Annotated in this window: 215 protein-coding genes, 1 tRNA gene and 11 pseudogenes (2 of these 227 only partly in view); 97 read left to right on the forward strand and 130 right to left on the reverse strand. The window is 71.6% G+C overall.

Going from position 1 to position 227006, the window contains the following annotated elements:
- On the forward strand, window positions 1-90 hold the 3' portion of the coding sequence (locus tag HNR02_RS30985) for a hypothetical protein (RefSeq protein ID WP_179777176.1). The gene continues 303 nt to the left of window position 1, outside the view; the window shows 90 of its 393 coding nt (coding positions 304-393); its start codon lies beyond the left edge, outside the window; it ends in the stop codon at window positions 88-90.
- On the opposite strand, the gene HNR02_RS30990 is transcribed toward HNR02_RS30985, so the two are convergent.
- Window positions 50-475 carry an ACT domain-containing protein gene (locus HNR02_RS30990; protein WP_179777177.1) on the reverse strand — a complete coding sequence of 142 codons (426 nt, stop codon included), beginning with the start codon at window positions 473-475 and terminating at the stop codon, window positions 50-52. The two genes, HNR02_RS30985 and HNR02_RS30990, sit on opposite strands and share 41 nt — an antisense overlap.
- Window positions 472-1224, reverse strand: a complete 753-nt coding sequence (gene thyX, locus HNR02_RS30995) for an FAD-dependent thymidylate synthase (protein WP_179777178.1) — start codon at window positions 1222-1224, stop codon at window positions 472-474. The genes HNR02_RS30990 and thyX overlap by 4 nt, the downstream gene beginning before the upstream one ends.
- A gap of 125 nt (window positions 1225-1349) precedes the next feature.
- Between thyX and HNR02_RS31000 the strand changes: the two genes are divergently transcribed.
- Window positions 1350-1862, forward strand: coding sequence for a toxin-antitoxin system HicB family antitoxin (locus tag HNR02_RS31000; protein ID WP_179777179.1), 513 nt, complete (start codon window positions 1350-1352; stop codon window positions 1860-1862).
- Between the two features lie 2 nt (window positions 1863-1864).
- Entirely contained in the window at window positions 1865-2761 is an 897-nt protein-coding gene (locus HNR02_RS31005) for a DUF4097 family beta strand repeat-containing protein (protein ID WP_179777180.1), read from the forward strand.
- A gap of 109 nt (window positions 2762-2870) precedes the next feature.
- Here HNR02_RS31005 and HNR02_RS31010 read toward each other — a convergent pair whose 3' ends face one another.
- Entirely contained in the window at window positions 2871-4076 is a 1206-nt protein-coding gene (locus HNR02_RS31010; RefSeq protein WP_179777181.1) for a winged helix-turn-helix domain-containing protein, read from the reverse strand.
- A 51-nt stretch (window positions 4077-4127) separates the two neighbouring features.
- On the opposite strand from HNR02_RS31010, the gene HNR02_RS31015 reads away from it, so the two are divergent.
- Window positions 4128-4688 carry a GNAT family N-acetyltransferase gene (locus tag HNR02_RS31015; protein ID WP_179777182.1) on the forward strand — a complete coding sequence of 187 codons (561 nt, stop codon included), beginning with the start codon at window positions 4128-4130 and terminating at the stop codon, window positions 4686-4688.
- A gap of 193 nt (window positions 4689-4881) precedes the next feature.
- On the opposite strand, the gene HNR02_RS31020 is transcribed toward HNR02_RS31015, so the two are convergent.
- Complete coding sequence (locus HNR02_RS31020) at window positions 4882-6180, reverse strand: glycosyltransferase family 87 protein (RefSeq protein ID WP_218914330.1); 1299 nt, start codon at window positions 6178-6180, stop codon at window positions 4882-4884.
- Between the two features lie 126 nt (window positions 6181-6306).
- Window positions 6307-6792 (reverse strand): GtrA family protein, encoded by a 486-nt coding sequence (locus tag HNR02_RS31025; RefSeq protein WP_312861230.1) that lies wholly within the window; start codon window positions 6790-6792, stop codon window positions 6307-6309.
- A gap of 187 nt (window positions 6793-6979) precedes the next feature.
- On the opposite strand from HNR02_RS31025, the gene HNR02_RS31030 reads away from it, so the two are divergent.
- Complete coding sequence (locus HNR02_RS31030) at window positions 6980-7501, forward strand: YqaA family protein (RefSeq protein WP_179777184.1); 522 nt, start codon at window positions 6980-6982, stop codon at window positions 7499-7501.
- Between the two features lie 486 nt (window positions 7502-7987).
- On the opposite strand, the gene HNR02_RS31035 is transcribed toward HNR02_RS31030, so the two are convergent.
- The 10 genes from HNR02_RS31035 to HNR02_RS31080 all read right to left on the reverse strand — a co-directional run bounded on the left by HNR02_RS31035 (window position 7988) and on the right by HNR02_RS31080 (window position 17916).
- Entirely contained in the window at window positions 7988-8443 is a 456-nt protein-coding gene (locus tag HNR02_RS31035; protein ID WP_179777185.1) for a hypothetical protein, read from the reverse strand.
- A complete protein-coding gene (gene dapB / locus HNR02_RS31040; protein ID WP_179777186.1) occupies window positions 8440-9207 on the reverse strand; it encodes a 4-hydroxy-tetrahydrodipicolinate reductase in 768 nt (255 codons plus the stop codon). The genes HNR02_RS31035 and dapB overlap by 4 nt, the downstream gene beginning before the upstream one ends.
- The gene (locus tag HNR02_RS31045) at window positions 9204-10568 is read right to left on the reverse strand and encodes a M16 family metallopeptidase (RefSeq protein ID WP_179777187.1); all 1365 of its coding nucleotides are present in this window, start codon (window positions 10566-10568) and stop codon (window positions 9204-9206) included. The genes dapB and HNR02_RS31045 overlap by 4 nt, the downstream gene beginning before the upstream one ends.
- A 76-nt stretch (window positions 10569-10644) precedes the next feature.
- Window positions 10645-12879 (reverse strand): polyribonucleotide nucleotidyltransferase, encoded by a 2235-nt coding sequence (locus tag HNR02_RS31050; RefSeq protein WP_179777188.1) that lies wholly within the window; start codon window positions 12877-12879, stop codon window positions 10645-10647.
- A 219-nt stretch (window positions 12880-13098) separates the two neighbouring features.
- The gene (gene rpsO, locus HNR02_RS31055; protein ID WP_167097395.1) at window positions 13099-13368 is read right to left on the reverse strand and encodes a 30S ribosomal protein S15; all 270 of its coding nucleotides are present in this window, start codon (window positions 13366-13368) and stop codon (window positions 13099-13101) included.
- A 123-nt stretch (window positions 13369-13491) separates the two neighbouring features.
- On the reverse strand, window positions 13492-13995 hold the full coding sequence (gene thpR, locus HNR02_RS31060) for an RNA 2',3'-cyclic phosphodiesterase (RefSeq protein WP_179777189.1): 504 nt from the start codon (window positions 13993-13995) through the stop codon (window positions 13492-13494).
- Window positions 13996-13998: 3 nt separating this feature from the next.
- Window positions 13999-14478, reverse strand: coding sequence for a helix-turn-helix domain-containing protein (locus HNR02_RS31065; protein WP_179777190.1), 480 nt, complete (start codon window positions 14476-14478; stop codon window positions 13999-14001).
- A 116-nt stretch (window positions 14479-14594) separates the two neighbouring features.
- Complete coding sequence (locus tag HNR02_RS31070; RefSeq protein ID WP_179777191.1) at window positions 14595-15566, reverse strand: bifunctional riboflavin kinase/FAD synthetase; 972 nt, start codon at window positions 15564-15566, stop codon at window positions 14595-14597.
- 103 nt (window positions 15567-15669) lie between these two features.
- Entirely contained in the window at window positions 15670-16581 is a 912-nt protein-coding gene (gene truB / locus HNR02_RS31075; protein ID WP_179777192.1) for a tRNA pseudouridine(55) synthase TruB, read from the reverse strand.
- A 24-nt stretch (window positions 16582-16605) separates the two neighbouring features.
- Window positions 16606-17916 carry an MFS transporter gene (locus HNR02_RS31080; RefSeq protein WP_179777950.1) on the reverse strand — a complete coding sequence of 437 codons (1311 nt, stop codon included), beginning with the start codon at window positions 17914-17916 and terminating at the stop codon, window positions 16606-16608.
- A gap of 224 nt (window positions 17917-18140) precedes the next feature.
- Here HNR02_RS31080 and HNR02_RS31085 point away from each other — a divergent pair, with 224 nt between their 5' ends.
- Together HNR02_RS31085 and HNR02_RS31090 are read left to right on the forward strand one after the other, a co-directional pair.
- Window positions 18141-18755: a dihydrofolate reductase family protein gene (locus HNR02_RS31085; RefSeq protein ID WP_179777193.1), complete on the forward strand. Its 615-nt coding sequence runs from the start codon at window positions 18141-18143 to the stop codon at window positions 18753-18755.
- A gap of 203 nt (window positions 18756-18958) precedes the next feature.
- A pseudogene (locus HNR02_RS31090) lies at window positions 18959-19546 on the forward strand (DUF6596 domain-containing protein); the annotation flags it as partial.
- A 159-nt stretch (window positions 19547-19705) separates the two neighbouring features.
- Here HNR02_RS31090 and HNR02_RS31095 read toward each other — a convergent pair.
- Window positions 19706-21028, reverse strand: coding sequence for an MATE family efflux transporter (locus tag HNR02_RS31095; RefSeq protein ID WP_179777194.1), 1323 nt, complete (start codon window positions 21026-21028; stop codon window positions 19706-19708).
- Window positions 21029-21059: 31 nt separating this feature from the next.
- Window positions 21060-22061 (reverse strand): DHH family phosphoesterase, encoded by a 1002-nt coding sequence (locus HNR02_RS31100; protein WP_179777195.1) that lies wholly within the window; start codon window positions 22059-22061, stop codon window positions 21060-21062.
- A gap of 24 nt (window positions 22062-22085) precedes the next feature.
- Here HNR02_RS31100 and HNR02_RS31105 point away from each other — a divergent pair, with 24 nt between their 5' ends.
- Both HNR02_RS31105 and HNR02_RS31110 read left to right on the forward strand, forming a co-directional pair.
- Window positions 22086-23120 carry a TRM11 family SAM-dependent methyltransferase gene (locus HNR02_RS31105; RefSeq protein WP_179777196.1) on the forward strand — a complete coding sequence of 345 codons (1035 nt, stop codon included), beginning with the start codon at window positions 22086-22088 and terminating at the stop codon, window positions 23118-23120.
- Window positions 23121-23197: 77 nt separating this feature from the next.
- Window positions 23198-24382 (forward strand): MFS transporter, encoded by a 1185-nt coding sequence (locus HNR02_RS31110; protein ID WP_179777197.1) that lies wholly within the window; start codon window positions 23198-23200, stop codon window positions 24380-24382.
- 12 nt (window positions 24383-24394) lie between these two features.
- On the opposite strand, the gene HNR02_RS31115 is transcribed toward HNR02_RS31110, so the two are convergent.
- Window positions 24395-25003, reverse strand: coding sequence for an SDR family NAD(P)-dependent oxidoreductase (locus tag HNR02_RS31115; RefSeq protein ID WP_179777198.1), 609 nt, complete (start codon window positions 25001-25003; stop codon window positions 24395-24397).
- Between HNR02_RS31115 and HNR02_RS31120 the strand changes: the two genes are divergently transcribed.
- Window positions 24984-25340 carry an SbtR family transcriptional regulator gene (locus tag HNR02_RS31120; RefSeq protein WP_312861231.1) on the forward strand — a complete coding sequence of 119 codons (357 nt, stop codon included), beginning with the start codon at window positions 24984-24986 and terminating at the stop codon, window positions 25338-25340. The two genes, HNR02_RS31115 and HNR02_RS31120, sit on opposite strands and share 20 nt — an antisense overlap.
- Here HNR02_RS31120 and HNR02_RS31125 read toward each other — a convergent pair.
- From HNR02_RS31125 to rimP, 7 genes are all read right to left on the reverse strand, one after another.
- Window positions 25328-25711 carry a hypothetical protein gene (locus HNR02_RS31125; protein WP_179777952.1) on the reverse strand — a complete coding sequence of 128 codons (384 nt, stop codon included), beginning with the start codon at window positions 25709-25711 and terminating at the stop codon, window positions 25328-25330. The genes HNR02_RS31120 and HNR02_RS31125 overlap by 13 nt on opposite strands.
- Window positions 25712-25841: 130 nt before the next feature.
- Window positions 25842-26306, reverse strand: coding sequence for a 30S ribosome-binding factor RbfA (rbfA, locus tag HNR02_RS31130; RefSeq protein ID WP_179777199.1), 465 nt, complete (start codon window positions 26304-26306; stop codon window positions 25842-25844).
- A 13-nt stretch (window positions 26307-26319) separates the two neighbouring features.
- Window positions 26320-26613, reverse strand: a complete 294-nt coding sequence (locus HNR02_RS31135; protein WP_179777200.1) for a DUF503 domain-containing protein — start codon at window positions 26611-26613, stop codon at window positions 26320-26322.
- 70 nt (window positions 26614-26683) lie between these two features.
- The gene (gene infB, locus HNR02_RS31140; RefSeq protein WP_179777201.1) at window positions 26684-29584 is read right to left on the reverse strand and encodes a translation initiation factor IF-2; all 2901 of its coding nucleotides are present in this window, start codon (window positions 29582-29584) and stop codon (window positions 26684-26686) included.
- A gap of 89 nt (window positions 29585-29673) precedes the next feature.
- Window positions 29674-30063 (reverse strand): YlxR family protein, encoded by a 390-nt coding sequence (locus HNR02_RS31145; protein WP_376772974.1) that lies wholly within the window; start codon window positions 30061-30063, stop codon window positions 29674-29676.
- On the reverse strand, window positions 30060-31085 hold the full coding sequence (nusA, locus tag HNR02_RS31150; RefSeq protein ID WP_179777202.1) for a transcription termination factor NusA: 1026 nt from the start codon (window positions 31083-31085) through the stop codon (window positions 30060-30062). The genes HNR02_RS31145 and nusA overlap by 4 nt, the downstream gene beginning before the upstream one ends.
- Window positions 31082-31615, reverse strand: a complete 534-nt coding sequence (gene rimP, locus HNR02_RS31155) for a ribosome maturation factor RimP (protein WP_179777203.1) — start codon at window positions 31613-31615, stop codon at window positions 31082-31084. The genes nusA and rimP overlap by 4 nt, the downstream gene beginning before the upstream one ends.
- A 107-nt stretch (window positions 31616-31722) precedes the next feature.
- Here rimP and HNR02_RS31160 point away from each other — a divergent pair, with 107 nt between their 5' ends.
- The 3 genes from HNR02_RS31160 (at window position 31723) to HNR02_RS31170 (ending at window position 34175) form a co-directional block, all read left to right on the forward strand.
- On the forward strand, window positions 31723-32652 hold the full coding sequence (locus HNR02_RS31160) for a ferritin-like domain-containing protein (protein ID WP_179777204.1): 930 nt from the start codon (window positions 31723-31725) through the stop codon (window positions 32650-32652).
- A gap of 101 nt (window positions 32653-32753) precedes the next feature.
- Window positions 32754-33530, forward strand: a complete 777-nt coding sequence (locus HNR02_RS36625) for a CPBP family intramembrane glutamic endopeptidase (protein WP_218914335.1) — start codon at window positions 32754-32756, stop codon at window positions 33528-33530.
- Between the two features lie 81 nt (window positions 33531-33611).
- Window positions 33612-34175, forward strand: coding sequence for a hypothetical protein (locus HNR02_RS31170; protein ID WP_179777205.1), 564 nt, complete (start codon window positions 33612-33614; stop codon window positions 34173-34175).
- Here HNR02_RS31170 and HNR02_RS31175 read toward each other — a convergent pair.
- Genes HNR02_RS31175 through HNR02_RS31195 form a run of 5 tightly spaced genes read right to left on the reverse strand, consistent with a single transcriptional unit; the run spans window position 34172 to window position 37390 of the window.
- Window positions 34172-34468, reverse strand: a complete 297-nt coding sequence (locus HNR02_RS31175) for a transcriptional regulator (RefSeq protein ID WP_179777206.1) — start codon at window positions 34466-34468, stop codon at window positions 34172-34174. The genes HNR02_RS31170 and HNR02_RS31175 overlap by 4 nt on opposite strands.
- Window positions 34468-34929 carry a hypothetical protein gene (locus HNR02_RS31180; RefSeq protein ID WP_179777207.1) on the reverse strand — a complete coding sequence of 154 codons (462 nt, stop codon included), beginning with the start codon at window positions 34927-34929 and terminating at the stop codon, window positions 34468-34470. Before HNR02_RS31180 ends, HNR02_RS31175 begins: the two co-directional genes overlap by 1 nt.
- Before the next feature lie 57 nt (window positions 34930-34986).
- Complete coding sequence (locus HNR02_RS31185; protein ID WP_179777208.1) at window positions 34987-35622, reverse strand: hypothetical protein; 636 nt, start codon at window positions 35620-35622, stop codon at window positions 34987-34989.
- A 33-nt stretch (window positions 35623-35655) separates the two neighbouring features.
- Window positions 35656-36669: an aminotransferase class V-fold PLP-dependent enzyme gene (locus HNR02_RS31190; protein WP_179777209.1), complete on the reverse strand. Its 1014-nt coding sequence runs from the start codon at window positions 36667-36669 to the stop codon at window positions 35656-35658.
- A gap of 31 nt (window positions 36670-36700) precedes the next feature.
- Complete coding sequence (locus HNR02_RS31195) at window positions 36701-37390, reverse strand: YqeB family protein (RefSeq protein WP_179777210.1); 690 nt, start codon at window positions 37388-37390, stop codon at window positions 36701-36703.
- A 47-nt stretch (window positions 37391-37437) separates the two neighbouring features.
- Here HNR02_RS31195 and HNR02_RS31200 point away from each other — a divergent pair, with 47 nt between their 5' ends.
- From HNR02_RS31200 to HNR02_RS31215, 4 genes are read left to right on the forward strand one after another with little or no spacing between them, the layout of a single operon-like run.
- Complete coding sequence (locus HNR02_RS31200) at window positions 37438-38049, forward strand: TetR/AcrR family transcriptional regulator (protein ID WP_179777211.1); 612 nt, start codon at window positions 37438-37440, stop codon at window positions 38047-38049.
- A gap of 30 nt (window positions 38050-38079) precedes the next feature.
- Window positions 38080-38769, forward strand: coding sequence for a rhomboid-like protein (locus tag HNR02_RS31205; protein WP_179777212.1), 690 nt, complete (start codon window positions 38080-38082; stop codon window positions 38767-38769).
- 11 nt (window positions 38770-38780) lie between these two features.
- Entirely contained in the window at window positions 38781-39572 is a 792-nt protein-coding gene (locus tag HNR02_RS31210) for a tyrosine-protein phosphatase (protein WP_179777213.1), read from the forward strand.
- Entirely contained in the window at window positions 39569-40342 is a 774-nt protein-coding gene (locus HNR02_RS31215; protein WP_179777214.1) for a GNAT family N-acetyltransferase, read from the forward strand. Before HNR02_RS31210 ends, HNR02_RS31215 begins: the two co-directional genes overlap by 4 nt.
- Here HNR02_RS31215 and HNR02_RS31220 read toward each other — a convergent pair.
- From HNR02_RS31220 to cysD, 3 genes are read right to left on the reverse strand one after another with little or no spacing between them, the layout of a single operon-like run.
- Window positions 40339-40830 carry a pyridoxamine 5'-phosphate oxidase family protein gene (locus HNR02_RS31220; RefSeq protein ID WP_179777215.1) on the reverse strand — a complete coding sequence of 164 codons (492 nt, stop codon included), beginning with the start codon at window positions 40828-40830 and terminating at the stop codon, window positions 40339-40341. The genes HNR02_RS31215 and HNR02_RS31220 overlap by 4 nt on opposite strands.
- Complete coding sequence (gene cysC / locus HNR02_RS31225) at window positions 40821-42653, reverse strand: adenylyl-sulfate kinase (RefSeq protein WP_179777216.1); 1833 nt, start codon at window positions 42651-42653, stop codon at window positions 40821-40823. Before cysC ends, HNR02_RS31220 begins: the two co-directional genes overlap by 10 nt.
- On the reverse strand, window positions 42653-43564 hold the full coding sequence (gene cysD, locus HNR02_RS31230; protein WP_179777217.1) for a sulfate adenylyltransferase subunit CysD: 912 nt from the start codon (window positions 43562-43564) through the stop codon (window positions 42653-42655). The genes cysC and cysD overlap by 1 nt, the downstream gene beginning before the upstream one ends.
- Before the next feature lie 57 nt (window positions 43565-43621).
- Between cysD and HNR02_RS31235 the strand changes: the two genes are divergently transcribed.
- The 4 genes from HNR02_RS31235 to HNR02_RS31250 are packed head-to-tail and all read left to right on the forward strand — an operon-like array spanning window position 43622 to window position 47214.
- Window positions 43622-44101 carry a nuclear transport factor 2 family protein gene (locus HNR02_RS31235; protein ID WP_179777218.1) on the forward strand — a complete coding sequence of 160 codons (480 nt, stop codon included), beginning with the start codon at window positions 43622-43624 and terminating at the stop codon, window positions 44099-44101.
- A gap of 21 nt (window positions 44102-44122) precedes the next feature.
- Window positions 44123-45289, forward strand: coding sequence for a hypothetical protein (locus HNR02_RS31240; protein ID WP_179777219.1), 1167 nt, complete (start codon window positions 44123-44125; stop codon window positions 45287-45289).
- Window positions 45289-46065, forward strand: coding sequence for an SDR family oxidoreductase (locus tag HNR02_RS31245; RefSeq protein ID WP_179777220.1), 777 nt, complete (start codon window positions 45289-45291; stop codon window positions 46063-46065). The genes HNR02_RS31240 and HNR02_RS31245 overlap by 1 nt, the downstream gene beginning before the upstream one ends.
- A 12-nt stretch (window positions 46066-46077) precedes the next feature.
- Window positions 46078-47214, forward strand: a complete 1137-nt coding sequence (locus HNR02_RS31250) for a sulfotransferase family protein (protein WP_179777221.1) — start codon at window positions 46078-46080, stop codon at window positions 47212-47214.
- On the opposite strand, the gene HNR02_RS31255 is transcribed toward HNR02_RS31250, so the two are convergent.
- Window positions 47207-48058 (reverse strand): helix-turn-helix transcriptional regulator, encoded by an 852-nt coding sequence (locus HNR02_RS31255; protein WP_179777222.1) that lies wholly within the window; start codon window positions 48056-48058, stop codon window positions 47207-47209. The two genes, HNR02_RS31250 and HNR02_RS31255, sit on opposite strands and share 8 nt — an antisense overlap.
- Before the next feature lie 100 nt (window positions 48059-48158).
- Between HNR02_RS31255 and HNR02_RS31260 the strand changes: the two genes are divergently transcribed.
- Both HNR02_RS31260 and HNR02_RS31265 read left to right on the forward strand, forming a co-directional pair.
- The gene (locus tag HNR02_RS31260) at window positions 48159-48878 is read left to right on the forward strand and encodes an SDR family oxidoreductase (protein WP_179777223.1); all 720 of its coding nucleotides are present in this window, start codon (window positions 48159-48161) and stop codon (window positions 48876-48878) included.
- Window positions 48879-49010: 132 nt separating this feature from the next.
- A complete protein-coding gene (locus HNR02_RS31265) occupies window positions 49011-49382 on the forward strand; it encodes an STAS domain-containing protein (RefSeq protein WP_179777224.1) in 372 nt (123 codons plus the stop codon).
- Between the two features lie 16 nt (window positions 49383-49398).
- On the opposite strand, the gene HNR02_RS31270 is transcribed toward HNR02_RS31265, so the two are convergent.
- Complete coding sequence (locus tag HNR02_RS31270; RefSeq protein ID WP_179777225.1) at window positions 49399-51171, reverse strand: bifunctional homocysteine S-methyltransferase/methylenetetrahydrofolate reductase; 1773 nt, start codon at window positions 51169-51171, stop codon at window positions 49399-49401.
- Between the two features lie 272 nt (window positions 51172-51443).
- Here HNR02_RS31270 and HNR02_RS31275 point away from each other — a divergent pair.
- A tRNA-Ile gene (locus HNR02_RS31275) sits at window positions 51444-51517 on the forward strand.
- 107 nt (window positions 51518-51624) lie between these two features.
- Window positions 51625-51804, forward strand: coding sequence for a hypothetical protein (locus HNR02_RS31280; RefSeq protein ID WP_179777226.1), 180 nt, complete (start codon window positions 51625-51627; stop codon window positions 51802-51804).
- Between the two features lie 124 nt (window positions 51805-51928).
- Here the strand turns inward: HNR02_RS31280 and HNR02_RS31285 are convergent, their stop codons facing one another.
- A complete protein-coding gene (locus HNR02_RS31285) occupies window positions 51929-52081 on the reverse strand; it encodes a hypothetical protein (RefSeq protein WP_179777227.1) in 153 nt (50 codons plus the stop codon).
- 259 nt (window positions 52082-52340) lie between these two features.
- Between HNR02_RS31285 and HNR02_RS31290 the strand changes: the two genes are divergently transcribed.
- Window positions 52341-52547: a hypothetical protein gene (locus HNR02_RS31290; RefSeq protein WP_179777228.1), complete on the forward strand. Its 207-nt coding sequence runs from the start codon at window positions 52341-52343 to the stop codon at window positions 52545-52547.
- Between the two features lie 21 nt (window positions 52548-52568).
- Here the strand turns inward: HNR02_RS31290 and HNR02_RS31295 are convergent.
- A pseudogene (locus HNR02_RS31295) lies at window positions 52569-53853 on the reverse strand (IS256 family transposase).
- 227 nt (window positions 53854-54080) lie between these two features.
- On the opposite strand from HNR02_RS31295, the pseudogene HNR02_RS31300 reads away from it, so the two are divergent.
- Window positions 54081-55288 (forward strand): annotated as a pseudogene (locus tag HNR02_RS31300) (IS110 family RNA-guided transposase).
- Between the two features lie 187 nt (window positions 55289-55475).
- Here HNR02_RS31300 and HNR02_RS36630 read toward each other — a convergent pair.
- The 5 genes from HNR02_RS36630 to HNR02_RS31325 are packed head-to-tail and all read right to left on the reverse strand — an operon-like array spanning window position 55476 to window position 62143.
- Window positions 55476-57089 carry an amidohydrolase gene (locus HNR02_RS36630; protein ID WP_179777229.1) on the reverse strand — a complete coding sequence of 538 codons (1614 nt, stop codon included), beginning with the start codon at window positions 57087-57089 and terminating at the stop codon, window positions 55476-55478.
- A 13-nt stretch (window positions 57090-57102) separates the two neighbouring features.
- A complete protein-coding gene (locus tag HNR02_RS31310; RefSeq protein ID WP_179777230.1) occupies window positions 57103-58425 on the reverse strand; it encodes an amidohydrolase family protein in 1323 nt (440 codons plus the stop codon).
- 5 nt (window positions 58426-58430) lie between these two features.
- Window positions 58431-59894, reverse strand: a complete 1464-nt coding sequence (locus HNR02_RS31315) for an NAD-dependent succinate-semialdehyde dehydrogenase (protein ID WP_312861232.1) — start codon at window positions 59892-59894, stop codon at window positions 58431-58433.
- A 10-nt stretch (window positions 59895-59904) separates the two neighbouring features.
- Window positions 59905-61158: a M24 family metallopeptidase gene (locus tag HNR02_RS31320; protein ID WP_179777231.1), complete on the reverse strand. Its 1254-nt coding sequence runs from the start codon at window positions 61156-61158 to the stop codon at window positions 59905-59907.
- A gap of 1 nt (window position 61159) precedes the next feature.
- Window positions 61160-62143, reverse strand: coding sequence for an NAD(P)-dependent oxidoreductase (locus tag HNR02_RS31325; RefSeq protein WP_312861233.1), 984 nt, complete (start codon window positions 62141-62143; stop codon window positions 61160-61162).
- Window positions 62144-62306: 163 nt separating this feature from the next.
- On the opposite strand from HNR02_RS31325, the gene HNR02_RS31330 reads away from it, so the two are divergent.
- Window positions 62307-63308 carry a LacI family DNA-binding transcriptional regulator gene (locus tag HNR02_RS31330; RefSeq protein ID WP_179777233.1) on the forward strand — a complete coding sequence of 334 codons (1002 nt, stop codon included), beginning with the start codon at window positions 62307-62309 and terminating at the stop codon, window positions 63306-63308.
- Here the strand turns inward: HNR02_RS31330 and HNR02_RS31335 are convergent.
- Window positions 63305-64573, reverse strand: coding sequence for a dihydrolipoamide acetyltransferase family protein (locus HNR02_RS31335; RefSeq protein ID WP_179777234.1), 1269 nt, complete (start codon window positions 64571-64573; stop codon window positions 63305-63307). The two genes, HNR02_RS31330 and HNR02_RS31335, sit on opposite strands and share 4 nt — an antisense overlap.
- A 26-nt stretch (window positions 64574-64599) precedes the next feature.
- Window positions 64600-66780, reverse strand: coding sequence for an alpha-ketoacid dehydrogenase subunit alpha/beta (locus HNR02_RS31340; protein WP_179777235.1), 2181 nt, complete (start codon window positions 66778-66780; stop codon window positions 64600-64602).
- Between the two features lie 114 nt (window positions 66781-66894).
- Between HNR02_RS31340 and HNR02_RS31345 the strand changes: the two genes are divergently transcribed.
- Together HNR02_RS31345 and HNR02_RS31350 are read left to right on the forward strand one after the other, a co-directional pair.
- Complete coding sequence (locus tag HNR02_RS31345; RefSeq protein ID WP_179777236.1) at window positions 66895-67398, forward strand: VOC family protein; 504 nt, start codon at window positions 66895-66897, stop codon at window positions 67396-67398.
- A 15-nt stretch (window positions 67399-67413) separates the two neighbouring features.
- Window positions 67414-68082, forward strand: coding sequence for a GntR family transcriptional regulator (locus HNR02_RS31350; RefSeq protein ID WP_179777237.1), 669 nt, complete (start codon window positions 67414-67416; stop codon window positions 68080-68082).
- Here the strand turns inward: HNR02_RS31350 and HNR02_RS31355 are convergent.
- Window positions 68075-69106, reverse strand: coding sequence for a LacI family DNA-binding transcriptional regulator (locus tag HNR02_RS31355; RefSeq protein ID WP_179777238.1), 1032 nt, complete (start codon window positions 69104-69106; stop codon window positions 68075-68077). The two genes, HNR02_RS31350 and HNR02_RS31355, sit on opposite strands and share 8 nt — an antisense overlap.
- A gap of 555 nt (window positions 69107-69661) precedes the next feature.
- Here HNR02_RS31355 and purB point away from each other — a divergent pair.
- The 7 genes from purB (at window position 69662) to HNR02_RS31390 (ending at window position 78618) form a co-directional block, all read left to right on the forward strand.
- Entirely contained in the window at window positions 69662-71050 is a 1389-nt protein-coding gene (gene purB, locus HNR02_RS31360; RefSeq protein ID WP_179777239.1) for an adenylosuccinate lyase, read from the forward strand.
- Window positions 71043-71930: an NAD(P)-dependent oxidoreductase gene (locus HNR02_RS36635; RefSeq protein ID WP_179777240.1), complete on the forward strand. Its 888-nt coding sequence runs from the start codon at window positions 71043-71045 to the stop codon at window positions 71928-71930. Before purB ends, HNR02_RS36635 begins: the two co-directional genes overlap by 8 nt.
- On the forward strand, window positions 71927-72949 hold the full coding sequence (locus tag HNR02_RS31370; RefSeq protein ID WP_179777241.1) for a zinc-dependent alcohol dehydrogenase: 1023 nt from the start codon (window positions 71927-71929) through the stop codon (window positions 72947-72949). The genes HNR02_RS36635 and HNR02_RS31370 overlap by 4 nt, the downstream gene beginning before the upstream one ends.
- Window positions 72950-72951: 2 nt before the next feature.
- Window positions 72952-74343, forward strand: coding sequence for an amidohydrolase family protein (locus HNR02_RS31375; protein ID WP_179777242.1), 1392 nt, complete (start codon window positions 72952-72954; stop codon window positions 74341-74343).
- 19 nt (window positions 74344-74362) lie between these two features.
- Window positions 74363-75694, forward strand: coding sequence for a M24 family metallopeptidase (locus HNR02_RS31380; RefSeq protein ID WP_179777243.1), 1332 nt, complete (start codon window positions 74363-74365; stop codon window positions 75692-75694).
- The gene (locus HNR02_RS31385) at window positions 75691-77169 is read left to right on the forward strand and encodes an aldehyde dehydrogenase (protein ID WP_312861234.1); all 1479 of its coding nucleotides are present in this window, start codon (window positions 75691-75693) and stop codon (window positions 77167-77169) included. The genes HNR02_RS31380 and HNR02_RS31385 overlap by 4 nt, the downstream gene beginning before the upstream one ends.
- 219 nt (window positions 77170-77388) lie before the next feature.
- Window positions 77389-78618, forward strand: coding sequence for an MFS transporter (locus HNR02_RS31390; protein WP_179777244.1), 1230 nt, complete (start codon window positions 77389-77391; stop codon window positions 78616-78618).
- A 29-nt stretch (window positions 78619-78647) separates the two neighbouring features.
- On the opposite strand, the gene HNR02_RS31395 is transcribed toward HNR02_RS31390, so the two are convergent.
- On the reverse strand, window positions 78648-79532 hold the full coding sequence (locus tag HNR02_RS31395) for a LysR family transcriptional regulator (protein WP_179777957.1): 885 nt from the start codon (window positions 79530-79532) through the stop codon (window positions 78648-78650).
- 110 nt (window positions 79533-79642) lie between these two features.
- Here HNR02_RS31395 and HNR02_RS31400 point away from each other — a divergent pair, with 110 nt between their 5' ends.
- The gene (locus HNR02_RS31400) at window positions 79643-80641 is read left to right on the forward strand and encodes an aldo/keto reductase (protein WP_246339319.1); all 999 of its coding nucleotides are present in this window, start codon (window positions 79643-79645) and stop codon (window positions 80639-80641) included.
- 286 nt (window positions 80642-80927) lie between these two features.
- Here HNR02_RS31400 and HNR02_RS31405 read toward each other — a convergent pair whose 3' ends face one another.
- From HNR02_RS31405 to HNR02_RS31425, 5 genes are all read right to left on the reverse strand, one after another.
- On the reverse strand, window positions 80928-81746 hold the full coding sequence (locus HNR02_RS31405; RefSeq protein ID WP_179777245.1) for a DeoR/GlpR family DNA-binding transcription regulator: 819 nt from the start codon (window positions 81744-81746) through the stop codon (window positions 80928-80930).
- Window positions 81743-82753 carry a 4-hydroxythreonine-4-phosphate dehydrogenase PdxA gene (gene pdxA / locus HNR02_RS31410; protein WP_179777246.1) on the reverse strand — a complete coding sequence of 337 codons (1011 nt, stop codon included), beginning with the start codon at window positions 82751-82753 and terminating at the stop codon, window positions 81743-81745. Before pdxA ends, HNR02_RS31405 begins: the two co-directional genes overlap by 4 nt.
- 22 nt (window positions 82754-82775) lie before the next feature.
- A complete protein-coding gene (locus HNR02_RS31415) occupies window positions 82776-83939 on the reverse strand; it encodes a four-carbon acid sugar kinase family protein (RefSeq protein ID WP_179777247.1) in 1164 nt (387 codons plus the stop codon).
- Window positions 83936-84922 (reverse strand): 2-keto-3-deoxygluconate permease, encoded by a 987-nt coding sequence (locus tag HNR02_RS31420; protein ID WP_179777248.1) that lies wholly within the window; start codon window positions 84920-84922, stop codon window positions 83936-83938. The genes HNR02_RS31415 and HNR02_RS31420 overlap by 4 nt, the downstream gene beginning before the upstream one ends.
- A gap of 270 nt (window positions 84923-85192) precedes the next feature.
- Window positions 85193-85729 carry a TetR/AcrR family transcriptional regulator gene (locus HNR02_RS31425; protein WP_179777249.1) on the reverse strand — a complete coding sequence of 179 codons (537 nt, stop codon included), beginning with the start codon at window positions 85727-85729 and terminating at the stop codon, window positions 85193-85195.
- A 74-nt stretch (window positions 85730-85803) separates the two neighbouring features.
- Between HNR02_RS31425 and HNR02_RS31430 the strand changes: the two genes are divergently transcribed.
- The 3 genes from HNR02_RS31430 to HNR02_RS31440 all read left to right on the forward strand — a co-directional run bounded on the left by HNR02_RS31430 (window position 85804) and on the right by HNR02_RS31440 (window position 90455).
- Window positions 85804-86850 carry an aldo/keto reductase gene (locus HNR02_RS31430; protein WP_179777250.1) on the forward strand — a complete coding sequence of 349 codons (1047 nt, stop codon included), beginning with the start codon at window positions 85804-85806 and terminating at the stop codon, window positions 86848-86850.
- A gap of 44 nt (window positions 86851-86894) precedes the next feature.
- On the forward strand, window positions 86895-87254 hold the full coding sequence (locus tag HNR02_RS31435; protein ID WP_179777251.1) for a VOC family protein: 360 nt from the start codon (window positions 86895-86897) through the stop codon (window positions 87252-87254).
- An 864-nt stretch (window positions 87255-88118) separates the two neighbouring features.
- Window positions 88119-90455, forward strand: coding sequence for a LuxR C-terminal-related transcriptional regulator (locus HNR02_RS31440; RefSeq protein ID WP_218914338.1), 2337 nt, complete (start codon window positions 88119-88121; stop codon window positions 90453-90455).
- 96 nt (window positions 90456-90551) lie between these two features.
- Here HNR02_RS31440 and HNR02_RS31445 read toward each other — a convergent pair whose 3' ends face one another.
- From HNR02_RS31445 to HNR02_RS31455, 3 genes are all read right to left on the reverse strand, one after another.
- Window positions 90552-91757: an acyl-CoA dehydrogenase family protein gene (locus HNR02_RS31445; RefSeq protein ID WP_179777252.1), complete on the reverse strand. Its 1206-nt coding sequence runs from the start codon at window positions 91755-91757 to the stop codon at window positions 90552-90554.
- Between the two features lie 46 nt (window positions 91758-91803).
- Window positions 91804-92346, reverse strand: a complete 543-nt coding sequence (locus HNR02_RS31450; RefSeq protein WP_218914339.1) for a flavin reductase family protein — start codon at window positions 92344-92346, stop codon at window positions 91804-91806.
- 135 nt (window positions 92347-92481) lie between these two features.
- Window positions 92482-93414 (reverse strand): helix-turn-helix domain-containing protein, encoded by a 933-nt coding sequence (locus HNR02_RS31455; protein WP_246339320.1) that lies wholly within the window; start codon window positions 93412-93414, stop codon window positions 92482-92484.
- A gap of 101 nt (window positions 93415-93515) precedes the next feature.
- On the opposite strand from HNR02_RS31455, the gene HNR02_RS31460 reads away from it, so the two are divergent.
- The gene (locus tag HNR02_RS31460) at window positions 93516-94433 is read left to right on the forward strand and encodes an MBL fold metallo-hydrolase (RefSeq protein WP_179777253.1); all 918 of its coding nucleotides are present in this window, start codon (window positions 93516-93518) and stop codon (window positions 94431-94433) included.
- 26 nt (window positions 94434-94459) lie between these two features.
- Window positions 94460-95905, forward strand: coding sequence for a carboxylesterase/lipase family protein (locus tag HNR02_RS31465; protein WP_179777254.1), 1446 nt, complete (start codon window positions 94460-94462; stop codon window positions 95903-95905).
- A gap of 68 nt (window positions 95906-95973) precedes the next feature.
- On the opposite strand, the gene HNR02_RS31470 is transcribed toward HNR02_RS31465, so the two are convergent.
- The 6 genes from HNR02_RS31470 to HNR02_RS31495 form a co-directional block, all read right to left on the reverse strand.
- Window positions 95974-97359 (reverse strand): MFS transporter, encoded by a 1386-nt coding sequence (locus HNR02_RS31470; protein ID WP_179777255.1) that lies wholly within the window; start codon window positions 97357-97359, stop codon window positions 95974-95976.
- A 209-nt stretch (window positions 97360-97568) separates the two neighbouring features.
- Complete coding sequence (locus HNR02_RS31475; protein ID WP_179777256.1) at window positions 97569-98369, reverse strand: enoyl-CoA hydratase/isomerase family protein; 801 nt, start codon at window positions 98367-98369, stop codon at window positions 97569-97571.
- A complete protein-coding gene (locus HNR02_RS31480; RefSeq protein WP_179777257.1) occupies window positions 98362-99534 on the reverse strand; it encodes a CaiB/BaiF CoA transferase family protein in 1173 nt (390 codons plus the stop codon). The genes HNR02_RS31475 and HNR02_RS31480 overlap by 8 nt, the downstream gene beginning before the upstream one ends.
- A 174-nt stretch (window positions 99535-99708) precedes the next feature.
- Window positions 99709-100719: a LacI family DNA-binding transcriptional regulator gene (locus HNR02_RS31485; protein WP_246339321.1), complete on the reverse strand. Its 1011-nt coding sequence runs from the start codon at window positions 100717-100719 to the stop codon at window positions 99709-99711.
- Window positions 100720-101002: 283 nt separating this feature from the next.
- Window positions 101003-102457, reverse strand: a complete 1455-nt coding sequence (locus tag HNR02_RS31490; protein ID WP_179777258.1) for a M81 family metallopeptidase — start codon at window positions 102455-102457, stop codon at window positions 101003-101005.
- Window positions 102454-103737: an MFS transporter gene (locus HNR02_RS31495; RefSeq protein ID WP_179777259.1), complete on the reverse strand. Its 1284-nt coding sequence runs from the start codon at window positions 103735-103737 to the stop codon at window positions 102454-102456. The genes HNR02_RS31490 and HNR02_RS31495 overlap by 4 nt, the downstream gene beginning before the upstream one ends.
- A 97-nt stretch (window positions 103738-103834) precedes the next feature.
- On the opposite strand from HNR02_RS31495, the gene HNR02_RS31500 reads away from it, so the two are divergent.
- The gene (locus HNR02_RS31500; protein WP_246339322.1) at window positions 103835-104848 is read left to right on the forward strand and encodes an Lrp/AsnC family transcriptional regulator; all 1014 of its coding nucleotides are present in this window, start codon (window positions 103835-103837) and stop codon (window positions 104846-104848) included.
- Here HNR02_RS31500 and HNR02_RS31505 read toward each other — a convergent pair.
- Genes HNR02_RS31505 through HNR02_RS31515 form a run of 3 tightly spaced genes read right to left on the reverse strand, consistent with a single transcriptional unit; the run spans window position 104835 to window position 109232 of the window.
- Window positions 104835-106142: an MFS transporter gene (locus HNR02_RS31505; protein ID WP_179777260.1), complete on the reverse strand. Its 1308-nt coding sequence runs from the start codon at window positions 106140-106142 to the stop codon at window positions 104835-104837. The genes HNR02_RS31500 and HNR02_RS31505 overlap by 14 nt on opposite strands.
- A gap of 32 nt (window positions 106143-106174) precedes the next feature.
- Window positions 106175-107839, reverse strand: coding sequence for a dihydroxy-acid dehydratase (locus HNR02_RS31510; protein WP_179777261.1), 1665 nt, complete (start codon window positions 107837-107839; stop codon window positions 106175-106177).
- Between the two features lie 13 nt (window positions 107840-107852).
- Window positions 107853-109232 (reverse strand): FAD-dependent oxidoreductase, encoded by a 1380-nt coding sequence (locus HNR02_RS31515; protein WP_246339323.1) that lies wholly within the window; start codon window positions 109230-109232, stop codon window positions 107853-107855.
- Between HNR02_RS31515 and HNR02_RS31520 the strand changes: the two genes are divergently transcribed.
- Window positions 109216-109923 (forward strand): GntR family transcriptional regulator, encoded by a 708-nt coding sequence (locus HNR02_RS31520; RefSeq protein ID WP_246339324.1) that lies wholly within the window; start codon window positions 109216-109218, stop codon window positions 109921-109923. The genes HNR02_RS31515 and HNR02_RS31520 overlap by 17 nt on opposite strands.
- 33 nt (window positions 109924-109956) lie before the next feature.
- Here the strand turns inward: HNR02_RS31520 and HNR02_RS31525 are convergent, their stop codons facing one another.
- A complete protein-coding gene (locus HNR02_RS31525) occupies window positions 109957-110694 on the reverse strand; it encodes a FadR/GntR family transcriptional regulator (RefSeq protein WP_312861235.1) in 738 nt (245 codons plus the stop codon).
- 142 nt (window positions 110695-110836) lie between these two features.
- Here HNR02_RS31525 and HNR02_RS31530 point away from each other — a divergent pair, with 142 nt between their 5' ends.
- Together HNR02_RS31530 and HNR02_RS31535 are read left to right on the forward strand one after the other, a co-directional pair.
- A complete protein-coding gene (locus HNR02_RS31530) occupies window positions 110837-111883 on the forward strand; it encodes a helix-turn-helix transcriptional regulator (protein WP_246339547.1) in 1047 nt (348 codons plus the stop codon).
- On the forward strand, window positions 111880-112854 hold the full coding sequence (locus tag HNR02_RS31535; RefSeq protein WP_179777264.1) for an amidohydrolase family protein: 975 nt from the start codon (window positions 111880-111882) through the stop codon (window positions 112852-112854). The genes HNR02_RS31530 and HNR02_RS31535 overlap by 4 nt, the downstream gene beginning before the upstream one ends.
- On the opposite strand, the gene pabB is transcribed toward HNR02_RS31535, so the two are convergent.
- The 5 genes from pabB to HNR02_RS31560 all read right to left on the reverse strand — a co-directional run bounded on the left by pabB (window position 112835) and on the right by HNR02_RS31560 (window position 119333).
- Window positions 112835-113977: an aminodeoxychorismate synthase component I gene (pabB, locus tag HNR02_RS31540; protein WP_179777265.1), complete on the reverse strand. Its 1143-nt coding sequence runs from the start codon at window positions 113975-113977 to the stop codon at window positions 112835-112837. The genes HNR02_RS31535 and pabB overlap by 20 nt on opposite strands.
- Window positions 113978-114171: 194 nt before the next feature.
- Entirely contained in the window at window positions 114172-115656 is a 1485-nt protein-coding gene (locus tag HNR02_RS31545) for an aminomethyl transferase family protein (protein WP_218914340.1), read from the reverse strand.
- 54 nt (window positions 115657-115710) lie between these two features.
- A complete protein-coding gene (locus HNR02_RS31550; RefSeq protein ID WP_179777266.1) occupies window positions 115711-116523 on the reverse strand; it encodes an IclR family transcriptional regulator domain-containing protein in 813 nt (270 codons plus the stop codon).
- A gap of 56 nt (window positions 116524-116579) precedes the next feature.
- A complete protein-coding gene (locus HNR02_RS31555; protein WP_179777267.1) occupies window positions 116580-117896 on the reverse strand; it encodes an MFS transporter in 1317 nt (438 codons plus the stop codon).
- Between the two features lie 39 nt (window positions 117897-117935).
- Window positions 117936-119333: an FAD-dependent oxidoreductase gene (locus tag HNR02_RS31560; RefSeq protein WP_312861236.1), complete on the reverse strand. Its 1398-nt coding sequence runs from the start codon at window positions 119331-119333 to the stop codon at window positions 117936-117938.
- A gap of 130 nt (window positions 119334-119463) precedes the next feature.
- Between HNR02_RS31560 and HNR02_RS31565 the strand changes: the two genes are divergently transcribed.
- Window positions 119464-120246 (forward strand): IclR family transcriptional regulator domain-containing protein, encoded by a 783-nt coding sequence (locus HNR02_RS31565; protein WP_179777269.1) that lies wholly within the window; start codon window positions 119464-119466, stop codon window positions 120244-120246.
- Entirely contained in the window at window positions 120230-120601 is a 372-nt protein-coding gene (locus HNR02_RS31570; RefSeq protein WP_179777270.1) for a VOC family protein, read from the forward strand. The genes HNR02_RS31565 and HNR02_RS31570 overlap by 17 nt, the downstream gene beginning before the upstream one ends.
- Window positions 120602-120641: 40 nt before the next feature.
- On the opposite strand, the gene HNR02_RS31575 is transcribed toward HNR02_RS31570, so the two are convergent.
- The 11 genes from HNR02_RS31575 to HNR02_RS31620 all read right to left on the reverse strand — a co-directional run bounded on the left by HNR02_RS31575 (window position 120642) and on the right by HNR02_RS31620 (window position 132671).
- Entirely contained in the window at window positions 120642-122240 is a 1599-nt protein-coding gene (locus HNR02_RS31575) for a PucR family transcriptional regulator (RefSeq protein ID WP_179777271.1), read from the reverse strand.
- A 138-nt stretch (window positions 122241-122378) separates the two neighbouring features.
- Window positions 122379-123971, reverse strand: a complete 1593-nt coding sequence (locus HNR02_RS31580) for a helix-turn-helix domain-containing protein (RefSeq protein ID WP_179777272.1) — start codon at window positions 123969-123971, stop codon at window positions 122379-122381.
- The gene (locus HNR02_RS31585) at window positions 123968-125281 is read right to left on the reverse strand and encodes a hydantoinase/oxoprolinase N-terminal domain-containing protein (protein ID WP_312861237.1); all 1314 of its coding nucleotides are present in this window, start codon (window positions 125279-125281) and stop codon (window positions 123968-123970) included. Before HNR02_RS31585 ends, HNR02_RS31580 begins: the two co-directional genes overlap by 4 nt.
- 32 nt (window positions 125282-125313) lie before the next feature.
- Complete coding sequence (locus HNR02_RS31590) at window positions 125314-126396, reverse strand: S-methyl thiohydantoin desulfurase family protein (RefSeq protein ID WP_179777274.1); 1083 nt, start codon at window positions 126394-126396, stop codon at window positions 125314-125316.
- 30 nt (window positions 126397-126426) lie between these two features.
- The gene (locus HNR02_RS31595) at window positions 126427-127581 is read right to left on the reverse strand and encodes a M20 family metallopeptidase (RefSeq protein ID WP_179777275.1); all 1155 of its coding nucleotides are present in this window, start codon (window positions 127579-127581) and stop codon (window positions 126427-126429) included.
- Complete coding sequence (locus tag HNR02_RS31600) at window positions 127578-128516, reverse strand: DUF1028 domain-containing protein (RefSeq protein WP_179777276.1); 939 nt, start codon at window positions 128514-128516, stop codon at window positions 127578-127580. The genes HNR02_RS31595 and HNR02_RS31600 overlap by 4 nt, the downstream gene beginning before the upstream one ends.
- Window positions 128513-129325: an alpha/beta fold hydrolase gene (locus tag HNR02_RS31605; protein ID WP_218914341.1), complete on the reverse strand. Its 813-nt coding sequence runs from the start codon at window positions 129323-129325 to the stop codon at window positions 128513-128515. The genes HNR02_RS31600 and HNR02_RS31605 overlap by 4 nt, the downstream gene beginning before the upstream one ends.
- 2 nt (window positions 129326-129327) lie before the next feature.
- Window positions 129328-129765, reverse strand: coding sequence for a nuclear transport factor 2 family protein (locus HNR02_RS35165; RefSeq protein ID WP_218914342.1), 438 nt, complete (start codon window positions 129763-129765; stop codon window positions 129328-129330).
- An 11-nt stretch (window positions 129766-129776) separates the two neighbouring features.
- Window positions 129777-130784 (reverse strand): LLM class flavin-dependent oxidoreductase, encoded by a 1008-nt coding sequence (locus HNR02_RS31610; protein WP_179777278.1) that lies wholly within the window; start codon window positions 130782-130784, stop codon window positions 129777-129779.
- A gap of 249 nt (window positions 130785-131033) precedes the next feature.
- Window positions 131034-131708, reverse strand: coding sequence for an MSMEG_1061 family FMN-dependent PPOX-type flavoprotein (locus HNR02_RS31615; RefSeq protein ID WP_179777279.1), 675 nt, complete (start codon window positions 131706-131708; stop codon window positions 131034-131036).
- A gap of 15 nt (window positions 131709-131723) precedes the next feature.
- Entirely contained in the window at window positions 131724-132671 is a 948-nt protein-coding gene (locus HNR02_RS31620) for a PDR/VanB family oxidoreductase (protein ID WP_179777280.1), read from the reverse strand.
- A 64-nt stretch (window positions 132672-132735) separates the two neighbouring features.
- Here HNR02_RS31620 and HNR02_RS31625 point away from each other — a divergent pair, with 64 nt between their 5' ends.
- On the forward strand, window positions 132736-133380 hold the full coding sequence (locus HNR02_RS31625; protein WP_218914343.1) for a TetR/AcrR family transcriptional regulator C-terminal domain-containing protein: 645 nt from the start codon (window positions 132736-132738) through the stop codon (window positions 133378-133380).
- 6 nt (window positions 133381-133386) lie between these two features.
- On the opposite strand, the gene HNR02_RS31630 is transcribed toward HNR02_RS31625, so the two are convergent.
- Genes HNR02_RS31630 through HNR02_RS31640 form a run of 4 tightly spaced genes read right to left on the reverse strand, consistent with a single transcriptional unit; the run spans window position 133387 to window position 135772 of the window.
- Complete coding sequence (locus tag HNR02_RS31630) at window positions 133387-134643, reverse strand: MFS transporter (protein ID WP_218914344.1); 1257 nt, start codon at window positions 134641-134643, stop codon at window positions 133387-133389.
- Window positions 134613-134780, reverse strand: coding sequence for a hypothetical protein (locus HNR02_RS35170; protein WP_218914345.1), 168 nt, complete (start codon window positions 134778-134780; stop codon window positions 134613-134615). Before HNR02_RS35170 ends, HNR02_RS31630 begins: the two co-directional genes overlap by 31 nt.
- The gene (locus tag HNR02_RS31635) at window positions 134777-135343 is read right to left on the reverse strand and encodes an isochorismatase family protein (protein WP_179777282.1); all 567 of its coding nucleotides are present in this window, start codon (window positions 135341-135343) and stop codon (window positions 134777-134779) included. Before HNR02_RS31635 ends, HNR02_RS35170 begins: the two co-directional genes overlap by 4 nt.
- A 9-nt stretch (window positions 135344-135352) precedes the next feature.
- Window positions 135353-135772, reverse strand: a complete 420-nt coding sequence (locus HNR02_RS31640) for a MarR family winged helix-turn-helix transcriptional regulator (RefSeq protein ID WP_312861238.1) — start codon at window positions 135770-135772, stop codon at window positions 135353-135355.
- Window positions 135773-135947: 175 nt separating this feature from the next.
- Between HNR02_RS31640 and HNR02_RS31645 the strand changes: the two genes are divergently transcribed.
- On the forward strand, window positions 135948-136781 hold the full coding sequence (locus tag HNR02_RS31645) for an SDR family NAD(P)-dependent oxidoreductase (protein ID WP_179777283.1): 834 nt from the start codon (window positions 135948-135950) through the stop codon (window positions 136779-136781).
- A 7-nt stretch (window positions 136782-136788) separates the two neighbouring features.
- Here the strand turns inward: HNR02_RS31645 and HNR02_RS31650 are convergent, their stop codons facing one another.
- Together HNR02_RS31650 and HNR02_RS31655 are read right to left on the reverse strand one after the other, a co-directional pair.
- Complete coding sequence (locus HNR02_RS31650) at window positions 136789-137655, reverse strand: helix-turn-helix transcriptional regulator (RefSeq protein WP_218914621.1); 867 nt, start codon at window positions 137653-137655, stop codon at window positions 136789-136791.
- Window positions 137656-137711: 56 nt separating this feature from the next.
- Window positions 137712-138437 carry a TetR/AcrR family transcriptional regulator gene (locus tag HNR02_RS31655; protein ID WP_312861239.1) on the reverse strand — a complete coding sequence of 242 codons (726 nt, stop codon included), beginning with the start codon at window positions 138435-138437 and terminating at the stop codon, window positions 137712-137714.
- Window positions 138438-138615: 178 nt separating this feature from the next.
- Here HNR02_RS31655 and HNR02_RS31660 point away from each other — a divergent pair, with 178 nt between their 5' ends.
- The 3 genes from HNR02_RS31660 (at window position 138616) to HNR02_RS31670 (ending at window position 140855) form a co-directional block, all read left to right on the forward strand.
- On the forward strand, window positions 138616-139746 hold the full coding sequence (locus tag HNR02_RS31660) for an FAD-dependent monooxygenase (protein WP_179777285.1): 1131 nt from the start codon (window positions 138616-138618) through the stop codon (window positions 139744-139746).
- Window positions 139743-140189 carry a DUF6640 family protein gene (locus tag HNR02_RS31665; protein WP_179777286.1) on the forward strand — a complete coding sequence of 149 codons (447 nt, stop codon included), beginning with the start codon at window positions 139743-139745 and terminating at the stop codon, window positions 140187-140189. The genes HNR02_RS31660 and HNR02_RS31665 overlap by 4 nt, the downstream gene beginning before the upstream one ends.
- Before the next feature lie 66 nt (window positions 140190-140255).
- The gene (locus tag HNR02_RS31670) at window positions 140256-140855 is read left to right on the forward strand and encodes a TetR/AcrR family transcriptional regulator (RefSeq protein WP_179777287.1); all 600 of its coding nucleotides are present in this window, start codon (window positions 140256-140258) and stop codon (window positions 140853-140855) included.
- Between the two features lie 217 nt (window positions 140856-141072).
- Here the strand turns inward: HNR02_RS31670 and HNR02_RS31675 are convergent, their stop codons facing one another.
- From HNR02_RS31675 to HNR02_RS31695, 5 genes are all read right to left on the reverse strand, one after another.
- Complete coding sequence (locus tag HNR02_RS31675; RefSeq protein ID WP_179777288.1) at window positions 141073-141705, reverse strand: hypothetical protein; 633 nt, start codon at window positions 141703-141705, stop codon at window positions 141073-141075.
- A gap of 183 nt (window positions 141706-141888) precedes the next feature.
- The gene (locus HNR02_RS31680; protein WP_179777289.1) at window positions 141889-142539 is read right to left on the reverse strand and encodes a response regulator; all 651 of its coding nucleotides are present in this window, start codon (window positions 142537-142539) and stop codon (window positions 141889-141891) included.
- The gene (locus tag HNR02_RS31685) at window positions 142521-143621 is read right to left on the reverse strand and encodes a hypothetical protein (RefSeq protein ID WP_179777290.1); all 1101 of its coding nucleotides are present in this window, start codon (window positions 143619-143621) and stop codon (window positions 142521-142523) included. Before HNR02_RS31685 ends, HNR02_RS31680 begins: the two co-directional genes overlap by 19 nt.
- Window positions 143614-144705, reverse strand: a complete 1092-nt coding sequence (locus tag HNR02_RS31690) for a sensor histidine kinase (protein ID WP_179777291.1) — start codon at window positions 144703-144705, stop codon at window positions 143614-143616. The genes HNR02_RS31685 and HNR02_RS31690 overlap by 8 nt, the downstream gene beginning before the upstream one ends.
- Before the next feature lie 131 nt (window positions 144706-144836).
- The gene (locus tag HNR02_RS31695) at window positions 144837-145451 is read right to left on the reverse strand and encodes a TetR/AcrR family transcriptional regulator (protein ID WP_179777292.1); all 615 of its coding nucleotides are present in this window, start codon (window positions 145449-145451) and stop codon (window positions 144837-144839) included.
- A 72-nt stretch (window positions 145452-145523) separates the two neighbouring features.
- Here HNR02_RS31695 and HNR02_RS31700 point away from each other — a divergent pair, with 72 nt between their 5' ends.
- Window positions 145524-146246, forward strand: coding sequence for an oxidoreductase (locus HNR02_RS31700; RefSeq protein WP_246339326.1), 723 nt, complete (start codon window positions 145524-145526; stop codon window positions 146244-146246).
- Between the two features lie 173 nt (window positions 146247-146419).
- Window positions 146420-146854 carry a hypothetical protein gene (locus tag HNR02_RS31705; protein WP_179777293.1) on the forward strand — a complete coding sequence of 145 codons (435 nt, stop codon included), beginning with the start codon at window positions 146420-146422 and terminating at the stop codon, window positions 146852-146854.
- 4 nt (window positions 146855-146858) lie between these two features.
- Here the strand turns inward: HNR02_RS31705 and HNR02_RS31710 are convergent, their stop codons facing one another.
- A complete protein-coding gene (locus tag HNR02_RS31710) occupies window positions 146859-147542 on the reverse strand; it encodes a DUF1990 domain-containing protein (RefSeq protein ID WP_179777294.1) in 684 nt (227 codons plus the stop codon).
- 86 nt (window positions 147543-147628) lie between these two features.
- Here HNR02_RS31710 and HNR02_RS31715 point away from each other — a divergent pair, with 86 nt between their 5' ends.
- Together HNR02_RS31715 and HNR02_RS31720 are read left to right on the forward strand one after the other, a co-directional pair.
- Window positions 147629-147841: a hypothetical protein gene (locus HNR02_RS31715; protein ID WP_179777295.1), complete on the forward strand. Its 213-nt coding sequence runs from the start codon at window positions 147629-147631 to the stop codon at window positions 147839-147841.
- Complete coding sequence (locus HNR02_RS31720) at window positions 147838-148584, forward strand: DUF1990 family protein (protein WP_179777296.1); 747 nt, start codon at window positions 147838-147840, stop codon at window positions 148582-148584. The genes HNR02_RS31715 and HNR02_RS31720 overlap by 4 nt, the downstream gene beginning before the upstream one ends.
- 40 nt (window positions 148585-148624) lie before the next feature.
- On the opposite strand, the gene HNR02_RS31725 is transcribed toward HNR02_RS31720, so the two are convergent.
- The gene (locus tag HNR02_RS31725) at window positions 148625-148963 is read right to left on the reverse strand and encodes an MptA/MptB family glycosyltransferase (RefSeq protein WP_179777297.1); all 339 of its coding nucleotides are present in this window, start codon (window positions 148961-148963) and stop codon (window positions 148625-148627) included.
- An 11-nt stretch (window positions 148964-148974) separates the two neighbouring features.
- Window positions 148975-149085 (reverse strand): annotated as a pseudogene (locus HNR02_RS37015) (MptA/MptB family glycosyltransferase); the annotation flags it as partial.
- A 182-nt stretch (window positions 149086-149267) separates the two neighbouring features.
- Here HNR02_RS37015 and HNR02_RS31730 point away from each other — a divergent pair.
- Window positions 149268-149906, forward strand: coding sequence for a TetR/AcrR family transcriptional regulator (locus tag HNR02_RS31730; protein WP_179777298.1), 639 nt, complete (start codon window positions 149268-149270; stop codon window positions 149904-149906).
- 31 nt (window positions 149907-149937) lie between these two features.
- On the opposite strand, the gene HNR02_RS31735 is transcribed toward HNR02_RS31730, so the two are convergent.
- From HNR02_RS31735 to HNR02_RS31745, 3 genes are read right to left on the reverse strand one after another with little or no spacing between them, the layout of a single operon-like run.
- Window positions 149938-150939 (reverse strand): D-alanine--D-alanine ligase family protein, encoded by a 1002-nt coding sequence (locus HNR02_RS31735; RefSeq protein WP_179777299.1) that lies wholly within the window; start codon window positions 150937-150939, stop codon window positions 149938-149940.
- On the reverse strand, window positions 150936-152048 hold the full coding sequence (gene alr, locus HNR02_RS31740; RefSeq protein WP_179777300.1) for an alanine racemase: 1113 nt from the start codon (window positions 152046-152048) through the stop codon (window positions 150936-150938). The genes HNR02_RS31735 and alr overlap by 4 nt, the downstream gene beginning before the upstream one ends.
- Window positions 152045-152566: a M15 family metallopeptidase gene (locus HNR02_RS31745; RefSeq protein WP_179777301.1), complete on the reverse strand. Its 522-nt coding sequence runs from the start codon at window positions 152564-152566 to the stop codon at window positions 152045-152047. Before HNR02_RS31745 ends, alr begins: the two co-directional genes overlap by 4 nt.
- A gap of 90 nt (window positions 152567-152656) precedes the next feature.
- Between HNR02_RS31745 and HNR02_RS31750 the strand changes: the two genes are divergently transcribed.
- Window positions 152657-153337 carry a response regulator transcription factor gene (locus HNR02_RS31750; RefSeq protein WP_179777302.1) on the forward strand — a complete coding sequence of 227 codons (681 nt, stop codon included), beginning with the start codon at window positions 152657-152659 and terminating at the stop codon, window positions 153335-153337.
- Window positions 153330-154396: pseudogene (locus HNR02_RS31755) on the forward strand (sensor histidine kinase). Before HNR02_RS31750 ends, HNR02_RS31755 begins: the two are co-directional and overlap by 8 nt.
- Here HNR02_RS31755 and HNR02_RS31760 read toward each other — a convergent pair.
- From HNR02_RS31760 to HNR02_RS31780, 5 genes are all read right to left on the reverse strand, one after another.
- Window positions 154397-155185 (reverse strand): enoyl-CoA hydratase/isomerase family protein, encoded by a 789-nt coding sequence (locus tag HNR02_RS31760; protein ID WP_179777303.1) that lies wholly within the window; start codon window positions 155183-155185, stop codon window positions 154397-154399.
- Window positions 155185-156441, reverse strand: coding sequence for a CaiB/BaiF CoA transferase family protein (locus HNR02_RS31765; protein ID WP_179777304.1), 1257 nt, complete (start codon window positions 156439-156441; stop codon window positions 155185-155187). Before HNR02_RS31765 ends, HNR02_RS31760 begins: the two co-directional genes overlap by 1 nt.
- Window positions 156442-156449: 8 nt before the next feature.
- Window positions 156450-158585, reverse strand: coding sequence for a hydantoinase B/oxoprolinase family protein (locus tag HNR02_RS31770; protein WP_179777305.1), 2136 nt, complete (start codon window positions 158583-158585; stop codon window positions 156450-156452).
- A 24-nt stretch (window positions 158586-158609) separates the two neighbouring features.
- Window positions 158610-160667, reverse strand: coding sequence for a hydantoinase/oxoprolinase family protein (locus HNR02_RS31775; RefSeq protein WP_179777306.1), 2058 nt, complete (start codon window positions 160665-160667; stop codon window positions 158610-158612).
- 133 nt (window positions 160668-160800) lie between these two features.
- Window positions 160801-162075, reverse strand: coding sequence for a hydroxymethylglutaryl-CoA reductase, degradative (locus HNR02_RS31780; RefSeq protein WP_179777307.1), 1275 nt, complete (start codon window positions 162073-162075; stop codon window positions 160801-160803).
- A 151-nt stretch (window positions 162076-162226) separates the two neighbouring features.
- On the opposite strand from HNR02_RS31780, the gene HNR02_RS31785 reads away from it, so the two are divergent.
- Both HNR02_RS31785 and HNR02_RS31790 read left to right on the forward strand, forming a co-directional pair.
- On the forward strand, window positions 162227-163348 hold the full coding sequence (locus tag HNR02_RS31785; RefSeq protein WP_312861240.1) for a sensor histidine kinase: 1122 nt from the start codon (window positions 162227-162229) through the stop codon (window positions 163346-163348).
- On the forward strand, window positions 163345-164004 hold the full coding sequence (locus HNR02_RS31790; RefSeq protein WP_179777309.1) for a response regulator: 660 nt from the start codon (window positions 163345-163347) through the stop codon (window positions 164002-164004). Before HNR02_RS31785 ends, HNR02_RS31790 begins: the two co-directional genes overlap by 4 nt.
- A 129-nt stretch (window positions 164005-164133) precedes the next feature.
- Here the strand turns inward: HNR02_RS31790 and HNR02_RS31795 are convergent, their stop codons facing one another.
- Window positions 164134-165021 (reverse strand): hypothetical protein, encoded by an 888-nt coding sequence (locus tag HNR02_RS31795; RefSeq protein ID WP_179777310.1) that lies wholly within the window; start codon window positions 165019-165021, stop codon window positions 164134-164136.
- Window positions 165022-165092: 71 nt separating this feature from the next.
- Entirely contained in the window at window positions 165093-166142 is a 1050-nt protein-coding gene (locus HNR02_RS31800; RefSeq protein ID WP_312861241.1) for an NAD(P)-dependent alcohol dehydrogenase, read from the reverse strand.
- A 105-nt stretch (window positions 166143-166247) separates the two neighbouring features.
- On the opposite strand from HNR02_RS31800, the gene HNR02_RS31805 reads away from it, so the two are divergent.
- The 6 genes from HNR02_RS31805 (at window position 166248) to HNR02_RS31830 (ending at window position 172490) form a co-directional block, all read left to right on the forward strand.
- Entirely contained in the window at window positions 166248-166838 is a 591-nt protein-coding gene (locus HNR02_RS31805) for a TetR/AcrR family transcriptional regulator (protein WP_218914346.1), read from the forward strand.
- A 286-nt stretch (window positions 166839-167124) separates the two neighbouring features.
- The gene (locus tag HNR02_RS31810) at window positions 167125-168150 is read left to right on the forward strand and encodes an amidohydrolase family protein (RefSeq protein WP_179777313.1); all 1026 of its coding nucleotides are present in this window, start codon (window positions 167125-167127) and stop codon (window positions 168148-168150) included.
- Window positions 168147-169061 carry an amidohydrolase family protein gene (locus HNR02_RS31815; RefSeq protein WP_179777314.1) on the forward strand — a complete coding sequence of 305 codons (915 nt, stop codon included), beginning with the start codon at window positions 168147-168149 and terminating at the stop codon, window positions 169059-169061. The genes HNR02_RS31810 and HNR02_RS31815 overlap by 4 nt, the downstream gene beginning before the upstream one ends.
- Before the next feature lie 29 nt (window positions 169062-169090).
- Window positions 169091-170443 (forward strand): MFS transporter, encoded by a 1353-nt coding sequence (locus tag HNR02_RS31820; protein WP_179777315.1) that lies wholly within the window; start codon window positions 169091-169093, stop codon window positions 170441-170443.
- A 116-nt stretch (window positions 170444-170559) separates the two neighbouring features.
- The gene (locus tag HNR02_RS36640; RefSeq protein WP_179777316.1) at window positions 170560-171825 is read left to right on the forward strand and encodes a sensor histidine kinase; all 1266 of its coding nucleotides are present in this window, start codon (window positions 170560-170562) and stop codon (window positions 171823-171825) included.
- Window positions 171822-172490 (forward strand): response regulator, encoded by a 669-nt coding sequence (locus tag HNR02_RS31830; protein ID WP_179777317.1) that lies wholly within the window; start codon window positions 171822-171824, stop codon window positions 172488-172490. The genes HNR02_RS36640 and HNR02_RS31830 overlap by 4 nt, the downstream gene beginning before the upstream one ends.
- Window positions 172491-172506: 16 nt before the next feature.
- Here HNR02_RS31830 and HNR02_RS31835 read toward each other — a convergent pair whose 3' ends face one another.
- Both HNR02_RS31835 and HNR02_RS31840 read right to left on the reverse strand, forming a co-directional pair.
- A complete protein-coding gene (locus HNR02_RS31835) occupies window positions 172507-173439 on the reverse strand; it encodes a CPBP family intramembrane glutamic endopeptidase (RefSeq protein ID WP_179777318.1) in 933 nt (310 codons plus the stop codon).
- Between the two features lie 103 nt (window positions 173440-173542).
- The gene (locus HNR02_RS31840; protein ID WP_179777319.1) at window positions 173543-174073 is read right to left on the reverse strand and encodes a pyridoxamine 5'-phosphate oxidase family protein; all 531 of its coding nucleotides are present in this window, start codon (window positions 174071-174073) and stop codon (window positions 173543-173545) included.
- Between the two features lie 122 nt (window positions 174074-174195).
- On the opposite strand from HNR02_RS31840, the pseudogene HNR02_RS36645 reads away from it, so the two are divergent.
- Window positions 174196-174315: pseudogene (locus HNR02_RS36645) on the forward strand (helix-turn-helix domain-containing protein); the annotation flags it as partial.
- Between the two features lie 121 nt (window positions 174316-174436).
- Window positions 174437-174712: a nucleotidyltransferase family protein gene (locus HNR02_RS36650; protein WP_312861297.1), complete on the forward strand. Its 276-nt coding sequence runs from the start codon at window positions 174437-174439 to the stop codon at window positions 174710-174712.
- Window positions 174713-175137: 425 nt separating this feature from the next.
- Here the strand turns inward: HNR02_RS36650 and HNR02_RS31850 are convergent, their stop codons facing one another.
- From HNR02_RS31850 to HNR02_RS36900, 6 genes and pseudogenes are all read right to left on the reverse strand, one after another.
- Window positions 175138-176094 carry a glycoside hydrolase family 130 protein gene (locus tag HNR02_RS31850; protein ID WP_179777320.1) on the reverse strand — a complete coding sequence of 319 codons (957 nt, stop codon included), beginning with the start codon at window positions 176092-176094 and terminating at the stop codon, window positions 175138-175140.
- Window positions 176091-177317, reverse strand: coding sequence for a serine hydrolase domain-containing protein (locus HNR02_RS31855; protein ID WP_218914347.1), 1227 nt, complete (start codon window positions 177315-177317; stop codon window positions 176091-176093). The genes HNR02_RS31850 and HNR02_RS31855 overlap by 4 nt, the downstream gene beginning before the upstream one ends.
- A pseudogene (locus tag HNR02_RS31860) lies at window positions 177314-177853 on the reverse strand (alpha/beta hydrolase fold domain-containing protein); the annotation flags it as partial. The gene HNR02_RS31855 and the pseudogene HNR02_RS31860, both read right to left, overlap by 4 nt.
- Window positions 177854-178058: 205 nt before the next feature.
- Window positions 178059-179231 (reverse strand): glycoside hydrolase family 1 protein, encoded by a 1173-nt coding sequence (locus HNR02_RS35865; protein ID WP_246339328.1) that lies wholly within the window; start codon window positions 179229-179231, stop codon window positions 178059-178061.
- Window positions 179228-179635, reverse strand: a complete 408-nt coding sequence (locus HNR02_RS35870; RefSeq protein WP_312861242.1) for an MFS transporter — start codon at window positions 179633-179635, stop codon at window positions 179228-179230. The genes HNR02_RS35865 and HNR02_RS35870 overlap by 4 nt, the downstream gene beginning before the upstream one ends.
- Window positions 179636-179696: 61 nt before the next feature.
- Window positions 179697-180356, reverse strand: a pseudogene (locus tag HNR02_RS36900) (MFS transporter); the annotation flags it as partial.
- Here HNR02_RS36900 and HNR02_RS35880 point away from each other — a divergent pair.
- Both HNR02_RS35880 and HNR02_RS31870 read left to right on the forward strand, forming a co-directional pair.
- Window positions 180277-180477, forward strand: coding sequence for a hypothetical protein (locus HNR02_RS35880; RefSeq protein ID WP_246339330.1), 201 nt, complete (start codon window positions 180277-180279; stop codon window positions 180475-180477). The pseudogene HNR02_RS36900 and the gene HNR02_RS35880 overlap by 80 nt on opposite strands.
- A gap of 62 nt (window positions 180478-180539) precedes the next feature.
- On the forward strand, window positions 180540-181124 hold the full coding sequence (locus tag HNR02_RS31870; RefSeq protein ID WP_179777324.1) for a TetR/AcrR family transcriptional regulator: 585 nt from the start codon (window positions 180540-180542) through the stop codon (window positions 181122-181124).
- Here HNR02_RS31870 and HNR02_RS35885 read toward each other — a convergent pair.
- Together HNR02_RS35885 and HNR02_RS36905 are read right to left on the reverse strand one after the other, a co-directional pair.
- The gene (locus HNR02_RS35885; protein WP_246339331.1) at window positions 181114-181608 is read right to left on the reverse strand and encodes a hypothetical protein; all 495 of its coding nucleotides are present in this window, start codon (window positions 181606-181608) and stop codon (window positions 181114-181116) included. The two genes, HNR02_RS31870 and HNR02_RS35885, sit on opposite strands and share 11 nt — an antisense overlap.
- Before the next feature lie 56 nt (window positions 181609-181664).
- Window positions 181665-182144, reverse strand: a pseudogene (locus HNR02_RS36905) (alpha/beta fold hydrolase); the annotation flags it as partial.
- Between the two features lie 146 nt (window positions 182145-182290).
- Here HNR02_RS36905 and HNR02_RS31880 point away from each other — a divergent pair.
- From HNR02_RS31880 to HNR02_RS31895, 4 genes are all read left to right on the forward strand, one after another.
- A complete protein-coding gene (locus HNR02_RS31880; protein WP_179777325.1) occupies window positions 182291-184084 on the forward strand; it encodes a thiamine pyrophosphate-requiring protein in 1794 nt (597 codons plus the stop codon).
- A gap of 88 nt (window positions 184085-184172) precedes the next feature.
- Entirely contained in the window at window positions 184173-185183 is a 1011-nt protein-coding gene (locus HNR02_RS31885; RefSeq protein WP_312861243.1) for an enolase C-terminal domain-like protein, read from the forward strand.
- A gap of 15 nt (window positions 185184-185198) precedes the next feature.
- Window positions 185199-188192, forward strand: coding sequence for an FAD-binding and (Fe-S)-binding domain-containing protein (locus HNR02_RS31890; protein ID WP_179777326.1), 2994 nt, complete (start codon window positions 185199-185201; stop codon window positions 188190-188192).
- Window positions 188193-188268: 76 nt separating this feature from the next.
- Complete coding sequence (locus HNR02_RS31895; RefSeq protein ID WP_218914350.1) at window positions 188269-189555, forward strand: erythromycin esterase family protein; 1287 nt, start codon at window positions 188269-188271, stop codon at window positions 189553-189555.
- A gap of 18 nt (window positions 189556-189573) precedes the next feature.
- On the opposite strand, the gene arsM is transcribed toward HNR02_RS31895, so the two are convergent.
- Window positions 189574-190356, reverse strand: coding sequence for an arsenite methyltransferase (gene arsM, locus HNR02_RS31900; protein WP_179777328.1), 783 nt, complete (start codon window positions 190354-190356; stop codon window positions 189574-189576).
- Window positions 190357-190373: 17 nt separating this feature from the next.
- Between arsM and HNR02_RS31905 the strand changes: the two genes are divergently transcribed.
- Genes HNR02_RS31905 through HNR02_RS31915 form a run of 3 tightly spaced genes read left to right on the forward strand, consistent with a single transcriptional unit; the run spans window position 190374 to window position 192207 of the window.
- The gene (locus HNR02_RS31905; RefSeq protein WP_179777329.1) at window positions 190374-190748 is read left to right on the forward strand and encodes an ArsR/SmtB family transcription factor; all 375 of its coding nucleotides are present in this window, start codon (window positions 190374-190376) and stop codon (window positions 190746-190748) included.
- 23 nt (window positions 190749-190771) lie between these two features.
- The gene (gene arsB, locus HNR02_RS31910; protein ID WP_179777968.1) at window positions 190772-191809 is read left to right on the forward strand and encodes an ACR3 family arsenite efflux transporter; all 1038 of its coding nucleotides are present in this window, start codon (window positions 190772-190774) and stop codon (window positions 191807-191809) included.
- The gene (locus tag HNR02_RS31915) at window positions 191806-192207 is read left to right on the forward strand and encodes an arsenate reductase/protein-tyrosine-phosphatase family protein (protein ID WP_179777330.1); all 402 of its coding nucleotides are present in this window, start codon (window positions 191806-191808) and stop codon (window positions 192205-192207) included. Before arsB ends, HNR02_RS31915 begins: the two co-directional genes overlap by 4 nt.
- 28 nt (window positions 192208-192235) lie before the next feature.
- Here the strand turns inward: HNR02_RS31915 and HNR02_RS31920 are convergent, their stop codons facing one another.
- Window positions 192236-192526: a hypothetical protein gene (locus HNR02_RS31920; protein ID WP_179777331.1), complete on the reverse strand. Its 291-nt coding sequence runs from the start codon at window positions 192524-192526 to the stop codon at window positions 192236-192238.
- A 127-nt stretch (window positions 192527-192653) separates the two neighbouring features.
- Here HNR02_RS31920 and HNR02_RS31925 point away from each other — a divergent pair, with 127 nt between their 5' ends.
- Window positions 192654-194090, forward strand: a complete 1437-nt coding sequence (locus tag HNR02_RS31925; RefSeq protein ID WP_179777332.1) for an alpha/beta hydrolase — start codon at window positions 192654-192656, stop codon at window positions 194088-194090.
- Between the two features lie 16 nt (window positions 194091-194106).
- The gene (locus HNR02_RS31930; RefSeq protein ID WP_179777333.1) at window positions 194107-194793 is read left to right on the forward strand and encodes a GOLPH3/VPS74 family protein; all 687 of its coding nucleotides are present in this window, start codon (window positions 194107-194109) and stop codon (window positions 194791-194793) included.
- Here the strand turns inward: HNR02_RS31930 and HNR02_RS31935 are convergent.
- Window positions 194790-195398 carry a TetR/AcrR family transcriptional regulator gene (locus HNR02_RS31935; RefSeq protein ID WP_179777334.1) on the reverse strand — a complete coding sequence of 203 codons (609 nt, stop codon included), beginning with the start codon at window positions 195396-195398 and terminating at the stop codon, window positions 194790-194792. The two genes, HNR02_RS31930 and HNR02_RS31935, sit on opposite strands and share 4 nt — an antisense overlap.
- A 165-nt stretch (window positions 195399-195563) precedes the next feature.
- Here HNR02_RS31935 and HNR02_RS35890 point away from each other — a divergent pair, with 165 nt between their 5' ends.
- The 6 genes and pseudogenes from HNR02_RS35890 (at window position 195564) to HNR02_RS31960 (ending at window position 199399) form a co-directional block, all read left to right on the forward strand.
- Window positions 195564-196313: an MFS transporter gene (locus HNR02_RS35890; RefSeq protein ID WP_246339332.1), complete on the forward strand. Its 750-nt coding sequence runs from the start codon at window positions 195564-195566 to the stop codon at window positions 196311-196313.
- An 18-nt stretch (window positions 196314-196331) separates the two neighbouring features.
- A complete protein-coding gene (locus tag HNR02_RS35895; RefSeq protein ID WP_246339333.1) occupies window positions 196332-196697 on the forward strand; it encodes a hypothetical protein in 366 nt (121 codons plus the stop codon).
- A 108-nt stretch (window positions 196698-196805) separates the two neighbouring features.
- Window positions 196806-196943 (forward strand): annotated as a pseudogene (locus HNR02_RS36910) (chemotaxis protein CheB); the annotation flags it as partial.
- A 28-nt stretch (window positions 196944-196971) separates the two neighbouring features.
- Complete coding sequence (locus tag HNR02_RS31950) at window positions 196972-197109, forward strand: hypothetical protein (protein WP_179777335.1); 138 nt, start codon at window positions 196972-196974, stop codon at window positions 197107-197109.
- A gap of 66 nt (window positions 197110-197175) precedes the next feature.
- Window positions 197176-198615 carry an NAD-dependent succinate-semialdehyde dehydrogenase gene (locus HNR02_RS31955; protein ID WP_179777336.1) on the forward strand — a complete coding sequence of 480 codons (1440 nt, stop codon included), beginning with the start codon at window positions 197176-197178 and terminating at the stop codon, window positions 198613-198615.
- Window positions 198616-198673: 58 nt separating this feature from the next.
- Window positions 198674-199399 (forward strand): helix-turn-helix domain-containing protein, encoded by a 726-nt coding sequence (locus HNR02_RS31960; RefSeq protein WP_179777337.1) that lies wholly within the window; start codon window positions 198674-198676, stop codon window positions 199397-199399.
- A gap of 111 nt (window positions 199400-199510) precedes the next feature.
- On the opposite strand, the gene HNR02_RS31965 is transcribed toward HNR02_RS31960, so the two are convergent.
- The 11 genes and pseudogenes from HNR02_RS31965 to HNR02_RS32015 form a co-directional block, all read right to left on the reverse strand.
- The gene (locus HNR02_RS31965) at window positions 199511-201130 is read right to left on the reverse strand and encodes a PucR family transcriptional regulator (RefSeq protein WP_179777969.1); all 1620 of its coding nucleotides are present in this window, start codon (window positions 201128-201130) and stop codon (window positions 199511-199513) included.
- 26 nt (window positions 201131-201156) lie between these two features.
- Window positions 201157-202260: an o-succinylbenzoate synthase gene (gene menC / locus HNR02_RS31970; RefSeq protein WP_179777338.1), complete on the reverse strand. Its 1104-nt coding sequence runs from the start codon at window positions 202258-202260 to the stop codon at window positions 201157-201159.
- A complete protein-coding gene (locus tag HNR02_RS31975) occupies window positions 202257-203093 on the reverse strand; it encodes a GNAT family N-acetyltransferase (protein ID WP_179777339.1) in 837 nt (278 codons plus the stop codon). The genes menC and HNR02_RS31975 overlap by 4 nt, the downstream gene beginning before the upstream one ends.
- Entirely contained in the window at window positions 203090-204184 is a 1095-nt protein-coding gene (locus HNR02_RS31980; RefSeq protein WP_179777970.1) for a M20 family metallopeptidase, read from the reverse strand. The genes HNR02_RS31975 and HNR02_RS31980 overlap by 4 nt, the downstream gene beginning before the upstream one ends.
- A 10-nt stretch (window positions 204185-204194) precedes the next feature.
- The gene (locus HNR02_RS31985) at window positions 204195-207464 is read right to left on the reverse strand and encodes a serine hydrolase (RefSeq protein ID WP_179777340.1); all 3270 of its coding nucleotides are present in this window, start codon (window positions 207462-207464) and stop codon (window positions 204195-204197) included.
- Window positions 207465-207485: 21 nt separating this feature from the next.
- A pseudogene (locus HNR02_RS31990) lies at window positions 207486-208193 on the reverse strand (ABC transporter ATP-binding protein); the annotation flags it as partial.
- Entirely contained in the window at window positions 208190-210055 is a 1866-nt protein-coding gene (locus HNR02_RS31995) for a dipeptide/oligopeptide/nickel ABC transporter permease/ATP-binding protein (protein WP_312861244.1), read from the reverse strand. The pseudogene HNR02_RS31990 and the gene HNR02_RS31995, both read right to left, overlap by 4 nt.
- Window positions 210056-210058: 3 nt before the next feature.
- The gene (locus HNR02_RS32000; RefSeq protein WP_179777342.1) at window positions 210059-211042 is read right to left on the reverse strand and encodes an ABC transporter permease; all 984 of its coding nucleotides are present in this window, start codon (window positions 211040-211042) and stop codon (window positions 210059-210061) included.
- A complete protein-coding gene (locus tag HNR02_RS32005; RefSeq protein ID WP_179777343.1) occupies window positions 211039-212595 on the reverse strand; it encodes an ABC transporter substrate-binding protein in 1557 nt (518 codons plus the stop codon). The genes HNR02_RS32000 and HNR02_RS32005 overlap by 4 nt, the downstream gene beginning before the upstream one ends.
- A gap of 13 nt (window positions 212596-212608) precedes the next feature.
- On the reverse strand, window positions 212609-213970 hold the full coding sequence (locus HNR02_RS32010) for a serine hydrolase domain-containing protein (RefSeq protein ID WP_179777344.1): 1362 nt from the start codon (window positions 213968-213970) through the stop codon (window positions 212609-212611).
- A 736-nt stretch (window positions 213971-214706) separates the two neighbouring features.
- Window positions 214707-215489 (reverse strand): IclR family transcriptional regulator, encoded by a 783-nt coding sequence (locus tag HNR02_RS32015; RefSeq protein ID WP_312861245.1) that lies wholly within the window; start codon window positions 215487-215489, stop codon window positions 214707-214709.
- Between the two features lie 147 nt (window positions 215490-215636).
- Between HNR02_RS32015 and HNR02_RS32020 the strand changes: the two genes are divergently transcribed.
- The 6 genes from HNR02_RS32020 to HNR02_RS32045 are packed head-to-tail and all read left to right on the forward strand — an operon-like array spanning window position 215637 to window position 222834.
- Entirely contained in the window at window positions 215637-216488 is an 852-nt protein-coding gene (locus HNR02_RS32020) for an isocitrate lyase/PEP mutase family protein (protein ID WP_312861246.1), read from the forward strand.
- Between the two features lies 1 nt (window position 216489).
- Window positions 216490-217758 carry a 3-isopropylmalate dehydratase large subunit gene (locus HNR02_RS32025; protein ID WP_179777346.1) on the forward strand — a complete coding sequence of 423 codons (1269 nt, stop codon included), beginning with the start codon at window positions 216490-216492 and terminating at the stop codon, window positions 217756-217758.
- Window positions 217755-218282: a 3-isopropylmalate dehydratase small subunit gene (locus tag HNR02_RS32030; protein ID WP_179777347.1), complete on the forward strand. Its 528-nt coding sequence runs from the start codon at window positions 217755-217757 to the stop codon at window positions 218280-218282. The genes HNR02_RS32025 and HNR02_RS32030 overlap by 4 nt, the downstream gene beginning before the upstream one ends.
- Before the next feature lie 42 nt (window positions 218283-218324).
- The gene (locus HNR02_RS32035; RefSeq protein WP_179777348.1) at window positions 218325-219647 is read left to right on the forward strand and encodes an MFS transporter; all 1323 of its coding nucleotides are present in this window, start codon (window positions 218325-218327) and stop codon (window positions 219645-219647) included.
- The gene (locus tag HNR02_RS32040; RefSeq protein WP_179777349.1) at window positions 219647-221197 is read left to right on the forward strand and encodes an AMP-binding protein; all 1551 of its coding nucleotides are present in this window, start codon (window positions 219647-219649) and stop codon (window positions 221195-221197) included. Before HNR02_RS32035 ends, HNR02_RS32040 begins: the two co-directional genes overlap by 1 nt.
- A complete protein-coding gene (locus tag HNR02_RS32045) occupies window positions 221197-222834 on the forward strand; it encodes an ABC-F family ATP-binding cassette domain-containing protein (RefSeq protein ID WP_179777350.1) in 1638 nt (545 codons plus the stop codon). The genes HNR02_RS32040 and HNR02_RS32045 overlap by 1 nt, the downstream gene beginning before the upstream one ends.
- A 150-nt stretch (window positions 222835-222984) precedes the next feature.
- Here the strand turns inward: HNR02_RS32045 and HNR02_RS32050 are convergent, their stop codons facing one another.
- The gene (locus tag HNR02_RS32050; protein ID WP_312861247.1) at window positions 222985-224211 is read right to left on the reverse strand and encodes a Cmx/CmrA family chloramphenicol efflux MFS transporter; all 1227 of its coding nucleotides are present in this window, start codon (window positions 224209-224211) and stop codon (window positions 222985-222987) included.
- A 76-nt stretch (window positions 224212-224287) separates the two neighbouring features.
- On the opposite strand from HNR02_RS32050, the gene HNR02_RS32055 reads away from it, so the two are divergent.
- The 3 genes from HNR02_RS32055 to HNR02_RS32065 are packed head-to-tail and all read left to right on the forward strand — an operon-like array spanning window position 224288 to window position 226802.
- Window positions 224288-224884: a TetR/AcrR family transcriptional regulator gene (locus tag HNR02_RS32055; RefSeq protein ID WP_218914351.1), complete on the forward strand. Its 597-nt coding sequence runs from the start codon at window positions 224288-224290 to the stop codon at window positions 224882-224884.
- Window positions 224885-224931: 47 nt separating this feature from the next.
- The gene (locus HNR02_RS32060) at window positions 224932-226125 is read left to right on the forward strand and encodes a cytochrome P450 (RefSeq protein ID WP_179777351.1); all 1194 of its coding nucleotides are present in this window, start codon (window positions 224932-224934) and stop codon (window positions 226123-226125) included.
- 59 nt (window positions 226126-226184) lie between these two features.
- A complete protein-coding gene (locus HNR02_RS32065) occupies window positions 226185-226802 on the forward strand; it encodes a VOC family protein (protein ID WP_179777352.1) in 618 nt (205 codons plus the stop codon).
- A gap of 85 nt (window positions 226803-226887) precedes the next feature.
- Here HNR02_RS32065 and HNR02_RS32070 read toward each other — a convergent pair whose 3' ends face one another.
- Window positions 226888-227006 carry the end of a hypothetical protein gene (locus tag HNR02_RS32070; RefSeq protein WP_179777353.1) on the reverse strand. It continues 364 nt past the right edge of the window, so 119 of the gene's 483 nt are visible here — the last part of the coding sequence; its start codon lies beyond the right edge, outside the window; its stop codon occupies window positions 226888-226890.

Raw genomic sequence — 227006 nt, forward strand, 5'->3', positions numbered from 1 at the left:
GCCGAACAGGCGGCGTGCGGACTGCTGCTGATCGCGGTGGTCGCGCTGATCAGCAGCCGGGCGGCGCGGAAGGCGTTCCCGCGGGACTGACCTGTTCCGCGACCTCGTGCCCCGCGGCTCGCAGGGCACCGATCGCGCGCGCCAGCTCGCCGTCCTTCACCAGCACGTGGTCAGTGTCGAAAGTGGACAGCGAGAACAACGCGACCCCGGCCGAGGCCAGTTCACCGGCGAGTGCGGCGATGATCCCGGTCAACGTGAACGCCAGCGGTCCGCGCACGGTCAGCAGGCGCCAGCCGGATTCGACCCGGGCACCGGCCGGGACCTTGTCCGCGGGGCAGATCACCGAGATTTCGGCCGCGGTCCTGGTGACCGAGACCAGACCGCCCGGGGCGTCGATCTCGGGCGCCGGAGCGCCCGGATCCAGCCGGGCGACGGCGTACTCCCCCGGCTGGAGGTCGATGGCGAGCCGCTTCACCCTTCGAGGACCTTCGGGCTGGAGGCGACCTCGGTGCCGTCCGGCAGGGTCGAGATGGTGAAGTCGGCGAAGACGTTCGGCGCGGCCTTCTGCAGCTGCCGCAGGCATTCCACGGCCAGCTCGCGGATCTCCACGTCGGCGTGCTCGGTGGCGCGCATGGCGACGAAGTGCCGCCAGGCGCGGTAGTTGCCGGTGACCACGATGCGGGTCTCGGTGGCGTTGGGCAGCACCGCGCGCGCCGCCTGGCGCGCCTGCTTGCGGCGCAGCGTGGCGCTGGGCGCGTCGGCGAACTTGTCCTCCAGCCCGGCCAGCAGCTCGGCGTAGGCGTCCACACTGGCCTGCGTGGCCTTGAGGAACTTCTCGTGCAGCTCCGGGTCGTTCGCGATGACGTCCGGCTCGACGACGGCGGCGTCGCGCTCGGGCACGTACCGCTGGGACAGCTGCGAGTAGGAGAAGTGGCGGTGACGGATCAGCTCGTGCGTCAGCGAACGGGAGATGCCGGTGACGTAGAAGCTCACCGAACCGTGCTCCAGCACCGACAGGTGACCGACCTCGATGATGTGGTCGATGTAGCCGGCGTTGGTGGCCGTCTTCGGGTTCGGCTTCTTCCAGGACTGGTAACAGGCGCGGCCCGCGAACTCGGCGAGCGCCTCGCCCCCGTCGGCGTCGGTCGACCACGGCACGTCAGCCGGCGGGAAGAACTCTGTCTTGGCGATCAGCTGCACCTTCGGCGACACGGTCTCGGCCACGCTCGCCCTCCTTCCCCTCACTGCCTCCCCGGCAGCGTAACCGGAGGATCGGACAGTCCGGCCGCGACACCGCGTGGTGTCATCGACTCCTTGACCGATGTCAAAAGTGGTGTCATTGTGGTGTCATGGACTTGACGCCGTACATCACCGGTCTCCGCGAAGACCTCACCGCGACAGCTTCGGCCGGGGACGAACAGATCCGCCGCGCGGCGGCCGTGCTGTCCGGCGCGCTCGAACCCGCGGTGCGGCTGGCGCTGATGAACGCGCTCGCCGACCTGGCGGCCGAAGCCACCGCGCAGCTGCCCGACCACGTCGTCGAGGTGCGGCTGGACGGCCGCGACGTGCGCGTGGTGGTCACCGGCGGCACCGCCGAACGGGAGCGGGAACCGAAGGCCGCGCCACCGCCACCGCCGCCACCACCGATGGTCGACGGCGGGGACATCTCCCGGATGACGCTGCGCCTGGTGGAGAAGCTCAAGGAGCAGGCCGAGCACGCCGCCTCGACGCAGGGCGTTTCGCTCAACACGTTCATCTCGCAGGCCGTGCACGGCGCGCTGCACGGCTCGGAATCGCTGCGCGCCGCGAAGCCGACCGGCTCGCGGTCCGAATCGCACCTGCACGGCTGGGTGAAGGGATAGTCATGACCGATCCGGAACTCGTGCGCACACAGACGTTCTCCCTGGCCGGGCCACTGGAGCTGGACATCGCGGTGACGCTGGGCAGGGTCGAGGTGAAGCTCGACGACGGCACCGCCGAGGCGACGGTCGAGGTCCGGCACGACCCGGACGCGCAGCAGCCGTGGGCGCAGGGCGTGTCGAACCTGCTGAGCTGGGTCAGCGAGCGGTTCGGCGACCAGCTGGGCACCGATCTCACCGGCACCCCGGCCGACGCGGTACAGCAGACGCGGATGGAACAGACCGGCAACCGGCTGACCGTGCACGCGCCCAAGGCGCTGCCCCTGCGCAACATCCCGCTGGCCGTCACGGTGACCGCGCCGGCCGGCACCACCCTTGAGGTGCGGGCCGGTTCGGCGGACGTCACGGTGAGCGGGACCGCCGGGCGGGCGGACCTGTCCACCGGCACGGGCGAGATCAGGCTGGACCGGACCGAGGGCGCGGCCACCGTGCGGACCGGCTCGGGGTCGATCCGCCTCGGGCCGACGCTGTCCGGACTGCACCTGCGCACCGGCAGCGGCGACGTCGAGGTGGCGTCGCTGTCAGGTTCGGCGACGCTGGCCACCGGCACCGGTGACGTGTGGCTGGGCACCGTCGCGGGTTCCGTGCTGGCGCGCAGCGGCAGCGGCGACGTGTCGGTGGCCGAGGCGGCGAGCGGCAACCTGGAGCTGGTCACCGGCTCCGGCGACCTCCGGGTGGGGATCCGTCCCGGGGTCGCCGCGGAGGTCGACCTGACGGCGAGCGCGGGCAAGGTGTCCAGCGAACTGGACCTGTCACTGGAGGCTCCCGGCGGCGAGGTGCCGCTGAACCTGCGGGCCCGCACCGGATCCGGCACCGCGGTGGTGACACGCGCGGCGCAGTAGGGGCACCCGAGGGGATCACGGAGTGCCACGGGGCGGCCACGGCCGCCCGGGAGTGGCGGGTGGGTGTGACATGGGGGCAGGTCACACCCACCCCGTTTTCGTCGTGCCGTCACGCCGTGCGCAGCGCGGGCGCCAGATCACCCCGCTCCCCCACCACGAAGCCGTCCAGACCCAGCCACCACGCCATCAACCGCAACTCGCCCGCCAGCTCCGCGGCCACCCGGGCCACATCGGCGTCCGGCTCGGCGAAAGCACCCTGCACCCGCAGCACCCCGGCCTCCCGGTCGGACTTCAGGTCGACGCGCGCGACCAGCTCGCCGTCCAGCAGGAACGGGAACACGTAGTACCCGTGCACGCGCTGCGGCTCGGGCACGTAGATCTCGATGCGGTAGCGGAACCCGAACAACCGCTCGGTGCGGGCCCGCTCCCAGATCAGCGGGTCGAACGGGCACAGCAGCGCCCGTCCGGCGACCTTGCGCGGCATGCGGGCGCCCACCAGCCGGTAGGCCGGACCGCGCCAGCCGCGCACCTCGATCTGCTCCAGCACCCCTTCTTCGACCAGCTCGGCCACCGCCCGGCGGCTCGTCTCCGGGCCAAGCCGGTAGTAGTCCCGCAGGTCCGGTTCCGTGGCCACGCCCAGCGCCGTCGCCGCGCGGGAGATCAGCTCACGCGCGCCCTGCTCCGGCGACACCCGCCGCGCGAGGATGTCGGCGGGCACCACACGCTCGGTCAGGTCGTAGAGCCGTTCGAACGAGCGCCGGGTGCCGGTGGTCAGCTGCCCGAGCCCGAACAGCAGCTCGCAGATCTTCTTGACCTCGGAACGTTCCCACCAAGACCCCGGCCGGCGTTGCGACTCGCCCTCCAGCTCGCGCTCGATGCCGCCCGCGCCGATCGGCCCGAGCTCCTTCACCACCGCCAGCACGTCCTCCACCAGTGACGGGGTGCGGTCGGCGAGGCGCTGGTAGTGGCGCCACCATCCGGGCCGTTTCGCGCCGGACTGCAGCAGCGGCCAGTCCTCGACCGGGATCAGGCTCGCCTCGTGGGCCCAGGTCTCGACCAGCATTCGCGGTTTCCGGCTGCTGTGGCTCCACGCGGCCTCGTCGATCAGCGCCGGATCATAGGCGCCCAGGCGCGCGAACACCGGCGCGTAGTGCGCCCGGACCGCCACGTTCACCGAATCCAGCTGCAGCAGCTGGACCCGGGACAGGACCCGCTTGAGGTGCCGCCGGGTGGGTGCGGTGCCCGGGCGCGGGTCGGCGAACCCCTGCGCCGCGAGCGCGGCCCGCCGGGCGGCCGCCGCAGTCATCGTCTCCATCGTGGGTCATCGTGCCATCACCCACCGACAGAAACGGTAGGTTCTGCGGCCATGAGCACCGTGTCCGTTCGCGAAGCCACCGATGCCGATGCCGCGGAGATCGCCCGGATCCAGCGGGTCACCTGGCGGACGGCATATCAGGGCGTCCTGACCGAGCGGACGCTGGCCGAGCTGGACTCGGCCGACACCGAGACGCGCTGGGCGGAGGCGATCGAGCACCCCGGCTCGCGGGTGCACGTCGCCGTGGAAGGCGGGTTCACCGTCGGGTTCTGCGTGGCCGGGCCGGCGCCCCGGGACGACGTCGCCGGCGCCGACGGATCCCTGCCGGAGGACGCCGACCGCACCGGCCTGATCGGGGCACTACTGGTCGAGCCGCGCTGGGCTCGTCGCGGACACGGGGCCCGGCTGCTGGCCGCGGCCGCCGCGGGGCTGCGTGAGCTGGGCGCGGACCGGGGCGTCACGTGGGCCACCGAATCCGACGCGGCGACGCTGAGCTTCTTCCGCCGGGCCGGATGGCACCCCGACGGCACCGTCCGCACCCTCGACACCGGCGAACGCCGCCTCCGCGAACTCCGCCTCACCGGCGCACTGGACATCCACCTGGTCAGCTGACCCGCGCCGAGCCCCCTGGTGCCACCCGCGTCGGCCCCTCCCAGTCGCCGTGTCCCCCGCTCCCGTCCGCGAGTCCCCCGCTCCCGTCCGCGAGTCCCCCGTTCCCGTCCGCGAGTCCCACGCTCCCGACGGCGCGGCGGTCACTCGGACGGTGCGGTTTCGCCCGGACAGCCGCCGCTCGCTGCCGGTGGGGTCAGGCCTCGTCGCCGGCGCGGGCCGGGGTGCGGACCCCGTTCGGGGGTTCCACCGCCGCCATCGCGGGGCGGGTCAGTTCGCTCGCCAGCTCGAAGTCCAGGTCGTCAGCCGGGGCGGGCGTGCCGCGGCCGAGGAACCACCGCACCGCCATCACCACGAGGAACGCGATGGCCACGATCTGGTAGCTGCTGCCCGCCACCTGCTGGGCGAAGCTCCAGTTCTGCCACTCCAGCGGCACCCAGTAGTGCGGCGCCAGCCACAGGATCACCACCGCGCCCCAGCCGGACACGATGAGCCACTTGTTGTTGTTCCGCACACCCTGCACCAGCACCAGCGCGGCCGTGGGCAGGGCGAGGATCCAGTGGTGCGACCACGAGATCGGCGAAATCAACAGAACACCCGCCCCGGTGACACCGAGCGCCATCGCCAGGTCGTTGTCCCGCAGCGCGCGCGCCGTGCCGAGGAACGTCATCGCGATCACCGCGATCACGCCGAGACCGCCGACGACCGTGAGCGTGGTGCCGGTCAGGTGGAGCTTCTCGAACGTGGCGGTGATCGACTCGTTCGCGTGGATCGGGCCGATGTTCATGCCGGTGGCGTGGAAGACGCGGTCGGTCCAGTAGGTCCACGAATCGCCCGGCATGAGGACGAACGCGATCGCGGTCATCACCAGGAAGCTGAGGAAGCTGGTCACCACCGCGCGGAAGTCCTTGCGCAGCAGGAAGATCAACACGAAACCGGCCGGGGTCAGCTTGACCGCGGCGGCGATGCCGATCAGCGCGCCCCGCGGCCAGCGCGGGTTGGGCCACAGCACGTCCACCGCGACGAGCATCATCAGCAGGACGTTGATCTGGCCCCAGAAGATCGTGTTCGCCACCGGGTGCGCGGTGGTCATCACGAACACGCCCGCGACGACCATCCACGGTTTGGCCAGCAGCCCGCTCAGCTCCGGCGAGGACTTGCGGTAGGCCAGCACGATCGGGAACAGCGCCAGGCAGGTCGCGGCGGTCAGCAGCGGGAACCCGATCGGCGGCGGGATGATCGCCAGCGGCGTGAACAGCACCGCGGAGAACGGCGGGTAGGTGTAGGGCAGCGCGCCACCGATGGCCGAGACGGGCAGCTCCGAGTAGATCGAGTGGCCCTTGAGGAAGGTGTCCGCGCCGAGCCGGTAGATGTCGACGTCCGTCGGCCACTTCCGGAGCCCGTGCGCGTAGTACGCGAGGGCCACGAACAGGCCGAGGGCGAGCAGCAGCTCGAGACCCAGGCGGAGCCGCTCGGCGGCACTCCCGTGCCTCATCGTCGCGATGACAGCTTTCACTACTCGTTCTCCCAGTCCCGGCCAGGGGCGATCTCACGGAACAGACGCGGCACCGCCTATCTTCGTTGCTCGCGTGATGGATGTTACGAGCGGGTCCCGTTTCCGCTACGCCCGGCCGCGCTCGGCGAACACGATCCAGCGAAGCACGCTGTAGAGGAACACCGCTTCGCACGCCCCGGCGAGGATCCGGGCCAGGTGGTACTCCAGGCCCAGCGCGGCCAGGCCGGCGCCGGCGCCCAGGATGAAGGCCAGGTAGTTGACCGCCACCGCGATCGCGTACAGCACCGCCTGCCGCCCGACGGGGGCGTGCGAACGGAAGTTGAAGGTGCGGTTGAGCACGAAGCTCAGCGCGAAGGCGCAGATGTAGGCCACCGTGATCGCGGCGGGCAGCGGCATGCCCGCCACGCCGTGCCCGAGGGTCAGCAGGACCAGGTCGACGCCGAAGGTGAACCCGTTGATCAGCGCGAACCCCACGAAGTTGGGCGGGACCAGCGTGTTCAGCCCGAACGGCAGGTAACGCACGACCGTGGCGCAGAACGACGCGAACCGCTCGGCGGGTGAACGCCGCGTCACCCGGATGTCCTGTTGCACGGCGCCACGGTGGCAGAGCCGGGTGACGGGAAGGTGAGCGGGTGGTGGCGAAACCGTCCTGAGACCCCACGGAGATCACACTTCAGGCTGATATGGTCGTCGTACCCCCCACTCGTGTGACCGGGATCGCTCCCGGAACGCCCGGTCCCCGCCCCGCACGCCCCGAAGCCCCCGTGAGGAGGCGCGGTTGTTCGCCTGGTTCTGGGTGACGCTCGGCGTCGCCTTCGGGTCCGCGATCCTGCCCGTCATCAGCGTCGAGGTGTTCGTGCTGGGGCTCGTGGCCAGTGAACCGGGGCTGCACTGGTTGCTGATCGGCGCGGCCGTCTCGATCGGCCAGATCGCCGGGAAGTTCCTGTACTACCTGGCCGCGCGCGGGTCGATCGGGCTGCCGAAGTTCCTGCACGACCGGCTGCACCGCCCGCGCCCGCCCAGCAGGCTGCGCGACCGGTGGCACCGGCGGACCAAATGGCTGCGCGGCAAGGTCGAGGCCCTGCGCGAGCGCTGCCATCGGCATCCGCACTGGATGACGGGCACCTACGGGGTCAGCTCACTGGTCGGGCTCCCCCCGTTCATGGCGACGACGGTGCTGGCCGGCCTGGCCGACATGCGGATGTCGACATTCCTCACGGCGGGCCTGACCGGGCGCTTCATCCGGTACAGCGTGCTCGCGGCCTGCCCAGCGATGTTCGCGGGCTGGTTCCACCACTGAGCCGCGCGGCCGGTTCCACTGGGCCCGGCTTTCTTGTACCGTGTTCAGGCTGGTGACGGTGCGAGTGCGGACAGGGGGAACCGTCGTTGATGGCACATTGCCGGGCGTGGTGTTTGCGCGTGAGCGTGAACAAGAACAGCCGGTTCCCCCAACACAGAACCCCCGATGGAAGCCGGTGTTCCAGGGCCGAGGCGGTCCTCTGGCATGCCGGGGGACGCGAGGTTCCCTCTGCCTCCGGGACACATCTTCCGTGAAGCAGCGTCTGCGCGCGCTCGCTCACGAGGAGACGGCCACCTCCCGCGAACGAGCGCCGACCGGCCTTCCTCGGCGTGCAAGAACCTCATCGCATCGCTGGAGCGCAGCCTGCGCACCGACTACGTCGACATCCTGTGGATGCGGGTTCCGCACCGCGGACCGGGTCTCCGCGCTGGATGTGCACCTGCCGACCGGGGTGGCAGCGCACCAATGTGGCATGGGGGAAGCGCTTCAGCCGCGCGCGGACTCGGAGGCTTCCAGGTCGAGGGCCCTGCGCATCGTGGCGCGGGCCCGGCGCCGGTCGCCCGCGATGTCGTAGGCGTGGGCCAGCCGGTACCAGTACCGCCAGTCCCCGGGGTGCTCCTCCAGCTCCGCGCGGCGCTCGTCGAACCACGCGTCGGCCGCCGCGCGGTCCACCCGGCCGGATGGCCTGCGCGGCAGGTCCTCGATGTCCGGCAGCCCGCCTTCGGCGTCGAGCCGTCGCGCCAGGTGCTGGATCCGCGTGCCGGACCGCCAGGTCGCGACGACCATCCACACACCCAGCAGCGGCAGCACCAGCACCCCGGCGCCCAGCGCCACTCCGGCGCCGGTTCCGGTCGCGATCAGCTCGACACCGCGCGCGCCCAGCAGCACCAGGTAGACCACCAGCGCGGCGGTCAGCACCAGCGCGGCGTTGCGGGCCTTCACAGGTCGAGGACGTTCTCGAGACCGACCGTCAGCCCCGGCCGGTTCAGCACCTCGCGCACGCCCAGCAGCACGCCGGGCATGAACGACGTGCGGTCCATCGAGTCGTGGCGGATGGTGAGCGTCTCGCCCTCCTGCCCGAACAGGATCTCCTCGTGCGCGACCAGCCCGGGCAGCCGCACCGAGTGCACGTGGACGTCGTCGACGGTGGCACCGCGGGCACCGTCGAGCTCGCTCGTGGTGGCGTCCGCGCCCGGCTTGAGCCCGGCCTCGCGGCGAGCCTGCGAAATCAGGCGCGCGGTGTGCGCGGCCGTGCCGGACGGGGCGTCGGCCTTGCGGTTGTGGTGCAGCTCGATGACCTCGACCGATTCGTAGAACCGGGCCGCCTGCTGCGCGAACCGCATCGCCAGCACCGCGCCGAGCGCGAAGTTCGGTGCGATCAGCACCCCGGCCTCGGGCTTCGCGGACAGCCACGAGCGCACGGATTCCAGCCGCTCCTCGGTGAACCCGGTGGTGCCGACCACGGCGTGCACCCCGTTGGCGACGGTCCACTCCAGGTTCCCCATCACGGCGTCGGGATGGGTGAAGTCGACGACCACCTCGGCGCCGGCCTCGGTCAGCTTCGCCAGGTCGTCCCCGGCGTCCAGCGCCGCCACCACCGTCGTGTCGGGCGCGTCCCCGGCGGCCTTGACCACCTGCGCACCCATCCGCCCCTGTGCGCCCAGCACGCCGACCCGGATGGGGTTGTCCTCGCCGCGGGGGTTCATTTCGCGATCACCTCGTGCAGATCTTCCGGCAGGTCCTGCTCGTGAGCGTACGGCCCGACGACCGTCGCGGCGGTGACCCCTCCCGGCGCCGCGAACAGGGTGCGCGCCAGCTCACACACCTCGTCGGCGGTCACCGCGGCGATACGCTCCACGGTGTCGTCAACCGAGCGGTGCACGCCGTAGTTGAGCTCCTGCTTGCCGATGCGCGACATCCGCGACGCGGTGTCCTCCAGCCCCAGCACCAGCCCGCCGCGCAGCTGTCCCTTGGCGCGCGCGACCTCGGCGTCGGTGAAACCGTCCTTGCCGACCTGGCCCAGCACGTCACGCAGCACCGACGACACCTCGCCGAGGCGCTCCGGCTGGCACCCGGCATAGACGGAGAAGTGCCCGGTGTCGGCGTAGGTCGCCACCGACGAGTACACCTGGTAAGCCAGCCCGCGCTGCTCCCGGACCTCCTGAAACAGCCGCGAGCTCATGCCGCCGCCGAGCGCGGCGTTGAGCACCGACAGGGCGTAGCGCCGCTCGTCGTGCCGTGACAGGGCCTTCATGCCGAGCATCACGTGCGCCTGCTCGGTGTCGTCGGTGTGCAGGACCAGCCGCCGCTCGCCGGAAACCCGCGCCCTGCCCGCCCGCGGCGCGAGCGGAGTGTCCGAACCGGACAGACGCTCGCCGAGAGCCTTGCGCGCCAGCCGAAGCACCTGTGCGTGCGAGACGTTGCCCGCCACGGCGAGCACCATCTTCGGCAGCGTGTAGCGGCGCCGGTAGAACCCGCGCAGCCCGGTCGCCGACATGCCGGTGATCGACTCGTGGGTGCCCAGCACCGGCCGGGCCAGCGGGTGCGAGCCCAGTACCGTGGTGACGAACGTGTCGTGCAGCAGGTCCTCGGGATCGTCGTCGCGCATGGCGATCTCCTCGAGCACCACACTGCGCTCGGTGTCCACATCGGACTCCGCGCACAGCGCCTCGAACACCACGTCGGTCACCAGGTCCACCGCCAGCGGCAGGTCCTCGTCGAGCACCTGCGCGTAGTAGCAGGTGTGCTCCTTCGCGGTGAACGCGTTCAGCTCACCGCCGACCGCGTCGATCTCCTCCGCGATCCGCACCGCCGACCGGCGGGTGGTGCCCTTGAACAGCAGGTGTTCCAGGTAGTGCGCCGCGCCCGCCACCTTCGGCGGCTCGTCCCGCGAGCCGACCCCGACCCACAGGCCCACCGTCGCCGACCGCACGCCCGGCACGTGCTCGGTGACCACCCGCAGCCCGCCCGGCAGCACCGTGCGCTTGACGGTCTGGCCGTTCGCCCCGGTCTCGAGCGTCCGCGTGGTGCCCACGGCCTGCTCGTGCCCGGCAATCTGTCGCGCCATCGAATCCCAACACTCGTGTGAACGAGAAAACGGCCCGTCCCGCCCGGGACGGGCCGTTTCCCGGCTACCGCTTGTCCTACTTGGCCTCGGCGCCCTCGGCGGGCTTCTCCTCGGCCTTCTGCTCGTCCTCCTCGTTGACGAGGACCAGGCTGATCTTGCCGCGGTTGTCGATGTCGGCGATCTCGACGCGGAGCTTGTCGCCCACGTTGACCACGTCCTCGACCTTGCCGATGCGCTTGCCGTTGCCCAGCTTCGAGATGTGGATCAGGCCGTCCTTGCCCGGCAGCAGCGAGACGAACGCGCCGAACGCGGCCGTCTTCACCACGGTGCCCAGGAAGCGCTCGCCCACCTTCGGCAGCTGCGGGTTCGCGATCGCGTTGATCTTGCCGATCGCGGCCTCGGCGGACGGGCCGTCGGCCGCGCCCACGTAGATCGTGCCGTCGTCCTCGATGGAGATGTCGGCGCCGGTCTCCTCGGTGATCGAGTTGATCATCTTGCCCTTCGGCCCGATGACCTCGCCGATCTTGTCGACCGGGATCTTCACGCTGGTGACGCGCGGCGAGTACGGGCTCATCTCGTCCGGCGCGTCGATCGCCTCGGCCAGCACCTCGAGGATGGTCAGCCGGGCGTCCTTGGCCTGGTTCAGCGCACCGGCCAGCACGTCGGAGGGGATGCCGTCGAGCTTGGTGTCCAGCTGCAGCGCGGTGATGAAGTCCTTGGTGCCGGCGACCTTGAAGTCCATGTCACCGAAGGCGTCCTCGGCGCCGAGGATGTCGGTCAGCGCCACGTACCGCGTCTCGCCGTCGACCTCGTCGGAGACCAGACCCATCGCGATGCCCGCGACCGGCGCCTTGAGCGGCACACCGGCGTTGAGCAGCGACATCGTGGAGGCACACACCGAGCCCATCGAGGTGGACCCGTTCGAGCCCAGCGCCTCCGACACCTGGCGGATGGCGTAGGGGAACTCGTCCCGCTTGGGCAGCACCGGCACCAGCGCGCGCTCGGCGAGCATGCCGTGCCCGATCTCGCGCCGCTTGGGCGAGCCCACGCGGCCGGTCTCGCCGGTGGAGAACGGCGGGAAGTTGTAGTGGTGCAGGTACCGCTTCGTCGTCTCCGGGGACAGCGAGTCGATCGTCTGCTCCATGCGCAGCATGTTCAGCGTGGTGACACCCAGGATCTGGGTCTCGCCGCGCTCGAACAGGGCCGAACCGTGCGCCCGCGGGATGATCGCGACCTCGGCCCCGAGCGAGCGGATGTCGGTGAGGCCACGGCCGTCGATGCGGACCTTGTCCCGCAGGATCCGCTGGCGGATCAGCTTCTTGGTGAGCGCGCGGAACGCGGCACCGATCTCCTTGTCGCGGCCCTCGAACGCTTCGCCCTCGCCGAGGCCGACCTTGGCCAGCACGGCGGCCTTGACCTCGTCGGTGGCGTTGTCGCGGTCCTGCTTGCCGCCGATGGTCAGCGCCCTGGCCAGGTCGTCGCTCGCGATCGCGGTGACCGCGTCGAGCGCGTCCTGCTGGTAGGCGGGGAACAGCGGGAAGTCGCCGGTCGGCTTGGCGGCGGCCTCGGCCAGGCGCTGCTGCGCCTCGCACAGCACGCGGATGAACGGCTTGGCGGCGGCGAGGCCCTCGGCCACGGCCTGCTCGGTCGGCGCCGCGGCGCCACCGCCGACCAGGTCGAGCGTGTGCTCGGTGCCCTCGGCCTCGACCATCATGATGGCGACGTCGTCGCCGACGACGCGGCCCGCGACGACCATGTTGAAGGTCGCCTGCTCCAGCTGCGGCCAGGTCGGGAACGCGACCCACTGGCCCTCGATCAGGGCGACGCGCACCCCGCCGATCGGGCCGGAGAAGGGCAGGCCGCCGATCTGGGTGGAGGCCGACGCGGCGTTGATCGCCAGCACGTCGTACGGGTCGTCCGGGTGCAGGCTCTGCACCGTGATGACGACCTGAATCTCGTTGCGCAGGCCGTCGGCGAACGACGGGCGCAGCGGCCGGTCGATCAGGCGGCAGGTCAGGATCGCGTCGGTGGAGGGACGCCCCTCGCGGCGGAAGAACGCGCCCGGGATCCGGCCCGCGGCGTACATCCGTTCCTCGACGTCCACCGTCAGCGGGAAGAAGTCGAAGTGCTCCTTCGGCTGCTTCGAGGCGGTGGTCGCCGACAGCAGCATGGTCTCTTCGTCCAGGTAGGCGACGACGGACCCGGCGGCCTGCCGGGCGAGCCTGCCCGTTTCGAAGCGGATCGTGCGAGTGCCGAACCGGCCGTTGTCGATGACGGCCTCGGCCTCGTGCACGGCGCTTGCTTCGGTCATGTGTAGTTGACTCCTCGTTCGTCCGGGCAGCGGTGCGCTCCGCCCGTGCGGAGCGGCGCCAGAGGAACGAGCCGGTCTTCGATCGAAGCCCACGGGACCTCCCGTGAGCCACTACCGAGGACCGGCGTCCTTGTCCTCGTGCGCCTGCCCTTTCCTCTTTGTTTCTCTTCCTGATGGACCGAGGGGGAGCGACCGTGGTCACTCCCCCTGTCGATCATGTCATCGGCGCAGGCCGAGTCGCTGGATCAGCGACCGGTAGCGTTCGATGTCCACCTTCATCACGTAGTTGAGCAGCCGGCGGCGACGGCCGACCAGCAGCAACAGGCCGCGACGGGAGTGGTGGTCGTGCTTGTGGGTCTTGAGGTGCTCGGTCAGACCGATGATCCGCTTGGTGAGCAGCGCGACCTGGGCCTCGGGGGACCCGGTGTCGGACTCGTGCAGACCGTACTCGGTCAGGATCGACTTCTTCTCGTCGGTGGACAGCGCCACTGAGTTGTCTCCTCGTTGTTGTGATGTGCCGTGTGGCCCGGACGCCGCGAGGCGAGCGGGTAGTCGGTCACGGCCGCCACGGACTGCAGCCGGACCCGGTGGTTCAGGGTATCAGGGAGGGTTTCACCTGGCCTGCTGGGACAGCGGGAACCGCTCGACCACGGTGTACCGCACGCCCTCGCCGCCCTGGTGCGAACGCATCAGCACCGCCTCCGCGGCCGTCCACATCTCGCTGCGGTAGCCGGACAGCTCCCGCGGCAGGTCCGGCGGCACGTCGTCACGGGTGCGCGCCAGCGTCAGGTGCGGCAGATAGGGCCTGCCCTCGTCACCCGCCCCGGCGGCCAGGCCGAGTTCGGTGATCCCCTCGCCGTACACCCCCAGGTAGAGGACCCTGGTAAAGGATCCCGCTCCTTCCAACCAGATGCGGGGCGCCCGCATTCCCGCCAGCCGCGGCCGCAGCCACTCCGCGCGCCCGGCGGCGTCGTCCTCGCCGTAGAAGGCCAGCGTGACGTGCCAGCTCTGCGGCGCACTCCACCGGATCCCGTCGGCGCGGGGCAGCGCGGCGACCCGCGTCATCAGCGGTTCGACGATCGACGACGGCGGCAGCAGTGCCGAGAACACGGACACGGGTCAGCCCTGTTGTCCGGCCCGGCGCAGCAGGTCGGCCAGTGCCGGGAAGTCGTCGTCGAGGCGTTTCGCGGCCTCGACCAGGTCCTCGTCCTCGGCCGTGTCACGCAGCGCGGACAGCGCCGCGCGCTCCTCGGACAGCGCGTTGACCGGGAAGGTGTCGCGGCCGACGGTGGGACGCGCGTCCCGCACGTCCTCCAGCGCCGCCATCAGCGCGTCCCTGCGCCCGGCCGCGACCTCGGGCACCAGGCACTTCCGCTCGAGCATGATCATGCGGGCGAGCACGACCGGATTGCCGATCTTGGCGCGGCGGCCGCTCATCACCTGGCTCAGCATCGGCGCGCTGATCCCCAGCACCTCGGCCAGGAATGCCTGCGAGACGTCGAACGCGACCACGAGCCGGCGCACCCGGTCACCCAGCGGTTCCCCGTACCACTCCCTCTGAAGGGCGATGTTGCGCTGGACGATCTTGTGGTCATCCACCTGCGTGCTCCCCGTTCTCCCCTGGACGCCTCCGGTCACCGCCGACCCCATCTTGCCAGGCGGGATCGGACGGCCGGGGCGGAATCACTCGACGATTCGCGATCGCACCGGTGCGCTCAGTGGCCGAGGCCGAGGATCGTCCGGGTGCGGCGCACGTCGTCGGCGATCTGGTCGACCAGGTCGTCCACCGAGCTGAACCGGACCATGTCACGCAGCCTGCCGACGAAGTCCAGCGCCACGTGCTGACCGTAGAAGTCCTCCTCGACATCGAGCACGAACGCCTCGACGGTGCGCTCGCGACCGGAGAACGTCGGGTTCGTGCCGACCGAGACCGCGGCGGGCAGGAGCCGCCCTGGCTGGTTGTCGCGCCCGAACCAGCAGGCGTAGACCCCGTCGGCGGGCACCGCGGCGAAGCGCGGCGTGGACAGGTTGGCGGTCGGGTAGCCCAGGTCGTGCCCACGGCCGTCACCACGCACGACGATGCCCTCCAAGCGGTGCGGGCGGCCCAGCGCGTCGGCCGCCGCGACCACTTCACCGGCGTCGATGCACGACCGCACGTAGGTCGAGGAGAACGTGATCTCGCCGGAATCCGCGGTCTCGCCGTCCGCCGTGGTGCCGCCCTGCAGCTCGGCGCCGTAGGTGGCGAACCCGAACCGGCGGCCCAGTTCCTTGAGCAGCGGCACGTCCCCGGCGGCCCGGTGGCCGAAGGTGAAGTTCTCCCCCACCACCACCGCGGCGGCGTGCAGCCGGTCGACCAGCACCTCGTGCACGAACTCGTGCGCGGCCAGCCGGGACAGCTCCGCGGTGAAGGGCAGCACGCAGAACACGTCGATGCCCAGCTGCTCGACCAGCTCGGCCTTGCGGCGCAGCGTGGTCAGCTGCGCCGGGTGGCTGCCCGGGCGGATGACCTCCGACGGGTGCGGGTCGAACGTCAGCATCACGCTGGGCAGGTTGCGGTTCTTGGCCACCTCGACCGTGCGGGCGATCAGTGCCTGATGCCCGCGGTGCACCCCGTCGAACACGCCGATCGTGACCACGCACCGTCCCCAGCCACCGGGGAGATCACCCAAGCCTCGCCACCTCTGCACGCACAAAGCCTACTGCCGCGCGAAGCGCGTCCGTTGAGGGTGGTGGTGGGCGAGGGGCCGGCCTGCCGCGCGAAGCGCGTCCGTCGAGGGCGGTGGTGGGCCGTCAGGCCGGAGCGAGCACGACGACCGAGCGGGCCACGCCGCCCGCGTCGACCGCGAGCGCCAGCGCGCGGCCGTCCGGGCCGAAGATCCCGTAGGTGCCCTCGATGCCGGAGGCCCGCACCTGCTGTCCATATTGGACGGCCCGGGCCGCGCGCTCGTCCACGTCGTGGCGCGGGAACGCGGCGGCCACGGCGTCGTCCAGGTCGTAGGACAGCTCCGGCTTCTCCTCCAGCTGCTCCAGCGTGCGTGCCGCGGCGATGCCGAACGGCCCGACCGTGGTGCGGCGCAACGCCGAGAGGTGCCCGCCGGTGCCCAGCGCGGCGCCCAGGTCGCGGGCCAGCGCGCGGACGTAGGTGCCCGAGGAGCACTCGACGACCGCGTCCAGCTCGATCCGGTCCGCGACGCGACGGGTGGCGAGCAGGTCGAACCGGTACACGGTCACCGGCCGCGGTTTGAGCGCGACCTCCTCGCCCGCGCGCACGCGGGCGTAGGCGCGCTTGCCGGCGATCTTGACCGCGCTGACCGAGCTGGGCACCTGCTCGATCTCGCCGGTGAGCGCGGCGATTCCCGCGCCGATGGCCTCGTCGGTCACGGCGGCGAGGATCTCCGGGTCCGCGGTCGAGGTGTGCTCGCCCTCGGCGTCGTCGGTGGTGGTCGAGACGCCGAGGGCCAGCGTCGCCAGGTAGGTCTTGCGGTCCAGCGCCAGGTGCCCCAGCAGCTTGGTCGCCCGCTCGATGCCGAGCACGAGCACGCCGGTGGCCATCGGGTCGAGCGTGCCGGCGTGGCCGACCTTGCGGGTGCCCATGATCCGGCGCACCCGCGCCACCACGTCGTGGGAGGTCATGCCCGGTGGTTTGTCCACCACGAGCAGGCCGGGCGGGGGTGCGGGGCGTCGGGTCTTCGGCTGGGACACGGCGGTAAACCTTACGGGGCGCCGTTACGCGGCCACGGGCACCTTCCGTGCCGGGGCGTCCCACACGTGACGGCGTACCTGGACCGGCACCTGTTCGCCCCGCTCCTGCGCGGCGAACAACTCGACGCGGGCCCGGCGCCACCACACGAGCATGCGGACCACGCCGAACGCCAGCACCACCACGACCGCCAGCAGCGCGATGCGGAACTGCCCGCCGGTCAGCTGCAGCAGCACCCCGACCACCAGCGCGGTCAGCGTGGTGGCGACGAACCCGCCGACGTTGACCACGCCGGTCGCGGTGCCCACGCGGGAGAGCGGGTTGTAGTCGCGCGCCAGCGCGAACCCGATCATCGACGCGGGCCCGCCCAGCGACAGGAACGCGAACGCGGGCACGAGCACGCCGACCGGGATCTGGCCCGGCCAGCTCAGCAGGGTGGCCCAGACCAGCGTGGCACCGGCCAGGTAGCCGAGCACCAGCGGCATCCGCGTGCCGGGCCTGGCGGCGATCAAGCTGCCGACCAGCGGCCCGCCGATCATCGAGCCGAACACGAACACGGTCAGCAGGGCGCTGGCGGTCGCGGCCGGGCGGCCCTGGCCCTGCACCAGGAACGGCACGCCCCACAGCAGGGTGAGCACGTTCGGGGCGAACATCGTCGCGAAGTGCACCCAGAACCCCAGCCGCGTGCCCGGAACCCGCCACGCGGTGCGGACCTGCGCGGCCAGGGTCCGGACGTCGACCGGGCCCGCCTTCGGGGTCGCGCCGGACGGGGTGTCGCGGACGCGGCCCGCGACGACGGCGGCGTAGACCGCGGTGAGCAGGCCGGCGGCGAGGAAGGTCGGCGTCCAGCCCGGCCCGGCGAGCAGCAGCGTGAGCGGGACGGTCGCGGCGAGGTTGCCGAGGAAGCCGATCGCCGTGGTGAAGCTCGTGACCACGGCGTACTGGCGGCCCGGGAAGTGCGCGGCGATCAGGCGCAGCACGCTGACGAAGGTCAGCGCGTCGCCGAAGCCGAGTACGCCCCGCGCGATCAGGCCCAGCGCGTAGGTGTCGGCGACCGCGACGAGGACCTGCCCCAGCCCGAGGAAGACCAGTGCGGCGGAGAGGATCCTGCGCGGCCCGAACCGGTCGACGAGGACGCCGGTGGGGATCTGCATCGCGGCATAGACGCCGACCTGCAGGACGGTGAAGGTGGAGAGCGCGGCGGCGCCGACCCCGAACCGGTCGGCGGCTTCCATCCCGGCGACCCCGAACGAGGTGCGGTGGAAGACGGAAAGGAGGTAGACGAGGGCGGCGGTGAACCAGATGAGCCACGACTGGCGGCTGGCCTTGCCGGTCACGGGTGCCTGCTGCGGCGGCACGAAGGATTCCTCCTGCACGAGATGGGTGACAACGACACGGGGACGCCCGCGTCGCCGCCCCGCAAGATGTATCGCCTATACAAGCCCGATACTTACCCGTTACCGGAGTGTTTTCAGCCACAGGTGTCCGATCGGGGCGCGGGGGTCCGGAGCAGGGGTGAGGCCGCCCCACCCGTCGCGCCCGGGGCGAAGGAGCCACGACCATGAAGCTGACGACCGTCACCAACATTTCGCTCGACGGGGTGATGCAGGGGCTCGGCGGGCCGGACGAGGACCGCCGGGGCGGGTTCGACCGCGGCGGCTGGGCCCTGCCGCTGTTCGACGGCGAGGCCGCGGCCTACCTCGACGCGGTCTACCAGCGCGCCGACGGGTTCCTGTTCGGACGGCGGACGTATGAGATCTTCGCCGGCTACTGGCGCCTGATCACCGACCCCGCCAACCCGATCGCGGCGGCGCTGAACGCGCGGCCGAAGTACGTCGCGTCGGCAACGCTCACCGGCCCGGTCTGGGCGGGCACCACGGTCGTGTCCGGCGACCTGGCCACCGCCGTCGGCGAGCTGAAGGCCGAGCGCGAGGGCGAACTGCAGGTACACGGCAGCGGTGACCTGATCCGCGCCCTGCTCGCCGCCGGGCTGGTCGACGAGATCATCCTGCTCACCTACCCCGTGGTCCTCGGCCAGGGCACTCGGCTGTTCCCCGCCACCGGCCCGGACTTCGCGCTCGAACTCGCCGAATCGCGGGCGACGCCGGAAGGACTGACCATCCAGGTCTACCGGACGGCGGGCAAACCGCGGTACGAATCCCCGGTGCCCGGCTGAACAGGCGGACTCCCCCTGCAGTACCTGGTTTCGGTGGTCGACGCCACCGCGGGCCTGCCACACCGGACGAGCCGGCCGCCATCGCCGCGTTCGACGACCGACTCAAGGACGAGGGGCACTGGGTGTTCGCGGGTGGCCTCAGCTCGCCCGAGACCGCCACCGTCGTCGACAACCGGAGTGCGGAACCGATCATCACCGACGGGCCTTTCGACGGCGTGCCGCCCGGCCCCGGTGCCTGGCCGCCACCCGCGAGGCGATCGACCGGATCCGGCGCGAGAACAACCGTGACGACAAGCGGAAGGAGGCCCGGCTGATGCACGACGCCCCGCCAGGGCCTCCGGGCGCCATCGGCGACGATCGGCTCCGGCTGATCTTCACCTGCTGCCGCCCGGCGCTGGTTGTGGACAGCCGCGTCGCGCTGACGCTGCGCATGGTCGGCGGGCTGCCCCTGCCCGAGATCGCCCGCGCGTTCCTGGCGCGGGAGGACGCCATGGGGCGGCGCATCACCCACGCGAAGGCCAAGATCAAGGCGGCGCGCATCCCGTACCGGGTGCCCGCGGCGGAGGGTCTGCCGTTCATCGAGGCCCGTCGCACCGCCCGGGTTTCGGCCAGCGGTGAGCTGGTCGCGCTCGACGAGCAGGACCGCGGGGTCCGGGACGCCGCGTTGATCGGCGAGGGGCACCGGCTGGTACGCGAGCGTCTGGCGAGCGGGGTCGCGCCGAGGCGCCAGCAGATCCTCGCGGCGCTCGACGCCGTACACCTCGGCCCGCGACTTCCGCGACACCGGCTGGCCGCCGACGTGAACTGACCGGAGGGCCGAGCTCACCACCATCCAGCGATCCGAACGCCAGCCCACCCGTCCCACGCGACGCACGGCCTACGACCGGGCGATCCAGCTCGCGGGCAACACCTCCGAAACGGCCCCCTCGCCAGGCACGACAACCTGGACCTCACCGGAGGGCACCGAGCACCGTCCAGCGATCCGAGCGCCAGCGCGCCACCACGGCCGCCAGGCGCAGCACCATGAACAGCGACAGGCCCGTCCAGATACCGGCGAGCCCCCATCCGAGGCCGAGCGAGGCCCAGATCAGCGGCAGGAACCCGATCGCGGCGCAGGCCAGCGTCGCGGTGCGCAGGAACGCCGCGTCACCCGCGCCGAGCAGCACGCCGTCCAGCGCGAACACCACCCCGGCGACCGGTTGCAGCGCCACGAAGAACCACCACGCGTGCGGCACCTCGCCGAGCACGCCGGGATCGGAGGTGAACGCGTGCGGCAGCACCTGCGACACCGCCGCGAACACCACTCCCAGCACACAGCCCATGACCAGCCCGTACTTCGTGATCTGGCCCGCCACCCCACGCGCCTGCCGCGCCGAGCCCGCCCCCAGCGCGGCCCCGACCAGTGACTGCGCCGCGATCGCGACGGAGTCCAGCACCAGCGACAGGAACGTCCACAGCTGCAGCACGATCTGGTGCGCCCCGACCGCCGCGGTCGACGTTCGGGCCGCCACCGCCGCGGCCGACACGAAGCACGCCTGGAACGCGAGGCTGCGCAGCACCAGGTCACGGCCCAGGCCCAGCTGCGCCCGCATCACCTTCGGGTGCGGCCGCAGCGGCACCCGCTCGGCCACCAGTGCCCGCAGGAACAGCACGGCACTGATCACCTGCGCCACCACGTTCGCGATGGCCGAACCCTCCAGGCCCCAGTCCGCGGCGTAGACCAGCACCGGGCACAGCACGGCCGAGATCCCGTTGCCCGCCAGCACATAGCGCAGCGGCCGGACCGCGTCCTGCACGCCGCGCATCCAGCCGTTGCCCGCCATCGTGATCAGGATCAGCGGCGCCCCGAACAACGCGATCCGCAGCCACGACACCGCTTCGCCCGCGATCTCGTCACTGCCGGACAGCACCCGCGCGACCGGCCCGGCCAGCAGCTGCCCCGCCACCAGCACGACCAGCCCGACGAAGATGGCCAGCCAGGTGGCCTGCACGCCCTCGCTGACCGCCTCCGCGCGGCGGCCCGCGCCGTGCAGCCGGGCCGTGCGCGAGGTGGTGCCGTAGGACAGGAACGTCAGCTGTGTCGAAACCTGGGACAGCACGACGCCGCCGAGCGCGAGCCCGGCCAGCGGCAGCGCCCCGAGATGGCCCACGACGGCCGTGTCGACCAGCACGTACAGCGGTTCGGCCGCCAGCACGCCCAGCGCCGGGACGGCCAGCCCCAGGACACGCCGGGCCGGCACCTTCTCACCTGCGGACTCCACGGTTTCGGACACCCCAGCAGGGTAACGAGGGGGTCCGACAAGATCAGCCGAGCAGGGGCGCCTCGTCGAGGGCGCGCCGCACCATGTCCAGTCCCTCTTCGGCCGTGCCGTGGATCGTGCAGCCCGCCGCCAGCCGGTGCCCGCCGCCGCCCAGGCCGCGCGCCGCCCGCGAGACGTCGATCTTGCCGATCGCCCGGAACGACACCGACCACTCCCCCGGCGCCTGTTCCTTGAGCACCACCGCGACCTCGGCCTCGCGCGTCGAGCGGATGACGTCGACGACGCTCTCGATCTCCTCCAGCCGCACGGTCGCCGCGACGTCGGCGGTCACCACGGCGTGCACGAGCCCGAAACCCTGCGCCGCCTCCGGTTCCAGCCGCGCGGTGGCCAGCACGGCGGACAGCATCGGCAACCACGCGAACGGGTGGTCGTCGACGATCTCCCGCGCGAGCCGGTCCGGATCGACCCCGGCCTCCAGCAGCCTGGCGGCCGCGTGGTGCGTCGAGGGCCGCGCCCGGCGGAACCCACCGGTGTCGGTGACCAGACCGGCGTAGAGGCAGCGCGCGATCGGCTCGTCCAGCGCCACGCCCATCTCGTCGAGCAGGGCCAGCACGAGCACCGCGGTGGCCTCGGCGGTGTCGTCGACCAGGTGCACCGAGCCGTAGCGCAGGTTCGACGCGTGGTGGTCGACGACGAGCACCTCACCACCGGCCGCGCGGGTCGCCTCGACCCGGTCGGCGAGCTTGCCCAGCCGTGCCGGGCTCGGCGTGTCCAGGCAGACCAGCAGCCCGGCCGAGGGCGGCACCTCGTCGGCGGTCACGAACAGGCCGTCGACGTCGAGTCCGCGCAGGCTTTCCGGCACCTCCGCGGGCTCACCGAAGGACACGCGCACGGTCGCCCCGCGCAGGTGGAGCGCGCGCCCGAGGGCCAGTGCGCTGCCGAGCGCGTCGGCGTCCGGGCGGACGTGGGCCAGCAAGGTGACGTCGTTCGCTTCGCGCAGCAGGCCGGTGGCGTGCGCGAAGTCGAGCGGGGCGGAGGTGCTCATGCGGGCAAGCTACGCTGCTTTCCGATGTTCGACTACGGGATCCTCCTCTACCCCGGCGCCAACCGCGTCTACGCCGACGCCGCCGCCGGCCTGCTGCGCGCCGAGCTGGCCGTGTTCGGCGAGGCACTGGCCACGCCACCGGCCGCCGTCGGGGAGCGCCGGATCGGCGGCGTCACCTACGTCACGTTCTCGACGGAGACGGCGCTGTCCGAAGAGGACATCGCGCTGCTGTCGAACCTCTCGTCCCTCTACGCGTTGTTCGAGTTCACCGGCGACCTGCTGCGCCCACTGGAGATCGCGCCGCTGGACAAACTGGATTCGGACCTGCTGACGATCCAGAAGTACCCCGGCAAGACCAACGAGCTGTTCACCAAGCTGCTGCTCAACGTCACCCTGCTGTCGCGGGAACGGCCCGCCGAGTTCCTGACGCGGCCACTGCACGTCGTGGACCCGTTGTGCGGGCGGGGAACCACGCTGAACCAGGCGATGATGTACGGCCTGGACGCGACCGGGCTCGACGTCGACAAGAAGGATTTCGAAGCCTACGAGCGGTTCGTCAAGACCTGGCTGCGGCAGAAGCGGATCAAGCACACCGCCGACTCCGGCCCGCTGCGGCGCCACAAGCACCGCCTCGGCCAGCGGCTGGAGATCTCCTACGCGCCGGACAAGGAGCGCTGGAAGGCCGGCGACGCCCGTGCCGTCACGTTCTTCAACGCCGACACCCTGACCACCGACGAGCTGCTCAAGGCCGGCTCGGCGGACGTCGTGGTGGCCGACGCGCCCTACGGCGTCCAGCACGGCAGCCATCAGCCCGACGAGCTGGCCCGCAGCCCGCGCGACCTGCTGAACGCCGCCCTGCCGGTGTGGACGCGGGTGCTCAAACCGGGCGGCGCGCTGGGCCTGTCGTGGAACACGCACGTGGCCAAGCGGGACGAGATCACCGGGATCCTGGAGCGGACCGGGCTGGAGGTCCGGTCGGGCGGGCCGTTCGAGGAGTTCACGCACCGGGTCGACCAGTCGATCCTGCGCGACCTGGTCGTCGCCCGCAAACCTGCCTGACGTCAAAAAACCGGTGGCTCCCCCGCCGGATCGGTGAGACATTTGCCGGGTTCGTCCCCGAAGTGGAAGGATCCGCCATGCCCGCATGGCTCGTCGTGCTGGCGTGCGCGGCGCTGATGTTCTACACCGACGACTACATCATCGCCGGGGTGCTCCCGGAGATCGCCGCCGATCTGCACGTGACCGTCGGCGCCGCCGGGCAGCTGGTCACCGTGTTCTCGGTGACCGTGGCGATCGCCGCGCCGGTCCTGGCGGTCCTCACCGCACGCACCCGGCCACGCGTCGTCCTGGCCGTGGCCGCCGCCGTCTTCGCGGCGGCGAACCTGGCCGCCGCGCTGACACCGTCGTTCACGGTCCTGACGGCCGCCCGGATCTTCGCGGCAGCGGCGGCCGGTGCGGCCACGCCGTCGCTGTTCGCCCTGGCGGCGCGGCTGTCGCCGCCCGATCGGATGGGCCGCAACGTCGCGGTGGTCGCGCTGGGCATCACGGGGGCGGTCGCGCTCGGCGTGCCGGCGGGCACCTGGCTGAGCGCGCTCGGCGGATGGCGCCTGACGTTCGCCGCGCTGGCCGTGGCCGGGCTGGTGACGGTGGCCGCAGTACTCGCCGTCCTGCCCGCGACGACCACGACACCGGCACCCGCACCCTGGCGGGAACGGCTCCGCGTACTGGGCGCCGCGCCGGTGACGCTGGGACTGAGCGCCAACATCGTGCTCATGTTCGGTTCGATGATGCTGCTGACCTACCTGGCACCGTTCACCGCCGGACTGTCCGAAGCGGACCTCACCGCACGTGGCGCGCTCTTCGCCGTGTCCGGTGTGGCCGGGATGATCGGGATCTGGTGGGGCGGGCGCGCCACCGACCGCTGGGGCCCGGACCGGACGCTGGCGATCGGCGTCGCCGCGTTCATCGCGTCGATGGTCGTGCTCGGGGCCCTGTGGCTGATCCGCCCGGTGCCGGTCCTGGTGCTCTGGCCGTTGGTCGCGCTGTGGGGTGGCGCGGCGTTCTGGAACTCGCCCGCGGTCCAGGTACGCCTGCACCGCCTCGCCGGTGACGAGTCGGCGCAGGCGCTCGCCCTGAACACGTCGGGAACCTACCTGGGTATCGCGATCGGCGGCGCCGCGGGTGGCGCCGTGATCGGCCTCGGCGCGACCGGAGCACTGCCCTGGTGCGCGGCCTGCGCCGGCCTGGTGGCTTTCCTGCTGTTCCACCTCGCCGCGAGGTCCGGCGGGCGAAAGCCGGACGTGCGACTTGCCCGCCCGTAGGAAAGCAAGCCCTCAGAGGACCTTCTCGACCGCGGCGGCCAGGCGCGCCGCATCCACCTCATCGTGGGCGCCGGTCGTGAGCGGGCGCTTCCGCGCACCACGGTAGGCGGACCGCCCCGGGGCGGGGCTGTCGATGATGCCGGCGACCGGGCGGATCGCGTCTTCGGGACGTTGCCCGAGCACCGGGGCCAGCACCGCGGCCGCGACGCGCATGCCCGTGCCCACCTCGCCGGCGAAGCTGGAGCGGACCAGCCGGGCGGGCCCCCACGTGACGTAGCCGAGGCCCGGAACCTGTTCCGTGGCAAGGATTCCGAGCAGTTCGTTGGCGCGGCGCTGCTGGGCGTTCGTGACGTGCCGTCGCTGCCGGATGAACGATGCCGCGAGCACCAGCGCGTCGACGCGTTCGTACTTCGACGTGATCTGTTCGGTCACCCGGCGGCTGTCCTCGACGAGCGAGAGGTCGGCCGCGATGAACTCGGCTCTGGTCGAGTTCGCGGTCAGCGCGTCGAACTTGGCGCGGCTGCGTCCGATCACCACGACCCGCTCCCCCGCGGCGAGGTAGTGGCGCACCGGCGCGGCGCCCATCCCGTCCGGGCCGCCCGTGACCACGATCGTCCTCACGCCGGCTCCCCGCGACGCCCAGCGCAACCGCGAACGGCTGATTGCCGCCGCGCGCGAAGTGTTCGGCGAGAAGGGCCTGGACGCGCCGCTGGAGGAGATCGCGCGCCGGGCCCTACCCGGAGCGAAGAAGCTGGAGGCCGCGAAGGCGGAAGTCGGCGAACGCATCGCGCGGATCGTGGCGCGCGCTCACGACGCCGGGGTCCTGCGCCCGGACTTCGGCCTCGACGACCTGGGCTTCGCGATCGCGGCCACGGCCCAGGCGGCCCCGCTCGACCCGGACGGCTGGCGACGGCACCTGGACTTCCTGTTCGACGGCCTGCGCCCTCAGGACACCTGAACCGCGGGCACCACGCCGAACCCGGCCGTCACGAACCGCCAGAACAGCGGCACCGCCTCGGCCACCGGACGTTCCGCGATCTCGCCCTCGGCACCGACGTGCTCCACCCGCACCCAGCCCGGCACCATCACCGCGCGCTGCGACCACGGCCCGGACACCACGACCGCGCCCCACGGGGCACGCGGAACCGGCCGGTCCACCACGATCAAGTCCCCAGAAGCGGTCGCACCGAGCAGCGGCACATCCGACTCCAGCACGCTGTCCACGACCCCGGCCATGTACTCGTACTCCGGCCGGGCGGCGGCGATCTGGTGGAACTCGGCGGCGATCCCGGCCCACGGACGCGGGCGGAACGGGTACAGCCATCCCATCGACCTCACGCGGACCCCCTCAGATCCTCGCAGCGGCAGTGCTCCGAACGATCCAAGCACCCCACGTCAAGGGGCCGGAACACAGGTGTGCCCCCGCACCGTCTGGCACGGGGGCACACGCCGCGCGGACCTACTCGACGGAGCCGGTGTCTTCCTCGTCGTCCTCGCGAGGCTGCTTGTACGGGTCCGGGTCGCCGGCGTGCTCCGCCCCGGCCGCACGGCGGGCCAGTTCGGCATCGGCCTCGCGGGCCTTCGCGAGCAGGTCCTCGATGTGCCGGGCGTCCTCCGGGATGGTGTCCGCGACGAACGTCAGCGTCGGCGTGAACCGCACCCCGGTGCCCTGCCCGACACGGCTGCGCAGCACGCCCCGCGCCGACTCCAGTGCCGCCGCCGCACCCGGGAAGTCCGGTTTGGACTCCAGCGTCTCCCCGAGCACCGTGTAGTACACCGTGGCGTCGTGCAGGTCCGCGGTGATCTTCGCGTCGGTGATCGTCACGTTCTTCAACCGCGGGTCCTTGATCTCGTGCTCGATCGCCGACGCGACGATCTGCGAGATCCGTTTGGACAGCCTGCGGGCGCGAGCCGGATCGGCCATCACGCTCTCCCCTTTAGTCTTCCGGTCCGATCAGACGGCGACGGGCCGACAGCAGTTCCAGTTCCGGGCGGCCCGCCACCAGCCGCTCACAGCCGTCGAGCACGTCACGGACGTGCTCGCCGTCGGCCGCCACCACCGACACCCCGATCAGGGCGCGGCGGTGCAGGTCGAGGTGACCGGCCTCGGCGACCGACACCTCGAACCTCCGGCGGACCTCGGCGACCAGCGGCCGCACGTACGACCGTTTCTGCTTCAGCGACTGGACATCGCCGAACAACACGTCGAGCTCGAGTGCGCCTACGTACATCAGTTCCCAGTCCCCGAGTGAGGCCGCGGGGCCGGTCACGAACGACCGGCCCCGCGCACCACTACCCGGCTCAGACGCGCGGCTTCTCGCGCTGCTCGTAGGTCTCGATGACGTCGTCGACCTTGATGTCGCTGTAGGACCCGAGCGTGAGACCACACTCGTAGCCCTCGCGGACCTCGACCACGTCGTCCTTGAACCGCCGCAGCGAACTGACCGGCAGGTTCTCGGCGATGACCACGTTGTCCCGCAGCAGGCGCGCCCTGGCGTTGCGACGGATCTCCCCGGACTGCACCAGGCACCCGGCGATCGTGCCGAACTTGGAGGACTTGAAGACCTCGCGGACCTCCGCGCGGCCCAGCTCGACCTCTTCGTACTCCGGCTTGAGCATGCCCTTGAGGGCCTGCTCGATCTCGTCGATCGCCTGGTAGATCACCGTGTAGTACCGGACGTCGACGCCCTCGCGGTTGGCCCGCTCGGTCGCCTTGCCCTCGGCACGCACGTTGAAGCCCAGGACGATCGCGTCGGAGGCCGTCGCCAGGTCGATGTCGCTCTCGGTGACACCACCGACGCCGCGGTGGACCACGTTCAGCTCGACCTCGTCGCCGACGTCCAGCTGCAGGAGAGACGCTTCCAGAGCCTCGACCGTACCCGAGTTGTCACCCTTGATGATCAGGTTGAGGCTGTTGGTCTCCTTCAGCGCGGAGTCCAGGTCCTCCAGGCTGACGCGCTTGCGCTTGGCCGCGTTCTGCGCGTTGCGGATGCGGGCCTGGCGGCGCTCGGCGATCTGCCGGGCCACCCGGTCCTCCTCGACGACGAGGAACGTGTCGCCCGCGCCTGGCACCGACGTGAAGCCGATGACCTGCACCGGACGCGAGGGCGTGGCCTCGGTGACGTCCGCGTTGTACTCGTCGACCATCCGCCGCACGCGGCCGTACGCGTCACCCGCGACGACCGAGTCACCGACCCGCAGGGTGCCGCGCTGGACCAGCACGGTGGCCACGGGGCCACGGCCGCGGTCGAGGTGCGCCTCGATCGCGACACCCTGTGCCGCCATGTCCGGGTTGGCCCGCAGGTCCAGGGTGGCGTCCGCGGTCAGCAGGATCGCTTCGAGCAGCCCGTCGATGTTGATGTTCTCGCGTGCCGAGATGTCGACGAACATCGTCTCGCCGCCGTACTCCTCGGCCACGAGGTTGTACTCGGTGAGCTGCTGCCGGATCTTGTCCGGGTTCGCGCCCTCCTTGTCGATCTTGTTGACCGCGACCACGATCGGCGCCTTGGCCGCCTGGGCGTGGTTGATCGCCTCCACCGTCTGCGGCATGACGCCGTCGTCCGCGGCGACCACGATCACCGCGATGTCGGTGGAGTTCGCACCACGGGCACGCATGGCGGTGAACGCCTCGTGACCCGGGGTGTCGATGAAGGTGATCAGGCGCTCATTGCCCTCGAGCTCGGTCTCGACCTGGTAGGCACCGATGTGCTGGGTGATGCCACCGGCCTCCCGCTCGTGCACCCGCGTCTTGCGGATGGTGTCGAGCAGGCGGGTCTTACCGTGGTCGACGTGACCCATGACGGTCACCACCGGCGGGCGGACCTGCAGGTCCTCCTCGCCACCCTCGTCCTCACCGTAGGTGATGTCGAAGGTCTCCAGCAGCTCGCGGTCCTCCTCCTCGGGGCTGACCACCTGCACGTTGTAGTTCATCTCGCCGCCGAGGAGCTCCAGCACCTCGTCCGAGACGGACTGCGTCGCGGTGACCATCTCGCCCAGGTGGAACAGCACCTGCACCAGGGAGGCCGGGTTCGCGTCGATCTTCTCCGCGAAATCGGTCAGCGAGGCACCGCGCGGCAGCCGGATGGTCTCGCCGCTGCCCTTGGGCAACCGCACGCCACCGACCGACGGCGCCTGCATGTTCTCCATGTACTCCTGGCGCTTCTGCCGCTTCGACTTGCGGCCCTTGCGCGAGGGACCACCGGGACGCCCGAAGGCACCGGCCGTGCCGCCACGGCCACCGCCGCCGCCACGACCGCGGAAGCCGCCACCACCGGCGGGGGCTCCACCGCCACCACCGGGACGGAAACCGCCGCCACCGCCACCGGGACCGCCACGCGGGGCGCCGCCGCCACGGGGACCACCCGGTCCGCCACGGCCGGCACCGGCACCACCGCGGCCGCCGCCGGGACCACCGCGGCCCGCACCACCGGGACCGCCACCGGGCCGCTGCACGCGGCCCGGCATCATGCCCGGGTTCGGGCGCGGCGGCATGTTGCCCGGGGTCGGGCGGTTGCCGCCACCGGGACGCGGAGCCGGACGCTCACCGCCGTCGCGCCGCTCGGCCGGGCGCTCGCCACCCTGCCCGCCGGGACGTGCCGACGGACGCGGCGCCGGAGCACCCTGGCCGACCCCGAAGGGGTTGTTGCCGGGACGCGGGGCACGCGGACCGGGCTTCGGCCCTGGCTTGGGGCCCTGCGGCTTGGGCGGCACCACCGAACCGGACTGCCCGGAGCCACCGGCACCGGGACGCGGTGCGCCGGGCTTGGGCGTCTGCGGCTGTGCCTTCGCGGCCGGGGCCTGCTGCTGCGGCGCCGGCTGGGCCGGACGCGGCTGCTGCGGGGCGGGCGCCTGGGGCGCCGGTGCCTGCGGGGCCGGGGCCTGCTGCTGCGGGCCGGGACGCGGACCGGGCTTGGCGCCCGGGACCGGCCGCGGCTGCGACTGCTGCTGACGCGGCGCGGCGGGCTTGGGGGCCGCGCCGTTGCCGTTCCCCGCCGACGGTGCCGGGCGGGGGCCGCCGGACCGTCCGGCGGACTTGCTGTCCTTGGTGACGAAAGCGTCACGGAGCCGCCGGGCAACGGGTGCCTCGACGGTCGACGACGCCGACTTCACGAACTCGCCCTGCTCCTTCAGCTTGGCGAGAACTTCCTTGCTCGTAACCCCGAGCTCCTTCGCGAGCTCGTGCACACGGGCCTTGCCTGCCACTGCTCTCCTCAACTGGTGAGGCCGGGCGGCAAAACCCGCTCGACCTCGTCCTATCGTCGCGCGTTCATGGCTTCAGCTTCACGGCTGACTCATGACGGGTCGACCTGCTTCCTTGATTCCGTCCGGACCGGGGTGGGCCCCCGGTCCATGCCTCCCGGCGTTCCACCCAGGTGGTCACGCAGCCCCGCCGCGTCGAGCGTCCCCTGGACCCGCAGGGCCCTGGGAAACGCGCGCCGCCGCTCGGCCTTGGCCAGGCACTCCGGCCCGGGGTGCATCCAGGCACCCCGTCCCGGCAGCCGCCGACGCGGGTCGGCGACCAGCCGCCCGTCCCGCGCGACCACTCGCAGTAGCTCACCGGCCGGAGCCCGCTTCCGGCACCCCACACACGTCCGCACCGGGGTGGTCCCCCGATGGTCCGGGCGCGTGGTGACCGAGCGCGAGCTCCGCTCCACCGTCGAGTTTAACTCCTGGCCCGTCACTCAGCCGAACCGGTTGTCGCGGTCGCCGCGTCCTCCGGTTCGGCACCGGTGGCGGCGTCGCTGCGGATGTCGATCCGCCACCCGGTGAGCCGGGCGGCCAGGCGGGCGTTCTGGCCTTCCTTGCCGATGGCCAGGGAGAGCTGGAAGTCGGGCACCACCACGCGGGCCGTCTTCGCGCGCTCGTCCACCACCTGTACCGAAACAACCTTGGCCGGCGACAGCGCATTCCCGACGAAGCGAGCCGGGTCCTCGGAGTAGTCGACGATGTCGATCTTCTCACCCCCGAGTTCGCTCATCACGTTGCGCACCCGCTGCCCCATCGGGCCGATGCACGCGCCCTTGGCGTTGACGCCCGGCACCGTGGAGCGGACCGCGATCTTGGACCGGTGCCCCGACTCGCGCGCCACGGCCGCGATCTCGACGGTGCCGTCGGCGATCTCGGGCACCTCCAGCGCGAACAGCCGGCGCACCAGGTGCGGGTGGGTGCGCGACAGCGTGATCGACGGGCCGCGCGAGCTGCGCGACACGGTCACCACGTACGCCTTGATGCGCTCGCCGTGCGTGTAGTTCTCGCCGGGCACCTGCTCGCCGGGGGGGAGCACGCCCTCGGTGTCGCCGATCTGCACGATCACCATGCCGCGCGCGTTGGCCCGCGCGTCGCGCTGGATGACGCCCGCGACGATCTCGCCCTCGCGGGTGGAGAACTCGCCGTAGGTCTTCTCGTGCTCGGCGTCACGCAGGCGCTGCAGGATGACCTGGCGTGCGGTGGTGGCGGCGATGCGGCCGAAGCCCTCCGGGGTGTCGTCCCACTCCTCGTCCAGCTCGCCGTTCTCGTCCAGCGTGTGCGCGAGGACACGCACGATGCCGGTCTTGCGGTCGATGTCGATGCGGGCGTGCGGCTGGTGGCCATCGGTGTGCTTGTAGGCGGTGAGCAGCGCCGTCTCGATGGCTTCGATGACCGTGTCGAAGGGGATGTCCTTGTCCCGCTCGATCGCGCGCAGCGCCGCGATGTCCACGTTCACTTCGGATCCTCCTCCGGCTCGGCGGTGTTGTTCCCCGAGGCGTCCTGGTCGAGCAGCTTCAGCTCCTCGGTCGGTGGTTGCCTGAACTCGATCTCGATCACGGCCTTGACCACGTCGGCGTAGCGCACGTCGCGGATCTCGCCGTCGGCGAGGACCCGCACGCCGTCCTCGCCCGCGTGGCCGACGCGTGCCACGTACTCGGCGCCGTCCCGCGGCGTGATCCGCACGAGGCGGAACCGCGAGCGGCGCCAGTGGCGAGGGCGCGTCAGCGGGCGGTCGACGCCCGGCGAGGTCACTTCGAGCGTGTAGGCGCCCGCGATCAGCTGCTCGTTCTCGTCCAGCACGGCCGACACGGCGCGGCTGACGTCGGCGACCTCGTCGAGTCCCACGCCGTCGTCGGAGTCGACGACGACCTTGACGAGCTTGCGGCGGCCCGCCTGCTGGACGTCGAGCGCGTCGAGGTCGAAACCCGCGCCGGACACGGCGTCGGCCACGATCGGCTCGAGCCGGGCGGCGAGTTCTCCAGGCACCTTGGCGCTCTCCTGTTTGGTCTGCGATCGGTTGGTGAGGGACAAGCTTATCTTGTTGCCCCCGGTCACCGCCCGTGGTCACCGGCGTCCTGGCAGGATGGGCGGGCGTGAGACCCCGTACCCGTCGCGAAGTCCTGCGCGCGAGCGCTCTGGCGGCACTCGCCGCCCCGCTCGCCGCGTGCCAGACCGGCTATTCCGACGAACCGGATCCGCTGGCCCTGCTGGCCGAACAGGCCCGTGCCGACGCCGCCGCGGCCGACGCCGTGGCGGCGTCTTCGTCCGCGGCGGCGGACGTGGCGCGGCAGTACGCCGCCGCCCGCACTGCGCACGCACGGGCGCTGCAGTCCGAAGTGGACCGGCTCAACCGGCCGAAGTCGTCCGCGTCGCCGGTGGTCCCGTCCGAGGACGGCGTGGCCGGGCTCAAGAAGCGGCTGGCCACGGCACGCGAGCAGGCGGAGTCCCTCGTCGGCGGCCTGCCGCGGTACCGGGCGGGGCTGGTGGCCGCGGTGGCCGGGGGATGCGCCGGGCTCCAGCAGGTCGGCAGCAGCCTCGGGCCGGGCACCGATCCGGGCGAGGTGACCGCGCCGGCGTCGGCCGTCCCGCCGGAGTCGGCGGGCCCGCTGCAGCAGGCCCTGTCCGCCGAGCACGCCGCGCTGTGGGTGTACGGGCTGGTCAGCGCGTTCCTGCCGGACACCTACACCGCCGGGACCGCCGAGGGCACGGCCGAGCACCAGGACCGGCGCGACGCGTGCGTGCGGATGCTGAGCGCGGCCGGGGTGGAACCGCGGGCGGCCGAGCCCGCCTACATCCCGCCGAAACCGGTCACCGACGCGACGTCGGCGAAGAGCGTGGTCGCCACCGCGGAGGCGGACGCCGCCACGGCGTGGCGCGGAGTGCTCGAACAGACCGACGACGCGGAGCTGCGCGCGGTGGCGCTGAAGGCACTGCTCGCCTCGTCACGCCGCGGCACCCGCTGGCGCGAGGCCGCGGGCGAACAGCCGACGGCGATCGCACTGCCCGGCTCGGCGAGCAGCTGAGCCCGCCCCGGCTGGTGCCCCGGTGCCGAACCGGTCGATCGACGGGGTGACGCGCGCTGCCGGGCCGGGCGGGTGCCGCCGATAATCGAGGTCCCGAGGTCGTGAGCAGGAACGATCTCCCGCCGAGCGGAGCGCCCGTGGCCCGCCACCTGTCCGTCCGGTGGTACCTCGTTCTCGTCGTGGTCTACGTGGCGGTCGTCCAGGTACTCGGGTTCGTGCTCACCCGGGGCACCGGCGGCGGGTACGAAACGACGGGCGGGGTGTGGCGGAGCATCACCGTCCCGGTCGGGGTGGGGCTGGTGCTCGTCGGCGTGACCGTCACGGTTCTGCGGTGGTGGCGTCCCGTGCTCACCGACGACCGGCCGGTGCGGCGGTGGGTCGCGGTCGTGCCGGTGCTGATGATCGTCTCGATCCTGGCGGGCACCGACTACGGCGGACTCGCCGCCCGCGGCGCCGGGTTCACCGTGCTGCTCCTGGCCGGCACGCTGTTCGTCGGGTTCGCCGAGGAAGGGCTGTTCCGCGGCATCGGCCTGGTCGCGTTGCGCGGGAACGGGCTCGGCGAGGGCGGGGTCGCGCTGTGGTCGTCGGTCGTGTTCGGCCTCGCGCACTCCGCGAACCTGGTCTCGCTGGGCGCGCGGGCGTTCGTGCAGGTCTTCGTCGTCGCCGTCGCCGGGTACTTCTTCTACCTCGTCCGGCGCCGCTCGGGCGGTCTGCTGCTGCCCGCGGTGCTGCACGGGCTCTGGGACTTCGCGCTCATCACCGGTTCGATCGTGCCGGGCGAGAGCTACCCCGGATCGTTCGTGGTGGTCGTCGCGCTGATCGTGCTCGCGATCGTGGTGTTCCGGCGGCGCCACCGGATCGAGCCCGGCGCGGCGTGAGCCACACCTCGGCGCGCCGGGCGCCGTCACGTCGTAGCCTGCCCCGGAGCCCGCGGACACGTTCGAGCCCGAGGACGGCACGTGCTGACCCTGACCCGCACCCTGACCGGCATGCCCGAGGAACCGGCGGCCCGCCTGCGTGGTCTGCTGCTGCGCCAGTTGGTCCGCCTGCGCCAGGGACCGCTGGCCGAACCCGCGGTGCGGCACCTGTTCCTCGTCCCGCCCGCACCGGGTGGCACCCGGTACACGCTCTACGAGGCCGTGCAGCCGCTGGTCGACGCGCCGCTGCACCAGGTGCAGGGGCGGGCACTGAGCGAACTGCTCACCGCGCGGGGCGATCCGCGACTGGTGGCGGGCGCGGACCAGCGGTGGCAGCGCGTCGACCCGGCCCGTCGCGGGGTGTTCGTCGGCACCACCGCCCGGTTCGGCGGGACCGGGCGGGCCACCACCATCGCGCGGCTCGTGGACCACACCGCGGTGCTGATCGTGGTCGACGAGAAGCACCAGCCGGTGGACGTGCGCAGCACGAAGGACCTCGTCCTGGCCGATCGGCACGTCCCGGCGGTGGCGACCGTGCCCGGACTGGGCGAGCCGCCGTTCCTCCTCGTCGACGCCCTGGTCGCCTACCTCCGCACCGGAAGCTAGGACTGCCGCGCGAGCGCGGCGATGCGTTCGAGTGCGGCCGCGTGGCGCCGGAACGCCTGGCGCCCGGCCTCGGTGAGACCCACCCGGGTGCGCCGCGCGCCCTGGTCCCGGTTCTTGTCCACCGTGAGGTAGCCGGCGTCGCCGAGGGCGGAGATCTGCTTGGACAGCGCCGAATCGCTGGTGCCGACCGCGTCACGGAGGAACCCGAAGTCCACGTGGCCGGCCGGGGCGAGCACCGCGAGGACGGCCAGCCTGGCGGGCACGTGCAGGAACTCGTCGAAGTCGGGATCCATCAGCGGACGCTCGCCCGCGCGACCGCGCGGAACCGCGCCCGGCCCGCCGGCACCAGCGCCGCGAGGGTCAGCGCCGTCGCGGCCGCGCCGATCGTGTGGTGCGCGGGCAGCCCGGTCGTGACCGCGAGGACCGCGGCCGCGACCTGGAAGCCCACGCAGAGCACCAGGAAAACGACAGCGGCCGCGAGGTACCACCGCCGTTCGGGCCCGGTGAGCCGCCGGTGCACCCGGGCACCGCGTCGCATCCGGAGCGCCGCGAGCACGCTGAGGCCCAGACCGGTGGCGACCACCAGCCTGTCCCACGGGCCGGGCAGGTCGAACGACGCGAACACGAGGAACACCGCCACCACCGAAAGCACCAGGTAGCGCCAGGCGAAGCCGTGGTCCGCGGACTCGTCGACCGTGTGCCTCCCGAGGCTCCGGATGGTGTCGAGGGACGTTTGCGCTTCGCGTGACGACATTGCTGCACCTCCTACTTTCTTCTGAGGAAAGTACCACCGGCTTTCCTCAGAGGAAAGTCAGGCGCCCGGAGCCAGCTCCAGCGCCTCCTTGCTGATCCGCTGCAGCGTGGCGTCGTCGGTGTGACCGGCGAAGAACGCGGACAGCACGATCGTCACCGAGTTGCCGTCGGCGCGGGAAAGGTAGTCGCCGTCGGCGAGTTTCGGGGCGTCCTGGATCTTCGCCGTGCCGTCGCGCACCAGATCGTTGACGTTGCCGGTGCCGTCGGTGTCGACGAGTTTCTTGAGCGCCTGCGCGTCCTGCGCGGAGGCCGTGGACACCACGACGACCGACACCAGCGCACGGGCCGGGCCGCTCGTCGTCGTGTAGAGCGCGCGGGACAGGCCGCGGCACGGGTGCTCGCCGAAGAACTCCTTCACGCGCGAGTAGGAGTTCGCGGCGCAGTCGCTCGCGGCGACCGGCCCGTCGGTCACCGTGAACTGGAACTCCTTGACCGGCGCCTGCGCCACCGGCGGGGTGTCCCCGGTGTCGTGCCGGACCAGCCACCACACGAGTCCCGCCACGACGGCGACGGCCAGCAGGCCGAGCCCCTTGAGCACCGGACCGCCGCCGCGTTTCGGCGGCGCCGGTTCCGCGGGGACCCGGGGCAACGGCGCGGTGTCTCCGCGTCCGGGGAAGAACTGCGCACCAACCACGGGAGGACACCGTAGCTCACTCCGACGAGTGACTCACCGCACTGCGTCCAGAAGCCGCTCCACGTCGGCCCCGGTGTTGTAGAGGTGGAAGCCGACGCGGACCTTGCCGGCGCGGGCACTGGCCACGATCCCGGCACGGGCAAGCGCTTCCGGATCGGCCTCCAGCGCCACGATCGCACTGCCGCGCTCGGGCAGTCCGAGCCTGGTCAGCAGCGTGTCGGCGAGCTTCACGTCGTGCGCGCGCACCGCTTCGAGGTCCAGCGAAGCCAGGTATTCCAGCGCGACGGCGGCCCCCGCGTGGGCGAACCATACCGGCGACAGGTCGTAGCGGCGGGCACCCTGGGCCAGGCGCAGCGGCATTCCGTAGGTCGTCTGCCACGGGTCCTCCCCCGCGTACCAGTTCGCGGCGACCGGCACGGTGCGCGCCATCGCCGGCGGGTGCACGGCCAGCCAGGCACATCCACGCGGCGAAAGCATCCACTTGTACCCGGCGGCGACCACCCAGTCGGCCCAGTCCAGTGCCAGCGGCATCCAGCCGGCGGCCTGCGTCGCGTCGAGCGCGACCGGCACCCCGGCCGCTTCGCACTCCTCGCGCAGGGCGTCCAGGTCCACCACCGCCCCGTCCGCGGACTGCGCGACGCTGACCGTCACCAGGTCGTGCCCGCGCACCGCACCGGGCAGCTCGGCCGGTGGCACCTCCGTGACACGCGCGCCGCGGGCGGCGAACGGGAACGTCGTGCTGGTGAACTCGCCCGCCGCGGTCAGCACGCGTACCCCCTCGGGCAGCCCGGCGGCGACCATCGCCAGCATCTGGGCCACCGTGGAGCCGATCGCGACCCGCTCGGCCGGGACGCCCGTCAGGTCCGCGAAGCCCTGCCGTGACCGGGCGACCAGCGGATCGAAGTGGGCCGGCGTGTGCCCGCCGGTGCGCCAGCGCTCCACCGACTCGGCCACGGCGTCCGCGACCGCGGCAGGCGGGACGCCGATGCTGGGGGTGTTGAGATATCCGTCCGGAACGGCGAACCCGGCGCCGAAAGCTGTGCGCATGGGCCGAAACTAACCGACCCCGTCCGGGTGGTCACCGAGTTTTCACCGCGCGCCACTGCTGCCGGTGACCGGACCGTCGGTCGCGGACGACGACACCGAGCTCCTGCGCCCGGTCCCGCAGCTCGGCCGCGGCGCCGGGTTTCCCGTCCCGCAGGGCACGTTCGCGGCGGCGCAGCAGTGCGTGCACCTCGTCGGGCAGATCCGGTGCGCCGTCGGCCCACGGGCGGAAGCTGTCCTCGTCCGGATCGCGGGTACCCCGCCACGGGTAACCGGCGGCTTCGAACTCCTCCGCCAGACGCCGCGCGCCGACATCGGCTTCCCGGCGCAGGAGTTCGCGTCCGTCGTGCCCGCAGAGCACGAGATCCCGCGGATCGGTGTAGACCGCGCCGATCCGGTCGCGCGCGACGAAGGTGCGCGAGCCGTCACGCTCGACGGTCACGCCCTGCTCGGTGATCTCCACGGCGGTGGTCTCCGCGACGATCGTGAGAGCGAACAGGGCGGCGGCGACCAGCCCGACGACGGCGCCACCGCCGATCAACCACGGCAGGGGCACCCGCTCCAGCAGGCGCAGCGGCCCCGGAGCACCCCCGAACACACCGGTCAGCCAGCCGGTGACCGGTGCGACCCCGGCGCCCGCCACGGCACCGAGCACCGGGCCGCCGAGCAGGACCGCCACGAGCAGGAGACGGGAAACCCGCAGGACGCGGGGCGGTGTGGTCATGACGGACACATTAACAGAGTAGCCACTCCACTAACTAGGATGTGACCATGCCCCGCCCCATCGACCCGGCCCGCCGCCGTGCCCGGCGGCTCCAGATCATCGACGCGGCGCTGACCGCGTTCGCCCGGCACGGCTACGCCGGCGCCACCACCGCGGAGATCTGCCGCATCGCCGGGATCGGTTCGGGCACGTTCTTCCACCACTTCCCGACGAAGGACTCGGTGGTGGCCGCGATCCTGGAACAGGGCACCCGGGAGACCCGCGAGTTCTTCGGCGGCCGCGCTCCCGGGACGCCACCGCGGCAGGTCCTCTTCGACTTCGTCGGCCACGCGGCCGCCGACCTCGCCGACCCGCGCGCGGCGGGTTTCATCACGGTCGTCGGCGGGCTGACCGCCCGTCCGGAGATCGCGGCCGCGTTGCGGGACGACGAGAACACGCTGCGCGCGTGCCTCCGCGAGGTCGTGGCGGCGGCGCAGGACCGGGACGAGGTCCGGACCGACCTGACCGCCGACCGGCTCGCCCTGTGGATCGTGCTGCTGGTCGACGGTTTCGCGGGGCGCGTGGCGGCAGGCGGCTTCGACGTCACCGCTGAGACGCCGCTGCTCGTGGACCAGGTGGCGCTTCTGCTCGACGGCTCCCGCCCCGGGCCGTCACAGTGATTTCACAGCCGCCGCGGGAACACTGCCGGTGTGCCGCGGATCCACCTGCCCAGCCCGGTCAGCACGCCGTTCACCTTCTGGTACCTGGCGGTGCTGCTGGCCACGACCGGTCCGCAGCACCTGTTCGGCGAGTCCGTCTCGGCCCGGTTGCTGGAGCTGGCCAGCACCGACGCGCACAACCTGTGGCATCGTCCGGTGCTGAGCCTCGTCAGCAGCGCGCTGTGGCTGGGCGACGACGGCTGGCTCGTCTACGTGGTGATCTTCACGCTCGCCGTGGCTCCGCTGGAACGGCGGATCGGCGCGGGCTGGACGTGCGCGGTGTTCGCGAGCGGGCACGTGCTCGCGACGCTGGCGACCGAACTTCCGGTGATGGCCGCGATCGCCGCGGGCTGGCTGCCGGTGACCGACGGGCGGTGGCTCGACATCGGGGTCAGCTACGGGTTCTTCGCGACCGCGGGCGCACTCGTGCCGGTGCTCGCCCGGCGCTTCCGGGCCGCGGCGGTGCTGGCGATCGAAACCGGCATCGTCGTGATCTACCTCATAGACCAACCTACGTCGCTGGGCGGGATCGTGACCTTCGCGGGGCACCTGATCGCCGCGCACATCGGGCTGCTGGGCTGGTCGGGGTGGTTGCGGCGGCACGGGTTCGCCGGCACGCTCCCCCGTCCGGCGCGGCGTGGCGGGCGGGTCCGCCCCTTGGCGGGATCGGTGGCGCCATGAACGATGGGGGCATGCAGTGGCTTGAGCTGGAGGGGGCGGTCAACGCCCGCGACCTGGGCGGCACGCCCACCGAGGACGGCGGCGAAATCTCCGGGCGCAGGCTGCTGCGGTCGGACAATCTGCAGGGCCTCACGCCCGCGGACATCAAGGTCCTGGTCGACGACCTGGGCCTGACGACGGTGGTGGACCTGCGCGGCACCCCCGAGGTGACGCGGGAAGGCCCGGGGCCGCTGACCGCGGTCGAGGCGGTGCGCCACCACCACTTCTCGGTCCTGCCCGAGGCCGGTGACGCGACCGACGCGGCGGCCGACGACCCCGGCGACGCGCTGTACGCCAACCGCGGCCGCGAGAAGGTACTGGCCCGGTTCCCGGACAATGTCATGACTTCGCTGTACCTGGGCTATCTGGAGGACCGGCCGGAAAGCATCGTGGCAGCCCTGCGCACGATCGCCTCGGCCCCCGGCGCGGCGCTGGTGCACTGCGCGGCGGGCAAGGACCGCACCGGCGTGGTGACGGCCTTCGCGCTGACGGTCGCGGGCGTGGGCCGCGACGAGGTGATCGCCGACTACGCCGTCAGCGGTGAACGGATCGGGCGGATCCTGGCGCGGCTGCGCGGTTCGGCGACCTACGCCGCTGACCTGGACAAGCGCCCGGACGACGACGACCACCGCCCCAAGGCCGAGACCATGCGGCTGTTCCTGGATCAGGTGGACCAGCGTTACGGCGGCGTGCGGGCCTGGCTCGCGGCGAACGGTTTCGGCGAGAGCGACGCCGAGGCGCTGCGGGACAAGCTTCTCCGATGATCCGCGCCGACGAGGCGGCCGAACTGGTCGAGCAGTTCTGGTCGCTGGGCGGCGAGACGACCGACCTCGGGACCGGCCGGTACGTCCGCTCGCCCGCGGCGCCGGACCACCCGCTCGGCAACTTCCTCACCTCCGTCGACGTCGGCACCGAAGACGAACTGACCGCGCTCCTGGCGAAAGCGCGGTCCCACACCGGGGTCGCGTGCGGGCGCGTCCTGGTACCGCCGCGAACGCCGCACCGCGTGGAGGCGCTGTTCGCACTGGCGGGCTGGACCCTCGAAACCCAGTTGCAGCTGGTGCTCCCGGACTCGGCCGTCGTCGCCCCGGCCACCGCGACGCTGGAACCGGTGCGCTCCGAGCAGGACTGGCAGATCGTGGAGGACCTGTTCCGGATCGACCACATCGAGGAGGATCGGCGAACCGGGCGCGATGAGCGGCCCGCCGCTGACACTCACCAGGCGGTGCTCCTCCGGCGGAGTCTCGCGCCCGTCACGTACTTCCTCGCCCGGCGGGAATCGCGGGTGGCCGGGTGCATCGCGCTGTGGGTCCGCGCCGACGGGTTCGCGATGATCGAGGACGTGTTCGTGCACCCCGGGGCGCGCGGGCAGAGTGTCGCGCGGGAAATGCTGCGCCACGTGGTCGGAATCGCGCGCGAGCGGGGCGCGGGCCCGGTCCTGATCGGCGCCGAAGTGGACGACACCCCGAAGCACCTCTACGCGCGCTTCGGGTTCCGGCCCACCGTCGTCACCCGCAGCTACCACGCGAGTTAGGGCGCCGTCGTCCCGCCCAGGGGCATCGGGTCGAGGCCGAGTTTGCGGTGGTCCCACGAGCGCACGCGCAGCGGGTCGATCCGCACCACGACGCGTTTGTTCAGCATCATCTGCACCGCCGGGCGCAGGTCCTCGGAATACGGCCCGTAGTAGCGCTCGAACACGTTGACGCCGACGGCCCAGATCTCGTCCGGGTCCTCGCTGATCACGCCGCGGCCCTCGATCGACACGCCACGCAGCGCGTCGTAGGTCAGGCCGTCCTCGATGAGACACGTGACGCGCGCGTCGCGGCGGAGGTTGACCGCCTTCTGCGACTTGGCCTTGGTTTCCAGCCAGATCTTGCCGTCCAGCACGGCGAACCACATCGCCACCAGGTGCGGGGTGCCGTCCGGGCCGAGGGTCGCGATCGTGGCCGTCCGGCTTGCGGTGACGAACTCCGCGATCTCGGCGCCCGTCATGCGGATCCCGGCCCGCTGGTTCACTCCCACAACGCGCTCCTGTTCAGCAGGGTCAGGATCTCCGCGGCCGGATCGGCGGAATCGGGCCGCAGCACCAGGTCCGGCGCTTCCGGCGTCTCGTACGGGTCGTCGACGCCGGTGAAGCCGCGGATCTCCCCGGCGCGCGCCTTCGCGTACATGCCCTTCGGGTCGCGTGCCTCGCACACCTCCGGCGGCGTGTCGACGAAGACCTCCAGGAACGGCAGTCCGGCCCGCTGGTGCGCCTCCCGCACGAGCGCGCGGTCCGACCGGTACGGGCTGATCAGCGACGCCACCGCGACCACCCCGGCGTCGGCGAACAGGCGCGCCACCTCGCCCACCCGCCGCACGTTCTCCGCGCGGTCCGGCGCGCTGAACCCGAGATCGGCGTTGAGCCCGTGCCGCAGGTTGTCGCCGTCCAGCAGGTACGCCGGGCGACCGGCGGCGACCAGCCGGCGCTCCAGCTCGACCGCGATCGTGGACTTCCCCGACGCCGACAACCCGGTCAGCCACACCGTGAGCCCGCGGGTCGCCCGCTCCTCCCGGCCCACCGCCGCCGCGTGCCACACGACCCGCGACGCGGGCAGCGCCGGACCGGTGATCATGCCCGCCGCGACCGTGTTGCCGGTCGTGTCGTCGACCAGGATGAAGCTGCCGGTGGTCCGGTTGCGCCGGTAGGGGTCGAACATCAGCGGTGTGCGCGTGCGCAGCTGGATTCGCCCGATCTCGTTCAGGCGCAGGGAATCCGCGGACTCGTCCCGGTGCAGGGTGTCCACGTCGAGCCGGTAGTCCAGCTTCTGCACGGCCGCGGTCGTCTCCGCCGTGGTGTGCCGGACGGTGTAGGTCGCGCCCGGCGTCAGCGAACCCGCTTCGGCGAGCCAGCACACCATCGCGTCGAGGTCCTGCCCGGTGTGCGGCCGGTTCGCCGGGCGGCAGATGAGGTCGCCGCGGCCGACGTCCAGCTCGCCGGTCAGCTGCACGGTCACCGCCTGCGGCGGGAACGCCTCGGTCACCGGCAGGCCGCCGGGACCCCAGAGCGCCGCGACGCGGCTGGTCAACCCCGAGGGCAGCACGACCACCTCGTCGCCGGGCTTGAACACCCCGCCCGCGACCGTGCCGGCGTAGCCGCGGAAGTCACGGCCGCCCTGCCGGATCACGTACTGCACCGGCAGCCGCGCGTCGATGAGGTTGCGGTCGGAGGCCACGTGGACCTCCTCCAGGTGGTGCAGCAGCGACGTGCCCCCGTACCACGGCATGCTCGCCGAGCGGTGCACCACATTGTCCCCGTGCAGCGCGGAAACCGGGATGAACGACAGGTCGCCGACGTCGAGTTTCATCGCGAAGCGGCGGAACTCCTCGCGGATCTCGTCGAACCGCTCCCGCGAGTGGTCCACCAGGTCCATTTTGTTCACGCACAGCACCAGGTGCGGGATTCCCAGCAGGGAAGCCAGGAACGCGTGCCGGCGCGACTGCTCCAGCACGCCCTTGCGCGCGTCGACGAGCACCAGCGCGAGGTCCGCCGTGGACGCTCCGGTGACCATGTTGCGGGTGTACTGGATATGACCGGGGGTGTCGGCGATGACGAACTTCCGCCGTGGCGTGGCGAAGTAGCGGTAGGCCACGTCGATCGTGATGCCCTGCTCGCGTTCGGCGCGCAGCCCGTCGGTGAGCAGGGCCAGGTTCGGGTAGTCCTCGCCGCGCCGCCTGCTCGCGCGTTCGACGGCGGCGAGCTGGTCGGTGAACAGCGACTTCGAGTCGAACAGCAGCCGCCCGATGAGCGTGGACTTGCCGTCGTCGACGCTGCCGGCCGTGGCCAGGCGCAGGAGCTGGGGCATCAGAAGTAGCCCTCCTTCTTGCGGTCCTCCATGCCGGCTTCGGAGATCCGGTCGTCGGCGCGGGTCGCGCCCCGCTCGGTCACGCGGGTCGCGGCCACTTCGGCGACCACCTCATCCGCCGTCGATGCAGTGCTTTCGACGCATCCGGTGCAGGTCGCGTCCCCGACGGTGCGGAACCGCACGGTCGCCTCGTACGGTTCTTCGCCGTCGAGCAGCCGCAGAAACCTGGTGTGTGCCAACAGCATTCCGTCGCGCTGCACCACGGGACGGCGGTGCGCGTAGTAGATCGGCGGCAGCTCGATGCGCTCCGCGGCGATGGAGGACCAGATGTCCAGCTCGGTCCAGTTCGACAGCGGGAACACGCGGATGTGCTCACCGCGGCGGTGCCGCCCGTTGTAGAGGTTCCACAACTCCGGCCGCTGGTTGCGCGGATCCCACTGGCCGAACTCGTCACGGAAGCTGAACACGCGTTCCTTCGCCCGCGCCTTCTCCTCGTCCCGGCGCGCACCACCGAACACGGCGTCGAAACCGCCCTCCCGGATCGCGCGCAGGAGCGTGACGGTCTGCAGCCGGTTGCGGGAGGCGCGCGGGCCGGTGTCCTCGGTGACGCGCCCGGCGTCGATGTCGTCCTGCACGCTCGCGACGTGCAGGCGCAGGCCCATCCGGTCGACGACCCGGTCGCGGAAGGCGATCACCTCGTCGAAGTTGTGGCCGGTGTCGACGTGCAGTACGGGAAACGGCAGCGGCGCGGGCCAGAACGCCTTGGCCGCCAGCGCGAGCATGACCACCGAGTCCTTGCCGCCGGAGAACAACAGCACGGGGTGTTCGAAGGTCGCCGCGACCTCGCGGAAGATGTGCACCGACTCCGCTTCGAGCAGGTCGAGGTGGGACAGCTCGTAGACCGTGGTCATCGGGAAAAATTAGAACACGTTCTTGCCAGTGGTCAACCGGGCGAGCATGCTGGTGCGATGGACCTTGCCGCGATCGAGGAGATCCGCCGGACCAAGCACGCCTACCTGCGCTGCGTCGACCTCAAACGGTGGGACGAGATCGGCGCGCTCTTCACCTCCGACGCCACCGCCGACTACGGAACCCCCACCTACGGCGATCCGATCCGCCTCGACGGCCGCGCCGCGATCGTGGACTTCCTGCGGAAACGGCTGGGCCCGGAGATCATCACCGTGCACCTGGCCACCCAGCCGGAAATCGACGTCGACGGCGACACCGCGACCGGGACGTGGGCGTTCCAGGACCAGGTGATCGCCACCGAGCACCAGGTCGCGATCATCGGCGCCGCCTTCTACGAGGACCGCTACCGCCGCGAGGCCGACGGAGTCTGGCGCATCACGCACACCGGCTACGTCCGCACCTACGAGGCGATGCTCTCGCTGACCGACTTGAAGAGCTTCCAGCTCACCGCGAACCGGTGGGCCGTTCCGTCCGCTTAGAACTCGTTCTAGGAGTCGCCGGTGCTCACGCAACCGTTCGCCGAAGCCCTCGCGGAGGCGGAGAAGATCATCACCGAGGCGCCGCACGTCGCCTGTGAGCAGGACCTCGTGGAGGGCCTGGACTACCTCGCGGGCACCATCCGCGCCTCGATGCAGATGGCCTGGGCCTACGAACGGGACTTCCCGTTCTTCGTCCGCTCCACCGGCCCGTTCACGAAGATGGGCCTGGACAACCCGGACACGCTCTACTTCCACACGTTTCTGCGTGACGACGCCGAGTACGTCGTCACCGGTGAGCGTGGCACCACCGCCGATCTGAGCTTTCAGGTACTCAACGGCAACTACTCCCCCGTCGAGGTGCCGGACAGCCTCACCGCGTTCGACGACCGCGCCTTCGACATCGACGACGACGGCCGGTTCGAGATCCGCTTCGGCCCGGGACCGTCCGGCAGGAACCGCTTTCGGCTCGGGCCCGGCTCGGCGATGCTGATCGTGCGCGAGGTGTTCAGCGACTGGACGACCGAACGCCCCGGCATGATCCGCATCCGGCGCGCCGGCGCCGAGGGCGGCGCGCCCCCACCGCTGACGCGGGACGTGCTGGCCAAACGATACGGCGTGGCGGGCAAGATGCTGCTGTCGCGGCTGAACACCTTCCTCGCCTTCCCGAAGTGGTTCTACCTCGACCTGCCGGTCAACACGATGACCGAACCACGCGCCACGCCGGGCGGGCTGAGCACGCAGTTCTCCTCCGTCGGGCACTACGACCTCGACGACGACCAGGCGATGATCGTGACGGTGCCGCGCTGCGCCGACGCGCCCTACCAGGGCTTCCAGCTGGGCAGCCTGTGGTACGTCTCGCTGGAGTACGCCCACCACCAGACGAGCCTGACCGCCGATCAGGCGCGGACCGATCCGGACGGGAAGATGCGGTTCGTCGTCAGCGAGCGCGATCCCGGGGTGGCGAACTGGCTGGAACGCACCGGCCACCGGCGCGGGTACCTGCAGATCCGCTGGCAGCGGCTCTCCCGTGACCTCAAGCCGGAGGACGGCCCGGAGGTGGAGATCGTGCCGGTGGGTGAGCTGCCGGAGAAACTGGAGTACTACGAGCACGCGAAGGTGACCCCCGCGGAGTGGTCCGCCCGGCTCGCGGCCCGGCAGGCCGCCACGGCAGCGAGGATGCTGGCCTGATGTTGTTGCGCGACAAGGTGGTCGTGGTGTCCGGTGTCGGCCCCGGGCTGGGCCGGTCGATCGCGGTGGAGAGCGCGCGGGCGGGCGCGGACGTGGTGCTGGCCGCGCGCACCGAGTCCCGCCTGGCGGAGGTGGCCAGGGAGATCGACGAGCTGGGCCGCCGGACGATCTCCGTGCCCGCGGACATCACCAGCGAGGCCGGCGCGCAGCGGATCGTCGAGACCACTGTGGACACCTTCGGCCGGGTGGACGCGCTGGTGCACAACGCGTTCGCGATCCCGCCGATGACCAATCTGGCGAAGGTCGAGCTGGACGGCGTGCGCGCCGGGTTCGAGGCCAGCTCGATCGCGGCGCTGCGGCTGACCCGGCTGTTCCTGCCCGCGCTGGAGACCGCGGGCGGCAACGTCGTGATGATCAACTCGGCGGTGCTGCGACATTCGCGGCAGCCCTACGGCCCGTACAAGATGGCGAAGGCGAGCCTGCTCGCGCTGGCGCAGAGCCTGGCGAGCGAGCTGGGCCCGCGCGGCATCCGGGTCAACACGGTCGCGCCCGGCTACATCTGGGCCGATTCGCTCAAGTGGTATTTCGGTTACCTCGCCGAGAAACGCGGCATCACCCGGGACGAGGTCTACGCCGAGACGGCGGCGCCGATCGACCTGCGGCGGCTGCCCGAGCCCGACGAGATCGCCGACGCCGTGATCTTCCTGGCCTCGCCGATGGCGCGGGCGATCACCGGGCAGTGCCTGGACGTCAACTGCGGCGAGTACCACCACTGAGGAGGCTTTTCGATGAGCACCGGGCGCGACAGTGTCGGCACGGTCGGCGACCTGCACGAATCGGCGACCCGGTTCTGCGGGTTGTCCGACTTCGGCGGCGACGAGTACCGCGAGGGCCTGGCCGTGTTGCTGGAGTCCTACGCGCGCGACGCCGGTCTGACACCGTTCGGCAACAAGATCAAGCGCGCGTTCCTGCGGCAGGCACTGGTGGCGCGGTTGCTCAGCGAGGCCGCGTGGAAACGCTTCCCGTCGTACGCGGACGTGCCGATCGAGCGGCCGATCTTCGTCACCGGCCTGCCCCGCACCGGCACCACCGCGCTGCACCGGCTGCTGACCGCGGACCCGGCGCACCAGGGCCTGGAGGTGTGGCTGACCGAGGTGCCGCAGCCGCGTCCGCCACGGCAGACGTGGGCGGAGGACCCGGTGTTCCAGGGCATTCAGGCCGGGTACGAGAAGCACCACGTCGAGCATCCGGAGTTCCTCGGGGTGCACCACAGCTCGGCCGAGCAGGTCGAGGAGTGCTGGCAGCTGCTGCGGCAGTCGGCGAAGTCGGTGTCCTACGAGTGCCTGGCCCACCTGCCGACGTACTCACAGTGGCTGGCGGCGCAGGACTGGACGGACGCCTACGCCCGGCACCGGCGCAACCTCCAGCTGATCGGAATGCCGGACGCGGACAAGCGGTGGGTACTCAAGAACCCGTCGCACCTGTTCGCGCTGGACGCGCTGCTGGAGGTCTACCCCGACGCGCTGATCATCCAGACGCACCGCGCCCCGGAAACGATCATCGCGTCGGTGTGCAGCCTGAACCAGCAAGCTTCGGCCGGGTGGTCCACGGTCTTCGAGGGCACGGTGGTCGGCCGCACGCAACTGGAACTGTGGTCCCGCGGGGCGGCGTCGTTCCGCCGGGAACGCGCCAAGCACGACCCGGCACAGTTCTTCGACGTCGACTACTCCGATTTCGTGGCCGACCCGCTCGGCGTGGTGGCGAAGGTGTACGACCACTTCGGACTGCTCCTTTCCGACGCTGCGCTGGATTCGATGCGCGCGGTGTACGAGGAAAGCACGAAGGGCGCCGGAAAGCCGAGACACCGCTACACGCTGGAGGAGTTCGGCCTGACGGCCGGACAGGTGCGGGAGCGCTTCAGCTAGGTCCCGCCGTGTCGAACCGTTCGCTGCCCACCACGCCGAGCAGTTGCAGCTTCTCCGCCGCCTCCGTGCGCGGCGCGGCCGTGAGCACCAGCAGCGCCTGCGACTGGTCCTCGGTGAACAGCACCTGGCAGTCCACCTCGATCTCGCCCAGCTGGGGATGCACGAGAACCTTGTGGTCGGCGAAGCGTTTCGCGACCTCGTGGCGCTCCCACAGCTCCGCGAACTCGGGACTCACCTTCGTCAGCACGCGCACCAGCTCGCCCGCGCGCGACCGCGGGCCCATCGAGCCGTGCGCGGCGCGGAGGTTCGCCACGAGCGCGCGGCTCTGGCGGTCGCGGTCGTGCTCGGGGTAGATCAGGCGCTCGGCCGGATCGGTGAACCAGCGGTAGATCTCGCTGCGCGCCCAGCCGGTCAGGTGCGACCGGTCGCCGTAGAGGGCCTGCGCCATCCCGTTCTGCACGAGCGTTTCGCCGAGGTTCGACAGGATCAGCGCGGGCGTGTCCGACAGCCGGTCGAGCACGCGCTGCAAGGCGGGCGCCACGTGGGTGGTGGCGACCACGGCGGTGGGGGCGTTGCGGCCGGCGACGCGGAACAGGTAGTCCCGCTCGTCGCCGGTCAGGCGCAGCGCGCGGGCGAGGGCGGCCAGCATCTGCTCACTCGGCTGCGGGCCGCGCTGCTGCTCGAGGCGGGTGTAGTAGTCGGCCGACATCGCCGCCAGGGCGGCGACCTCTTCCCGCCGCAGACCGGTCGCGCGGCGGCGCGGCCCGGCGGGCAGGCCGACGTCCTCGGGTCGCAGCTGCTCCCGGTGGCGGCGCAGGAACGCCGCCAGCTCCACACGGTCCATGCCTCCAGTATCCGCGCCCGCGTCACGCGAACCAGGGATTCCCGATCCCCCGATGAGTGATCTCTGGTGTGGCCGCCGTCCGGCTACGCAGACTCGGGGCATGGACATCAGCGGAAACACCATCTTCATCCCCGGAGCCACCAGCGGCATCGGCCTCGCGCTCGCGCTTCGGTTGCGGGCCAAGGGCAACACCGTCGTCATCGGTGGCCGCCGCACCGAGCTGCTCGGCTCACTCGCCGCCGAGCACGGGTTCGACACCGTGCGCATCGACACCGCCGACGCCGAGAGCATCCGCACCGCCTCCGCCGAGGTGATCCGCAGGCACCCGGACCTCAATGTGCTCATCGCGATGGCGGGCATCATGCGCGTCGAGGACTGGCACCACCCGGAGGGCTTCCTGGCCTCGGCCGAGGAGATCGTGACCACGAACCTGCTCGGCCCGATCCGGCTCGTGGCCGCGTTCGTCGAGCATCTGCGCACGCGCCCGGACGCGACGATCGTGACGGTGTCCTCGGGTCTGGCCTTCGCCCCGCTGGCGGCCACCCCGAGCTACAACGCGAGCAAGGCCGCGATCCACATGCTCAGCGAGTCGCTGCGACTGCAGCTCGCGGACACCTCGGTCAAGGTCGTCGAGCTGGTCCCGCCGTCGGTGCAGACCGCGCTGCTGCCCGGCCAGGAGGACAGCGACTTCGCCATGCCGCTGGACGATTTCGCCGACGAGGTGATCACGCTCTTCGACACCCAGGCGGAGGCCAGGGAGATCCAGGTGGAGAACGTGAAGTTCCTCCGCTACGGCGAGGCTCGCGGGGACTACGACTAGGTCGTGGCCACGCTCAACGCCGCCGACCCGCACGGCAAGGACTAGCCGACCTCTCTCGCCGGTGGTCCCGCGCGGGGAACCCCCGACTTGAGCGAGGGGGCGGTACCGAGGCCGCGGGGGCAGAATGTGGGCATGAGCACCGAGGTGTCGGGAGCCGACGAGCAGCCGGTCCCGCCCGTCGCGGGCGGCGATCTGCGGCTGGTCGTGTCCGCCGAAGGCAGCGCGGTGATCGTCACCGCCACCGGCGAACTCGACGCGGCCACGTCTCCCCGGTTCCGGCAGGTGACCGAGCACGCCCTGGACGCGGAGGCCGCGCCGCTGGTGATCGACCTGTCCGGGTTGACGTTCCTCGCCTCGGCCGGCCTGGATGCGCTCGTGTCGCTCGCGAACCGGGACAGACCGTTCCGGCTGGTCGTCGGCCCGTCGATCCGCCGCCCCCTCGAAATGACCAGGCTCGACCAGCTGCTCGACGTCTACCCCTCCCTCGACGCCGCGCTCGGCTGATTCCGGCACCAGCCGCTCAGGCCGGTGACCTCTGCTGTCCCAGCAGGGATTCGATCTCGCCGGTGAGGTCGTCGGCGACCACGACCGCGCCGCGCACCAGGTCCCGTGCGCGTTCGAGCAGTTCCGCGGCGAGCCCGAGCCCCACCTCGGCCTGCTGCTCGCCCGCCGATTCCAGCGCGGACAGCGTCTGCGGCGGGATGGTCACGTCCGGCACCTCGTAGGCGAGGTACTCTGCCTCCGCGTACCCGCTCAGCGGTGCGATCGCGACGAGCACCGGAACGTCCACGCCGGACAGTTCGGACAGCATCCGGGTCAGGCCGCCCAGTTCGTAGACGGGGCGGGTGATCAGGAACTGCGCACCGGCGGCGAGTTTCGCGCGGGTCCGGGCCAGTTCGGCGTCGGCGTCCTCGGCGCCGGGGTTGACGCGGGCACCGATGTGGAAGGACGTGCGGGTGGCCAGCGTCAGCCCGGTGTGGTCGCGGCCGGCGTTGAGTCCGGCGAGCAGCCCGATCAGGCCGGTCGAGTCGACCTCCCACACCCCGTCCGCGCCGGGGTAGTCGCCCAGCGGCGCCGGGGTCCCGGTCTCGCACACCACGGTCCGCAGGCCGAACGCGTGCGCCCCGAGGAGGTCGGCCTGCAGCGCCGCGAGGGAGCGGTCCCAGGCGGTGACGGTGGTGATCGTGTCCACGCCCGTCTCGCGCTCCAGGTGCAGGGCGTCGCCGAAGTGCCCGCGGACCAGCACCAGGTCGGCCCCGGTGGCGCGGATCAGCTCGGCGTCCGCCGGTCCGCCACGGGGCGTGATCTGCGCGGCGAGGACGAACCCGGGCCGCGCCAGCCGCCGCGCCAGCGGGCTCTGCGGCGGGGCCGGGCGCGGTTTCGGCACGGCCGTGACCGGGCGGGATTGGCGCGGTCGCAGGTCGGCGAGGCGCGCCACTACCTCGCGGATGTGACCGGGGGTCGTGCCGCAGCAGCCGCCGATCATGGCGGCACCGTGTTCGGCGTAGCGGCGGGCGTAGCGGCCGAAGTGCGACCGGGCGACGGGGTAGGTGAACCGGCGGCCGGTGCGGCGCGGCATGCCCGCGTTGGGGTGCACCCCGACGGGCAGGTCGACGGCGTCCTTGAGTTCGTCGAGCACGGTGAGCATGTGCTGGGGCCCGAGGGTGCAGTTGGCGCCGACCGCGGTGACCGGCAGGGCCGACACCGCCTTCGCGACCTCGCGCGGGGTCTCGCCGCCCGGTGTCAGGCAGTCGGCGGTGAAACTCGCCTGGGCGACGATCGGGAGGTCGGTGAGCTCCGCGGCCACCTCGACGGCCTCGACCAGCTCGTCGAGGAAGCCGAAGGTTTCCAGCACGAGCAGGTCCACACCGCCGTCGACGAGGGCCGTGACCTGCTCACGCACCACGTCGAGCCGCTCGTCCACCCGGACCGCGGCCCGCTGGCCGGGGCTGACCGCGGGCGAAACCGCCCCGGCGACGAAGATCGTCCGGTGCGTCCCGCGACGGGCCTGACGCGCCAGCCGCACGGCCGCGAGATTGATGTCCCGGACGCTCACGGAGCACCCGTGTTCCGCCAGCCGCAACCGGTTCGCGCCGAAGGTGTTCGTGAGCAGCACGTCCGCGCCGGCGGCCACGTAGCTTTCGTGGATCGTGCTGACCAGCTCGGGGTTGGAGAGGTTGAGCTCCGGCAGGGCCCGGTCCAGCGAGTTGCCCGCGGCGTGCAGCACCGTGCCCATCGCCCCGTCGAACACCAGAACCCGCTCGGACAACTGCTCAGCGAACCGACCTCGCACAAACCCTCCCGGCGCCGCAGTTCCGGGCGTGCACGTGCACGAGGACCCGGCCGGCGCCGCACCCCCACCAAAGCACCACGCCGCCCGCCATGCTCCCCATCCTAGGCACGAAAACGCACCTACCGGCCGGTTCGATACCGCAGGTGCACCACTGATGCACTACCGCACGGCCGTTCGGGTGAGGCGCCCACCACCCGACCGCCGAAGCTCGTGCGCTATGTTGTCGTTCACCCTCCGTGGGTGCGGGTGCTGTTCCTTCGCGCGCCCGCCTGGGGCCGGTAGCTCAGCTGGTTAGAGCAGGGGACTCATAATCCCTTGGCCGCGGGTTCGAGCCCCGCCCGGCCCACCGGTTCTGACCAGGCGTTATGGCTTGATGCTCGATCATTTTGTCGCGGCTTGTCCATGACTCTGTCCATTGACACGTTCCGCGGGCCCCGACCCACGCTTGCGTTCATGAGCGAGCCGGCAGCCAAGGGCGACAACCGCAAGCGCGGCAACATCCGCCAGCGCGGCAAGTCCCTTCAGGTCCGCGTCTACGCCGGCATCGACCCGATGATCGGGCGGCAGAGCTCCTCACTGAGACGGTCAAGGGCACCGACAAAGCCGCACCCCGCCAGGCGCAGAAAGTCATGACACGCTTGCAGGCTCAGGTCGACCGCCAGCGCGGCCCCGACTCCTCGGTCACGCTGTCCTACGCGATCGACGAGTGGCTCAAGACCGCCGACATCGAGGCCACCATCCGGCACGGGTACGTGGGCTACATCAACCGCACGATCAAACCCGCCTCGGCAAGATCGCGGTCAACAAAATCACGGCCCGCTCCCTCGAAACCTTCTACGCCGAACTCCGCCGATGCCGCCTCCGCTGCGACGGCCGCCCCTACGTCGAGCACAAGCTCGAGGGTGACCATGACTGCAAGGTCGCCAAGTGCAAGCCGCACAAGTGCAGCGGCATGGCCAACTCCAGCGTGCGTCAGATCCACTCGATCATCAGCGGCGTCCTCAACGCCGCCCTCCGCTGGGAGTGGATCAGCACGAACCCGGCGCAGATCGCCCAGCGCGCGCCAGACAGCTCCACCGCCCGCCCCGCCCTCACCCGCCGACGCCGCCCGTCTCGTCGAGAAGGCCTTCGCGCTCGACGAAGACTGGGGAGCCCTCGTCTGGCTGGTCATGACCACCGGCATCCGCCGCAGCTACACGAAGCTCCGCGGCGTGGGCCAGGAGAAGGACACCAAGACCCACCAGATGCGCCGCATCGCCCTCGACACCGAAACGATCGTGCTCCTGCGCGAGCATAAGGCCCGCATGCAGCAACGCTGCCACGAACTCGGCGCCGGATGGTCGGAGAACTCGTTCGTCTTCGGGACTATCTCGTGATCGGTGTTTCTGGCGGTTTGGTTAGTAGGTTTCGGCGGCCGGCCAGCGGTCACCGAAGGTGATGGCGAAGGCATTGAGTACGGGTTTCCAGCGCATCGTCCATCGGGCGCGGCCTGTGCCGGTGGGGTCCAGGCTGCGAGTCACAAGATACAGACACTTCAGCGCGGCCTGCTCGGTCGGGAAGTGGCCACGGGCCCGCACCGCCCGCCGATATCGGGCGTTCAGGGATTCGATCGCGTTGGTCGAGCAGATCATCCTCCTGATCTCGACGTCATAGTCGAGGAACGGCACGAACTCGGTCCAGGCGTTGCGCCATAACCGGATCAGTGCCGGGTATTTCGCGGACCACCGGTCGTCCAGTTCCTCTAGCGCGGTCTCCGCCGCTGCGGCGCTGGGTGCCTCATACATGGCTTTGAGGTCCCGTTTGAGCGCGTCGGTGTATTTCCGCGAAGTAAGCCGGAACGAATTGCGGATTAGGTGGATGATGCAGGTTTGCACGATCGCGGCCGGCCAGACTTGTTCCACCACCTCGGGCAGGCCTTTCAAGCCGTCGCAGACGAGGAAGAACACGTCGGCCACGCCGCGGTTTTTCAGGTCGACCAGGACGCTCATCCAGAATTTGGCGCCCTCGCCGCCGCTTCCGGCCCACAGGCCGAGCACGTCCTTGCGGCCGTCCACGGTGACGCCGATGGCGGCGTAGAAGGGCCGGTTGGCCACCTGGCCGTCGCGGACCTTGACCACGATCGCGTCGATGAACACCGCGGCGTAGACGACGTCGAGCGGACGGCTGGCCCAGTCCTGCATCTCCGCCACCACCTTATCGGTGATCCGGGAGATCGTTTCCTTGCTCACCGAGGCACTGTAGATCTCGGCGAAATGCGCCGAGATTTCCCCGGTGGTCATACCCTTCGCATACAGTGACAGCACGATCTCGTCCACATCGGTGAGCCGGCGTTGCCTCTTCTTCACAATCTGCGGCTCAAACGTCGATTCCCGATCCCGCGGAACCTCGGTCTCCACCTCGCCGGCCGCGTCCGAGAGCACCGTCTTCTTCCGTGCACCGTTACGCACATTCGTCGAATCACGACCGCGCTCAGCACGGTTCTTTTCGTGGCCGAGGTGTTCGGTCATCTCCTCGTTCAGCGCGGTTTCCAACACGTTCTTGGTGAACAACTTCAACAGCCCGTTCGGGCCGGTCAGCCCCCAGCCCCCGCTGCCGGGCCTCGGCCACCATCGCCGCCGCAGCCGCCTGCTCCGGCGACAACGGCTTCTCACTCTTACGTGGAGTCACAGCCCCAGATGTCATCCTTACCCTGGTCGTAGGTGTCCGGAAGCTGCCCATAGGCTCTCCGGCACCCAGGGGTGCCGGGTATGGCTTTGATGTCACCGCCGCCGATGGCCTTGAGTGATTGGCCGCCCGGCACCCCGCGACGACTCGACCGCTAATTGGGATGCGCGACGTGGATCGCTGTGTAAGGACGCGACGGCGAAGTCGTCTGTTGGGCCGTGACCGCGACATCATCCGAGTAGGAGGTGGCCGTGCCCGAGCTCTGGGCCGGAATCGACGCAGGCAAATCGCATCACCATTGCGTCGTGGTGGACGCCGACGGGAAACGACGGCTGTCCCGGCGAGTCGCCAACGACGAGACGGCGCTGTTGGAACTCCTCGCCGACGTTGCCGAACTCTCCGGCGAAGGCACCGCAACCTGGGCGATCGATCTCAACGGCGGAGGCGCGGCGTTGCTGCTGGCGCTGCTGGTCAACCACGATCAGCGCTTGCTCTACATTCCCGGCCGCACCGTCTACCACGCGGCAGCCAGCTACCGCGGAGACGGCAAGACCGATGCCAAGGACGCCGCGATCATCGCAGACCAGGCCCGCATGCGGCGCGACCTGCAACCGTTGAGGCCAGGCGACGAAATCAGTGTGGACCTGCGGATCCTGACCTCTCGCCGCACCGACCTGATCTGCGATCGCACCCGAACGATCAACCGTCTGCGAGCCCAACTGCTCGACTATTTCCCTGCTCTCGAGCGGGCTTTCGATTACAGTGCCAGCAAAGCCGCGCTCACCCTGCTTACCGGTTACCAAACTCCTGACGCGCTGCGCCGAATCGGGCAGTCCCGCCTGGAAACGTGTGCGCAACCGGAAAGTCCGCAACGCCGCTGCCGTCGCGGCAATCGCGATCGAGGCCGCCGCGGCGCAACACACGGCCTTGCCCGGCCAACGGCTCGCCGCCGACATGGTCATACGGCTGGCGAAGGCGGTGATCGCTCTCAACGAGGAAATCGCCGAGATCGACACCCTTATCGAGAGGCGGTTCCGCCAGCACCGACACGCCGAGATCATCCTGAGCCTCCCCGGATTCGGCCCCCTGCTCGGTGCGGAGTTCCTTGCCGCAACCGGAGGGGACATGACGCTGTTCGGAACCGCCAACCGCCAACCGCCTCGCCGGCGTCGCCGGGCTCGCGCCCACACCCCGCGATTCCGGACGGGTCAGCGGAAACCTGCACCGGCCACGCCGCTACGATCGGCGCCTGCTGCGAGCCCTCTACCTCTCGGCGCTGGCCAGCATCCGCTGGTGCGACGCATCCAAGACCTACTACGACCGCAAGAGGGCCGAAGGGAAACGGCACACCCAGGCCGTCATCGCGCTCGCACGCCGGCGACTCAACGTCCTCTGGGCCATGCTGCGCGACAACACGCGATACCACGTCGAACCCGCAGCGCTTGCGGCTTGACAACATCATTGGGAATCACTCACAGTGCCCATCCCGCCGGACCTCAGCCCCGCGTGTCGGGCCAGAAACACCGATCTTGAAACAGGCCCCTCCGAGGCACGCGTGCCGGGGTCTTTGGTCAGATCCGGCGCCGGATGGAACCTGATCGCGAGCTGTGCACCAGGCCGCACGTGCGGGCCGTTGCGGGTCACCCCACGACCCCCGTCGAATGCACGACCTTCCCGCCGACCACGGTCAGCTCCGCCGTGATCGCGGGTATCCGCGCGGCCGGCACCGTGAAGTAGTCGTCGCTGAGGACGGCGAGATCGGCTCTGGCGCCGGGACGCAGGTGACCACGGTCTGCCTCCTCGAAGCTCAGCCACGCACTTCCGGCCGTGTAGGCTTCGAGCGCCCGCTCGCGGCTGAACAGGTGCTGCGCGGAGCGGCGCCGCACCCCGTCCAGCGAGGTGCCGGCGACCAGCCACCACAAGGACAGCCAGGGACTGTACGACGAAGCGCGGCTCGCGTCCGTTCCCGCGGCCACGGGGATCCCTTCGGCGAGGATGTCGGCGACCGGCGGGACCGCGTCCAACGAGCCCGGCCCCCACGCCGCTTCCGACGCCGCGGCCTTGAACACCTGGTGGTCGTCGAGCACGATCCCCGCGCCCAGAGCCTTGAGCCGGCGCAGGTTCCGAGCGCCGACCCGGTCCGCGTGCGACAGGGTGAACCGCAGCCCGTGCAAGGGGATGAGCTGGTCGACCGCCTCCCAGCAGTCGAGGATCACGTCGATCGAGGAATCCAGGACGGCGTGGATGTTCATCGGCCAGCCACGCGCGGCCGTGGCGTAGGTGATGTCGTAGAGCTGAGCGGCGGCCGGCTCACTTATCCGGAAGTCTTCCAGGCCCTCGAAGTCGTGGCAGCCGAAGTGGACGACCTCGCCGATACCGAGCACCTGCAGCATCCCATCCCCGAACCGGGACCGCGCGTGCCGCAACCAGCCGTCGAGCTGAGCCTGTTCCTGCCCCGGGTCGACCGCGGACAGGAACAACCGCGTGCGCATCGACAGTTCACCACGGCGCCACAACGTGAACAGCGGGTCGTAGCGCTCCGGGCCCATCCCGAAACCACCCGCGTCCACGATCCCGGTGAGGCCAGCGGCATGCAGGTCGGCGAACATCGCGGCGGTGGAGCGCAGCTGCTCGTCGGCGCCGGGAACGGCCATCGCATCGAGGCAATGGGTGAAGGCACCCATCCCGTGCACCCGCCCGGTCGGCTCCCCGGTCGCCGGATCACGCTCCACCCAGCCGCCCGGCGGATCGCCGGCCAGACGGTCCAGGCCGGTCGCGCGCAGCGCGGCCGAGTTGAGCACCGCTACCTCGTACAGGGCCTGCAGGTACACGGGATGGTCGGGGGCGATGGCGTCGAGCTCCGCCCGGGTGGGTTCGCGGGACTCGGCGAACTGACAGGGGTGCCAACCGCCGATCGCCCGGACCCACTCCCCCGGGGGACGGTCGCGCACGGCCGTCTCGATCGTGACGAGTGCGCTCGCCACGTCGGGCACCCCGGTCCAGTGCAGCTCGGCCGTCCAGGTCGCACCCGCCCGTGCGGCGTGCAGGTGCCCGTCGATGAGGCCGGGGATCACCCGGCGGCCCCGCAGATCCACCACACGCGTGCCGGGACCGGCGCACTCCCCCGCCTCCTCGCCGCAGGCGAGCACCCGCCCGTCGCGGACGGCGAGCGCCCCGGCCTCTCGTCCCCGGCCGGTCCAGATCCGGCCGTTGACGTAGAGCTCGTCGGCGGCGTTCTTCGTGGAGTCAGCCACGTGACCTTCTTCCTTACAGAGACCGGTTCTTCAGCAGATCGTCCCGGGAGGAGCGGACCCGCTCGCGCAGCACGGGCAGGTCGTGCCGCAGCATCCGCCCACCCGCCTTCACCTGCTCGCCCGCGACGAACACGGCTTCCACGTTCTGGCTGTCGGCGAGGGTGATGGCGGCGGGCAGGTGGTTGACCAGGAACAGGTTCGGCAGCTCGACGTCGAGCAGGATCAGGTCGGCCTCTTTCCCTGGGGTGATCGAGCCGATCCGGTCGTCGAGTCCGAGTGCGCGAGCGCCTTCGATCGTGGCCATGCGCACGACGTCCGCCGCGGTGATGGTCAGCTCCGGCAGAACCTCGCCCCGGCTCAGCGCGAGGTGGTTCTGCCAGCCCCGCTCGGCTTCAAGCGTCCCGCGCATCTCGGCGAACAGGCTCCCGCCGACGCCGGACACCACGTCCACGCTCAGGCTCGGCTCGAGCCCCGCCGCGCGCACCCGGCCGGTCGCGGGATAGCCGTGCCCCATCTGCATCTCCACCCTGGGTGACAGGGAGACGTGGCCGCCCGAGTCGGCGATCATGCCCAGTTCCTCGTCCGTGCAGGTGTTGCAGTGCACGAAGACCAGATCGGGGCCCAGCAGGCCACGGCGGTGCAGGTCGGTGACCGAACGGACCTGGCCCAGGAGCCCCACTCCAACGTGCGTGGACAGGCGGACGTCCAGTTCCCTGGCCAGCTCCAGGTCGGTCACGGCTTCCTCGACCGGGCCGAACTCCGGGCCGAGGCTGGCGATCGCGAAGGTCAGCAGCGAGTCCTTCGACGGGAAATAGCGTTCGGCGACCCGGACGACGTCCGAGCGGTACCAGCCGGCCTGCGGTGACCAGGGATTGCCGTAGCCGAAGACGGCCCGGACACCGGACTCCGCGAGCCCGTGCACCGCCTCGTCGGCGTGCTCGGGAGTCCGGATGATGTGCGACCAGTCCATGATCGTGGTGATGCCCGAGTCCAGCGCCTCGATCGCGCCGAGCAGGTCGGCGACGTACACGTCGTCCGGGGTGAACCGCGGTCCGAGCTCGAGCAGCATCTGCTCGACGTACTGCCCGAGCGTCCAGTCCGCGGCGATCTGCCGGACGGCGGCTTGCCACAGGTGCCGGTGCGTGTCGACCAGACCGGGCAGCACGATGCGGTTCTCCGCGTCGACGATCCTGGCGTCGGTCACCTCGAGTTCCGGGGCGACCGCCCGGATGACGCCGTCCTCGATGAGTACGTCGCCTCGGGGCAGAGTACCGATGGCGGGGTCCACGCTGAAGACGATGCCGCCGGTGATGAGGGTTCTCGTTCTCGTGGTCATGGCTCTCACCACTCGACCGCGATGTACTTGGATTCGGTGAACTCGAGCATGCCCTCGTGCCCGCCCTCGCGACCGATCCCGCTTTGCTTCGTGCCGCCGAAGGGCGCGGCCGGATCCGAGACCACCCCGCGGTTCAGCCCGACCATGCCGGAGTCCAGAGCTTCGGCGACCCGCAGCCCCCGCGCGAGGTCTGCGGTGCAGACGTAGGACACCAGCCCGTATTCGGTGTCGTTCGCCAGCTCCACCGCCTCCGCTTCCCGGTCGAACGCGACCACCGGCGCGACCGGCCCGAAGATCTCCTGCGTCAGCACGGGCGCACCCGGCGGGACATCGGCGAGCACCGTCGGCGGGTAGAAGTGCCCCGGCCCGTCCACGGAAGAGCCGGGAGTGACGACGGTCGCGCCCATCGCCACCGTTCGCGCCACCAGGTCCGCCACCTTGTCCCGCGATTCGGCGTTGACCAGCGGGCCAAGTGCCACACCTTCCTCGAGTCCGTGCCCCATCCGCAGTTCGCCCATCCTCGCCGCGAGCAGCGCGGTGAACTCCTCGGCCACCGGACGTTCGACGTAGAACCGGTTGGCCGCCGTGCACGCCTCCCCGCCGTTGCGCATCTTCGCGACCATCGCGATGTCCACCGCGGCCTCGAGGTCGGCGTCGGCGAACACGAGGAACGGCGCGTTGCCGCCCAATTCCATGGACGAACTGACCACGGTCTCACCCGCGCCGGCCAGGAGCCGCCTGCCGACCTCGGTCGAGCCGGTGAACGACACCTTCCGCACCCGGGGGTCGTCCATCATCGCGCGCACGACGACCCCGGATCGGGCCGAGGGCAGCACGTTCACCACGCCCGCCGGCACGCCGGCTTCGGTGAGGATTCCGGCGATCGCGAGCGCCGCCAGCGGAGTTTCACTGGCAGGCTTGAGCACCACGGTGCAGCCCGCGGCGAGCGCGGGGCCGATCTTGCGCGTCGCCATCGCGGCCGGGAAGTTCCACGGGGTGACCAGCACGCACACGCCGATCGGTTGCCGCAGCACGAGAATCCGGTTGGCCCCGGACGGTGCCGTCTGGACGGTGCCGAGCCCGCGCACCGCCTCTTCCGAGTACCACCGGAAGAACTCCGCGGCGTAGGCGACCTCACCGCGGGCATCCGCCAGCGTCTTGCCGTTCTCCAGCACGATCAACGCGGCGAGGCCGTCCGCGCGTTCGGTCATCAGCTCGAAGGCGCGGCGCAGGATTTCGGCTCGCTCCCTCGGGGCGGTCGCCGCCCAGCCCGGCCCGGCCTGGTGCGCCGCGGTGACGGCGTCGAGCCCGTCGTTCACGGACGCGCTCGCGACCGAGGCGATCTCCTGCTCCGTGGCCGGGTCGGCGACGGAGATGCGGGCACCGTCCGAGGCAGGCCGCCAAGCGCCGCCGATGAACAACTCGGCCGGCACCGCCTTCACGATCCCGTCGAGGTCGATGGTCTTCACGGCACTCCTGTCAGTACTCGTTGGCGATGAACAGTTCCTGCGCGGGGAACTTGGTGATCACGTGCGCGCCCTGCTCGGTCACGACGACCTCCTCCTCGATCCGTGCCGCGGAGAACCCGTCGGCGGCCGGACAGTAGGTCTCGAGCGCGAACACCATTCCCGGCTGGATCTCGACCGGGTTGCTCAGGCTGTTGAGCCGGGAGATGATCGGCCGCTCGTGGAGGCCGAGCCCGAGCCCGTGGCCGAACTGCAGACCGAAGGCCGCCATCTCGTTCGCGAACCCGAACTCGGTGGCGGCCGGCCACACGCGGGCGACCTCGTCCGTCCCGACGCCCGGGCCCACGACCTCGATGGCGGCGTCCATCCACTCGCGAGCCCTGGTGTAGGCGTCACGCTGGGCCGCGGTGGCGCTGCCGACGCTGAACGTGCGGTAGTAGCAGGTCCGGTACCCGTTGTAGGACTGGATGATGTCGAAGAACGCCTGGTCGCCAGGGCGGATGAGGCGGTCGGAGAAGTTGTGCGGGTGTGGGTTGCAGCGCTCCCCGGAGACCGCGTTGATCGCCTCGACCTGATCCGAGCCCATCTCGTACAGCCGCTTGTTGGCCAGCGCGACGATCTCGTTTTCCCGGATGCCGGGCTTGAGCACCTCCACGATGTCCTGGTAGACGCCATCGACCATCGCGGCGGCCTGGGTGAGCAGGGTGATCTCGTCAGCCGACTTGATCTGCCGCGCGTCCAGCATCAGCTGCTGCGCGTCGAGCACCCGCAACCCTTGCCGCTGCATTTCGAACAGGAAGGGCGGCTCCACGATGTCCACGCCCACCGGCTGGTCCGCCAGTCCGGCGTCGGTGAGCATGCCCTTGATCTCCCGGACCGCGGACTCCATCAGGCCCGCGCTCGGCGCGATCGCCCCGCGCAGGCCCAGCATTCCGGCCCGCGAGTTCTCGGGCAGGAGCCACGGTGAGTACAGCTGGTGGTGTCTGGCGGCAGAGCCGAAGTCCCACAGCACCGGCTCTCCGCCGCGGGTCAGCAGCGCGTACCGGGTCATCTTGTCGCCGAGCGCGCCGCCGATCCACGTCTGTGTCACGTACCGGATGTTGTAGAAGTCGAACAGCAGGAAGGCACCGCACTCGGACGACTCCAGTGCCGCCCTGGCCCGGCCGATGCGGTAGTCGCGCAGCCGTCCGAAGTCGACCCGCTGTTCGAAGTCCACCGCGCCGTGGCCCGGCGCGGGCAAGGGGCGCGCGCTCACGACGGCGGTCATCTCAACCCTCCAGCCCGTCGTCGACGGTCGCGTGCTCGGACTTGAGCTCGATCCCGGACCGCCGCGCCTGCTCCAGGAGCAGCTCGGCGAAGTCGTTCTCCCGCGAGCCCCCTCCGATGGCCTCGCACACCAGCTGTGCGGCCGCGGCGGCGACCGGCATCGGCGCCTCCAGTTCCCGGGCCGCCTCGAGGCCCAGGTCGAAGTCCTTGCGCAGCAACGGCATGGTGAACGTGGGAGTGAAGTCCAGGTTCACCAGTGCGGGTGTCTTGTACCGGCTGAACACCGACCCCATCACCGAGTTGTTCAGGAACTCGAGGAACGCCTCGCGGCTGGTACCACCCTTCTCGGCCAGCACGGTGATCTCCGCGAGGGACTGGGTCACCACGCCGAGGAACACGTTGTGGGCGATCTTGACCAGGCGTGCCACCTCTCCTTCGCCGACGTAGGTCACGCCCCGGCCGAGCACCTCCAGCAACGGGCGGGCGGCGTCGAACGCCTCGCGCGGCCCGGAGACGGCGAGCGTCAGCTTGCCCGATTTGACGACCTTGGGGTTGCCGCTCACCGGGGCGGCCAGGAAGTCGGTGTCGCGGCCGGCCGCCGCGGCGCGGGCTTCGGCCGAGGCCCCGGTCGACACCGTGGACGAGTCCACGATCAGCCCCGGTGCCGCGTCGGCCCGGCTGAGCACGCCGTTCTCGCCGGTGGTCACCGCCGCCAGGTCCGCCGAGGCGGACACCATCACGAAGACCACGTCCTTGTCGGCCAGGTCCGCAGGACTGTCCACAACGGAGGCGCCGAGTTCGGTCAACGGCTCGGCCTTGGCCCGGGTGCGGTTGTAGACAGCCACGTCGTGGCCGGCCTCGAGCAGCCGGGCGGCCAGCTGGAAGCCCATCCGACCGGTGCCGATCCACCCGATCGTCGGGCGCTCGGTGGCGCGGTAGCCCATGTTTCGTCCTCTCGACGATGTCGATTGATTCCGGGTTCGCACCCGGTCGCGGCGCGGCCAGCAGGCGGATTCCTGAGCATCACGCGACAGCGTCCACAACCGGTTGCATCAGAGCTTGGCGATGCCTGCGGACCTTGTCAAGCTTGTCCGGGAAATTGCCTGGCCCTGACCGTGCGACCGGTTGCACAGCACGTACCATGAGCGCATGGACAAGCCGCCCACGATCGCCGATGTCGCCAAACTCGCCGGAGTGCACAAGGCGACTGCGTCCCGAGCCCTCAACCCGCGAACCAGCGGCCAGGTCAACCCGGCGACGGCACGGCGGGTGCTGACGGCGGCGAAACGGCTGCGCTACCAGCCGAACACCGTGGCGCGCAGCCTCAGCACGAACCGCTCGGCCACGGTCGGCGTCCTCATCCCCGACCTCACCAACCCGTTGTTCCCGCTGGTGGTCCGAGGTATCGAGGACGCGCTGGGCAGCCAGGGCTACACCGCGCTGCTGGCGAACACCGACAACGCCCCGGAGCGCGCCGAAGCCCAGTTCGACGCGCTGCTGTCCCGGCGCGTGGACGGGTTCCTGATCGCCACCGCACGCCGCGAGGACCCCTTGCTGACGCGCGCGCACGAGCAGGGCATCCCGGTCGTGCTCGTGAACCGGTCTACCGACGTTCCGCTGTTCCCGGCCGTGCTCGGAGACGACGTCGCCGGGATGGCCGCGGTGGTCGACCACCTGACGGAGCTGGGCCATCGACACCTCGCGCACCTGGCCGGGCCGGCCGGCTTGTCGACGGGGTCGCTACGGGCGCGCGCCTTCCGGCAGTGCGCCGGTGACGAGGCGCCGATACTGACGTGCGCGTCCTACACGGAGGAAGCGGGCCTCGAAGCCACGCACCGGTTGCTCGAGGAGCACCCCGGCACCACCGGCATCGTCGCCGGCAACGACATGATCGCCCTGGGCGTGTTGCAGGGCCTGCGCGAACACGGCCTCGACTGCCCGCGGGAGGTGTCCCTCGTCGGGTTCAACGACATGCGTTTCGTGGACAAGCTGGTGCCGCCGCTGACCACGGTGCACGTGCCGCATCACCGGCTCGGCGCGGAAGCGGCCCAGCTGCTGCTGGAGCAGCTGGACCGCCCCGACCCCACCCCGAAGACGGTGTCGCTTCCGCTGCACCTGGTGGTACGCGGATCGACGGCACCGCCGCGTTAGGCGAGAAGCCGCAACGGTTCCTCGAGAACGCGTACCAATGCCGCCATCCAGCGGGCGGCAAGCGCGCCATCGATGGCGCGGTGATCCACCGACAGCACGAGTGACACCTGAGTCGCGACGCCGACGGCTCCGTCGACCACGACCGGGATCTCGGCGGCGGCTCCGACGGCCAGGATCGCCGCATGTGGGGGGTTGATGATGGCCGAGAACTCGTCCACGCCGTACATGCCGAGGTTCGTCACGCTGATCGAGCCGCCCTCGAGATCGCTTTGACGCAGGCTCCCCTCGTCGGCGGCCCGGGCGAAACTGCGCACCTGCGCCGCGATCGCGCTCGGCGCGGCCTTGCCTACGTCGCGCAACACCGGGGTGACGAGCCCCCGCTCCGACGCGATGGCGACGGCGATGTCGACCGAGTCGAACTGCCGGAGCGCGTCTTCGGTCCACACGACGTTCGCCTCGGGGACCTCCTGGTGGGCCACCGCGACCGCACGCAGCACCAGGTCGTTGACCGAGATCTTGTGCGGCGACACCTCGTTGAGCCGCTGCCGCAGCGTCAGCAGCTCGTCCACCCGCGCGGCGCGTTTGAGGTAGAAGTGCGGGACCGTCCGCTTGCTCTCGGTGAGCCGGGCGGCGACCGCACGCCGCAGCCGGGAGTGCGGGATCTCCTGGAATCCGCCCCCGGCCGCCGGTTGGGCGGTCGCGCCGGCCGGGGACGGAGCGGTGGGTGCCGGCAGCGTGGCGTTCTGCCGCCGTGCGACGGCGATCGCCTGCGCGACGTCCCGGCGGGTGATCCGACCGTTCGGGCCGGTGCCCGGTACCTGCTCGGGGGTCAAGCCGGCTTCCTTGAGCAGTTTGCGGGCCAGCGGGCTGATGAAGATGCGCCGCGTGTTCTCGGCCGGGACGGGTTCCGGTGCCGGAGCGGGCGTGGGTTCCGGGACGTCACGCCGGGCCGGGGCGGGCGCCGGCGCGGGGGCGTCCGCGACGCCGAGATCGGCCAGTACGCGGTCGAGGTCAGCGACCTCCTCCCCGTCGGCCCCCAGCACCGCCATCGGGGAACCGACCTCGACCGACGAGCCACCCGGCACGAGCGCGCGCAGGATCGTCGCATCCTCTTCGGCCGCGAGCTCGACCGACGCCTTGTCGGTCTCGATCACCGCGATCGGATCGCCCGCCCGGAAGGGGTCGTTCTCCTTCACGAGCCACTCGGACAGCACGGCTTCGGTCGCACCGGCCGCGACTTCGGGCATACGCAGCAGCGTCGCCATGGTTTGGGCTCCTCGTTCTCTGGACGTCAGTGGGCGGCGATGTCGCGCAAGGCGGTGACGACTTCCTCGGTGCGCGCGATCGCCGCGCGCTCGAGGACCTTGCTGATGCTCGGCGAAGCCTCCCCGCCGGTGACGCGCTCGATCGGCGCGTCGAGCCAGTCGAACAGGCGACGCTGGATCTCGTCGGCCAGCCAGCCACCGTAGGACATGCCGCGGGCACCCTGCTCGACGATCAGCACCCGGTTGGTCTTGCGCACGCTGCGCTCGATCGTGTCCCAGTCCAGGCTGGCGTGGTCCAGCCAGCGCAGGTCGATCAGGTCGGCCTGCAGCTGCGGCACCTGGTCGAGCGCTTCGAGGCAGTGGCCGACCATGGACAAGTAGGAGATCACGGTCAGGTCACCGCCCTCGCGGCGCAACGCCGCTTTCCCGACGGGTATCCGGTAGTCCACATCGGATACCGGTCCGGTTCCGGTCGTGGTGTAGAGGTCGACGTGCTCGAGCACGACGACCGGGTCCTCGCAGGCGATCGCGGTGTTGAACAAGCCGACGTAGTCGAACGGGTTGGACGGTGCGACCACACGCAGCCCCGGAGCCGTCACGAGCACACCGGCGGGATCGTTCGTGTGCTGCGAGCCGTACCCGGTGCCGGCCGCGAGCTTCGTCCGCAGCACGAACGGCACCGGACTTTCGCCACCGAACATGTGGCGCGCCTTGGCGACCTGGTTGAACAGCTGGTCGGCCGCCACCCACATGAAGTCCGCGTACATGTACTCCACAACCGGCCGGAACCGCCCGTCCAGGGCAAGCCCGCCGCCAAGCCCGGTGAACGCGTTCTCGCTGATCGGAGTGCCCAGCACCCGGCCGGGTGCGACTTCGATGGCATCGCGGGTGGCGCCGTTGGTTCCGCCCTTGAGCCGGTGCACGTCCTCGCCCAGCACGACGACCCGCTCGTCGGTCTCGAGCCGGCTGGCGAGCACCTCGCTCACCACGTCGATGAACCGGCGTTCCCCGAGCTCGCCCGAGAACGTGTCGGCCTCCTCGTACCGGCTTCCCGCCAGCTCGCTGAGATCGCCACGTACTCCGACGTCGACAAAACCGGGGTCCGGCCACGCGGACGCCTTGATCCGCCGCTGCCCCGGCTTGCCGTCCGGCACGGGTTCGAGCAGCGAGTCCCCGATCTCGCGCAGGGCGGCGGTGGCCTCCTCACGGAACGCCGCCACCTCCTCCGATGTGGACAGTTCGCGCCGGATAACCTGTGCCCGCAGCAGATCCACCGGGTCGCGATCGCGCCAGGCCTGCTCCTCGGCCTTGTCGCGGTAACCGAAGGCGCTGCCCGGGTACGGCCCGTTCTGGTGGAAGTACCGGTACACGTCGGCTTCCACGATCGTCGGACCGTTCCCGGTGCGCATATGCGCCAGCGCCTCGGTCATCGCCAGGTGCACCGCCAGTGGATCCATCCCGTCCACTCGCCAGCTCGGGATCCCGAACCCCGGGCCACGGCCGGAGAGCCGTGCTTCCCCGGTCGCCTCGGCCACCGAGGTCGAGACGGCGTACTGGTTGTTCTCGATGAAGAAGCACACGGGCAGCCGCCACGCCGCGGCGAGGTTGAACGTTTCCAGAACCGATCCGATGTTCACCGCCCCGTCGCCGAAGTAGGTGACCGTGACGGCATCGGTGCCCGCGCGGCTTTGGTTGAAGGCGAAGCCCGCCGCCTGCGGGACACCGCCGCCGACGATCGCGTTGGTGCCCATCGCGCCCGCCTCCCGCCAGCGGAGGTGCATCGAGCCACCCCTGCCGCGGCAGTACCCCTCGGCCAGCCCGCAGATCTCGGCGAGCGTGCGGCGCAGCACCGTGCGCACTTCGTCGTCCAGTTCGGGCAGCACCCCGGACTTGCGGGACATCACGTGCCCGAACGCCTTCGCGAGGAACTGGTGGTGTCCGCGGTGCGAGCCGTTGACGTAGTCGTCACTGCGCAGCGCCACGATCGAGCCGACCGCACCGCCCTCCTGGCCGACGCTCGAATGCGCCGGCCCGTGCACGAGCCCCTGCCCGGCCAGTTCCAGCACGTACTCCTCGAACGTCCGGATCCACAGTGCCTGGCCCAGCATCCGCAGCAGCAGATCCGGATCCGCGCTGTCCCAGTCCTCGGGTGACGTGGCGAGGTGAACCCACGGGGCGGCGGCGGCCAGGTTCTCACGGGTGGGCATCAAGGCTCCTCTGAAGATGAACTCCCGCCAAATGGATCCAACTGGCGGCTACATCCCGTACTATGCGCGCTAGCTACCGTAAATGCAAGCTAGATTGGATCCATTGGAGGCGCTGTGCCTGTCCCCGGCCTAGCGGGTGTCGATCACATCGGGATCACCGTTCCCGACCTCGACCAGGCCCGCGAGTTCTTCGTCGACGTTCTCGGGTGCGAATACCTGTACACCTTGGGCCCCCTGCGCGACGACCACGGCAACTGGATGCGGGACCATCTCGACGTGCACGAACGGGCCGTCGTGCCGCGCCTGCACTTCTACCGGCTCGGCGGGCGGTCGATCCTCGAGGTGTTCGAGTACCACGCGCCCGATCAGCGTCCGGAGCCACCGCGCAACAGCGACATCGGCGGTCATCACCTGGCGTTCTACGTGGATGACCTCGATGCGGCCGTCGCCGATCTCCGCCATCGCGGCCTGCGCGTACTGGGTGAGCCGACCTCCAGCGCCGGTCCCCACGAGGGGCAACGCTGGGTGTACTTCCTGTCGCCGTGGGGTCTGCAGTGTGAGCTAGTGTCCTACCCACACGGCAAGGCCTTCGACCGCAACCCGGAAGCCTTCGCATGACGGAAGGAGCCGAGCGTGACTGGTCGCAACGGCGTCCCGGCGGCCGTCGCGAGCCAGCGCATCGCCGAGGAGATCCGCGAGCGGATCCTCAACGGCACGCTCGCGCCCGGTGCCCGGATCATCCAGGACGAGCTCGCCGAGGAGCTGCGGACCAGCCGGCTGCCGGTGCGCGAGGCGCTGCGCATCCTGCAATCCCGCGGTCTGGTCACCCTGCGCGCGAACCAGGGCGCGTGGGTCGCCAGCATGGACATGCGCGAATGCGAGCTCAGCTACAAGATCCGGGAACGGGTGGAACCGCTGTTGCTCGCCGAATCGGCACCCCGGCTGTCCGACGACGACATCGTCGAACTGACCCGGCTGCAGGAGCAGATCGAGCGCGCCCACGACGTGGAGGAGTTCCTCGTCCTCGACCGGCGGTTGCACTGGGCCACCTATCGTCATCACCGTGCCGAAGAGCTGGCTTCGATCGTGGCGCGCCTGTGGGACACCACCCAGCACTACCGGCGCGCGTTCACGAGGCTCACCGGCGAGCACCGACGCTGGATCATCGGTTCCGAGCACCACCTGCTCATCGAGGCCCTGCGCGACCGCGACCACACCTCCGCCGAGCGCATCCTCGAACTCCACATCCGCCGCACGCGCGTCGAACTGGGGCGGCACCCGGAGCTCTTCCAGGTCACGTGAGCTCGTGCGTCCGTGGCGGCGCCGTGGACTCCCGGACCATGAGCCTGCCCTCGAAACGCATCACGTTCGGTTCCGTCCGCCGGCCGTCGCGCGGGTGCTGGATGCGGTCCAGGAGCAGCCGCGCGGTCATCGCGCTCATGTCCTCCAAAGGCAGGACATACCGTGTGAGAGGCGGATCGGTGACGTCGAGCCACCCGGATCCGAGGAAGCCCACGAGTGAGAGGTCCGACGGCACGGACAGGTTCCGGTTCCGCAGGGCTTTGAGCGCACCGAGGGCGCCGCGTGCCCCGGCGACGAAGATCGCGGTCACGGCCGGGTGACGTTCCAGGACGCGATCGGTGGCGGCTTCGCCCCACTCGACGTCGTAGGACGGTCCGTGCAGGATCGGACAGCCCCGCTTGGGCAACCCGGACCGGGCGCACGCGTCGTGGAAGCCGCGCACCCGGTCCACGGTCGTGCTCAGGTCCGCCGGCCCGGTGATCATGGCGATACTCCGATGGCCGAGATCGACGAGATGCCGCACCACTTCGGCGGCACCGCGCTCGTCGTCACCGATGACGCTGTCCACCCCCCGGGCCGACGATCGGCGGGCGTACTCGACCACCGGAATCCGCGGGTCGAGTGCGCGTACCGCGTCGGCGCCCTCGGACGTGCACGGGACGTGCACGATTCCGTCCACGCGGCTTTCCATCAACGATCGCAACAGTTCCTGGTCGACGTCCGCCGAGTTGTTGTTGCACGACACCAGCAGCCGGTAACCCTCGGTGCGCAGCACCCGCTGCACGACCGAAGCCGCCGTCGTGTAGAACTCGTTCTCCAGATCGGGGAGGATCAGGCCTGCCGAATAACTCCGGTTGCGACGCAACGCCCTCGCCAGCACGTTCGACGAGTAACCGAGCTCTCGAGCGGCCGCCTCCACCTTCCGCCTGGTTTCCGGTCGCACGTTCGGGTGCCCGCTCAGCGCACGGGACACCGTGCCCAGACCCAGGCCGGTGTACTCCGCCACGTCCTTCAAGGTAGCCATGATGGAAACGTTATTCCATGGAACCCGTTTCCAGGAAGATGTGCGTCGTGCAACTCGGTGTCGACATCCCCTTGACAAGCCGTTTCATTGGATTGAGACTTCACGCAGCCGTTGGAAAGGTTCCCAACGAGCTCGCGCCGGCGGACACAGCACACCATCTCGTGTGTCGGCGCCGGACTCCCCGGACTCGGACAGAAACCATGACCACCCGGGGACTCGACGAGAACGACCATGACGGGTTCCGCAAGACTTGCACCAGCAGTGCGGAAGGCCGCCGGGTCCGCAGAACCGGCAGTGAACCCGAATCGGGACAGCACGCACGGATCCGGCGGAACAGCGGTGCGATCCGCGAACGGACCGACACGACCTCGGCCCTCCCCGTCCCGGGCCTGAAAGGTGAATTCATGGAAAGCTTTCCAAGCCGCAGCGGCGTCGATCTCGCCGTCTTCCCCACTCCACACCGGCCAGGTTCGGTCGTGGCGGTTCCGCGGCGGTCGCGTGTCACCGGGGCCGGGAGCGCTGCCGCGTTTTCGACAGGACAAGGAGAAGCACACCGTGGCATCTGAGGCACCGGCCGCGCACCTGACCGATTCGCGCGCGCTGGGCTCGTTGTTCGCGTCCGCGGAGATCCGGGATGTTTTCACCGACCGGGCGATGATCCAGTCGTGGCTCGACGTCGAGGTCGCGCTCGTGAGGGCACAGGCCGATCTCGGAATCGTCCCCGCGGACGACGCGGACACCATCGCCGCGAGCGCGCTGGCGACGGAGTGGGACCTGAACGCGCTCGCGACCGAGATCGGGCGCACGGCACACCCCCTGGTGCCCGTGATCCGCGAGCTGGCCGCCCGCAGCGGCGACGCCGGTGGGTGGGTCCACTACGGAGCGACCACACAGGACATCACCGACACGGGCCTGGTCCTGCAGGCGCGCGCCGCGCTCGACCTGACCGCCGCGCTCCTTCGCGACCTCATCGGCACATTGACCGGACTCGCGCGCCGTCACCGCGATCTGCCCATGATCGGGCGTACGCACGCCCAGCACGCGCTGCCGATCACACTCGGGTTCAAGTTCGCGGTACTGCTGGCCGAAGCCGAACGTCATCTCCAGCGGCTCACCCAGCTGCGGCCACGTGTGCTCGTCGCCGAACTCGGCGGGGCGGTGGGATCGATGGCCTCGTTCGGCCCACAGGGCCCTGAATTGCTGCACCGCATGGCCCGGCACCTCGATCTCGGCACTCCGGACATCGCCTGGCACACCGCGCGGGACGGCTTCGCCGAGCTGACCTGCGTGCTCTCGATGATCTCCGCCACCTGCGGGAAGATCGCGAACGAGATTCGCGTCCTGCAGCGCACCGAGGTCGCCGAAATCGAGGAGCCGTTCGTCCTCGGCAAGGTCGGCAGCAGCACCATGCCGCACAAGCGAAACCCCATGCTGGCCGAGTTCGTGCTGTCCAACGCGATCCTCACCCGGCAGTCCCCGGCGGCCATGCTCACCGCGATGCTCCAGGAGCACGAGCGGGACATGACGGTGTGGGGCGTCGAGTGGTCGGTCCTGCCGGAGACGTTCATCCTCACGGGCGGTCTGCTCGAACGCGCCACCCGATTGCTCGACGGCCTGATCGTGCACCCGGAAGCCATCCGGCGGAACTTGCACCGTCTCGGTGACCTGATGCTGTCCGAGGTCGCGATGATGCGCCTCGCGAACGAGCTGGGCAAGACCGAGGCGCACGAGGTCGTCTACCAGGCGGCCATGGCCGCATGGGAATCCGGCCGGTCGCTCAAGGACGCGCTGCTCGACGACGAACGGGTCAGGGCGGCGACCGATCCGGCGGAACTGGACCGGCTTCTGGTCCCGGAGTCCTACCTGGGCTCCTGCGCGAGCTTCGTGGATCAGGTGCTGGCGGGGTCGGCGGCGCGACAGGCCGAGGAGGACTCCGGTGCCTGAACCCATCGGCGTGATCGGCACGGGGGCCATGGGCTCGCGCTTCGCCCGGCGGCTGGCCGGGCTCGGCCATCCCGTGCACGCCTGGAACCGCACCCCCGCTCGTGTCGAAGCGCTGCAGGACGCGGGCGTGGTCGCCCAGTCCACGCCGCGCGCCGTCGCCGAACGGTGCGAGCTCCTCGTGTGCATGGTGTGGGACTCCGAGGCGCTGCGCTCTGTCGCAAGAGGACCCGGCGGCTTCATCGCCGGGATGTCACACCGGCACGTGGTACTCGACGCCAGCACGGTCGAGCCCGAAGTGAGCGCCGAGATCGCAACCGCGGTCGCGGGCGCCGGAGCGGCGATGCTCGACACACCGGTGTCGGGCAGCCTCGACGCCGCCGAGAGCGGGCGACTCATGATCATGTCGAGCGGGCCCGTGCGGGCATTCGACCGCGCACGTCCAGTGCTGGACGCACTCGCGCGGTCGGTCCGGCACGTCAGCGAGGTCAACGGCAGCGCGCTCGCACTGAAGCTGGCGATCAACCTGCAGGTGGCCCTCCAGGAGGTCGCGTGGGGCGAAGGCCTCGCCCTGGCCGCGGAATTCGGCATCGATCGCGTCCAGGCGACGAGTGTGATGCTGGACAGCGTCATCGCCTCACCGATGCTGCACTACCGGGCACCGTTCGTGCTCGATCCTCCCGGTGAAGTGTGGGCGAGCAGCGCACAACTGCTCAAGGACGTCTCCTACGCGGTCGCTCGGAGCGGCGGGCACGCGGTCGCCGGCCGCCACGCTCGCGACCTGCTCGCGAAGATCTGCGGGGACGAGCGGGCGGACCGCGAGGCCGCGGAGCTGATGATCGCCGTCGCCGACGGCGAACGACCGGATGGGCCGACGCGGTGAAGGCCGCCGTCCTGCACGGACCCGGGGACCTGCGGGTCGAGGAAGTGCCCGATCCGCCGGTCCCGCGCCCGGACGAGGTCACCATCGCCGTGCACCGGTGCGGCCTCTGCGGTACCGACGCGCACGAGTACGCGCACGGTGGTCCGATGACGCCCCTCCGCGAACGCCACCCGTGGTCGGGACACCTCGGCCCGACGATCATCGGTCACGAGTTCATGGGCACGGTGACCCGGGCGGGAACGGCGGCGGGTTTCGCCGAAGGTGCGCGGATCGTCGCGGGGGCGGGCCACTGGTGTGGTGACTGCCCGCCTTGCCGCGCGGGACGGACGAACCTGTGCCGTCGCTACCACACCTACGGGCTGAGCACGCACGGCGGGATGGCCGAATTCGTCACGGTGCCCGCGGCGATGTGCGCAGGTGTACCGGACGGGTGCACGGACGACAACGCCGCACTGGCCCAGCCGGTCTCGATCGCGATGCACGCGCTGGACCGGGGACAGGTGCCCGAGGACAGCGAGATCCTCGTGATCGGTGCCGGCGGCGTCGGCGCGCTCCTCGTGGCCGCCGCGGCGGATCGCGGACTGACCGTCCACGTGGCCGACCTCGACCCCGTCCGCCTGGCTGCCGCACGGCGCCTGGGCGCGGCCACCACTCAGCAGGTGGACGGGCAGACCGGGGCGACCGCGTTCCGCGGGCTGGCCACGGTCTTCGAGACCTCCGGCGCGGCCGCCGGCCTGCGCATGGCACTCGATGCGACGGCTCCCGGCGGCCGGATCGTCGCGGTCGGCTTGCCCGGCGGCACCGCCGAGTTCGACCTGCGGGCCGCCGTAGTGTCCGAAAAGGACATTCGAACGTCCAGTGCGCACGTCTGCCGGCGCGACCTGCCGGCGGCGGTCGACCTGCTGTCCCGCTTGGACCTGGCCACCGAGATCGTGGCCAGGGTGCTGCCGTTGGACCGGATCCACGACGGACTGGCCGGCGGGGGCAAAACCCTGATCGACATCCGGGGAAAGGAATAACGATGACACAGCGACGTCTCATCAAGAACGGCACGATCGTGTCGATGGATCCGACGCTCGGTGACCTGGCCCGCGGTGACGTGCTCGTCGAGGACGACAGGATCGAGGCACTCGCCCCGGATCTGGGGCCGGTCGACGCCGAGATCATCGACGCGTCCGGCTGCATCGTCATGCCCGGGCTGATCGACACGCACCGGCACACCTGGCAGGCTTTCCTCCGCGGTATCGCGGCGGATTGGACGCTGGGCCAGTACATGACCGGCCTCCACCTGGGGCTGAGCGCCTTCTTCACCGCGGAAGACACCTACGCAGGCAACTTCGCCGGTGCCGTCGAAGCACTCGACAGCGGCATCACGACACTGCTCGACTGGTCGCACAACGTCAACACCCCGGAGCAGAGCGACGCCGCCGTGCACGCGCTGGCCGACTCCGGGATCCGGGCCGTGTTCGCGCACGGGGGCGGCGCGGACATGTACCAGGTGCCCAGCGACGTGCCGCACGACCGGGACGTGCGCCGCGTGCGCGGCGAGCACTTCTCAGCCGGAGACGGTCTCCTGACCATGGCGATGGCCCTGCGCGGCCCGCAGTTCGCCACCGTGGACGTCACCGAGTCCGACGTGGCGCTCGCGCGGGAACTCGACCTGCCGATCACCCTGCACGCGGGTGACGGCGAATGGGGCCGCTCCGGGCCGATCCGCCGGTTGGCCGAGCGCGGGCTCCTCGGTCCCGACACCACCTACGTGCATTGCAACACCCTCGGCGACGACGAGCTGCGACTGATAGCGGACTCGGGGGGCACCGTCTCGATCGCACCCGACATCGAGATGCAGATGGGGCACGGCTGGCCGGCGACCGGCCGGTTGCTCGCCGCAGGAATCCGTCCCGGCTTGTCGATCGACACGTGCGTGTCGAACGGGGGTCACCTGTGGGGCACCATGCGGGTCGCCCTCGCCACCCAGCGCGCGCTGGACAACTCGGAACCGGGTGCCAGTGACCGCCCGGAGGTCTCGCTGGGCTCCCGCGACGTGCTGTCCTTCGCCACCCTCGACGGCGCGCGCGTGCTCGGACTCGGCCACAAGGTGGGCTCGCTGACCCCCGGCAAGCAGGCCGACATTCTGCTCGTCCGCGCGGACACCGTCGCACTGGCCCCGCTCAACAACCCCGTCGGCCAGCTCGTCTACGCAGCCCACCCCGGCCTGGTCGACACGATCCTGGTCGCCGGTGAAGTGGTCAAACACCACGGTGTCCTCATCGGCGACCGCGCCAAGCGGGCTTGCCGCCTGGCCACCGAGCACCGGGACGCGTTGTTCGATCGCGCCGCGCGCAGCGAACGGCTCACCGATGCGCGGACGGGCGGCGGCTGGCAGCCGGCACCCCTGACGGCCGCGAACTGAGAACAAGGAGAAAACGGAAATGGGTATCGCCACCTACGGCAGCACCAACGTCGACTGGGAAGCGCGGATCGACATGGACCGGCTGCGCACCGAACGACTGGCGCGGCTGCGGGACCACCTCGAGCGGTCCGAGTTCGGTGCCGTGCTGGCATTCGACTTCTACAACATCCGGTACATGACCGCGACGCACATCGGGACCTGGGGCATCGACAAGATGGTCCGGTTCGCGTTGCTCATGCGCGGCGCCGAACCGATCGTGTGGGACTTCGGTTCCGCCGCCAAGCACCACCAGCTGTACAACCCCTGGCTCACCGACGAAGACGGCACCTCGCGGTCCCGGGCCGGAATCTCCACGCTGCGCGGAGCGATCCACCCCGGGGCGGGCCGGGCGGAGTCGGTGGCCGCCAAAGTCGCCGAGGAGCTGCGCGCGCACGGGCTGGACAAGGAACCGCTCGGCGTCGACTTCATCGAGCTGCCCGTGCACCGGGCCCTGCTCGCCGAAGGGATCGACGTGCAGGACGGGCAGCAGGTCTTCCTCGAAGCGCGCCGCGTCAAGACGCGCGACGAAATTTCCCTGCTCACGCACGCTTGTGGCCTGGCCGACATGGCCTACGAGGAGCTGTACCGGGCTCTGAAGCCGGGGATGAAGGAGAACGAGACCGTCGGGCTGGTGTCCAAACTGCTCTACGACAACGGCTCGGAGTTCGTCTCGGGGATCAACGCGATCTCCGGTGAGCGCTGCAACCCGCACCCGCACCTCTACTCCGACCGGATGATGCGGCCCGGCGACCCGGCCTACTTCGACATCGTGCACACCTACCTGGGCTACCAGACCTGCTACTACCGGACGTTCGCGGTCGGCAGCGCCTCGCCGGCGATGCGCGACGCCTACAAACGGGCGCGTGAGATCATGGATGTCTCACTCGCCGCGGTCAAACCCGGTGTCACCACCGCCGACATCGTGTCCCTCTGGCCGAAGGCACAGGACTTCGGCTTCGACAACGAGGAAGCGGCCTTCGCGCTGCAGTACGGGCACGGCGTGGGTATCTCCGTGTGGGAAAAGCCGATCTTCTCCCGTCTGACCTCGCTCGACCACCCCGAGGTCCTCGAGGAGGGCAACGTGTTCGCACTGGAGACCTACTGGCCCGCCAAGGACGGCTGGTCGGCCGCCCGGATCGAGGAGGAACTGGTGGTGACCGCCGACGGATGCGAGGTCATCACCCGTTTCCCCGCCGAGGAGCTCCTGGTCGCAGGGCAACGCTACTTCGCCGCGACCGGTCCGCTGCCCGCCGTCCGTGAGTCCCAGTCACATCTCAACACCCCTGAGGGACGGAACGGAGCCCCCGCGTGACAACCACACTGGCGGAGTACCGGATGCGCATCGGCGCCACGTGGGCCGAAGCGGCCGACGGCAGGCGCTACGACACCGTCAACCCCTTCACCGGCCGGGCGTGGGCGAGCGTGCCCGACGGCGGACCGGAGGACGTCGACCGCGCCGTCGAGGCGGCCACCGCGGCGATGACCGGCGAGTGGGGACGAGCCACCGGTTTCGAACGAGCCCGCCTCATGCGCCGCCTGGCGGACGTCCTGGAACGCGACGCGGACGAGCTGGCCCGCCTGGAAAGCACCGACAACGGCAAGTTGATCCGGGAGACCTCCGGGCAGGCGAAGGCGCTACCGGAGTGGCTCCGCTACTTCGCCGGCGTCGCCGACAAACTACAAGGCGACGTCATCCCCGCCCAGAACCCGGATTTCCTCATTTACACCCGGCACGAGCCGGTCGGGGTGGTGGGGGCCATCGTGCCCTGGAACTCGCCACTGTCGCTGCTGATGTGGAAGTTCGCCCCGCTGCTGGCGGCCGGGTGCGCACTGGTGGTCAAGCCGTCCGAATACACCCCGGTCACCGCGCTCGCGCTCGCCGAGCGGGCGGTGGAAGCGGGTCTGCCACCGGGTGTGCTGAACGTCGTGACCGGGCAGAGCGCCGACCTCGGCCGAGCGCTGGTGGCTCATCCCGGCGTGCGGCAGGTGGCGTTCACCGGTTCACCGGAGGTGGGCATCAAAGTCGCCCAGGGCGCCGCGGCACACCTGGCCCGGACCACCCTCGAGCTCGGCGGCAAGTCGGCCCAGGTCGTCTTTCCGGACAGCGACCTCGACGCGGTGGTCGACGGCGTGATCGCCGGGATCTTCGCCGCCTCAGGACAGACCTGCGTCGCCGGTTCGCGCCTGGTGGTGCACGAGGAGGTCGAGCAACCCGTCCTGGACCGCCTCGTGGAGCGGACCCGCGCCATCAAGCTCGGTGATCCGCTCGACCCGGCGAGTGAGATGGGCCCGCTCGCCAACGAGACGCAGCTCAAGACCGTCACGGGCTTCGTGGAGCGGGCGGCCGCCGAGGGGGCGCGGATCGTGCACGGCGGAGGGGGCGACCCGGCCCTCGGCGGCATGTTCTACCTCCCCACCGTCGTCACCGGGGTGCGTCCGGACATGGAGATCGCGCAGGAGGAGATCTTCGGCCCCGTGCTGTCGGTGCTGCGCTTCCGCACCGAGGACGAGGCGGTCCGCATAGCCAACGGGACGCGGTACGGGCTGGGGGCCGGTGTCTGGACGAACGATGTGCGCAGGGCCCACCGGGTGGCGCACCGACTGCGGGCGGGCAACGTGTGGATCAACGCTTACCGCATGGTCGCGCCGAACGTGCCTTTCGGCGGCAACGGCCACAGCGGCTGGGGCCGGGAAAGCGGGATGGACGCCGTGCGTGAGTACACCGACACGAAAGCGGTGTGGGTCGATCTCGCGGGCAACGCCCGCGACCCGTTCCGGCTCAACTGAACCCGAACGGCGGGGCCACGAGCACACGGATGTCGTCGTGGCCCCGTTCGCGGACCGCGCACCGGCGTGCGACCGCGCACCCGTCGCCGTGCCGTGCGGGTCGAGAACCGGCGCCCGGATGCCGCACTGCCCGACGAACCCACACCCGCCGGCGCCACCAGACCACCACATGGCTGTCCGCGTCATGCCGGCACGAAGCCCTGACATCGGAGTCACCCCATGGCAAACCGTACGAAGTGGACGGTTCTCGCGAGCTGCTTCCTCGCCTACACCTTCGACGCCGTCGAGCTCGTCGCTCTGACGGTCGCGCTACCCACCATCCGCTCGGATCTGCACCTCACGGCCGTGCAGGGCGGGTGGCTGGCCACCGCGACACTGCTGGGCATCGGCTTCAGCAGCCTGTCGGCGGGCTGGTTCGCCGACAACCACGGACGCAAGACCGCATTGCTCACCTCATTGCTGGTTTTCGGGGTGTTCACGGCACTCCTCGCGGTCCCCGGCGGTTTCTGGCTGCTGCTCACCCTGCGGTTCGTCGCCGGGTTCGGGCTGGGTGGCGTGTGGAGCGCCGTCTCGACACTGGTCGTGGAGGCCTGGCCCGAACACCAGCGTGCCCGCGCGGTCGCGTTCGTGATCGCGGCGTTCCCGGTGGGCGGCGTGATCGCCTCGCTGGCCGGCTCTCTGCTGCTACCCGACTGGCGGTTGATGTTCCTGGTTCTGGGCGCGGCGGTACTGGTCCCGGTGCTCGTCGTCGCCGTCACGATCGAGGAGTCCACCAGCTGGCTGGCGCAGCGCCGCACCGGCGCCGGGGAACGCTCCAGGTCCGTCACCATCAAGGAAATCTTCGCACCGGAACTGCGGAAATCCACGGTGCTCGGGACGGTCGTGGTCGCGCTGGCCCAGGTCGGGTTCTGGGGGGTCAGCACGTGGCTGCCCACCTTCCTGACCGGCCGCGGTCTCGACATCAAGCTCGTCGCTCTGCTGGTCGCCGCGAACAACGCCGCGATGTTCGTCGGCTACAACGTTTTCGGCTACGTCGCCGACAGGATCGGCCGCAAGGTCACCATCATGCTCACTCTCCTGGCCTCCGCCCTGATCCTCCCGGTCTACGTACTGACCACGAGCCACAGCGTGCTCGTCTGGATCGGGCCGTTGTTCGCCTTCCTGGCCTCGTTCGGGGCACTGTTCGGCGCCTATCTCGGCGGGTTGTTCCCCACTCGGGTGCGTGCCAGCGGCGCCGGATTCTGTTTCAACGTCGGCCGCGGTGTCTCGGCCTTCGCCCCGTTGGCGCTCGGCGGACTGGCCGCAGGGTACGGACTGTCCTCGGGTCTGATCGTGTGCGCCGGGTTCTTCGTGTTGTCCGCGCTGGGGATGATCCCGCTGCCGCGGCTCGAGGCGGCGGGGGCGGCGGACCGGGCAGTGGCCGCCTCGCCCGACACGGTGAGCGGGTGAGGACCTCGGCCGTGCTCCCGTCTCGTGCCTCACTCGGCGGTGAGCGCACCGCAGAGCGCGCAGAACGCCCGGGCCGCCGGACTCGCGTGCGCACCATCGCCGACAGCGAGCGACACCCGCCACAGCACCTCGCCCGGCAGCGGTCGCGACACCAGGCCCGCTGCCTTGTCCTTCATCGCCACCGGCCGCGGCACGATCGCCACACCCAATTCGCACCGGACCAGATCCAGCAGGCTGTGCACGTCGTTGACCTCCAAAGCCACGCGACGAGTGAGTCCCTGCTCCGCAAAGGCGTGATCCGTCACCTGGCGGATACTCCAGTCACGATGGAAGTCCACAAAGGTCTCGGCGGACAACTCCGACCAGGCCGGTACGTCGACGGTTGCCAGCGGATGCCGCGGCCCGGTCAGCAGAACCATCGGTTCGGCCGCCAGGGGCACCGTGCGCACGCTGTCCTGAACCGGCTCGTCCCCCGCGACGAAAGCCACGTCGAGCTGCCCGGCGACGAGCTCTCGCATCAAATCGGCCGACCCGCTGTGCCGGAGCCGGATCTCGATGCGAGGGTGTGCCGCGTGGAGCTTCGCGAGGGCCCCGGGGACGTCCACGACGCCGATGCACTGCTCGGTCCCGACCGCCAGCACGCCTCTGACAAGTCCCTGGACCTCCGCGGCGGCCTGCTTCGCCGCCTCGGCGCCCGCGATGGCGCGCCGCGCGTCGGTGAGGACCGCGCGACCGATCTCGGTGAGTTCGACACGTCGCGTGGAACGGACGAACAGCGGTCCTCCCAGTTCGCGTTCCAACGTCCGGATCGAGGCGGACAAGCCGGACTGGGACACCATGAGCCGGCGCGCTGCGCGGGTGAAGTGCCGTTCCTCGGCGACCGCCACGAAGTACTCGAGATGACGCAGCTCCATGATTGTGCAGCCTAGCCGATGAATCTGTGCGATTTCTTCTGTTGGACAGGTCAACCCGCCCGCGGAAGAGTGGACTGCGAACGCAGCAACCGGGATTTGAGGAGAGAACCTTGTCCTTGCCAACGGCACCCCTCGGCGACACCGGGATGGATCTGACCCGCGTAGGCTTCGGCGCCTGGGCGATCGGTGGCGGTGACTGGGCCGCCGGCTGGGGGTCCCAGGACGACGACGAGTCGATCTCGGCGATCCGGCACGCGGTCGACCAGGGGATCAACTGGATCGACACCGCCGCGGTCTACGGGCTCGGACGATCAGAGGAGGTCGTCGCTCGTGCATTGGCCGGAATGCCGGAATCCGATCGGCCGTACATCTTCACCAAGTGCGGCTTGGTCTGGGACCAGCAAAACAGGCGAGCGGCACCCGAGCGGATCATGTCGGCAGCGAGTGTGCGACGGGAAGTCGAGGACTCGCTGCGCCGGCTGGACGTCGAGCGGATCGACCTCTACCAGGTGCACTGGCCCGCGGAGGACGGAACCGCCCTCGAGGACTACTGGCAGACGATGGTCGACCTGCGCGACGAGGGCAAGGTCCGGGCGGTCGGCCTGTCCAATCACGACCTCGCGCAGCTGGAGATCGCCGAGAAGGTGGGGCACGTCGACTCGCTGCAGCCACCGTTCTCAGCCATCAAACGAGAAGCGGCCGCGGAGCTGGCGTGGTGCGCACAGCATGCCACCGGGGCCATCGTCTACTCCCCCATGCAGTCCGGGCTGCTCACCGGCGCGTTCACGGAAGAGCGCGTCGCAGCCCTGCCCGAGGACGACCACCGCCGGGAGAACCCGGAGTTCACGACCAACCTGGCCGCGAATCTCGCGCTGGCCACCGCGCTGGAACCGATCGCGCAGCGGCACGGTGTGTCGGCCGGAGCTGTCGCTGTCGCCTGGACACTGGCCTGGCCTGGTGTCACCGCCGCGATCGTCGGAGCACGCAGGCCGGAGCAGGTGGACGGTTGGCTGCCCGCGGCGACCCTCACCCTGACCGCTGAGGACCTGGACACCATCGCCCAGGCGATCGTCCGGACCGGTGCCGGATCCGGTCCCGACCGGCCATGAGGGCACCCGGCAGAGCACCGGCAGAACCCATCCGGTGATACGCGCGGCACCGCCGGGGCGGGCGGAGCGGGACCCGGCTCCGGCGGTGCGACAGTGTCGTTATCGGGGGACGTGACGGCGGGACCGACGAGGGCGGACATCAGGTCCCCGGTGCGGAGCGGGAACCGCCGGACTTCCGACCGCGTGGGCCCTGCGCCGCCGAGGCGTCGTCGGTCCCGGGCGGACCTCCGGCGCGCGCTGCTCCCGCTGCACGCCGATGCCCGTCCGCGGGACGCCGTCGTGCGGGCTAGCTTCGGGCGTGATCGCCGCGGGCCTCTCGTGGACCGGACAAGCCCGCTGTCCCGGCTGCCGGAGCGACAACGACCGTGACGCCGGGCCGGGCGCGGAAGCAGGCGAGCTGCTCCTCGGTGGCCGAGGGGTCGGTGATCAAGGTCCACTCCGCGGGCAGGGGCGTCCACCAGTGCGAGCTCGCGCGCCCCAGCTTGCTCGCGTCGGCCAGCACGTACGTCGCGCCGGCCTGCTCGATCAGTCGCCGCTTCACGGCGGCCTGCTCGGCACTGGCCTCGCACACGCCCCGGTCCGCCGTGACGCCATCGCCGCTGAGGAACACCGCATCGGCGGTCAGTGTGCCCAGCACCAGCTCGGTGAGCGGACCGACGGTGCCCTGACTGATGTGGCGCACCACGCCGCCCAGCGCGATCAGCTCCACGCCCTCGGCGTCCGCGAGCGCGTTGAGGGTGGTCAGCCCCGTCGTGGCGACCGTGATCCCCTTCCACGCCACCAGCCGTGCGGCGAGTGCGCCGACCGTCGTCCCGGCATCGAGGAGCAGCAGCTGTCCCGCCCGGATGTGCCGCTCGGCCTCGCGCGCGATGGCGGCCTTCTCCACGCCACCCAGACTTTCCCGCTCGTGCAGCGATTGTTCGTCACCGCTCGGGGCGAGCGCTCCACCGTAGGTGCGCACGATTTCGCCGGCCTCGGTCAAGGCGGCGAGATCGCGCCGGATGGTGGAGGCTGTGACATCGAAGCGCACGGCGAGCTCGTCGACCCCGACCGGACGGGTGCGCAGCAGATCCCGGATCGCGGCCCGCCGCGTGCGCGCGTTCACGACGCTGGTTCCTCCTCCACCTCCGGTGCCAGCTCGACCGCCTGCCGCAGGGCCTCCAGCATGCTCGCCTCGTCGGCCCTGCCGGTCCCCGCGATGTCGAACGCGGTGCCGTGATCGACGCTGGTCCTGATCACCGGTAGGCCGATTGTAATGTTCACACCGACGTCGAGGCCGAGAACCTTGACGGGCCCGTGGCCCTGGTCGTGGTACATCGCGACGACCAGGTCGAAGTCGCCCCGCACGGCGCGGAAGAACACGGTGTCGGCGGGCAGGGGGCCACTCACGTCGATGCCCTCGCCGCGGCAGCGCGCGATGGCGGGCGCGATCTTGTCCTCCTCCTCACCGTGACCGAACAGGCCGTTCTCGCCTGCGTGCGGGTTGATACCGCACACGGCGATGCGGGGCCGCTCGACGCCGGACTTGCGCAAGGTCTCATGCCCCCGCCGGATGGTGCGGGCCACCAGACCGGGCTCGATCTTCGCGACGGCGTCGACGAGCCCGATGTGCGTTGTCACGTGCACCACGCGCAGCTTCGGCGCGGACAGCATCATCGACACTTCGGGGGTCCCGGTGAGCGCGGCGAGCAGCTCGGTGTGCCCGGGATACCTGTGCCCGGCGGCCTGCAGCGCCTCCTTGTTGAGCGGTGCCGTGCAGATCGCGTGCACCCGACCGGCGACGGCCAGTTCGGTCGCCGCCCTGACGAACTGGTAAGCGCCCTCACCGGCGACCGGGGACAGCACCCCGAACGCCAGGTCCTCGGGGATCACGCCCAGGTCGAGGCAGTCGATCGAGCCGGCACGGTAGGTGCCGTCCTCGGGCGCGTCGACGGATCGCACCTCCAGCCCGACGCCGGTGATGTCGACGGCCTTGCGCAGCCGGTTCGCGTCGCCGACGACCAAGGGGCGGCACGAGCGGTAGAGATCCGGTGCGGCCAGTGCCTTCGCCACGACCTCCGGGCCGACGCCGGCGGCGTCCCCCATGGTGATGGCGATGACGGGACGTGCCATGAGAATCGTTTCTCCCTCTCGTTCAGTGTGATGCCGCGGCCGGGGCGTGCAGCGTGCGCCGCGCTCGCTCCAGGGTGTCCGGTGCGCCGAAGGCGCCGGCCTTGGTGATCAGCGGTAGCCCGCCGAGCGCGGGGATGGTCGAGTGGACGACGCCGGGCGCGATCTCGCCGTGCACCGCGAACCCGCGTACTCCTGCGGCGAGCAGCACGGCGCGCGCGGTTTCACCGCCGGTGAGGATCAGCCCGGCCAAGGTCGTGCGCCGCTGGGACACGTGAGCGGCCGCGACGGCGGCGAGCGCGCTCGCGACCTCGCGGGCGTGCGCGCGCTCCACCGGGGCGTGCGGATCCGGGGCGAGCAGCACGTCACCGTCGGCCGCGGACAGTTCGGCGGCGGCCCGGCTCTGCTCGCCGGGGCCGAACGGAGCCGCGATCGTCACCGTGGTCACCTTCCCTGAGGCCGTCAGCGCCGCGCGCTGCTCACGCGCGAGCGTCGAGTAACTCCCGAGCACCGTGAGCACCGAACCGGTACTGGCGGGCACGGACAACGGCCCGGCGAAACCACGGGCGCGCGCCGCGACCCGCGTCAGCCCCGCCGAGCCGACCAGGAGGGCGTCCGGCCCCAGTGCCGCACCCGCCGCGTGCAGGACCTCCAGATCGGCCTCGGTCACCGCGTCGGCGCACACCACGTCGGCCTCCGCGGAACGGTATGCGGAAACCACTTCGGACTGTCCACGCCGGACCACCTCGAGCGGGATCAACGCGGTGCGCAAGCCACTTCCGGCGAAGCGATCCCGCACGTCTCCCCTGACGATGCCACCGACGCGCAGGACACCGCCGGTCACGGTGCGGCCCATGTCCGGGAAGGCAGGCGCGAGCAAGGCGGTGGCCGACAGCTCGTGCAGGGCGGCGCCGATCTCGACGGCGATGTTGCCCCGCAGTGTCGAGTCGATCTTCTTGTACAGCGGGATCCCCGCGGCGACCGCGGCGCGGACGGCGGCGGTGACGGCGCGGCCGGCGAACTCGGGGCTGCGGTGCCTGCTGTCGGTGTCGACGGCGATCACCTCGGCGCCGGGCAGCACCCCGGTGATGTCGAGCATCACCGAGACCTCGGCGAACGGCCCGTACGCGGCGGCGGCATCGGCTGCACCGGTCAGGTCGTCGGCAACGATGACCAGCCGCTTCTTCATGTCGAGGTCCCTTCGGTCACCCGTGCCTCCTCCTTCCTCCTGGCTCTCGCGGCGAACCACGCGGTGGCGAACGGAACGAGCAATGAGGTCACCACCACCGAGGCTGCCACCAGGATCGTCGCCTGCGGGGCCGCCGCCTGGTACGCCGGGTTGGCCGAGGCGACGATCGCGGGAACCGCCGCGGCGTTGCCCGCCGTCGACGCGGCCGCGATACCCGCCACACCTGTTCCGCCGGTGAACTTGTCGGCCAGCAGCAGCACCGCGCCAGTCACGACGAAGACGAAGAGCCCGAGCCCGATGCCCAGCAGGCCCGCCCGCCACACCGATGTCAGGTCGATGCTCGACCCGAGCGCGAAGGCGAAGAACGGGATGAGCACCGGCACGGCGCGGCCGAGCCACTCCCGCATCTGCGGGTCGAGGTTGCCCAGCAGCATGCCGACCAGCAGCGGCAGCACGGCGCCGACGAGGGTCTGCCACGGGAACGCGGACAGGCCGGCCGCGCCGAGCGTGAGCATGGTGAGGAACGGCCCGGACTCGATGGTCATGATCGAGTACGCGGCGACGTCCTTGCCCTTGCCGAACTGGCCCATCAGCGCCATGTACAGGCCGCCGTTGGTGTCGTTCATCGCCGCGACGACGGCGAGGGTGGACAACCCGGCGAAGGCACCCGAGCTGATCGGCAGCTCGCCGAGAAGACGGCCGAGGATCACCCCGACGACGACGGACGCGAGCACCTTGGCCGCGAACAAGGCACCGCCCTTTTTGAGGATGTAGGGCGTGGCCCGTACCTCGATGCCCGCGCCCATGCAGACATAGAAGACGGCGAGGATGGTGAGTGAGCCCGAGAAGAGAGCTCCGGTGAAGGAACCGAAGAACTTGCCGGTGCCGGGGGCCACGGTGTACAGCACGGCACCGATCAGCAGCGGAACGATCATCATGCCGCCCGGGATCGCCTCGAGACGGCGTTTGATGGGAATCGCCACGACGCTCCTCCTTGAACGAGCGAAGCCCGGAGCATCCGGACTGCGTTGTTCGCGCAATACTAATTCGGATTGCGCGTTGTGCGCAGTGTGATGCACGTAACCCTGACTCGTGCTGCCGCCGGTGCACGAGGGCCGGCGACGGGAGCCGCCCCGACATCCTGGTCTGATGTCCACGGCGGGTGGGGTCCGGCCGCAGGCCATCCGACGGCGCGGCAGGTTGGCCGCCAGTGCGTTCTCCACCGCCCGCCCAAGTCGTGCCGACACTCCTGCTCACAGGCCGATGAGTGTCTCGAGGGCCGCGGCGAACGGGGCCGGGTCGAGGTCGCCGCGCACGGCGAGTTGCTGGTTGTAGCCGACGCAGAGGGTCACGAACGCTTCGGCGAGGCGGTGCGCTTCCGCTGGCGGGCGGCCGGGCAGCAGTGCAGCGACGGCGCTGTGCAGTTCGTCCAGTTGCCGGCGGACGAGAGTGGCCAGCGGCGGGGAAACCGCGGCCTCGGCGTAGATCTGGGCCACGAGCCGGGCATGGTCCTCCTCTCGCGCGGCGGTGCGGATGCCCTGGAGGAACTCGCGCACCGACCCGGCCGTCAGTTCGGCGGGCAGTACCTGGCTGGCCTGTTCGCAGATCGCGGCGACGATCTCGTCCTTGCTCTTGAAGTACCGGTAGATCGCTCCGACGGAGAGCCCGGAGGCTTCCACGATGTCGGTCATGGAGGTGCGCGCGAAACCGTGTGCGGCGAAGCGTGCGCGGGCCGCGTCGATGACCTGCTGCCTGCGCGCGTCGAGGTGGGCCTGGGTGACCTTCGGCATAAAGAACGACCATTCGTTTTTCTGGTAGCGTCTGAACCCTACCCCATCACGGCTCGCACCCGGAGGAGATCCTCTTGCGCTACCAGACCTTCGGACGGCAGACCGGCTTACGCGTCTCGGAGTACGTGCTGGGCACGGCGAACTTCAGCTCGGCGGCCGCCGGCCAGGCAGGCGCGAGGGAGATTTTCGAGGCGTTCGTCGCGGCCGGCGGCACCACGTTCGACGTCTCGAACATCTACCACGACGGCGAAGCCGAGAAGCTGCTGGGCGATTTCCTCGGTCGCGAACGCGACGAGTTCGTGGTGATCACCAAGTACAGCGGGACCCGTCAATCACCGGCCCGGACGGGGACCACCGGCAACAGCCGCAAGACCATGATCCGTTCCCTGGAGGAGAGCCTGCGGCGCCTGCGAACCGACCACGTGGACGTCTTCATGCCGCACTTCCCCGACGGCGTGACGCCGATGCCGGAGATCCTGGCCGGGTTCGAGGACCTCATCCGGGCGGGCAAGATCCGCTACGCCGGGCTGTCGAACTTCCCCGCCTGGCGGGTCGCGGGCGCCGCAGTGCGGTCGGAGCTGAGCGGGCGCGCCGCGCTGGCCGGCATCCAGACCGAGTACAGCCTGGCCGAACGTTCCGCGGAGCGGGAACTGATCCCGATGGCGCAGGCGCACGGCCTGGGCGTGGTGCTGTACTCCCCGTTGGCAGGCGGGTTACTGACCGGGAAGTACCGGCGCGGCGAGCACGGTCGGCTCAGCGCCCGCGCCGGCGGAACCTCTGTCGAGGACACCGGCCGGCGCAGCGCCGTACTCGACGCGGTCCTCGCCGTCGCCGAGGAGGCCGGGACGGGACCGGTCCAGGTTGCCCTGGCCTGGCTCCGTTACCGCGCCACCCGCGTGCAGGCCTCGATGCTCCCGATCGTGGGACCCCGCACCACGGCCCACCTGGCGGGCTACCTCGACGCCCTGAACGTGGAACTCAGCCAGGAGCACTACCGGCACCTGGACGAGGTCAGCGCGATCCGACCGGGGGCGCCGCACGCCGACGTGGCGGCCGCGCTGGCCCACGGGACCGACGGCGACCGCAGCCGTCTCGACGCCCCGCTCGTCCCCGTCGCGTGACCACCGACCGGCCCACTCGCACATCGATCGCCCGGGAGCTCCCGATGCCCATCGCCACCCTCGCCGCGATCAACGTCGACTGCACCGATCCCCTCGCCCTGGCCCGGTTCTGGGCGGCACTACTCGGCGGCGAGGTGGTGATCGCGACGCCGGACTTCTGCGCGGTGCAGGCCGGCCCGGTGCACCTCGGCGCGGTCCGGGTGGCGGCCCACCAGGCACCGACCTGGCCCTCCGCGGAGCACCCGAAGCAGCTCCACCTCGACCTCGCCGCCCAGGACCTCGACGCCGCCGAACACGAAGCGATCCATCTCGGCGCCACCAGGGAAAGCCACCAGCCCGACCCGGCACGGTTCCGCGTGCTGCGTGACCCCGCCGGCCACCCCTTCTGCCTGCGGGCTCGCTAGGCCGGCGGCCACGATCGACGCCCCGGCGTCCTGGCCCGGCTCGGCGCCAGGACTCTGGCCGCGGCTCCTGATGAAACAACGCCGTCGAAGCGGTAAATCAGGTGGACGTCTCGCCGTCCGGATCTCAGTTCTCCATCACAGACGAAGCGACACCACCAAGCCCGACACGGCAGATCGCGCACCAGCCCTAGTCGAAGCCCTGGTCGCCAAGGTCACTATCACCGGCGCCGACCGGCTCGTCCCGGTCTTCCGCATCCCCAACCCCGCAACAACGACGGGACTGCATCCGCTCCACCAGCGGAAACGGCCCCGAACGCGTCTATTGAGGCACGGGCGGCGACGACCAGGTAGTTCTGGTTTCGGTGGATCGGGCGTGGGTGCGAGCGAGGCACGGATGGACGATGGTTCGTACCCAAGTCCAAGTCTTGACGAGCGCGACGGCGCCGCGCGACACGCTGGCCCCCCCGCAGTTTCGCAATGTAAAGTTAATCTCGAAACTAATCGAGAGTCAGGGCAGGATCACCCCGTGAGCGGCACAACCAGCACCGCGCGGAAGCGGCCCTGCGCCACGGCATTCCCCGCGACCGGTTCGCACCGGGACACGGGCTCCGGCTCACCGGCCCGCAGCCCGCACTGCCACCGACCGCGGGAACATCGAGCACGAACGCGCCATGCTCGCTGCCCCCACGTGCCCGCCCCCTCACCGGGAAGGACCGCGACGCGCGCGAGGACTGAAGCGACCGCCACGAAACCCTTCCACCACACGGTGCTGCGGGGCACGGTCACCTCCGCGGCGCGGAGCCGGAACGCCCTGCCCGGTTCCGGCTCGAACATCACAGCCCCGCATGCCAAGCTGTGACGGCCATGGACGGGAATCCGACAGCGCGGTCGATGGGTAACCTGCCCAGCCAGACGAGCTCCTTCATCGGCCGCCACCGCGAGTTGGGCGAAGTCAGGCGGGCGATGGAGGCAGGGCGCCTGCTGACTCTGACCGGCCCCGGCGGGGTCGGCAAGACACGGCTGGCGATCCAGGCCGCCGCGCGGGCGCGCCGGGCTTTTCCGCACGGTGTGTGGCTGGTCGACCTCGCCGCACTCCAGGAGCCCGCACAGCTCGCGGACACGGTGGCAACGGCGCTGGGGGTCAAGGACCAGTCGGCTCGTCCTGCCGTGGAGCAGATCATCGATCACCTGCGGGACCGGCGCCTGCTCATGGTGCTGGACAACTGCGAGCACGTCACGGTGGCGTGCGCCGCCCTCGTCGACCGGGTGCTCAGGCATGCGCCGGGGTTGCGGGTCCTGGCCACCAGCCGCCAGCCACTCGGGATCACCGGAGAGCGCGTCCTCACGATCGAGCCGCTCGCGGTGCCCGGCGCGGTGGATGTTCCTCCGACAGCGGTACTCGCGAAATACGAAGGGGTCGCGCTCCTCGTCGACCGGGCGAGCGCGGTACGGCCCGGCTTCGTCCTGGACGAGGAAAATCGAGAGACCGTCGCGCGCCTGTGCACCCGGCTCGATGGTCTCCCGCTCGCGATCGAGCTCGCGGCGACCAGGCTTCGCTCCCTCTCGGCCGCCCAGGTGGCGGACCGCCTCGACGACCGGTTCGCGCTGCTCACCAGAGGCAACCCAGCAGCCGTCTCCCGCCAGCAGACGCTGCGCGCCTTGATCGGCTGGAGCTACGACCTGTGCTCGGAGGCGGAGCGGCTGCTCTGGGCGCGGCTGTCGGTGTTTCCCGCCGAGTTCGACCTCGACGCCGTGGAAGGCATCTGCGCGGATGACATGCCCGCGCACGGGCCGGTGGTGGACCTGGTGGACGGGTTGGTGGCCAAGTCGGTCGTCACCGCGCGCCACGAGTTCCCGCGTGCGCGGTATCGCCTGCTGGAAACGATCCGGCAGTACGGGCGCGAGCGCCTGGCCGCCGCGGGGACGGAGGCCGAGCTGCGCCGGCGTCATCGCGACTACTACCTCGCAGCGGCCGAACGACTGTGTGAGTCCTGGTGCGGGCCCGGTCAGGCCGCCAATCTCACCGAACTGCGCGTGGAAATGGACAATCTGACCGCGGCGCTCGACTGGTCACTGACCGAACCGGGCGGCGACGTCGCGGCGCTCCGGCTGGTCTCGGCGCTGCGGTACCACTGGACGGTGGGTGGCTTCCTGTCGACGGGGCGGCGCCGGCTCGACCAGGCGCTGGCCCAGTCCCGGCGGCAGACACCGGATCGCGGCCACGCGCTGTGGGTGGCCGCGTGGATCGCGGTCCTCCAGGGGGATCCCGGCTCCGCACATGCCCGCCTGGTCGAGGGCGCGCGGATCGCCGAGGTCAACGACGACGACCACCTGCGCGCCTACGTGGAGATGTTCCGGGGCACGACAGCCCTGTTCGAAGGAGATGCGGGGGCCGGAGTCGCTCGCCTGTGTCAGGGCATCGAGCTCATGAAGAAACTCGACGACAGCGCCGGGGTGCTGTTGGGGCTCTTCCAGTACAGCGTCGCGCTCTCCCTGACCGGTGATCACACCCGCGCCAGGTCCGTGTGCGATGAAGCCATGCGCATCTCCGATCGGCGGCAGGAGTCCTGGGCGCGGTCGGAAACCCTGTGGGCCCGCGCCATGGACCTGTGGATCGACGGCGAGGCGGGCGGCGCGACCGCCGATCTGGTGCGCCAATCCCTGCGCGCGACGCCCAATGCCAACTACATCAGTACGGTTCTGGACATCGAGCTACTGGCCTGGACGGCAGCCTCCCGGCACGAATTCGAGGAGGCGGCCCGCCTGCTCGGGCAGGCCGAGGGGATCTGGAAGTCGTTCGGGACCACCATCGAGGCGTTCGGACCGCATTTCGCCCGGTATTCCGCCGAGTGCCGGACTTCGGCGGCCGGGTCACTCGGTCGTGCCCGCTTCGAGGCGCTCTTCGAGGAGGGCCGGGACCGGCGACTCCCCGGCGGTCCCGGCAACGCTCCCCCATCGCCGGTACAGGGTGAGCCTTCGCGTGCGGTCGATCTCAGCCGGCGTGAACGGGACGTCGCGCGTCTCATCGCGAAGGGCATGACGAACAAGGAGATCGCCGCGAAGCTCATGTTGTCGCCGCGAACCGTCGACGGACATGTGGAACGACTGTTCGCCAAGACCGGTGTGTCGAATCGGGCACAGGTGGTCGTCTGGATGGCCGAGCACGGCACCGCGCACCGCCGAGACGACGAGAACCCTTAGACACCGTACAACTTCTCGGCGTTCCCGTGGGTGATCAGCTACGAGTGGTCGCCTGCCGGACGGATCCGGTCCGCCCCGAGCGTCGGCCGGCCGTCGTCAGATCAGGGGTGTGATCTGGTCATCCCGGCGCAGGAGGGCCTTGCCGTAGATTTCGTAGTTGACCGTCGGAAGGGTGACAGCGTGCCGGGCGGCGACGGCCGAGTCCCGCCAGATGCGCTGCAGGGGATTGACTTCGGCGAAGCTGCCCGCACCGTGAGCGAACAGCAGGATGTCGATCGCCCGCGTGACGTTGTCCAGCACCCACGCGGTGTCCGCGCGCACCCGCGCCCGGGCCAGCTGATCCGGGTAACCGCCCTGGGCGGCGGCGGTGTCGATGTCGTCCGCGGCTCGGTAGGCGTGCAGATGCGCGGTCTCGATCCGCATCGCGGCTTCCGCCAACTGGAGCTGGAAGCCCACCGAATCGGACTGCGCCGCGAAGTGGGTGTAGGAGATCGGCTTCGTGGCGGCTTTGGCCTGCACGATTTCGAGCGCCCTGCGGCCGAGCCCGAGCTGCGGGCCGGCGAGCACGAGGGCCAGGATCGGGACGAGCGCGGAACGGTAGAGCGTCTCGTCGGTGTGCTCGGTGCCGTAGTGACCCTCGATCAGGGGAGGAACAGACAGGACCCGGTGTTCGGGGACGAACACGTCTTCGGCGACCATGCAGTTGGAGCCTGATGCCCGCATTCCGGCGACGAACCAGGTCTCCTCGAGTTTCAGGTCGCTACGGGGAATGAGCGCCATCCCCTGGTCCACGACCGCGCCCGACTCGTCGGTGATGGGGACACCCATCGTGGCCCAGTCCGCGTGCCACGATCCCGAGTTGTAGTACCAGCGGCCGGTCACCCGGTAGCCACCGTCCACTTTGGTGGTTTCCGACGTCGGTGTGATCACGCCGCAGACCTTCGCGTCCGGCGTGTCGGCCCACACGTCGTCCTGGGCCTGCTGGGGAAAGAGCCCGACCACCCAGGCGCAGACGTTGCACAGCGTCACCACCCAGGCCGTGCCACCGTCGGCCTCGGCGACCGCCGCGGAAACGTCGAGCATGGTGCGCATGGACGTTTCATAGCCGCCGTAACGCTTCGGCTGCGCGATCTTGAACACTCCCGCTTCGGCCAAGGCGGTGATGCTTTCCTCGACCACCCGCCGATCGGCCTCGCCCTGCGCCGAGTTCTTGGCGAGCATCGGTTGCAGGGCCCGGATCCGGTCGACGAGTTCGGCCCCGGTGGGAATCGTGTCGGCAGGCCGGTCGGCGATATGCGTCATGGTGAAGACTCCTTCTGTTCGGTGAAGACGCCGGCGGTCGGTGCGCTCAGCGAGAACAAGCCGCGATCAGATCGGTGACGGACGTACGGGCCCTCGTCCCGTAGCGTGAGTGAGTTCCGAAGACTCGGTGCGCGTACACCAGGGGCGGCATCTCGGTCCGGCTGGCATGGGTGACCAGACCGAGCAGCATCAGGTGATCCCCGGCCTCGACCACCTGGTGCAGGTGACAGGTCATCCAGCCGGCAGCGGCCTCCAGCCGGGGCAGACCGCGGTCGGCGTACCAGGCGGTGCCGGTGAACCGGTCGGCTCCAGGGGTCGCGAACAGGGTCGCGACGCCCTCCTGGCCGTGGCCCAGCAGACTGACCGCGAAGCGGCCGGCCGTCCGAATCCGCGCCAGCACCGTCGAACGCCGGTCGAACGCCACGCTGACCAGCGGCGGCGTCAACGACAGCGACGCGAACGACGACACCGTCGCGCCGCACGGCTGGCCGTCGGCCATGGTGGTCACGATGGTCACCGGGGTGCACACCGCCGCCATGACGTCGCGGAACCGCTGAGGCGGAACTGGGGCTTCCGTCGCCTGTGCCATGCCGACGATCTTCAGGTGCGTGCCCGCGTCCGACGTAGGGGGAAATCACCCCACCCCACTACCCGATCACCGGAGCCGGGGCGTCGTGCTCCCCGCGCGGGCCGCCCGGTCCCCCATCACGCCCCAGCGGCAGGGTTACCGCTTTCCCGGGACGGCACTGGCTGCGCCGCGCGCGGAGCCGGCAAGGGCACGTTCGCGACAACGCGGAACTTCCGCGGCACCGCTCGTCTGGCGGAGGAGCGCGAGTGCCTCGTCGGAGGGTGAGCCGGCAGGTGTCGTGCACACGATCAGCACCTGGTCCGGCGAACGGGCGATCGACAGCGTCTGCTGGGTCACGGTCACCGCGCCGACGACGGGGTGGTGCAGTTCGTAGGACGCGGCGTCACAGGGCGCCACGCGGTGGTCACCCCAGAGCGCGACGAACTCCGGGCTCCGCATCGTCAGTTCGCCGATCAGCTCCGCGAGCAGCGGATCCCGCGGGTGCTTGCCGACGGTGATCCGCAGGTTGCCGACCACCGCGCGGACCTTGCGCCGCCAGTCCGTGTACAGCTCGCGACAGTGCGGGTCGAGGAACAGCATCCGGGTGATGTTCGGCCGCCGCGCCGGATCGTCCGGACTGTGGAAGTCCAGGTGACCGGCCAGCAGGGCGTGCCCGAGCGCGTTCCACGCCAGCACGTCCGTGCGCCGGCCGAGCACCAGCGCCGGAACACCGTCGACGGCGCGCAGGAGGTCCCGCGTCTCGTCGGCGAGTTTTTCCGGCCGGGGGCGGGGCACGCGGGGGGCGCGGCGGGCGGCCTCGGCGAGCCGGGCGAGGTGCTCGCGCTCGTGGTCGTCGAGCCGGAGGGCGCGAGCGATCGCCTCGAGCACTTCGGCCGAGGCCCCGCGGGACAAACCCTGCTCCAACCGGGTGTAGTACGACACGCTGACCCCCGCCAGCTGGGCCAGTTCTTCGCGCCGCAGCCCCGCCACCCGTCGGCGGGGGCCGACGTCGCGCAGACCGACGTGCTCCGGTCGCAGCAGCGCCCTTCTGGCCTGCAGGAAATCGCCCAATGGCCCAGGTCCGTCCATACGCCCAGTATCCGGCGCACGGCCGAGCCCAGCCACACCCCGCGAGGGGTAGGACAACGCGGGAGTGGTTCGCACCCGCCCGCGTTCCCAGACTCGGTGTCATGGAGCACAACCCCGAGCAGATCGCACTGGGCGAGGTCACCGTCACCCGCGTCAAGGAGTTCTACGGTTCGGTCGAGATGAACCCGGAGGAGTTCTTCCCGGACAGTCCCGATGGCGCGTGGGACGAGCACCGCGACTGGCTGGCGCCGGACTTCTGGAACCCCGACACCGGCCAATGCCAGTCGGCGATCCAGTCCTGGCTGCTGCGCAGCGAGGGGCGCACGATCCTCGTCGACACCGGCGTGGGCAACCACAAGGACCGGCCCTACGCCCCGGTCTGGAGCCGCCTGGACACGAGCTACCTCGACAACCTCGCCGCCGCCGGGGTCCGGCCCGAGGACGTCGACATCGTCATCAACACCCATCTGCACATCGACCACGTGGGCTGGAACACCCGGCTCGACGGCCGCACCTGGGTGCCGACCTTCCCGAACGCCACGTACCTGATGCCGCGCCGGGACTTCGAGTTCTGGGACCCGGCCAACGAGAACGAGTCCGTGCTGGGCCGGGGGAACCAGAACGTCTTCGAGGACAGCGTCGCACCGGTCCACCAGGCCGGCCTGACCCGGCTGTGGGACGGGTCGTACCGGATCGACAAGAACCTGCGGCTCGACCTCGCACCCGGGCACACTCCCGGCTCGTCCGTGCTCACCCTGGCCTCCGGCGGCGAACGGGCCCTGTTCGTCGGAGACCTGGTGCACACCGCGCTGCAGATCGCCGAGCCGGAAACCAACTCCTGCTTCTGCGAGGACCCGGCCGGGTCCCGGGCCACCCGGCACAAACTGCTCGGCCACGCCGCCGAGACCAACGCGCTCGTGTTCCCCGCGCACTTCGCCGGCGCCGGCGCCGCCGAGGTCGAACGCCACGGATCGAAGTTCGCGATCAAGGAGTGGGCGGCGTTCTCCCGCATCCGCTGACCCCGCCCGGAAAGGAAGCGTGTTCCATGACCCACAACGGGAATCCGGTGGCCGGCACCCCGGCGGGCGCCGTGCGCGGCATCCGCGACGGCTCCGGTGAGTTCTACCGTGCCATCCCCTACGCGGCAGCACCGGCCGGCGCGGGCCGGTTCGCCCCGCCCGAGCCACACCCCGGCTGGCCCGGCGTCCGCGACGGCACGCGGCCTTCGCCCACAGCGCCCCAGCCCACCCGCGACTTCGGCCGGCTCGACATGACCCCCTACTTCGGGCCGGGCTGGGTACCGGGCGAGGAGTACCTGACCGTCGACGTCCGCACACCCGCCGCGGACGGCGGCAAGCGCCCCGTCCTGGTCTTCGTGCACGGAGGCGGGTTCGTCACCGGTTCGACCCGCGCCGCGCTCTACGACGGCAGGGCTTTCGCTCGCGACGGCATCGTGCTCGTGACGGTGAACTACCGCCTCGGCATCCCCGGGTTCCTGCACCTGGAGGGCGCTCCGGCCAACCGCGGGCTGCTCGACGTGCTCGCCGCGCTCAGTTGGGTGCGCGCCACGGTCGCGGCGTTCGGTGGTGACCCGGACAACGTGACGATCTGCGGTCAGTCCGCGGGCGCGACGCTCGTCGGAGCGCTCCTCGCGACTCCCGGGGCCAAGGGGCTGTTCCGGCGGGCGATCGTGCAGAGCGGCAGTGGAACCGGCGCCTTCACCCCGGAACAGGCGCGCCGGGTCACCGCCGCGGCGGCCGCCACGCTGGGTACCGAGCCGACCGCCGAAGCGTTCGCCGCGATCCCGGACGAGCGGTTGGTGGAGATCCTGCCGTCACTGGCCGGCCTCGACCTGCGCACCAGCACCGCCACGGACCCGCTGGCCGGCCTCAGCCAGTTCAGCCTCGTCCTGCCGGTCCAGCCCGCCGACGGGCTCGCCGACGGTCCGGCCCGTGAGGTCGACCTGCTGATCGGCACCACCACCGAAGAGGGCCACCTCTACCTCGTGCCACAGGGCAACCTCGAATCCTCCACGGAGGAGGACGTGCTCGCCCTCGCCGCGCAGGTGCACCCCGCTCCGGAGACGGCGGTCGCCGCGCACCGCGCCGCACTGCCGGACGCGAGCCAGGGCGAACTGCGCTCGGCAGTGCTCGGGGAGGCCCTGTTCGGGGCCGGGACGGCACACCTGGCCGGAGCTCACGCGCAGATCTCCGGCGGCCGCACCCACGTGTACTCGTTCGGCTACCGCTCGACCGCTCTCGACGGACGGCTCGGCGCCGCCCACACCGTCGAGTTGCCCTTCGTCTTCGACATCGCCGACGAGCCGTGGCTGCACGGTGACACCGGCCTGCTCGGCCCGGACCCGGCCCCGGACGGGCTCGCCGCCCGGATGCACGCCACCTGGGTGTCGTTCGCCCGGACCGGGGACCCGGGTTGGGCCGCGTACGATCCGCGACGACCTGTGGCGGAGGTCTTCGGCACCGCGCGGTGACCGGACCGTGTCCGGTCGGCTGCCCCGATACCGGCGGGATCGGGGCAGCCGCGCTCAACGTCCCGGTCTCACCCGTCCTCACCGGGCTTCGTGAAGGCAGGCACGCCGCAACCCGCCCCTGCGCCCGGATTCTCGACGGGAGTGTCCAATGCGGACAGTGACATCCCCTTCGTTTCACGGGTCGCGACCACCGCGATCGTCGAGATGATCGCGGCGACCGCGAGGTACAGCGCGATCGGGATCGACGAGCCGAAGCTCTTGAGCAGCGTCGCGGTGATGAACGGCGCCAGGGAACCCGCGAAGATCGACGTCGTCTGGTAGCCGAGTGACACACCCGCGTAGCGCATCCGCGTCGGGAACAACTCGGCCATCATCGCCGGCTGCGGGGCGTACATCAGGCCATGCACGGCGACCCCCAGCACCAGCGCCAGCACGATCAGCACCGGGGATCCGGTGTCCATCAACGGGAATCCGGCGAATCCCCAGCCGGTCATGGCGATCGAACCGGCGAGGAACACCGGACGGCGTCCCCACCGGTCCGCGAGGTGGCCGAACAGCGGGACCAGGACCAGGTGCGCGAGGTGCGCGAACACCAGGAGCAGCAGGATGTCGGTCGTGCTGCTGCCCACCCGCAGCGCCAGGTACGTGATCGAGAACGTCACCACCACCTGGTACAGGATGTTCTCACCGACCCGCGCGCCCATCGCCACGAGGACGCCGCGCGGATACTGCCGCACCACCTCGATGATCGAGGTCCGCTCGTTCTCCCGAGCCTGCGCCTTCTCCAGCGACGCCAGGAAGATCGGCGCCTCCTCCACCTGCGTGCGGATGTAGTAGCCGATCAGCACGATGACGGCCGAAGCCCAGAACGCGGCACGCCAGCCCCAGGACAGGAACTGCTCCGGTGAGAGCAGCCCGGACAGCCCGAGCAGGACCACCGTCGCGACCAGGTTGCCGATCGGCAGCCCCGCCTGCGGCCAGCTGGACCAGAACGCCCGGCTGCGGTCCGGGCTGTGCTCTCCCACCAGCAGCACCGCGCCACCCCACTCACCGCCCAGCGCGAAGCCCTGGACGAACCGCAGGAGCACCAGGATCATCGGCGCCCAGTATCCGATCGATGCGAAGGCAGGAACACAGCCGATCGCGAACGTCGCCGCCCCGACCAGCAGCAGGCTCAGCTGCAGGAGCTTCTTCCTGCCGAGCCGGTCGCCGAAATGCCCGAAGACGATCCCGCCGAGCGGGCGGGCGACGAAACCCACCGCGTACACGAGCAAAGCGTTGATCACGCCGTCGAGCGGCTGATCGGACTGCGGGAAGAACAACGCGCCGAAAACGAGCGCCGAGGACGCCGAATAGAGCAGGAACTCGTACCACTCGGCCACGGTGCCGGCCATCGAGGCCGCCACGACCTTGCGCAGCCCGCTCGGCGGCGGGCTCGCGTGTTGTACTCGCATCAGTGACTCCTTTGTCGAGGAACAAATGCACAATCGGTTGTGCACTTGGTGCGAACGCTCTCCGGGAGAATGTCCGGCAAGGGTCGGGTTCCGCTCAGCCCGTGGCGTGGCGGGAGCCGCCGAGCAGGAGCCCGTCAACCGTCCGGGCCCAGCTGGCCCCGGACACGGCCACGGCGAGCGGGTCGTTCGTCCGTGGACGGGACAAGCCGTCAGCGGCCGCCGAAGCGGGGCGGTCGCTTGTGGACGAACGCGGCGATCCCCTCCCTGCCGTCCGCCGACTCGAACAGAGCGGACAGCTTCGCCCTCTCCAGCCGGAAACCCGCGCCGGCCGACGCTTGCGCCGCGGCCGGCACCGCGGCGGTCACCGCCTCGCGGATCGCGGCGACGGCCAGTGGCGCCTGTCCGGCGAGGGTGGTGGCGACCGCGGCCGCCCGGACCGCGAGTTCGTCCCGCGCGCAGCGGTGGGTGACGATGCCGGCCGCCTCGGCCGCCTCCACGTCGAGGCGCTCGCCGGACATCACCAGCCACTTGGCGCGGTTGGGGCCGACGTGCCAGGTCAGCCGCTGCGTACCGCCCCAGCCCGGCAGGAGCCCGAGTGCGACCTCGGGCAGGCCGAACGACGCCCCGTCCGCGGCGACCACGACATCGCAGCTGAGCACGAGTTCGAACCCGCCCCCGAGCGCCAACCCGTTCACCGCGGCCACGACGGGGACCGCACATCTCGCGACCCGGTCGCACAACGCGTTGCACCGCTGGGTGAAGGCGTCGAACGACGCGCGGTCCGCACCGGCGTAGAAGGCGATGTCGGCACCCGCGGCGAAGGCCCTGCCCGCCCCGGTCAGCACGATCGCGCGAACGGCGCGATCGCCCTCCAGTTCGGTGAGCGCGTTCTCGAGCGCGTCCACGACCTCGGCGTTGATCGCGTTGTACTTCTCCGGCCGGTTGATCGTGACGACCGCGATCGGCGCGGTCCGCTCGACCAGCACCGGGCGCGGCGCCGCCTCAGCCACGGACCGCACCGCCTTCCAGCAGGCGTGCGATTTCCTCGGCCGGGTACCCGAGTTCGGCGAGGACCTCCCCGGTGTGCTCCCCGAGCGCTGGGGGCAGGCGGCGGATTCCCGGGCGCTTCCCGCCGTAGCGGATCGGGTGGGCGAGGACCTGGACCGGACCGGCCGAAGGGTGATCGAACGACAGGAACGTCTCGTTGTTCCGTACCTGCGGGTCGGCCACCACGTCGTCGTAGTTGTTGACCGGGGCGTGCCAGATGCGGAACTCGGCGAAGCGCTCGGTCCAGTACCTCGTGGTCTTCCCCGCGAGCAGTTCGGCGATACGCGCGTTGATCTCCTCGCGCATCGCGTACTCGGCGCCGGGGTCGATTCCGCGGAACCAGGGTTCCTCCAGCACCTTGCTCAGAGCATCGGTGCTGGTCAAGGAGATGGTGAGGTGCCCGTCGGCCGTGGCGAAGACGCCGTAGGGCGCCTTGTAGAACGGCGAGGAGATTCCGCTCGCGCTCCGCTGACCGCGGAAGCCGTTGAGGTAGTACGACAACGGTTCGATCTGCAGGTCCAGCGCGGCGTTGAGGAGGTTGCTCTCCACCCGGGTGCCTTCGCCGGTGCGCGCGCGGCCGTGCAGAGCGGCGAGGATGCCCAGCGCGCCGAGCACGGCACCGTGCTGGTCGACCAGCGACGCGCCCACCGGGGTCGGCGGCACGGACGCCGGGCCGGTCGTCGAGGCCAGTCCGGACAGCGACTGGATGAGCACATCCTGCCCGGGGCGATCCTTGTACGGGCCGTCGGACCCGTAACCCGACAACGAGCAGTAGACCAGCCCGGGGTTGGTCTCGCGCAGCTCCTCGTAGCCGAACCCCAGCCGGTCCATCACCCCCGGGCGGAAACTCTCGACGAGCACATCGGCGTCGTCGATCAGCCTGCGCAGCACCGCTTTCCCGTCCTCGTTCTTCAGGTCGACCGCCATGCTGCGCACGTTGCGGTTACCGAGCAGAAAGAACACCGACACACCCTCGACGTAGGCGTCCGGACCGGACCAGCCGCGCTCGAAGGCACCCTGCGGCGGCTCGACCTTCACGACGTCCGCGCCCAGATCGGCCAGGATCTGCGTCGCCGAGGGGCCTTGCAGGAAATGGGTGAAACTGACGATCTTGATTCCGGAAAGCATTCTTGCCCTCGTCCTGTCAACGAGGAGCCTCAGCCGACGAGCATCGGCAGGGACCGCAGTTACCGGCAGGGGCAGCTGCCCGGCGATCCCGGGGCTCCGAACGGAAATGTCCGGGCTCGAGTGAAGTGCCACAGTGGACACTGCCGACGATGGTAAGCAGCGACCGCCTTCCGGTCAAGACACCGGCCGCGTCGACTCCCGGACGATCAGCTCCGGCGCGGGCTCCTCGACCACGACGTCGCCGAGCCGTTGCCCCGCGAGGTGATCGAGCAGCATCCCGCACGCGCGGTGCCCCAGTGCGCGCAGCGGCATCCGCACGGTGGTGAGCGCGGGCGCCCAGGTTTCGGCGACCCAGGTGTCGTTGATCGCCACCACCGACAGGTCCTCGGGCACCCGGACATCCAGGCGGCTCAGCGCCGACATCGCCCCGATTCCGGCGTTGACGCTCGAGACCACCAGCGCGGTTGGCCGCGTTTTCCGCCGCATCATCCTGGTGACGGCCGCGGCACCACCGGGCGCCTCCCAGCCGGAGCGCTCCACCCACGACGGGCGCACCGGAAGTCCCGCCGCGCGCATGGTCTCGGTGAAGCCGCGGTGGCGGCGGACGGCCGTGTCGTGCTCGGCCATGCCGGCGAGGTGGCCGATGCGCTCGTGACCGAGGTCGATCAGGTGGCGGGTCGCCGTCGCCGCGCCGCGCACGTCGTCGAGGACGACCGAACCGGCGCGCCCGGGCAGCCTGGAGTTGATCAGCACCACCGGCGGATCCCCGGCGAGCACCTCACGCAGGCGCGGATTGCCGAAATCCTCACGACGTTGCAGGAGAACCCCGTCGACCCGGCCTTCGCCGACCAGGCGGCGCAACTGGTCGCGCCCGGCCGGCGGCGGGTCGATCTGGCCGAGCAGCACCGACATCGCCGCGTCGCGCGCCCGGTCCTGCACTCCCGCCAGCATCTCGGCGAACACGGCGTTGTTCACGTCCGGGACGATCAGGCCCACGGCGCCCGACCTGGCGAACCGCAACGCCCGCGACCGGTGATTGGGGACGTACTGGAGCTTCTCGGCGACCGCGCGCACCCGTCGGCGGGTCTCCTCGCTCATCCGGGTCGTGAAGTCGCCGGTCAGGGCACGCGAAGCCACCGCCTTGGACACCCCCGCCGCCTCGGCGACCTCCCGCAACGTGGCCATGGCCTGGAGCATATCGCGATCGGACACCGGCGGCACAATCGGTTGCGCAGTTCGCACAACCGGTTGTGCAACCCGGTTCCGCCGTGTTCTACTGCTTCCGGGTTCGAGTGAGCACCATCGAGATGTCAGCGAGGCACCGATCCGGTGGGCAGCCGGATCGGTGCCTCGCCCACGGAAGCCGGGAAAGGCTGGTCGGTCATGAGCGAGGAACGCTTCCCGATCACCGGGGTAACACGGCGCGGCCGGGCCGGGAAACGGGGAAGAGGCGGCGGTCCGGCGAACGTCACCGGCTGTGATCTGCCTGCCGCCCGGCGGGCGTGATCCGCACCTGCGGTGGCAGCTTGGTCCACGCCAGATCCGCCGGATCGGCGGCCATTACCCCGGGGGCCTTCGCGACCAGGATGTGCGCCGCCATGGGCGCGAAGTCGCCGCGGAAGTGCACGGAGCTCTTGACCACCACGATCCGCTGGCGCTCGGGCTCGATCCCCACCATCCGGAACAGGTTGCGGTCGAACACCTGTGTCCGCCCGGTCGTGACGCCGATCCGCACGGAACCGCTGCGCAAGCATGCCGACGGGCCGAGGTCGACGACGTTGCCGCGCATCATCGGGCCGTCGAAGCGGCAGCGGCCGTCCGAGAGGTGTTCCACCGTGAACCTGCCGTGCACGGGACTGTCGCCGGGCACGGCCGGTTCCCCGCCGAGAGCCACGGTGATCGTCGCGCCGGTTCCGGCCGCGTGTGCGGCGGCGGCCGCGTCCGGGTCGGTGAACAGGCCGATCGCCGCGGGGCCGGTGCCGGCGTCGAGCAACGCCTTGAGCAGCCCGGTGGTGCGCGCGGTTCCGCCTGCCCCCGGGTTGTCCTGCGTATCGGCGATGACGACCGGTCCGTCGGCGCTGAGCCGGATCGCGTCCGCGACCGCCTGCCGCGGGCCGGGCAGCGCGATCGCCCAGTCCGCTTCCCGGCTGGTGACCTGCTCGTGGACCCGGTCGACCTCCTCGGCCGCCCCGTCGCCACCGTAGCCGAACACCACCGGCCCGCAGTCCGCGATGTCGGCGGCCGGGAACCCCGCGGCGAAGGACATCCCGTCGGCGAGGTCCCGGTAGACCGTCCCGGCCGGCTCCAGGTCGGTACAGCCGGCGTTGATCGGGATGAGGAACGGCACCCGCCGCCACACCGCCCGCGACCTCTCGCCGGCGATCCGGCGCGCGAGCAGCCCGGCCGCGCGGGCGCCGGTCTCCGCCATGTCGACGTGCGGGTAGGTGCGGTAGGCGACCAGGGCGTCCGCCATGGCGAACATCTCCTCGGACAGGTTCGCGTGCAGATCCAGGCTCGCCACTACGGGCACCCGGTCGCCGACGACCGCGCGCAGGCGGCGCAACAGCTCGCCCTCGCCGTCGTCGTGGTGCTCGGTGACCATCGCGCCGTGCAGGTCCAGGTACACCGCGTCCGGGCGCGCGGAGCGGGCCGCGTCGAGGATCTCCCCGGTGATGCGCTCGTAGGCGTCGGCGGTCACCGGCCCGGACGGGGACGCCGCCGCCCAGATCACCGGCAGCACCGTCGCGTCCCGCATCGCGCGCAGGAATCCGCCGATCGGCAGGTTCACGTTCGCCAGCCGCGACACCTCCTCGCCCCGGCACAGCGCCGGAAACCCCTCCCCGTTGAGGAAGTTGCCGTAACCGGCGGGGGTGTCGGCGAACGTGTTGGTCTCGTGCTGGAAACCAGCGGCCAGGATCTTCATCGTGCCTCGTTCCGGATCTTGGTGAACAGGATGAGCAGCCCCCCGAGCAGGAGCAGGGCGACCATCGACAGCAGTCCCGTCTCGGTGCTCCCGGTGGCCTGTTTGACGTAGCCGATCAACGTGGGGCTGACGAACCCGCCGAGGAGCCCGATGCTGTTGATCAGTGCGATGCCGCCCGCCGCGGCGGTGCCGCTCAGGTACGCCGACGGGATCGCCCAGAACACCGTGTAGGCCCCCCACATCGCGGCGGTGGCGATCGTCATCGCGAGCATCGAGACCGCGAAGGACTGCGCGGTGAGCGCGGCCACCGCCAGTGCCACCGCGGCGATCAGTGCCGGGACGGCGCTGTGCAGGCGGCGTTCCCCGCGGCGGTCCGAGCGGCGGGACAGCCAGAACATCAGGACCAGCGAGCACGCGTACGGCACCGCGGTCCACAGTCCGATGTGGACCGCGCTGGCGACGCCGTTCTCCCGCAGGATGGTCGGCAGCCAGAAGCTCACCGCGTACAGGCCGCTGATCAGGCAAAAGTAGCCGACGGCGAGCGTGTAGACCTTCGGATCGGTGAGCACCCCCCGGAAACTGTGCTGCCGGGTGGTCGCGGGATCCGCCACGTCCGCCGCGATCCGGGCCTTCTCGGCACCGGTGAGCCAGCGCGCGTCGGCGGGCCCGTCGGGCAGCACCTTCCACACCACGAACGCCAGCACCACGCACGGCAGGCCCTCGACGAGGAACATCCACTGCCACCCGGCGAGCCCGAGCCCGCCGTCGAACGTGCTGAGCACGAGGGAGGACAACGGGCCGCCGATCATGGATCCGAGCGGGCCAGGGATCATCAGCACCGACATCGCCACCGCCATCCGCGCGGGCGGGTACCAGTAGGTGAGGTAGAAGATGATGCCCGGCGCGAACCCGGCCTCGAACACGCCGAGCAGGAACCGCAGCACGTAGAAGCTGGTGCTGTCGTGGACGAACAGCATCGACGCCGACGTCAGGCCCCACAGCAGCATGATGCGGAACACCGTCTTGCGCGTGCCGATCCGTTGCAGCAGCAAGTTGCTCGGCACCTCGAACAGCACGTAGCCGAGGAAGAAGATGCCTGCCGCCAGCCCGTAGACCGACTCGCTGATCCCGACGTCGGTGGTCATCTGCAGTTTGGCGAAGCCGATGTTCACGCGGTCGAGGTAGGCGAAGACGTAACACACCACGAGCAACGGCAGAATCCGGCGGCCGACCTTGCGGTACAGCGCGTCCGGCACGACCTTCTCGGAGATGTCCACCATGGTCACTCCCTGGTCCGGTGATTTCCGTTTAGACTCCAGAAGAACCCGCAGTTGCCCGGAAAATCGATGGATACTGACCCTGGAGGCCCAGCACGCGATGGATTGTGACAACCAGTTGCTGGGAGAGACCGATCTGGCGCTGGTGGACGCGTTGCAGGTGAACCCGCGAGCCAGCTGGACGAGTCTCGCCGGGGCCCTGGACCTCGCGCCGGTCACCCTGGCGCGGCGCTGGCAGCACCTCGTCGAATCCGGCTCGGCGTGGATCACGGTGGCGCTGAGCAACAGCGCGATGCGAGGCGCGCTGCTGGAGCTGACCTGCCGCCCGCGCACGGCGGAGCGCGTCGCGCTGGCGCTCGCGGAACTGCCGAACGTGCCGACCGTCGGCATCACCACCGGGGAGTTCGAGGTGTTCGCGCTGGTGCTGGCGCCGAGCCTGCCCGCCGTCGCCGAGGCCCTGGTGCGGACGCTGCCGATCCCGCCCGAGGTCACGAAGGTCCGCTCCTATGTCTACAGCGGACTGTTCGGCGGAGTGGTGTGGCGGCTCGGCGTGATGAACAGGGCCCAGACCGAGCTGGTTCGCGAACCCACCGGGCCGTCACCGGAACAGATCCGGCCCTTCGGCCCGGCGGATCGCGCGCTGTTCCTGGCGCTGGGGCACGACGGGCGGCGCGCCTACACGGACCTGGCCGCGGAGCTGGGCACCTCGCCGCAGGCGGTCAAGCGGCGGCTCGACCGCCTGCGGCGGCACGGCGACATCACCTTCCGGTGCGACCTCGCCCGCCCGCTCGCGGGGTGGGAGTCCATGGCGCTGCTGTGGCTCGCGGTGCCGGACCTGCTGGTGCGCGAGACCGGCCGCAGGCTGGGGGCCTGGCCCGAGACCCGGCACTGCGCCGCGGTTCCCGGCCCGGCCAACCTTTCCCTGATCGTGAGCCTGCGGTCGCTGGACCACCTCGGCGACCTGCTCACGCGGATCGGGCTGGAGTGCCCCGAGGTGTCCGTTGTGGACCGCCGGATCGTGCTGCGGCAGATCAAGGTGCACGGCCGGATCGTCGACGAGCTGGGCCGCAGCGCCCGCGTCGTCCCCGTCGATCCGTGGTCTACCCCGTCGTGACCGCCGGGCGGGTACCGGCGGAGTCGATGTCGCGGCTGCGGGTTTCGGGCCCCACGGCGAGCGCGACGAGGGTGAGCACCGTCAGCAGTCCCAGGTACACCGCGACCGGCCACCAGTGGCCGGACCAGGCGAGCAGCGCGGTCGCGATCAACGGCAGGAATCCGCCGGCCAGCACCGAACCGATCTCGCGGGCGAACGCGAACCCGGCGAGCCTGGTCGTGGTGTCGAACAGTTCCGCGAACCACGCCGCCTGCGGTGCCAGCATCGCCGGGTAGCAGATGCCGAAACCCACTACGAACCCGGCGACGACGGCCAGCGGCTCGCGGGTTCCCAGCAGCAGGAAGAACGGCACGGTCCACAGCGCCGACGCGATCGCCCCGGCCGCGTAGACCGGCCGCCGTCCCCACCGGTCGGACAGCAAGGCGAACAGCGGTACCGCGGCCACCTGCACGGCCGACGCGACGAGCACCGCGGTCAGCCCGAGCGACTCGGACAGGTCCAGCTGCTGGGTCAGGAACGCGACCGCGAACACGGGGAACAGGTAGGCGAAGCCGTTCTCGGCGAACCGGGCGCCGATGACGACCAGGACGCTCTTGGGCTGGCGCCGGAGCGCGGCGAACAGCCCCACCTTGGCCACCTGGGCCTGTTTCGCGTGCTCGAACGCGGGGGTCTCCGCCACACCACTGCGGATGAAATAGCCGATCGCGAGCATGACGATCCCCAGCAGGAACGGCACGCGCCAGCCCCACTGCCGGAACTGATCGTCGGGCAGCAGCAGGAACAGCTGGTAGATCCCGGTCGCGAGCAGGGTGGCGAGCGCGAAGCCGGCCGGTGCCCACGCCCCGGCCAGCCCGCGCCGCCGCTGGTCGCCGTGCTCGACGGACAGCACCACGGCGCCCGCGTACTCACCTCCGGCGCCGAAGCCCTGCACGAGCCGCAGCAGGATCAGCAGCACCGGCGCCCACACGCCGATCCGGTCGTAGGTGGGCAGCACGCCGATCAGCGCGGTCGCGACGCCCATCAGCACGATCGTCAGCACCAGCATCGTCTTGCGGCCCAGCCGGTCGCCCAGGTTGCCCAGCACGATGCCGCCCAGCGGCCGGGCCAGGAATCCGACGGCGTAGGTGGCGAAGGTGGCCAGTGTCCCGGCGACCGGGCTGATCGCGGGGAAGAACAGCTTGTTCAGGATCAGCGCGGCGGCCGTGCCATAGATCAGGAAGTCGTACCACTCGAGCGTCGTGCCGACGAGTGCGGCGAGCCCGGCTCTGCGGGCGTGGCGACGGGTTTCGGTCATCGGAGCCAGCTCCTTCGGTGGCTGGGGAAACGTCAGGGCCGGGCGGGACGGCGCAGGACCGCGCCGCGCTGGATGGGGCCGACCAGCGCCGCGTACTGGCCGAGCCAGCCGCGTTCGGCGCCGGGATCGCCTGCGGTGACGGGCTCGCCGTCGCGCACCGGCGCCGCGTCGATCAGTCGCGCGTCGAGGTCGATCGAGATGACGTCCCCGTCCCGGACTCCGGCGAGCGGCCCGCCATCGGCGGCTTCCGGCATGACCTGTCCCACGACGAGCCCGTGGTTCAGCCCGGACAGCTCGCCGTCGGTCACCACGGCCACCTGGCCACCGAGGCCCGCACCGTTGAGCGCGGCCACGAAGCTCGCGGCGAACACCGTGCCCGGGCCGCCCCTCGGGCCCATCCCCCGCAGCACGATCACGTGCCCCGGCTCGATCTCGCCCCGGCCCAGCGCGGCGATGGCCTCGTCCTCCCCGGCGAAGACCGTGGCGGGACCGCGGAACTGACGCCGCGCCGCACCCACCCCGGCGACCTTGACGATCGCACCGTCGGGCGCCAGCGAACCACGCAGGATCAGCAGGCCCGGTTCGGCGGCGACGGGGTTTTCCAGCGGGTGCACGACGTCACCGTCCGGTCCGGCCACGTCGGCGATCAGCTCGGCGACGGTGCTGCCGGACACGGTCAGCGCGCCCGTGCGCAGCCGCGGCGCCAGCGCGCGAAGGACGGTGCGGACCCCGCCGACCCGGTCGAGGTCCCACACCTGGTGTGCCCCGTTCGGGCGGATCGCGGCGAGTTGCCTGGCGCCGCGGCCCCTGTCCTCGAACAACGCCACGACGTCGAGGTCGAGATCGGCCTCCGCGGCCACGGCGGTGAGGTGCCGGACGCAGTTGACCGAGCCTCCCAGTGCCAGCGCCACCTCGACCGCGTTCCCGACGGCGTCGCGGGTGAGCACCTGGCGGGCGGTGAGCCCTTCCCGCACCAGCTCGACGGCACGCCGCCCCGCGGCCGCGGCCCGTTCGAGCATCGCCGGGGAGTTCGCGCGCGCCGGCGCGGAACCGGGCATCGTCATCCCCAGTGCCTCGGCGAGCACGTGCATCGTGTTCGCCGTGGCCAGCCCGGCGCACACACCGGGGCCCTCGATCGCCCGGTCGGCCATCTCGCCGAGCTCGTCCACGCCCAGCTTCCCGGCGGCCACGGCGCCGACCGATTCGTACACCGAGTCGATGTCGACCGAGCACCCGGAGAACGTGCCTCCGCGCTGGTAGCCGCCGATGACGATGATCGAGGGCAGGTCGAGCCGCGCGGCGGCCATCAGGTGGGCAGGGGTCGTCTTGTCGCAACTGGACAACAGCACCATCCCGTCGAGCTGGGCGCCCTCGACCGCGGCTTCGACGTCGTTGACGATCAGGTCACGGGTCGGCATCAGGTACCGCGCTTTGCGGCCCGCGCTGGTGACGAAATCGGACGGCGCGGTCGTCCGGATCTCCAGCGGCAGCCCGCCCGCCTCGCGGACGGCGTCGGCGACCACTTTCGCCACGTCGTCGAGGTGCGCGAAGCACACCGACAGCTTCGACGACGTGTTGACGATCGCGATCTTGGGTTTGCGCTGGTCCTCGGCGCTGATGCCCATCGCGCTCCACTGCGCGCGGCGCACCGCCCAGCGGGTGGTGCCGGGCTCGAAGTTGCTCCGCAGCTGCTCCATGGTTTTTCTCCTGTCAGGAAAGGGAAAGGGCGCTTCCGTTGGCGACCATCGCCGACCGGATCTCGCGGCCGTCGAGTGCGCGGTAGGGCAGGCCCTTGTCCAGCGACATCAGGGTCGCCACCGCGGCCGCGTGTCCGTATTCGAAGCACTGCGCGGTGACCCGCGCCGAGGCGAGTGCCTCGTGCTCCGCGCTGAGGCAGCGGCCCGCGACGATGACGCCCTCGCCGCGTTCGGGCACGAGCGCGCCGTAGGGCACCTCGTAGTAGTCGTCGAGCAGCCAGGTCAGCTTGGGCCGGTCACCGGCGTGCAGCTCGATCGGCCACGGAACCCGGCAGATCCCGTCCGCGCGCTTGCGCGCCGCGACGACGTCCTGGTTGGCGAGCCGCTCGGTCCCGGCGATCGTGCGGGTCTGCCGGATCCCTGCCTCGACCCCGGTGTCCACGACGAACGCGTTCTCGCAACCGGGGATCCGTTCGACGAGGAACCGCGCGTACGACCGGACCTGCCGCCGGCCCAGCACTTCGGCTTCGGTGAAGTCCGCGGGATCGATCACGTTGAGCATCCGGCCGTCGCGGCCGGCCAGCCGGGTCGCGTTGACCAGCAGCTCGCCGGGTCTCGGGGTGGTGAAGACCCAGATCTTCTGCCGCGGCAGGTCCAGCCCGCTGTTCCGCGCCCGGAGGATCTCTTCGCTGACGTAGGGCGGGCAGATCGTGTCCTCGCCGTAGAACTCCAGGAACCGCTCGACGTCGACGTTGCCGAGGCGGAAGAACATGGTCGGGTTCTGGATCGCACCGTTGTCACCGAAGGTGTAGCGGTGCCCGGCTCGGGCGACCACGGCCGCGTCGCCCGATGCGTCGATCGTTCTGGCAGCCAGTACCACGGCGCGTCCGGCGTTCGACTCGATCACCACCCCGCGGTGGGTGTCGCCGTCGAGAACGACGGCGGTGACGGCCGTGTGGTAGAGCACCGTGACACCCGCGGCTTCGAGGAGATCGTCCGCGGCCTCGCGCCAGACGAGCGGATCGTGTGCGACGGTCCAGGTCTTGCCGTAGACCTGCGGCGCGGTGAGACCGCCCCGTGCGGCCAGCTCCCCGCGGAACCGCTCGGTGAACCCCGCGACGACCTGCCGCGGCTCCCGGTCGGCATCCGAGGCCAGGTACATGCCGCAGATCGTGCCGGACATCCCGGCGACCGCCGCGCCGCCGGCGAAGCCGTACTTCTCCACGACGAGCACCGACTTGCCCGCCTCGGCCGCGACCACCGCCGCCGCGACCCCGGCCGCTCCGGCCCCGACGACGAGCACGTCGACCTCGGCCAGCACTTCGAGTCCCCGCTCGACCGGACCGCCGGTCAGCGACCAGCGCGATATATTGGTCATGTACCGGTTGTACATCGCCGGTCGCGGTACTGTCCAGACCCAGCGCTGCAACGACGAGGAGGCACCCGTGGCGAACAAGGCCGACCAGGCCTACGACGTGCTGGAACGCATGATCACGTTCCAGGAGCTCTCGCCTGGTTCGCTGCTGTCGGAGGCCCGGCTGATGGAACGCACCGGGCTCGGCCGCACCCCGGTGCGCGAGGCGCTGCAACGACTGGCGCGCGAGCGCATGGTGGAGATTCACCCGAGCCAGGGCGTGTTCGTCGCGCCGACCTCGATCGAGGCGCAACTCAAGGTGCTCGAACTACGCCGCTCCATGGAGGAACTCGCGGTGCGCCTGGCCGCCCACCGCGCCACGACGGATCAGCGTGACCGCATCCTGGCATTGGCCGAGGTGCTCAGCGAGTTCGACGGCGACGATCCCCGGCGGTTCGGGGACCTGCTCAAGTCGACCCACACCCTGATCGTCGAGGCCGCGCACAACGAGTACCTTTCGGTGGCGATGGCCCCGCTGCAGGGGCTCTCGCGCCGGTTCTGGTTCGCCCACCTGCGCGACCCGAAGGCGGAACTGGCCGAGGCGGCCGACCTCCACGGGGACATCCTGCGCGCCGTGTGCCACGGTGATCAGGCCAAAGCCTCCGAAGCGTCCCTCAGGCTGAACGACTACCTGACCGACTTCACCTACCGGACCCTGCGGGGCCAGTGAGTCCCGCCGGCTTCGAGCCGTACGGAACAGCCGTCACCAGGCAGGCTCCTGCCTTCCAGAGCTGACGTGACGCTGGTAGTCATTCGCGCGCTCGACGCTGTGCTCGGCGATGGCGTGCCGGACGAGGCCGGGTTCGCCGTCGGCGATGGCGTCGACAAGAGCCGCGTGCACCTGGTGTCGAGTGCCCAGCAATTCCTCCGTGGTGTGCCCCCCGGCCGCGTGCACCTCCACCGCGTGCGAGCGGATGACATCGAGCAACGCGAGGTAGATCGCCCGCAGCAGCGGACTCGGATTGACCTGCGCGAGCAGTTCGTGAAGGTGCCAGTTGGCCTGCATGAAGCCCGCGATGTCCGAGCGGTCGCGGGCCTCGGCCATGGCCGCGACCTGCACCCGGTAGCGCGCGACGTCCGCCGGTGAGGAGTGCCAGGCGGCATCGGAGATGATCAGCTCGTCGAGGTGGTCGCGGATCCGGATCGCATCGGCGACGGAGCACTCGTCCGAATTCAGCGCCAGCACCGAGTTGCCCAGGCGAACCAGCGGCGGTTGCTCCGCCGCGAACAGTCCGCCGCCGGGCCCCGGCCGTACCTCGACCAGGCCGCGGGACTGCGCCAGGCGCAGAGCCTCGTTGAAGGTGCCGACCGACACGCCGCACACCCGGCGGAGCTCTTCCTTGGAACCGAGCCTGGTACCGGGCGAGACCGCACGGACGGCCTCCGCGATCCGGCGTGCCGCGGCCTCCGGCCGGGTGACGTTGCCGTTGTCGCCGCTCACCGCACCTCCCGTCGCCAATAAGCATGATGATTATGTCAGAAGCCTTGACAACAGGCCAGCAGACGTTCAGGCTCGACCATATTCGTCATGGTGATTTTTCCAGGACGGGGAATCCTCGTATGCGACGACGCTGGAGGGCGTGATGGTAGCCGGGACGGTCCGGTCACCCGAGGCCGGAAACCCGCGGGCGCCGGTCCGTCCGGACTTGCTGCGGGCCTACGAACGCTATCGGACACGCAGCCCGGAGGCCGCCGCGATGGCGTGCGCGCCGTTCCTGTCCGCGCATCGGCTCTCGGTGGGCCGGGATCGCACCGGCTTCCAGGCGCGAGGACGCTTCGCCGACGCGGGCGCCGCGGCCGTGGGCGACCTGAGCTACGGCTCCGAAGTGACGATCGACCGCGCGGCGCACCACCGCTACCTGGCGATCGGGATCCCGGTCGCCGGACACCTCGTGACGACTCACCGCGGGCGGCGGCAGGTCGTGTCCGCGGGCCGCTCGATGGCGCTGATCGGCCCCGGCGACCAGCTGCGCCTGGCCTGGAGCCCGGACTGCGAACTCCTCACACTCCGGATCGACACGGAGGCGTTGCGGTCCACGGTGCGCACGCTCGCGCCACAAGCCGGCAACCGGCCCCTGCGGTTCACCACCCCGGTCGTTCCCTTCGACACCGGCATTCCCATCTACGGTGCCGCGCGGTTGCTCGCCGACGTGTTCGAGCGCTACCACGCCTCCGGAAGGATCCCGCACCGGATCGTCGACCGGCTGTCCGACCAGATGGTGAGCACGGTCCTGCTGAGCCTCGATCACACGTACAGCGACGAACTCACCAGGGCCGCGCAACCATGCCGGCCGGCGAGTGTCACTGTCGCCGTCGATCTCGTGACCGCCGAAACTTCGGCGATCCACTCCGTCACCGACCTGGCACGGCGTGCGGCCGTGAGTGTGCGCGCACTCGAACTGGGCTTTCGCAAGACCCTGAACGTGACCCCGCAGACCTTCCTGCGCCAGACGCGGATGGCCAAGGCGCACCGCGATCTCGTGGCGGCCGACCCCGATGACGGGACGACCGTCACCGACGTGGCGCTGCGGTGGGGATTCGCGCACACCGGCCGGTTCGCCGCGCGGTACCGCGAAACCTACGGCGTGATGCCCTCGATGACACTCCGGCGCGCGAAAGGAACCGAATGAAGACAGCCAGCGGCCTGGTGGACGTGCACGCCCATTTCACCACCCGTGACTACATCGAGTCGGCGAAGGCGGCCGGCCGCGTCGAGCCGGACGGGATGCCGGAGGATTTCTGGCCACAGTGGACCGCGGACGAGCATCTCGATCTGATGGACGAGGCCGGGATCGCGCGCGCCATGCTGTCGCTGTCCTCGCCAGGTCTGCACTTCGGTGACGACGGCGCGGCCCGGTCGCTGGCTCGCGAGGTCAACGAGTTCTGCGCCGGCGTGGTGCGCGAGCACCCGGACCGGTTCGGCCAGTTCGCTTCGTTACCGCTGCCCGATGTGGACGGTTCGCTGGCCGAGCTGGCCTACTGCTTCGACGAGCTCGGCGCCGACGGCGTCGCGCTGCTGTCCAACCACGACGGAGTCCGGCTGGCCGACCGCCGGTTCGCGCCCGTCCTGGCCGAGCTCGACCGCAGGGCCGCGGTCGTGCTGCTGCATCCGACGACCTGCCGCGGCCACGAAGAGCTGTCCTCGGGCCGGCCACAGCCGATGATCGAGTTCCTGTTCGAGACAGCCCGCACCGTGGTCGACTTCATCCTCACCGGGGCGGCCGAGCGCTTCCCCCGCATCCGTCTCATCGTGCCGCACCTCGGCGGCGTGCTGCCCTTGCTCGCCGAACGCGTCGAGTTGTTCCGCACGATCGGCGGCGCGCCCGCCGACCGTGCCACCGTCGCCGACGTGCTCAGCCGGTTCTACTACGAGCTCGCCGGCACACCGTCGAAAACCCAGATGACGGCGCTGAGCAGCATCGCGAAACCGGACCGGCTGCTCTACGGCAGCGACTACGCCTGGACGCCACGCGAGCACGCGATCCACCTGCTGCACGCACTCGACACGACACTGGCCGGCGAACACGGCGACTGGCGGGCACTCACCACCGCGAACGCCGGCGCCCTCTTCCCGGCCAGGGTCACCGCTCACCACGGATAGAGCCGAGCACGGCCGCCTTGACCCGCAACTCGGCGTACTCCGCGGCCGGCCGCGAGCCCCAGGTGATCCCGCCACCGCTGCCGTAGACCGCGATACCCGTATCGCGGTCCACGAGCACCGTGCGGATCGCGACGTTGAAGCGCGCGCGGCCGCCCGGAGCGACGACGCCGACCGCTCCGCAGTACACGCCGCGCGGCCCGTCCTCGACCGCGGTGATCAGCTCCATGGTGCGTTCCTTCGGCGCGCCCGTCACCGAGCCGCACGGGAACAGGGCGCGGAACACCTCCGGCACCGTGACGCCGGGACGCAGTCGCGCGCGCACGTCGGAAGTCAGTGTGTGCAGGGTCTCGTACTTTTCGGGCGCACACAGCGAGGTGACACGGACGCTGCCGGTCTCGGCGATCCGGGAGACGTCGTTGCGCACCAGATCGACGATCATGACGTTCTCCGCGCGTTCCTTCTCGCTCGCACAAAGCCGCCGGAGGTTCTCGGCGTCCGCGGCGGGTGTGGCGCCCCGCGGCGCGGTGCCCTTCATGGGCCGCATCAGCAGATCCCTGTCGCGGAGGTCGAAGAACAGCTCCGGACTGGCGCTGGCGATGACGAACCGGCCGAGATCGAGATAGGCGTTGTGAGCGCCGCGCTGCGCGAGCGCGAGGTCGGCGTACAACGCGGACGGATCGCCCGCGAAGTTCGTCGTGAGCCGGGTGGTCAGGTTGGTCTGGTAGGTCTCGCCCGCCTCGATCCACTTCCGCACGGTCTCGACGCGTGCGCGATGAACGTCCGCGGTCCACTCCGGACGCCAGTCCACCTGGTACCTTCCCGGCCGCGCCGCGAATGCGGTGGGGACCAGCGGAACCCGCGCGGGTCCCGCGGAGACGCCGAACCAGGCGAGCGGCAGCCCCGGGACGGGATCGACCGCGGGCAATCCGAAGCCCGCGGCGGCCTCGTAGGAGACGAACCCGAACGCCCACCAGCCGCGGGCCGTGGCGCGCTCCACTTCCGCCAGTACGGGCCCGACTTCGGACGGACGCTGCGCGACGAGGTCATAGGCGAACTCCGGGAACGCCACGGCGACACCCGCGTGCAGGTCGTCGAAGCGCGCCGAGATGTCATGCGGTCTCACGGACACCTCCCCTGCCTGTGCGGGCGGCAGGCACGTTCCGCTCTCCGGAGTTGCGTGGTATCGCGGCCCGCCGGTGTGCCCGCCGCGAACAGGCCGCGTTCGTGCGCGGGTCCAGCGACGCGTACGCCGCCGCCTCGCAGGCGGCGGCGTACAACGCGGCCTGGCACGATCGTGTGCCTGTCGGGTCGCGGCCCTCAGACGAGGGCGGTGGTGCTCAGCGTCGCCCTGATCGGGATCTGGGCGTGGCGCTCGACGCCCGGCCTGCCCGACCCACCGTCCGGCTCGCCCCACACCACGACCACTTCGGCGCCATCGCGGGCGTCGGCCTCGTCCACCATGGCGAGCGAGCTGAACCCTCCGACGTTCGTCGTGTACGCGGCCCAGGTGGAGACGCCGACCGGGCGGTCGTCCAGCAGCACGGTGTCGTACTGGTAGGTCGAGTACACCGGCGTGGGGATGTCGAGGTACCTCGTCCGCTCGGCACCGAAAAGCCCGCCCGCCAAGGCCTTTGTGGCGTCGTCGTCGTGCCACCGCAGCCACACCTTGCGGCGATGCGGCTCCTTCGCCTTGCGCCGCAGAGCATCCGCACCGATGAAGTCCCCGTCCAGCCGCAGCGCCCGCTCGTATCCCAGGTCCCACGGTGTGACGTAGTAGTCCTCGACACGATCGGCCACATAGCTGCCGCCGAGTGACGCGTTCGCCTCCATGGAGTCCGCGCCCAGCCATTCCCGGTAGGGACGCATGTCCTCGCCACTGTAGATCGCGGGAACGGGGATCGGGATCCATCCGGACTCGACGGTCACCGACGAATACGCGAGTGATCCTCCTTCGCGCATCCCGAACTCGGCACCGGCCTCGATCAGTGCCGCCTTCACCTCGTCCCGGTGCTCGGCGGGCCCGAAGATCTCCAGACCGGTCTTCTCCAGGCCCGGCACGCCGATCATGGTGTGGTTGAGCGCACGGACGCCGACTCCGGCGATGCTGAACTCACCGATGCGGAAGAATTTGATGTCCGGCAAGGTACCATCGGATGCCTTTTCGACGATCCGCAGCGCGGCCGGTCCCTGCAGCTGATAGCGGAAAATCAGGCGGCGGCCGGTCTTGTTGAACAAGATCGCCTCGTCCCGGACGATCTCGACATCGTACCCACCCTTCTCCACGTGATAGGAGAGCCAGTCGCTGCCGATCGGTCCCCCGACGACGCTGCACTCGTCATCCTCGAGTCCGAAAAGGATCGCATCGGCGATCATGTTCCCGTCCGGGGAGACCGTGATCAGCTGCTTCGCGCGGTTCCGCCCGAAGTTCGCGACCTTGTTGGCGGTGACATCGGCGAGCAACCGCTGCACGTCCGGGCCCTTGAAATACACATCGGTCATGTGGAACGACTGGTCGAAAAGCGTCGCCGTTTCCTTCCACGCCGTCTGCTCGTCCCGCCAGTTGCTGTACTCGGGCGGGATCGGAAACGGGAACTGCCCCGCCACGGAACTCCGCAGCATCGTCAGCGGATCGCCGGCCTGGCGGATCCTGCCTTCGAGGGTGTGCGCATCAGCAGCCATTGCAGTGCCCCTTTCGCGGAATTCCGGAATTGCTTCACGGAATTTCGGGTGTTCGCGGTTGAGACCGCTCCGGCATCCCGACGCGGTCAGATCGACCCTATGAACCACCCTGATCGGCGCCAAGCCACAAGGCGAAGACCCGCGATACACCTTCCGAAGCATCGCGCGAGCCGTGGGTCAGCGGCGGTCCGTGGTGGTGCCGGGCACCGGATCGGGAACCGAGATTCCCGGTGCGCTCAAAACGATCGGATGGGTCGTGATGGTGCGTTCGATCGTGCCCGCGCAGTCCCGCAGGCGCGGAAGCACCGAGCCGAACAGGGTTTCGTCGTCGACCCGGCCGGTGTGGGTGCCGATCGTGACCGCGGCGACGACCGTGCCCGTCATGTCGTGGAGCGGCACCGCGACGCTGCGGACCCCCTCTTCGAGCTCCTGGTCGATCATCGCCCAGCCGCGTTCGCGCGTCTCGGCGACGGCGGCGGCCAGCTCGGCCCGGTCGGTGGTGGTGCGGGCGGTGTAGGCGACCGGCGGGAAGCGGTCGAGGTACCCGGCCAGCTCGCCGGGGGTGAGCCCGGTCAGCAGCGCGCGGCCGACCGCCGACGCGGCAGCCGGTACCCGGGCCCCGGGCGCCAACCTGATCGACATCACGCTCCGGACCGCGGCGCGGGCGAGGAACACCGCGCTGTCGCCGTCGAGGACGGCCAGCGAGCAGGAGTGCTCGACGGCCTGCGCGGTGTCCTCGAGGTAGGGCTGCACCAGCTCGGGGAACGTCGCCGAAGCGACCGTCGCGTAACCGAGTTCGAGAACCTTGGCGGTCAGCCGGTACCGGCTGCCGGTGGACTCGACATAGCCGAGGGAGGCGAGCGTGCGCAGCAGCCTGCGCGCCGTCGCCCGGTCGAACCCGCGGCCGGCCGCGACGTCGGTCACGGACAGTTCGGCCCGGTCGGCGGAGAAGCAGGTCAGGACGTCCAGGACCCGGTCGAACGTGCGCACGAAAGGGCCGAGGGTAGGAGTGCCGTCACCGTCGGCCATGTCTCCGCGCCTTTCGATCAGTGGCTCTCCGATGCTGCCGACATTTCACCACGCTCGGGCGCCGGGTCGGCGCTCCGGGTTTCCGGACTGGCGAAGACAGCGGCGGCGGACGCGAGCGCCGTGCCGACGACGAACACGCCAACGGCCCAGTAGGAGCCGGCCGCGGCGAGCAGGGCCGTGGCGATCAGCGGGGTGAAACCGGCGAGCGGGTCCGAGGCCGAGCGGGCCAGGTTCACGCCGCTGTTGCGTACCCGCGGGTCGAACATCTCGGCCAGGTAGGCCCCGGACACCGAGAGCGCGATCTTGACGCCGATCCCGTAGGTCAGCACCAGCGCCAGTACCACGAGCACCGGGTTGCGGGTCTGGAGCAGCCAGAAGAAGGGAAACCCGAGCGCCGCGACGAGCAGCAGGCCGGTAAGGAACACGGGGCGGCGCCCCCACCGGTCGGCGCCCCGGCCGGCGAGCGGGATCACCGCGAGTCCGACGAGGTTCGCGATCAGCACGCCGGTCAGGGCAGGCGCGGCCGGCATGTCCAGTTCGCTCGTGCAGTAGGAGATCGCGAACACGTTGAAGATCTGTCCGCCGACGGCGTCGGTGGACCGCGCCAGCGCGGCGAGGCCGACACGCCCGCGGTGCGTGGTGAGCAACTCGCGGATCGGGCTGCGCGTCACCGTTCCGGACCTGCGAAGCTCGGTGAACTCGGGCGACTCGTCGACCCGCAGCCGGACGTAGAGGCCGACGACCACCAGCGCGAACCCGACCAGGAACGGGACGCGCCAGCCCCAGGCGAGGAACGCCTCCCGCGGCAGACCGGACAGCGCGGCGAACACCCCGGTGCCGAGCAGGATGCCCAGCGACACCCCGAAAGCCGGGATGCTGGACAGCAGGCCACGTTGCCGCGGTGTCGCGTATTCGGCGCTCATCGTGACGGCCGTGCCGTACTCGGCTCCGGCGCCGATGCTCTGCAGCAGCCGCAGCAGGACGAGCAGAATCGGCGCGAGCGCGCCCACCTGGGCGTAAGTCGGAAGCAGGCCGATGCATCCGGTGGCGACGCCCATCAGGATCAGGCAGATCACCATCACGTTCTTGCGCCCGATGGTGTCACCCCACCGCGCGAGCACGACACCGGCGACGGGACGGAGGACGAAGCCGATCGCGTAGGTGGCGAACGCGGCGAGCGTTCCGGCCAGCGCGCTCGCCGTGGGAAAGAACAGCGCACCGAACGCCAGCGAGGTCGCGGTGCCGTAGATGTAGAAGTCGTACCACTCCAGGACGGTGCCGATGAGATTCGAGGCGATCGCGCGGGTGCGGCCGCGCGTGGACGGCTGGGTCACCGTTGACCTCCAGGTTCAGGTGCCGGTCGGGGGTTGCGTTCAGCGGTGGGCCGCTTCGGTGAGCGGCGCGGCGGCGGATGGCCGGTCGACGATGGCGCCCTGACCCCTGAGCACCGTGCGGATGCGGTCGGCGGGTACGAGGCGCGGGAGCACTCCGAGATCCGCGGCGAGCGCGGCCGCGACACCGGCGGCGTGGCCGGTGGCCATGGCGGTGCCCATGTGCCGGGCCGCACCCATCGCGGTCCCGGTCGCGGACAGGCAGCGGCCCGCGACGAGCAGACCGTCGACCTCCAGCGGCAGGAGGCTGCGGTAGGGCACCGAGAACGGAGCGGGCGGTTCAACGAGCCGGAGCCCGCTGGCGTTGTCGTGCACGTCCAGCGGGCCGCCGGCCTGCGCGATGGCGTCGGGGAACTGCGTCCCCGCCAGGACGTCCGCTTCGGTGAGCAGGTAGTCGCCGACGATCCGCCACGTCTCCCGCACTCCGATCCAGGGCGCCAGCGCCGAGAGGTGAGCGCGTTCGAATCCGGGCACGGTGCGGCGGAGGAAGGTGAGCACGGATCGCACCTGTGCGCGTCCGGCGATCTCGGCCCGGCTCAGGTCCTGGCTGTCCGCTCCGTCGAGACCGGTGACCCTGGTCATCAGGATGAACGCGTCGTCGCCGTGCGGGGCACTGACCACCGAGAGCAGTTGCTGGGCCAGTTCACCGGTCTCGACCCCGAGCCTGGCCAGCCGCCGCTTCTCGGCCCTGTCCAGCGCCCGGAACCGCTGGGTATCCACACTGGACAGTCGCGCCATCATGGTCATGGGCTGGCGTTCCCGCCGGTCGTGTGCCGAGTTCTCGGTGCGGCACCCGCAACGGCGGCTCACCACGGCGTTACCCGTCGCGTCCACGACCACCGGCGCGCTGACCGCCTCGGGTTCGTACAGTCCTTGCGTGACCAGGCCGTGCACCGCGCCGTCCCGGGTGACCGGGCTGACGGCCTGGGTGTGCAGCCGCACCTCGATTCCCGCTTCCGCCGCCATGTCGTCCAGGACCAGCTTGAGCACCTCCGGGTCGAAGGGGAAGGTGCGCACCCGCAGCGGGGTTTCCGCAGCCTCGGCCAGCACGTAGGGCGTGAAGCCGGTGGCGCCACCCGCGGCGACCAGCCGCTCGGTGATCTCCTTGCCGATGCCGCCGCCGACCAGCACGTCGCGCCAGTAGAAGCCCATGAAACTCGCGACCATCGCACCGGTCGCGGTGCCACCGAGGAACGGCCCGCGTTCGACGAGCACCACCTCGGCGCCGGCGCGTGCCGCGGCGATCGCGGCACAGAACCCGGCGGGCCCGCCGCCGGCGACCACGACGTCGGCGCTGCTCCGCACCGGAAGCTCCGCGTCGGGTACGTGCACCGTGTCCTTCGCCGAAAGCTGGGGCAGTGATGCGCGCTCTGTGCGCACGTTCGTTCTCATAGCGCCCGAGTATGACCACCGCAACGCAGAACCACAAGGGCATGGTCCAGGTCGCGTCAGGTCGAGGTACAGTTGTGCGCAGGGCGCGCACGCTGGTCAGGAAGGGCAGGCGAACGGAATGGACGAGGACCGGGCGGAACCGGAAGTCCTCGCGTCGGTCGAACGCGGACTCGCCGTGCTCAAGGCGTTCCAGCCCGGACAGGCGGCGATGACACTCAGCGAGGTCGCCAAGGCCAGCGACCTCGACCGGGCCTCCGCGCGGCGGTTCCTCCACACCCTGCTCGCGCGCGACTACCTGCGGGCCGACGGTCAGCAGTTCCGGCTGCATCCGTCCGTGCTGGAACTGGGCAACGCCTACCTCGAAACGCTGCGGCTGCCGCGGATCGCACTGCCGCACCTGAGGAACCTGTCGGCGCGGTTCAACGAGCCGGTCTCCATGGCCGTGCTCGACGGGGACCAGGCCGTGCACGTCGCGCACGTGCCCAGCAAACGCCTGATGGCCGCCAACGCGACCATCGGGAGCACCACACCCGCCCACCGGACCGCCCTGGGACGAGCACTGCTGGCGGGCAAACCCGACGCGTGGCTGGATGGCTACCTGGCCGCGGGCCGGGCGGGCACACCGGATGATCAGCCGGACGCCGGGACACTCCGGGCGGACATCGCCAGGGTGCGGCGAAGCGGGTGGCTCACGACCGGCAGCGAGGCCGGCGTTCGCTCGATCGCGGCCCCGGTGCACGACGCGACATGCGGCACCATCGCCGCCATCGGTATCTCCAGCCACGCCGATCGCGTGCCCGAGTCCACGCTCGTCGACACCGTGCGGCCGGCCCTGCTCGAAGCCGTCCAGCAGATCCAGCAGGCTTACCCGCGAGGAGAAAACGATGCCGATCGTCCATGACGCGCTGGTCCGCGTGGAGGTCGAGGACCTGGACTCCGCGCTCGAGACCTACCGCGCACTCGCCGGCACGAACGAGGTGACCCGGTTCCGCTTCGGCGGGATCGACTTGGCGTGGGTGGGCCGGTTCCTCCTGCTTGCCGGTCCCACCGCCGAACTGGCCCTGGTGCGCCGGACCGCCACCCTGCTGGTGGAAGACATCGATGCGGCCAGGACACTCGTCGCGGACAGCGGCGGAAAGATCCTCGAAGAACCCTCCCCCGCACCCAACGGTGCCCGCATGATCGCCCGGCACGCGGACGGAGCCGTCTTCGAATACATCGAAACCCCAGGCGCGACGAAGGCATCTGACGCCTGACCTGCACCCCGTTGCCGCGTGCCGGAGCACCAGCACCACGTCACCAGCCGCCGCGGAGCGCGAGGAGACGGGTCTGCAGCTCCAGCGTGAAGCGCTGGACGGGGTCGTCGAGGTCGATCGCGCACAGCGTTTCGATGCGCCGCAGCCGGTAGCGGAAGGTGTTGCGGTGCACCCGGAGCTCCGCGGCGGCCCGGGTGACGTCACCGCCCGCGTCGAAATAGCACCGCAGCGTGTCGAGGTATTCGGCGCCACGGGGCGACCCGTCGCGGCGCAGCACGTCGAGTGCGCCGTCGAGCAGGCCGGGATGCTCGACGGCCAGGTCCGCCAGTTCGGTCATCAGGACGTGCGGGCGCAGATCGGCCAGATCGGCGGTGACCGGGGCGGGCCGCGCGGCCAGCACCGTGGCGGCGCGGACGAGCGCCCGGCGTTCGGCACGGGCCTCTTCGCCGGTGCCACACGGCCGGCTGACGCAGGCCACCATTGGCACTCCGGTGCTCGTGGAGGCGCGCCGCCGCAGGCGCTCGGCGAAACCCGCCGGATCCGAACCGGTCCCGGCGGGGAACAACACGAACACCAGGTGGCCCAGGACCACGGTCGCCGCGCCCGGGTTGAGCATGCGCGCGCAGCGCGCCAGCCCCCCTTCGACGTCCGGGGTGATCGCGGGCGCGCCTGCGTGGGCACCGAGGCTCGCGAGGTGCCACCGCGGGGTGGCGGGCGTGCCGGGGCGCTCGGACAGTGCCGCCAACGATCCCGCGCCGGTCAGCAGGCCGCGCAACAGCTCGGCGCGAACGACGTCTTCGTCATCGCGGCCGGCGGGCTCGTCGATGAACCAGGCCGCGGCGGCGGCCGCCAGATCGCTCAGCACCCGCGGCGCGGAACCGGGCGTGTCGGGTCCGGGCGCGAACACCACGTAGCCGCCGACCACCTTGCCGACGCGGATCGCCGCGGCCCACCGGGTTCCCGCACCGGGGAGGTCGAAGCGCGCGACACCGCGCACCCGCGCGAGCCGCTTGCGCAACACCTCCGGGACACGCCGGGTCAGGATCGTCTCGCTGGTGAGGTCGTCGACCACGTTCCGGCACCCGAAGGCGAGCACGCGGAGGGCGGCGTCGGTGACCACGACGGCGCCGTCCAGCGCGAGAGCCGCGCTCTCGGCCAGTTCGTAGAGCCCACCCGCGGTGGGCGTGGCGCCGTGCGCCCCGAACCGGGCTCCGGACAGCAGCGACCGCACCAGTGTGCCGATCTCGGCCCAGCCGGCCTGGTCGTTCGCCGCGAGCACCGGCACACCGGCCCGAGCGGCGGCCCCGGTGACGTCGAACTCCGGCGGCAGGCAGCCTTCGCGCACGACCAGCGCGGCAGCGCCCGCACGGCCCGCCGTCGCCAGCGCCCCGGCAAGCTCGGGCGCGGTGTGGCGGGGTGCCGTCACCAGCACCAGCTGATGGCGGCCCGGCGAGAGGCCCGGATCCCACCTCGTCACCCCGGTCAGCGGCCGGTCCAGGCCCGAAGCCGGGGCCAGCACGCTGAACCAGCCACGCCGTGAGCCCACGAGCAGCGGCAACGGGATTTCCACCGCCGCGGCCGGGAGCGGGGCCACGCCGGGGGCGGCCGGTTCTCCTGGCCGGTCATCAACGGTGGTCATCGGACCGCGCTCCTTCCGTCCACGCCGCGTCGCGTTGGCGCAAGGTTAAGCACCGGCCGGAACGCCGTCAGTGGGCTCGCAGCACTGTCCGGGCCGCCCGGCCGTGCTGTGAGCACCGCGTGTGTCCACCGCGGAGGGTCAGCCGGCGGGGTCGTGCCAGTCGACGTCGACGGCGCGCGTGGCCAGGTGCACGGCCAGGCGGTCGTCGGGGTCACCGAGGTCGGCCGGCAGCAGTTCGGCGATCCGCTCCATGCGCTGCATGACCGTGTTGCGGTGAACTCCGAGTACGGCGCCGGCCGCTTTCGGCGAGGACTGGCAGTCCAGGTAACACCGCAGGGTGCGGATCAGTTCTCCGGACGGGTCGGCTTCGGTGAGCGGAGCGAGCAGATCCGCCGCGGCGCCACGCAGGGGAGCCGATCCGTACCAGCCCGCGATCAGCCTCCGGGTGCTGCCCGCCTCGATGTGCTCGACGGCCGCGGGACGGTGCGCGGTGTGGGCGAGCAGGGCTGCCCGGCGGGCCTGGTCGGCGGAGCGGCCGATGCCCGCCGTGCCCGCGTGGGCACGGCCCACGCCGGCGCACAGGCGCAGTCCCGGGTGCTCCGCTTCGACGGCGGTCAGCGTCCTGGTGAGCCGCTCCGTCAACGGACCGGGATCCGCCGCGTCGGCTTCCGCCTCGGTGGTCGACCAGAACACCCAGCCTTCGGCGCGTTCCACGAGCGTCGCGCGCAGACCGTGCCGGGCGAGTTGTTCTTCCAGTTCCCCGCCCAGTGCGGACATCCGGACGGTGGCGGGCGCGGCCGCGACCTGGACCTGCACCGCGGTGTGCCAGCCGGCGAGGCGCCAGCCCAGCGCGACGGCCCGCTCGACCGTGCGCCGTCCCGGTTCTTCCGGCTGTTCGAGGATTTCGTTGAGCAGGAGCGACCGCCGCCGGTGTTCCCGTTCGATCCGGATGGCCTCCCCCGCGACGCGGACCGCGAAGGACAGGGCCGCGATCGCCATCGCGCGGCGGACCGGTTCGAGCAGGACCCCCGCGGCGGACGGTGGCCGCCGCACGGCGATCCAGTAGACCGCCGGTCCCGCCGGGTCGACCTGGACCGGTTGCAGCATCACGTCACCATCCGCGGCCTGGACGATGCGGGCCACCGGATGCGGATCGCCCAGCTCCCCGGCACCGGAGCGCAGCAGTGCGGGATCGCCTGCCACGAAACGGGATTCGGCGTCGAGGAGGGCGACCGGTTCGGTGAGCATCGCCGCGAGCTGCGACGTGAGCGCGTCCGCGTCGGCGGGCGGGCGCTGGAACCGGCGGGAGGCATCGGCGAGCACGCGCAGCCCCGCGATCTCGGGGGCGCGGACGTAGGGGTCGAACGCGGTGATGACGCGGGCGGGCGCGATGTCCTCCACCCCGATGAGCGGCAACGCCAGCCGGTCGGCGAGGCGGCGGGTGACCAGGGGGATCCGCCGGGGCGTGCGCGCGGCGATGATCCCGGACAGGCCCGCGCCGCCGGCCAGCCGGATCGCCAGATCCGCCGCGAGGTCGTCGAGGGTGAGCTGTTCCCGGCCGAACACCACGACACTGCGCGGCGCGAGCTCGGAGATCTCGCCGACCGTGGAGCCGGTGACGACGCTTCCGACCGGCCGCCGCAGTCCGGCCTCCCCGGCGAGCACTTCGTGGTGCGGGAGCAGGCCGAGGTCCAGGAGCTGGCCGAGGGTGACCGTCGCGGAAGCCGTCACGGTGACACCGGCTCCAGGAGCGGGCCCACGGCGGTCACCCGCAGGCGCGCGGCGGGGACCGGGACGTAGGTCATCAGTGCCTCCTGCACCGGCGTTTCCCGCAGCACGCGGGGATCGGCGCCTGCCCGGACGGCGGCGTCCCTGGCCAGCCGCCGGGCCCGGGCCACCGAGTCGGCCCGTCCACCGGTGCCCTGCCAGAAGATCCGGTCGATCGAGCCGGCCGCCTCGGCGCTCGCCGCACCCACCGCGGCCGCGAGATCGCCGTCGGACGGCCGGATCACCGGGACGCGCGGCGGATCGGGCAGGACGTCCGCCCGATCGCCGATGATCACGACCGGTATCTCGTCGAACCCGTGCCGGGCACGGGCCAGCGTCGCGAGCAGCCGGGACGTGAACGCCTCGTCACGGGCCACCGCGGCCAGCGATGGTGCGCGCAGGCCGGTCCGGACACCGGCGATCTCGCGGCGCAGCCCCGATTCCGGGAGCAGCCCGGCGTGCGTGGTGCCCACGATCGCGTGGTCGGCGGTCATCTCGACCACCGTCGCCGAAGTCAGGCCGGCCAGCCTGGCCGCGCCGTGGATCAGTGCCGCGCGCGCCGCTCCGGTGGACGCGGTGGCGTGGCGCGGCCCGTCGAGCGCGGGCAGAACTGTTCCGTCACCGCGGACGATGTACAGCTCCGCCTCCGGGTTGTGCGCGCGCATCGCCGTGTCCAGTTCGTCGATCCGGGCACGCGCGGCGCGGGCGAGCGCGGCGTCGAGCACGGCCGTGTGCTCCCGCTCCAGGAGGCCGAGCGCCTCCGTGGCACTCCCCTGGATCACCGGCGTGTCCGGCCCGAGCTCGTCGGCGATCACGGCCGCGGCGCGCTGTTCGTGCTCGGGGTTCTCCAGTCCGTGGATCCCGGCCACGGCGACGGCACCGACGGCACCGGCGCTTCTCCGGGCGAACCGGGCCACGGCCGCGAGGTCCAGGGGCGCCAGGACCCGCCCGTCGTACTCGTGCCCGCCACCCACCGTGGCCACCGGTCCCGCGAGCGCCGCGGAGAGGCACGCGGGCCACGCCGCGAGCGGCGGCAGCGCGGTTTCGGCCGGGGCACCGATGCGCAGCACCCCGACGCGGGACCCGGTGATCACGTCGGTGACCGTCGGCTCGGGCAGGATGGCCACGACCCGGTCGATCACTGCGGCGCCGGTCCCGCCGGCGATCAGCGCGCCGAGGAGCCGTGCCGGGGAGTCGCCGGGACGGCCGCGGTGCGAGGCCACGATCCGGTTCCGCTCGTCCAGGACCACCGCACGGGCGCTGACGGCGTCCACGCCGACACGCAGCCGCGTTCGCTCGGGCGTGTTCACCGCGTGCCCGCCGCGGGACTCGCGCCGTCGAACCCGACCGGGTCGACGGCATAACCGAACGCGTGGGGCCCCACCATCGCGAGCCCCTCCGGCGTGTGCCACCGGTCGTCGACCGGACTGGTGATCACGTGCACGTCCTGGCCGACGGCGAGGTCGACGGTCTGCACCAGATCGCCGGTCTCCGCGTCGGCCACGCCGATGAGGTCCGGCACCGTGGTGAGCACGGTGCCCTCCTGGCTCAGGACCAGGTTCTCGTTCTGGAAGTCGATCCGGACCAGGCCCCCTGGCGTCTGCACGGACACGACGCCACGGGGCCACCCGTCGGCGGAGTGCTGCACGACCTCGGCGACCGTTCCGGTGCACGCCAGCCGTCCACCACAGGCCCGCAGGTACGGCTCGTGCCCGTCCGGGCGTGCCGGACGGACGTCGGCCAGTGCCGAGCCGATCCGGCCGCACTCGCTGACCGACCCGGCCACACCGAGCCGGGTGCAGTCCCCGGCAGTAAGCCGGTACGCGCTGATCAGGGCGACGAGGCCCAGTGCCGGCATGACGGCACGCACGAGTTCGCCGAGCACGGTGCCGGCGCCACTGCTGAACTCCGCGACGACCCCGGCGCCCCCGACGACGGTGATGGGCGGCACGGGGTGCCCGGCCAGCCGCGGCAGCGTCAGGTCGATCGAAGGCAGGGTACGGCGCATCAGGTCGGCGTCCAGGCACGGCAGCCCGAGCTCGGCCGCCACGACCAGTGGGAGTGCCACGTTGATGCTGCCGAGCTGGACCGGCAGGACGGCACCGCACTTCCGGCCGGCGCGGGCTTCCACCGCCGCCAGGAGGGTCTCCGCCTCGGCGGCGTCGTGTGCCTTTTCGAGGAGGGCGTGCGGCGTCCCCCCGGACACCACCGGCAGCACGAGCGTGTCCGGGGCGAGTTCGTCCGGCCGCGCGAGCGGGACCGGCCCGTGCCGCCGGACGGCCGCGGTCAGGAGCTGCCGGCCCAGGTACGGATCGCCACCGCCGCCGCTGCCGAAGTGCACGGCCCCGCGCATCACGTCGTCGATCGCCGCTTCGGCAACCTGATCCATGCGGGAGACCCTAACGGGCATCGTGCCTGCTCACGAAGTGGTGACACCGCGGAAGGTCGCGTACAGGGCGGCGAACGTGCGTGCCGCGGTGACGAGTTCGCGGACCGGAACGTACTCGTCGGCGGTGTGCGCGACGCGCATCGAACCGGGCCCGTAGACCACGGACGGGATGCCGAGCTGGTTGCGCAGGAAGCGCGCGTCCGTGCCGAGTTTCAGTCCCCGCACCGGTGCGGCCCGCGCCGCCCGCCGGACTTCGGCGACGAACGGGTGCCCGGCGTCCACTTCGGATCCCTCGGCGAAGGCGAGGACGTCCACGTGGTAGTCGAACTCGCCCGCGGCGTCGATCGACCCGGTCAGGGTCGCCAGCGCCTGCTCCCGGGTCTCGCCGGGCAGCACCCGCCGGTCGACGCTCAGCCGGCATTCGGCGGCCACGATGTTGGGCGCGGTGCCTCCCGAGATGGTCCCGACGTTGCAGGTGGGCGACCCCAGGAACGGGTGCGATCCGGTGCCGAAGTCGGCGAGGTGGAGCGCGGTGGCGATCCGCGCCGCGTCGGCGACCGCCGAGTGCCCTGCCGCCGGATCGCTGCCGTGCGCCGCCCGGCCGCGCACCACGATCTCCGCCATCAGTGCTCCCCGCTCGGCAACGCCGACCTGGAGTTCACTCGGTTCGGGGACGACCGCGGCATCGGCGCGCACGAGCCCGGCGGCCACCAGCGCTCCGGTGCCGGCGCGGCCACCGGTCTCTTCGTCGGCCACGAAGTGGAACGCGATGGTGGCCGGCGGTTCGACGCCGGCGTCCCGGCAGGCACGCATCCCTTCCAGCGCCGCGGCGATGCCGCCCTTCATGTCGCAGGCTCCGCGACCGTAGAGCAGGCCGTCGCGCACCTGCCCGCCGAACGGCGGCACGGACCAGTCCGCTTCGGACACCGGAACGACGTCCACGTGCCCGTTGACCAGCAGCGTGGGACCGGCGCCCGAACCGATGCGGGCGAGCACGGACGGGCGGCCCGGCTCGGGTTCGAAAGTCTCGACCTCCGCGCCCAGCTCCCGCAGCACGGCGCGCAACGGTTCGACGGCCGGCCGCTCACCGCCGGGCGGGTTCCTCGTGTCGCACCGGATCAGCTCCGCGGCCAGCTCGGTGACCCGGTCGGCGCACACCGCCCGGACAGCGTCCGCGGCGTTCATGCCGCCCCGCCGGTGTGCGCGGTGATGGCCGCGAGGGCTTCGCCGTCGAGAAACCCGAGCGGGGCCAGCCCTTCGGCGAACCGCAACAGCGCCGGCCGGAACGCCACGACGTCGGCGAACAGCTCGGCGGCCTCCCGGTGCCGTCCGGCGCGGGCGAGCAGCACCGCGCGCCAGAAGTCGGCCTCGCGGTTGTCCGGCCCGATGACCTCCGCCGCCGAGGCGAGCGCACGCAGGCGTTCGTCCAGTTCGTCCGGTCCGACGCCGTCGAACGGCCCGAGCGTCAGCCCGCGCGCGAACATCACGCCGCCGACGGTGTCGAACGCCCGCGACCGGGGCAGCAGCCGCGACAACTCGGCCAGCGGTTCGGGGTGATCATCGACGCGCAGGTCGACGACCACTTCCTGCCACGGTGCCGGACCGCGCCGACCCGACACCACCCGCAGGGCGGCCGACTGCGAACCACGCACGTCTCCCCCGGCCGCATCCGCGCCAAGGAGGCCGGCGAGGATGCGGTCGGCGAGGTCCCCGCCCGCGGACTCGAAGGCGGCCAGCGCGGCCTGGCACACCTCGGGGGCGGCCAGCATGTTCCCCTGCACCGAGACCTGGTGTCCGCGGGCGGAAGCGGCGTACGGTGCGCACGACCCGCCGGTGTGCACGCCCAGCGAGCCCCGCGCGTCGACCACGCCCACCTGGCGGTAGGCGGCGTCCGGGTCCTCGGCCAGCAGAAGGTCCACCGTGGTCGCCGCGGGCACCCCGGCCCGCAGCAACTCCAGGCCGCGGGGGCCGTAGCCGACGTTGACGAACGCCTGGGTGGCCACCGCGCCGACGCCCGCTTCGGCCCAGGGCAGCAACGTGCCGACGCCGAAGAAGTGGGTCTGGGCGCCGACACCGAGCTGACCGGTGGCCGGATCACGCGCGACGATCGAGTACGTCACGGCTGTCCCTCCCCGGCGGCGGTGTGCTGCCGGAGGAGGGCGGCCACCCGCTCGGTCTCTTCGAGCATCGGCAGGTGTCCCGTCCCGGCCAGTTCCCGCGCGCTGCCGCCGGTGACCGCGGCCAGTTCGCGTGACATCGCGGGCGGGCAGGTCGGATCCTCGGTGCCCGCCACGGCCAGCACGGGGATCCCGGTCGTGGCGACCCTGCCCGCCAGGTGCCGGATGTCGGCGCCGAAAGCACCGTGCAGGATCCCGGCGACCACCGCTTCGGGCCGCGCCCCGACCGCCTCCGCCATCACCTCCCTGATCCCGGCGGATTCCCGGTGTGCCCGGCCCACGATGTCCGGCACCAGATCGGCGAAGTACCCGGCGGTGCCCTTGGCGTCGAGTTCGCCCACCATCGCCTCGATGGCCTCGGACGGCACACCGGTGCCCAGCGTCGAGCCGAACGTCGTGACGCTGGCGACCCGGTGCGGGTGCAGCGCGGCCAGCGCCACGGAGATCGTGCCGCCGAGCGAACCGCCGGCGAGGTGCACCCGGTCCAGCCCGAGACTTTCGAGCACGGCCAGGACGTCCGGGACGTAGCCCTCCTCGACGGTGAACGGGCCGGCCTGCCCGGACTGCCCGTGCCCGCGCAGGTCCAGCGCCACGACCGGGCGGTCGAGGAGCGCGGCCACCCCGGTCCAGACCACGGCGGCGGAGTTGATGGGGTGGACGAGCAGCAGCGGGGTCCCGGGCCGGTTGCCGGTGCTGCGCAGCACCGACAACCGGCCCGACGGTCCCGCGACGTCCACGCGGTCCAGGCCCATCCTCACTCCGTCCCGTGCTTGGGCATCTGCGGGTCCTGGACGCTGACGTGCATGTGCCAGATCCGCCAGTCCGGGTTGCCCTTCCCGTCGTCGCGGCGGAAGAACTCGGTGGTGCGGAACGGGGTGGGCACCGCGTCCGTCTGCCCGGGGGCCACGACGTCGGCGGATCCTTCGGCGGTGAGCAGCGCGACGTCGCCGAAGATCTGGACGTCGGGGCCCACCGTGTCCTTGATCGCGGTGATGGTCAGCCCGATCTTCGCGGCGTTGACCCACAGGCGGTGCTTGTCCAGGACACCGTGGTAGGTGTGGCCGTTGAGGTTGAACTGGTGGTACCCGTCGCCCTCCGGGAAGTACACCGGCATCCGGTCCGCGACCAGACCGACGTTCACCTCGTACCAGCCCTGGTGCACCGCGAGAATCCGTTCGAGGTCACTGCTCATGGTTCGTCCTTTCAGCGGGTGAATTCGCCGGTCAGTTCACCGACGGTGGCAAGCGTTTCTTCCGCTCCGTCGGCGACGACGGTCGCGATGGCGACGTTGTCCGCGCCGGCGTCGAGGTACTCCTGGATGCGTGCTCGCGCGGTGTCCTGGCCGCCCACGATCCCGAAGACGTCGAGCCACTCCTCGGGCATCTCCGCGGCGACCGTCTCGGCACCGCCACGGGAGAGCATGTCCGCGAGGCGTTCGTTGGCGCCGACCGCGCCGAACAGCGGGGAAGGGCCCGTCGCGGCGAGGTAGAAGGCGAGGACGTCGCGGAGCGCGGCGCGTGTGGCGGGCACCTGCCCCGGGTCGCGCGTGACGTTGGTGGCGGCCAGGACGCTGATCGCGATGCGCTCGTCGCGGCCGGCGGCCTCGGCTGCCGCGTCGAGTTTGCGCCGCGCGGCCCGCACGTACTCGACCGGTGCGAGAGCGCTGACGAGCAGGCCGTCCGCCAGACGTCCGGTCAGTTCGAGTCCCTTGTCGCCGAGCACTCCGGTGAACAGCGGCACGGGTTCGGGGACCGGGTGGGTGATCCTGACTCCGCGGAAGGTGGCGAACCGTCCCTCGGCGTCGACCGTGTCCCCGTTGAGCAGCGCCCGCACACCGGTCAGCGTTTCGCGCAGCGCGCTCATCGGAGACTGCTGGGTCAGTCCCATCTGCGCGGTCCAGCCGGGGACGCCGTGCCCGATTCCGGGGAGCAGCCTGCCCGGGTAAGCACGGGCGAGGGTGCCGATCTCCATCGCGAGCAGCGCGGGGTGGCGCACGACCGAGGACACGACGCCGATGCCGACCGGAATGTGCGACGTGGCCCCGAGAGCGAGCGCGGCACCGGCCACGCCACCGAGGAAGAAGTAGTCCTCCGGGAGCCACAACTCGCCGAAGCCGGCGGACTCCACGGCCGCCGCGTGCTTGCCGATCTGTTCCGGCGGGGTCGTGCTGCCGAGCAGCACTCCCAGCCGGCTGCGAACGGGATGGGTCATCAACGGCTCCTGTCGTACGGACCGGATCACAACGTCCCGGCCGACGTTACGAACCGGATCGGTGCCCGCGCTTCGGGCACGGTGACGAACCGGGAAGAGGAGAATTGTGCGCGGTGCACGACGCGCACGGGCTCGCGCTGGGTTCTGTTCCTGAGCGGCGGAGCCGCTTGCTGTGGGCCGTGCGCTGGCTCCGCCGCGCGAAGCGCGTCCGCCACCCGCACCGCCACGCAAGCCGCTTCACGCCACTTCCTAGTACAGCGTGTGTTTGTAGTGGTCGTCGATGACGGCGTGGAGGCCGCCGCCGACGAGGTCGCCGAGGTTGTCCGTCATCTTCCGGGCGTTCTCGGCGATGGTCATCGTGTAGTAGTCCCCGCCCAGGAGCACGGCTTCGGCCAGTCCCCGCTGGTCGCCTTCCCACAGCTTCGACCGGATGACCGCCTTGCCGCACTGCCCGAACACTTCGCGGATCCGGACGACGGTGGCGAGCACGGCGGGTCTGCCGTCCGCGCCGAGCATCCCGAGCAGCTCCGGGGCGTCGGTGATGAACGCGTCGCCGTTGACACGCAACACTTCCCGGAGACCGGGCACGAAGAAGACCAGACCGACCACCGGGTTCCGGCTGATGTTTTCGAAGCTGTCGGCGAGCTTGTTCCCCGGTCGGTCCGGAATCGCCAGCGTCCACCGGTCCAGGATGCGCACCGAGCCCGGCGGATCCCCCTTCGGGCTGGTGTCGAGCTGTCCGTCGGCACCGACCGTGGACATGCAGAAGAACGGGCTGTGGGCGATGAAACGTGCGGCGAACTCGCCCAGTGCCGGTTCCTTCTTCTCGGCGATGAACGGTTCCGGGAACCCGACGACCTCCCGGACCCGCTCCATGGTGATGGGCCGGTAGTCGTCGGCGGCCGTTCGCGAATCCGCGGTCATTGCGTCACTCCTGTTCTACAGGTCGAGGGTGAGGTTCGGGGTGTGGGCGCGGGACACGCAGATGAACATCCGGTCGCCCGCGGCGCGGTCGGCCTCGCCGAGGATTTCGTCGCGGTGCTCGGGCACGCCGTCGAGCACCCTGGTCTCGCAGGACCCGCAGATCCCGGAACGGCAGGACGACGCGGTGGCCACCCCGGCCTCGTCGAGCGCGGTGATGATGCTCCGGCCCGGCGGCACCGTGACCGTTTTGCCGGAGGCCGCGCACACCACGTCGAACGGGGTGTCCTCCGTGGTCGACGCACGGGCCCGCGACTTGAAGCGTTCGAAGTGGACGGTGCCGTCGGGCCAGTGGGCCGCTGCCTCCCGCAGGCCGGCGATCAGCGGTTCGGGGCCGCACGCGTAGACCTCCCGTCCCGGACGCACCTCTTCGAGCGCCTCGGCCAGCGGGATGCGGCCCACCTTGTCGGCGGGGTAGAAGCGGACGCGCCCGCCGTGGTTCCGCAGCTCGTCGCGGAAGGGCATGGACGCGTCGGTGTGCCCGCCGTAGAGCAGCGTCCAGTCCACGCCCCAGGCGTCGGCCTGGCGGACCATCGGCAGGATCGGCGTGATGCCGATCCCGCCCGCGATGAACAGGTAGGACCCGGCGCGGCGGAAGCCGAAGTTGTTGCGCGGCCCCTTGATGCGCAGCCGCTGACCGGGGCGCAGGAACGCGTGCACGTACTCCGATCCACCACGGCTCCTGTGCTCCCGCCGGATGCCGATCCGGTAGCACGACCGGTCCGCGAGCGGGCCGCACAGCGAGTACTGCCGTTCGATCCCGGTGGGCAGCACGAGATCGACGTGCGCACCCGGATCCCACGGTGGAAGCGGATCACCGGCGCGGGACCGGAGTTCCAGCGACACCACGCCGTCCGCCTCCCACCGCAGCTGCCGGACGATCACCTCCTGCTCGACGACGGCCATCCGACTCTCCTCGTTAACAATGTTACTGATCCGGAACCGGGAGTGTAGTGATAACGTTGTTAACGTGTCAACGAAGCCGAAGACCAGCGACCGGGGCACCATCGCGGCCCTGCGCGGCGGAAATCTGGTGCGGGCAGCGCTCGACCAGGTCAACGACGGGGGCCTGGAGTCGCTGACGATGCGACGGCTGGCCGAGCGTCTCGGCACGCACCTGCCGACGATCTACCGGCTCTACGCCGACAAGGACGCCCTCCTGGACGACATGGCCGAGTCGATCCTGGCGAGCGCGCTGGCGTCGCGGGATCCGGACGCTACCGAGTGGTCCGCCCGTGCCCGGCGGCTGGCCACCGGGTTGCGCTCGGCGTTGCTCGCGCAACGCGACGGTGCACGCATCGTCGGCGGGAACTACGCCGCGAAGCGGAACAATCTGTCCTTCGTGGACACGCTGGTCGGCTGCATGCGGGATGCCCGCCTTCCCGGGGAAACGGCGCTGTGGTCGGCGAGCACGGTCTTCTGCTTCGTGCTGGGCGAAGCCCTCGAGCAACAGGGGGCGGGCGGCGACGAGGTCGGCGTCCTGCTGGACGCCGTCTCGATGGGCGGATTCCACCACCTGTCCGCCAGCCCGGTCCAGCACCTGTTCGACTTCGACGCGAGGTTCGACTTCGGGCTGGAGCTGATCCTGGGCGGAGTGCGGCGCTACACCGCCTGAACCGCGCTATGCCCGTGGCGGGGCCGGGTGGGTGCGCAGGGTCCCCTCGGCCAGGGTGAGGACGGTCAGGACGAGGCTGACGCCGATCATGATCCAGGCGATGACGTGGATGCCGTGGTCGCTGACCTGCTGGTGGAAGACCACGCCGGTGATGGCGGAGGAGGCGATCGAGCCGGCGTAGCCGAAGGTTCGCAGCAGACCGGAGGCGGTGCCGAGCTGTTCGGGCGGGGCGTGGGCGTAGAGCGCGGTCTGGTAGCCGGCGACGGCGAAGCCCGTGGAGGCGCCGAAGAAGAAGGTGAGGATGGCGACCAGCCCGATCCACGCACTGGAGCCGAGCAGCAGCACACCGGCGGAGCCGGCCAGCGCGGTCACGGCGGCGGCGATGACCGGGCCGCGCACCGAGTTGCGGCGCGAGACCAGCGCGATGACCACCCCGGAGACCAGGGTCATGGGCAGCAACAGCAGACCGGAGGCGGACTCGCCGTAGCCGCGCACCGCTTCGATCCACTGGGTGAGGCCGTAGAGCACGACGTACTGGCACAGCATGACCAGCCCGAACAGCACATAGGTGTTGGTCAGCGCCGGGCGCGCGGCCAGCAGGCGGACGTCGAGGAAGGGACTGGATGCCCGTAGCTCCCAGAGCACGTCGAGGACCCACAACACGACCGAGATCGCCAGGATCCACCAGTGGGCCGTGGGAAGTTCGAACAGGAACACCAGCAGGGCCAGCATCGCGGCGGCGAAACCGGCGATGCCGGTCAGGTCCAGTCGCGTGGCAACATCACGCACTCCCCTGCCGCGCAGTGGTCCGTCGGCCTGGATCCAGGCCAGCGCCGCGACGAGCGTGACGAGCGCGACCGGGAGGTTGACGAGGAAGACCGCCCGCCACCCGAAAGCGCCGACCAGCAGACCCCCCAGCGGCAGGCCCAGCGACGCGGTCGCGACGCCGGTGATCTGGAGCCCGCCGAGCACGAGACCCGGCGGCTGGTCCATGCCCGCCTCGCGAGCGCGCTTCCGGATCAGCAGCATCGCGGTCGGGTAGGCGCACGAGGTGCCCAGCCCGATCAGGACGCGGCTGATCAGCAGGGTGAGCAGATCCCGCGCGACCCCGCCGACCAGCCCGCCCGCGGCCACGGCCACGACGCCGGTGACCAGGACGCGGCGCGGGCCGAACACCTCCGCCGCCTTGCCCGCCGTGGGCTGCGCCACCGCGCTGGCCAGGTAGAGCGCCGTCACCAGGGTGGCCGTCTGTCCGATCGGCACACGATGCCGTGCGCGATCGGCACCAGCGCGGTCGCGATCAGCGAGCTGTTGACGGGGTTGAGGACCGAGGCGAGATACAGCGGCGTGGTGAACCGCCACGAGAACGGGCGCTGCCGGATCTTTCCCGGCGGAGTCACCGGAAGTTCGCGGCGAGCAGGGCGACGACGTCGTCGGTGCTGCCGGTCTCGGCGCGCTGCGGGAAGTGGTGGGTCACCGAGAACTCGTGCCGGACGGCGACGCGGTCGGCCATCGCGTCGGTCGGGGTGGTCACGTGGAAGCCGAGCTCGAACGCCTGCTGCACGGTGGCGGCGACACCGTCGCTGGTCGCGACACCGGTGACGACCACCTGGGTGACGCCCCGGCCGCGAAGGTAGTCCTCCAGACCGGTGCCGGTGAACGCGCCCGGGGTGCGCTTGGTGATCAGCTTGTCGGCCGCGCCCAGCTCGGGGACGACCGGCAACGCCTGCTCCGGCAACTCCCAGGGTTCCCCGCCGGGATTCTGGTCGCTGCGCGCGCCCGGCGCGGCGGCGACGTTGACCAGGACGACGGGCAGTCCCCGGCCGCGGAAGGCGCCGGCCAGCCGGGCGGCACGGGCGACCACGTCGGCGGCGGTGTGCGGCACCAGGTCCATGCCGACACTGCCGGCCTGCAGATCGATGACGATCAGGGCCGTCCTGGAATCAAGGGTGGTGATGGGCATCGAAGCTCCTCACGGGAAAAGTCGATCGAGTAGCGCGTGCGCCGCGGCGAGGGTCTGCCGCTCGGCGGGCGAGAGCGTCTCCAGCTGCTTCGCGAGCCAGTCGGTACGCACGCTGCGGCCCTCGGCGATGAGGTCCCTGGCCGCATCCGTGACGGCGACGACTTTCCGACGGCCGTCGCCGGGGTCCGGGGAGACCGTCACCAGCCCCCGCTCGCGCAGCACGCCGACCGTCGCGCCCATGGACTGGGGCCGGACGTGCTGCCGCCCGGCCAGCTCGGTGATCGTCATCGGGCCGTCCCGGAAGACATATCCCAGTGCTTCGGTCTGACTGGCGGTCAATCCCCTGCGGCCACCCTGCTCGCGCAGCGCCCGCTGGGCTCGGCCGAGTACCTCGCGTAGCGATTGAGCCAGGTCCGCGGCGTCGGTCACGTTCTCCAGCCTAGCTGGTACGAAGGCAACCTACAAAGGTTTCCTTCTTAGTTGCCGGTGGGGGGCCCACTTCGTCCCAGGATGAACGAGGCCCTGTTCGGCGCCCCGTCCACTGCCCGGCGCTGGTTGAGTACGGGGCACAGGCACAACGCCGAAGCGAAGGAGAGAAGACGGAATGACTACTTGGCTGATCACCGGCGCTTCCCGCGGCCTGGGCGCGGAGATCGCCCGTGCGGCACTGGCCGGAGGCGACACCGTGGCGGTCGCGGTCCGCGATCCCGGCCGCCTCCCGGAGGACCTCAGGACCGGCGCGCGCGTGTTCCCCGTCGCGCTGGACGTCACCGACACGGCCGCGATCGCCCCGGCGGTGAAGTCCGTCGTGGAGCGGTTCGGCGGGATCGACGTGCTGGTCAACAACGCCGGACGCGGGCTGCTGGGCGCGCTGGAGGAGATCAGCGACGCCGAGGCGCGGTCACTGTTCGACCTGAACGTGTTCGGGCTGATCAACGTCACCCGCGCGGTGCTGCCGTTCATGCGTGAAGCGGGCGGCGGCAAGCTCGTCCACATCGGATCCCGCTCCGGATTCGAGGGCGAGCCAGGGGTGAGCGTGTACAGCGCGTCGAAGTTCGCCGTGGCGGGTATCAGCGAGGCGCTGTCGGCGGAGCTGGCACCGCTCGGGATCCAGAGCATGGTCGTCGAGCCGGGCGTCTTCCGCACCGACTTCCTCGACGCCAGTTCGCTGTCCCTGCCGGAGCAGCGGATCGCCGCCTACGACGGCACCCCGGCGCACACCACTGTGGACTGGGCCGGCGACGCCAACCACACCCAGCTGGGCGATCCGGTCAAGGGCGCGGCCCTGCTCCACGAGGTCGCGTGCCAGGACAAGCTGCCGACGCACCTGCTGCTCGGCCGGGACGCGATCGACCGCTGGCAGGTCAAGGTCGACCAGATCGCCGACGACACCGAGCCGTGGCGGGCGAAGTCCGTCGCCACCGCCCACCAGGACTGAGGCCCGGTCAGCGCACCGGCGACACCCGGACCGGGTTCTCGCTCCGCGAGCCGGCCAGCAGGCGCATCGCGGCCTCCGAGGCGCTGCCGGGCTCGGTGGTGTAGACGAACAGGGTCTGGTCGGGATCGTCCGCCGGGTGCAGCGCCTGGTACCGCACCGTGAGGTCGCCGGCCACCGGGTGGTGGTAGCCCTTCGCCCCGGTGGTGCGGCGGTGCACCTGGTGGTCCGGCCACCAGTCCCGGAACTCCGCCGAGTGGATCGACAGATCCCCGATCAGCGCGGACAGCTGCGGGTCGCCGGGGTTGCGTCCGGCGTCCAGGCGCAACATCGCCACCGTGTCCCTGGCGACGGCCTCCCAGTCCTGGTACAGCTCCCGCGCGCGCGGGTCGAAGAACACGAACCGCGCCTGGTTCCGGTCGACGGCGGGCAGCGCCCGGAACTCGGCGATCAGGGCACCCGCGATCCGGTTGTGCGCCAGCACGTCGAGCCGGCGTCCCAGCACGAAAGCCGGCGAGTGCACCTCGTCCAGCATCTCGATCAGGCGCAGCGTCGCCGGATCCACCCGCTGCGGGCGGGCGCGCCGCCTGCGCCGCGCGGGTTCCGGCCGCCCGAGGTCCATCAGGTGCTGCCGCTCGGCGTCGTCCAACCGCAGCGCGGTGGCCAGCGCGTCGAGCACTTCGGCCGAGGCGCTGCGACTGCGCCCCTGCTCCAAGCGGGTGTAGTAGTCCACGCTCACCCCGGCCAGCCGCGCGAGCTCCTCCCGCCGCAAACCCGGCACCCGGCGCCGGGACGACTCGCCGTCGAGCCCCAGCTCCCCGGGGCCGACGCGGGACCGGCAGGTGCGCAGGAACTCCGCCAGCTCACTGCTCTTCATGCCGCTCATGGCCCGATTCTGGCCGATCCCGGACCGCGGCGCAGGCGGCGTCCCGGTCAGCCGCGCAGCCCGAGGATGCCTGCGATGTCGTCCAGGCATTCCTCGAAGACGGGTTCCAGGTCGGTGTAGGCGAAGTCGAGCTGGTGCAGGACCTCCATGCACAACAGGCCGTACAGCCGGATCCAGCAGGACAGGAAGACGTGCGCGGCCGCGGGCGGCAGCCGTCCGTCGATGCTCGCGGAGTAGGCGGTCAGCTGCTCCCGCAACGATCCGGGCAGGTCCGCCGGATCGGGCACCGGAAACGGCCGGATCTCCCAGAGCTCGATCGTCAGGTCGAGCAGGACCTGCTCGAAACGCTGCCCGGCCCGGTGGCGTGTCGAGCCCGGATCCCGGTTGGGCGGGGTGACCGGGCCGGCGAAGATCCAGCCGAACTCGGCCGGATGGGCGATCGCCCAGGCGCGCATCGCCCGGCATACCGCCACGATGCGTTCGCCGACCGGGGCATCGGCGCGGGCGTCCCTGGCCTGTTCCATCGCGGCGGCCAGTTCGCGGAAGAAGCCGGCGGTCACCGCGCCGACGAGCTCGTCGTGGCTGGCGTAGTAGTGGTACAGCGCCGGGCCGCTCATGCCCACCTGCCGGGCCACCCCGTTGATGGTCACCGCCGCCGGTCCCCGCTCGACCAGCAACGTGCGCGCGGCCCCGTGGATCTCCTCCAGCGCTGCCTGGCGCACCCTCGCCCGCCTGCTGCTCGTGCCCGCGGCCATGGTCATCCCTTCCGTCACCGTGTTGACATCCTAGACCAACTATGCTTCCTTAATGGCTCTAAGTAAACCTAGAGATGCTAGGGGCTTCGATGGAACGCTGGTGGTGGGTCGTTGTCGCGGCACTGCTGGGGATCACGGCCGTGTGGTGGGGGTTCTCCAGGGCCGCGCACCTGCGGCGGGAGCGGGAGGACCGGCGATGAAGGCGGTCATCGTGGGCGGCGGCATCGGTGGACTGGCCGCGGCCGTGGCCTTCCACCAGCGCGGCTGGCAGATCGAGGTCCTGGAACGGGCGCCCGGGTTCACCGAAATCGGCGCGGGACTGGCGGTCCACCCCAACGGGCTGCGTGCACTGGACACGCTCGGCCTGGGCGACGCGCTGCGCACCGGCGGGCCCGCCGATCCGCCCGCGGGCATCCGCCGCGCCGACGGGAAATGGCTGATCCGCAACGACATCGCCGGTCTGAAACGCCGGTTCGGTCCCTGGACGACCGTGCACCGCGCCACCCTGATCGACCTGCTGCGCGAGGCGCTGCCCGCAGCGGCGTTGCGGCCCGGCACGGACGTGCACGAGGTGCGACCCGACGGCACGGTCCGGCACAGCGGCGGCACTTCCACCGCGGACCTCGTCGTGGGCGCGGACGGCGTGCACAGCGTGACCCGACGGTCCCTGTGGCCCGATGTCCGCGAGCCGCGCTACGTCGGCTACACCACCTGGCGCCTCATCGCACCGCCCCACCCGGTTCACGGGAACGTGGAAACCTGGGGCCGGGGCGAACGGTTCGGGCATGTGCCGATGCCCGATGGCCGCGTCTACTGCTACCTGATGGCCAACGCCCCGGCCGGCTCCCGCGCCGGCCTGGACCGGCTCCGCGAACGTTTCGCGCGCTGGCACGACCCCATCCCCGCGCTGCTGGACTCCGCCGGAGCGGACGACGTGCTGCAACACGACACCTACGAGCTGCCGGAGCTGGACACCTACGTCTCCGGCACGGTCGCCCTGCTCGGCGACGCCGCACACGCCATGACCCCCAACCTCGGTCAGGGCGCCTGCCAGGCACTCGAAGACGCCGTCACGCTCGCCACCGCGGTCGGCACACTCGGCGTGCGTCAGGGGCTCGCGGAATACGACCGCGCCCGCAGGCCACGCACCCAGATGATCGCCCGCCGGTCCCGCCAGGTCGGCGCTCCCGCGCACTGGACGTCGCCGGCGTCGGCCGCCCTCCGGGACGCGGCGCTCCCCCTCCTGCCCAGCTCGCTCTTCGGACGGTCGATCACGCCCGTCTACGCCTGGACGATCGGACCCCGTCCGGAAAGGTTCACCCGATGACCCTGCCCCGAATCCTGATCGTCCTCGCCGGACTGATCACCACGGCCGGCGCGGTGCTCGCCGACCTGGTCATCCCCGACCTGGCGGCACAGCACGCCTTCAACCCCGGCTGGCCGCCCCACGCCAAGTTCCACGACGCCCAGTACCTGGTCATGACGGTGTTGCTCGGCCTGCTCGGCCTCGTCCTCGCTCTGCGGCGGGGCCGGGACACGCGCGGCAGGCTGCTGAACGCCACCGTCGTCCTCGCCATCCCCTGGCTCGGCATGCTCGGCGCGCTCCTGTTCCCCGGCACGGCCACCTACGACCCGGAGTTCGCCGGCCGGACCCTGTTCGTCCTCGGCCTGCACGGGCAGGTCGTCCTGGCCATCGTCGTGATCCTCATCCTGCTCGGCGCGGCAGCCGCGGCACTGCGCACGCCCAGGGAGCCCAGCCCCCGGCCCTGAGCCACGCTCGATCAATACCGAACGTTCTACCTGTATGCTGGAGGTGAGCAGGAAGCAGGTGACCAGGTGTCCGAAGCACGAGCGAGGCTGCTCGGCACAGCCAGCCGGCTCTTCTACGCGGAGGGGCTGCACTCCGTCGGCATCGACCGGATCGTCGCCGAAGCGAGCGTGACGCGGGCGACGCTCTACCGGCACTTCCCCAGCAAGGACGATCTGGTCGTGGCCTACCTGACCGGGGCCGACGAGCTGATCCGGAGCCAGGTGGAATCGATCCGCGCGGCCGGGCACTCCCCGGCGGACACGGTCCGGGCCGTCGCCGAGTCGATCACCGACAGCATCGGCTCCGACGGGTTCCGCGGATGCGCCTTCCTCAACGCGGCCGCCGAATACCCCGCGCCCGATCACCCGGTGCACCGAGCCGTCGTGACCCACCGGGAATGGTTCCTGGACACGGTCATCGATCTGATGGCCGACACCGGCGAGACCACTCCCGAACCACACGCCAGGCACTTCGTCATGCTGCGGGACGGTGCGATGGCGGCGGGCTGCCTCGCCGATCCGGCACCGATCTGCGAGACCTTCCTGCTCGGCGTCGAAGGAATCCTCAAGTACCGCGACGCCGCCGTGGTGGACCAGGACGCCGTGAAGGCCCGCCGACGCCGGTGAAGCCGAAGCTCTCCGGATGACGATGACGGGTGGCGCCGTCCGTTTTCCTTGGCGCCGCTGACGAACCGCCGCCTGGCCGGCCTGAGCACCGTCGAGGTGGCGGGCACCGCCCGGGAAGGGACATGTCCCCGGGCGGTGGCCGTTCGTCACCGCGCGCGGTGACGGCACGCGAGGCGGCCCGGCGGAGGAACCCGGACCGGGCCGCGGCCCGGCGGGGTCAGCTCTTCCAGACCACCGGCGAGTCGGAGTAGGCGTCGCCGTCGCTGAACTCCGCCGCCGTGACAGTGCTGCTTCCCGAGGCGGCGGTCAGAATGCACGTGTCGTACTTCGCGCCCGCGGTCGTGAAGTCCCGTGCGGCGCTCTCGTTCTCGCACTTGTCGGTGTCGCCGCTGATGATCACGCCCGTCGAGCGGCCGTCCGGGCCGAGGCCGCGCAGACGGACCGAGCTGTAGGACAGGTCGGTGCCGCCGACGTTCTCGACGGTCGCGCGCACGTAGAACGGGGTGAGGCCCTGGGCCCGCTCGCCGAAGGCCGCCAGGTCCGCGCTGTCCCCGCGCTCGATGGCGGTGACGGTGATCGCGATGGTGCCCGACTTCGACGAGCTGTACTCGAACGGCAGAACGGCGCGGTCGCCGACCTTGAGCTCGGTACCCGGCGCGGTCGCGTCACCCGCGGCGGCGGGACTCGCGGGGGCGGACGGTTCCGATGACTCCGACGACTCCGCGCTGCTCGGCGCGGTCGTGGTGACCGGCGCGGCCGCGCCGGTCGTGGGCTCGTCGTCACTGCCGCAGGCGGTCAGCAGCACCGGGGCCACCAGCGCGGCGAGCAGGACGGAACGGACGTGGTTCATGGATCTCCTTGCCGTGAAAGAACACTCGGGCCGCGGACCGCACGGGGCCGGTCATCACCCGCGGCGCTCCGGTTCCTCGTGCACCCCTGCGCACGAGGAACCGGTTCCCCCCGTCCGGCGTGCCCTCGCCGGGACGTTAACGCTCCAGGCCGCCGTGTGGTGTGGGCCGTTCACACCACACGGTCACAAGTCGTCGACGCTGATCAGACCGTCCTGGATCGCGCGCGCCACCAGCGCGGCCTTCGTCGGCGCCTCCCGGCCGATCTGCGCGTACTTCACGCGGATGCGTTCCAGATGCGAGTTGACCGTGTTCTGCGAGATCCCGAGCCGGTGGGCGACGAAGTCCTTGGACTCCGACTGGAACCACTCGACGAGCACCTCGGTCTCCCTGGCGGACAGGGCGGGCCGGTTCGTCGACCGGTCGGCGGCGAGCGCGCCGGCCAGTGACGGTGGCGTGTACGGCCGTCCGCCCGCCGCCGCGCGGGCCGCTTCGACGAGGTACTGCGCGCCCTCGGCCTTGGTGAGGTAGGACAGCGCGCCGAGTTCCAGGCACTGCAGCGCGATGTCGTCGTCGGCGCGCATCGAGTACACGACCACCCGCCGCCCGCCTCCGGCCAGCCGGCGCAGGTCCCCGAGCGCCGGCGTGGCTCCGCCGAGGTGCAGGTCGAGAATCACCACGTCGGCGTCCGCGCCGTCGAGCCACGCGACCCGCACGTCGTCGCCCTCGGCGATGGTCCGGATGGGCGGGTCGCCGGAGGCCAGCCAGTGCGCGACACCCGCCCGCACCGCCGGGTGATCGTCGACGACCACCGCGGTCAGCTCGTCACCTGCCATCTCGCCTCCATCCGCGTCCGGTCGCCGAGGGTGTCGCTCGTGACTTCGACGTCAGGGGAACGGGACGGGCTCCCCGTCGTGACGGCGGAATCCGCGATCACGGCGAGCCGGACCTCCTCCGCGGTGCGCAACAGGCTCACCCTCGCCCGCGTGCGCGCCGCGGACAGCGCGGTGAGCACCGGTTCGGCCAGCATGCGGCGCACCGCCGTGGGCACCGGCACGACGTCCCCGCTGACGGCGAACGACACCGCCACCCCGCGCCGCTCGGCGATGTCGACGGCCGCGGCGACCTCGTGCACGAGCGGATCCGGCACGTCGTCGTTCTCGGCGAAGAGCAGACGCAGCCGGGCCGCGGCGAGCGCGCACTGGTGCCGCACGTCGTCCGCGCGCGGGTCGAGTGCGCCGTCCGCGAGCCCCGCGAGCAGCGGCAGCACGGAACCGAACTGTTCCGCGGCGCGGAACCGCTGGTCGAGTTCCCACTGTTCGGCGAGCGCGGCGCGGGTGGCGGCGCGGTCCCGTTCGGTTACGGTCGCGGCCATCGCACGCAGCCTGCGCATGACCATCTGGACGATCAGCCCGACCGCGATCTGGAAACCGAGCACGCTGACGATCGCGATGGCGGTCTCCCCGAGCGAGACCCGGTTGAGCGGCACCACCAGCAGGAACTGCGTGGTGCCGATCGCGGCGTGCCCCGCGAACGCCGCCAGCACCGGGCGGGTCCGTTCGAGCAGCAGCACGAGCAGGTGCCAGCCGGTGAGGCCGAATGCCCAGTGCCGCGCGTGCAGGTACCACTCGCCGGGGGTGGTGGCGGTCGCCGTCGCGGAGGCGATCAGCACCACGCCCGCCGCGGGCAGCGCCACCCCGGGGGGAACCCGGCGGCCCCGCAGGATCCAGCCCGCGGCGACCACCAGCACCAGCGCCAGCGCGGCGAACGCGGTCTCGGCGAGCCAGCGCGGTTCGTAGAAGGACCGGTTGCCGAACAGGTAGGCCGCCGACATGCTCGCCTGCAGGACGGCCGTGACGCCGAGCAGCACGATCCGGATGGCGGCCAGCACCCGCCCGAGCAGGGCCTGTTCAGACATCCGGCCACGCCAGCCGCACGGTCGTCCCGGCGCCGGGACGGGAGGTCACGGTCGCGCTGCCGCCGGCCGCCGCCATGCGTTCGACCAGCGAACCGCGGATGCCGCGCCGCTGACCGGGAACCGCCGCGGGGTCGAATCCCGCGCCCTCGTCGGCCACGGTGATCACGGCCCCGTGCCGGTGCGACCCGACGGTGATCCGCGCCCGTGCCACCCCGGCGTGACGTTCGACGTTGCGCAGCGCTTCCCGCACCGCGCGCGTGAGGGCGAGAGCGGCCGACGCGGGCAGCAGCGGCACCGGTGTCCACTCGATCGACGTGTCCAGCGGGCTCTGCGCCGCGATGCCGCGCAGGGACGCTTCGAGGTCGACGAGGCTGTCGTGCGCCCCGCGTTCCCCCGTCAGCACCGCGAGATCACGCCGCGCGTACCCGGCCACGGCGGCCGGTTCCACCCGGTGCAGCGCGACCATGAGGAACGTCGCCGACGCGGTGTCGTGCAGCAGCGCCAGGTACTCCCGGTCCTGCCGCCGCCGCTCCAGCGCCAGTGTCCCGGCCCGTTCCAGCGCGGTCTGCCGGTCACGGATCCGCTCGATCCAGCGGGTGACGCGCAGCAGCAGCGCGAACGCCAGCCGCGCCAGCGTCGACTCGATCACCACGCGGACCAGGACGGGCGCCGCCTCGCCGACGCCGATCACGGCGGCTTCCAGCGCCAGCAGCCCGGTCACGACGGGCACCGTGACGCGCAGCGGCCACTGCCATTGCACGGTGATCCCGGTGATCGTCAGCACGTTCGGCGCCCACAATCCGGGCACGGTCCACGGTTGCGCCGCGCAGATGGCGACCGCCCGGCCGCACGTCAGGACGCAGGCGAGCACGCCGGCCCTGCCCGTCACCGCGTGGTAGCAGTCCGCCGCGCCACCGGCCAGCGCGAGTCCCAGCAGGGCGAAGGCCAGCGGTAGCGCGGATGCGGGCGTGGCCAGCACACCGAACACGCTCAGGACCGCGAGGGCGATCCCCCGCACGAGACCGCCGAACTGGCCGAGCGCCCGCGTGAACTCCGCCTCGACCTGGCCTCTCTCGCCGCCCAACCCCCCTCCTCGGTGGTGCCCGGACCCGCGGCAATGATCCTAGAGCGAGGTGATCTCGCGCCTGACTCCCCACCGGAAGATCCGCGGCACCGGCCCGCTCGGGGTGCGCCGAGGCGGGCGGCCGCGGCGGGTCATGGCTGGATCCCGAGTGTCGTCAGCCAGATGTGGGTCAGTGTCGCGGTCGCCTCGTCCAGCGAGCCGCCCGCGAGGTGTGCCTGGTAGAAGACGCGTTCGGTCATCCACACCAGCGCCGCGACGACAGCGGCGGCGTCACGCGGCCCGGAACCGGACGGTGTCCCGGCACGTTCGGCGATGCCACGGGTGGTGGCGGCCAGTGCGATCACGGCGGAGCGCCACGCTTCGTCGACGGCGGGGACCACCGGGGACAGCTCGACCGCGGCCCGCATGACGGTGCCGTGCTCGCGCCACATCCGGGCGGTCTGCTCGAGCCCCCGCCGCAACGCCTCCCCGGGAGCCGCCGCCGCGTCCGCGGCGTCGACCGCACCGCGCAGAATGGACACGGTCCGTTGCACGAGCGCGGCGAGGACGTCGTTCTTCGAGCCGAAGTAGAAGTAGAACGCGCCCCTCGTGATGCCGGCCGCCTTCGCGATCGTCTCCACGGTCATGCCCTCCGGGCCCCCGGCGTCCAGCTGCCGCTCGGCCGCGTCGAGGATCGCGCGCTCACGCAGGTCACCCTTCGTCGGAGCCACCTTGCGCCGCCGCCGGACCTCCTTCTCCTCACCCACTCCTTCTTATAGCACACGTCGAGAATCGTCTACACTGTGTCGAATTTTCTCGACACAGTGTAGACTCGGCTCTTGATCATCGACACCGTCCGCCGTCAGGCCGACGCCGACGCCTTCGAGGCGCTGCACCCGGGGCGGTCGGTCGCCCGGATCCTCGACGTCACCGACGACGACGCCGTGTTCCGCACCGTCGACGAGATCGAGGCCACCGTCGGGCCGGTCGACGTCGCGATCGCCAACGCCGGCTACGGGCACGAAGGCGTCTTCGAAGAGTCGACGATGGCCGAACTCCGGGCCCAGTTCGAGGTCAACGTGTTCGGCGCGGTGGCCACCGTCAAGGCCGTACTGCCGTACATGCGACGGCGCCGCGGCCACATCCTCGGCGTCACCTCGATGGCGGGCCTGATCACCGTGCCCGGCACGTCCTTCTACCAGGGCAGCAAGTACGCGCTCGAAGGCATCCTCGAAACGGTCGGCAAGGAGGTCTCGCGTTTCGGCGTGCACGTCACCGCGGTCGCGCCCGGGTCGTTCCGCACCGACTGGGCAGGCCGCTCGATGGTCCGCACCCAGCGGTCCATTCCGGACTACGACGAGGTGATGAACCCCGTCCGCGAACGCCGCCTCGCCGCGCACGGACACCAGCTCGGCGATCCGGCGGAGGCCGCGGAAGCGATCCTGAAGATCGTCGACGCGCCCAACCGCCCGCGCACCTCGTCCTCGGCTCCGACGCACCGCGGCTCGTCACGTCCGGGCGCGCCGCCGTGGACGAGCAGTTCCGGGAGTGGGCCGAGCTGACCCGGTCCACCGACTTTCCCGACGGCGCGCAACTTCCCGGCTGAGGGCCCGTACCGGATCCGCACCGCACCCGCACCCGGCGCTTGACGAGAGGTCACGCGCCGGGCCGACGGTGGGCCCCGCCACCAGCGGGATGCGCGCTCCGCGGGAGGCCGGGGTGCGAGCATTCCCGGATGCCGCCACCCCGGCGGCCCCGCCCGAAAGACGAAGGTGCGAGGAAACGTGCACGCGAACTCGCCGGCCTCGTCAGCGCCGGTGTCCTCACCGCGACCGCGCTGCCGAACGCCCCGGAAGCCGCCGCCATCGACCATGAGGTCAAGACCACGGACGGTGATCCCGGCGGCGTCGCCTGGTTCACCGAGCACGGTGACCACGCCTACGTCTGCGACATCGAGGCGGACGGCTGGGCGGCGGGCCTTTGGGTGTACTGGAACGGCGGCTCCTACACGCTCAGCGCGGGCGGAAGCGGAAACTGCGCCCTCGCCGACGCCAGCGAGGCCGGGCACGACCTGCCGGAGAACGCCTACCTCAACTTCCGGCTCTACCTGCACAAGTCGGGCACCGCATATGCGTACCAGCGGACCGCGCAGTGGTACAACGACAACTGAGCGCTCACCCTCGGGGGCCTGAGCGTTCCTTCGCCACCCGCCGGGTCTCGATGTGCACACCGTCGATCAGTCGGCCACCCGTCGTCGCGGCCGCGGTGAGGCAGAAGCGGACCCACATGTTGAGCTGCACCTCCTTCGCGAACCGCAGGCGCGAGTACAGCAGGTGCACCAGGCGGTTCGCGGCCCTGGCCCACAGCTCGATCTCGAACACCAGCAGCCGGCCGTCCTCGTGGGCCCGGAACTGCACCTGCCCCGACTCCAGGTGCCCCCGCAGGGTCACCAGCCGCACGGTGGTGCGGTCCCGGTGAGCGATCCGCACGGGACCGTTCCACGGCCCGGGCATCCCGACCACCAGTTCGCGGCCGGACCGGCCGCTGCGGACGTCCACCACCTCGTCGGGGACGAAGTGCCCGAAGTCGGCCACGACGAGGTCGACCAGCCGCGCCGCGTCCAGGTCCGCCCCGGCCACCCGCACCCGGAAGACGCGGTGGAACAGCGGTCCGAAGCCGTCGAGCTGCACCCGGTCGTCGAGCACGTCCGGGGGCAGCGGTGGCGGCCGGTCCTCGTCGCCGCCAGGGCGTTCGGTGCGGTGCAGCGGCGTGGTCGACCACAGGTAGCGCCACGTCACGAGCGCGGTGCCCGCGAACCGGCGGGCGAGCAGGCCGAAGGCCCGGCGAGGTGATGGCATCGATGCGCTCCCGCATGGGTGGAACCGGGATTTCCGGGTACCGGACACCAGATACCCGTCCATCCACGGCTGACACGGAGACGCCCATGGTGGTTCGGCTGCTGCACCGGGCCCACGTGCGCGGCGCGCACCTGCACCTCGCCTCGCTGGCCACGGTCGGCCTCTGCCTCGGCCTGTGGGTGCGGGCCAAGACGATCGACCAGGACCAGCGGGGCAACGCCGAACGCCGCGCCCTGTTCGTGGGCCTGTGGCCGCCCATGTTGTGGCTGATCGGCGACTCGCTGGAGGACCACGAGTGACCCGGGCCGGAGCGTGGGTCTTCGGCAGGCTCGACGCCGGGCGGGCGTGGCGCGACCTGGCCGCGGCCGAGGTCAACTACTCCGTGTCCGAAGTGCGCCGACCGCAGTGGAACATCGACACGCACCGCCACCGGCTGCCCGGCGAACGGCCCGGGCCACCGGAGCCGGGCGGCGCGTGGGACCAGGCGTGCCGTCTCGTGCGCGACTACGAGTTTTCCCCGCCGGAGATCGTCCGCGCGCTCTACGACCCCGCCGCGCCGCTGCTCGGACGGGACATGCTGCTCGAAGCCCGCTGGCACGGCATGCACTTCTACTGCGGAGTCCGGGTCACCGAGGTCGTCGACGAGACCCGCGACAACGGTGACCGGGTCTGGGGCTGGGCCTACGAAACCCTCGAAGGCCACCTGGAGCGGGGCAAGGTCACCTACCAGGTGATCAAACACCCCGGTACCGGCCAGGTCGAGTTCGTGGCCGACAGCTACTCGCAGGGCGCGCCGTCGCTGGACCGCGTCACCTTCCTCGGCTGGCGGCTCTTCGGCCGTCGCACGCAGCTGCGGTTCTACCGCCGTTGCGGCCGTCGGCTGCGGGCGTTCACCGAGGCCGCGCTGCGCGGGGAGACGGTGCCCTCCGGCCCGCCCACGCGGGTCGGGCATCTGGTGAGCGCCCCCTCCGACACGGTGGTCTCGCGCCTGGACACCCTGGCGATCCACCGCGTCGGCCCTGGCAGGCGCGCAGGGCGGTGATCCGCCGGGTTCCATTGTGGACGAGCGGTCAGCAGGCCGGTCAGTGCCGAAACCACGGCGCCGCAACGAACGCGACCCGGGTGCCGGGCCTGGCGAAGGCCGCGCCGAGCACCAGGGACCAGGTGAAGTACCACGGCAGGCCCGCCGATCCGCCGGTGACCAGCAGTCCGATCATCAGCAGGTCGTTGTGTTCACCGGCCACGAGGCAGAGCAGGACGAGCGGGTTGGCCACGCCGAGCCACAGTGCGTGCTCCGGCCGGGTCCCGAGGTGGCGGCACGGGCGCGGCAGCCACACGCACGGCCACCCGAGCCCGGTGGCCATCACCAGCCTGGTCAGCACCGTGCCCAGGATCAGATCGTCGCCGCTGAGACCGACCACGGTCCGGACGATCAGTGCGCGACCGCGCCCTGGGCGAGGTAGGCGTAGAACTCGGTGCCGAACAGCGGCGGGGCGGCCGGCAACGGCGCGGTCCACACCGCGATCGCGCGCACGGCCCGGCGGTGACTCGAAGCCCCGCGGCCAGCGGGATCGCCATCGGGGCCGCCCGCGACCGGATTCGGCGGCGCGGGGTTGTCGAGTTCGACATGGACTCCATTGGCACTTCACGCGGTAGCGAGGAGCTATAACGACACGGGAAGGAGTGTCAATAGCGGAAGTGAGAAGTTCTAACTAGACTGGGAGCGTGACGAACCCGGGCGAGAGCCCGCGCGAGCGCTACCGCGCTCAGGTGCGGGAAGAGATCAAGCAGCACGCGTGGGAGCAGATCGCCGCGGCGGGAGTGCCCGCGCTGTCGCTGAACGCGATCGCCAAACGGGTGGGCATGAGCGGTCCGGCGCTGTACCGGTACTTCGCGAGCCGGGACGACCTGATCACCGCGCTCATCCGGGACGCCTACCGCAGCCTCGCCGACACCGTCCAGGCGGCCGCCGGTGCCGATCTGGCCGGGCTGGCCCGCGCCATCCGCGACTGGGCCCGCGCCGACCCGCAGCGCTACTTCCTCATCTACGGCACCCCGGTCCCGGGCTACCACGCGCCCGACGACACCACCGCGATCTCGAACGAGATCATGACCGTGCTGCTGGAGGCCTGCGCCGCGCTACCGGTCGACAAAACGGCAACACCGTTCGACGTCCACCTCGACACCCACCGCGACTGGGCCGGTGACAACCCGGCGCCCTCCGCGACACTGCACCGCGCCCTGTCCTTCTGGACCCGGCTGCACGGCGTGGTGTCACTCGAACTCGCCGGGCACTTCACCGGCATGAAATTCGACCCGGCACTGCTCGTGGCCGACGAACTGGACGAGCTGACCGAGCGGTGATCCACCCGGTGCCAGGACAGCGGGACGTGTCTCACCGCGCGAGACGGCGGGCACTCCCCTGCCGTGCGCCGAGGACCGGCAGGGCCGCGGGCACCGTCGCGGCGTGCACCATCCGCGCGACCAGTTCCTCGTACGGGACGCCCGCCGCCGCGAACATGCGCGGCACCTGGGACTCCGCGGTCATGCCCGGCATCGTGTTGACCTCGTTGAGCACGGGACCGTCGGAGGTGAGGAAGAAGTCCACGCGGGCGACCCCGGCGCAGCCGAGTGCCTCGAACATCGTCAGTGCCGCCCGGGTGAGCACGGCGAGGTCCGGTCCGGTGAGGTCGGCGGGCACCGTGAAGTCGGCGGTACCGTCGTACTTCGTGGCCGTGTCGAAGAAATCCCCGCCGGGGTGGATCTCCAGTGGCGGCGCGGCCCAGCAGCCGCGGTCGGCGTCCCGGAGGACCGCGACGTCGATTTCGCGGCCCTCGACGACGTGCTCGACGAGGACCCGGTCGTCGTAGCGGGCGGCCAGGCGCACCGCCTCCGCCAGCTGGCCGGCGTCCCGGGCGAGCGAAACGCCGTAGCTGGAACCGGCGGACACCGGTTTGACCACGACCGCCGTGCCGAACTCGATGTCGTCGCCCGCACGCACCAGACGTCCTGGCGCCACAGGGATTCCGACGGCTTCGGCGACCAGTTTGGTCATCCACTTGTCCATGCCGACCGCGCCCGCCCGCAGATCCGAGCCCGCCACCGGTTTCCCCGCGAGAGCGCACAACGCCGCGAGCGCGCCGTCCTCCCCGAGCGGGCCGTGCACCGCCGGGAAGACCACGTCCGCCCGTTCCAGCAACGGCAGCGCGGCGGCCAGCGACGCGGCGGCGGTGAGCCCGAGTGCTTCCCCGTGCCGCCATCGCCCGTCGCGGCCGATGGTGAGATTGGTGGCTTCGAACCCACGGCACCGCAGCGCGCCCGTGACGGCGGCGGCGGTGGCCAGGGAAACCTCGTGCTCGGCGTTCTGCCCGCCGCCGATGACCAGGACGTGGGTCATGCGCTCGTCCTCACTCGTGCTCCGATTCCGGTGACGATGGTGTGCGGGATGGTCCCGGCCCAGCGGGCCCAGTCCTGGATGGTCGGCGTGATCCCGTCCCGCGGCCCGAACACGGTCGCGGTCGTGCCCGGCGGCACGGGAGCGGCGCCGGTGTCGACGACGATCTGGTCCATCGAGACGCGGCCGACGATCCGGTGGCGGCGTCCGTGGATCGCCACGCAGGCTTCCGGCGAGATCTCCCGCGGAATCCCGTCGGCGTACCCGAGTGGCAGCACGCTCAGGTACGTGGCGGTCGTCGTGACGTACGTACCGCCGTAGCCGACCGGTGTCCCCGCCTCGACGGCCGCGCTGTGCACCACCGGTGCGGTCAGGCGGGACGCGCCGTGCAACTCCGTGGTGCCGGACGGGTCGATGCCGACCAGGCCGGCCCCGAACCGCACCATGCCGAAGTGGGTGGACGGGTCGGTCAGCGTCCCCGAGGTCGCCGCCAGATGCGTGAGCGGCACGCCCAGGCCCGCGGCCCGCACCGCCGTCCGGGCCTGCCGCAGGCGTGCCACCGCGGGCGCGTTCGCCGCCGGATCGGCCTCGTCGGCCAGCGGCAGGTGCCCCATGAGACCCACGACCTGCGCCTGCCCGTGCCGCTGGGCCCCCGCGGCGGCCGTGATCAACGCGTCCCACTCGGCCGCCGGGCAGCCTTCCCGGGCCATGCCGGTGTCCACGTGCAGGTGGATCCGCACGCCGGCGGGCGTGGACCGCGACACCAGTGCCGCCAGCTCGCCCACCGATCCGACGGCGACGTCGATCCCGCCTGCCGCGGCGGCCTCGGCGTCGGCGCCGGACGGGTTCAGCCAGGTCAGGATCGGCACGGTCAGCCCCGCCGCCCGCAGCGCCAGCGCCTCGGCGAGGTCGGTCGTGCCGAGCCAGTCCGCCCCGGCGGCGACCGCGGCCCGCGCGACCGGGACGGCGCCGTGCCCGTACCCGTCCGCCTTGACCACGGCCAGGATCCGAGCGGAGGTCCGCGCGCGGGCGATCGCCAGGTTCGCCCCGATCGCCTCCGGGAGCGTGCGCAGGGTGGGTGGCACGAGGCCGGTGCGGACCGTGCTGGTCACCGCCGCATCCTCGGATCATGCGTGGGATCGGCGTAGAGCGGCGGAGGACCGGCCGAGACGGCGTCGGGCCGCAGCTCGTAGTGCCAGGGTTCGTTGCGGTAGATCTGGCACAGCCCGTACCGGGCGCCGTGCTCGCGCAGCCACGTCGCGGCCGCCGACGGTCCGATGTCGACCGCGTCCCCCGACACGTGCGCGGACGTCTCCGCGGTGGCCACCCACCGCGCGGCTTCCTCGTCCGAGCCGTACTTCGCGACGGCCTCGCGCCGCAGGTGCTCCTGGTACTCCGGAGACCGCCAGCCGCTGTTGACGACGAACCGGATCCCCTCGCGCGCGGCGTCGGTCGCGGCGTGACGCAGGGCGGCGAGCAGGTCGGGATCGAGGTTGGCCACGGCGGGGAACTCGTCGTCGAAGACCGTCACCCCGTCCGGGACCGCGCCGTCCGCCCGGCCGATCGCGACGGCGAGGAGCGCCGACCGGGACCGTCGGGCGAGGGTTCGTGCTCGTTCGCGGAAGGTCATGGCGCCCAGCGTCGGCAGTGACGTGTTGCCGTCCCGTATCCGCTTTCCGATATGCCCGCGATAGGCGGCGGCCCGTAGGATCCCCGGAATATGCGTGTGCTGATCGTCGAGGACGAGCCCTACCTGGCCGAAGCCATCCGCGATGGCCTGCGCCTGGAGGCGATCGCCGCGGACCTCGCCGGTGACGGGGACACCGCGCTGGAGCTGTTGAGCATCAACGACTACGACCTCGCCGTGCTCGACCGCGACATCCCCGGCCCCTCCGGTGACGAGGTCGCCGAGCGCATCGTCGCCTCCGGCAGCGGCATGCCGATCCTCATGCTCACCGCCGCCGACCGGCTCGACGACAAGGTGTCCGGGTTCGGGCTGGGCGCGGACGACTACCTCACGAAACCCTTCGAGCTGCGGGAACTCGTGCTCCGGTTGCGGGCGCTGGACCGCAGGCGCGCGCACCACCGGCCGCCGGTGCGGGAGATCGCGGGCCTGCGCCTGGACCCGTTCCGCCGCGAGGTCTACCGCGACGGCCGCTACGTCGCGCTCACCCGCAAGCAGTTCGCCGTGCTCGAAGTCCTGGTCGCCGCCGAGGGCGGTGTGGTCAGCGCGGAGGAGCTGCTGGCGCGGGCGTGGGACGAAAACGCCGACCCCTTCACCAACGCCGTGCGCATCACCGTGTCGGCTCTGCGCAAACGCCTCGGCGAACCGTGGGTCATCGCCACCGTGGCCGGTGTCGGCTACCGCATCACCGAAAGCGCCGGAGGGAACCGTGGATAGAGCGCCCGGGCCGAGCGTTCGCTTCAAGCTCACCCTCAGTTACGCCGGGTTCCTCATGCTCGCCGGTGTCGTGGTGCTCGCGGCCGTGTGGCTGCTGCCGTTCGTCCCCGACCGCGGGCTCCCGACCAAGTTCCTCCTCAACCGGTCCGTGCTGTTCCACGAGTACGCGCCGATCGCGGGCACCGCGCTGGTCTTCCTGCTGGGGTTCGGCCTGCTCGGCGGATGGGTCCTCGCCGACCGCATGCTCGCCCCGCTACCCGCATCACCGAGGCCGCGCGCAAAGCCGCGAACGGGTCACTGTCCCACCGGATCCGCTTGCCCGGCCGCCAGGACGAGTTCCGCGAACTCGCCGACTCCTTCGACGCCATGCTCGCCCGGCTCGAAGCCCACGTCGCCGAGCAGCAGCGGTTCGCCGCCAACGCCTCGCACGAACTGCGCACCCCGCTGGCGATCACGCAGACCCTGCTGGAAGTGGCGCGCGGCGATCTGGAACGCGACCCCGGCGAGCTCGTCGACCGGCTGCACACCGTCAACACCCGAGCCATCGACCTCACCGAAGCGCTGCTGCTGCTCAGCCGCGCCGACGCACGGGCCTTCACGCGGGAACCGGTCGACCTGTCGTTGCTCGCGGAGGAAGCCACCGAAACGCTCCTCCCCCTCGCCGAAGAGCGCGGGCTCACCATCGAGACCACGGGTGGGGAGTCGCCCACCGTGGGCTCCCCCGCGCTCCTGCTGCAGCTGACCACGAACCTGGTGCACAACGCGATCGTCCACAACCTGCCCGAGCAGGGCAGCGTGCGGGTCACGACCCGCACGGAGCCCGGCGCGGTGGTGCTCACGGTCGAGAACACCGGCGAGAACCTCGCCCCGGACCTGGTCGCCACGCTCGCCGAGCCGTTCCAGCGCGGCACCCGGCGCGCTCGCGCCGGCCGCACGGGTGTCGGCCTCGGCCTGGCGATCGTCGACAGCATCACCCGCGCCCACGACGGCACCCTCACGCTCGCCCCCCGCCGGGGCGGCGGCCTCCGCGTCACGGTGCGGCTTCCTGCCGCCGACTGATCAGGGCTTGACGCCCCGACGGGACGGAAACTCGGGGGGCCGGCGCTCCGCGAACGCGTTCAGGCCCTCGCGGGCGTCCGGGGAGGTGAATGCCTTCTGCCCGTACCGGGCTTCGCTGTGGAATGCCTGGTCCTGCGGGAGATCACCGAGCCGGAGGACGGCCTCCTTGATCGTCGCCAGGGCCGTGCCGCTGCGGGTCACCAGGCGGTGGGCCCGCTCCAGCGCGGTGTCCAGCAGCTGGGCCGCCGGGACGACCTCGTTGAGCAGGCCGTACCGCAGCGCCTGCGCGGCCGGGATCCGGTCGCCCTGCAACATCAGTTCCATCGCCCACACGTACGGGATCTGCCGGGTCAGCCGCGTCAGCGTGCCGCCCGCCGGGACCACGCCGACACCGCTCTCCGGGAGCCCGAACTCCGCGCTGTCGGCGGCGATCCGCAGATCGGTGGACAGCATGATCTCGAACCCGCCGCCCAGGCACAGGCCGTTGACCGCGGCGATCACCGGTTTGAACAGCGTCGTGTGCTTCTGGTGCGCGGCGTCCCATTCGGAGATGTCGAACCGGCCCTCGGCCAGCGCCGGGATCGACTCGGTCAGGTCCGCTCCGACGCAGAACGCGCGGTCGCCGCTGCCGGTGAGGATCGCGACGGCGAGCGAATCGTCGTCGCGCACCTCGGCGAACGCCTCGCCCAGTTCCTCATACATCGCCAGCGTGAGCGAGTTGAGCTTCTCCGGCCGGTCGAAGGAGATGACCGCCACCGCGCCGTCGCGGTCCAGGCTGATACCGGCCATCAGATGACGCCCTTCCCGCGCAGCTCCGCGATGCGCTGCTCGTCGAGATCGGCGAGCGCCCGCAACACGGTGTCCGCGTGCTCGCCGACCTTCGGTGCGAGCCCGCGCGGCTGGGTGGGCGTGCCGCCGAGCTTGATCGGCGAGCCGAACATGCGCAGCTCCCCGAACTCCGGGTACTCGACGTCGACGACCATGTCGCGCGCGGCGATCTGCGGGTCCTCCACGACCTCGCCGATGTCCTTGACCGCGCTCAACGGCACCGCGTCACCGGCGATCTCCTCCAGTTCGGTCTTCGTCCTGTCCTGGAACCACCGGTGCAGCACCGGCCGCACGCGCCGTTCGTAGGTCTGTGGGTCGAAGCGCTTGGCCATGGTGTCGATCTCGGGATCGTCGGCCAGCTCCGGTTCGCCGAACAGGCCACAGGACAGGCGCCAGAACTTGTCGGTGTAGCCGCCGAAGAACACGAACCCGTCCTTGCACGGGTAGAGCTCGTAGGGCTTGACGAACGGGTGCTCGTTGCCCAGCGGGCCGGGGACCTTGCCGTCGACGGTGTAGGACACGACGGCGTTCTCGGTCAGGCTGAGCACCGAGTCCTGCTGGGAGACGTCGACCAGCTGCCCCTGTCCCGTCCGGTCCACGTCGCGCAGCGCGGCCAGGGTGCCGATCACCGCGTACAGCGTCGCGGACAGGTCGCCGATGATGGTGCCGACCCGCGCGGGCGGGCGGTCGGGGAACCCGTTCATCGACCACAGCCCGCCGGTGGCCTGCGCGCTGTTGTCGTAGGCGGGACGGCGCCGGTACGGGCCGGTCTGGCCGTACCCGGAGATCGCCGTGTACACCAGGCGCGGGTTCTCCGCGCGCAGCACGTCGTAGCCGACGCCGAGCTTGTCCATCGTGCCGGGACGGAAGTTCTCCACCAGCACGTCGGCGCGCCGCACCAGCTTCTTCAGCAGTTCCTTGCCGTCCTCGTGGGACAGATCGAGGGTCAGCCCGAACTTGTTCCGGTTGAACTGCGCGAAGAATCCGCTGAACTCCTCGCCCGAGCCGGAGGCCAGCTTCGGCGGGAAGTCCCTGGCGTAGTCCGGATCCTTCGGGTTCTCGATCTTGATCACGGTCGCGCCGAGGTCGGCCAGCAGCATCGAACAGAACGGGCCCGCCACGACCCGGGTGATGTCCAGGACGACGACGCCGCGCAGCGCGCCCTCGGACAGTCCGCCGGGCATCATGCCCGCGATCGCGCCTTCGTCGAACGTCATGTTCCGCCTCAGCTTTCGTCGACCCGGATCGTGGCCTCCAGCAGGGTGCCGCACGCCGGGCTGTAGTACTCGTCGATCATCACACCGGCGCGCGGCCGGGCCCGGACCCCGTACCCGGCCAGGCGCTCGGTCGCGGCACTGGTCACCTTCCGCGCCGCGTCACGCCAGTCCGCGCCGTTGCCCAGCCGGGCGCCGCTCGCGGGCACGTACCAGCCCTCGGCGTCCCGTTGCGGCGCGGACGAACCGGCCGGGCTGCTCGCCGGGACCTCCCGGTCCGGGTCGGCGCCGAGCCGGTCGCGCCGCAGCCCGGCCCGCGCCTGCCGGGTGGCCGCCTCGTCCACCCTGCCGCCGGTGACGACCACACCGTAGGTGCGCCGTGCGGTTTCCGCGCTCACGTAACCATCGCGGACGTCGGCGGCGACGAGCTCCGGGTCCCGCAGCAACGGGTCACCGTAGCCGCCGCCACCGGCGATCCACTGCACCAGCACGTCCCCGGCGCCGATCGTGACCGACTGCTGGTTGATGGCCAGTAGTTCCTTCTCCGCCGCGCCGAGCGTGTCCGCGGCCGGGACCCGTCCCGCGGCGAGTAACCGGGCCGCGTCGGTGCCGCGCCACACCTCGTGACCGCTGCCACCGCCGGGAAGACCGCCACCGAAGCCGTCGGCGGTGACCTGCGCGCTGGGCGCGAACACGGTCTGCGTGACCTCCCGCGCGCCGTGCAGGGTCCAGGCGAAGCGCAGGCCGAGGCCGCCGCGGTGCGCGCCGTGCCCGGCGCTTTCGGTGTTGAGCTGCTTCCACAGGTAGAGCACCGGGTAGAGCATCTCGTTCATCTCGACGTCCGGCAGCATGTTGTTGACCTGCGTCATCATCCCGGCGCAGTCGAGACCGTCCCGCTCCGGCTGGGCACCGGCGCCCATGCCGCCACCGTCCATGTTGAACAGCACGAAGTACTCGCCCTCGTCCGTGGTGCCCGCCGAGATGCCGCCGGTCCACGAATCGCCCCACACCCCCTGCGTGCGGTCGCGCACGGTGGCGTCCTCGCTGCCGCGGCACGCGTCGTTCATCAGCTTGGTGACCACCCGGCTCACCCGCGCGCCGGTGGTGAGGTGCCCGTTGCTGATCGGCGCCGGTGGCCGCGGGTTCACGATCGAGCCGGGCTCGGCGACGATGTCGAACGCGGTCATCACGCCCTCGTTGAACGGCACGTCCCAGGCCAGGATCGGCACAATGGCGGTGGCGACGCTGCCGACCAGCGCACCGTAGCTGCAGTTGACGAACCCGTCGGTCTGCTCCGCGGAGCCGGTGAAGTCGAAGGTGATCTGGTCGTCGCGTTTGGTCATGGTGCACGCGACGCGGTACAGCTCGTCGACGTGTCCATTGTGCTCGGTCCACTCCTCGGCGGTGTAGGTGCCGTCGGGGATGGCCGCGATGCGGTCGCGCACCACCTGCTCCGCCAGCTCGAACGACAGGCGGGTGTAGTCGCGGAACCGCTCCAGCCCGAACTCCCCGACCGTGCCCAGCAGGCGGCGGATGCCGGTGTTGTTGCTCGCGACGAGGCTGCGCACGTCGTTCCAGAACAACGCGGGCACGCGCACGTTGTTGAGCAGGATGCGGCGCACCCATTCGACGGGCTCGCCGCGCTCGAAGATCTTGACGCCGGGCGGCAGCCGCAGCGCTTCGGCGTAGCAGTCGTGGGCGCCGGGCGCGAACCCGCCCGGCGTCATGCCGCCGACGTCGACCAGGTGCGCCTGCGACTGCGCCCAGCCGATCAGCTCGTCGCCGTGGAAGATCGGCGAGATCACGTTGGTGTCCGGCGGGTGGCTCGCGCCGGCGGTGTGCGGGTCGTTGCAGATGAACGCGTCGCCGGGCGCCAGCGGCTCCCCCTCGATGGCCTTCACCAGGTTCTGCACGGCCACGCTGCCGGATCCGATGTGGAACTGGACGTAGTCGGAGTAGGCGTAGATGCGGCCTTCCGGGTCGAACAGCGCGGTGTTGAAGTCACCCGCCTCGGTGATCACCGGTGACCCGGAGGAACGGATCATCGCGATGCCCATCTCCTCCACGATGGAGTCCAGGCGCATGCGGATCACTTCGAGGGTGACCGGGTCGAACCCGTCGGGCAGCGTGTGCGGGGTGCTGGTCATGGTCGTCTCCTTGGCCGGACGAGGTCAGCGGACGGCGAGGGTGAGCAGGAAGTCCCCGGCGGGGGTCAGCTCGACGGTGGCGCCGCTGGGCACGTACACCGTCGTGTCCGGTTCCTCCAGCAGGCAGGGTCCGGACGCCCGGCCCAGCGCGCCGAACCCGCGGTGCACGTCGACCTCGGTGCGCTTGCCGGTGAGCGGTTCGATGACGGTGCGGCGCGCGAGTTCGTGGCGTTCCCCGTCGGCGCCCGCGACCTGGTCCACGGTCTGCACGTCGCTGCGGCCGATCGCGCGCACGCGGGAGTTGACCAGCAGGATTTCGGCTTCGGTCCAGGCGGTTCCGGCGCCGAACTCCTCCTCGTAGTCGGCGATGAACCGAGTGCGCAGCGCTTCCTTGTCGGCCTCGCCGAACGTGCCCGCGGGCAGACGGGTGGTCACCTCGAAGATCTGCCCGACGAACTTCATGTCCGCCTCGCGGTAGAGCTCGCGCCGGTCCTCCGGGATGTCCTCGGACTCGAACCAGGCCCGCGCACGGGCTTCGAGCGCGGCGAACTCCTTGTCCAGCGCGGCCGCGGGCTGGGCAGGGGTCCACGGGCTGGTCTGCACGGCCGGGAACACCGAGTCGGCGTGCATCAGGCCGTGTGCCGAGAACACGGCGGCGTTGCGCGGGATCACCACCTCGCGCACCCCGGCCTCCGCGGCGATGCCCGCCGCGAACAGCCCGCAGGCGCCGCCGAAACCGACGAGCGTGAACTCGCGCGGGTCGTGACCGCGGTTCACCGTGATCTTGCGCAGCGCGTTGGACATCTGCGACGTCGCCAGCCGGTACACGCCTTCGGCCGCGGCATCCTCGGTGATGCCCAGCGGTTCGGCCACCTGCTTGCGCAGCGCGGCCCGCGCCTGGTCCTCGTACAGCGGCACCGTGCCGCCGAGGTAGTAGTCCGGGTTGATCAGCCCGAGCACCAGCGCCGCGTCGGTCACCGCGGGCCGGGTGCCGCCCTTGCCGTAGCAGGCGGGTCCGGGGGTGGAACCGGCGCTGTGCGGGCCGACGCGCAGCAGGTTGCGCCCGTCGACCCAGGCGAGGCTGCCGCCGCCGGCGCCGATGGTTTCGATGTCCACGGCGGTCAGGCTCGTCGGCAGGCCGCCGATCTCGGCGCGCGGCAGCAACCGGAACTCGTCGTCGATGATCGCCGCCGCGTCGAGACTGGTGCCGCCCATGTCGGCGGTGAGCACACGGCTGCGGCCCAGCTGCCGTCCCAGCAGCCGCGCCCCGGTGACCCCGCCGACCGGACCCGAGTTGAACATCGAGATCGGCGCCTTGCCGGTCTCCTCGACGGACAGGAACCCGCCGTGCACCTGCATGATCTGCACACGGGTGCGCAGGCCCCGGCTCCGCAGCTCCTCGGCGAGGTGGTCGAAGTGCGAGGCCACGATCGGCTTGACCGCCGCGTCCAGCGCCGTGGTCACCATCCGCTCGTACTCGCGGTAGACCGGGGTCAGCTCGCTGGAGAGGGTGTAGGGGATGTCCGGGTGGTGCTTGTCGAGGTAGTCGCCGATCGCCTTCTCGTGCGCGGCGTTGCGGAACGACCACAGCAGACAGACCGCGATGGCCTCGGCGCCGGTGTCCAGAACCGCGTTCACGGCCGTGGCGATGGCGTCCTCGGTGAGCGGCACGAGCACGGTGCCGTGCGCGTCGACCCGTTCGGCCACCTCGACGATGCGGTGGCGTGCCACGATGTCCGGGGGCGCCGCCATCTCGTGCGGGTCGCGTTCGTCGGTGCGGGCCGAGCGGGCGATGCGCAGGGTGTCACGGAAACCCTGGGTGGTCAGCAGGCCGACGGCGGCGTACTTCTGCTCGTCGACGGCGTTGGTGACGATGGTGTTGCCCAGGACGAAGCGGTCGGCCGCCGCGAAGAACTCCGCTTCGGTCAGGCCCGCGCGCTCCTGGAGCACCCCGAGCGCGCCGAGGATCCCGGTGGTCACGTCCCTGGTCGAGAACGCCTTGCCCCGGATCGCACGCCCGTCGACGATCGCGACGGCGTCGGTGAACGTGCCGCCGACGTCGATGCCCACGTGAAGCGTCATGCTCGCTGTCTCCTTTGACTGCGTCGGTGCGGATCGTGCCACCCTCCGGACGGTACGAGCGCGCGTCCGTTCGGGCTATGTGTCGTTGGTCCAGAAAGGCGGCCAGGGCCCTGGGTGTTCGGCCCAGGGCGCCTCAGGCCCTCGCGCGAAGTTCGGCGAGAACCTGCTCGGCGTGGTCGGCGCGCACCTTGCGGTCGGCCAGCAGCCGGGCCACCACGGCCGGGACCTCGTCGGCGGTGGCGCCGACGGTGGTGGCGATGTTGCGGGCGTGCAGGGACATGTGGCCGCGCTGGATGCCCTCGGTGGCCAGCGCCCGCACCGCGGCGAAGTTCTGCGCCAGCCCGACCGCGGTGATGATCTCGGCCAGCTCGCTCGCGGTCCGCACGCCCAGCAGGGACACGGCCGCGCGCGCCACCGGGTGGACCTTCGTGGCGCCGCCGACGAGACCGACCGGCATCGGCAGTTCCAGGGTGCCCACCACGTTGCCGTCGGCGTCCTTTTCGAAGCGGGACAACGAGGTGTACTGCCCGGCGGCGGAGATGGCGTGCGAGTGGGCGCCGGATTCGACGGCGCGGGTGTCGTTGCCGGTGGCGAGCACGACGGCGCTGATGCCGTTCATGATGCCCTTGTTGTGGGTGGCGGCGCGGTAGGGATCGGCCTCCGCCAGCGCGGCCGCGTGCACGATGTCGTCCACGACGGCCTCCCCGCCCAGCGCTTCGGCGTCGAACACCGCACGGGCCCGGGACAGCCGCAGATCCGCCTTGTTGGTGAGGATCCGCAGCAGCGAACGGCCGCCGGCGATCTCCGCGGCCCGCGCGGCGACCGCCTCGGCCATGGTGTTGACCGCGTTCGCGCCCATCGCGTCCCGCACGTCCACCTGCAGGTGCGCCACCACGTAGGTCCCGGCGCGGGAGGGGACGAGGCGCACCGCGATGTCGCGGACGCCGCCACCGAACTCGACCAGCTTCTCGTCCTGCGCGTCGGCCAGCGCGATCAGCTCGTCACGGGCCTCCAGCAGGCGCACCCGCCCGGCCTCCGGGTCCGTGACGCCGACGAGCTGGACTTGGGCCTGCATGATCGGCGCGGTCGAGGAGGTGTGGAACCCGCCGTGGATGCGCGCGATCTTGGCCGCGTTGCTCGCCGCGGCCACCACGGACGCCTCCTCGGTCGCCATCGGCACGAGCACGTCGTGACCGTTGACGACGAAGTTCGTGCCGACACCCAGCGGGATGCCGAGGATCCCGACCACGTTCTCGATCATGTGGTCCGCCGCGCCGGTGGCGAGGCCCTGCTCCGGGGCGAACGCCGCGATCGACGCCGGGTCGACGCCCGCCGATTCGGCGACGGCCTTGCGCCGGGCCTCCACGGAGAGGTCCCGCAAACCCTGGATACGACTGCTGCGCGCCATGACGCCCCTTCCACCCCGATGTGTCTCGGGACAGGACGCTAACTCCGGGTGCTGCGGCGAGGAATGGACCGATCGTCCAGCACTGCACGCGCTGGTGTGGACTCCCGGCCACCACACGATGGCTTTGCCCGCGCCCAATAGGCTGCCCGCCGTGACCAACCTCCGGTGGGTGCCGAAACGGTGGCGCGGCGGCGCGGTGTGGTTCCCGCCGATCGGGCTGGCGCTGTTCGCCGCATCGCTCGTGCCGGACCTGCAGAGCCACGGGACCCAGTTCGGCGGTCTGCCCTCGCGTCCGTTCGACGTGCTGGCCGTCGTGGCGGTCGCCCTTCAGTGCGCCCCGCTCGCCGTGTGCCGCCGGTGGCCGGTCCCCTGCCTGGCCGTGGTGTCGCTCGGCTTCGCCGTCGACCAGCTGGGCGGCTACCACTCGGTCGCGGGCACGGCGCTGCCGCTCGCGCTGCTGAACGCGGGATCGCGGACGGCGGCGCACCGCCGCGCGACCGCGCTCGGGTTCTCCGCGGCGTTCCTGGTGCTGGTGGCCGCGTTCGAGTTGCGCGGCGCGGGCGAATCGCCGGGCGAGTACGTGGCGTTCTATCTCGCGCTGGTCCTCGCGTGGGGCATCGGCACGTGGTTGCGGTCCACCCGCGCCGCGGAGGCCGAACGCCGCCGCCGCGTCGCCGAGGACACTCGTGCCGCGGAGCGGACCCGCATCGCGCGCGAGCTGCACGACGTCGTGACCCACCACGTGACGGCGATGGTCGTGCAGGCCGAGGCGGCCCGTTACCTGACCGCCGCGCCGGAGCGGCTCGACGAGACCCTGGCCGCGGTCGGCGACACCGGGCGCCAGGCCATGGGCGATCTGCGGAAGCTGCTCGACGTGCTCGACCCCGGCCACGACGGCGAGGAGCTGCGGACCCTCGTCGAGCAGACGCGCCGCGCCGGGCAGCCGGTGGAGTTCACCGAGGCGGGCACCCCGGCGGATCCGGCGGGGCGCGCCGCTCCGGTCGCCTACCGGGTCGTGCGGGAGGCGCTGACCAACGCGCTGAAATACGCCCACGGCACTCCCACCACGGTGCGGGTGCACCACGGCGACCGGGAGATCACGGTGGAGGTCAGCACGGCCGGTTCCCGCGCCGGGTCCCTTGGCGGGAGCGGGCGGGGCCTGGACGGGCTGCGGGAGCGCGTCGACGGGCTGGGCGGCGAGTTCAGCGCGGGCCCGCGGGCCGGCGGCGGGTTTTCCGTGCGGGCCCGCATTCCCGCGGGCAGCGCGTCGTGACCGCGCCCGTCCGCGTCCTGGTCTGCGACGACCAGGCACTGGTGCGCACGGGGCTGGTGACGATCATCGACGCGCAGCCCGACCTGGAGGTGGCGGGCGAGTGCGGCGACGGGCAGGCCGCGGTGGACCTCGCGGGACGGCTGTGCCCGGACGTCGTCGTGATGGACGTGCGGATGCCGGTCCTCGACGGCATCGCGGCCACCCGTCTGCTGGCCGGCACCGGTGTGCCGAAGCCGGCCAAGGTGCTCGTGGTGACCACGTTCAACCTGGATTCCTACGTCTACGAGGCGCTGCGGGCCGGGGCGAGCGGCTTCCTGCTCAAGGACACGCCGCCCGCCCAGCTGCTGCAGGGAATCCGGACCGTGGCCTCCGGCGCGGCGCTGCTGGCGCCCGAGGTGACGCGGCAGCTCGTCGGCCGCTACGCCAGCCGGATCCGGCCCGCCGGGGACACCACCGGCGAGATTCCCTTGACCCCGCGCGAACTGGAGGTCCTCCGCCTGGTCGCGGACGGCCTGTCCAACCGCGAGATCGCCGCGGCACTCGTGATCAGCCAGGAGACCGTGAAGACGTTCGTGTCCCGCATGCTCGCCAAACTCGGGCTGCGCGACCGGGTGCAGGCCGTCATCTACGCCTACCGCCACGGTCTGGTCACCTGAGGTTCGCACCGTTCCCCGATTCCACAGTGGGAAGGCGCTGGGGTGTCGGGTGAGCGTCACCGGCAGGCCGGGACCGCTGCCGGGCCTTCGAGGAATGACCTTCCGGCCGGACTGAGCGATCGCCCGGGTTCACAGTCTCCCGGCGCGTTGCAGCGTCGCGACGGCCCGCACGGTGGCGTAGCCGCGCCATTCCAGTGCGGCGGCCGGGGAGAAGCTGGCGAAGTCGACGACCCAGCCACCGTCGTCCTGCTGCTGCCCGGCGAGCCGGTCGAGTTCTCGGTCGAGCACGCCGGGCGCCAGCAGCCTGCTCGCCGGGCTGCCCGGCACCGGCGCGAAGTCGAGCGCGCGCATCGTCTCCCCCTCGGAGCCGCCCTCGACCGGGACCAGACCGGTGCCCGGAACGGATTTCCCGAGCTGCTCCAGCAGGTTCGCGGCCTCCGGGTAGCGGTCGTGGATCGTGTCGAGGAACCGGACGGCGAACGCCAGCGCGATCGCAGGGGGTTGCTCGTCCAGTGCCGCGATGGCGTCCAGGCAGTACCGGGTGGCCCGGCCGAGCCACGGATGCCCGGCGACGGCGGGATCGTGCGCGGCGACGCGATGTGCGGCGCCAGCGGCGAAGGCGGTGCTCTGCAAGGTCGACACGACGGGATCGGCCCGCACCCAGAACGGCGCGCAGGCCGCCGGGTCACTGACCGGGAGCGCGAACGGCAGCCCGCCGTCGGGCAGGGTCACGCTGTCGAGCCAGTCGCACAACTCCGCCGCACGAGGACTCGTGACCGGCGCGATGTCCTCGAACACCTCGAAGGCGTGCAGCGCCCCGCCCGGCTGACTTTCCGGCGCCCGCAGGTCCGGTTCCAGCCCCCAGCCGTAGCCGCCGTCCGGATTGCGGTAGCCCGCCACGGCGGCGAGCACCGCAGCCGGATCCCCGGTCCCGGCGAGCAGCTCGAATCGGCGGCGGTCGAGCAGCCGTCCGTGCGCGGCGAGGAATCCCGCGGCGCGGTGAAGGTCAACGGTCATGGGCACAGCATGACCGTTCCCACGCGGAGCCGTCTTGAACGGAACGGACACCGCGCCGCGGGTCGCCGGGCTCAGGCGCCGATCGTCGCGGTGTCGATCACGAAGCGGTACCGCACGTCGCTGTGGGAGACGCGCTCGTAGGCTTCGTTGACCTGGTCCGCGGAGATCGTCTCGATCTCGGCGCCGATGCCGTGCTCGGCGCAGAAGTCGAGCATCTCCTGCGTCTGCGCGATCCCGCCGATCATCGAACCGGCCAGGATCTTGTTGCCGCCCAGGAGCGAGAAGGCGTTGTAGGACAACGGCTCGCCAGGAGCGCCCACGTTGACCATGGCGCCGCCGACGCGCAGCAGGCCGAGGTAGGCGTCCACCGGCAGCTGGGCCGACACCGTGTTGAGGATCAGGTCGAACCGGCCGCGCAGCGCCTCGAACGTGTTCTCGTCGCTGGTCGCGTAGTAGTCCTGCGCGCCGAGGCGGAGCCCGTCCTCCTGCTTCTTCAGGCTCTGGCTGAGCACGGTGACCTCCGCGCCCATCGCCGCGGCCAGCTTGACCGCCATGTGGCCCAGCCCGCCGAGCCCGATCACGGCGACCTTCTTGCCCGGGCCGGCACCCCACTGCCGCAGCGGGGAGTAGGTGGTGATGCCCGCGCACAGCAGCGGCGCGGCCACGTCGAGGCCGATGCCGTCGGGGATCCGGCACACGAAGGCGTCCCGGACGACGATCTGACGGCTGTAGCCGCCGTAGGTGTTCTCGCCGTCGAAGCCGACGCCGTTGTAGGTCTGGATGTTGCCCTTCACGCAGAACTGCTCGGTGCCTGCCCGGCAGTACTCGCACTCACCACACGAGTCCACCATGCAGCCGACCCCGACGCGGTCCCCGACCCGGTACTTCGTCACGTCCGAGCCGACGGCGGCGACCACACCGGCGATCTCGTGGCCCGGCACCATCGGGAAGATCGCCTGGCCCCAGTCCTCCTGGGCCTGGTGGATGTCGCTGTGGCAGATGCCGGCGTACGCGATGTCGATCAGCACGTCGTCCGGTCGCAGGTCGCGCCGCTGGATCGTCGTCGGCGCCAGTGGCGCTCCCGGCGACGGGACAGCGATAGCGTGCGTAGTCGTGGTCACAAAGCCTCCCATGAACGACAATGCAGGGCATGGAGTAAGAGCCCTCATACATCACCTACGTAAGAACGCTCTTACATATTTCGATCCGAGGATGTGATCCACGCCATGGGGGACAGGTACCACCACGGCAACCTGCGCGACGAGCTCGTGCGGGTGTCGCTCGACCTGATCGCCGAGCGCGGCGTGGCCGGGTTCTCCGTCGCCGAGGTGGCGCGGCGGGCCGGGGTCAGCCCCGCCGCGCCGTACCGGCACTTCCCGGAACGGGAGAGTCTGCTCGCGGCGGTCGCCGCCACCGTGGCAGGCCAGCTCGCGGACCGTGCCCGGGAGGCGATCGCCGCCGAGGACGACCCGGTCGGCGCACTGGCCGCGGCGGCCGGCGCCTACACCGCGTACCTGATCGACCGCCGCGCCGGCATGAACCTCATCTACGCCGACGGACTCCAGGGCCGCAAGCACGCCGAACTCCACGAGCACACGCGCTCGCTGACCGACCAGTTCCTCGTGCTGTGCCTGGCGGTGTGCGACCGGCCGCAGGACGGGCTCGAACTGATGGAACAGCTGTTCACGCAGGCCCACGGCTACGGCATGTTCTGGCTCGACGGCGTCTTCGTCAAACAGGGCTACTCCCCCGGCCAGGTGGTGACGAAGTCCGTGGCCGCGGCCCGCATCCTGATCGAAGGCCACCGACGGCGTTAGGGCACGCACCGAGCCAAGCGCGTCCCGCACCCGGCAACGCAGCCCACTCACCACGCCGACCCCACCTCCCCCGCCCACCTCAACGATCGACAGCGGGGTGGCCCACCACCAGCGCCAGGGCGTAGCGAAGCGAAGCCGCGCCCTCTGCCGCGTGCAGCGCGACCAACCCGCGTAGCGACAGCGAGCATCGACCGAGCTACTCGCGCCAATCTTGGCGTAGATATTGTCAACAATTTCTTCGACCGTTAGTGTGCGAGCAACGAGCCACGACGCACGAGGAACGACCTTGATCATCGACTGCCACGGCCACTACACGACCGCCCCGCCCGCACTCGCCGCCTGGCGCGACCAGCAGATCGCGTCACTGGACGGTTCCGTCGCCAAGCCCGACCGCGCCGACCTGCGGATCAGCGACGACGAGCTGCGCGAGACGATCGAGCCGAACCAGCTGCGGCTGATGGACGAACGCGGCATCGACCTGACGATCTTCTCGCCGCGCGCGTCGTTCATGGCGCACCACATCGGTGACTTCGACACGTCGTCGGAGTGGGCCGCCATCTGCAACGAGCTGTGTCACCGCGTCAGCACTCTCTACCCGGAGCGGTTCGTCCCGGCCGCGATGCTCCCGCAGTCGCCGGGCGTCGATCCCGCCACCTGCATCCCGGAGCTGACCCGCTGCGTGGAGGAGTACGGCGCCGTCGCGCTGAACCTCAACCCCGACCCCTCGGGCGGGCACTGGACGGCACCGCCGCTCACCGACCGCTCGTGGTACCCGATCTACGAAAAGATGGTCGAATACGACATTCCGGCCATGGTGCACGTCAGCACGAGCGTGAACCCCGCCTTCCACACCACCGGCGCGCACTACCTCAACGCCGACACCACCGCGTTCATGCAGCTCGTCCAGGGCGATCTGTTCCGCGACTTCCCGTCGCTGCGGCTGATCATCCCGCACGGCGGCGGCGCGGTGCCCTACCACTGGGGCCGCTTCCGCGGTCTGGCGATGGCGCTGGGCAAGCCGGAGCTGGAGGAACACGTGCTGAACAACGTCTTCTTCGACACCTGCGTGTACCACCAGCCGGGCTCGGACCTGCTCTTCGACGTCATCCCGGCCCGCAACATCCTCTTCGCCTCCGAGATGATCGGCGCGGTGCGCAGCGTCGACCCGCGCACCGGTCACCACTTCGACGACACCCGCCGCTACGCGGAATCCTCGACGCTGTCCGAAGAGGACTGGGCCGCGATCAGGGAGCACAACGCCCGCACCGTCTACCCGCGCCTGGACGCGCTGCTGAAGGGACAGGGCCGGTGACCGCGCCCAAGACGCCGGGCTGGCTGGACTGGTACGACGGCCCGTCCACACCGGGCTTCCGGCTGCCGCCGGGCACCGTCGACGCCCACTGCCACGTGTTCGGACCGCAGGCCGGGTTCCCGTTCGCGCCGGAGCGCAAGTACACGCCCTGCGACGCGAGCAAGGACCAGCTGTTCGCCCTGCGCGACCACCTGGGCGTCGCCCGCAACGTCATCGTGCAGGCCACCTGCCACGGCGCGGACAACTCCGCCATGGTCGACGCCGTCCGCGCCTCGGACGGCCGCGCGCGTGGCGTCGCGACCGTCCGCCCCGAGGTCACCGAGGCCGAACTCCGCGAACTCGACGCGGCGGGCGTGCGGGGCGTGCGGTTCAACTTCGTGAAGCGGCTCGTCGACGCCGCGCCCCACGAAGCACTGAGCACGATCGCGCGGAAGATCGCCCCGCTGGGCTGGCACGTGGTGCTCTACTTCGAGGCCGCCGACCTGCCCGAGCTGGAAGCCTTCTTCGGCTCGCTGCCCGCGCCGCTCGTGATCGACCACATGGGACGGCCGGACGTCACGAAACCCGTGGACGGCCCGGAATTCCAGCGGTTCCTGTCCTTCGTGGACCGCAACGACGTGTGGGTGAAGGTGAGCTGCCCCGAGCGCCTCACCGTCAGCGGTCCCCCTGCGCTGCACGGCCAACGCCACGCCTACACCGACGTCGTGCCCTTCGCCCGCCGCGTGGTCACCGAATTCGAAGACCGCGTGCTGTGGGGCACCGACTGGCCGCACCCCAACCTGAAAGACCACATGCCCGACGACGGCCTGCTCGTCGACTACGTCCCGCAGGTGGCCGAAACCGCTGAACTCCAGCGGAAACTGCTGGTCGGCAATCCGATGCGCCTCTACTGGCCCGGCGAATCCGCCTGAGCCCACTCCCCTTCCCGAAAGAGCATGCAGTGCAGCACGCCAACGCGCTGAACCGGCTGAACCGCCTGCCGGTCGCCCGGTTCCACAAGATCACCCTGTTCGCCGTCGCGTTCGCCTACTTCTTCGAGTTCGCCGACATCAACAGTTTCGCCACCACCGCGCCCAAGCTGATCAAGCTGTGGGGTGTGACGGTCGACCAGGTCGCCTACGTGACCTCGCTGTCGTTCGTCGGGATGTTCTTCGGCTCGATCGTGGCGAGCAAGTTCGCCGACCGCTGGGGCCGCAAGAACGCGCTGGTGTGGACGACGGTCTGGTTCGGCGTCTTCTCGTTCGCGGCCGTGTTCTCCTGGGACGTCGTGTCGCTGGGCGTGTTCCGGGTGCTGACCTCGGCCGGCCTGTCGGCGATGACCGTGGTCGCGGTCATCTACGTCAACGAGCTCTATCCCGCGACCAGCCGCGGCAAGTACCAGGCGTACGCGATCGTGATCGGCATCTGCGGCACGCCGGTGACCAACCTGATCGCGAGCCTGGTGGTTCCGCTGAGCGACTGGTCGTGGCGGCTGGTGTACCTGTGGGGCGCGCTCGGCATCCTGCTGGTGGTCTTCACGCGGCGACTCAAGGAATCGCCCCGCTGGTACGAGAGCCGGGGCGAGCACGCCAAGGCCGACGCGGTGCTGCGGGAGATCGAGGAGCAGGTCGAGGCGGAGAAGGGCCCGCTGCCGGAGCCCGCGCCGCCGGTCGAGGAAGCCCCGGTGGCCAAGGCGCCGCTGCGGCTGTTGCTGCGCAAGAAGTACCTGTTCCCGACGCTGCTGCTGACGGTGCTGTGGGTGACGCAGACGATCGGGTTCTTCGGCTATTCGAGCTGGGCTCCGACACTGCTGGCCAAGGAGGGTTTCAGCGTCGAGAAGTCGGTGTTCTACGTGGCGCTCACGACCGTCGGCGCGCCGCTCGGGTCCTACCTGGCCGCGCTGGTGACCGACCGGTTCGAGCGCAAGTGGTGCCTGGTCGTGTTCGGCTCGGTGATCGCGCTGTGCGGGCTGTTCTACGGGCTGACGTTCAACCCGCTGCTGATCGTGGTGTTCGGGTTCCTGGTGAACCTGTTCGAGCGCGGCTACACGGCGCTGGGTTACGCGTATTCGCCGGAGCTGTTCGACACGCGGGGCCGGTCGCTGGGCACCGGCGTGTCCTACGGTCTCGGCCGCCTGTCGAACGCGGCGGGACCGCTGATCGTGTCCACCCTGTACCAGGGCAGCGGCTACCAGAGCGTGTTCCTGTTCATCGCCGGGACGTGGCTGGTCGGCGCGATCGTGCTGGCGATCTTCGGACCGCGCACCCGGCCGGCGAAGGTCGGGGAGCGCGCACCGGAGCCGGTCGAGGTCTGACCGCCCGGCGCGCCGGGCGAAACGCACGGCCACCGGTCTCCGGCTTCCGGGGTGGACGGATGATGGTCACGGTCGCACCGGCGGCCGTCCGACGACCACGACCGCGGAGGCCGATCGTGTCCCGACCCGTGCCCGGACCGTCCCGGCGCGCACCGCTGCACCCGATGACCGCTCTCGGCTGTGCCGTGGTGTCCGTGGGCCTGTTGCTGCTGCTGCCCGCCGTGGCGGCCGAACCGGAGCTCGGACCGGTGCCGCGTCCCGGAGACTCCGGATGGTGGCCGGCGGTCGCGGTGCTGGTGGCCCAGGCACTGGCCGTCGTGTGGGTGGCGAGGTTCCCCACCGCGGTGCTGCCGGGTCTGGCCGCGGCGCCACTGCTGCTGGCCTGGCTGACGCCGGGCGCGGCGTTCAGCTTCGGCGGGGTCGCCGAGCTCGCCGGGGTGTTCCTCGCCGTGGTCGCGCGGCCGGTGCGCCGGTTGTGGCCGGCGCTGGTGGCCGCCGCACTGGTGATGGTGGCCGGGCAGTCGCTCAGCACGGTCCGCGCCGTCACCTCCGATGTGCCCACGACGGTCCTCGGCGCGCTGGCGCAGTCGCTGGCCATCGCCGGGCTCCCGTTGTTGCTGGGCTCGGTGGTCGCCGCGCAACGGAACCTGCACGAAGCCCGCCGCCAGGAGGTGCGGGCGTTGCGCCGCGAACAGGACGCCTTGCTGCAGGCCGCGGTCTCGCGCCAGCGGGTGGCGATGTCGCGCGAGCTGCACGACATCGCCGCGCACCACATGTCCGGAATCGCGATGATGGCCGCGGCGGTCGGACGGCAGATCGACTCCGATCCGGCCACGGCGAAACAGTCGGCACGGCAGATCCGGGAGCAGAGCCGGTCCGTCCTCGACGATCTGCGACGGCTGGTCGGCTTGCTGCGCGACGATGCCGACGAGGTCCTGCCGATGGACGCGCTGGAAGCCGTGTCCGCGCTCGTGGAGAACCGGCGGGGCGCGGGGATGGAGATCGATCTGCGCATGCCGCCGGGACGGGGGAAGACCGGTGCCGGGCCGCTGGCCCAGCTCGTCGCCTACCGGGTGGTCCAGGAGTCGCTGGCCAACGCCGCGGCGCACGCGCCGGGCGCGCGGTGCGCCGTCGAGATCACCGAGCCACGCGACCACCGGTTCACGGTCACCGTCCGCAATGGTCCGCCCACCGGGCCCGATCCCGGTCCCGGCGGCGGGTTCGGACTGGTCGGCATGGCGGAGCGGGCGCAGCTGGTGGGCGCCGAACTCACCTACGGGGCCACGCGGGAGGGCGGCTGGGAGGTCCGTCTGACCCTTCCGGAGGAGGACGCGGCCGATACGATGCGCGCACCTGCCCGCCCCCCGGAGGACGCTTCATGATCCGCGTGCTCATCGCCGACGACCAGCACCTGGTACGCGCCGGCCTGTCGGCGCTGCTCGGAGCCGAACCCGGCATCGAGGTGGCCGGGGTGGCCCGGGACGGGACGGAGGCGCTGGAGCTGGCCCGTGAGCTGGTGCCCGACGTGGCCTGCCTCGACGTCCGGATGCCGGGCCGCAGCGGCATCGACGTGGCCGGGGAGCTGTGTGCTCCCGGTGCCCAGCCGCAGGTGCCGGTCCTCGTGCTGACCACGTTCGGCCTCGACGAGTACGTCTTCGGTGCGCTCGAGGCCGGGGTGTCGGGGTTCCTGCTCAAGGACTCCGAGCCCGACGTCATCGTGCGCGCGGTCCGCCAGGTCGCCGCCGGCCAGGGCACCATCGACCACACGCTCACCCGGCGGATCATGCGTGAGTTCGTCCAGCGCCGCCGCCTGCAGCCGGTGACCGCACAGCGTGCCGGTGACCTGCTCACCCCCCGCGAGCTGGAGATCCTGTTGCTGCTCGCGCAGGGGATGTCGAACGACGAGATCGCGCGCACCCTCGTGGTCGAGGTGTCGACGGTGAAATCGCACCTCGCCCGGATGCTGCCCAAGCTCGGCGTGCAGTCCCGGCTGCAGGCGGTGGTCTGGGCCTACCAGAACCACGTCGTGGCGGTGCCCGGAGGATGATCCCGGTGCACGCGGGTCAGCGCACGTCCGCGGGCCGGTACCCGAGCCGCCCGCGCGTTCCGGCGAGGACCAGCAGGGCCGCGACGACCGCACCGGCGGCCATGGCCCGCATCACCTCATCGGCGTCGATCGTCGGGAAGACCTCCGCCCAGACGATCGAGGCGAAGTTGTTCACGCTCACGTGCAGCAGCATCGACAGCGGGAGGCTCTCCCCCGAGCGGTTGAACACCCAGGTCATGACGATGTTGAACCCGATGCAGAACACGGTGAAGGCGACCGGGCGGGTCCAGTCCGCGTCCGGCCAGCCGCCCCACTCGGTGGCGAACAGCGGCAGGTGCCACACCGCCCACAGCGGTCCCAGCACCATCGTCCCGGTGAACGCACCGAAGCGGCGCTGCAACCGGGGAAGCGCGAAGTCACGCCAGCCGGGTTCCTCGGCGAGACCGGTCGTGACCATCTGGAGCAGCAGACCCGGGAGGTAGGCGGACACGACCATCAGCGACGGCGCGCTCATCTGCCCGCCGGAGAAGACATAGCCGATGGCCAGCATGGCCGCGGGCACGCCGAGCAGGGTCACCGCGTACCAGTGCCACCGCACCCGCCAGCGCCACATCCGCCCGGCCCACTGCCGCAACCCGGCCCGCCCGCCGGTGACCGCCGTGACGAACAACGCCGAGCCGATGGGGCCGAGGTAGGCGCCGGGCAGCACGCCGAGGAGCTGGCTGGTGCCCAGCACGTCCGGGAACCGGTAGCTCCAGATCCCGAGACCGTTCCGGGACAGGATGTAGGGCACCCAGGCCAGCCAGCTCATCAGGTTGGCGAGCGCGAAGAAGCTGAGCAGCGGCCGCCGCCGCACCACGTCGAGAACGGAACGCCGCCGCGCGGCGGGCGGGTCCGCCGGGTCGTGCCGGAGGCTGTCTTGCTGGGGATTCCTGGTCCTGATCGTCATGCACGGAGTGTGCGATCGGGCGGCACTCCGGCACGACGTGCGAAGGATCGAAGACCGCGGATGCCATCGAAAGATGCAAGCCGTGCTCGCGTGCGGACGCCGGTCAGTGGGCGAAGTCCCAGCGGGTGGCGCCGTGCGGTTCGGCCGTGGCGACGCCGAACGCGGTGTGCACGGTGAGCCGGTAGAGGTGCCAGGGTGGCGGGCCCGCGCTCGGGGCGGTGAACGGCGCGGTGAAGGCGCCGCCCTCGACGGAGGTCGGCCAGCCGCTGTCCCGGTAGAAGGCCGCGACGTGGTCGAGGGTCGCGGAGCCGGTGACCCGTGTGGCGTCGCCCTCCAGGACGAGGTCGATGCCGCGCAGCCGGACCGACACGGTGCAGGCGGGGTTCACCGCGAGGTTGCGGGCGCGGCGGGTGCGCGGTCCGCTGACGAAGTACAGCGTGTCGTCCACCCACACGGCGCCGACGCCGGCCGAGTGCGGTCGACCGTCCGGCCGCACCGTCGAGACGAAGAACGTGAGGTCGACGGAGGCCGAGTCGCTGGTCAGGACATCGCGGGGACGGCTCCACGGCAGCTCCGCGTGTCCGTACTGGTCGAGGTTGCGAGCCGAGATCGGCTGGTTCCTGGTGTCAGTCATACCCGCACGTCGGACGAGCGGGCCGCGTTTCGACACCCGTCCCGGACCGATTTCCGCGGCGTCGCCGGGAATGGACCGTGACAGCGGTTCCGCTATCACGAGGGTCGTGAGCGGGGACGTCGATGAGGCGCGGACCGGTACCACCGCGGCCCAGCTGCTGTGACGGCCACCAGCGTGGGCTGACCCAGCGGGAACTCGCCGCCGCCGCGGGCGTGCCGCAGTCGACGGTGGCCACCATCGAGTCCGGCAGGCGGCAGCCGTCGTTCGCCATGCTGGAACGACTTCTCCGGGCGGCGGGTTTCCGCCTCGCGACACACCTGGTGAACGCGATGCGCCCCAGCCGCCTGCTCGATCGCTACCGCCGTGACGTCACCGGGATCCTCGGGCGGTACCCGATCGCGCGGGTGTGGCTGTTCGGCTCCGTCGCCAGGGGGGGACGACCGCCCGGACTCCGACCTCGACCTGCTCGTCGAACTCCACGCCCACGCCTCGGTAGCCGACGTCCTCGGGCTCGACGACGAACTGTCCGGCCTGCTCGGCTGCCCGGTCGACATCGTGACCACCACCGACCTGGACTCCAACCCCCTGCTCCGCCGAGGCGTCGACCGCGACCGCCGCCCCTTCGACTGCACAGTCTGATGGCCGACGGCTCGCGGTTGGGCCACTTGCCGCAATTCCCGCGAAGCTCGTAACGCCACCCTGCACGGCGACGACCAATGGCGGAAAGCTGAAGCGGTCACCACTACCCCGAAGTGTGCCGGGAATGCCTGACGCCCTCGCTCGATCCGGTTCCGTGCTCAGGATCGCCGTGCCGTGCGCTGTTCTGGCGGGCGGTCTCATGCTGGCGCTCGCGGCACCCGCTCCGGGGTCACCGGCCGGGCCCAGCGACCGGAACGTGATCGCGTCGCTGCGGGGGGACGGCGTGCCCGGCACGAGTGACGAGGTGGTGCGGTTCGCGCATCCGGTCCGTGCCGCGGTCGCCGGTGGGTCATCCCGCGCGACATCCTCGGGCAACTGCGGCGGTCGGGGTTGCCGGACGCCGTCGCCTCCACCAGTGCGGCCGCCTACTGTCCCGACACGGTTTTTCCCGGTCCGTGATCGCAGATCGCCACCGCCAGGGTGGTGTCGCTCTGGCCGTAGTAGGCCAGCCACCTCTCGCGGAACCACACCAGTCCCTCCACGAAGGTCACGTTCGCGATCATCCCGTGCGTGTCCTCGTAGCTCGTCGGAGTCAGCCACGGCTCCGGGGTGCGTGCCACGACCGTCGCCGGGTCGTCCACGGACACGGCGATCTGCCCGCAGCGGTAGTCGACCTCGGTCGGGGATGACGCGGTCGCCCCGTTGGTCAGGAAGACCAGCAGACCGTCACCAGTGCGGACCGGTGGCGCCCCGATCTCCACCAGCGTCGAGTCCCACGCGCCGGGCGTCGGCGTGTGCATCGGGTGCTCGTCGTCGGCGACCGGGGTCCAGTGCAGCAGATCCGGCGACGTCGCGGCGTGGATCGTGCCTTCGCCGAACCACATCCAGTACCGCCCGCCGAGCGGCTCGGGGTGGATGACGCCCGCCTTGCTCCACGTCGGCCCGCCCGGACCGTAGGGCAGGGTCCGCCACGTGTTGAACCCCGGGAACAACGGACCGTGCTTGGCCCAGCCGCGCAGATCGGGCGAGGTCGCCAGGCACAGCTGCGCGCGGGCACCGTCGAAACCGGTGTAGGTCAGGTAGAACGTGTCCCCCACCCGCGTGACGCGGGGATCCTCGCAACCCGCCCGTTCGTAGTCGTGCTCGGGGAACAGGACCGGGTCGTCCTCACGGTCGAACCGGACACCGTCGTCGCTCCACGCGAGACCGATCCGCGACACGCGATCCTCGGCGTGGGCGCGGTAGAGCAGGGCCACCCGGTCGTCCACGACGATCGCCGCCGGATTGTAGAGGTTACCCGACTCCCAGCCCTCGCCACGCGGACGGAGAATCGGGTTGGCCGGGCTCGGCGTGAACGGGCCGAGCGGGAAGGTCGCGGTCATCGGTTCCTCCCGTGGTCGAGGAGTGCGTCGTGGAGCAGGGCCTGCGTCATCTTCTGCAACGGCGGCGCGGTGTAGGACAGCAGCTGGATCATCCCGACGTAGAGCAGGTCGTGTTCGGGATCCACCCAGAACCAGGTGCCCGCCGCGCCGTCCCACTGGTAGGTGCCGCGCCCGACCGGTGCCCCGGCCAGCGCCGGATCGTGGAACACGGCCCCGTTGTAGCCATACCCGAAGCCGGGCCGCAGGTACATGTGCCCGGCGCGGAAACCGCGGGCGAGCAGGTCCTCGGGCAGCTGGTTGGTCATCTGCGCCGTCACGGCCTCCGCGCTGACGATGCGGCGGCCGTGCCAGTCGCCGCGGTTGAGCAGCAACTGGGCGAACCGCGCGTAGTCGCCCACGGTCGACACCAGTCCCATCCCGCCGAACGCCGCCTCGGGCGGCCTGCTGCTGTCGCCGAAGACCGGGTTCGGGACGGGCAGCAGCCGGAACGGCCCGCCGGTGTAGTGCAGCGTGGCACGGCGCCGCTGTTTCGCGGGCGGGGTGTGGAACGCCGTGTCGGTCATGCCGAGTGGTTCGAAGATGTGCTGCCGGAAGAAGTCCGGCAAGGACTGGCCGCTCAACCGCTCGATGATCGCGCCCTGCAGGTCCATCGCGATGCTGTAGCGCCAGCTGGTGCCCGGCTGGAAGGCCAGCGGGAGCCGTCCGGCGCGGGCGACGAGATCGTCGAGATTCCGGGCCCGCAGCGGCTTTTCCCGGCGGTAGAGCGGGGTCAGCGGATCGGCCCTGTCGGTGCCGTAGGTGAACCCGGCGGTGTGGGTCAGCAGTTCCCGCAGCGTCGGCGGATGGTCCGGATCGGCCAGAACGGGACGGCCGCGGTCGTCGAAGCCGGTGGCCACCCGGAGGTTCCGCAGTTCGGGCAGGTGGTCGGCGACCGCGTCGTCCGGCTTCCACAGACCACGGTCGGCGAGGATGCCCATGGCCAGTCCGGTGACCGGCTTCGTCATCGAGAAGACGCGGAAGATCGTGTCGGTGCGCGACGGCTCGCGGGGAAACCGCCTGGCGAGCCCCGTCGCGCGGGTGCGCACGATCCGGCCGTGCCGGGCGACGAGCGTGACGGCACCGGCGATCACGCCGTCGTCGATCTTGCGCCGCACGGCGGCGTCCACCCGGTCCAGGCCCTCGGACGAGAGCCCGGCCTCCTCCGGGGTCGCGGTGGGTGTCACGACGGCACCGCCATCGTGCTCAGGGCGGCCACGCATTCGGCGTGCCACCGCCGCGCCGCGGGCAGCAGCTCCACAAAGGACTGCGTGCCGTGCACGATGCCCTCGAACACGCTGACCCGCGCGGAAACCCCGGCGCCGGACAGCGCGGCGGCATAGCGGACCGCGTCCTCGCGCCACGGGTCGACGTCCGCGGCGAGCAGCAGCGCCGGGGGCAGTCCGGCGAGATCGCCCGCCAGCAGCGGCGACACCTCGGGGTCAGCAGGATCCGCCCCGGCCTCGACGTAGCGACGGGCCGTGCGGCGCCGCATCGCGTCGAGCGCGGGGAAGTCACGCTCGACCTCGTCGCGGGAGGCGCTGGGCGTGCCGGTCACGTCGAGCACCGGCGCCTCCAGCAGTTGCAGGGCGACGGCGCCGCGCATCCGCGAGGCGGCCACGGCGGCCAGGTTCCCCCCGGCGCTCTCACCGCCGACGGCGATCCGCGCCGGGTCCACTTCGGACCCCGACACCGCCCACTCCAGTGCGCGCGTGACGTCGTCGAGCCCGGCGGGGTGTAGACCCGGACGTCCGGGCCGCCGGGGACGCGCAGGTCACGGATGTCCAGCGCCGAGGACACCGGGCGCGTCAAGGTGCCCGCCATCGCGCGGGCCGCGGCGGCACCGGTCTTGCGTTCCAGCACGACATCCGTGCCGTCGCCGGGGTCGTACCCGTCGAGCAGGGGCAGCAGCAGCGGGTCGACGCGCATCAGGCCGGTACCCCGGACGGCGCGAGCGAACCCAGCCACGCCAGCGACGGCTTGGGCGTGCGGGCGAACGTGGCGCGGTCGACCCACACCAGACCGAACGTCGGCCCCCAGTGCCCCCACTCCCAGTTGTCGAGCAGGCTCCAGTGGAAATAGCCGCGAACGTCGGCGCCGTCGTCCATCGCCGCGCGCAGCGACTCCAGCGCGCCGGTCGTGTACGCGACGCGGCGGGCGTCGTCGGCCGTGGCGACACCGTTTTCGGTGACGATGATCGGCACGTCACCGGCCACCCGCGCGACCCGCCGCACCGCGCCGCCCAGCGCGTCCGGGGTGTACTCCCACCCGGTCTGGGTGCGCTCGGCGTCCGGGTTCACCACCGGCGAGCCGTCCGCCCCGAGCAGGCCACCGGTGTAGGTCTGCACGCCGACGAAGTCGTCCCCCTCACTCGCGCGCAGGAACACCTGGTCACGCGGTTCGGCGTACGCCTCCAGTGCCGCTTCGGCGCCGGGTTCGGCCCGGTAGTCCTGCACCGACACACCCCAGCCCACGCGCAGGCCGGGATGGTTCGCGCGCAGCCGGTCGACGCTCGCCCGGTGAACGGCGATCATCGCTTCGGTGGTCGCCTCGTCCGGCACCGGCAGACCGTCGGAGAGCGGTCCCTCGAGATTCGGGAACATCGCGACGATGTTGGGCTCGTTGATGGTTTCCACGCGTTCGACACCGGCTTCGAGGACCGGAGCGAGCGCGTCGACGTAACGCAGGAACCGCCCGGTGGCGCCCTGGCTGAGCCAGCCGCCCGCCGCCGCGAACCACAGCGGCCGCGTGAAGTGGTGCAACGTCACCAGCGGGCGCAACCCGCGCTCCACCGCGCCTTCGACGACGCGCCGGTAGTGCGCGACCGCGGCGAGGGAGATCCGGCCGTCCGCCGGTTCCACCCGCGACCACTCGATGCCGAACCGGAAGTCGGTGAACCCGGCGCCCGCGGCCAGGTCGAGGTCCTCGGGCCAGCGGTGGTAGCTGTCCACCGCGTCACCACAGGGTTCGGCCACGGGCGAATCGGGCATGGTCTCGCGGTACCACCAGTCGCTGGCGACGTTGCCGCCTTCGGTCTGGTGCGCCCCCGTCGCGACTCCCCAGAGGAAGCCCGGCGGAAACGAAACGGGTGCACGGGTCATCTGACGCTCCTTATCCCGAGTACGGCGGCGGCCGCGGCCACCGCGAGCACGAGCGCGGCCACGAAGACCGCGAGATAACCGGCCGAGGCCGCCAGCACACCGCCGACGGTCGGCGCGACGACGGCGGGCAAGGTCGAGCCGATGCTCAGCACCCCGAGGTCGCGCGCCGCCCTCCCGTGATCGGGCAGCACCGCGACCATCAGCGCCTGGTCCACCGAGAGGTAGATGCCCAGCGTCAGGCCCACGACGGCGAAGAAGACCAGGTCGGTGACCAGGCCCGGCGCGGCGAGCAGCGGGACGAGACCGATCGCGAGCAGCAGCGGGGCACCCAGCACGAACGGTTTCGTGCGGCGCAGCCGGTCGCTCAGGACACCCGCCACGACCACGGCGGCACCGGCCAGCACCCCCGACCAGCAGGGTGGCGAGGCTGACGATGTCGCCGGCGTCGGCCGTGGGCAGGCCCAGGTAGTCGGTGAGCAGGTAGAGCTGGAACACGGTCACCATGAGGATCGCCAGGATGAACAGGAACCGCCCGGCGAAGGCGAGCCAGAAATCGCGTCCGGCGCGCGGAACCAGGTCACGCCAGGCGATCCGCCGTGCGGGGGCGGGCGCGCCGCGGTCGCGGATCGCGACGGCGAGCACCACCGCGACGACCACCATCAGCCACGGGGCGATCAGCAGACCCGTCGACGGCCTGGTCACCAGCGCCCCGGCGAGCACTCCCCCGGCCGTCTGCCCGGCGAGGAAACCGAACCCGGCGAACGCGGACGCGCGGCCGACCGAGCCGGCCGGCACGTGGTCCGGGATCAGCGCGGCGAGCGCGGCCGACCATACGCCGATGGCGAGCTGGAACACCGCGTACAGCGCGCCGCCGAGCACGTGGCCGGTGGTCAGCCCGGTCGCGGCGAGGCTGAGCACGGCGAGCACCGACGAGCCCAGCAGCCACGGCGAACGGCGGCCGAGCCGGCCACGGGTGCGGTCGGACAGCAGACCGCCCGCGACGGTGCCGAGTGCGCTGGTGACGCCACCGGCGACGGCGTAGGCGGTGAAGATCCCGACCTTGTGGCCGGGATCGGTGGTGGCGAGCAGCGCGGCCAGCAGGGTTCCGCTCGCCGCGCCGGGCAGTGCCCACGCGAGCTGGCCGAGCAGCAGCAACGGACCGAGCCTGCCGAGCCGGACGGTCTGGGCGGGGGCGGCGGCCGAAGGCGGGGCATCGATCATCGTCGACCTCCTCCGGAACGAGTGACACTCACGGTAGCACGAAAACCCAGCAATGCTGTGTTTTCGTGGGCCGGGTACGGTCGGGCCATGTCCGAACCCTCTCGCCGCGGCCCGTACGCCAAGGGAGTCGCGCGACGGCAGCAGATCCTGCGGGAGGCCCTCGCCGCCTACGCCGAAAGCGACAGCTCCGGGCCGTCACTGCGCTCGATCGCCGCGCGGGCGGGTCTCAGCGAACGCGGGTTGCTGCACTACTTCCCGGCGCGCGACGAACTGCTGGTGGCGATCCTCGCCGAACGCGACACCGCCGACCGCGCCTCGTTCGACGCCGACACCCCGCTCGACGATCTCGCCGCGGTCGCCGCCCACAGCGCCCGCACCCCCGGTCTGGTGCGGCTGTTCCTGGAGATGAGCGCGGCGGCGCCCGACCCGGACCACGCCGCGCACGGCTTCTTCACCCGCCGCTACCGCGATCTGCGCGAGGTCGTGGCCCGCAAGTTCCGCCGCTCCGGAGGCGGGAACCCGGCACCGGCCGTGGATCCGGAGTTCGCGGCCCGCATCCTGATCGCGGCCTCCGACGGCCTGCAGGCGCAGTGGCTGCTCGACCCGTCCCTCGACCTCACCGCGGACCTCAGCCGCCTGGCGAAACTGCTGGAGTCGGCGGTCAGCCGCTGATCAGCCCGGCGGCCCAGGCGACGATCGTCCTCGTGAACAGCGCCGGATCCGCGCCGTGCATCGAGTGCGGCATGCCGGGGAACGAGTGGTAGGTGACCGGCTGCCCGGCCGCCTCGATCAGATCGCGGGCCCGCCGCGCCTGCACGTCGGCGATCGCGCCGATGAGGTGGCCGGTGTCCGGGTCGATGTGGCGCGCATGATGGGTGAACAACACCGGCACCCGGACCGCCGCCAGCATCGCCGCGTGGTCGCAGCCCGCGGTGACACTCCCGGAGGCGAAGGCCCGCCCCCACTCCGGGTCGTACTCGCGCAGGTTCCGCGGTGGCCCGTCGTCGCCGGGCTCGTTCTCGTCGCGGTTCGCCACCATGGCGGCCGGGCCGTCCAGCAACACGGACGGCACCTCGGCCGGGAACGCCTTCCGCAGCCCCGCCCAGTCGCCGATCGACCACTGGTCCCCGAGCCATTTGCTCCACGCCGCGAACACCGGGCCCGCGCCCTGGCGGATCGAGGGACCGCAGGCCGGGTTCGTCTCCGACGAGAACAGCGGCGGTCCTCGTACACGGCGCCGAGTACCTGGCCCGGTTTGGCGTAGGCCGACAGCCACGCGGCCAGCACACCGCCGGAGGACAGGCCGCTCACCAGCGCCGGGCGCCCGACGACGAGATCGAGGAACCGCACGAGGTCGCCGCCGATGAGGTCGAGCGTGTAGCGACCCGGCGTCCAGGTCGAGCGGCCCTGGCCCCGCAGATCGACCGCATAGGTGCGGAAGTGCTCGGCGAGCAGGGGCATGGCCTGCTCGTAGCCCCACCACGACTCGGTCTGCCCCGGGATCAGCAGCAGGGCGGGCGCGTCCGGGTCACCGGCCACCGCGTAGTTCATCCGCACCTCGCCGAGATCGGCGCGCTGCTCGGGAAAGGCGTGCGGGGTGAACGTGTCTTCCCGGTCTTCGGCTTCCAGCCCGGCCATGGTGGCTCCCCTCGTCGGTTCCGCCCTGCCGAACGTACCGGCGCGGACGATCATCCGGCACCGGTTGCCACTCCTCGCGCATTTCGGGAGCAAGGGGGCGTTATCGGACGTTCACCTGCGGAAACACGCGGCGGGCACGTGTACGGCGCCGTGACGCGGGTAGCCGGGTGATCGTCGGCAACCAGTGTGAGGAGTGTTCGATGTCGGAGACGGTCGGTGATTTCCTGGTGCGGCGCCTGCGGGAGTGGGATGTGGGGCAGGTGTTCGCCTATCCCGGTGATGGGATCAACGGGATCGTCGCCGCGTTCGGCAGGGCGGACAACACGCCGCGGTTCGTGCAGGCCCGGCACGAGGAGATGGCCGCGTTCGAGGCGGTGGGCTACGCCAAACTCAGCGGCCAGGTCGGGGTGTGCATGGCGACCTCCGGGCCGGGCGCGATCCACCTCCTCAACGGCCTGTACGACGCCAAGCTCGACCACGTGCCGGTGGTGGCCATCGTCGGGCAGACCGCCCGCAGCGCGATGGGCGGCTCCTACCAGCAGGAAGTCGACCTGCAACCGCTCTACAAGGACGTCGCCGCCGAGTACCTGGTCGAGGTCAACGTCGCCGAACAACTACCCAACGCGCTGGACCGCGCCATCCGCACCGCGCTGGCCCGCCGCGCCCCCACCGCGCTGATCATCCCCGCGGACCTGCAGGAAGAGCCCTACACCCCGCCCCAGCACGCGTTCAAACAGGTGCCCTCCAGCCCACCCGGCTTCCCGCACCCGGTGCTCCTCCCGCCCGAGGACGAACTCTCCCACGCCGCCGACATCCTCAACCACGGGGAGAAGGTGGCGATCCTGGTCGGGCAGGGCGCCCGCAACGCCGCCGCCGAAGTCCGCGAAGTCGCCGACCTCACCGGCGCCGGTATCGCCAAAGCCCTGCTGGGCAAGGACGTCCTGCCCGACGACCTGCCCTACGTCACCGGCTCCATCGGCCTGCTGGGCACCCGGCCGAGCTATGAGCTGATGCGCGACTGCGACACCCTGCTCATCGTCGGCTCCAACTTCCCCTACAGCCAGTTCCTGCCCGAGTTCGGCCAGGCCCGCGCCATCCAGATCGACCTCGACGGCAGCATGATCGGCATGCGCTACCCCACCGAGGTCAACCTCGTCGGCGAAGCCAAAGCCACCCTCCGCGCCCTCCTCCCCATGCTCCAACGCGCACCCGACCGCACCTGGCGCGACACCGTCGAACACAACGTCGCGTCCTGGTGGGAGACGGTCGAACGGGAGGCCATGGTCGACGCCAAGCCGGTGAACCCGATGCGGGTCGTGCACGAGCTCTCCCAACGCATCCCCGACAACGCCATCGTCACCGCGGATTCGGGTTCCTCGACCAACTGGTACGCCCGCAACCTCAAAATCCGCGGCACCATGCGCTCGACGCTGTCCGGCACGCTCGCCACCATGGGACCCGGCGTGCCCTACGCCATCGGCGCCAAGTTCGCCCACCCCGACCGGCCCGTCATCGCCCTCGAAGGCGACGGCGCCATGCAGATGAACGGCCTGGCCGAACTCATCACCATCGCCCGCTACCAGCACCTGTGGGCCGACCCCCGGCTGATCGTCTGCGTCTTCCACAACAACGACCTCAACCAGGTCACCTGGGAACTGCGCGCCATGGGCGGCGCACCCAAATTCGAAGAGTCCCAGAACATTCCCGACATCTCCTACGCCGACTTCGCACGCTCGCTCGGCTTCGAAGCCATCGCCGTCGACACCCCCGGCCAGCTCGGCCCGGCATGGGACCGGGCACTGTCGGCGAACAAACCCGCACTACTGGACGTCCGCTGCGACCCCGAAGTCCCCCCGATCCCACCCCACGCCACCTTCGAGCAGATGAAGTCGGTCGCCGAGGCGCTGGTCAAGGGCGATCCGAACGCGATGCACCTCGCCGTGCAGGGCGCCAAGACGAAGCTGCAGGAATTTCTGCCCGGCAAGCCGAAGTGATGCGTGGCGAAGACCCGGTGGTCGACGGTGTCGACGCGAGCGCCTATCGCGTTCCGACGCCGTCACCCGAGGCGGATGGCACCCTGTCGTGGGAGGCCACCACCCTCGTCGTGGCCGAGGTCACGCCGGCCCGGTCACCGGACTGGGCTACACCTACGCCGACGCCGCGTGCGTTCCCCTGATCCGGAACGTGCTGGCGCCGGTCGTGTGCGGCCGTCCGGTGCTCGACGTGCCCGCCGCGTGGACGGCGATGCAGCACCGGATCCGCAACCTCGGCAGGCCCGGTCTCGTGTCCTGCGCGCTCTCGGCGGTGGACATCGCGCTGTGGGACGCCGCCGCCCGCGTGCTGGACGTGCCGGTCAGCCGCCTGCTCGGCCGGGTGCACGAGCGGGTGGCAGTCTATGGCAGCGGCGGGTTCACCAGCCAGAACACCGCACAGCTGACCGCTCAGCTGGACGACTGGGTACGGCGCCGGGGCATCCCGCGGGTGAAGATCAAGATCGCGGAGTCGTGGGGCACCGAGGTGTCCCGTGACCTCGAACGGGTCCGTCTCACCCGGAAAACGGTCGGCGAGGACGTGGAGGTCTACGTCGACGCCAACGGCGGCTACTCGATCGGGCAGGCCCGTCGCATGGCACGGCACCTCGCCGAACAGGGCGTGACGTGGTTCGAGGAGCCGGTGTCCAGCGACGACCTCGCCGGGCTGGCCCAGTTGCGCGAGTGGTGCGAGCCGGACGTCACCGCCGGGGAATACGGCTACGACCTGACGTACTTCGCGCGCCTGGCGCCGGTCGTGGACTGCCTGCAGATCGACGTGACCCGCTGCGGCGGCTACACCGAATGGGCCAGGGCGGCCGCGGTCGCGGCGGCCGTCGGCCGCGAGGTGTCGGCGCACTGCGCCCCGAACGTGTCCGCGCACGCCGGTGTCGCGACCGCGAACTTCCGGCACATCGAGTGGTTCGCCGACCACGACCGGATCGAGAGCACGCTGTTCGACGGGTGCCTCGATCCCTCCGGCGGCACCGTCGCCCCGTCACCCGGGGCACCGGGACACGGGCTGACGTTCCGGCCCGACGCCGCCGCACCGTACGCACTGTGAAGGAGGCCCGTTCCCGTGGCTGTCGCCGATCTTCCCGCCCCCGTCGCGCGCATTCCCGAGTCCGATGTGGACATACCAGAGCTGGTGGCGGCGCTGCGCGAGCGAGTGGAGGGGGAGGTCCGCTTCGACCGCGGCACCCGCGCGACCTATTCGACCGACGCGTCGAACTTCCGCCAGGTCCCCCTGGGCGTGGTCCTGCCCCGCACCCCCGAGGACGGGGCGGAAGCGGTGGCGGTGGCCCGCGAGTTCGGCGCCCCGCTGCTCTCCCGCGGCGGCGGCACGAGTCTCGCCGGGCAGTGCACCAACACCGCCGTGGTGCTGGACTGGTCGAAGTACTGCACCGCGATCGAGTCGGTGGACACCCACGCCCGCACCTGCGTGGTGCAGCCGGGCATCGTGCTCGACGAACTCAACCGGCGCCTCGCCGACACCGGCCTGCGCTACGGGCCCGAACCCGCCACCCACATGAACTGCACGCTGGGCGGCATGATCGGCAACAACTCCTGCGGCGCGACCGCCCAGCGCACCGGCAAGGTCGTCGACAACATCGCCCGCCTGGAGGTCGTGCTCCACGACGGAACCCGGTTCTGGTGCGGGGAAACCAGTGACGAGGAGTACGCCGCGATCGAGCGTCACGGCGACCCCCGTGCCGCGATCTACCGGCAGCTGCGCCGGTTGCGTGACGAGTACGCCGACGAGATCCGCCGCCGCTACCCCGACATCCCGCGCCGCGTCTCCGGCTACAACCTCGATTCGCTGTTGCCCGAGCACGGCTTCGACGTCGCCGGGCTGCTCGTCGGCAGCGAGTCCACTTTGGTCACCGTGCTGCGGGCCGAGCTGGAACTGGTGCCGGTGCTGCCCGAACGCACCCTCGTCGTGCTCGGCTACCCCGACATCGCGACCGCCGCCGACGCCGTCCCCGCGGTGCTGCCGCACGAGCCGGTGGCGCTGGAAGGCGTGGACAGCAAGCTGATCCGGGACGAGCGGATCAAGCACCTCAATCCGAAGGCGCTCGGGGAACTGCCCGAGGGCCACGCGTTCCTGATGGTCCAGTTCGGCGGGCGGACGCGGGACGACGTGCAACGGCAGGCCCACGACATGCTCGACGCGCTGCGCGGCACCGGGCACGAAGCCGACGTCTCCTTCCTCGACGACCCCGCCCGCGAAGCGGAACTGTGGCAGGTCCGCGAAGCCGGTCTCGGCGCCACCGCCCACGTCCCGGGCAGGCCGGACACGTTCGAAGGCTGGGAGGACTCCGCTGTCGCGCCCGGGAAGCTCGGTGACTACCTGCGCCGGCTTTCCGCGCTCTACCGGGAGTTCGGCTACGCCAGTGACACCGGGCCCAGCCTCTACGGCCACTTCGGGCAGGGCTGCGTGCACACCCGCATCCCGTTCGACCTCTACACCGCCGACGGGGTCGCCACCTACCGCCGGTTCATGGAGCGCGCGGCCGATCTGGTCGCCGAGTTCGGCGGCTCGTTCTCCGGGGAGCACGGCGACGGGCAGAGCCGGGGTGAGCTGCTGGGCCGCATGTTCGGCACCGACATCGTGACGGCGTTCGGCAGGCTCAAGGCGATCTTCGACCCCGGCAACCGGATGAACCCGGGCAAGGTCGTGGCTCCCTACGGCCTGGACGAGAACCTCCGGCTCGGCGGGCACTGGTCGCCTGCCGATCCGCAGAACCTGCACTTCCGGTTCCCGCACGACGGCGGTTCGTTCGCCGAGGCCGCGAACCGGTGCGTCGGGGTCGGCCGCTGCCGTCAGCACCACCCGTCCTCCGGTCAGGTGATGTGCCCGTCCTACCAGGTCACCGGCGAGGAGGAGCACTCCACCCGCGGCCGCGCGCGGCTGCTGTTCGAAATGCTCGACGGGCACCGCGACGGCCCGCTCACCGACGGCTGGCGCTCCACCGAGGTCCGCGACGCGCTCGACCTGTGCCTGGCGTGCAAGGGCTGCAAGACCGACTGCCCGGCCAATGTGGACATGGCGACCTACAAGGCCGAGTTCCTCGCCCACCACTACGCCGGCCGCCCCTGGCGCAGGCCGCGGTCGGACTACACGATGGGCTGGCTGCCCGCGTTCGCCCGGGCCGTCGGGCGGCTGCACGCGGGACGGGCGGTCAACGCGCTCAGCCACGCCCCGGTGCTGTCGCACCTGGCCACCAGGGCAGCGGGCGTGGAAGACCGGGAGATTCCCCGGTTCGCCGGACAGACCTTGCGGCAGTGGTTCGCGCGCCGCGGTCCGGCCGGGACCGGCGCGCGGGGCACGGTCCTGCTGTGGCCGGACACCTTCACCAACCACTTCCACCCGGCGGCGGGCCGCGCCGCGGTGGCGCTCCTGGAAGACGCGGGGTGGCGGGTCACGATGCCGGACCGGGCGCTCTGCTGTGGACTGACGTGGATCTCCACCGGTCAGCTCGGGGTGGCGAAACGGATCCTGACCCGCACCGTGCGCGCGCTCGCGCCGCACCTGCGGTCCGGCGGTCTCGTGCTCGGACTGGAACCCAGCTGCACGGCGGTGTTCCGCGCCGACGCGTTCGAGATGTTCCCCGGCGACCACGACGTCCGCCGCCTGCGCGACCAGACCGTGACCCTCGCCGAGCTGCTGACCCGGCACTCCCCCGGCTACCGGCCGCCGCGGGTGGAGGCCAACGCGCTGGCGCAGGTCCACTGCCACCAGCACGCCGTCCTCGGCTGGGACGCCGACCGCGAGCTGCTGGGCGCGGCCGGGGTCGACACCGAGCGGCTGGACTCCGGTTGCTGCGGCCTGGCCGGGAACTTCGGCTTCGAACGCGGGCACCTCGAAGTGAGCAAAGCCTGCGCCGAGCGGGTGCTGCTGCCACGCGTCCGCTCGGCGGATGCCGGGACGGTCGTCCTCGCCGACGGTTTCAGCTGCCGCACCCAGATCCACGAACTCGACAGCGGCGGCCGCGAGGGCCGTCACCTGGCCGAACTCCTCGCCGCCGCCCTCCCCACCACCGACGACGCTCCCCCCACGCCACATCCGTAGCGTTCGACGCCGGGCGCGTTTTCGGCCGCGCGGGGCCGGGTATGCGCCACTCGTTGCCTGACGGGGAGTGATGGTCATGCCCGGGTTCCGGGGCGAGATCGCCGCACTCGCCACGCCGCTGCGTGGTCCCGGCGATTTCGATGTTCTGCTGGACCGGATCGGGGACGCGCGGGTGGTGATGCTGGGCGAGGCGAGCCACGGCACGCACGAGTTCTACCGGTGGCGGGCGCTGCTCACCCAGCGGCTGATCGCCGAACGCGGGTTCTCCTTCGTCGCGGTCGAGGGCGACTGGCCCGACTGCGACCGCGTCGATCGCGCGGTCCGGTGCCGCGCGGACGCGCCGGACGATCCGCGGGTGGCGCTGGCGGCGTTCGAGCGGTGGCCGACGTGGATGTGGGCCAACGAGGAGGTCGTCGACTTCTGCCGCTGGCTGCGGGTCCACAACGTGCGGCGCGACGAGCACGAGCGCGCCGGGTTCCACGGCCTGGACGTGTACTCGCTGTGGGAGTCGCTGCGCGAGATCCTGGTCCACCTGCGCGACCACGACCCGGAGCAGGTGCCCGCCGCCCTCGCCGCCTACCGCTGCTTCGAACCGTACGGCGAACGCCCCCACGACTACGCGCGCGCCACCCGCCTGGTCCCGTCCGGTTGCGAGAACGAGGTCGTCGACCTGCTGGTGCGGCTGCGGGGCCGCGCCGGCCCGGACGGCGCGGAACGGTTCGGTGCCTGGCAGAACGCCGAAGTGGTCGCCGGGGCGGAACGCTACTACCGCGCGATGGTCGGCGGCGGGAGCGAGGCGTGGAACGTGCGCGACCGGCACATGGACGACACGCTCGACCGCCTGCTGGACCACTACGGCCCGGATTCGAAAGCCGTCGTGTGGGCGCACAACACGCACGTCGGCGACGCCCGCGCGACGGACAGGGCGGCCGCGGGCGAGGTCACCATCGGGCGGCTGGCCCGCGAACGCCACGGCCACGGCGACGTCGTGCTGGTGGGCTTCGGCAGCCACGAGGGCACGGTCATCGCCGGTGACGCGTGGGGCTCGCCGATGCGGGAGATGACCGTCCCACCCGGACGCCCTGGCTCGGTGGAGGAAACCCTGCACCGCTCCGCGCCCGAGCGTGCCCTGTTCGTGTTCCCCCGCACCGGACGGCCCGACGTGCTGACGGCGACGCTGCCGCACCGCGCGATCGGCGTGGTGTACCACCCGGAACGCGAACGGTGGGGCAACTACGTCCCGACGGTGCTCGGCGACCGCTACGACGCGCTGCTGTGGTTCGGCCGCACGCGGGCGGTGCACCCGCTGCACCTGCGCCAGGCGGACACCCTGGAACCGGAGACCTACCCGAGCGGCACGTGATCCCGCCGGACCGGGATCTCAGCCACAGCACCCGCCGGGTTCGGTGAGCAGCGGCAGTTCCCGCCCCGGAGACGCCGACCGGGGTTTGACGGCGCGCACGATCGCCGCGTGCATCCCCTCCGCGGCCTCGTGCGTCGGCGTGATCTCCACCTCGGTGAACCCGGCGGCCGTCAGGCCCTCCCGGTACTCGGCGAACGAGAGGGCGCCCGCGATGCAGCCGACGTAGTCGCCGCGCTCGGCGCGGTCGGCCGGACTGAGGTGGTCCTCGGCGACGACGTCGGACACGCCGACCCGCCCGCCGGGTTTCAGGACGCGGAACATCTCGGCGAACACGGCCGGCTTGTCCACGGACAGGTTGACCACGCAGTTGGAGATGATCACGTCGACGCGGTCGGCGGGCAGCGGGATCGCCTCGATGTGGCCCTTGAGGAAGTCCACGTTCGCGGCGCCCGCCTTCTCCGCGTTGGCCAGCGCCAGCGCCAGCATCTCCTCGGTCATGTCCAGCCCGTAGACCCGGCCGCCCGGCCCGACGCGGCGGGCGGAGAGCAGCACGTCGATCCCGCCGCCGGAACCGAGGTCGAGCACGGTCTCGCCCTCCCGCAGCTCGGCCACCGCCAGCGGGTTGCCGCAGCCCAGGCTCGCCAGCACCGCTTCCTCCGGCAAGGACGACCGCTCCGCCTCGTCGTACAGGCCGCCGGTCAGGTCGGCGGACTCACCGCCGCAGCACGAAACACCGGCACCCGCCGTCCGCGCGGCCGCGGCATACCGGTCCCGCACTTGGTCACGCAGTTCCTCGTTCATGCCGCGAGCCTACTTCGATGTGCGTCAAAATAGAAGTGTGTTTAGATAGAGGAGTGTCAAATCAGTGTTGTTCGTCCCTGGCCGGCGAACCCCTGTCCGAGCCGCGGGCCGCGGAACTGGCGAGGGTGTTCAAGGCCGTCGCCGACCCGGTGCGGTTGCGGCTGCTGTCGCTGATCGCCTCGCACGACGGCGGCGAGGTGTGCGTATGCGATCTGACCGGCACGTTCGCCCTGACCGGCCCGACGATCTCCCACCACCTGAGGGTCCTGCGCGAAGCCGGCCTGATCACCGGTGAGCGGCGCGGCACGTGGATCTACTACCGCGCCGAGCCGGAAACCCTGGCGCGGCTGGCCGCGGTACTGACCCCCGGCCGGGCACCGGTGTCGGCGTGACGGCCACCGGAGTCGCCGGCCGGATGTCCACGCTGGACCGGTTCCTGCCCGTGTGGATCGGCGGCGCCATGGTCGTGGGCCTGCTGGCGGGCCGGTGGGTCCCCGGCCTCGGCGGCGCGCTCGACGCGGTGGCGGTCGACGGGATCTCGCTGCCGATCGCGCTCGGCCTGCTCGTGATGATGTACCCGGTGCTGGCGAAGGTCCGCTACGACCGCCTCGGCGGCGTCACCCGCGACCGCAGGCTCCTGTGGCCGTCGCTGGTGCTGAACTGGCTGGTCGGCCCGGCGCTGATGTTCGCGCTGGCGTGGCTGCTGCTGCCCGGTCTGCCCGAGTACCGCACCGGTCTGATCATCGTCGGGCTGGCCCGCTGCATCGCGATGGTCGTCATCTGGAACGACCTCGCCTGCGGCGACCGGGAAGCCGCCGCGGTGCTGGTGGCGCTCAACTCCGTCTTCCAGGTCGTCATGTTCGGCGTGCTGGGCTGGTTCTACCTGTCGGCGCTGCCCGGCTGGCTCGGCCTGGACACCGCGGCGCTGTCGGTCTCGGGGTGGCAGGTCGCGCGGAGCACGCTGATCTTCCTCGGCGTCCCGCTCGCGGCCGGCTTCCTCACCCGCCGCCTCGGCGAACGCGTCAAGGGCCGCGACTGGTACGAGTCGCGTTTCCTGCCCCGCGTCGGGCCGGTCGCGTTGTACGGCCTGCTGTTCACCATCGTGGTGCTCTTCGCGCTGCAAGGTGAGCGGATCACCGGCCGCCCGCTCGACGTCGCCCGCATCGCCCTGCCACTGCTGCTCTACTTCGGCCTGATGTGGGCCGGGTCCTACGCCCTCGGGAAGGCACTCGGCCTGACCTACGAACGCACCACGACGCTCGCGTTCACCGCCGCGGGCAACAACTTCGAACTGGCGATCGCCGTCGCCGTCGCGACCTTCGGCACGACCAGCGGCCAGGCGCTGGCGGGAGTCGTCGGACCGCTCATCGAAGTGCCGGTGCTCGTCGCGCTCGTCCACGTCTCACTCGCCCTGCGCCGCCGCTTCCCTGCCGCCACGGAGGCCGCCCCATGATCACGCCCGAGGTCCTGTTCGTCTGCGTGCACAACGCCGGCCGCTCCCAGATGGCCGCCGCCCTGCTCGACCACCACGCCGCCGGGCGGGTCACCGTCCGCTCCGCCGGATCAGCCCCCGCCGAAAGCATCAATCCGGCCGTCGTGGAAGTCATCGCCGAACTCGGCCTCGACCTGTCCCGCGAGTTCCCGAAACCCCTCACCACCGAGGCCGTCCACGCCGCCGACGTCGTGGTCACCATGGGCTGCGGCGACGCCTGCCCCGTCTTCCCCGGCAAGCGCTACCTCGACTGGCAGCTGGACGACCCCGCGGGCCAGGACGCCGACGCGGTGCGCCGCATCCGCGACGAGATCGACCGCCGCGTCCGCGCGCTCCTGGCGGAACTCCTGCCAGGGTGACCGGTCACGGCTCTGGAGCGCGTCGCGGTCAGAGGCAGTCGACGGCGTATTCGGCCCGCTCCTCGCTCTCCCAGGTGAGCGTTGCGGTGCCGTGCGCCGCGATCGGGACGCACGCGGCGCGCTCGCCGCCGGTCAGGACGACCGAGGCGTCGATGGCGGCACCGCAGTCGTTGCGCAGCAGGGCCCAGCCGGGGCCGGTGCCGGTCAGTTCCGCGCAGGCGCCCAGCACGTCGACCGGCGATGGCTCACCGGCCCACGCGGGTGTGGCGGCGGCGAGCAGAGCGGCCGCGGCGAGGCCCGCGGCAAGACGAAGACGCACAGTTCCTCCCAGTTCCCCGGAAATCACACCACGATGATCGAATCATCCGGGTGCAAGCGCTTGACTGTGCCGTAGCGGCATGGTTTCTCCTGGACCGCGGGGAGAGGAACCGGAGGAAGGACCACGCATGCGGAAACCCGTCCTGGCCGTGCTCGCCGCCGCGCTGGTGGCGTCACCGGTACCGGCGGTGGCTGCCACCGCGGATACGCTGAGCTGGGGGAAGTGCCCGGAGGACGTCGTCGCGACCGGCCTGCGGTGCGCCACGCTGGACGTGCCGCTGGACTACCGCGACCCCGAGGGCCCGGCGATCGAGGTCGCGATCTCACGGCTGCCGAGCGCGCATCCGGAGAAGCGCCGCGGTGTGCTGCTGACCAACACCGGCGGGCCGGGCGGGCCGGGACTGCGCTTCCCCGCCGACCTGCGCGATCTGGGGCTGCCGCAGTCCGTGCTGGACAGCTACGACGTGATCGGGATGGACCCGCGCGGAGTCGGCCACAGCACCCCGGTCACCTGTGATCTGACGCCCGGACAAGCCTTCACCGACATCCCGCTCTACGCGCGTGACTCCGCCGAGGTCGCGGCGACGGCCGGGACCGCCGCCGTCATCGCCCGGCAGTGCGGCTCGTCGGCCACCGCGCCGCTCCTGCCGCACATCACCACGGCGAACACCGCGCGGGACATGGACCGGGTCCGGGAGGCGCTGGGCGAACCGGAGATCTCCTACCTCGGCATCTCCTACGGCACCTACCTCGGCGCGGTGTACACGACGTTGTTCCCGGGGCACAGCGACCGGTTCCTGCTGGACAGCTCGGTCGGCCCGGGCGGTTTCGACATCACGGCCTCACGGATGCTGGGCCGGGGCGTGGAGGACCGGTTCCCGGACTTCGCGGAGTTCGCCGTCGCGCACCCCGAATACGAGCTGGGCCGCACGCCCGGCGAGGTGCGGGCCAAGTACTTCGACCTCGCCGCGCGGCTGGACACGACCCCGAGCCCGGAGGGCGTCGACGGCAAGCTGTTCCGCCACCTCACCTTCGCCCAGCTGTACTACGACAAGAACCTGCCGTCGATCGCCGCGCAGTGGCACGCCCTCAACACCGGCGCCCCGCTGCCCGCCGCCGGAACCGCTGCCGCCGCCGCGGCGCCCACGGACAACGCCGCCGCGAGCCAGCTGCACGTGGTCTGCAACGACTCCGACTGGCCGGAGGACGTCCGGACCTACCAGCGCAACGTCGCCGTCGACCGGATCCGCCACCCGATGTTCGGCGCGGCCGCGGCCAACGTCTGGCCGTGCGCGTTCTGGCCGTCGGAACCGGTCGAACCGCCGGTGGAGATCACCGGGCGGGGACCGTCGAACGTGCTCATGGTGCAGAACCTCCGCGATCCGGCGACCCCGCTGGCCGGCGCGCTCGCGCTGCGACACGCGTTCGGCGACCGGGCCAGGATGGTGACCGCGGACCAGGGCGGGCACCTGGCGTACCTGTTCCAGGACGACACCTGCCTCAACGACGCCGCGACGACCTTCCTGGCCACGGGGCAACGCCCGCGGCACGACACCGCCTGCTGAACCCGAGGAGAACCCGATGACGGACACGCTGCTCGTCGAGGACCTGATGCTGCTGTTGCTCGACGACGAGACGGGGACTCCGGCCGGGGCCGGCACCCTGCACTACACCCTGGGCGGCGCCGTGCTCGTCGACCTGGCCCTGCGCGGCAGGATCGGGACCGACGGCGACGACCGGAGGCTGAACGGACCGCGGGTGTTCGTGACCGGGGAGGGGCCGCTGCGGGATCCCCTGCTCCAGACCGTGTACGACCGGATCGCCGAGCGGCCCCAGCGCGTCCAGCCGCTCCTGCTCGCCATCGGTGGCGGATTGCGGGAACCGGTGATCGAACGGCTGCTGGAGCGGGGCCTCATCCGCCACGAGAAGCGGCGGGTGCTGGGGTTGTTCCGGATGAACGCCCTGCCCGCCGCGGACGGCCGCCGCGAAGCCGGACTGCGGGAACGGATCGGGGCGGCGCTGGAAGACGGCGAAGACCCCGACGCGCGCACCGCGGCGCTGATCGCGCTGCTGTCGGCGAGCGGTGCGCTGCCCGCTGTCCGGCCCGCCCTTCCCCGCTCCCGCACGGCGCTCGCCCGGGCGAAGGACTTCGAGAAGGGCAACTGGGGAGCCGAAGCCGTGAGCACCGCGGTCACCCGCACCGCCGCCGCGATCGCCGCCGCCGGCGCGGCCGCCGCGGCGGCGGTCACGGTCACCACGACCAGCTAGCGTTCACCGTTCTCCCCGGCGGCGTCGGCAGGGGGTGCCAAAAACGACCGCACCGTCGCGATCACCACCCCTGGCGCGTCGTCCGCGCTCAGCCGTCCCGCGCGGTGTTCCTCGGCGGCGCCATTGAGCACATAGTGGACGACGTTGACCAGCCAGCTCAGCGGCAGGTCGGTCCGGAACACTCCCTGCCGCTGCCCCCGCCGCACCAGGTCCTCGACCCGGGTGGCGGCGTCGCCGTGCAGTTCGCGGATGCGGGCGGCGGGCAGAAGCCCCTCGGCGGCCTGCAGCAGCTTCGCCGACTCCGCCACGAGTGACCAGCTGGGCGCGATGAGCCGGGCCAGCGCTGCCCGCGCGTCGCCGCCGAGGTCAACCGCCGACAGGACCTCTTCGCCCGCGGTGAGCGCGTCGGCCAGCGCGGCGTCGACCAGTGCCGCGCGGTTGGGGAAGTGCCCGTACAAGGTCATCCGCCCGACGCCGGCGGCCCGCACGATGTCGTCGATGCTCGCGTCCGGATCGCGGCCGAGCACCTCGCGGGCGGCGGACACTATGCGGGAGATGCTGCGTTCGGCGTCGGCGCGTCTGCGGGGCCGTGCGGAGGTGCTCACCCGCGAAGTCTAGCTCGTACGGGAATGTACGGGTTAGCCCGCCGGTTGTAAGTCGTACTCTTTCGTACGAGTTAACCGGAGCCGATCATGTCAGATTTCTCCGCACGAACCGGCGCGCACCCGTTGCGGTGACGCATCCTCGGGTTCCTCGGCGCCGCCCAGCTGATGCTGATCCTCGACGTCACCGTCGTGGCGATCGCGCTGCCGAACATCGGGACCGACCTCTCCCTCAGCCGCGCGGCGCTGACCTGGACGATCAGCGCCTACACCCTCACCTTCGGCGGCCTGATGCTGCTCGGCGGGCGCCTCGCCGACCTCGCCGGCGCCAAGCGCAACCGTGCGCTGGGCGTGTGGTCCGCGCTGGGCGGCGGGGTCGCGGCTCTCGGTGTGCTGCTGGGCGGGCTGCTCACCGCCGGGCCCGCGTGGCCCTGGGTGTTCCACGTCAACGTGCCCCTCGGGCTGGTGATCGTCGCGGCACTGGCCCGGATGCTGCCCCGCGCGACGGCCACGGCACCGCGGGCGCGGCTCGACGTGCCGGGCGCGGTACTGGTCACCGCCTCGTCCGTGGCACTGGTCTCCGCGTTGATCACGGTGGGCGACCAGGGCTGGCTGACCGCGACCACCGGATGGCTCGTGCTCGCGGCTGCCGCCGGCTACCTGCTGTTCGTGGTGTGGCAGCGCAGGACGCGCTCGCCGCTGATGAACGTGCGGCTGCTCGCCCGCCGTCCGGTGGCCACCGGCACGTTCCTCATCCTGGTGGCGACCGCGCTGACCATCGCCGTGTTCTTCCTCGGCACGTTCTACTTCCAGCACGAGCGGGGTTTCGGCGCGCTGCGGACCGGGTTGCTGTTCCTCCCGGTCGCGCTGGTGACGATGGCCGGGGCCGGCCTCACCGGCAGGCTCATCGGCCGGTGAGGCGCGCGCCGTCTCGCGGTGGCCGGGCTGCTGATCGCCGGGACCGGCCTGGCACTGCCCACGGCGGCGATGAACCCGGTCGTCGTCGCGGCGGGCATGGTCGTGGCGGGCGGCGGCACCGGGGTGCTGTTCGTCGTCGCGTCGGCGACCGCGCTGGGCCAGGTCGCCCCGCACGAAGCCGGGATCGCCTCGGGCATCGTCAGCACGTTCCACGAGTTCGGCGCCTCGCTCGGCGCCGCGGTCGTGTCCAGCGTCGCGGCGGCCAGCCTCGTCGGCGAAACACTCACCGGGTTCCGCGACGGCTTCCTCGTGTTCGCCGCGGCCGCCGCGGTGGCCGCGGCGGCCGGGGTGCTCTCGCCGGGCCGTCCCGCGCGGGCGGTCTGACCGGGCATCCGGCGCGGGTTGCCCGCTGATCACGGTCGCGCCCCAGCTCCCGCCGCGTGGCGCCGCACAGTGGGACAGTGTGGTGTGGACGTCTCCTTCCCGGTCGTCGTGCTCGCCTGCTCCGCGGGCGGGCTCGACGCCGTGAGCCGCGTGCTGGGCCCGCTGCCCGCCCGGTTCCCCGGCGCGGTGGTCGTGGTGCAGCACCTGGACCCGGTCGTGCCGAGCGCGCTGCCGGAGATCCTCGCCAGGCGGACGGCGCCGCGGCGGGCTCGTCGTGGTCGCCGACCCGTCCGGCGCCGCCCAGACCGCCATGCCCGCCGCCACGCTGGACCGCGACCACGTCACCGACCCTGTGGCGAGCGTCGACGACCTCGGCGCGATGCTGGTCACCCTCACCACCGTCGCGGGCTGACCGGCCCCGTGTGCTTTCGTGCACAGCGGAGATCGCCGGGCGCGGGCGAGCGGGCAGACTGTTCCCATGACCGATTCCGCGACGCAGCTCTTCATCGACGACCAGTGGACCGACGCCGCCGACGGGCGGACGATCCCCGTGCACAACCCGGCGACCGGAGAGGTGATCGGCACCGTCGCCCACGCCGGCATCCCCGACCTGGAGCGCGCGGTCGAGTCGGTGCGGCGTGGCTTCGAGACCTGGCGGAACTACACCCCGGCGAAGCGCAGCAGGATCATGCGCAAGGCCGCGGCCCTGATGCGCGAGCGCGCGGACGAGATCGCCCGCCTGATGACGCTGGAGCAGGGCAAGCCGCTGGCCGAGTCCAAGGGCGAGACGCTGGCGGCGGCCGACATCATCGAGTGGTTCGCCGAGGAGGGGTTCCGCGTGTACGGCCGTCTCGTGCCGCACCGCTCCAACCTCGCCGTGCGGCAGATGGTCCTCAAGGACCCGGTGGGCCCGGTCGCGGCCTTCACGCCGTGGAACTTCCCGATCAACCAGGTCGTGCGCAAGGTCGCGGCCGGGCTGGCGGCGGGCTGTTCGCTGATCGTCAAGGCCCCCGAGGAGACCCCGGCGAGCCCGGCCGAGCTGATCCGCGCCTTCGCCGACGCCGGGCTGCCCGCCGGTGTCCTCGCCCTCGTCTACGGCGATCCGGCCGAGATCTCCGGTCACCTCATCGCGCACCCGGCGATCCGCAAGATCACCTTCACCGGTTCCACGGCCGTCGGCAAGCAGCTTGCCGCGCTGGCCGGGGAGCACATGAAGCGGGTGTCGATGGAACTGGGCGGCCACGCGCCGGTGATCGTGTGCGAGGACGCCGACGTCGAGCTCGCCGTCAAGGCGATGGGCCCGGCCAAGTTCCGCAACGCGGGGCAGGTCTGCATCTCGCCGACGCGGTTCCTCGTGCACGACAGCGTGCGCGAGGACTTCGCCCGCGCGCTGGCGGACTACGCGGCCGGCCTCAAGGTCGGTGACGGGCTCGTCGAGGGCACGAACATGGGGCCGCTGGCCAACACCCGCCGGGTCACCGCGATGGAGGCGTTGCGGGACGACGCCGTGGAACGTGGCGCGACCGTGCTGTCGGGCGGCAAGCGCCTCGACGAGACCGGCAACTTCTGGGCGCCCACGATCCTGGACGACGTGCCGTCCGAGGCCCGGATCTTCAACGAGGAACCCTTCGGCCCGGTCGCCGCGATCCGCGGTTTCCAGCGGCTGGACGACGCGATCGCCGAGGCGAACCGGCTCTCCTACGGTCTCGCCGGGTACGCCTTCACGCGGTCACTGGCCACCGCGGACCAGCTGACCCGCGACGTCGAGGTCGGCATGCTGTGGATCAACACCCCGGCCGCCCCGACGGCCGAGCTGCCCTTCGGCGGGGTGAAGGACTCCGGTTACGGTTCGGAAGGCGGCCCGGAGGCGATGGAGGCCTACCTCAACACGCGGTCGGTCGCGATCCTGAACCAGTGACGGCCAGGGTGTGGCGGCGTCAACCGCGCCGCCACACCCTCTCGGCGAGGAGACAGCCGTGGCGTGGAGCACCCGTGAGATCGCCGCGCTGGCCGGCACGAGCCTGCGGGCGGTGCGGCACTACCACGAGGTGGGGCTGCTCCCCGAGCCCGAGCGGCGCGCCAACGGCTACAAGCAGTACGGCGTCGCCCACCTCGTGCGGCTGCTGCGGATCAGGCGGCTGACCGATCTGGGGTTCTCGCTGGCCCGGATCGCCGAGATGGGCGACGGCGACGGCCATCCGGAGGAGGCGTTGCGCGCCCTCGACGCCGAGCTGGCCGCCACGATCGAACGGCTCCAGCGGATGCGGGCCGAACTCGGGCTCATCCTGCGCCGCTCCGCACCGACCGATCTGCCGCCCGACCTCGCCCCGGCGACCGCGAACGCGGGCCTGTCCGAGGCCGACCGCGCCCTCGTCGTCGTCGCGACCCGCGTACTCGGTCCGGAGGGGCTGCGGGTCTACTCGGACATGCTGGGGAACCTGCCGGAGGACCCGGTGCACGCCGAGTTCGACCGCCTGCCCGCCGACGCCGGTGACGCGGTCCGGCAGGATCTGGCCGAGCGGATGGTCCCCTGCGTCCGCGACCTCTACGCCCGCAACCCGGGACTGCGCGACCTCGGCTCCGACGCCCCCGGTGGGGCGGGCTTCGCCGGGCGGACGGTCGGCCAGGCCATGCTCGACCTCTACCACCCCGCGCAGCTCGACGTCCTCCGTCGGCTGCACACCCTGCTCAACGGACCCTGAGCACTGTTTCGGCAGCGGCTTGCGTGGTGGTGCGGGTAGCTGAACCCGCGGCGGTGCCAGCGCACGGCCCACCACGAGCGGCTCCGCCGCTCGAGGAAATACGACCCAGCCTCACCGGTCTCGCGGCGCGACCACCCGCAACTGCAGCATCGCCGCGAAGCGGGCCTCCGGGTCGGTCAGGTCGAGTTCGGCGACCTCCGCCAGCCGCCGCAGCCGGTAGCGGAACGTGTTGGGGTGCACGTAGACCGCCGCCGAAGCCGCGGCGACGTCGCCGAACGCGTCGAGCCAGGCGCGCAGCGTCTCGACCAGGTCGGTGCTGTGCTGCTCGTCGTAGGCGAACAGCCGCGCGACCGGCCCGGTCGGCCGGTCACCCCGCGCCGCCACCAGATCGCGCAGCTCCAGCAGCAGCGCCTCCACCTGCACGTCGGCCAGGCGGGCGACCCGGCGGCCCGCGGCACCCGAGCGCAGCACCCGCAGCGCGCGGTCCGCGCTCGCCCGCGCGCCCGCCAGCGCCGGCACGTCCTCGGCGACCGGCCCGATGGCGACCACGGCGTGCACCCGCTCCCCCACCCGGTCCAGGAACTCGCGCGCGATCGCCACGGCCCACTGCTCGCCGTCGTCCTCGCCTTCCACCGGTACCAGGCCGTAGGCCACGTCCCCGACCAGAGCGGTCGCGGCACGCGGGTGCACCGCGGTCAGGTGCATCGCGAGCCCGTCGCTGACCCGCTGCCGCTCGGTCGCCACGCCCGCGTCGTCGCGCCCCTCGGCCGCGCGGTCGGGCAGCGCCAGCGCGAGCACGACCACCGGCCTGCCCACCAGTCCCAGCCGCGCCATCGCCTCCCGCGCCCCGGTGCCGCCTTCGAGCGCGGTGCCGAGCAGTTCGGCGCGCAGGCGCCGGGACACGTCGGTGCCTGCCCGCACCCGCAGCAGGTGCAGGGCGACCAGCCGGGCGGCTTCGCACAGCGCCTGCTCGCGCTCGGCGCTGAGCGGTTCCCGCACCGCGGCCCAGATGGAGCCGAGCACCTCGTCGCCCGCCCGCACCGCGACCGCGACCCTCGGCATGGTCAGGCCGTCGAAGTTCGCCAGCGCGTCGACGTGGACCGGCCGGTCGGTGCGGTACAGCTCGCGGAACACGCCGAGGTCGGTCAGCATCCGGGCGAACCGTTCCGGCACCTGCCGCCCGAGGATCGTCTCCACGCGCGACGGGTCGGCCTCGTCCTGGCGCCCGGAAAAGGCCAGGACGCGGGAGCGGGCATCCTCGATCGTGACCGGCGCGTCGATGAGCGCCGCGATCGCGTTGGCCACGGCGAACAGATCACCCGAGGGCACCCCGCCCAGCATCTCCGGCCCGGCCCTGCCGACGTCGCCCTCGGCGAGCAGCGAGCGCAACATCGCGGCCAGCTGTGCCCACGACGCGCCGCGCGTCAGGCTCAGCAGCACGACACCGGTCTCCTCGACCGCCGCGGTCACCTCGCCCGGCACGGACACCGGCGCGCGGACCACGAGCCCCGCCGCGTCCTGCCGTCCCAGCGCACGCAGCAGCCGCACGATCTCGTCCGGCTCCCGCAGCCCCACCCCGAGCACCAGCGCGTGCCGCGGCAGCACGGGCTCCTCGAACGGATCGTGGATCGCGACGCCCCCGAGGTCGCCGGCGCGGCGCGGATCGCCGTGGACGAGGTCGAGCAGGGTCCCGCCGAGATCGTCGAGGACACGGACCACACCGGTGCTCACCGCGGCGGCCACCTCCCACTGTCCGCTCAGGTCACCCACTCCGTCGCCGTGGTGACCTCGTCCAGCAGCTCCGGCGCCGGTGCCACCCCGATGCCCGGCCCGGCAGGCACCGTCAGGCACCCGTCCACCAGCACGAACGGCTCGGTGATGTCGGTGCGATAGTAGCGATCGGAGGCGGAGGTATCGCCGGGCAAGGCGAAGCCGGGCAACGCGGCGAGCGCGACGTTCGCGGCGCGGCCCAGACCGGACTCCAGCATCCCGCCGCACCACACCGGGACCCCGTGCGCGGCGCACACGTCGTGCACCCGGCGCGCTTCCAGGTAGCCGCCGACCCTGCCCGGTTTGATGTTGACGATCTGGCAGGCACCGAGGGTGATCGCGTCGGCCGCCGACTTCGCCGACACGATCGACTCGTCCAGGCAGATCGGCGTGGCCAGCTGTTTCGCCAGCTCCGCGTGCCCGAGCACGTCCTCCTCGTCGAGCGGCTGCTCGATCAGCAGCAGGCCGAACGGGTCGAGCCGCGCCAGGTGGCGCGCGTCGGCGAGGGTGTAGGCGGTGTTGGCGTCGACCTGCAGCAGCACGTCGTCCCCGAAGCGTTCCCGGACCGCGCGCACCGGTTCGACGTCCCAGCCCGGCTGGATCTTGAGCTTGATCCGCTGGTAGCCGCCGTCCAGGTAGGACCCGACGGCGTCGAGCAGCTCACCGGTGGAGCCCATGATCCCGACCGACACCCCGCACGGCACCCGGTCCCGCACCGCGCCCAGTTCCCGCGCCAGCGGGCGCCCTTCGGCGCGGAGTTCGGCGTCGAGCACCGCCATCTCCAGCGCGGCCTTGGCCATGCGGTGCCCCTTGAACGGCGCCAGCACGCGCCCCACGGCGTGGGCGTCGAGACGGCCGGCGGCCCGCAGCGCGGGCACGAAGTACCGGCGAAGCACGTCGGCCGCCCCGTCCACGTACTCCGGCGAGTACACCGGATCGGACAGGGTGCCGCATTCGCCCCAGCCCTCGCCCTCGTCGGTCTCGACCCGCACGAGCAGGATGTCGCGCGCGGTCTGGGTACCGAAGGAGGTCCGGAACGGCGACACCAGCGGCATCCCGATCCGGCGCAGCTCCACACCTGTCAGCTTCATCGGCCCTCCTCCACGGCACGGGTGACGACGTACCACCCGGACCTGTCGAACCCCTCGACGCGCGCGCCCTCGGCGAGCAGCGTCCCGAGCGTGTCCCGCACCGCGACGCGCCACTGCCCGGCCAGTCCTGGATCCGTTCGCCGCAGCGTCTCGATGTCCCGCGGCACCGCCACCAGCAGCGTCTCGCCGTCGAGGCTGCCGGGGCGGGGCGTCTCACCGTCCCGTCCGAGCGCGACGACCGCTCCCCGTACCGGTGCCCCGGCGCCGCGCGGTGTGCCATCGCAGGCGGCCGCGACCTCGGGCGAGGCGATCCGCCAGTGCACCAGGAGGCGGTCGGTGTCGTCGCCGCCGTTGATGTGGTCGCGCATGCCGCCGTAGAAGTTGGGCAGGTACTCCACGGCCACGGCGGCGAGCTTGCCGAGGTTGAAGTAGGCGTTGCGGCTCACCAGCGGGTCGAAGGTCCACTCGATCACCGAGATCCCGCGCGGCAGCGCCCACGCGCGCTGGTGCAGCTTGAGCGCGGGCCCGACGCGGCGGCCCGCCATGGCCGGGGACACGCCCGCGATGTGGCTGTGCATCACCCCGGGCGTGCCGAAGAACCCGACGCAGGCCCCGACCAGTTCGTCGCCGACGTACGCGCCGCCGACGTAGTTGCCCGCCTTGGTCATCGCCCGCATGAGTTCCGTCGTCACGGGCGGGTTGGCCGGGTCCGGGCGCCAGATGAGGTCGAACAGGCGGTAGACCGCGTCGAGCCCGGCCAGGTCGGTGACCTCGCGCACGCGCACCCCCGCCGCGACCGCCGCCTTCGCCGCGGCCTCGTCCGGTGCGGTCATGACGCACCGGTCAGCAGATCGGCGACCAGTGCCGACAGCAGCGCGGTCCGCCCTGGCAGCTCGTCGACGAGGACGTGCTCGGAGTCGGCGTGCGCACCGCCGCCGACGGCACCGAGACCGTCCAGCGTGGGAACCCCCGCCCCGGCGGTGAAGTTGCCGTCGGAGGCTCCGCCGACCGCGGCCCTGGTCAACGGCGGCAGGCCGAGCCGGGCCGCGATCGCTTGCGCGCGCCCGAACAACACCTGTGACGACGCCGCTTCCAGCGGTGGCCGGTTGGGACCGCCGAGCACCTCGACCGCCGCACCGTCCACAGCGGACCGGATCGCGTGCATCTCCTTGTCCACCCGCTCCTGCTCGGCGACCGTGCGCACCCGCACGTCCACGGCGAACTCCCCGGAAGCCGGGACGGTGTTCACCGAGGTCCCGGCGGACAGCAGCGTGGGGGTCACCGTCGTGCCGTACCCGGCGTCGGCGAAGCCCGCGACGGCCAGGATCCGGTGCGCCAGTTCGACGGTCGCGTTGACGCCACGTTCCGGTTCGAGGCCCGCGTGCGCCGCCCTGCCGTGCGCGCGGACCCGGTAGATCGAGGTGCCCTTGCGCTCGGTCTTGAGTGCGCCACCGTCGGCCGAGGCTTCCAGCACCAGCGCGGCGGCACACCCGGCGGCCTCGTCCTCGATGAGCGCCCGCGAGCTGGGCGAACCCAGCTCCTCGTCACCGGTGACCAGGATCGTGACGCCCGCCCGGTCGGTGAGCGCGGCCACGGCGTGCAGCGCCATCACCACCCCGGCCTTCATGTCGAAGCAACCGGGGCCGCGCAGCACGCCACCCTCCACTGTGTATGGATGCGTGTCCAGTGATCCCAGCGGCCACACGGTGTCGTGGTGCCCGAGCAGCAGTACCCGCGACGGGCCCGTCCCGAACCGCCAGCGCAGGTGCGTCCGTCCCTCCCGGACGATCCGCTCCGGTGCGGCCCCGAGCAGCCGCGCGCCGACCCGGGCGACGACGTCCGCGCTCGCCGCCACCGCCGCGAGGTCCGACGACGGTGACTCGCAGGTGACCAGCTTCTCGATGTCCCCGAGCAGTTCGGGCAGTGCGGCCACCTCACACCACCTTCGGCGTGGCACGGACACCGTGGTGCACGTACTGCTCGCCGGTGGGCAGCGTGTAGAACGTCACCGGCACCCAGTCCGCCACCTGCGGCACCCACACCACGAACAGGCCGTCGCCGACGCCCACCAGGTCGTACTCCTCCACCGGGTCCGGCACCAGCTCGGCCAGCGGGCCGGTCACCGTCGAGCGCAACCGCGGGCCGTCGTCCGAGGTGAACACCTCCATGCGGGTGCTCGCGCGCTCGTAGGTGCCCAGGTACGGCGTCACGTCCACGGACACCGGCGAGGCGGGCGGCGCGAGCGGGCGCGGCACGGCGACACCGGCCAGCTCGGCGAAGATCTCGCGGTAGAGATCCTCGTACAGTCCGCGGGTGTTGCCACCGTTGGTGAGCAGGGTGACCGCCAGGCCCTCCTCCGGCAGCAGACGCAGGAACGCGGCCTGTCCGATGGTGTTGCCGTCGTGCCCGAGCACGACGTGCCCGTCCCAGTCCAGCCGGAACCAGCCGAGGCCCCACGAATCGGCCAGCGTGTGCTTGTCCGGCAGGTCGACCTGCTTGTCCGCCATCGCCGCGGCCGAGGTCTCGCTCAGCACCCGCGTGCCGTCCGCCGCGAGACCGCCGGTGAGGTGCATCCGCGCGAACGCGAGCACGTCCGCGGCGGTCGCGGTGATCAGCCCGGCCGGGCCCGCCGAGCGCGGCAGCGTCCACACCGGAGCCTTCGCCGGCTCCGGCGAACCCACGTGTCCCATGGCCGCGCGGAACATCAGCGCCTCCTCGGGAAGCGTGACCGTGTGCGCCAGGCCGAGCGGGGTGAACAGGCGCTCCCGCAGCGCGGCGTCCCACGTGCCGCCGGTGAGCTTCTCGATCACCCGGCCTGCCAGCGAGAACCCGGAGTTGCAGTAGGACCAGGTCGCGCCGAGGGGGTGGTTCTGCGCGACCTCGTCCAGGCGCGCCACGTACTTCTCCAGGCAGTCGTCGCCGCGGCCGGTGTCGGTGAACACGTCGCCGTCGATGCCGCTGGTGTGCGTGAGCAGATGCCGCATCGTCAGCTGCTTCGTCACGTCCGGATCGGCCAACCGCAGCTCGGGCAGCACGTCGATGACCGGCGCGTCGAGGTCGAGCAGGCCCTCGTCGACGAGCTGCATCGCGACGGTCGCCGTCCACACCTTGGAGATCGAGCCGATCTGGAACAGCGAATCGGTGGTCGTCTCGACCCCGGTGTCCACGTTGAGCACCCCGTGCCGCGCTTCGACGATCTCCTCGTCCAGGCGCAGGATGCCCAGGCAGGCACCGGGAACGTGGTGCCGTTCGGCCAGTTCGGTGAGGCGGCGCTGCCAGTGCGCGGCGTCGAGCGGCGCACGGCGTCCCGGTGTGTACCGCTCGACCCAGTCCACCACCCGGCGGTTGTAGTCGAGGCGGTGCGAGGGCCTGCCGTTCACGACGAACGCGTGCGGCCCCTCCGGATAGAGCACGAGCCGGGTCGGCACGCCCCGCTCACGCAGCGCCGTGTGCCACTGCTGGGCCTGTCCCACCGGGCAGAGCAGATCGCTCCCGCCGTGCAGGACGAGCGTCGGGGTGCGGACCTGGTCGACCTTCGCCAGCGGCGACATCGCGGCGTAGGACTCGGGCTCGTCCCACGGCAGCGCGCCGAGTTCGTGCGCGGCGAGGAGGTGTCCTTCGTCGGAGGTGCCGGCCATGCTGGTGAGGTCGGTGACCACGCCTCCGGCGACCGCCGCGGCGAACCGGTTGTCGCGGCTGGTCAGGTAGCACGTCATGAAGCCGCCGTAGCTGTAGCCGGTGACGGCGAGCCGGGCCGGGTCCGCGAGTCCTTCGGCGACCAGTTCGTCCAGTGGTTCCAGGAAGTCCCTGGCGTCGGCGACACCCCAGCCGCCGCGGACCGCCGTGTAGAACTTCTCGCCGTAGCCGTCGCTGCCGCGCGGGTTGAGCAGCAGCACCGTCCAGCCGCGGGCGATGAGTTCCTGGTGGTAGAAGTGGATTTCGTCGGTGCCGCCCTGCCACGCGTTGTGCGGGCCGCCGTGCACGTCGAGCAGCAGCGGCCCCGGTCCGGTCGCGGCCGGGTCGCGCAGCAGCCAGCCGTGCACGACGGTGCCGTCGGAGATGGTGAACTCCCGTTCCCTGGGCGTGAACAGCTCGATCTCGTCGGTGCTGTGCCCGGTGAGGACGGTCTCGGTCCCCGAGACGAGGTCGAGGCGGACGATCTCGCCGTAGGACTCCGGGGTGGTCAGCACGACGGCGGCCGTGCTCCCGGCGACCGCCAGCCCGGCCACGGTCCGTCCGGCGCCCGCGAGCACCGGGCGCGGCGTGCCGCCGCCGACGGGCACCGAGTACAGGTGGGTGCAGCCGCGGTCGCGGACGCAGAACAGCACGTCCTCGCCCACGAGCCGGGGCCAGGCGCCAGGGTAGGCGGGGCCGCCGGGCATCACGTTGCGGTCCAGCGGGGCCGCGAGGTTCACCGTTTCGCCGCCGTCGAGCGGGATCCGGAACAACCCGGCGTGCTCTTCGGGACTGGCTGGGTGCCCGACGACGAGCAGCGCGGCGCCGTCGGCGGTCCACGTCACCGCCGCCGCGATCCCGTCGGCGAGACCGGCCACGCGCGGCTGCGAGTTCGGATCGGTCACGTCGAGGACGTGCACCGGGACCCGGATCGCCAGGTCCCGGTCGGCGCCGGTCGCGGCGGCGAAGGCGAGCTTCGCGCCGTCCGGCGACCACGCGGGCTGCCCGGCGTGCCAGTCGCCCGTGGTGACGCGGCGGACCTCGCCGGTGGCGACCTCCACGACGTGCAGGTGCGACCGCTTGCCGCGCACGACACCGGCGCCGTCGGCGTGGTAGTCGAGGCGGTCGGCCACGATCGGGGCGTGGTCGTCCTCGGGCGCGAGGTCGACCGTCGCCGCGAACGCGATCTTCGTGCCGTCCGGGCTCCACACCGGTTTGCCCGCGCCCAGCGGCAGCGACGTCAGGCACTCGGCCTCGCCGCCGTCCGAGGGCAGCAGCCACACATCCTGCTCGCGCAGGAACGCGATCCGGCTGCCGTCGGGCGAGAACGCCGGTGCGGTGTCGCAACGCCCGTGCGTCAACTGGCGCGCGCCCTGGGAGTCCGCGCGCCACAGCGTGTACACGTAGTCGTCGGCCGCGCTGTCGATGGCGCGCAGCACGTACACGACCGCGTCGCCCGAAGGCGACAACGCGGGCTGCTCGGGAATCGTCAGGGCGGTCAGGTCCGCGATGCGCTGACGTCGGGTCATCATCTACTCCTTCGTGCGCGAAGCCGCCGCGAGCAGCTCATGGGTGTAGGGGTCTCGGGGACCGGCGAGGATCTCGCCGGCGGGGCCGGATTCGACGATCCGGCCCCGGTACAGCACGGCGATGAAGTCGCTGACGTAGCGCACCACCGCGAGGTCGTGGGAAATGAACAACATCGACAGCCGCGTCCGGCGTTGCAGGTCACGCACCAGGTTGAGCACCGTGCCCTGCACCGACACGTCGAGCGCGGAGGTGATCTCGTCGGCGATGATCACCTCCGGCCGCGCGGCGAGCGCCCGCGCCAGCGCGACCCGCTGACGCTGCCCACCGGACAGCCTGCCGGGCAGCATTCCCGCGCGGTCGGCGGGAAGCCCGACCTGGGCCAGCAGCCGTTCCACCTCGGCGCGGCGGTCGCTGCCGCGCGGAAGGGCCTCGGCGATGGACGCGCCGACCGTCATCCGCGGGTCCAGCGCCGAGTACGGGTCCTGGAACACCATCTGCACCGGACCGGGCTGCCGGACCGGTGCTCCGTCGAGCAGGATCCGCCCGCCGCTGACCGGGGCCAGGCCGACGGCGGCGCGGGCCAGCGTCGACTTGCCGGAGCCCGATTCGCCGACCAGGCCGACGATCGCGCCGTCCGGCACCGTGAGATCCACCCCGTCCACGGCGGTCGTCCCCCGCCGCCGCGATCCGTAGTGGACGGACACGCCCTCGAAGCGCAGTTCGCTCATCGTGCCTCCCCCGCCCGGACCCGTTCGCCGTCGCGCACCGGTTCCGGATGCCAGCACGCGATCCGGTGCCCGTTGCCGGTCAGCGGCGGGTCCTCGCTCGCGCACCGCTCGTCCGCCAGCGGGCAGCGCGGCGCGAAGGCGCAGCCGGGCGGCAGGTCAGCCGGATCCGCGGGACGGCCGGGAATGACGGCCATCGGCTGGTCGCGGTCGGTCGTCATGTCCGGCACGGCCGCGAGCAGGGCGCGGGTGTACGGGTGGCGGGCCTCGTCGAGCGCGGTGGCCGGGAGATCCTCCACGATCCGGCCCGCGTACATCACCAGCACCCGGTCGCACATCCGCCCGACGACGCCGATGTCGTGGCTGATCAGCAGGATCGCGACGTCCTCGGCGGCCCGCACGTCCTCCAGCAGCCGCAGCACCCGGCTCTGCACGGTCACGTCGAGCGCCGTCGTCGGCTCGTCGGCCACGATCAGCGCGGGCGAGCCCATCAGGCCCATGCCGATCATCGCGCGTTGCCGCATCCCGCCGGAGAACTCGTGCGGGTACTGCCGCGCCCGCCGCGCGGCACCGGGCAGCCGTACCGCGTGCAGCCGGTCGATCGCCCGCGCGAATGCCGCTTTCCGGCCCAGTCCCTGGTGGTGACGCGCCACCTCGGCGAGTTGCGCGCCGACGCGCCGCACCGGGTTGAACGAGGTCATCGGATCCTGGAAGACCATCGCGAACGAGGTGCCCAGCAACCGCCGCCGCGCCCGCGCGTCCGCCCCGGGCAGGTCCTGCCCGAGGAACTCCAGACGCTTCGCGTGCACCCGCCCGGGTTCCTCGATCAGCTGCGCGATCGCGAGCGCGGTGAGGCTCTTGCCCGACCCCGACTCCCCCACCACCCCGACGGACTCCCCGCGTGCCATGGCGAAACTCACCCCGCGCACCGGGGTCACGCCGGGAAAGGCGACCCGCAGGCCCTCGACCACCAGAACCGGGTTCTCCGGCGCGGCAAGGGGGCCGGCCGCCGGTGGTTCCGGGGTGTCCGCGGTGTGCCTGGCGGGAGCGTCCTGCCCGATCGCGGTGGCGATCGCCTCACCGAAGAGGCTGAACCCGAGCCCGGCGACCACCACCGCGACCGCGGGCGCCAGCGCGGCCGCCGGGTGCAGGTAGAGCACGTCGAGCCCGTCGCGGAGCAGGCGGCCCCAGTCGTAGTCCGGGGACTGCACGCCAAGGCCCAGGAACGACAGCCCGGCGAAGGACAGCAGGGTGGTGCCGGTCGTGATGGTCGCGTTGACGATCAGCGGTTCGGCGATGTTGGGCAGGATGTGCCGTGCCAGCAGCCGGAACCGGCCCACGCCGACGATCCGCGCGGCGGCGACGTAGTCGAGCGCCGCGACCCGCGCCACCAGCGTCCGGGTGAGCCGGGCGAGCGCGGGCGCGATCGCCAGGCCGATCGCGAGCACGCTGCCCCGCGCGCCGACGCCGAAGATCACCGCGAAGAACAGCGCCAGCAGCAGCCCGGGGAAGGCCACCGCGAGGTCGACCACCGCGGACACGAACCGTCCGGCGCGTCTGCCGAGCAGGACCTCGGCGGTGCCCAGCAGCAGGCCCGCCACCACCCCGATCGCGGTCGCGGCCAGCGCCAGCTCGACCGAGAGCCGGGTCGCGACCAGCACCCGGAAGAACACGTCCCGGCCCAGGCTGTCGGTGCCCATCCAGTGCGCGGCCGACGGGCCCTGCAGGATCTGGGCCGTGTCGAGCGCGGCGGCCCGGTCTCCCCACAGCAGCGGCGCGGCCACGGCGAGCCCGAGGACGACGACCACGACGACCGCGGCACTCGCGCCCAGGGGACGGCGCAGCGCGGCACCCCATTTGCCCACGATTCAGCCCTCCCGGATCGTCGAGCGGGGGTCGAGCAGCGCGAGTGCGACGTCGACGAGGAGGTTCACCAGCAGCACACCGAGGCCGTAGACGAGCACGATGCCCTGCACCAGCGGGTAGTCCTTGGTGAGGATGGATTGCACGATGGTGCTGCCCAGTCCCGGCCAGGCGAACACGTTCTCCACCAGCACCGTGCCCGCGACCATCGCGCTGAGCAGCAGCCCGCCCAGCGTCAGTGCCGCCGTCAGCGCGTTGGGCAGCGCGTGCCGCAGGTACACCCAGCTCGCGGGCAGGCGTTTGGCCCGTGCGGTGCGGATGTAGTCGGCGCGCAGCACCGCGAGCATCTCCACCCGCGTGATGCGGGCCAGGATCGCGGCCGGGCCCGCCGCCAGCGCCAGCACCGGCAGCACGTAGGACTCCGGCCCGGAGCGGCCCGCCACCGGCAGCCACCCCAGGGTCACCCCGAACACGAACACCAGTCCCACCGCGACGAGGAACTCCGGGATCGCGGCCAGTACGGCCGTCGTGGAGGTGAAGGCGAGTTCGCCGCGGCGGCGCCGCCCGCCACGGGTCAGCACCGCCATGCCCGTGCCGAGCGGGACCGCGACCACGACCGCGAAGAGGAACGCGTAGCCCGCGATCTCCAGCGTCGCGGGCAGCCGGTCCCCGATCACCTGCGCCACCGGCAGTCCCGACCCCAGCGAGGTGCCGAGTTTGCCGGTGAACAGGTCGCCGAGGTAGTGCAGGTACTGCTGCCACAGCGGGTCGTCGAGCCCGAGTGCCGCGCGGCGGGCCGCGACGAGTTCGGCCGGGGCGGACGGGCCGAGCGCGGCCCGCACCGGATCGCCGGGGATCAGGTGGATCATGCCGAACGCGGCGGTGAGCAGGACCCAGACCGCCACCAGCAGCCGGCCGCAGCGCCGCACGGCGAAGCGGAGCCAGGCGTTGTCCAGTGCGGCCACGCGGCCGCCGACGGCGGTGCTCACCCCAGCATCCGGATCGAGGCCGGGTCGATGCTGCCCTGGCTGGTTTCGAGCGTGGCGCCCTGCACGAACGTCGGCCGCACCGCGTTGACGAACGGCACCACGTTCAGCTCCCGCACGAGCGCCTGCTCGGCCTCGGCCCACTTGCCGCATCCGTCGGCACCCGCGATCGTCGTGGCCTGCTGGACCGCCGCCTCGTAAGCGGGGTTGTCGACAGCGGCGAAGTTGTTGGCGCTGCCGGAGAAGAACGGCACGAGCTGCGAGGGCAGGAACACCCCCAACGGCACCAGTGCCGCGTCCCAGTTGCCCTCCATCAGGACCTGCGTGCTCTCGGTGTCGGTCATGCCCTTGAGGGCGACCTCGGCGCCGACCGCGGACCAGCGCTGCTGCACCAGCTCCGCGGCGGCCTGCATGGTCGAGCCCAGTGTCGACGGGTAGTAGAAGGTCAGCGCGAGCCGCTTGCCACCCTTGGTGCGCACGCCGTCCGCACCGGCCACCCAGCCCGCCGCGTCCAATCCGGACTTCGCGGCGTCCGCATCGGACGCGGGCAGCAGCCCGGCGATCGTGTCGGCGCCGCACGGGCCGAGGCCCGGTGCCAGCAGCCCGTTCGCCGGTTTGCCCGTCCCGCTGGTCAGCACCTGGCCGAGCTGGCCGAGGTCGAGCGCCTGGGTCAGCGCGCGCCGCACCGCGACGTCCGCGCCCGGCACGGCGGGACGCTGGTTGAACCACAGCTCGCCCAGTGGCGACTCGGTGTCGTGCTGGGTCAGTCCCATGCCCTTGAGGCGCTGCTGGTCGGGCCCCACCACGGCGGCCGCGTTGACCTCCTTGGACACCAGCAGGTTCGACGCCGTGAGCTCGTTGCCGACGACCCGGATCACGACGGTGTCGGGCAGCCCCCTGGTGTCGGTCTTCCAGTCGCCGGGACCCCACGCGTAGTCCTTGCGCCGGGTGAGCGTGTAGTGGTCGCCCGCGACCGCCTCGGTGAGGGTGAACATGCCGGTCCCGTCGGCGCCCTGCCTGAGGATCGAGCGGTCGGCCATCCCTCTGCCGCACACGATGAACAGGCCGCCGATGTTGCGGACGAGGAACGAGTCCGGGGTGGCGCTGGTGACGGTGACCGTGCCGGCCGCGTCGTCCGCGGTCGCCTTCGCGCCGGGCATGACGTAGAGCCCCAGCGAAGCCGCGGCGTTCGCCGGGTCGCTCACGAAGTTGATGTTGTCGGCGACCTGGGACGCGGTCAGCGGGGTGCCGTCCGAGCACGTGACACCCTTGCGCAAGGTGTACTTCGCGGTGGTGGTGTCGCCCTCCCACTTCTCCGCGAGCCCGGCGGTCAGCGCGCCACCGGAGTCGACGTTCACCAGTGTGTCGTAGAGGAACCGGTCGGCCTGGATGGTGACCGAGAGCGAGGTGAAGTGCGGGTCGAGGTTGCCCGGGTCACCGGCCGAGACCAGCGTGAACGTGCCACCGTCCACAGTGGTCGCGCCCGTGCCCCCGCCGCACGCGGCCAGAGCCATCGCCAGCACCGCCGCGGCGGCCGTCGTCAGAGCGGTCTTCATCGTGCCTCCTGGGCTAGCGGGAGCGGCGAGTGGCGCGCCCGGTGTGAAGGAACCTGGCGCGACCGTCGCCGTCGTCGCCGAGGAACACGTGCGGCAGGTGGACTCCGTGGGCCGGGGTGAGCGGGATGAGCACGTCGTCGTCGAGCCGGACCAGCTCGCCGCGCTCGGCGGAGCTCAGGTCGGCGAGCACGCCCTTGGGCCGCTGGTCCAGCCAGACCCGGCCGTCGTCGTCCTGCGTCACGGTCAGATCGGCGACTTCGCTGGAGTAGGTACCGAGGTAACGCGCGGCGTCGAAGGGCTCCGGGGCGGCGGGTGGCACCGGCAGCGGGGGCAGCTCGATCCCGGCGAGTTCCCGCAGCAGATGCCCGTAGACCTCGGTGTGCAGGCCGATCGGGTCACCACCGTTGGTGAGCAGCGCGATCGCGACGTCCCGGTCCGGCACGATCCGCAGGAACGCGGCCTGCCCGATGGTCCCGCCGTCGTGGCCGATGACCGTGCCGTCCGGCCAGTCGTAGAGCTCCCAGCCCAGTCCCCAGTGGGTGCCCATCAACCCGAGTGGCGGCAGGCCGACCTGCCGTTCCCGCATGGCCTTCACGCTCGCGGCGCTGAGCAGCGCCGTGCCGTCCGGGGCCGTCCCGCCGCTCTGGTGCAGGTTCGCGAAGGCCAGCAGGTCCCGCGGGCGCATCGCCAGCTGCGAACCGGCTGGCCCGTTCGACCTGGCCAGGCCCCACACCGGCGCGGGCCGCCCCTCCGGCAGGTGCCCGACCGCGGCGCGGTGCAGGATCGCCTCGTCCGCGCACGTGGCGAAGTGCGTCAGGCCGAGCGGCGTGGCCAGGTGGTCGTGCAGGCAGCGGTCGAAGGGCTTGTCCCGCAGCACCTCGACGATCCGGCCGAGCACGACGAAGCCCGCGTTGTTGTAGGAGAACATCTCACCGGGCGGGAACAGCTGGGCGGTGCCGGCCAGCGTCGGCACGTACTTCTCGACGCAGTCGTCACCGCGGCCGGTGTCGGTGAACAGGTCGCCCTCGAAGCCCGCGGTGTGGCACATCAGCTGACGTACCGTGATCGCTTCGGAGTCGCGCGCCACCCGGAAGTCCGGCAGATACCGCCGCACCGGCGCGTCGGGGTCGAGCGCCCCTTCGTCGGCGAGCTGCATCGCGAGCGTCGTGGTCCAGACCTTGGTGATGGACCCGATCTGGAACACCGAATCCGTCGTGGCCTCGACGCCGGTCGCCCTGCTGAGCACCCCGGCGGCCGCGTCGGCCACCTCGCCCGCGACGGAGACCGCGATCGCCGCGCCGGGCACGTCGTACCGTTCGACCAGACGGGGGAACTCGTCGTCGAGCCAGCCGCCGATCTCGTCCAGGTTCGCCATCGGGCCAACGTAGCCCCGCGCACGGCGGAAAAGTTCGTCCGTTCCGACGAACGCGGCCGGGTGAATTGGTGGCCGGGGACGAAGCTGTGCTCTGCGGATTTGGGCACTGCGGGCGTTGTTGCGCGCGCGTTGCGCGCTGCGCGGGCTGTGCGCTGCGCGCGGCTGCAGGCACCGGCTTCGCAAGCTACGCCCCGGCGCCTGGGCGCTGGCGCGCCCGGCGGTGTGGCCCTCCCGAACCCGATCTTTCAGTGTCTTTGGCGGGGGATCGGGTGCGGGACAGGTCTGGTTCGGGAGGAGGGTTGCGTCCCGTTGCCGGGCGCCGGTTCGCGAGCGTGACGTGCACGTCCCGGAACGGCCAACACGGCGCCCCGAACGGCCAACACGGCGCCCGGAGCGGCCAACACGGCGCCGACGCGCCGTGTTTGCCGTTCCGGCTGGCGTGTTTGCCGTTCCGGGCAGCGTGTTTGCTCCTCCGGGACGCCGCCCACGCACCGAACCGCCGCCCGGCAACGCAAACCAGCCACCAGGCCGCCCAGCCCTCCCCCGCACCCCGATCGACAGCCCAGTTCTGCGGCCGACCGGGGGCTGTCAAGGTACTCTTTCCCGCCTTGACAGCCCCCGCTCGGCCGCAGAAATAATCAAAAATCGGGGCGGCCACAATCGGGGCGTAGCGAAGCGAAGCCGGTGCTTTCAGCCGCGCGCAGCGCAAAAACCCGCGTAGCGGCAACCCCAAACCTCAGATGCGCGCCGCCACAACGGATCGCGTCAGGGCGGCCGCCGATTCGCGCACAGCGGCTGCCCGCGCCTCTCCTTCACCGTCGCGGAAGTCCTCGCTCCGGCCACCCAGCGACAGCGTCGCCACCAAGGTTCCGCCCGCGCCCAGCACCGGGGCGGCCACGGCGGAGACACCGTTCAGATAATCGTCGTGACTGAACGACACCCCGTCGGCGCGGACGCGGTCCAGGTGGGCGGCGAACTCGGCCGGATCGACGTGCGTGCCCGCGGTGAAGGCGGGCAGCGGCCCAGCCAGCACCCGTTCGCGCAGGTCCGCGTCGAACGCCGCCATCACGACCGGCGCGGCCGCCGCGTGGTAGGGCAGCACCGAACCGATCCCGATCGCGGCCAGCACGAGCGGTTTGCCGCCCTCGACGCGGTCGATGCACACCGCCCCGGCCTCGGAGGGCACCATCAGGAACGCCGTGTCGCCGAAGCGGTGCGCGAGCGCCTCCAGTGCCGGACGGGCCGCGCCGCGCAGATCGAACTCGGCGAGCGCGGCCGCGCCGATGGTGAACAACGGCAGCTGGATCCGGTACGCCCCACCGGAATCGCGGTGCACCCAGCCCGCCTCCACCAGCGAGGTCATCAGCCGGTGGACCGTGGGTTTGTTGAGACCGCTCGCGGCCGTCAGCTCGGCCAGCGTGATCACCGGGCGTTCCGGGCTGAACTGGCCGAGCAGCTGGCAGGCACGCAGCACCGCGGTGACGGTCTCCCGGGTCCCGTCGTGGTTTTCTCCAGGCACCGTGCCGGCCACTGTCACCTCATCCCTCGCGCGCCTGGTCCGCCCCAGGTTAGCCATCGTCCGTCCCGGACGTCTTGACACGTCCCGCCTCCCTCGCGCACAGTTTTCGTAACGCGTATCGCATCACGATACACAGAGAGGTGAGTTGTGGATCTGCGCGAGATGATCTCCGACCGGCTGGTCTACGCCCCGGGCGTCTGGGACGGGCTGACCGCCCGCCTGGCCGAACAGGCCGGGTTCCCGGCACTGTGCGCGTCGGGCTTCGCGATCTCCGCCGCACTCGGCTACCCCGACGCGGAGCTGTACACGATGTCGGAGAACCTGCAGGCCGTCCGCACGATCCGGGAAGCCAGCGCGCTGCCCGTGATCGCCGACATCGACACCGGCTACGGCAACGCCGTCAACGCCGCCCGCACCGCCCGCCGCTTCGCCGACGCCGGGGTCGCCGCGGTGTTCCTGGAGGACCAGCGCTCGCCCAAGCGCTGCCCGCTCATCCCCGGCGCCGAGGTCGAGCTCACCACCCTCGCCGAGGCCGAGGGCAAGGTGCGCGCGGTCAAGGACGCGGCGGGCGACATGCTCGTCATCGCCCGCACCGACGCGAAGGGCGACGAGGCACTGCGCCGCGCCGAGTCCTACGTCGCCGCCGGTGCCGACCTGATCATGCCGGTCACCAAGACCTTCAGCAGTGTCGGGGAATGGGCGCGCTGCCACGAGGTCACCGGCGTCCCGCTGATGGCCACGCTCACCGCGTCCGCCTGGACCGAACGCGAGTTCACGCCCGAGGTGATGGAGCAGATCGGCGTGCGGATCGCGCTGCTGCCGACCCAGGTGCTGATGGCCGTCACCGGCGCGGCCCAGCGAGCCCTGCGGCGCCTCGCGTCCGGCGAACCACCCGCCGTCGTCAGCGAGGACGGCCTGGCGCACCACGACTTCGTCGCCCTCATCGGGATGGACGAGATCGAGCGCCAGCAGCACAAGTACCTGCCGGCGGAGGTCTGACGTGGGCAGCACGATCGCCGAGAAGATCCTGGCGCGCGCGGCGGGCAAGGACCGCGTGCACGCCGGGGACAGCCTGCCGGTGCGGCCGGACTACATGATCGCCTACGACTTCCCCGGCTACACCGACGTCATGTTCCGCCAGATGCACGACGACTTCGGCATCCGCTCGCTCGCCGAGCCGGAGCGCTACGTCGTGTTCATCGACCACATGCTCACCCGCGGCAACGCCAAGGAGCAGGAGGTCCACCAGGTCACCCGCGACTGGTGCGAGTTCTACGGCATCGAACTGCACGAGGCACGCGGGATCGGGCACCAGGTGATGGCCGAGCTCGGCTACGCGCTGCCCGGCAACTTCCTGATCCACTTCGACGGCCACGTCTCCGGGGCGGGCGCGTTCGGCGCGCTCGGCTGGGGTGTGCGGCGGGACCTGCTGGAGGCGTGGGTCTCCGGGCAGATCTTCCTCGACGTCCCCGCCACCACCCGGTTCGAGCTGACCGGCGAGTTCGCGCCGGGTGTCGACAGCCGCGACCTGGTGCACCAGATCATCGCCGATCACGGCGCGGACGGCTGCGCCCACCAGGTCATGGAGTACGCGGGGCCGGGCGCGCGGGCGATGCCGATCGACCGCAGGCAGGGCCTGTGCGGCATGGCGATGTTCACCGGCGCGGTGTCGGCGGTGTTCGAACCGGACGAGACCGCACTCGCCTACGCGCGGAACGTGGCCCGGACGGACTTCACGCCGCAGCTGCCCGACGCGGACGCGGAGTACGCCGCCGTGCACACCTACGACCTGGCCACGCTGCGCCCGCGCGTCGTGCTGCCGGGCTCGGCCCGCTCGGCCAACACCCGCGACGCCGCCGAACTGGCGGGAACGCCGGTGACCAAGGCGTTCATCGGTTCCTGTGCCAGCGGCCGGATCGAGGACATCCGCGCCGCCGCGCTGGTGCTCGATGGCCGGTCGGTGGCACCAGGGGTCGAGCTGAACGTGGTGCCGACCTCGGAGGCCGTGCACCGGCAGGCCGAGGACGAGGGACTGCTCGACGTGCTGCGCACGGCGGGCGCGAACATCGCCCGCTCCAGCTGCGACTTCTGCTTCGGCTACCAGAAACCGTTGCAGGCGGGTGAAAACTGCATCTCCACGGGCGTGCTCAACATCTCCGGCCGGATGGGGAGCACCGAATCCAACATCTACCTGGGGTCGGCCTTCACGGTCGCCGCGAGCGCCGTGGCAGGCACGATCAGCTCGGCCGGGGAGGTGGGCCGCTCGTGAGCGCCGCCCGTGACTACCCGCCCCCGCCGGACGTCATCCGCGGCCGCGTCGCCTGGGTGTTCGGCGACGACTTCGACATCGACCTGGTGATCGGGGTCGAGAACATCAAGTCCTACGACGCGGAGTTCCTGCGCGGCAAGGTGATGCGGGCCTACGATCCGGGTTTCGCCGACCGTGTGCGCCCGGGTGACGTGATCGTCGGTGGCCGCAACTTCGGCTACGGCCACCCGCACTACCCGCCGATGGTGGCGCTGCGCGACCTCGGCATCGCCGCCGTGCTCGCCGAATCGTTCTCCCCCGGGTTCTGGCGCGGCGAAACCTACAACGGCGTCCCGCTGATCGCCGTGCCCGGCATCAGTGCGGAGGTCACGACCGGCGACGGCGTGTCCCTGGACTGGCGCAAGGCCGCCGTGACCCTCGACGACGGCCGGATCCTGCGCGGCACCCCGCCCAGCGACCGGGTCGTGCGGGTGATCGAGGCGGGCGGCTCGCTGAAGCTGCTGCTGGCCGAACACGCCCGCTGACCCCTTCCCCACCGACCAGATCAGCGCTGATCAGGAGCCGACATGTCCGAAACCACCACACCTCGGGGCGTTTCCGCCGCGCCACCCACCTCGACCGGCCCCTCCGCCCGCCGCGCGGCGATCGCAGGCGGCGTCGGCACGCTGATCGAGTACTACGACTTCAGCGTGTACGCCTTCCTCGCGGTCACGCTCGGTCCATTGTTCTTCCCCAGCGACCAGCCCGCCGTCTCCGTTCTGCTGACGCTGGCCGTCTTCGGCTCCGCTTACGTGATGCGCCCGCTGGGCGGCTGGTTCTTCGGCAGGCTCGGCGACCGCCGCGGGCGGCGGCACGCGCTCGTCGTCACCGTCGTCACGATGGGCCTGTTCTCGGGGCTGCTCGGGATCCTGCCGTCCTACGCCTCGGCCGGGGTGATCGCGCCCGTCCTGCTCGTGCTCATCCGGCTCGCGCAGGGCTTCTCGGCGGGCGGGGAGATCGGCGGCGCCGCCACCTACGTCGCCGAATCCGCGCCACCGGGCAAACGCGGTCTGTTCGGCTCGCTCACCCCGGTCGGTTCGACGCTCGGGTTCTCGGTCGCGGCCGCGGTGGTCGGGCTGATGACCGCGGTGACCTCGGCCGAGCAGATGTCCGCGTGGGGCTGGCGGGTGCCGTTCCTGATCTCGCTGCCGCTGGCCGCGATCTGCCTGTGGGTCCGGGTGCGGCTGGAGGACACCGCGGAGTTCGAAGCCATGGCGGACAAGCGGGAAGTGGTGCGCAGCCCGCTGCTCGCGGTCGTGAAGGAGAAGCCGCTGGCGGTGCTGCGCGTGGTCGGCATCGCGATCGCCATGAACGGCACCGGCTACATCGGGCTCACCTACTTCTCCACCTACCTGATCCAGACGCAGGGGTTCGGCAAGCAGCCGGTGTACTGGGCCTCGGCGATCGGGATCGCGCTGGCCTGCGCCACCTACCCGCTCGCCGGGATGCTGACCGACCGGTTCGGGCGCCGCCCGGTGCTCATCACCGCCTACGTCGCCTACCTGGTCGTGGCGTGGCCCGCGTTCGCCCTGCTCGGCGCCACGTCGAGCATCGTCGTGGTCACGCTGATCTACGTGGTCTACATGGCACTCAACGGCCTGGCCCAGGTGCCCGCGTTCCCGCAGTTCACCGAACTGTTCCCGCGCCGGATCCGCTACACCGGCGTCGCGCTCGGGTTCAACGTCGGCACGATCATCGCCGGTGGCAGCGCCCCCTACGTCGCCGCGCAGCTGGTGGAAAGCACCGGCGACCCGATGTCGCCCGCGTACTGGTTGCTCGGCGTGGCGGTGATCGGCCTGATCACCGTGCTGTCGCTGCGCGAAACCGGCCACGATCGGTTGCCCGTCTGATGATCATCCGCAGCCCCTTCCCCGACCTCGACATCCCCGGCACCACCCTCACCGGGCTGCTGTTCGGCGACGAGCCGTCCGACGCACCCGCCCTGATCGACCCCGCGGGCCGCGTGACGACCCGGCGCCAGCTGGACGAGCGGGTCCGGCGGATCGCCGCCGGACTGCACGCCCGCGGCACCGGCCGCGGCTCGGTCGTCGGACTGTTCGCGCCCAACTCGCCCGAGTGGATCGCGGCCTTCCACGGCATCCTGCGCGCGAACGCCGTCGTGACCAGCGCCAACGTGCTCTACACCGCCACCGAACTGGCCCACCAGCTCGTCGACTCCGGTGCGAGCCTGCTGGTCACCACGGCGGGCCTGCTCGACGTCGCCACCGCGGCCGCCGAGAAGGCCGGTATCGCCGAAGTCCTGACCCTGGACGACGCGCCGGGCCACCGCCGGATCGACACGCTGCCCGGCGCGGCACCGCCGCTGCTGACCGGACCCGGCGACACCGCGGTCCTGCCGTACTCCTCCGGCACGACCGGACCGGCCAAGGGCGTCGTCCTGACCCACCGGAACCTGGTGGCCAACGTCCTGCAGTTCTCCCGCATGGGCCGCACCACCGAATCCACGGTGTTGCTCGCCGTCCTGCCGCTGTTCCACATCTACGGCATGACCGTGCTGATGAACCACGCGCTGCACCGGCGCGTCCCGCTGGTCACGATGCCGCGCTTCGACCTCACCGGGATGCTGCGGCTGATCGAGAAGCACCGGATCACCAAGCTCTACATCGCGCCCCCGACCGCGGTCCTGCTGGCGAAGAGCCCACTCGTCGACGACGCTGATCTCTCCAGCGTCGAGCTGGTGTTCAGCGGCGCGGCGCCACTCGACGGCGAACTGGCGCGGTCGGTCGCGCGCAGGCTGGACTGCGAGGTGGTGCAGGGCTACGGCATGACCGAGATGTCCCCGGTCTCGCACGCGGTTCCCGAGGGCACCACCATGGATCCGGCGAGCGTCGGCGTCGCGCTGCCGAACGTCGAATGCCGCCTGGTGGATCCCGCTTCCGGTGCCGACGCCGAACGCGGCGAACTGTGGGTGCGCGGGCCCAACGTGATGAGCGGCTACCTCGACAACCCCGAGGCCACGGCGGCGACCCTCGACGCGGAGGGCTGGCTGCACACCGGCGATGTCGCGACCGTCACCGCGGACGGGGTGTTCTCGATCGTCGACCGGGTCAAGGAACTGATCAAGTACAAGGGCTACCAGGTGCCGCCCGCCGAGCTGGAGGCGCTGCTGCTCACCCATCCCGGCATCGACGACGCCGCCGTGGTCGGTGTCCTCGACGACGACGGGGAGGAGATCCCGAAGGCGTTCGTGGTCCGGCGGCCCGGTGCCGCGCTCGACGCGGCCGAGGTCATGGACTACGTGGCGGCGCGGATCGCCCCGCACAAGAAGGTCCGCCGTGTCGAATTCCTCGACGCGATCCCGAAATCGGCGTCCGGGAAGATCCTGCGCACCGTGCTGCGCGCCGCGGAAGGACCGGGGCCGGGTATCGTCGGGTCCTGATGAGCGCCACTCTCGCGGTGAAGGCACTGGCCGCCGGTCACGGTGACCGCACCCTGTTCTCCGGGCTCGATCTGGTGGTCGCGCCGGGCGAGGTGACCGGGCTCGTCGGGGTCAACGGCGCGGGCAAGTCGACCCTGCTGCGGTTGCTCGCCGGCCTGGAGAAGCCGGAGGAGGGGCAGATCCGGCTCGATCCGCCCGCCGCGACGGTCGGGCACCTGCCGCAGGAGCCGGAGCGGCGTCCCGGCGAGACGGTGTACGCGTTCCTGGCTCGCCGCACGGGTGTCGCCGCCGCGCAGGCCGAACTCGACGTGGCCACCGAAGCGCTCACCGAAGGCGCGCCGGGCGCCGACGACACCTACGCGGCGGGGCTGGAGCGCTGGCTTTCCCTCGGCGGTGCCGACCTGGACGACCGGGCGGGTGAGGTGGCCGCCGAGGTCGGGTTGACGGTGGACCTGGACCAGCCGATGACCGCGTTGTCCGGCGGGCAGGCCGCGCGTGCCGGGCTGGCGTCGCTGTTGCTGAGCCGCTACGACGTGTTCCTGCTCGACGAGCCGACCAACGACCTGGACCTGGACGGCCTGGCCCGGCTGGAGAAGTTCGTCACCGGGCTGCGTGCCGGGACGGTGCTGGTCAGCCACGACCGGGAGTTCCTGGCCCGCACGGTCGACCGGGTCCTCGAACTCGACCTGCCGCAGCGGCAGGTCCGCCTCTTCGGCGGTGGTTACGAGTCCTATCTGGAGGAACGGGCGGTCGCGCGGCGGCACGAACGCGAGGAGTACGAGCAGTACGCCTCGACGCGGGCGGCACTGGAGGAGCGAGCCCGCACGCAGCGGGCGTGGATGGAGAAGGGCGTCAAGAACGCCCGCCGGAAGGCGAGCGACAACGACAAGGCGGGCCGCAAGTTCCGCGCCGAGGCCACCGAGAAGCAGGCGGCGAAGGCCCGCCAGACCGACCGGATGATCGAGCGGATGGAGGTCGTCGAGGAGCCGCGCAAGGAGTGGGAGCTGCGGATGGAGATCGCCGCCGCTCCCCGGGCGGGTGCGGTGGTGGCGACGTTGTCCGGCGCGGTCGTGCGGCGCGGCGGGTTCACCCTCGGGCCGGTGACACTGCAGGTCGACTGGGCGGACCGGATCGCGATCACCGGCGCCAACGGTGCCGGTAAGTCGACACTGCTGGCCGCCCTGCTGGGACGACTGCCGCTGGACGAGGGCACCGCGTCGCTGGGGCCGGGCGTGGTCGTCGGCGAGGTGGACCAGGCGCGGCGGCTGTTCCTCGGGGACGATCCGCTCGCGTCGGCGTTCGGGCAGGAGGTGCCGGAGCTGGCCGACGCGGACGTGCGCACCCTGCTGGCGAAGTTCGGCCTGAAATCCGCCCACGTGCTCCGCCCCGCCGCGACGCTCTCCCCCGGCGAACGCACCCGGGCGGCGCTGGCCCTGCTGCAGGCACGCGGAGTGAACCTGCTGGTCCTCGACGAGCCGACCAACCACCTCGACCTCCCGGCGATCGAGCAGCTGGAGTCCGCGCTGGACCGCTACCCCGGCACCCTGCTCCTGGTGACGCACGACCGCCGCATGCTCGAAGCGGTGCACGTCACCCGCCGGCTCGCAGTGGCGGCGGGCATGGTCAGGGAGAGCTGAGGCATCACCGTTCGCCCCCGAGGACGTCGCAGTTGCGGCTCCGCGGGCCGGGCGCGCAGGTGATTTCGTGGCCCGCTTCGGCAATCGCGGCGCGCACGTCCACTATGTCGAGCACGAGTAGGAGCGACCGCGAACAGCAGGCTCGTCGGATCACACCGTGCAGGTCTCCGCGGCACCGGCCACCGGAACGGCGCGGCGGGTCAGGTGGACATCGAGCAGCCAGAGCGCGATCGCGACCACCGCAAGAGCCGCCCCGATCCACGGCACCGCCGGGTAACCGAGCCCCGCGGTGAGCGCCATTCCGCCCAGCCACGGCCCGGCGCTGATGCCGACGTTGAACGCCGCGGTGTTGCCCGCCACCGCGAGGGTCGGGGCCGCGGGGGCGATTCCGGCGACGCGTGAGTTGAGCGCGGGATTGGTGGCGAACCCCGCGAAGCCGAGCACCAGCACCAGCACGACGACCGGCGCGACGTGGTGTGCGGTCAGGGCCAACAGGACCGAGGCCACCACCAGAACGGCGAACCCTGCGCCCAGCACACCACGCGGGTACCGGTCGGCGGCCGTCCCGCCCACGGCGACCCCCGCGAGCGCGCCCACGCCGTAGGTGAGCAGCACCAGCGGCACCCAGGCCGCAGCAAGACCGGTCGTGTCGACGAGCATCGCCCCGAGGTAGGAGAACGTGCCCAGCAAAGCCGCCGTCGCGACCGCGGTTTTGGCGTAGGACAACCACAATCGGGGCACGGCCATGCCACGCAGTTCGTCGCGAGCCCGGGGAGCCGTGGTGGGACGCAGGTCGGGCACCCCCGCGGCGACGGCGACAGCGGCGAGCAACGACAGCGCGGCGACCGTCCAGAACGCACCCCGCCAGCCGAGGTGCTGCCCGATCCAGGTGCCCGCGGGCAGCCCGAGCACGGTCGCGACGGTCAGCCCGCCCGCGACGACGCTCATCGCCTGTCCCCGCCGCCTCGGCCCGGCGAGCGCCATCGCCGCGCTTCCGCCCACGGCCCAGAACCCGGCGTAGACGAACGCACCGAGGAACCGCATCGCGAACAGCACCGCGTAACTGCCGGTGAGCGCGCCGACGACGTGCGCCGCGACGAAGACCGCCAGGAACGCGAGCATCGCACGGCGGCGCGGCCAGCGCAGCGTCGTCACGGCCAGCACCGGCGCACCCACCAGCATGCCGAGCGCGAACCCTGAGATGAGCAGGCCCGCTCGCGGGATGGTGACCGACAGGTCCCGCGCCAGCTCGGGCAGCAGCCCGGCAAGCACCAGCTCGCTCGTGCCCTGGGCGAAGATCCCGGCGCCGATGATCCAGACCGCGGCGGGCATCCGGGTGCTCCGCTCCGCGATCACCTGTCCTGCCGGTGGTTCCACGACCCACCCTTTCTCTAGCGAGTGTTACAGAATGGGACCGTAGCATATTCTTTAGCGAACGTTCTAGAATTTCCGGATGGTGACGACGCGACGCGGCAGGCCGCGGTCCTTCGACCGGAACGCGGCCCTCGACAAGGCCATCCGCCTGTTCTGGCGCGACGGGTACGAAGCCACGTCCGTCCGGGATCTCACCGAGGAGCTGGGGATCGGCGCTCCGAGCCTCTACAGCGCCTTCGGGGACAAGCAGACCCTGTTCGGCGAGGCGGTCCGCGTCTACCACCGGGAGTACGGCGGGTTCATCGAGGAAGCCCTCGACGAGGAGCCCACCGCGGAAGCAGCTGTGACGCGGATCTTCACCAGGGCCCCCGGCCGCTACACCCGGCGCGGCCTGCCGAGCGGCTGCCTGATCGCCAGCGGCGACGCGGGCACCACCGACGAGGGCGCACGCCGGACCCTGTGCGGGATGCGGAAGCGGAACACGGCGCTGATCGCCGACCGCATCCGCCGCGACGTCACCTCCGGTGTCCTGCCGCCCGGCACCGACCCAGAGGCCCTCGCCGCCCACACGATGGCCGTGCTGAACGGCATCGCGCAGCAGGCGCGCGACGGTGTGCCCCGGCGCAGGCTCGAGCAGGTCGCCGCGCTGGCGATCAGCGCGTGGCCACGCGCCTGAAAGCGCGATGAAGCCACGCTGGAACCGGCGCCCGGCACGGTGTGGTCATGCAGCAGAACGACCTCACCTCGATGCCCGCGCAACGTCCCGCGGGCTGCCCCTTCGATCCGCCCGCGGAACTCGCCGGGATCCGCGACCAGCACCCGGTGGCCCGGATGACCTACCCGGACGGGCACCGCGGGTGGCTGGTCACCGGCCACGCCCAGGCCCGCGCGGTGCTGGGCGATTCCCGGTTCACCTCCCGCTACGAGCGCATGCACTATCCGTTCCCCGGCCTGACCGGAGAGATCCCGCCCGCTCCGCCCGGCGACCTGGCCGGCATGGACGCGCCCGAGCACACCCGCTTCCGCAGGCTGCTCGCGGGCAAGTTCACGGTGCGCCGGATGCGGCAGCTGACCGCCCGCACCGAGGAGGTCGCCGCCGAGCACCTGGACGCCATGGAACGCCGGGGCCCTGACGTGGATCTGGTGGAGGCATTCGCGTTCCCCGTCCCGGCGGTGATGATCTGCGAACTGCTCGGCGTCCCCTACGCCGACCGCGAGTTCTTCAAGAGCCAGGTCGCGGTGTTGACCGGGCAGGGCGCCGCGCCCGAGGAGCAGTTCGCCGCCTACGCCGCGGTCCAGGACTATCTGCGCGACCTCGTGCGGGCCAAGCGCGCCGAGCCGACCGACGACGTCCTCGGTGACCTGACCGGCAGTGATCTCACCGATGAGGAGCTGTCCGGGGTCGGCACGTTCCTGCTGGGCGCCGGCCTGGACACCACCGCGACCATGCTGGCGCTGGGCACCTTCGCCCTGCTGAGCCACCCCGCGCAGCTCGCCGCGCTCCGCGACGATCCGGGGCTGGCCGACAGCGCGGTCGAGGAACTGCTGCGCTACCTCACGATCGCCCACACGGCGGTGCGGGCCGCGCTGGAGGACGTCGAGGTGGACGGCCAGGTGATCAAGGCGGGCGAGTCGGTCGCGGTCGCCCTGCAGGCCGCCAACCGCGACCCGGCCCGCTTCCCCGCCCCGGACGACCTCGACGTGCACCGCCGCGCCGCGGGGCAGCTGGCCTTCGGGCACGGCATCCACCAGTGCCTGGGGCAGCAACTGGCCCGTGTCGAGATGCGCGTCGCGTTCCCCGCGCTCCTCACGCGCTTCCCGACGCTGCGCCTGGCGGTCCCACCGGAGGAGGTGCCCCTGAGGCACGGCACCAGCATCCACGGCGTCCGCTCGCTCCCGGTCACCTGGGACGTGTGAGGCGAAGCGATCAGGAATCGAGAAGCGCCGGTGACCTGCGTGGACCTAACGTTCCCGTCATGACCTCAATCGACAGCATCGTCCTCGAAGTGGCCGACCCGGCCGCCGCCGAACGCTTCTACGCCACCGCCTTCGGGCTGGGCACCCAGCTGCGCTTCCGGGCCTCGCAGGCGCCGACCGACGGATTCCGCGGGTTCACCCTGTCACTGGTGGTGTCCCAGCCCGGCAACGTCGACGCCCTGGTGGACGCGGCGCTGGCCGGTGGCGCGAAAACGATCAAGCCCGCCGCGAAGTCGCTGTGGGGCTACGGCGCTACGGTCGAGGCGCCGGACGGGACCGTGTGGACGATCGCGACCTCCAAGAAGAAGGACAGCGGTCCGGCGAGCAAGGAGTTCGACTCGCTCGTGCTCCTGCTCGGTGTGGAGCACGTGTCCGCGAGCAGGAAGTTCTACGTCGAGCGTGGCCTGAAGACGGGCAAGAGCTTCGGCAGCTACGTCGAGTTCGAGACCGGGGAGATCAAGCTGGCGCTGAACAAACGCCGCGCGCTCGCCAAGAACGCCGGGGTCTCCCCCGACGGTTCCGGGTCGCACCGGATCGCGGTCCGCGGCGCGGTCGAGCCCTTCACCGACCCGGACGGCTTCGCCTGGGAGACCACCTCCGCCGCGGCCGTGCGGTGATGTGCCGCTACTACAGCGGCCCGGCCGCGGCGCCCGGCCTCGACGACACCCCGCCCATCGAAGTCGCGGAAGGGGATCGCCGCCCTCAGGTGATGGGGCCGGGCTGGAGTACCAGGGCGGGTTTGCCGTCGACGAGCGTCAGCCCGACCTCGACCGACGGCGAGCCGATGAACCCGAAGCTGGCGTTGCCCAGCCCTGGGCCGA

It is taken from the genome of Amycolatopsis endophytica, assembly GCF_013410405.1.
Taxonomy (GTDB): domain Bacteria; phylum Actinomycetota; class Actinomycetes; order Mycobacteriales; family Pseudonocardiaceae; genus Amycolatopsis_E; species Amycolatopsis_E endophytica.

Excerpts from the sequence above, each read along its gene's own strand:
- HNR02_RS31000 (WP_179777179.1), top strand. The coding sequence starts at position 1,350 with ATGGACTTGACGCCGTACATCACCGGTCTCCGCGAAGACCTCACCGCG.
- HNR02_RS31005 (WP_179777180.1), top strand. The coding sequence starts at position 1,865 with ATGACCGATCCGGAACTCGTGCGCACACAGACGTTCTCCCTGGCCGGG.
- HNR02_RS31010 (WP_179777181.1), bottom strand. The coding sequence starts at position 4,076 with ATGGAGACGATGACTGCGGCGGCCGCCCGGCGGGCCGCGCTCGCGGCG.
- HNR02_RS31015 (WP_179777182.1), top strand. The coding sequence starts at position 4,128 with ATGAGCACCGTGTCCGTTCGCGAAGCCACCGATGCCGATGCCGCGGAG.
- HNR02_RS31020 (WP_218914330.1), bottom strand. The coding sequence starts at position 6,180 with ATGAGGCACGGGAGTGCCGCCGAGCGGCTCCGCCTGGGTCTCGAGCTG.
- dapB (WP_179777186.1), bottom strand. The coding sequence starts at position 9,207 with ATGAACCCCCGCGGCGAGGACAACCCCATCCGGGTCGGCGTGCTGGGC.
- HNR02_RS31045 (WP_179777187.1), bottom strand. The coding sequence starts at position 10,568 with ATGGCGCGACAGATTGCCGGGCACGAGCAGGCCGTGGGCACCACGCGG.
- HNR02_RS31050 (WP_179777188.1), bottom strand. The coding sequence starts at position 12,879 with ATGACCGAAGCAAGCGCCGTGCACGAGGCCGAGGCCGTCATCGACAAC.
- HNR02_RS31085 (WP_179777193.1), top strand. The coding sequence starts at position 18,141 with ATGAAGCTGACGACCGTCACCAACATTTCGCTCGACGGGGTGATGCAG.
- HNR02_RS31100 (WP_179777195.1), bottom strand. The coding sequence starts at position 22,061 with ATGAGCACCTCCGCCCCGCTCGACTTCGCGCACGCCACCGGCCTGCTG.
- HNR02_RS31105 (WP_179777196.1), top strand. The coding sequence starts at position 22,086 with ATGTTCGACTACGGGATCCTCCTCTACCCCGGCGCCAACCGCGTCTAC.
- HNR02_RS31110 (WP_179777197.1), top strand. The coding sequence starts at position 23,198 with ATGCCCGCATGGCTCGTCGTGCTGGCGTGCGCGGCGCTGATGTTCTAC.
- HNR02_RS31125 (WP_179777952.1), bottom strand. The coding sequence starts at position 25,711 with ATGGGATGGCTGTACCCGTTCCGCCCGCGTCCGTGGGCCGGGATCGCC.
- rbfA (WP_179777199.1), bottom strand. The coding sequence starts at position 26,306 with ATGGCCGATCCGGCTCGCGCCCGCAGGCTGTCCAAACGGATCTCGCAG.
- HNR02_RS31135 (WP_179777200.1), bottom strand. The coding sequence starts at position 26,613 with ATGTACGTAGGCGCACTCGAGCTCGACGTGTTGTTCGGCGATGTCCAG.
- HNR02_RS31175 (WP_179777206.1), bottom strand. The coding sequence starts at position 34,468 with ATGGATCCCGACTTCGACGAGTTCCTGCACGTGCCCGCCAGGCTGGCC.
- HNR02_RS31180 (WP_179777207.1), bottom strand. The coding sequence starts at position 34,929 with ATGTCGTCACGCGAAGCGCAAACGTCCCTCGACACCATCCGGAGCCTC.
- HNR02_RS31190 (WP_179777209.1), bottom strand. The coding sequence starts at position 36,669 with ATGCGCACAGCTTTCGGCGCCGGGTTCGCCGTTCCGGACGGATATCTC.
- HNR02_RS31195 (WP_179777210.1), bottom strand. The coding sequence starts at position 37,390 with ATGACCACACCGCCCCGCGTCCTGCGGGTTTCCCGTCTCCTGCTCGTG.
- HNR02_RS31200 (WP_179777211.1), top strand. The coding sequence starts at position 37,438 with ATGCCCCGCCCCATCGACCCGGCCCGCCGCCGTGCCCGGCGGCTCCAG.
- HNR02_RS31210 (WP_179777213.1), top strand. The coding sequence starts at position 38,781 with ATGCAGTGGCTTGAGCTGGAGGGGGCGGTCAACGCCCGCGACCTGGGC.
- HNR02_RS31215 (WP_179777214.1), top strand. The coding sequence starts at position 39,569 with ATGATCCGCGCCGACGAGGCGGCCGAACTGGTCGAGCAGTTCTGGTCG.
- cysC (WP_179777216.1), bottom strand. The coding sequence starts at position 42,653 with ATGCCCCAGCTCCTGCGCCTGGCCACGGCCGGCAGCGTCGACGACGGC.
- cysD (WP_179777217.1), bottom strand. The coding sequence starts at position 43,564 with ATGACCACGGTCTACGAGCTGTCCCACCTCGACCTGCTCGAAGCGGAG.
- HNR02_RS31235 (WP_179777218.1), top strand. The coding sequence starts at position 43,622 with ATGGACCTTGCCGCGATCGAGGAGATCCGCCGGACCAAGCACGCCTAC.
- HNR02_RS31245 (WP_179777220.1), top strand. The coding sequence starts at position 45,289 with ATGTTGTTGCGCGACAAGGTGGTCGTGGTGTCCGGTGTCGGCCCCGGG.
- HNR02_RS31250 (WP_179777221.1), top strand. The coding sequence starts at position 46,078 with ATGAGCACCGGGCGCGACAGTGTCGGCACGGTCGGCGACCTGCACGAA.
- HNR02_RS31255 (WP_179777222.1), bottom strand. The coding sequence starts at position 48,058 with ATGGACCGTGTGGAGCTGGCGGCGTTCCTGCGCCGCCACCGGGAGCAG.
- HNR02_RS31260 (WP_179777223.1), top strand. The coding sequence starts at position 48,159 with ATGGACATCAGCGGAAACACCATCTTCATCCCCGGAGCCACCAGCGGC.
- HNR02_RS31265 (WP_179777224.1), top strand. The coding sequence starts at position 49,011 with ATGAGCACCGAGGTGTCGGGAGCCGACGAGCAGCCGGTCCCGCCCGTC.
- HNR02_RS31280 (WP_179777226.1), top strand. The coding sequence starts at position 51,625 with ATGAGCGAGCCGGCAGCCAAGGGCGACAACCGCAAGCGCGGCAACATC.
- HNR02_RS31285 (WP_179777227.1), bottom strand. The coding sequence starts at position 52,081 with ATGGTCACCCTCGAGCTTGTGCTCGACGTAGGGGCGGCCGTCGCAGCG.
- HNR02_RS31290 (WP_179777228.1), top strand. The coding sequence starts at position 52,341 with ATGACCACCGGCATCCGCCGCAGCTACACGAAGCTCCGCGGCGTGGGC.
- HNR02_RS31310 (WP_179777230.1), bottom strand. The coding sequence starts at position 58,425 with ATGACCACGAGAACGAGAACCCTCATCACCGGCGGCATCGTCTTCAGC.
- HNR02_RS31320 (WP_179777231.1), bottom strand. The coding sequence starts at position 61,158 with ATGACCGCCGTCGTGAGCGCGCGCCCCTTGCCCGCGCCGGGCCACGGC.
- HNR02_RS31330 (WP_179777233.1), top strand. The coding sequence starts at position 62,307 with ATGGACAAGCCGCCCACGATCGCCGATGTCGCCAAACTCGCCGGAGTG.
- HNR02_RS31335 (WP_179777234.1), bottom strand. The coding sequence starts at position 64,573 with ATGGCGACGCTGCTGCGTATGCCCGAAGTCGCGGCCGGTGCGACCGAA.
- HNR02_RS31340 (WP_179777235.1), bottom strand. The coding sequence starts at position 66,780 with ATGCCCACCCGTGAGAACCTGGCCGCCGCCGCCCCGTGGGTTCACCTC.
- HNR02_RS31355 (WP_179777238.1), bottom strand. The coding sequence starts at position 69,106 with ATGGCTACCTTGAAGGACGTGGCGGAGTACACCGGCCTGGGTCTGGGC.
- HNR02_RS31375 (WP_179777242.1), top strand. The coding sequence starts at position 72,952 with ATGACACAGCGACGTCTCATCAAGAACGGCACGATCGTGTCGATGGAT.
- HNR02_RS31380 (WP_179777243.1), top strand. The coding sequence starts at position 74,363 with ATGGGTATCGCCACCTACGGCAGCACCAACGTCGACTGGGAAGCGCGG.
- HNR02_RS31390 (WP_179777244.1), top strand. The coding sequence starts at position 77,389 with ATGGCAAACCGTACGAAGTGGACGGTTCTCGCGAGCTGCTTCCTCGCC.
- HNR02_RS31395 (WP_179777957.1), bottom strand. The coding sequence starts at position 79,532 with ATGGAGCTGCGTCATCTCGAGTACTTCGTGGCGGTCGCCGAGGAACGG.
- pdxA (WP_179777246.1), bottom strand. The coding sequence starts at position 82,753 with ATGGCACGTCCCGTCATCGCCATCACCATGGGGGACGCCGCCGGCGTC.
- HNR02_RS31415 (WP_179777247.1), bottom strand. The coding sequence starts at position 83,939 with ATGAAGAAGCGGCTGGTCATCGTTGCCGACGACCTGACCGGTGCAGCC.
- HNR02_RS31425 (WP_179777249.1), bottom strand. The coding sequence starts at position 85,729 with ATGCCGAAGGTCACCCAGGCCCACCTCGACGCGCGCAGGCAGCAGGTC.
- HNR02_RS31435 (WP_179777251.1), top strand. The coding sequence starts at position 86,895 with ATGCCCATCGCCACCCTCGCCGCGATCAACGTCGACTGCACCGATCCC.
- HNR02_RS31440 (WP_218914338.1), top strand. The coding sequence starts at position 88,119 with ATGGACGGGAATCCGACAGCGCGGTCGATGGGTAACCTGCCCAGCCAG.
- HNR02_RS31445 (WP_179777252.1), bottom strand. The coding sequence starts at position 91,757 with ATGACGCATATCGCCGACCGGCCTGCCGACACGATTCCCACCGGGGCC.
- HNR02_RS31450 (WP_218914339.1), bottom strand. The coding sequence starts at position 92,346 with ATGGCACAGGCGACGGAAGCCCCAGTTCCGCCTCAGCGGTTCCGCGAC.
- HNR02_RS31455 (WP_246339320.1), bottom strand. The coding sequence starts at position 93,414 with ATGGACGGACCTGGGCCATTGGGCGATTTCCTGCAGGCCAGAAGGGCG.
- HNR02_RS31460 (WP_179777253.1), top strand. The coding sequence starts at position 93,516 with ATGGAGCACAACCCCGAGCAGATCGCACTGGGCGAGGTCACCGTCACC.
- HNR02_RS31465 (WP_179777254.1), top strand. The coding sequence starts at position 94,460 with ATGACCCACAACGGGAATCCGGTGGCCGGCACCCCGGCGGGCGCCGTG.
- HNR02_RS31470 (WP_179777255.1), bottom strand. The coding sequence starts at position 97,359 with ATGCGAGTACAACACGCGAGCCCGCCGCCGAGCGGGCTGCGCAAGGTC.
- HNR02_RS31480 (WP_179777257.1), bottom strand. The coding sequence starts at position 99,534 with ATGCTTTCCGGAATCAAGATCGTCAGTTTCACCCATTTCCTGCAAGGC.
- HNR02_RS31485 (WP_246339321.1), bottom strand. The coding sequence starts at position 100,719 with ATGGCCACGTTGCGGGAGGTCGCCGAGGCGGCGGGGGTGTCCAAGGCG.
- HNR02_RS31490 (WP_179777258.1), bottom strand. The coding sequence starts at position 102,457 with ATGAAGATCCTGGCCGCTGGTTTCCAGCACGAGACCAACACGTTCGCC.
- HNR02_RS31495 (WP_179777259.1), bottom strand. The coding sequence starts at position 103,737 with ATGGTGGACATCTCCGAGAAGGTCGTGCCGGACGCGCTGTACCGCAAG.
- HNR02_RS31500 (WP_246339322.1), top strand. The coding sequence starts at position 103,835 with ATGGATTGTGACAACCAGTTGCTGGGAGAGACCGATCTGGCGCTGGTG.
- HNR02_RS31505 (WP_179777260.1), bottom strand. The coding sequence starts at position 106,142 with ATGACCGAAACCCGTCGCCACGCCCGCAGAGCCGGGCTCGCCGCACTC.
- HNR02_RS31510 (WP_179777261.1), bottom strand. The coding sequence starts at position 107,839 with ATGGAGCAGCTGCGGAGCAACTTCGAGCCCGGCACCACCCGCTGGGCG.
- HNR02_RS31520 (WP_246339324.1), top strand. The coding sequence starts at position 109,216 with ATGTACCGGTTGTACATCGCCGGTCGCGGTACTGTCCAGACCCAGCGC.
- HNR02_RS31515 (WP_246339323.1), bottom strand. The coding sequence starts at position 109,232 with ATGTACAACCGGTACATGACCAATATATCGCGCTGGTCGCTGACCGGC.
- HNR02_RS31530 (WP_246339547.1), top strand. The coding sequence starts at position 110,837 with ATGGTAGCCGGGACGGTCCGGTCACCCGAGGCCGGAAACCCGCGGGCG.
- HNR02_RS31535 (WP_179777264.1), top strand. The coding sequence starts at position 111,880 with ATGAAGACAGCCAGCGGCCTGGTGGACGTGCACGCCCATTTCACCACC.
- HNR02_RS31565 (WP_179777269.1), top strand. The coding sequence starts at position 119,464 with ATGGACGAGGACCGGGCGGAACCGGAAGTCCTCGCGTCGGTCGAACGC.
- HNR02_RS31570 (WP_179777270.1), top strand. The coding sequence starts at position 120,230 with ATGCCGATCGTCCATGACGCGCTGGTCCGCGTGGAGGTCGAGGACCTG.
- HNR02_RS31575 (WP_179777271.1), bottom strand. The coding sequence starts at position 122,240 with ATGACCACCGTTGATGACCGGCCAGGAGAACCGGCCGCCCCCGGCGTG.
- HNR02_RS31590 (WP_179777274.1), bottom strand. The coding sequence starts at position 126,396 with ATGGATCAGGTTGCCGAAGCGGCGATCGACGACGTGATGCGCGGGGCC.
- HNR02_RS31595 (WP_179777275.1), bottom strand. The coding sequence starts at position 127,581 with ATGAACGCCGCGGACGCTGTCCGGGCGGTGTGCGCCGACCGGGTCACC.
- HNR02_RS31605 (WP_218914341.1), bottom strand. The coding sequence starts at position 129,325 with ATGGGCCTGGACCGCGTGGACGTCGCGGGACCGTCGGGCCGGTTGTCG.
- HNR02_RS35165 (WP_218914342.1), bottom strand. The coding sequence starts at position 129,765 with ATGAGCAGTGACCTCGAACGGATTCTCGCGGTGCACCAGGGCTGGTAC.
- HNR02_RS31610 (WP_179777278.1), bottom strand. The coding sequence starts at position 130,784 with ATGACCCATCCCGTTCGCAGCCGGCTGGGAGTGCTGCTCGGCAGCACG.
- HNR02_RS31615 (WP_179777279.1), bottom strand. The coding sequence starts at position 131,708 with ATGACCGCGGATTCGCGAACGGCCGCCGACGACTACCGGCCCATCACC.
- HNR02_RS31620 (WP_179777280.1), bottom strand. The coding sequence starts at position 132,671 with ATGGCCGTCGTCGAGCAGGAGGTGATCGTCCGGCAGCTGCGGTGGGAG.
- HNR02_RS31635 (WP_179777282.1), bottom strand. The coding sequence starts at position 135,343 with ATGCCCATCACCACCCTTGATTCCAGGACGGCCCTGATCGTCATCGAT.
- HNR02_RS31645 (WP_179777283.1), top strand. The coding sequence starts at position 135,948 with ATGACTACTTGGCTGATCACCGGCGCTTCCCGCGGCCTGGGCGCGGAG.
- HNR02_RS31650 (WP_218914621.1), bottom strand. The coding sequence starts at position 137,655 with ATGAAGAGCAGTGAGCTGGCGGAGTTCCTGCGCACCTGCCGGTCCCGC.
- HNR02_RS31660 (WP_179777285.1), top strand. The coding sequence starts at position 138,616 with ATGAAGGCGGTCATCGTGGGCGGCGGCATCGGTGGACTGGCCGCGGCC.
- HNR02_RS31665 (WP_179777286.1), top strand. The coding sequence starts at position 139,743 with ATGACCCTGCCCCGAATCCTGATCGTCCTCGCCGGACTGATCACCACG.
- HNR02_RS31675 (WP_179777288.1), bottom strand. The coding sequence starts at position 141,705 with ATGAACCACGTCCGTTCCGTCCTGCTCGCCGCGCTGGTGGCCCCGGTG.
- HNR02_RS31680 (WP_179777289.1), bottom strand. The coding sequence starts at position 142,539 with ATGGCAGGTGACGAGCTGACCGCGGTGGTCGTCGACGATCACCCGGCG.
- HNR02_RS31685 (WP_179777290.1), bottom strand. The coding sequence starts at position 143,621 with ATGTCTGAACAGGCCCTGCTCGGGCGGGTGCTGGCCGCCATCCGGATC.
- HNR02_RS31705 (WP_179777293.1), top strand. The coding sequence starts at position 146,420 with ATGCCGCCACCCCGGCGGCCCCGCCCGAAAGACGAAGGTGCGAGGAAA.
- HNR02_RS31710 (WP_179777294.1), bottom strand. The coding sequence starts at position 147,542 with ATGCCATCACCTCGCCGGGCCTTCGGCCTGCTCGCCCGCCGGTTCGCG.
- HNR02_RS31715 (WP_179777295.1), top strand. The coding sequence starts at position 147,629 with ATGGTGGTTCGGCTGCTGCACCGGGCCCACGTGCGCGGCGCGCACCTG.
- HNR02_RS31735 (WP_179777299.1), bottom strand. The coding sequence starts at position 150,939 with ATGACCCACGTCCTGGTCATCGGCGGCGGGCAGAACGCCGAGCACGAG.
- HNR02_RS31745 (WP_179777301.1), bottom strand. The coding sequence starts at position 152,566 with ATGACCTTCCGCGAACGAGCACGAACCCTCGCCCGACGGTCCCGGTCG.
- HNR02_RS31750 (WP_179777302.1), top strand. The coding sequence starts at position 152,657 with ATGCGTGTGCTGATCGTCGAGGACGAGCCCTACCTGGCCGAAGCCATC.
- HNR02_RS31760 (WP_179777303.1), bottom strand. The coding sequence starts at position 155,185 with ATGGCCGGTATCAGCCTGGACCGCGACGGCGCGGTGGCGGTCATCTCC.
- HNR02_RS31765 (WP_179777304.1), bottom strand. The coding sequence starts at position 156,441 with ATGACGTTCGACGAAGGCGCGATCGCGGGCATGATGCCCGGCGGACTG.
- HNR02_RS31770 (WP_179777305.1), bottom strand. The coding sequence starts at position 158,585 with ATGACCAGCACCCCGCACACGCTGCCCGACGGGTTCGACCCGGTCACC.
- HNR02_RS31775 (WP_179777306.1), bottom strand. The coding sequence starts at position 160,667 with ATGACGCTTCACGTGGGCATCGACGTCGGCGGCACGTTCACCGACGCC.
- HNR02_RS31780 (WP_179777307.1), bottom strand. The coding sequence starts at position 162,075 with ATGGCGCGCAGCAGTCGTATCCAGGGTTTGCGGGACCTCTCCGTGGAG.
- HNR02_RS31795 (WP_179777310.1), bottom strand. The coding sequence starts at position 165,021 with ATGACCGTTGACCTTCACCGCGCCGCGGGATTCCTCGCCGCGCACGGA.
- HNR02_RS31805 (WP_218914346.1), top strand. The coding sequence starts at position 166,248 with ATGGGGGACAGGTACCACCACGGCAACCTGCGCGACGAGCTCGTGCGG.
- HNR02_RS31830 (WP_179777317.1), top strand. The coding sequence starts at position 171,822 with ATGATCCGCGTGCTCATCGCCGACGACCAGCACCTGGTACGCGCCGGC.
- HNR02_RS31835 (WP_179777318.1), bottom strand. The coding sequence starts at position 173,439 with ATGACGATCAGGACCAGGAATCCCCAGCAAGACAGCCTCCGGCACGAC.
- HNR02_RS31840 (WP_179777319.1), bottom strand. The coding sequence starts at position 174,073 with ATGACTGACACCAGGAACCAGCCGATCTCGGCTCGCAACCTCGACCAG.
- HNR02_RS31850 (WP_179777320.1), bottom strand. The coding sequence starts at position 176,094 with ATGACCGCGACCTTCCCGCTCGGCCCGTTCACGCCGAGCCCGGCCAAC.
- HNR02_RS35865 (WP_246339328.1), bottom strand. The coding sequence starts at position 179,231 with ATGACCCGTGCACCCGTTTCGTTTCCGCCGGGCTTCCTCTGGGGAGTC.
- HNR02_RS31870 (WP_179777324.1), top strand. The coding sequence starts at position 180,540 with ATGTCCGAACCCTCTCGCCGCGGCCCGTACGCCAAGGGAGTCGCGCGA.
- HNR02_RS31880 (WP_179777325.1), top strand. The coding sequence starts at position 182,291 with ATGTCGGAGACGGTCGGTGATTTCCTGGTGCGGCGCCTGCGGGAGTGG.
- HNR02_RS31895 (WP_218914350.1), top strand. The coding sequence starts at position 188,269 with ATGCCCGGGTTCCGGGGCGAGATCGCCGCACTCGCCACGCCGCTGCGT.
- arsM (WP_179777328.1), bottom strand. The coding sequence starts at position 190,356 with ATGAACGAGGAACTGCGTGACCAAGTGCGGGACCGGTATGCCGCGGCC.
- HNR02_RS31905 (WP_179777329.1), top strand. The coding sequence starts at position 190,374 with ATGTGCGTCAAAATAGAAGTGTGTTTAGATAGAGGAGTGTCAAATCAG.
- arsB (WP_179777968.1), top strand. The coding sequence starts at position 190,772 with ATGTCCACGCTGGACCGGTTCCTGCCCGTGTGGATCGGCGGCGCCATG.
- HNR02_RS31915 (WP_179777330.1), top strand. The coding sequence starts at position 191,806 with ATGATCACGCCCGAGGTCCTGTTCGTCTGCGTGCACAACGCCGGCCGC.
- HNR02_RS31925 (WP_179777332.1), top strand. The coding sequence starts at position 192,654 with ATGCGGAAACCCGTCCTGGCCGTGCTCGCCGCCGCGCTGGTGGCGTCA.
- HNR02_RS31930 (WP_179777333.1), top strand. The coding sequence starts at position 194,107 with ATGACGGACACGCTGCTCGTCGAGGACCTGATGCTGCTGTTGCTCGAC.
- HNR02_RS35890 (WP_246339332.1), top strand. The coding sequence starts at position 195,564 with ATGCTGATCCTCGACGTCACCGTCGTGGCGATCGCGCTGCCGAACATC.
- HNR02_RS31955 (WP_179777336.1), top strand. The coding sequence starts at position 197,176 with ATGACCGATTCCGCGACGCAGCTCTTCATCGACGACCAGTGGACCGAC.
- menC (WP_179777338.1), bottom strand. The coding sequence starts at position 202,260 with ATGAAGCTGACAGGTGTGGAGCTGCGCCGGATCGGGATGCCGCTGGTG.
- HNR02_RS31975 (WP_179777339.1), bottom strand. The coding sequence starts at position 203,093 with ATGACCGCACCGGACGAGGCCGCGGCGAAGGCGGCGGTCGCGGCGGGG.
- HNR02_RS31985 (WP_179777340.1), bottom strand. The coding sequence starts at position 207,464 with ATGACCCGACGTCAGCGCATCGCGGACCTGACCGCCCTGACGATTCCC.
- HNR02_RS32005 (WP_179777343.1), bottom strand. The coding sequence starts at position 212,595 with ATGAAGACCGCTCTGACGACGGCCGCCGCGGCGGTGCTGGCGATGGCT.
- HNR02_RS32010 (WP_179777344.1), bottom strand. The coding sequence starts at position 213,970 with ATGGCGAACCTGGACGAGATCGGCGGCTGGCTCGACGACGAGTTCCCC.
- HNR02_RS32035 (WP_179777348.1), top strand. The coding sequence starts at position 218,325 with ATGTCCGAAACCACCACACCTCGGGGCGTTTCCGCCGCGCCACCCACC.
- HNR02_RS32040 (WP_179777349.1), top strand. The coding sequence starts at position 219,647 with ATGATCATCCGCAGCCCCTTCCCCGACCTCGACATCCCCGGCACCACC.
- HNR02_RS32045 (WP_179777350.1), top strand. The coding sequence starts at position 221,197 with ATGAGCGCCACTCTCGCGGTGAAGGCACTGGCCGCCGGTCACGGTGAC.
- HNR02_RS32055 (WP_218914351.1), top strand. The coding sequence starts at position 224,288 with ATGGTGACGACGCGACGCGGCAGGCCGCGGTCCTTCGACCGGAACGCG.
- HNR02_RS32060 (WP_179777351.1), top strand. The coding sequence starts at position 224,932 with ATGCAGCAGAACGACCTCACCTCGATGCCCGCGCAACGTCCCGCGGGC.
- HNR02_RS32065 (WP_179777352.1), top strand. The coding sequence starts at position 226,185 with ATGACCTCAATCGACAGCATCGTCCTCGAAGTGGCCGACCCGGCCGCC.